This window comes from Paenibacillus sp. FSL R10-2734, from assembly GCF_037963865.1.
Classification (GTDB): Bacteria; Bacillota; Bacilli; order Paenibacillales; family Paenibacillaceae; genus Paenibacillus_AQ.
On the sequence record NZ_CP150170.1, the window covers coordinates 5,190,137 to 5,420,822 of the forward strand.

Genomic DNA, 230,686 nt, shown 5'->3' on the forward strand with positions numbered 1-230,686 from the left:
GCTTCACCTCCCTTCGAAGGGAAACCATGCCCACCCAAGATTCAATTGTTACCTATATTTTATATGTATTTTCTTCTACGTACAAGTGTTCTAATGTTAATATTTCACATAATTTCAAACCCACATTACTTCGATGTAACTTTCTTAGTTCATGACCTCCAACAAGCAGCTGAGCTTCCAGAGGATGTGCCACACCTCAATAAATTAGCCCCCAAGCTTCCTATACTTCTAATGTATATTCTTCACACTTATTACTGCTTTTGTTCTCTTAAAATATTGCAATTCTATATAGTCATCTACATTTATATCTTTCATCCGATCATTCTTAAATGTGAATTTTCTATCCATACCGTTATCAACGATAATTACAATTATATTCCGAACTTTAGATTTCACTCGCCCTCGAAGAGTTACATTGTCTTGCTTAGCCAGATCCAGAGAGATTACAATTGCAATAAAAACCAATATCGGGAATGGAAATATTTGCAACACAACTAGCCAAGGAGGTCTTTCCAGCACTCTACTAACGTATATTTGCATTAAATTTAAAGCGATCATTAAAAGTAAAATACATAAAAATAACTGAAGAGATCTTTTTGTCATTGTATCCTGCATCCACTTTCTCCTTTCAGAGTTTAGTGTTATTTCAGCATATTTTACATTTGGTTTGCTACCATTCTATTAAATTCTTTGAACCTAGTGCCTTGATAAGTTAATTCTCCTTGATCACCGATTGAGATTAGTCCAAATTCATTAGCTTTTATATGTAATTCTATTCGGGTTTGATCTTCGAACTCGAAGGTTATGTAGTAATTTGTATTGGCGCTTGAATCGCCAGATCCTCCCCAGACTTCGGTTCTTTTATCAGTAACCTTACATCTCTTTCTCGTAACTTCTGCTGCATTGTTTGCACCCCAAGTTGATACCCCCTTAATTATTACGTAAGCAAAAGTACCAAACACTATCGTAATTAATAATCCACCGAATATTTTGAAAAATAACGGTATTTCGTTAAAAAAAGAATTTGATTGATGAAAATCACTCATATAATCCCCTCGTTCTTTTGATTTAAAAATCCCTAAACATTCGCTAAGCTTACATGATGTTCTCCCTGCTCTCAATGGACAGCGTATGCTCATTTGCTCCTTTTTAAATTTACCATATATTCCCGTTTATTCAAGTACCTTTTTCTTAATTTGTTCAGACAAAAAAGACAGAGGGTGCTGAATAGCCCCCTCTGCCCTAACGTTTATTCCCGAATCTCCAAATGCATATACGAAGGCGCTTCGTCCCAAGGAACGCTATATCCCGCCCCCTTCGCACAGAACATAGAGCTTGAGGTGTACTCCGGATCAGCGCTGCGGTCGTATCCAATCTGTGCGATGACCTGAGCTGTGTTATGACATGGCTGATAACCGCCTAACTTCATCGAGATCGCCCCCTTGCCCTTTGTGAATGAAGCAAGCTCTACTGCATAATGCATCCACGTCGCAACAGGCGCACGTCCTTGAATAACCATCGATTCGCCTAACATTTCTGGCGGGTCAAATTCACCATGAGCCTGCTGTATATCCGACATTACACGTCCGATAAGCTCTGCATCGACTTTGATTTTGAATTGATAATAAGGTTCTAGTAGAACTATGTTCGCTTGCTCCAAGCCCTGTCGCAGTGCCCGCAGTGTCGCCTCTCGAAAGTCACCACCATGAGTGTGCTTCTGATGTGCTGCCCCAGTTATAAGCGTTACATGCAGATCGGTGACGGGAGAACCGGTTAGAACTCCACGATGGTCCTTTTCAAGTAAATGCTGACCGACGAGATGCTGGTACCCTGTGCTGAGCTGCTCCACATGGCATGTACTGCGATATGTAATTCCCTCACCACGCTTCGCAGGCTCCATCTTGAGATGCACCTCTGCATAATGCTTCAGCGGCTCAAAATGACCACAACCAATCACAGTCTCTGCAATTGTTTCTTTGTATAGTATCTCTGGCTTCGAAAACGATACCTTGAGCTGAAAACGATCTAACACCACCTGCTGAAGTACCTCTAGCTGAATCAATCCCATCACATGAACATGAATCTCCTCCAGCTTGTCCTCCCATGTCACATGCAGGGTAGGATCTTCAGCTTGCAGGATCATGAAGTAGCGCAGCACTTCTCTAGCTGACTTTTCCGCACCGAACACGACTTTGGATTGTAGCGCCGAGACAAGACGGGATTCTACTCGATCTGTATTATCACCTATGCCCAGTCCAATGGCTGCATCGGTTAGGCCTGTAACGGCAACAAGCTGTCCCGCGGAAGCCTCATCGCATGAAGTATATCTCACGCCATGGTAGACACGAATCGAAGTGATTTTCTGGCTTAACTCCTCATGTTCTGAAGTGTTATAGCTAAGATCCTCCCGCATCTGCATTTTTCCAGCTAGAATCTTCATAAAAGTCAGCCTTGTTCCTTGCGGCTCATGACGTACCTTATATACCCGTGCAGCGAATGGTACGTCTACTTCATAAGTCGATTCCATTAGTAGTTGCATCGTCTGCATCCATTCCGCAATCCCCTGATCCAATAGTGCTGCTCCACTCATAACGGGAAAAATCCCTCGCTCTTTAACTAGTTGTTTCAGCGTAGCCACTACCTGCCCAGGATCAATGTTGTCTTCGAGATATGCCTCCATTAAGGCTTCATCTCGCTCAGCAACGGCGGTGATGACCTCTTCAGGCAACATACTCTCATCTAGGTCTTTTGCCAAATACAACATATCTGGCGAAAATTGCTGCCTTAACGCTTCAAGCACACGCTGGACGTCAGCACCGGTACGATCTATTTTGTTAATAAATATAAAAGTCGGTATGCCATATTCCTGTAGCAATTGCCAGACCGTCTCGGTATGCCCTTCAATGCCCTCAACAGCACTTAAGATGACTACCGCATAATCCATGACCTGTAAAGCACGCTCCATCTCAGCTGAGAAATCAACATGCCCAGGTGTGTCAATGAGCTGATACGATTGTTCGTTATATTTCATCACCGCCTGGTCAGCAAAAATCGTTATCCCCCGTGCCCGCTCCATCTCATGACTATCCAAAAAGGCATCCTGATGATCGACTCTCCCCCGAGTCTTAATTCCAGAAGCATGGTATAGGAGCTGCTCTGCGAAGGTTGTTTTGCCGGCATCAACATGTGCTAGCAGTCCGATGGTGATTGGTGATGCTTCTGACCCTTTATAATACATATTTCTACCATCCATTCAGTCAGTCTGTTATATAAGAATCGTAGCCGAAATCTAGTAGCTTGTACAGAATCTCTCAACATCGACAGCATGCGGTAGCGCCCGAAGATCCATAGTCTGCAATGACATAACCATCCTCGATGAAGAATTTCGTACAATATGCAAGAAAGGCACTAGACAAACTAATGAGATGATGATCATGTCCCTATTAACTTATTATAAAAAACCGGTAACCCTTAACAGAAAGGATTACCGGTTCAATGAATAGTTAGTTGTTGTGATTTTTCATTTTAAATGAGAATTCTCTTTAAAAAAACCTTGAAAAATAAGGAGGACTGTTTCATTTTAATTGAGAAATTAAAGATCTGCTTGCCAGTACCCATCTAATATGCATTTATTATTTATACATTTTTTGAATATTATGCATATCCAATAACCGCGAACGAATCTTTCCTACATGCTTCTGAACGAATTAGATTATTTTATTTCATTCGTAGATTCCATTATTACTGATGACAGTCTTGTACCAATAAAATGATTTTTTCTTCTTGCGCTCGAGCGTACCGCTTCCATCATTCTCCCGATCCACATAAATGAAACCATAACGCTTCTTCATCTCTCCCGATGATGCACTTACTAGATCGATACATCCCCATGGCGTATAACCCCAAAGCTCTACTCCATCTTGAACAGCTTCCTGCATGGCTAGCACATGCTTTTCCAAATAGTCAATTCGATAGTCATCCTGGATCGTACCATCTTCAGCTACCTCATCCGATGCACCAAGTCCATTTTCAACAATAAATAATGGTTTTTGATAGCGATCATATAATGTATTCATCGTAATCCGGAGTCCTAGTGGATCAATCTGCCATCCCCACTCACTCGCTGGCAAGTTTGGATTTTTCAATGTCTTGAATACATTCCCCTCGGTTTCAGCCTGCGTTTCAGGTTTGCCGCTGATACAGCGACTTGAATAATAAGAAAAGGAAACATAGTCCACAGTATGCTTCAAGATGTCTAGATCACCTTCTGCAATTTCCAGGTGAATATCATGCTCCACGAAGAAACGTTTCGTATAGGTTGGGTATGCGCCACGTACTTGTACATCTGTAAAGAAAAATTGCTCACGATCCTTCCCAATAGATGCCCACACATCTTCCGGTGCACATGTAAATGGATATACATTTCCTGCTGCCAGCATACAGCCAATTTGATTCGTTGGATCGATCTCATGAGCCAATTTTGTAGCCGCTGCCGAAGCAACCAACTGATAATGTGCGGCCTGGTATTTTACCTGTTCCTTGTTCTCACCATCCTTGAACACAAGACCTGCACCAAGAAACGGTAGATGAAGCAGCATGTTAATCTCATTAAATGTAATCCAATATTTCACTCTACCCTTGAAATGGGTGAACAGTGCATTGCAGTATCTAACATAACAATCAATAAGGTCACGATGGCGCCAACCTCCATATTTTTTCACAAGACCTACCGGTGTATCAAAATGGTTGATAGTAACCAACGGCTCAATGCCATATTTATGCAGCTCATTGATCACATTATCATAGAACTGTAGTCCTGCTTCATTCGGTTCAAGCTCGTCCCCATTCGGGAATAAGCGCGGCCAGGAGATCGATAGACGGAACACTTTAAAGCCCATCTCTGCCATCAACTGAATATCTTCTTTGTAATGATGAAAGAAATCTATAGACTCATGACTCGGATAAAATTCGTATTTCCCTTCATTGGCTAACGCAAATGCCCCATCCACCATACATTTCATTCGATCACCTTTCGAAGGCAGTAAATCAACTAAGGATAACCCCTTCCCTCCAGCTTGATAAGCCCCTTCTGTTTGATTCGCTGCAGTCGCGCCGCCCCATAGAAAATCCTCCGGTAACTTCATCATTGTTGTTCTCCTCCTATATAGTTTCTTTTTATTAGTTCGGGATTACCTGAATAAGGTCATCAGTATAGTTGACTGTCGTATCATTTAAACCATTAACTTCCTTATAATCAAACGTGTTCACAATAATGAGCGGCGTAACAATGGAATAGCCTGCTTTTTTAATTTTGTCTATATCAAACTCAATTAATAGCTGACCCTTCGTCACACGATCCCCAGCTTTAACCTTAGTAGAGAATCCGTCACCTTTCATTTTCACAGTGTCCTTACCGATATGAACCATCAATTGCGCACCACTGTCAAGCGTTAATATAATCGCATGGCCTGACCAATACACCGTCTCAACCAACGCATCTGCTGGAGCATATAACTTACCTTCTGTTGGCAGGATTGCAATACCTTTACCCATGGCCTCAGATGAGAAGGCTTCATCATCCACATCCGCTAGCTTAACGACTTTACCTTGCAGAGGACTACCAATAATCGCCTCTTGTAATTGTAATGTAGCCTCTACAACTTCTGTAGCATCCGTTGAAGTTACTGTTGCTGGAGTACTATTCACCGATCCGGTTACAGTAGCTTCTGTTACTACAGCAGGTACATCATCTTTGTACAAGATATACGTAATCACAAACGCAATCACAATCGTAACTACAGACACACCAGCCATCTCAATTACCTGTGTTATGGAATTGCTTGCAGTATCAATGTACCCAGCGAAACCGAAGATTCCCATTCCACTCAAACCGTACAATTTAAGTCCTAATGTCATGGCACCCGCTCCACCAACTGCTGCCGCAATACAGCTAATAATAAACGGCTTCTTACGCGGTAATGTTATACCATAGATCGCAGGCTCAGTTACACCAAAGATACCGGAGAACATTGCTGGAATAGCTATTGCTTTTAATTTTTTATCTTTTGTCTTGAAGTACATCGCGAGTACAACCGCCGTCTGTGCAAAAGTTGCACTGAATATAGCAGGAAGAATGGTGTCATTCCCTAATGTCATTATATTGTTAATGGCAATTGGGATGATTCCCCAGTGTAATCCGAACATTACGAATACTTGCCAGAAACCTCCGAGCAATAGACCAAAGAGAATTGGACTGAAATCACCGAGCGCAAGTGAACCTTGACCAATCAAATTAGAAGCCCATGTTGTAATCGGTCCAATGACAATTAACGTTAAAGGAATCGTAATAATCAAAGTTACTAGCGGTACGAAGAACATTTTTATGACGCTTGGAGAAATTTTCTTGGCCCATTTCTCGATCTTAGAAGCAAACCATACAGCAACAATGACAGGTACTACTGTGGATGAATAATTCAGCAGCATAACTGGAATGCCCAAGAAGTCAAAAATCACTTTGGATTCAAATAAGGTTCCGACAAATAACTTTGAAACCCCTTCACCAGCAGCAGCAGTGATGATTGCTGGATAGATCATAGCTGCACCGATAGCAATCCCAGTAAATTCACTAACCTTAAATTTCTTCGCAGCTGTAAGGCCTAGGAATATAGGCAGGAAGTACATTACAGAATCGCCAATGGCATATAACATCTGGTATGTCCCACCGGTTTTCTCTAATACACCAATTGCACTCAGAAGCGCAAGTACACCCTTGAGAATACCTGTAGCAATTAATACACTCAGAATTGGAGTGAATAATCCAGAGATCATATCAATAAACCGATTAAGCAGGTTCTGCTTCTTCTCAGGTTCTGCCTCTTGTTCTACATCATTCGATGGAGCAATGCTAAGTCCAAGACCCGCCATAACTTCTTTAAATACATCTGGAACGTGATTGCCAATAACGACTTGATATTGCCCACCACTCTGGATCACTGCCAGAACACCATCCGTTTTTTTCAATATTTCCGTATTCGCTTTACCCTCATCTTTCAATTTGAACCGTAGTCTCGTAACACAGTGTGCCAGAGATACCACATTACTTTTTCCACCTACATTATCAATAATTGTCTTTGCAAGGGATTCGTATTTACCTGCCATAACAGTTCCTCCTTAATGAATTACGCATATTCCATCTCTCTTGTTGCTTATTGTTAAACGCTTACTGTTTACTGCTTACTCATATCTTATCCGATTTTGTCAGCGCTTTCTTTCCATTGCTTATCTACTTTTTAGGCAAAAATTGATTTTTATCTATTCTGTTTCTATATCAAAGAAAAGAAACCTTACTACCACAATGAAGTGGAGTAAGGCTTCTTTTGTTCTAGTTCGTTGTAAAATGTGCTTTCGTATAATCAACAACACTAGTGCTATCTTTACTTCGAAATCGGTACTGTAGCGGTGTCGTCTCATAAATTTCTTTGAAATCGCGGATAAAGGACTTATTATCTCCAAAGCCACATTCATTTGCAATATCAGTCATCGTTAAGTCGGACTCCACCACCAGATTTCGTGCATAATACAAGCGAATACGGGTCAAATATTCTTTGTAACCTATTTTCATATATTTTTTGAAGCTTCTTGAGAAATGCTCATCACTGAAGCCAAACTCTTGCGCTATTCGCCCTAAAGTCAAATTTTCAGGGTAGTGCTCATTAATATATGAGATTATTCTTTTATATCGCTCAGCGTATTTTTCCGAATAGATCTCTGGCGCCGCTTCTTTCTCTACCTTGAAGTTCAGCAGTAATGTGTGCAATATCTCATACATTTCACTATGGAGCAGTAAATTATAAAATTCATCCCGATTGTGAAAAATATGAAGTGAGGTATCTAGTGCCTTGATTAGCTTCTGATAACTGTCATGTGTACGATCGAGAACAAAGCGAATGTTATCAATTTCCGGATAGATCTCCTTCAGAAAATCATACGCAAACAGCATGGAACAGCCTGCCCGCTTGCCAACAAACTGATATTCATGTGGTATACCACTATGAATAATCTCAACGTCTCCATGTTTCAAATTTTTGGTCTCTCCATTTACCCAAAGTGTCATATCTCCACCAAGAATATAAAGAATTTCTATACTGCGATGCCAGTGTCTGGGGATCTTGGGATTCATCTTTTGCACGACTCGATGTGAAAAAATTTTCAGTGGAAAACTCTCTGACATACGATTGATCTCATAAACACCACGTTCCATAGCAACCTCCTGGAAAATTCAGACAAGCTAAAACGCCTTCGGCGTCCTTTTAGGACGGTAAGCGTTTATGCGAGAATTATAAGGATAAAGTATATCGTGAAACTTATACTTTCTTATAATTTTAGAAAACCTATATCGAAGCCTATACATAGATGAGCGGCCTTTGAATCTGAAAGCATCTGTTCCTATACATCACTCCTTACGTTTCCTAATCGCCTTATTGGTACAATTTCTATCCAGCCCGTTAGCAATCGACATCATCAGCTTGATCCGGTTGGCCTGATTCACTACGCTGACGCCGGCATCATAGTCGATGACAGCGATGTTTGCGCCGGGATACAACTGCTTCAGCCCCTTGGCCAACCCTGCTTAATCCAGCGCCACTTTCACCGGTTTGCGGTACATTTCAAGATAGGAGATCAACATCCGCTGCTCAATTCCGCCGTTGAGATAGACCGGACTTTTACCATTTATATATTTTGTCTGGGGAATCGGCCATTCATTCTATAGGTGGTTTCCCACTCCTAGCGTCCAGGGTTTCTCCATGATAGCTTGCTGCTTTCACTCTTTACCTACAACGTCTTCAAAGGAGCTTAATTTACACATTTCAGAAAGCTTATTTGTATTAAAAACTACGTCTGCTGACATCGCCGCAATTTCCTCTGTAGCTGCCGCCTGACTCTCCGAGGACAGGCTTGTTTTGACAATCTGTTCGGTGATCGTCTTAATCGCAAGATTCATTTCTTTGAGCAAGGCTTCAACTTTTTCGGCTGAATGCTGACTCATGTTAGACAATTTACTCATTTCTTGGGCGACAAAATTAAAGCCGCTGCCCGCTTCACCCGCTCTTGCCGCCTCAATCCGGGCATTCAATGAAAGAAGCTGTGTCTGCGAGGAAACGTTCTTAATGGATTGAATAATTCCATCAATTTCGTGGATATTATTATTGCTCTGTTCACTGAAAACCAATGTCTTATTAATAAAACCAGATAAATCCTGGCTACTTGAAGCAATGTCTCCAATCCCCTCATTCAACTGAGACATTGAAGAAAGTAAGGTTGACGCAACTTCTTGTATGTTGTTCTCTAGCTCCAAGTTTTTGACCAGAATTACAATCCCGGCAACCTCAGATTGCTCATCGAGAACAGGAGTTACCATCCCTTTGGCAGGTAAGCCATAGGCGTGAGGCGGAGTGAGCGAAACGAAAGATTTTTTTGACCTTATTACTTTTTCAATTCCTTCGTTAACATCAACTTTCATTCCAACCTCGAAACTGGTTTTCAGCTTAATTCCATCTGCCTTTGCTAAAACATTCATTGTAGGAACGTCGATAACTGCAACTGCAACTGCAACGTCCTCCCCCAACACCTCTAAAAAATTAGGAAGTGTTGCAATAAAGGCATGAAGATTTTTGATGTGCATACTTATCTGCTCCTACTTAGTAATGTTTTTGAAGATCAGATCATTAACTCTACCGAGCTCTCACTTACTTCTAAATATCTACCGATATGGAGTAACTTTTCTATTCTGGCATTTACCAAGTCATCAACTGGAATTTCATTTACATAATTGAGATGTTTATTAATATATTTTTTAATGGTATCTGCTTGGACTTCAAAATCCTTGTGTGCCCCACCACTTGGTTCGGGAATAATTTCATCAATTATTCCGTACTCCATTAGATCGTTAGAAGTTATTTTTAAAGCTTCAGTGACTTCTGACACCCTCCCTGCATCCTTCAATAATATTGACGCAGCAGCATTTGGAGATGCCACAGCATATAATGCGTTTTCCAGCATTAACAATCGATCTCCAACACCTAAGGCTAAAGCACCTCCGCTTCCTCCCTCACCAATGACAATATTTATAATTGGAACCCTTAACTTCGACATTTCAAGAAGATTTATTGCTATTGCTCCAGATTGCCCCCGCTCTTCGGCAGCCATCCCGGGATAAGCACCAGGAGTATCAATAAACGTAATTATTGGTCTTTTAAATTTCTCAGCTTGTTTCATTAATCTTAAAGCCTTGCGGTATCCTTCTGGGTGGGGCATACCAAAATTCCGTTTTAAATTATCTTTCATATCTTTACCTTTTTGATGACCAATTACAGTGACCGTATTTCCATTAAATCTAGCCAACCCGCCAACAATAGCATCATCATCACCAAATAATCTATCACCATGTAATTCAATGAATTTTTCAAATATTCTATTAAAGTAATCTAAAGTCGATGGTCTCATTGGATGTCTAGCAATTTGCAACCTTTGATAGGCCGATAAACTCTTGTATATCTCTTCTTCAACCTTGTTATAGCGATCTTCTAATCTTTGAACTGCTTCCCTTAAATCATATTTTTTTTCAACAGCAAATGATTTAAGTTCATTAATCTGTCTTTTTAATTCTATTAATGGCCGTTCAAATGGCAGTTCATATGACATATAAAAGCACCTCTTAGGATCTTGACTTTTGGATAAATTAAGATTTTGTTGTGCCGTTTGAATTAATATGTAAATCTATAATATCAATTATTGAATCTCTTAGATTTCTCCTATGAATTACACCATCTATTTGACCATGTTCTAGATAAAATTCAGCGGATTGGAAGTCTGGTGGAAGTTTTTGTTGGATGGTTTGCTCAATGACTATCCGCCCCGCAAATCCAAATGTAGCACCTGTTTCAGCAAAGATATAATCCCCTAACATCGCGAAACTAGCAGAAACACCACCAAATGTTTGATCAGTAATAATTGAAATGTATAATCCGCCTGAGTCGCTAAATCGCCCAATTGCAGCGCTTGTTTTCGCCATTTGCATTAAACTAAAAATGCTTTCCTGCATTCGGGCTCCACCAGAGGTAGAACAGATAATTAATGGAACTTTTAACTCCTGTGCTCTATTTACAGCTCTAACAATTTTTTCTCCTACTACTGAACCCATCGTGCCTGTAAAAAAGTCATAACTTAGCAAAGCGATACTCACAGGGAAACCTCCAAGTTTACCCTCACCTGTTATGATTGCGTCATTTAACCCGGATGATTGTTTGGCTTTACTAAGTTTCTCCTTATACCCTACAAAATTAAGCGGATCATCAGAAGTCAAAGCTCCATCAATTTCCTTCAATATACCCTCATCTAAAAAAAATGATATTCTCTCTCTGGCAGTTAAACGAAAATGATAGCTGCATGAGCTACACACATTTAGATTCTTCTCCAATTCCTTTGTATAGAGGATAGAATTACATTTCGGGCACTTTTTCATTAAACCGTTAGGAATAACATTTTCTCTTTTTCTTTTAATCTCTTGACGTTGTGGTACAACGGCATATTTTTTTTTATTGGTAATAAAATCTCTGAATGAAATAATACTCACCTCACTAGTTGAACTTCTACCACGCACCTTCTGGATCACAATCACCAGACTTTCGCCCTTTAGGAACGAAGTATAAAATAAGATTAGGTTCTGTTCAATAAACAAAAGGGGCAAATATGTCGGTTACGGAACATCTTTATTAATTGTGTTGAAAAATATAGAAGCCAGTCCAAATAAAAATGCAGACCGATTTATCATTAAATCGACTGCCTTCTTAATTTATAACTAACAAATTAAAATATCTTCTTTCTCCATAGTGTCAATCCGATCCAAATAACCAGAATCAATGCTATTATCAATGTGATAATCCAAGAGATAGGATCCTTATCAGCAATAGGTAAGACCACATTCATACCAAAGAAACTAAATACAAGTGTAGGCAGAGTTAAAAAAACTGTAAATATCGTAAGAGTCTTCATTGTATTATTCAATTCATTTGATATTAGTGAAGAATATGACCCCGTAATACTGTCCAAAATTCTTGTATATAATTCTGTGGTCTCAATACCTTGATTAATTTCAATTCTTACATCTTCTAAAAGATCTTTGTCATCCTCATATAACTTTACGGAATTGTAACGGAATATTTTGGTGACTACATCCGCATTAGCCCTTAATGATGTGAGAAAATAAACTAAACTTTTCTCAATATCCATTAGGTCGTAAAGTTGCTTGTTCGTTAATGAATCACGCAAATGACTCTCTATTTTTAGGCGTTGTTTGTTAAGTAATTTTAATTTTTCTATATATTGAGTTGCGATTGACAATAATACCTCTAATGCAAAACGATTTTTCATAGTGGTGTTAACATTCTTCTTGATTAAATTTTCTAAAGGGCTTGTTGATTGGTTGCAAACCGTAACAATGTAATCCTTTCCTAAAATAATACCAATAGGAATGGTAATATAAGAAACAAATTGTTGGTTATTAACGTCAATAATAGGAAAATCATTAATAATTAATGTGCAATTCGTATCTTCGTCATATTGAATCCGAGCACTTTCTTCTAAATCTAAAGGATCTTCTAAAAATTCGATTGGGATATTATAAAGTTGAGATACCTCTTGAATTTCTTCTTTTGACGGTGCGGTAATATTTATCCAGCAATTCTTTTCGAATTTATCTCTGATTTCCAGCATTCCATTACGAGCGGATTTATAGGTAGTCAACACCATATATCACTCCCTTCTATTACTAATCTTAAGTTAAGAGTGTTGGCAAGTACCAACAGTGTACTTCTTTTTCTTTCTTTTGGATGAAGTCCTTCCGCATCTCTATGAGGAGTATTTAGGTGAAGATGAGGTATAATTTTATCCACTCCCCATAAAAAAATACCTCCTAATAAAAATCCAAATGCACCCTAATTTGATTAGAATCAAAATGCTTTACGGTAGAATAATTTTGGTTTTAATCAAAAAACAGTATATTATTTATTAGTTCCACCAAAATTAAGGCAAAAAAACGCTAAGCCTTCATTTATGGACGACTTAGCGTTTGTTTACCCTAAACCCCAATAATCGGAACTTTCACTAATCTCTCAAGGGAATTACTGGTACCAGAAGGAAAGAATCATACTGTCCACCAGTATAAACCTTATGCGTTCCTTTGTTCACTGTATCTTTGTGTTCATAACCTCTTGAGATTGTTGGGTTGTCATCGACAACGAGGTCGCTGCCTTTTAGGACTAACACCAGACTTTCCCCACTCTTGAGGAATACGCTTGAAGGCAATATTTCAATTTCTACTGGCACGATCTCGCCTTCGTTAAGCTTCAACAATCTCTTGTGCTTAAGTACAGGTTGAGATGGAGTAGATTTCTCAGTATCCAGCTCTCTATGGGAAACTCTTAGCCATCCGCTAGACACCTGACCATTTTCAAGATGGTTAAAGTCAGGCATGAATACTTCATTGCCGCGTTTGTCGTATTTCTTAACACCTACAAATAGATCCATATCATCCGTGTCATCCGTGGAGACCCACAGCTTAAGCTTCATATTACCGGTGACTTCCATGTCCTCGTCGGCTGTAAATTTAAACCGCAAATCACTGTTTTGAGTCTGACCAGGCTCAGCAATATAAGTGAGTTTGGAATCGTTCTGAACAGGTGTTTGTTGCAAGGACATTTCTTCGCCATTCAAATAATATTCGGAATATTTGGTTTGTGGAATCGGCCATTCATTCGCATTGCGAATATGTCCCTTATAAAATTTCTCAGGAACCTCATAACGTACCCGAGGTGTATCCATCCAATCATTCTCAATGCCCTTCAGGAAATAATCGAAGAAATCCTTCTGCTGTTCCAGCGATTCACGCAAATAGTAGGTTTCCCATTCTTTGCGGTTATGAACCAGCAACCACTTGTTATCGGATGAAGACTGTTTATAGCCTTCAAAGGTTCCGCGGTTATGCAACCCTTGGGTGGACCAGCTCGCGGCAACAAACATAGGTACCTTGATATCGGACAATGTAACTTCTCTTTCTTCCCAATGCTCATCGAGTAACGGATGTTCTTTTTGTTCCGCTACCATAGGTTCGATGTTGTTATTTGGCCAGCGGGTATGATGCAACTTCTCGAAATCAGAGGAGAACAAGGTTTCTGGTATTCCACCGTGGAAGTACCATTCCCGGTACAGGTCAGAAGTTCCTTCCCAAGGGATGATCGCTTTCAAATGAGGCGGATTCATAGCAGCTACCCGCCATTGCGTCATAGCTAGATAGGATACACCGTTTAGACCTACGTTGCCATCGCTCCACTCCTGAACGCCAGCCCATTCGATGATTTCATAATAATCTTCCGTTTCCGTTTTCGTCCAAGGATAAAGGTCACCTTCGGAATTTGAACTGCCGCGCGTTGCGATTTTAACCAATACATAATCGTTTGGCACCCAGTAACCTGGATCCGGTGACTCAAATGGCGCATAAAGAGAGGTAACGATCGTACCTACTGTAGGCCATACTTGACGAAATATTTCATAAGGAGGTAGACCATCTTTATTATATGGATCCATGCTCATAACCACTGGGAACTTCCCAGGCTTGTTCGGACGGAATACATTGACGTAGACAGTGACCCCATCCCGCATTTTGAGGGGAACATCTTTTTCCATGATGACTTCTTGATTACCGTAATGCGCAGTAGTCATGACTATGTTGTTCAAGCCTGGTTTAGTGTCATTGGGATGTGTTGGTTTCAGATCAGGTCGGCCTAGAAATTTGTTCATTAGTATTACTTCCCTTCGATTATAAATTAATTGTTGTTATTATTCGGTAAATTTTGTTGTATTTATCCATCATAGATGTTAAGTTATATGAATAATAACGAACAACCTGTTGTTTATTACACTTCGAAGTATAGGATAAGATTAAGTTCTAATCAATAATCAAAAATGGTGAATGTGTTGGTTACGGAACACCATTAACAGTTGTGTTGGGAAAAAATAAGGAGGGATTGGATTGGCTAATAATAATCTTGATTTACGTGTCATTCGGACAAAGGAATCGATTCGACAAGCACTTGTAGAGTTAATTAATGAAAAAGGTTTTGATGCACTTACAGTTAAAGACATAACAACTAAGGCGAATATTAATAGAGGTACATTTTATGCGCACTATCAAGACAAATTTGATTTAATGACTAAATGTGAGGAAGAAATTATGCTTGATATGTCCACAATTACTAAGCAAAAATACCCAAGTGTTATAGCCGCACTCGAAACTGACTCTGAGACGTTAATGCCATTCTCCTTTACCGTTTCATTATTTGAGTATTTAAATTTAAATAGTGGATTTATGAAAGCTGTGTTAGGTCCAAAAGGGGATTTAACATTTCAAACAAGATGGAAGGAATTCATGTGGAAAACACTCTATGGAAATAATCCAACCGCATTTATGAAGGAAGAAAATCTTCTTGTTCCAGGGCAATATTTAGCTGCTTATATGGGAACTGCAATCATAGGGGTTATTCAAAAATGGCTCGAAAGTGGCACGAAAGAATCCCCTCTAGAAATGGCTCGTATCCTAACTACCCTTACGGTTAATGGTCCCTTATTTGCAGCTGGTTTAAAAAAATAATGACTTCATACAAAGCGCCGCCAATACCTAAATAAGGGATGGCGGCGCTTTTTCTAAATATTACATATGTTCTATACAATAAATGAATACGAAGCTCTTATGATATCCACATATACAAAAAGACAATTTAACAGGACTTTGTTTATAGGATATAGTCATCTCATAACAAAGAAAGGAGCTACAATTATGGAACAAAAACTTGCACGCTCTGTCTCAATTATCGGTACCAGCACTCTTCCTCAGAGGTACTTTGATGATCCTATGTATGAAGGCCTTTCCATTTATGAACTTTGGGCTTGTGCCTGTCATCAGGCAATGGAGGACGCCGGGGTTAAACCTCGCGACGTTGATAAAATAGTATATTCACAGATGGCCAATTATGTAACTGCTGGTAATGTGCTAGGCATGGTAGGAACTCTGGAGGAATGGATCGGTCTGGCTGGAAAGCCTATCATTCATATCGAACAGGCTTGCGCCAGCGGCTATATTGCTTTTATGGAAGCATGTAATGCTGTTGCATCTGGCAAATGTGACATTGTCTTGGTTGCAGGAATTGAAACCCCGAAACACTTCAATGCAAGAAATCAACCAGCACATATGATACGTCCTATTGCTGAGTATGAAGAGTGGTGGTCACCAGGTAGAGCTTTGTTTGACACTACTTATTATCGTTTTGACGGTGTTAGCGATAACTTGCTTACTGATGAGCAGGCAAGACTCTATATGAAGAATTATGGCGTTTCTGAAGAAACCATTGATGACACCTATAACGCTATGGCAGTCAATCTTCGTCGTAATGCTTCGCGGAACCCTCGTGCCGCTGAAAGACGTGAGTTTGCAGAAATCGCTAAAGAAAATGGTTTTGACGATGTTATGGAATACATGAGATCTGAGGAGCACAATCGTAAGATCACTCGCTTTATTCGCAAAAGAGGCAGTGTTCTTCACAATGTAGCTGCCGGAGCTATCGTTGTGTGTTCTTCTGATATCGCTAAGAAGTTTAGTCAGAAACCGATTGAGGTTATCGACTTCGCGAGCTCATCTAATACACAGAGATTCCCTTACTGTTTCCATCAGATGAATGTAGATGTTCGTGATGCCCTTTACAAAGACGACATTGATCCTAATGAACTTGATTTAATGATTACTACAGTTATGACTTCGGGTGAGCAGCTCGATAGCGCTGAAGTATTTGGTTATCTGCCTGAAGGTAAGGGTTACCAGTATGAATTAGATGGTAGAACCTGTTTCGATGGGGATAAGCCTATTAACCCGCACGGTGGCGACCTTAGCTTTGGTCATGCCTTTGGTGCTTCTGGCATCAATATGCTTAGCGAAGCTATTCTCCAAATGCGCGGCGAAGCTGGAGACTGTCAAGTCCAAAAAGATGTACAAAAATGCTTGGTACGCGGCATGGGTGGCGGTCACACCACTGTTGGTATCATCCTTGAGAAAAAGTAAGAAGGAGGAATTTAGAAATGTTTAAACTGCGGCCAATTTTGAAAACTTATTATGATGCACTGGAAGAAGGCAAAGTTCTAGGCATGAAATGCCAGGAATGTGGAGATGTTGTATGGCGTCCCCTGCCTACCTGTCAGAAGTGCGGCAGCACTGATTTAGAATGGTTTGATATGGGTGATGAAGCCGTTATCGATGAAATCATCTTTGAAAATACCAATCTGAAGGGCGATTATACCTTCACAAAAGCTAATCAGAATTTCGTAAATAAAGAGCCCTACTGCATTAGCATTGGACACTTCGAAGACGGAAATCAATTTCATGCTGCATTATATGGTGTAAACGAAGATAATGTGGATGAACTGATCAGCTCGTTGCCTCTTACCGCCAAGGTAGAGTTTATTCAGATGGACGGTGGCTTCAAATCCGTTGGATTCAGAATCAAAAATTAGTTAGAATCTCTCTGCTCACAATTCCGGATCTCCGAAACCGGAATTTACAGCCACAATATGTGACTAAGGGCTTGGAAGCCTTCCGCCTTCCAAGCCCTCATTATATCTTGCTCTATTTTGCACCCTGCAAAGTTTACACAGAAATTAGGTCACACTCACGTGAGTTGTTCAGTTCGTTGGAACTCATTAATTCAGATACAAATTCCGGAATGATTGGATTTGTATTATCTTTTTTAAATGCTACTACGAAATCCAAATCGTTATCAATTCCTTCTATGTTCAATACCTTAATATCATAGGTTTCAGCAGGGCTATTTATTTTGTTTGTAGAATGCAGAAAGGTGATGCCTTTGCCTGAACCCACTAAAAGCAATGCTTTTTCTGCATCATTTACGTAATAGGAAGCATTCGGTGAAAATCCATGTTTCATGCATAAACTGGTAGCATAATCTACGGTAAATGGAGAAACTTTACGTTCAAGCATTATAAAATTCTCATTCGCTAATTCCTTCATATCAATAGAGTCATATTTAGATAAACGACAGTTCCGTGGAACTGCGATTTGCAGTTTATTCTCTTGAAGCTTTATACACTCTATATTTGGAATAGAATCAATGCAAGTATTTAATGCAAATACCAAATCGCATTTGTCAAATAGAAGATGATGTCTTAGTTCGGTTGGACTGCCCTGTGAAAGCGAAAAATCAATGCGCGGGTGCTTTTTCGTTATAGATTTCAGCGTATGCTGCATGAGCTTGGTATCAAGAAATCCTTGATATCCTATACTCAGCAATCCCGTTATGTTGCCATCATCATCATCTCCTTGCTTCACAATTTCCCGAATATTATCACATCTTCTTATGATTTCCGTGGCTTCATGCAAAAAGCGACTTCCTTGCTCTGTCAAAGTTAGCGAATGTCTACCGCGCACAAAAAGTTGCACTCCCATTTCTTCTTCAAGGTCTTGTATTTGTCGGCTTAAAGTTGGCTGTGTCACATATAGGTGCTCGGATGCTTTCGTAAAACTTGAGTATTCTGCTACAGAAATAAAATATCTCAAACTCAGTATATTCATACGTAACTCCCTCTCTATGTGAAAAAAAACACAATTAGATGTATCAAACTAAATAAGAATATCAAAGAACCTTACGTAGTTTGATTATATCTAATTTATTGGTTATTAGAAAGGACAAGAAGATGCAAAAGACAAAAAAGAAAATCTATTACGGTTGGTTCGTAGTGCTTGCAGCTTTTCTATGCACTTTCGCTTCAACCGGTTTGATGATTTACTCGTTCAGCTTATTTTTAGTACCGATGTCTGAGTCGCTCGATGTACCGAGGACTTCGATAGCTTTAGCATCGTCAATCTTCACCATCTGCATGGGCGTGGTCAGCGCCTATGTTGGCAACCAGGTCTCCAAGGGCAGAGTAAAGAAGCTGATTCTCATTGGTGTGATTCTGCTAGGAGGCGGAAACGCTCTACTCTCTATCACGAACTCGCTCCCTGTGTACTATATGTGTTATGCACTTGTCGGTATTGGTAGCGCTTTTACGGGACCAGCAGTAACCAGTACCTTGGCGACAGCATGGTTCGATAAACGCCGCGGTCTCGCCACAGGCATTATCAGCTGTGGTGCCAGCGTGTGTGCCATATTCGCGCCATCCTTTCTCGCTACCATAATGGACTCGTCGGGAGTACGGGCTGCTTATCTCGCTAACAGCGCGATCGTAATCGTTCTGCTGCTCATTGCGTTGCTGTTGGTGAAAACGAAGCCTCAGGACATCGGTCTTCTGCCTGATGGGCTTACCCAAGAGGAATTCGAAGCGACACCGCCCAAGAAACGCCCGGTCCTCATTGGACTCACTCGCAATCAGGCCATGAAGACACCTGCCATGATTCTTGTTTGTATCGCATTTGCTGCGCTCGGCTTCGGACAGATCGGCGTCATGCAGAACGCAGCCGCTTATTTAAGCGACCTAACGTTTAACACGAAAACTATAGCATCTGCACTCGGTTTCATTGGTTTATCCGGTGGCGTCAGCACAATCTTCTTCGGATGGTTGTCGGACCGAATCAATCCTAAGCTTGTATTTTGTGTTGGAAACATGCTGTTGCTAGTAGCTACCCTCATCCTCACCTACACTGAGCCGGATTCTGGGTACGGCTGGCTAGTCTCCTATGGCATCCTGTTCGGCTTAGGCATGGGAATCTGGGCTTCTGCTGTTCCCCTCGTCATTATAAAGCTAGTAGGTCCCATGAACTTTGGCGCGATCTGGGGACTCGCTTTTGCTATCCGGTCAATCTGTGGTGATACACTCGGTGTCCCAACGATCTCAAAGATAGCTGAAACAGCAGGGTATAGGGTAGCTTTTTGTGTCGCGATAATCGTCTTCGCCGTATCAGCAGTGCTCATCATCGTTGCAAAGAAGCCGAAGGCGTTCTTAGAGATGCAAGAAGCGGCCGGCCAAGTCAAAAAAGCATAATGGTATCCAGTTTTCTGCCGAGCAATGCTAGATTGCATGCAAAAGCTTAAACCGGATCTTAAAGTCTTCGAGAGTTACATTTAAGTTTATTGATTGGTAAAAGGCCGTGACTGCCCTCTTGCACACAGAAGAAACCCGCTCCGGCCTTTGTAATGGCTGGGCGGGCTTTTATTTAGACAAGTCCCCTTAGTAAAACCAATGGTTAGCTTATTTCAGGGTATCCAGGAGACTCTTAAGCTCCAGATTAGTCTCTAGAATGTGCAGTACAATAGTTAACGCTTCGGCACGGGAAGCCTGCTTGGCTGGAAGGAACATACCATTTCCCACCCCGCTAATGATGCCGACTGCCGCCGCTTGCTCGATCTGCTCCTTATTCCATGTCTTATCCAGATCCGTGAAGCTGGAGGACGCTGCATTAATGCTGTTTAGGTTAATGATCCTGGAGATCATTGCAATAATCTCGGCGCGGCTGATTTCCCGATCAGGCAGGAATGTGCCGTTCGGGTAGCCGGAAATTACACCTTTTTGCTTCAGGGCGGTAATTGAAGCTTCGGCCCAGTGACCGGAAATATCACTTAAGGAGCTTTCGCCAGCGTTGCCTGCAAAGCCAAATACCTTAGCAAGAATCGTAGCGAACTCCGCACGGGTGATGCTTGTATCCGGCTGGAAGCTGCCGTCTTGATAACCAGTAACCAATCCTAACTTCGTAAAGATACCAATGGTGGAGTCAGCCCAATGAGAGGAAGTATCCTTAAATTTCAGCGGTTCCGGATTGGACTTGGCATCCTCAATTTTTTGGGCGAAGCTGGTTAGCACATTGTCAATATAAACGACATTGTCCATGAATTGCACTCCCGGCTGAACGGGCGCTGGTGTTGGTGTTGGTGTTGGTGTTGGTGTTGGTGTTGGTGTTGGCGCTGGTGTTGGCACTGGTGTTGGCGTTGGTGTTGGTGTTGGCACTGGTGTTGGCGCTGGTGTTGGTATTGGTGTTGGTGTTGGCACTGGTGTTGGCGCTGGTGTTGGTGTTGGTGTCCCAGCCTCTCTAGTAAGCGCTTCTACTGCTGCTTTAATTGCTGCTGTTGCTTCAGCCACTTCCTGCTGTGTAACATTCTCCTTTGCAGCTACATCTTTTCCTGCATTCAATTGAACTACTAATACTGCCCAGCTGTCCGCTGTGTAGTCTGCTTCTTTTAATGCTTCTACAGATGCTATTGCATCATTCAGCGCCGTTTTATCAACAACTTGCGGATCTACAGCTACAAGTGCTTTTACTGCTGCTTTAATTGCTGCTGTTGCTTCAGCCACTTCCTGCTGTGTAACATTCTCCTTTGCAGCTACATCTTTTCCTGCATTCAATTGAACTACTAATACTGCCCAGCTGTCCGCTGTGTAGTCTGCTTCTTTTAATGCTTCTACAGATGCTATTGCATCATTCAGCGCCGTTTTATCAACAACTTGCGGATCTACTGCTACAAGTGCTTTTACTGCTGCTTTAATTGCTGCTATTGCTTCAGCCACTTCCTGCTGTGTAACATTTCTCCTTTGCAGCTACATCCTTTCCTGCATTCAATTGAGCTACTAATACTGCCCAGCTGTCCGCTGTGTAGTCTGCTTCTTTTAATGCTTCTACAGATGCTATTGCATCATTCAGCGCCGTTTTATCAACAACTTCTGGATCTACTGCTACTAGTGCTTCTACTGCTGCTTTAATTGCTGCTGTTGCTTCAGCCACTTCCTGTTGTGTAACATTCTCCTTTGCAGCTACATCCTTTCCTGCATTCAATTGATTTACTAATACTGCCCAGCTGTCCGCTGTGTAGTCTGCTTCTTTTAATGCTTCTACAGATGCTATTGCATCATTCAGCGCCGTTTTATCAACAACTTCTGGATCTACTGCTACTAGTGCTTCTACTGCTGCTTTAATTGCTGCTGTTGCTTCAGCCACTTCCTGCTGTGTAACATTCTCCTTTGCAGCTACATCTTTTCCTGCATTCAATTGAGTTACTAATGCTGCCCAGCTGTCTGCTGTGTAGTCTGCTTCTTCTAATGCTTCTACAGATGCTATTGCATCATTCAGTGCCGTTTTATCAACAACTCCTGGTTCCAAGGTGTCAATTGCTATCGGTACCTTTACATCATTGTAAGTAAAATCGCTGATTGTGATATCAATTGCTGTTTGTCCCCCGCCGGAACCTGCATAGAAACCTACAGAAAGATTTGCACTTGCTGCCAAATTTGCATTTGTAGTAGTTTGGGGTGTTCCTTTGTTGGTAATTGCTGTCCAATTCACACCTTCATAGCTATAGGAATTAATAAATGTATTTCCAACTTTTTGAATCTTAACGTAAACATCATTATTATAATTATCATCTGCGTTGTAATATTCAGAGGTAGCTCCTGAGGCGGTTGACATTACGCCGAACGCCTGAGGGTGACTTCCCATGATGCCGCTATGATAACGCCGTCCTGCTGCTACCGATGAGCTATTTGGATTCGCTTTATTAAAGACTGTTATAAATCCACCCTGATAATTTGTCCTAAGGCCACCGGAAATCTTAGCAGTGATGGTGAAGTCTTTATCGCCTTCCGGTACATCCATAGAGAACATGTTTTTCCAGTTATTAGCGCCAAGTACTCCCGTTTCTGTTGTAATTGTTGCTGAATCGGCATTATTGATAATAACATTTTCACTTGGATTAAGAATTGTCCATTTATCACCATCAAGAACATACCTTGGAGGTGTAACCTTTACTTTAATTTCTGCTTTTACAGTTTTGTCGTATGCAGAAGCTACCGTTACTGTAGTCTCACCTTCGGCAACGCCTCTGATTAAACCGTTCTGATTTACAGTTGCGATTGTTTCGTCTGCAACACTCCATATAACATCTTTGAATTCTGCTTTTTCCGGACTGAGTGTAACTACAACCGGATCAGATAAATATCCTTTTTCTACCATCACTTCTGCAGGATCAGCAACGATTGAAGTGATGCTATCCAACTCTGCTGTCGGAACTGCACGTAATGCATATCCGCCGCCATAAAGTACATTTATGTCTAATACTGTTTCGTTTGTAACATTCGGGATAATATCCATATTTACGTCCCGTCTGTCGTTTTCTCTGTAAAGCACTACTGTATACTCTGTGCCTGCGTCAAGGGATTCTAATGGAACTTTCATCGTTCTTGGATTCACACTGATTCCAGAAACATACCAGTTAGTTCCGGCTCTTCTTGCTATGCTCAGATATTGGCCAATTACACCGTCAACAAATTCTGTTGCATCCCATTTTTTCGGGTAATTTTTATAGTAGGACATTCCTTCCGGAATACTTCTATAAACCTCCGGCGTAGAACCCATACTATGAATTCCGTCTTCAATCAACGCTGTCAATGCGAACTGGAATCCCATAGTAGTCTTGTTATAATCCTTAGATCTGATTTCTTCTGTAACCTCTGCCGGTCCAATTGCCGCTCGGATAAATGGAATCATTGTGTACTGTTCCGCAGTAATACCTCCTGCTTCCTGTCCACGGATTGCTTCACGTCCATATACGTTTGGATAAGTACGAATTTCACCGGTTGGTTTATTTGCACCATGTGCAAGAACCATGAGCTTGTACTTCGCCGCATCTCTATACAGATCATCATAAAGCTGCATACGCTCCTGGCTTTCCCCATCAAAGAAGTCCGGCTTGATGCCTACGATACCTTGTGCAGCCCATTCAGAAAAGTGCCTGTCGCGTTCTTCCTGTGTATCAATATCTCGTACATGTACCCATGCCCACAATCTAACTCCTTTTTCTTCTGCATAATTTTTTACTGTCGGCCACCAGTCACGCATACCACTAACGTTTCCACGACCGCCCAGATTCCAGCCTTCATCAAGGATATAATAATCCCATCCTATTTCAGCTCCAAATCCAATCCAGTTCAAATGTGTTTCAGCTTTCGACTGATCACTGATTCCACTTCCCCAGTTAGCTACCCATGACCAGGAAGATAAACCTGGGTCTACCCATGATTCATAGTCATATGTTTCGTAATCTGCCGGAGTACTCAGATTTTCAATCATTGTATTTTCTACAATGTCTTTCGTAGCACCTGTGATTGCCGCTCTCCATGGAGATTTAAAAGGCGTCGTTGTCACTACATCCCCCGTTTGTGACTTAGAGAATGAAACATCTAACATCCCATTTTCTTTTACTGTAAGCATAGAACCACTGAAACTTCCGTTGAGGTCTGCTTCTGAGAACAGCGTCCATACACCTTCTGTTCCATACAAGAATGGCATGGAGGGAGTAGAGTTCACTGCTAATCCTTCCGTAGTAGTTACTTGATACTGACTTTCATAATTCCATGTAGCCGAAGTATAGTTCATCCAATATACATCTGCTTCTTTCGGAAGCTGCAAGCCTGATACTTCATCACTGATTCTAATCTCTTTTTCCCCATCTGTGCGGACAGCATATCTGTATGCCGTTCCATCATCATAGGCGCGGATTATCAAATCAAATTCAACAGAATTATCATTTTTCCTTGCGAATGTAAGCGTCTGTTCCTTATAGTGATTTGTATATTCATCACTCTTACCGGAAAGCACCTTATAGCTTTCGTTGATTTCTTTCACTTCTGAAGCTTTTTTTAATACAAGGCCACTTGAAAAGTCACCTAAGCTGGTTACTAAACCAAGTGGTGATGTCCCAATATTTTCTACGCCATTCTTTTCCGCAGTATATTGAAGAACTCCACCTGTGATCATTTCTACCGTCATCTTTGTATTTCCATCTGGAGATGAAAGTTCCCATGATTCTTCTGCCTCAATATCTCCAACTTGAATTGCCAGAGCAGCTGTTTTTGTAACTTCGCCCAATGTTGCTTCGGCAGTAATTACTACATTGCCGTTACGTGCACCAGTAACAACACCGTCTTCACTAACCGTTGCCACATCTTCATCACTGCTTGTGTAGACTACTGAATCAAATTCTGTGATTTCATTTTCATCATAATCTGCACCTGTCACGTTAAGCGTTTGTGTATGTGCAGCACCTACACCCATTTTCGCTTCACCAGAAAGCACGACGGATTTTAACGCACTTGAATTTATAGCGAAGGGTACCGCTTCACCACCGATTCTCAGATCAGAGAACGTAATTTTTGTAGGTGTCGCCCCGCCACCGTTTGCCGCAGCGATTCCTAAATAAATGTTCTCAGGCGCAATGAGTGCATTGCCCTTATCTATATACTCTACAGCGCCACCCGACACAGTAGTATCAATAATCTGATTCCAATTTTCTACGTTTTCACTGTACTGCGCTGCATAGTAACCGTAGACTCTTCCGTTCCGCTTCTCCAGTCTCAGATAAAAATCATTGCCGATGGCTGCAGCACCTTCGTAATACTCGTTGTTTGAAGTAGTATTCTGCATAAGACCCATGAGCTTGTTTGTTCCATACTTTCCACTAAGAAATCCATGCTGTCTGCGAACCACAGCAACGGCATTCTCACGGTTCTTTCCGCTTGCGATCATCAGATGAGCCCCATGATAGTTTGCCGTAAAATCCCCACTTACTTTCACAGTAAAATCATAGTCCGTCTGGTTCGGAAGCTGATAGTTAAGAATGTTTTTCATTCCCCCAGCATCATTAATTGCTCCACCTTCAGTTGTGATAGTAATACTTCCATCCTCATTAACAACAAGGTTTCCTGCTGTCGGGTTTGCTACTTCCCATGCACTATCCAGCACCATGCTTACTTCTCCCGCAGCTGGCAGCTCCTCCGCAAGTGTAGGCGCTACATTACCCAAAAGCATCTCGCTAGACAGGACAAGCGCCAAGACCCATTTTAAAATTTTCTGTTTTCTCTTTTTCACATTAACCCTCCTTTTTCTTTTCTGTTTATTCCGCCATTGGGTAATCCCTGATTGGCTTCTACTGCTAGAGTGTAGCATGAATGTTATCGCTTACATGAGTAAGATAATTAAGGTTGACCAACTATTTTTTACGGTCCCTGCGGATTCTTTTATCCTACCCATGTGTGACTTTTCCCTTCTTATCTCAGCATCTGCTTGTATTCTGTGGGGGAGTAACCTTCGATTTTTTTGAATATATTCGTAAAATATCCCGGATTGATATAGCCCACCAGTTCCGCCGCTTCTTGGATCTGCATATCGCCTACGGCTAGAATTTCCTTCGCCTTATTAATACGTAGCTCCGTCAGAAAACGCATGATCGTAGATCCGGTTTTCTGGTGAAACACCGTACTAAGATAATTCGGTGATACCTGAAAATGTCCGGCAATTCTTGTGGTTCCGATCTCTTCCCTGTAGTTGGACTTCATATACTGGATAACCTTATGGACAATATCCTGTGGCGGCTCATCTTTGTTCATCCGCTGAAGTAAGACATCCCCGTGCACTTTCAAAAGTTGGATATTCTTGGCAAAAAAAGCATTAGGCTCGAGTTGCACACACAGTGTCGTATTCAGGTAATCATAGAGCGCTTCCCTGATACCGCTGCCCTCCAAGACATTCGGCGATTCCGCAGTAAACTGCTTCATCTCGAACAGCTCATCCATATAACGGGTATATTTCTTTTCTATGTACATCTGGACCAGGTGCTCCATTCTATTACATAACTCAAATTGTTCCTCGTTGAAATGCCGGAAGGAACTCGCGTTCCAAATTTTCCCCAGACCCTTCAACATACGAAAAACTCCGCGATCAATCATCCGTTTCACCTGCTCGTGGATTTTATCAAGCGCTAACTGTGCCTGTGAGGAGACCACCGTCAACCTAAGTCCTGAAGAATTGTCGGGATTATCCATCATTTGCTGCAAGCGCAGAAAGAAACTGTCCAGTAATTCCTTGTCCTGAGATCCGGGACGCGAGGCTCCAACCACAGCAGCATGACCAACGGGAAGAATCAGCCAGGTCAGAAGCAGACCTTGGTCCACGAATTCCGCAAAAATCTGATTGATATAGGTATAGACTTTGTTAAGCGGTATGGACCATGTCTCCTCTTCGAGAAGATAGCGATCGGCGAATACGACTGCCATTTGAACTTGCATGATGGGATGTTCATTCAACCCAATTGCAGCGCTTTCCGACCCATAATTGTGATTCCATACGGCATTCGCAAACCGCCTTTGCTTGCTGGCGAAGCGCTCCTGCACCGTAGTCTGTGCCATCAAAAGCGCCTCCCGCAGTTCACCCAGACTCAAAGGCTTGAGCAGATAATTTTTGACCCCAAGCTGGATCCCTTCTTGAGCAAACGCAAACTCCGAATAGCCCGACAGAATGAACCACTCCGTATCAGCAGAGCCTGCCTTTGCCTGACGAATGGCTTCAATTCCGTTCATACCAGGCATCTTGATATCCACAAAGGCAATATCAGGACGTTTCTCTAATACAATATCTAGCAGTTCAATCCCACTGCCTGCGACACCAACGATTTCCCAGTCACCCTTGATTTCACGAATCATACTGAGGAGTGTTTGCTGGGCCAGAAATTCATCATCCGCGATCACTATCTTCATCTAAACACGTCCTTCATCGGAATTTTAATATGAATGCTTGTACCGTCCCCAACGCTGCTAACTAGCTCAAACTCCCCATTTGGAAAAGCAAGCAACAGGCGATCCTTAACATTAGTCAAACCTACACTTTTGTCAGTGTTATCTATGTTAAAGCCTATGCCATTGTCAACTACCGTGATGGAGAGAAATGAGTCCTCATGGATTTGAGCATTGACCTTCATTTCTCTTGGATAATTTAGAGGTTCAATCCCGTGAATAATGCTATTCTCGACCAGTGGCTGCAGTAATAGCTTTGGAATCTGGATATCCATACACGCTGTATCAAAAGTAATATGATATTGAAGACGGTCATGAAAGCGGAGTTTCTGTAACTGACAGTACCAGGCAAGAAAATCACATTCCTCCTTGATACTCGTCCAGTCCCGCTGTCCAAGAATATATCTAAGCATTTTGCTGAGGTGAATAATCGATTCTTCCAGCTTTTCCTGCTCACCAATCCGGTTAAGTCCAATAAATCCATTCAGAATATTGTATAGAAAATGGGGCTGGATCTGGGCTTGAAGCGAGCGATACTCCGCTTGCTGCTGGTTGAATTTCGCCTGGTATTCTCTCACAATAAGATCCTCGACCTGATGGATCATCCGGTTAAAAGCTAATCCGATCTGGGCCACCTCATCCTTGCCCCTGACCTGCAGGCGTGTCTGTAACCTACCAAGCTCCACCTTTTTCATCGTAGAGATAATCTCTTGGAAGGGACGAATAATCCATTTAGATAAAAGAAAAAAGACAATAACTGTCAAGAATAAGCCGCAGATCGCGAACAAGACGCCAATAACATAGATCCACCTAAGCTGATTGATGATTTCGGAATTCGGCAAAAAAAAACCAGCTTCCATTGAGATGTTCCAATGTCCCGTTGTATTACTTGATATGTATCCTTGTCATCGCTTACACTGTCTGAGGATTTGTCTACACTTTCTAGCATAGAAGGCGTCAATTCTGCGTTGGAATAGACCACGCGATGTTCGTCATCAAGCACTGCAATCGTGGAATTGACATTGAAGCGAAAATCCTGGATCAGTTTCTTGAGCACCTGAGTATCAGCATCGGCAATAATAACGGCAAGCTGCATCTCCGTATCGGGATCTCTAATTATTCTGGCAACGGAAAAAACATCCGTAAGCAGCGGTTGCTTCAAATAATCCTGCTTGTGGCTACCAATAAATACGGCAGAACCATTCGCCTCAAGCGCTTTACGGTACCATTTGGTAGATGTAAAAGGGTAATTGTCTACCGGTGTGGTCAAATCTGTTGATTTGGCATAAATGGAGCCGTCGGGTGTGACCAATGTTGTCCCTGAAATATCCTCGCGCGACATGCGAATAAAATTGTGAAACTTTTCATTCAGTGCATTATCCATCCTCAGCTTTTCTATCGGCGTGAGCTGGATTTCATCGTTCTGCTTGGCCTTATATTTTAGTGCCTTCATAATGTCACTGTCGAAATACGGTGTTAAGGTCAACCGTTCCAATTCATTGAGATACGTCTCTATATTTTTCGTGAAGGAGGCGGACATGCTCTCAGCGTATTGTGTATTCTGCTTGATCATTAATTTTTGAAAATAATTTGGAAAAAAGAATACAATGATTACGATTGGAATGACAATCGTCCAGAAGTAAAGCATCACCAGCTTGAAACGAAAAGAACCCGGTCTCATCTCTATTTGTCCCCCTTCGCTTGGCTGTTAGTTGGACAGCCGCTCCTCTTCCTGTTTCATAACTTGCTCAAATTTCACTGGAGTAATTTCACCTGCCAGCAGCTCTATGCCTAGTCGCCGCACCACTTCCCACATCCCGTTTGGCAAATAAATACGATCAAAATACGGAATTACAGGGACATCCTTATACTGTTTATAAAATGGCATAAATTCATGCTGAGGTGTGATCCCCTTTAAGCCCGGTGGAATTTTGACAACATCTGCAATTTTTTTCATATTGTCCGGCTGAGCAAAAAAATTGACTAACAGCTTTGCCTCCTTTAGATGACTAGAATTTTTCCAGATACCAAGCGTGTTGCGCTCCCCTCCCGAAAAAGTAGGAACCGCTCGCTCATTCATAGAGGGAACTGGCATTATGCCGATTTTGGTACCGGTATTAATCTCATATGCATCGTCTGCAAAGGAGGGTGAAGCAAAGGAAAAAGCCACTTTATCCTCCGCAAACAATTTCGGTAGCTCACTGTATTTCACCGTTAAAACATCTTTATTGATATAACCCTTATCGAACATTTCCTTCCATATCACAGCAATGCGTTCCCACTGCTTCCAGTCATCTCCCGAATTCTCCAAAAATCCGTTTGCGAAATAATCAAAATATTGTCCAATGGTCCAAGAATCGACCCCAGAGAAAAAAAATGGAACAACCTGCCCATGGCTTTCCTTCACGATGATATCTGCCGCAGCCATTAATTCATCATAAGTTTTCGGAACCCGAATATGGTATTTTTCCAGAACATTAATGTTATAAGAAAATCCATCTCTCGCCTCGCTGACCGGCAACACGTACACCTTCCCCTGGTCATCGGTCACTGCGGACTTAATCGTATCTGTCAGCTGCTTTGCCCACGGTGCATCACTAAGGTCCTCAAGATATTTGCCATAACGTATCTTGGCCCAGCCATGTGTATCAAAGATATCCGGTAGTTCATTGGTGGACAGCTTAACCTTTAGAATCTCCTCATACTGAAAACCAGGAAATTGCAGTTCTACCCGAATCTCCGGGTTCTTTGCTTCAAAAGCACGGGAGATCGCATAGTACACGTTCTGCACCCTAACATCCGTAACGTACATGTAGACGGATAGCTTCACTTGCCTGGAATCCTCTTTTTTAGAACCACCACCGATTCTTACTTCATTTAACTTATTGGCGGTTGCCTTAAAATTTGGAGCAGAGCAGGCCTGGAGCACAAGAGCTAAGATTTGCAGCAAACCCAATGCCGTAATCCAGTATCTTCTCATTTTCACGTTGCCTCCACATGTATTAGAAATTTTATTCATACAGAGTAACATAAAGTAATGTTTACGCTTACAAAAGAAAACGTTTAATCATCGTTAAATTTTTAATCTTTCAATTTATTGTGGTTTATATTACCATTTCAATCATCCTATTGTATTTCCAAGTCAATGTACATCCATTTTTCTCATGTGATATTCTTGAATACTACTGTAATAAGACAAAGGGGCTGCAATATACAGAGAAGGGGTGTCCCAAAAGCCATGAATAGGCTGATAGGACCACCCCTTAGTTTTGGAGTAGGATAGGATTAGGACAAAGAAACAACCTTTTTCGAATCCTGCGATTCGAAAGTAGCCAGAATGACCTTGAGCGACTTCAGGCCTTCTTCGCCGGAAATGCTCGGTGGTGTATTCGTTACAATGCTTTCCACGAAAGCGTCCATGATGCCGCTAGGCACTTGCTTCTCGTTCGTCGCCATCGCACCGACCTGATACTTCTCAACCGAGCCGTCACGAAGCTCGACTATAACTTGATCAACCGGATGCGTACCGATATGCATAACACCATTCTCGCACCACAATACCGTACTGTTGTCGCCGCCTTTATAATACGTCCAGCTGGCAACTAACGTGCCGACCGCTCCACTCTTCATGCGCAATATGCAGGTCGCGTTATCGTCTACATCGGTCCCTTCTTTGTGCAGCGTGTTCACGAAAGCAGCGACTTCAGCCACTTCATCGCCAAGAAGCCAACGGATCAAATCGGCTTTGTGAACGCCAAGGTCGCCCATCGCGCCCATGATAGCTTCCTCCTTGCGGAAGAACCAACTGTCGCGGCCATCAATACTCCAGCGTTCAGGTCCCGGATGACCGAAGGACGTACGGAAGGAAATGACTTTACCCATTTTACCAGTTTGCAAAATTTCTTTAGCCTTTTGGTGAGGCGGCATCAGACGTTGGTTCTGACCCGCCATCAAGAACACGCCGTTCTTTCTTGCAGCTTCAATCATAGCCAAAGCGTCTGCTTCGTTCGTTGCCATTGGCTTCTCCACAAGCACATGAGCTCCTGCATTCGCTGCTGTAATTGCATATTGAGCGTGCAGCACGTTCGGTGTACATACACTGACGGCATCCGGCTTCTCCACCTTCAGCATTTCTTCATAGTTTGTATAGGCTCTTCCGCCGCGCTGTAGCGCATAGCCTTCGGCTCGTTCTAGAACTAGATCGCAAAAACCTACAAGTTCAACGTTAGGATTCGCCGCGTATTCCGGAATATGTCTCTTCTTAGAAATGGACCCACAACCCACAACCGCTACTTTAATTTTGCTCATCTCTGCTTTTACTCCTTTTGTAATAGTATTCAAATTTAAATTAAAATTGGGATAAATAATTTTGTTTCAGCCAGTTGTAGCTGGTAGCAACACTTTCAAGAGGCGGGTTTGCAGAGCGATCCTGCTCTACGATAATCCATTCAACACCCGCGTCCGAGCCGGCCCCAATTACAGCGTGCAGATCGATCTCGCCTTCACCTAACTCAACCGTATTGATATCTCCATCCACGACACCTTTGAAATCTTTCAGATGAAGCAGCGGCAAGCGGCCTGCATATTTCGCAATGTATTGCAGTGTGTTCAGACCTGCGAATTGAACCCAGCCTGCATCCAGCTCCACTTGCAGCGCCTCTGGAGTAACGAATGCATATATGGCATCGAATGCGTATTGATCGTTTACTTTCATCTCAAATTCGAACGCATGGTTATGGTAAGCAAATTCAAGCCCTTTTTCCTTCACCTGTTGGCCTGTTTCCGCAAAAAAAGCGAACAAGCTTTGCCATGCTTCAGGTGTTTGGCGATCCTCAGCAGCAATATGCGGGCAAATGAGATAAGGAGCGTCAATAGCACGCAAATATTCAATTTCTTTATTCAAATCAGCCTTCATTTTGGTAATACTTACATGAGCGCCAATTGCTTTTAAGTTCAATTCTTGCAGCAGTTCCTTCAGCGCTTCCGCAGACAAACCTCCGTAACCTGCAAATTCTACCCCTTCATAGCCGAGTTCAGCCACACGACGAAGTGTACCGGTAAAATCTTTAGCCAATTCCCCGCGCACAGTATGCATCTGCAAACCAATACCCATTCTTCTCATCGCTTTTATCCCTCCAAGAAAATATTCTTCACTCAGCTACCTTACAAACACCATGATAAGCTAGCTCATGATAATACTTTTGCATATCACAGCTCAGTCTCCATTTAATGTCGGAAATCAAAGCATAAGCATGCTTGGCTTGTACTTCATCAAGAAGACGTAGCTGAGCAACTTCCTCTTCACATCTTCTCATGCTATCCACAAGAAGTTTATGCCTGTTCTCCAGCTTCGTCAGCATGAGTACCCGGTACCTAAAGAACATTTCAGTATGCACTTTAAACACTTTAACAACCTGTATTTGATAGTCCATACATCTTCTCAAAGCAATATAGTCCTCTTCAATGAGCTCTTGTTTACACTGTTCTAGGATGTCACTCATTCTTAGAACATTCTGAACAGCCTGTTCTTTTTCATCTATAATGAGCGATAAATTATTCTCACTAGGCTCTAAAATCCACTTTCTTTCCTTACCCACCGTATTATAAACGTGATCTACATATTCCAGCTGCCACTCGTATCTTTCAATCGAGCCGATAAAAGAGGAATGGAAATTATTCACGATGCATTCATTGGCATAGTGCGCTTGTTCTGCCACTTTTTCCGACAATTGAAAGAACTCCAACATTTGATCGGAGAAGCCACGTCTCTTACACATACGCCATACATCGGCTAGTGAGATATTCATGTCCCACAGGGATTTGAAATAGATATCATATTTAATAGACTGTAATCCTTTTAGAACCTCATAATCTCCGATAAAAGTGGTGTTAGGACCCAGGGCATATCCGCGTATTCTACACATGAAACCGCTTACGCCCTTATCGTAGTAATACCTCATGCGATCAGGTATAAACGCAAGCGCACAGGTAATCCATCCGGCCCAATCCCCTCTGTATTCGCCTCCAAGATCAAACTCGACCCATTCCCTGCCCGGTGACAGCCTGCCTGGAAGTGTCGCGGGAGAATGAAAACGATAGTAATCCTCCACCTGCATTTTACTACGTGAATCACAACGTTCTGGTAATTCACCTAATATATCTTCATATAATTTTTCGGAATCCGGATGATGGGTAAAGCTGGAACAAATAACACGTCCATCACTTCTTCCTACCTCGTCCATCGCCTCAAGAGCATAATCATACATCATAAGGAAAAGCTCACCAATCGACCTTGTATCTGATTCAGGACGGTAGCACTGGTATATTTCCATAGCCTCCCCTGTCCATAGCTCAATTCCAGAAAGAGCAGGAAAGTCCTCCATGACCTCTTTGATTTTAGCTTTATAAAACAACCAAGTATCCTCATAATCTAACCGCAGCACGCGTAATCCCGTTTCAGGATTTTGATAAAACATCTCGGGGCATTTTTGTAAAAGATCTTCGGGGACATTAAACTCTGTACAGGAAAGGTAAAAATCCATTCCCCATTTTTTCGCTTCATTAATAATAGTACGAAGGCACTCCTTCGCGAGCTTAATCTTTCCTTGCTGATCCGCTCGTTGAAGTGCGGGGAAATACCTAAAATCAAGAAATGGATACCAGCTTAAATTAATCCAACTATCGATCCACATGAGATGATTGACTCTTTTTCTTGCTAAAAGCTTGATCAGCTTGAGGTTCTCTTCCAAACTATCCGGTGTTGTCATGGACGGGCCCCAATGTCGCTCGACACCTCGTTTTCTCACATCCGGTGTACTCGTCATATTTAATTGGGGCAACCGCACGTCTTGATCCAGGATATAGGTCTGATCGAGAATCTCGCATATGCCATAGAGGATCGCCTTTTCACTTGTGCCTGAGAGATTGATATAGTAATAGCCATCTACCATTTCAGTAGAAATAACAAAGGTCTGATCATCCTTACCTTCTATACCTGTGGGCTCGAGTATACGAATGCGATTCCCTTCCATTGGATCCGAATGCCGCGGAAGATCGCTAATCTGATATTCGTCTCTCCATTCCTCTAGCAACAATTCCACAGCATTATTCGTAATGATGCCACTGTTGTAACATACCTCAACACTAAGCTTACATTCCCCGTTGTTCTTCACATATAAATCCATGAATTGAGTTGTCCTCCCTTTACAAACTTAACAAGACTCAAGTTAATAGATGTACTTTACCTGTTGGTTCGATAATAGGCAGGATGAGAGTGACTTTCGTCCCCTTACCTGCTTCACTAACGACATCCAGACCATACTGTGCTCCAAATCGTAGCTTGATCCGCTTATTAATATTGCTAAGGCCAATACTCTTTTTGTCCGTACCTAATAGCTCCATATTTTCATCATCTAGAATCCCTCTACGTAATTCGGCTAACTGGTTCTCCTTCATTCCTACGCCATCATCCTCAACATCGATCTGCATATAGCCATCTTCAGAAATAAAACCCTGAATGGACAAACGTCCAACTCCTGTTTTCATCTCCAAGCCATGGTACATCGCATTTTCCACAATCGGTTGAAGAATCATTTTCAAAGATTTCATTTCTAGAAAAGACTCTTCCATTTCAATGGCAATCTCAAATTTACCTTTGTAGCGGATGTCCATAATTAACAGATAATCTTTAATACTGCTCATTTCGTCCTTAATACTCACTAAATCTTGACCTTTAATGCTATATCGAAAGATCCGCGACATGGCGGATGATATACTGACGACTTCGCTCACATCATAAGCCAAACCAATGCTGCTCAAGCAGTTCAACGTATTATAAAGAAAGTGAGGATTTATCTGATTTTGCAGCGCAGATAGTTCCGCTTGTTTTTTGGATAACTCAGCTTCATACAGTGACGTTTGATTCTCAACGATATTCCGGGTCATTTCTTCTACATTGTCCAGCATTTGATTGATATGAGTGGCAATAATACCGACTTCATTAGTGGATGGCATTTTCAACCTATAATTTAAATCCCGATCACCCACTCTGGATAGAAATCTCACGATCAGCATAAGCGGACGAGTTGTATTATACATAAATGCACTACCAATAATGGTCAGCAAGATACTCATGATGACACCTAACCAGATTCCCATGGTGACAATAGGCTTCATATCACTCGTAAGCTCTACGATAGGAAGGACACTGATGATTTTCCAATCTGTACTTTCAATTTTCTTATATTGGACAAGGGATTTATTGCCCTCATACACAATTTCATCTTTGGCTGTACTGCTTGTTCCTTCTTGCCAAAAAATATTATCGTAGTAGTCACCAGCTTTTAACCCTTTATTACTTGCAATTACTCGATTGTCAGAATCAAGGATCAGAAAGAGTGAATTCTTCGTTAATTCCGTTGTATTCAATAATTTCTCTAGTTCTCGCGTATCTAAAAGAAAAATGCAGCTTCCGATTTTAGAGTTATCAAAAGAAGAAAAGATAGGTGAAATATAGGAATAATAATAGAACGCATCACTGCGGTCTCTCACAATCGAAGAAAATACAGGCTTTCTAAAATCGTCGCTTTTGAAATTATATATTTTCTCTAACGTTTTCAAAATATCATTGTTATAATGTAGTGCGTCTGAGATTTGCATATCGTTATTACTCAAGAGAAGAATGCTATAAATATTTTGATTGGATGACCTTGTATGCGTAAACATTTCAGTGACATATTCGTTTAATTCTATTTTCCGAAGGAGATTGTTCGACACCATCAGTTCCTGCACATACTTACTATAACTAATCGTAACGGAATCTCTCTCCACATTGTTCGCAATTGTATTTACATTTAGCGCTACCTGCTCCATGAGATTACCTGCATACTTTGCCGCACGTTCCCGAGTAAGCGAATTAAAGAAAATATTGTACATACTCTGCATCAGGATCATCATAATCAGTGCAATCAGAATCAGCAGGGATATTTGGTGTTTCAGCTTCAGATTCCTAATTAAGCGCATTCATATCTCCACTCGTTTTACGATATTTGGAAGGTGTACACCCTATATTCCGTTTAAATACCTTATTAAAATAGAAATAATCACTATAACCAACATTCTTACACACGTCTGCAATAGACAGGTTACTGTTCTGGAGCAATTCAACAGCCTTTTTCATCCGCAAATCTGTCATATACTGAGAAAACGTCATAGTGGTAACCTTTTTAAACAGCTCACAACAATAACTCACATTAATAAAATACTTTGTGGACAAATCCTTCAAATACAGTTCTTCATGAAAATGCTTATTGGTGTACTCGAGCAGCTCTTTAAATTTTTTATTTGCATCTCCAAGCTGGTCTCGTTCCGGGTAGGATAATTGTTCAAAAACATATTCACCGAGCATTTCCAGATTCATGAACTTTTCTTTCATTTCACTATAATCCAGAAACTCAAAGTCCATGATTCGACTATCGCGTTCATTATCTTTTGTGGTATACATGACAATTTCATTCCATAAAAACACGGCATCTTCAATGCCTAATTGGTTTACAGTAAAAAAATCAGATATTCCAAATGTGAAATCCTTCAAGTTCTTGTATTGAGCCCTCTCGAGTGCATCAATAAGTCCTTCTGCAAATTGTTTGACCAGATTTTTTTTGCCCTTAATGTATTGTGAGATCCGCCGCGAAGTATCAATAAAACAATCATCACTCGCGATATCAGAAGTTTTTAAAAGCATAGGTATATGATCTTCCTTATCGCTAGATAAACTAATCCCTGCTCGATCCACGATATTTTCTTTGGCGGCAAGACTGCGATAAATGAACTCACTTTGATCTGTTTCACTATTAATAATAAACACACATTTTTTTGGACCTAATTTCAAGGTTGTGAGTTGCACCCTACTTTCTAATTCTAATAAACCCTCATCATCATATTCACCGCTTTTAAAATATACCGTTACGACCTGATATCTCTTGTAAAATTTATGACGCAAACGAGAGTTCAAAAGCTGCTGAATATCTTTGAAATCTTCACGCAAGGAAATATAAAAGCTTAAATCATTGGTACTGCGTTTGTTCTCTAGCTTTTTATAAAGTTTATCTAGCATTTCCTGTGCCTTTTCCATATCTAAAGGCTTTAATTGATAGTCCATCGCACCTTCTTGCAGTGCTTGCTGCACATAAGAGAATTCTGCAAACCCGCTGATTACAACAAAATCAACGTCTTTTTCCTGTGCTCTAGTCCTTTGCATCAATTCAATTCCCGTCATTTCAGGCATTCGAATATCCGCAAAGACGACATCGGGGTATTCTTCACAAATCACCTCTAAAGCTTTAAGTGGCTCTGTTGTTTCACAAATAATTTTAAACTTGTTTCCGTTGCGTTCTATTAATTTACGAATGCCGATCAAAGCCCAAGGTTCATCGTCTACGATGACTACACGATACATAGAGGTTTCACCACATTTCTGTTGTTAGTATCTGGAAAGGGAACCCTTTATCCAATCTAGCTAAAACGCCTACTGCGTCCTTTTAAGGACGGTAAGCGTTTATGCGAGAATTATAAAGATAAAGTATATCGTGAAACTAATACTTTCTTATAATTGGACAAAGAATTCCCTATCATGACTACTTACAATATAACACAGGCACTCTTATTGCTTGTCAAAATTTGCTTTTGCTGAAGGCAACAATTCTGGTTCTTTTTTTAGGCCCTCAAAATCTTCTGTTGATAACATTTGATCTTTATGTTCTGCATAATACTCATTGTAGTAGGTATCTACAGCTTCACCACCAGCTTTTTTCCAAAGCTCTTTCGCTTCTGCAATAGCTTGTTCTGCCGTCTTGCCTGTATCTGCAAGTGATTTCAAGAACAGATCATCAACAGCTTTTAATCCATTAGTTTCCTGCAACAGCAATTCAGAAGAAAGTGCCGGCAAAGTTTGTTGCCATTTTCTTGGATCTATTGCACCTGGTTTATTTACAATTTGTGCCATTTTATAGTACAACACTCCAAATTCCTGTAAAAGAGGGTCGCTCGATTTGAGATACGAGTTATAATATTCGTTAGCCAAAGGACTAACTGAATCATCCGTTAAATCAAAAGTTCTAATGATACTGTAATCTGCTGCATAATCGTATTCGATTTTATTTTTCTCTGGATCCACAACTACAACGGTACCTTCAGCATCTCTCTTTTTGTATACGCCATCAGGTCCATTCACCAAATAGTTGGAAACCTTAGGATCGGTCAACCAGTTAATGTACCTAGCGGCAGCATCAGGATCTTTGGTTGCTGAATTAATAAAACCTACAATGGATGGTCCGCCATTGACATATCCTTCAAAGGTACCATATTTTGTCGCAGGCAAATCAAATGCTTCCAGTTTGGCCGTTGGATTACTCTTTTTAAAATTCACAAATGTCGGTGAATTCAGTTGACTTAATTTCCCTGTAAGGAAAATACCAACCTTACCATTGGTGAAATCCGTAAGTGCTTTATCCCCTTTATCAAGTAAGAAGTCCGGGTCTACAACCTTTGCATCTACAACTTGTTTTGCAAAGGTAAGCCAATCTTGCATTCGATCCCATACATGTGTCAGCTTGCCATCCTCAACCGCATAAATCTCTGGATTGCCAAAGCCAAACATGTGCGAAAGCACTCTTCGTGAATCCGCGTTCATCGTTGTTCCATAGGTATCGTTCTTTCCATTCCCATCAGGATCTTGTTCTGCGAATGCCTTTGCTACAGCAAGTAACTCTTCCGGTGTCTTCGGCACCTCGAGATTTAACTTTTTCAGCCAATCTTCACGGATAATCGCAGTGTGATTTGGTGAAATAGGAGATATTGTTCCTACGGTGTAAAGTTTCCCATCTACTGTAGTAAGCTTTTTGAGTGCTGGATTCTCATCTAAAATCTTCTTATAATTAGGCATTTTAGCCAGCAAATCATCTGTGATTTCTAATGCCTGTCCTTTGGCAATAAAAGGGCCCACATCTTCATAGTTTGCTACGACATCCGGTCCTTCTCCAGCTGCAAATAGCATATTCATTTTTTGTGGAGCTTCTGTTCGAGGTACAATGACAAATTTCACTTCTTCAAACGGCGCATTTTCCTGAATCCATTTGGTCCAACGGTTATTATCATACGTACCTTCTGATGCTGGAATTTGTCCGCGGTCATAAATCATAACAGAGACTTTACCTTTTCTTTCTTGGCCATCAGGTGTAAGATTTGCCGCCTTAGTGTCATTCTTTGCTGCGTTAGTTTTCTCTGTGTTATTCTTTGCAGACTCATTATTCGAAGAGCCGCATGCTGTGAGACCAGTAGATATGGCCATCAATAGTGATAATGCAACCAAACCTGACATTTTTTTCTTCATACTGTTATTGCCTCCCTTTTATTTAGAAAAAACAGTATCGAAATTGTAATCGTTTTCGATATGTATGTGAAGAGTACGATTTGTTATCGTACTCTTTACAGTCTCCAATATTGCATACTACATTGGCCGTAATTGTAAGTTTCCCTAACCTTTGACCGAACCTAGCATAACGCCTTTTACAAAGTATTTTTGAATGAATGGGTATACAGCAAGCATTGGCAATATCAACACGACAACCCCAGCAGACTTAACGGATTCCGAAATGACCTCACTTGAACCCGCTACCGCACCCAGATCTGTACTAGTACCAAGTTTTATTTGTTCTAGTTGGAACACCATCTGTTGAATGAGCACAGGTAATGTAAAACCTTTGGAATCATTGATATACATCAATACTTTCAGGAAATTGTTCCAATAAGCTACCCCATAAAAGAGACATAAAGTAGCAATTACAGCCTTCGAAAGTGGAAGATACATCTGCAGCAAAATCCGCCATTCGGAACAACCGTCGATTCGAGCGGATTCTTCCAGTTCTTCCGGAATATTTTCAAAGAAAGACTTCATAATTAGCATATTGTAAGGACTAATCAGCATCGTTAACCAAATGGACCAATAAGAATTCATCAATCCAAGTGATTTCACTAGTAGGTACGATGGGATCATACCACCAGCGAACAGCATAGTGAAAACAACGAAAAAGGTTATTTTCTTTCTAGCAAACAATTTCTTTTTTGATAAGGGATAAGCACAAAGGATCGTAAAAACCAAGCTAAGTATTGTTCCAACCCCAGTTAAGACGACGCTATTCCAAAAATATTTAAATATGTCCGTGGATACAAACAGTACTTTATACGCAGCTGGTGTGAATTCAACCGGCCACAAATATACTTTGCCTGATTGAATAGCTGAACCACTGCTGAATGAAGTAGCAACGATATAAAGTAGCGGTAGCATACATGTAATGGATATAATGAAAATCACGATATTGTTAATGTTATAAAATGTTTTCTCTCCAGTTGAAATCTTCAAAGGTCGTTCCTCTCTTTCATATATCTAGTTTGCTAATTCCTTAATGGATTAGAATAACGCATTTCCTGATTTCTTGGCGATTTGATTGGCCGTAAGTACAAGAATCAAACTTATGACAGAATCGAATAATCCCATAGCCGTAGTTAAACTGAAATCACCAGAACGGATACCAACATCATAGATAAATGTGGACACGACCTCTGAGATGTCCTTGACCATTGGATTCTGCAGCACATAGATGCGATCAAATCCAACTTCCATGATCTTACCCGTAGCTAATATAAACGTTAGAATGATTGTTGGTAACAAACATGGAAGTGTGACTTTCGTAATCTGCTTCCACTTATTAGCACCATCCATAACCGCCGCCTCATAGTAGGTAGGATCAATACTTGATAGCGCTGCCAAGTAGATAATGCAATTAAATCCTGTATCCTTCCATATTCCGCTTCCTAGATAGATGGACATCCATGCCGGATGGTTAAACATAAACTGAATGGGTTCCCCGCCAAAATATTCAATAATAAAATTAATTGGGCCATTGTTAACGGAGAAGATGTTGATAATAATCCCTCCAACGATAATCCAGGAGAAGAAGTGCGGCAAATAAAGAACGGTTTGTGATGCTTTTTTAAACCATTTGCTTCTCACTTCGTTCAGAAGAATAGCTAGCATAATCGGAAACGGAAACGATACTATGAGAGTAAGTAAACTTATCACAAAGGTATTTCGAATGACTGATACAGTCTGTGGCTGTGCAAATATCATCTTAAAATTGCGAAGCCCGACCCAATCACTTCCCAGAATGCCATCAATAAATCTGTAATCTTTAAAGGCAATCACTGTACCTAACATCGGCACATAACTAAAGATTAGAAAGACTAAAAGGGGCACTATCAACATGGCGTATAAAGGTATATTCTCTTTAATTCTTACTCTTCTACGCAGTTTCTCAGTATTTAACAATTTGGTTTCCTCCTGCAGCGATAAATTCAAAACTTTGAAAGCGTTTTAATGAATGTGCACCAGCATCATATGATGTTTTTATTGTATGGCATACGTGCATGTAGAAAAATGTAATTATATCGTCTCTTTTATGGAAAATATTCATTTGATGATAGGGTTGGGCGGGCATGAAATTATCGTGCTATCAAAACCAAAACAGAGCCCCGCAAACCGCGGGGCTCTGTTTTGGTTAATCTCCTTGCTTTACATACCGGCTTCAAACACAATTATTTTCAAATCATTGTCCGATTCGTTTTGCAATCCATGCGCTCCGTAAGGTCGATTCAAGATAACATCCCACCTTCAACCAGCAGTCGTTTCGTCTGCCGTATAATAGGTTTGTATCTGTAATTTTCCGCAATCATAACCCGTACACCGGAACGTTGGACATCCTGGTACAAGTACAAGGCATCTTCCCAATCATCCGAGACAGGTTTCTCGCATAACACCGGAATGCCATATCGTAAGCATGTTCGTATGATTTCACTATGGATGTGGGGAGGGGTCGTGTTTAGTACAAAATCCGGTTTCCCCTTCTCAAGAGCCTCATTAAGATCTGAAAATAAGTTCTCTTGCGCAACACCTGCAACTTCAGCCGCTCTTTGCAATAATTCCTGATTGTGCTCCACAATACCAACCACTTCAACATGCTCAGATTTCACAAGAATCTCTTGGAACCAGCGCCAACCAAAAGCACCCTGTCCAACTTGAACAACTCTCATCCACATCCCCCTCCACCTTTGTTACATATTAAAACATTATCATCACTAAGAAAGACCTTACCTACGGCTCGGTCCTTTAAAGATATGGAGTAAATTTTGACCGCCTCAGCGTGGGATGGGACGGATATGGGTTCAAATCGCTGTTGAAACAAGAACTTCAGAGGCGACCGCTTCGTTTTTCCACCTATATCCGTCACTTTCTTTTTCTATTTGGGAGCTTAGACCTGCTTCAATCTACAAATTTAGTCACGATTTTAACGACTCGCATTACGTTCGGACTCTAGTAACCTTATTTCCACCAATCTCGCTTTTCTGTGATGCTAACGGACTCCAGTGCAGTTATATGACTAAAGTTACACAATATTCTCCCTATTTTTGATAAATAAAGTCCCCTGTGTCCCAAACTCGCTCAAAAAGACTCAAAATGCACAATTAGCTGGATCTGAGTCCGTTACACATGATTAAGTGAGCCTGATATCCTCAAAGTGTTGATGATTAGGGACATTTTCCTTAATTAACATTATGAGCGATACTGCTGAGGAGTCCCTCGGGCAGAAGATGTTGATTTTTCAATCATAAAATAAGGTATAACGTGAAACTTATAGACCCACAAACCGGTATAGAACCGCTCTGAGGAGCTATTTAATTGCATCTATTAATGTGCCTGCGGCACACGTTTAGCAAGCTGTGTAGGCGAGCCCGACCCGGAGGACAGCGGCGTAAGACGGACCTGGAAATGGAAGTTCTCCGCTTTCAGCACATACTGCGGGAGCACGCCGGGACCACAGCTGGCACTGCCAAGGCCATTCTGTGCAAGATCGAGATGCAGGTAGATCCGGTCGCGTTCGTTCAGTTCAACCGTATGCCGCACCTTCTCCAGATCCTCGCTAGTATGGCGCCTAGCCGTAAAATCGAACTGCGGCAAACCTGATGTGAGCAAACCCGCTCCCTGCTTATTCGTCATCGCGAGCCAGCGTGTATCCGTACGGTTGCCGTTTTCCTGCGGTACGATGTACTCGGTGAACAGCTCGCGCACGGTTTTCCGATAGATGCCGAACTTAGCCGCCTGCTTCGAGTCCGCGTACGCTTCGCCAGGGCCGCGGCCGTACCATTCGGCCTGGTCACAATCGTTCGGCAGTGCAAGCCGCAGCCCGATACGCGGGAGCGTCTCCGGAGCGCCGCTGCCGTCGATCGATCCATTCACCTCGACTATCATGTCCCCATTTGCGTATATCGTGTACGTATATACGGTGTCGACCGACCATTTCAGAATCGGCGGAGCCACACGTACCCTACAGGTGACCGTCACAGCCGATCCGATAATGTTACTACTCCAGTCCAAACTCATGACGCGGTGCTGTAGCCAGTGCAGCCCACTCTTCTTCCATACGACCGTCGCACGTTGGTCATTATCGATGGAGGTTCTCCAGTCACCGATCGGTCGCATATCATTGTCCGTTGGAGCGCGCCACAGATCGAGCCTTGGTCCTTCCTCCAGAAGATGGACGCCTTCATGCTTCCAATCAGCGATCACTCCATAAACACGGTCAAACTGAATCGCAAAATCGCTTCCCAGCACCTCTAGGATCACGCCATCCTCCTTCACGGACAATGGTGTGAAGTTGGATAGTTCTACGGTAGGTATTAGCTCCGATTTATTTGGCAGTTCAAACTGGGCCCACGCAACTTCGAAGCCTGATTCAGCCCAAATCGTATCAGCGGCAAGCAGCACATTGACGTTCAACCAGTAATCCGTTGCTGGTCCCAAACGATCTGGCAGCACATAATTGATGTTCACGGTGTCCGTACAACCCGGCGCGATATCAGGCAGCTCACTTGTGCCCGAGCATAGAACTTGTCCGTCTGCCACTACATGCCAAACAAGTTGTAGGTGATCCAGGTACAAGAAATCGTATCGATTCGTAAGCTTTAACTCTCCAGCCTGTAGATCCACCCCTTCGATCACAACCTGCTCCATCACCTTCTTTAGCTCCAGCAGTCCCGCTGAGGGGACACGATCCGGGTTCACGAGGCCGTCGATGACGAAGTTCGAATCGTTCGGATGGTCGTCGAAATCGCCGCCATAGACGAAAAATTCTTTGCCGTCAGCCGTTCGTTGCCGAATGCCTTGATCGACCCATTCCCAAACAAAGCCGCCCTGTAGTCGCTTATAGGTATAGAAAACATCCCAATACTCCTTTAAACCACCTGGACCGTTTCCCATGGCATGCGCATATTCACAAACAATGTGGGGCTTGCCCAGATCTTCACGCTGACCAAGCTCATGCAGCTGCCAAATCCTGTTGTACATGGTGCTGAATACGTCGGCGGTCGCAGCCTCTCTATCTTCCGCATAGTGGACAAGACGAGTTGGATCATGCTCCTTGGCCCATCGGTACATCGCTGCATGATTACAGCCGTAGTAGGATTCATTACCAAGTGACCAAAGGATAATAGAAGGATGATTCTTATCACGCTCGATCATCCGCTTCATCCGGTCCAAATAAGCAGCTTCCCAATCCGGGTCATCGCTTAATTGATTCGAGTTATCTGTCCGATGGAAGCCGTGACATTCTAGATCGGCTTCATCAATAACGTAAAGACCGTATTCGTCACACAGATCATAGAAACGCGGATCGTTCGGATAATGAGAGGTGCGAACAGCGTTAATATTATGCTGCTTCATCAATAGGACGTCTTTTTGCATCGAATCTAGCGGTATGGTTCGTCCAAGGTCGGGATGATGGTCATGTCGGTTAACACCTTTGAACTTTATAGGAACCCCATTAACCAGCAGTACGCCACCTTTCAGCTCTATGGAGCGGAAACCAACGCGCGCGGAAATTACCTGCGTAGTTTCGCCAATTACCCGGATCAATAGCTTATATAAGTAGGGATCTTCCGCAGACCATTTTCTCGGGTTGACAAGTGGAAGCGTAAACACCGTCTCATGGTCTTGTGTCAGTTCATCACCGGTTATGATTTGCTCCGTGTTGCCGCCATTTACAGCTCCCCCGCACGCATCTAGCAATTGCAGCTCAACCCGTACCCCTTGAGCTGCTGCATTCACACTGCGCAAGCGCATGCTGACTTCAAACGTTGCATCACGGTAGTCGCTATCAAGCAGTGTCCGGACAGTATAATCATACAAGTGAGTTTGTGGCGCAGCTGTCAAATAAACGTCGCGGAAAATACCGCTCAGCCACCACATATCCTGATCTTCGATATAAGAGCCGTCGGACCACTGCATAACGCGAACCGCAAGGACGTTCGCCCCTTCGCGAACAAGTTCGGTGATATCGAACTGCGAAGGCATGCGGCTTCCTTTACTGAAGCCTGCATCTTGTCCGTTTACCCAAACGAAGAATGCACTATCAACGCCTTCAAAATTCAGCGTAATGCGTTGTCCACTCCAGACGGCGGGAATCGTAAATTCACGGCGGTAGGAACCCGTCGGATTGTCGGTTGGTACAAGCGGCGGTACAACAGGGAACGGATAGACAACGTTTGAATAATGAGGTCTTCCGTAGCCGTGCATCTGCCAACAAGACGGTACAGACAGGTCATCCCAGCTGCTAGCGTCGAAAGCTTCAAGGTGGAATTCAGTTGGAGCATGCGCAGGTGTAGGGGAATAGTTGAATTTCCAATTTCCGTTTAAGGGTATAAAGTAAGGAGATAGGTTCCTTTCATTGCATAGAGCACTTTCGTCATCACCAAAGGGGATGAATGCAGCTCTCGCCGGAAGCCGGTTCCGCTGCAGCAGTCTGTGATTTTCCCAGTCGTTCTTCATAGCCAATTAATACCTCCAAAAATAAAGTTGCACATGGTGTCTTCTGCCGCGACGAGGCGTAAGATTTCTACTACAGTGCTCTTATGCTCCGTATGTGTCAAAGTCTTTAATAACTTCGTTGCTGGCATCGGCTGCAAAGATTGCGTCAATCAGATTCTGTACACGCAGCACTTCAGCATTCTTTACGATGGGTTCAGCTGTGCCCTCAATTACGGCTACAAAATTATTGTAGAACCCGTCCGGTAGTTCTGCGGCTGGAGGCAGTGCTTCAGTAATCGTCGAGCCTTTCCTAGGCGGAGCCATCGTCTTAGTGAGACCTACACCGGCGCGGATCGGAACCGGCTCCCGGTGCTCGCTATCACTGTTTCGAGTGACGATTCTTCCGGTCAGAGACCAGTCCTCAATTACGGCTGAACCCTCCGTCCCCTTCACATACCATCTCGGCAAAGCGATAAAGTTGGTCGTGCCAACTTCTATGATGGCTTTGATGCCATTCTCAAATTGAAGAACGGCTTCAAAACCGTCATCGACTTCGTTGCCGAGGATATAACTTAAGGTGCTATAGACGCTAATCACTTTACTGTCGATCATGAACAGCAGCTGGTCTAGCAAATGCACGCCCCAGTCCAGCAGCATACCACCGCCCTGTTCCTTGACATGCCGCCAGTCGCCAGGAATTCCGTTCGCCCCGTGCACGCGGGATTCAATCTGGAACAGTGATCCAATCGTTTCTGTTTCATACATTTGCTTGATTACACGGAAATCCTCATCCCAACGTCTGTTCTGATGGACCATCAGCACACGGCCAGCTTCATCGGCTGCAGCAATCATCTCTTTGAACTCCGCCGAAGACATGGCTACCGGCTTCTCACAGATGACATGCTTGCCGGCCTCAAGCGCACGGATGGCAATTTCTTTATGGACATCGTTAGGTGTGGCAATCAGTACGACCTCGACAGCGGGATCATCAAGCACCTCTTCATAGCTCTTATATGCCTTGAAACCGGCCTGTATGGACGCTTCCCGCCGCGCTTCCAGCAGGTCGAACGTACCCGCTACCTCCAGATGTTCGTTTTCACTGATCAATTGACCATGAAATTTTCCCATGCCACCATATCCAATGATGACTACAGTATGTTTGTTTGAACTCATGCAATCCACTCCTAGCTATTTCAATATTTTCTCAATGCTCAGCAGCTCTTCCTGGCTGAAATCCAAATTGTTCAGGGCTGCTACGTTATCTTCAATCTGGCTTACCTTACTTGCTCCTATTAGTGCAGATGTAACACGACCTTCTCTAAGCACCCACGCAATGACCATCTGAGAAAGGCTTTGATCGCGCTTTAACGCAATGCTGTTCAAGCGAGTAATCTTGGAGATAACCCCCTCTGTAATGGCTTGGACACTCAACGATCGACTGGAACTTGCAGCCCTAGAATCAGATGGAATTCCGTTGAGGTAACGGTTGGTTAGCAGTCCCTTTGCCAGAGGTGAGAATGCTATGGATCCTATTCCCTCCTCCTTCAATACATCCTGCAGCCCGTTTTCTATCCACCTATCGAACATATTGTACTTAGGTTGGTGGATTAAGCATGGGGTACCCAGAGCTTTCAAAGTAGCAGCAGCCACTCGGGTTTGCTCGGCACTGTAATTGGACAACCCTACATAAAGTGCTTTTCCTTGCCTTACTGCCCTATCAAGTGCATACATCGTTTCTTCCACGGGTGTCTCTGGGTCAGGTCTGTGCGAATAGTAAATGTCAACGTATTCAAGACCCATACGCTTCAGGCTTTGATCAAGACTGGCCATCATATGCTTCTTTGATCCTCCGTCTCCATAGGGACCTTCCCACATTGGATTGCCGGCTTTGGTAGATATAATTAATTCATCACGGTATCCCGCAAAGTCCATTTTCATTATTCTACCTAAATTCTCTTCTGCGGTTCCCTCTGGGGGCCCATAATTGTTCGCCAGATCAAAGTGGGTAATCCCAAGATCGAAGGCGCGACGCAGCATCTCACGCTCTGTTTCAACTGCATTCACATCTCCATAATTTTGCCAAAGACCAAGGGAAATAGCAGGCAGTTTGAGGCCAGAGTTTCCGCACTTTGTATACTTCATATTGGAATATCGTTCATTTTTAGGTGTATAACTCATAAAACAGCCTCCATCTTACTCTGTGTATGTATGTGGGCGAAGAACGCATAATCCGCACTTCGCCCACGACCAACCAGTCAATAGTTTTCTTGTCTACTGTTCAATTAACATCCACTTCTGTTATCTCCGCGATTATCCGTCCATTGAACGACCTTTGAGCCATTTGCCATTATTGAAAAGTAATATTGGACGTGTTCGGGCCGATATTAATTAGCCCCTGGGAAGCGCTAGTGATCTTCTCACCATTCATCATTAGATCAGTGATGGTTACATTGGAAACTTTGCTTGTGCTATCATAACCTTGAATGAAGGAATGAAAATTGTTGATATTCTCAAAGCTGACGCGGGTCAGTTCTATATTGCTAACTGGGCCAACCTCGTTACTGCCATATTTAGCCGTCCAGATGAGGATCGGAGCCGTCCTAAATTGGCCGGAGGTGCCATTGTTAAAGATCTTTTCCGTACGGATGTCGATAAAATGAATATCATCCCATACACCATTCCCTTGGTCATGATCCACGCTGATGCCCCGATAGCCCTGGATCACGTCAATATTCATAAACCAAATATCACTGACCGATGCCTGTCCTTGCATGCCTACCTTGGTACCTGCAGATTCGGTAAAGGCAACCGAATTTTTGTATACGACATCCGTCATCGGTTCTTCCGATGATGATTTCGCATCAAATACGTCATCGCCGGTATAGCCGAAGCATTGATCCACAACAGCGTGAGAAGTATTGACGAGATCAAAGCCATCTCCATGGATCCAGTTAACGTTATTTATAATCTTCACATTTTTGATGCTGACGTTAGTAGCGTCCTGAATCCTGAAGTTCCAAGTAGTTCCATCCCTTAGAGTGATACCCTCGAAAGTTAGATTATTGGGTTTGGTTCCCCCTCCACTTTTGGAAGAAGAGATAATGTTCTCACGGTTCGGCCCGCTATCGCCCGTTGTAAGCGTAGTCCCATTGGAGTCGATCATCCCTCTTCCTTTGATCGCTACGTTCGATTTCCCTACGATACGGATGTTGGCTGCGGGAAAAACGTCCCCGGAGAAATCATAGTCGTTTACATCCGATGACCCGCGAAGTACGGCACCGGCAGCTAAATAGAGCGTAACGTTACTTTTCATCTCAAGTTGAGAGAACTTATAAATACCCGACGGAAAATAAACAGTGCCGCCGCCGGAACGAGCGTTTGCGTCATTGATGGCTTGTTGGATGATGGACGTCATTAATGTGCCGCCCGTTTTGTCCACGCCCGAATAATCATTGATGCTCTTTACACTGCCGCCATTGGGCGATGGTCTGTCTGTTTCTGGAGGATCAGCCATAATGACCAGGTTCTCCATGTTATTGATCTTGATCACTAAGTACCGCGATTCGGCTTGGGGAAGGGTGAAGCTTAGATCCTTGCCGCTTACCGTTGCCTCGATGCCGTAACTGTGCGGGCTGATGTCATAGGTGTTGATGTTTTCTGAGGCTGTTACTTTGAATGTAGCCGTACCGGAATAAGAAAACTGGGCAAAGGAATAATCAAACTGCCTGGCAACCCTGATCGTAGTCGAATCAACCTTCAAAGTGTAGGTCTGGCTTGTACCGAAGTAAGAAGGATATGTTACTACAGTTGCAGCCGAAGCAGGTTGAGCCATGCTAATATTGACACTGAATATGAGGGCAGCAACTAGGATCATTTTCGTCAACAAATTTCCAACTCGCCATTTCCTTTTACTCAAATACATAATGATTTCGCCTCCCATTTACTTGTAATTGCTCATCCTTTTTCCCGTAACCAATACGCATCAAACATGTTATCCATAATTGAAATAGATAATATTGAACAGCCTCCATTCCAGTAAGCGTTTTCAATCATATTTATTCTATGGTATAGGTTCATCAATAAAAATGTATTAGATTCGTTTCTTTTATGAAAAATATTCGTTAAGAGACGTCAATATATAGCAAAAAGAGCCCGCAATCTTGCGAGGCTCTGTGAAAAGAACTAATATCTATAATTCTTTGTTAGACATAGATGTCACACTTACATCCGCTGCATAATTGCCCTCAATGATCCGTGCTTCCAAGACATTCGTTATAACGTCTCCACACATGTTCAAATCGTTAAACGTAACATTCTTTACAGCATTCGTATTACTTGAGCCATAGATATGGATGGGGTTAAATGCTAATTTCTCGAATAAAGCGCCATCAATATATACATTTGAAATAGGTGCTGTTTGCGCATCGATTTCTACAGGAATACTTTTACCCATGGAAGTAAAAACAAAGCTTTCCACCCTTGTATTCACAAAATGGATATCGTTCATCTGTTGAGTTCCCGAGGTGGCTTCTGCCACGATACCACGCCGTGCCTGTACGACGTCATTATCTTCAAACCATACATCATACATGGGGCTTAATGACTGTAAACCTGCTTTGAGGCCAGCACAAGACGAAAATACAATATTGTTCTTGAAACGTACATTATACATGGAAAAGTCAGTAATCGTCGATTTCGCACAGAGGGCATCATCTACCGTCATGACAAAGTTTTTTTCCGCGATTGCATTTCTTGTTCCGCATATATCTATACCGTCATTCATGATTTTATATTGGTCTGCATTTTTATGATTGATAATTTTAACATGTCTTACCCTAAATCCGTCGCCACCTTGTATACCGTTAATCGTCCACGTTGTTGAATCCTTTATCAGGATGCCTTCTATCGTTACATGATTGGAATAATTACCTACAATAACGTTTCTTCTATATCCGAGATAAGTTGATGATGCACGATCTTTATCCATAATCTCGATACCACTCGCGTCCAGTACACCACGTCCCAATATTTTAGCATTAGGTGCATGGTCAATCCTTATCATGGGATCTATAAATATTTTCCCTTCCCTACTGGTCGTATACTCATATAGGGTTCTGTCCGGATTTGACTTTATGACTGCCCCGCCCTGTAGGTACAGGGTGACATTGCTCTTGATATAAAGGATATCCTTCACTTTATACACACCTGCGGGTACATAGACGACTCCTCCGCCTGCGGCAGAAGCATCATCAATTGCTTGTTGTATGATGCCGGTAACGTCGCTCGTCCATGTGTTGTCTGCACAATAGGGTGGGCTTGTTATATTATAAACATCTGTTCCCGAAGATGACGGAGCATCACTTTCCAAAGGGTCAGCCAGAACTACCAATTTCTCCAAGTTATTAATCTGAATAACCAAATAAGATGGTTTCTCGGCATTACTGTCAATAGAGAAATTCAGTTGATTCCCGCTTACTGTCTCGGTGATCCCCAAACTGTGAGGGCTTATATCATAGCTTGTGATTGGCTCATTTGCAGTGACCGTTACTATAGATGTTCCCGAGCAAGAAAAGTGAGCGTAATGGTAGTCCAAGAACTTTTCAACAAAGATAGGGGTGTCGTCTACATGCAAATTGAAAGCCGAGCTTGTTATCGTATAATCGGGTTTCGTATAAGTAATTATAATTGCAACCTACCACCTTTCTATAGGTAAATTATTGTTAATTACACCTCATTTATTCGCTGCACATTCTCTTATCTGACGGATAAGATCTGAAAGGTTTAGCAATACATCGCCGTCATACCATCCTTTCCACTTGCCTCTCTCAGCGTGTAAGCGGATGATGGATGCCTGCTGAAGTTCCGCTGCAGCTTCCAAGATTAGAACACGCACGTGAATCTCTTTCCTTGTGCCACCAGCAAGTACGGCCTCTGCCGCATTAGCCAGCTGATGAACTGCCCGGTATAATCCGCGGATGAGAGACAGCTGGACCAGAAGGTTGGTAGTAAAGAACTCTTTTCGCTCCTCTGGGATTTCCTGTAAAGATTGATAAGCCTCGTTCAAAGCGATATTCCACTTCGGAAGGGCCTCTTCAGTGGCATTTTTGTAATACACTACGAAGTCCGCTGTTTGATCAAATGCCAATAGAGTTTTGTTCTGGATCTCGTCTTTGGTGAACGGTTGACCATTCAAAATAGCTGTCAATTTGATAATTAATCTTCGGCACATGCCATCCATCAGGAGCATACGGCCAGCATATCCCTGGTTGTCTAGCGAATGGAATGCTGCGAAATAAGCTTGATAAGCCCGTACCGCTGCCACACTGCATTGCTGCCCGTAATGCTCGACTGCCCAATTCTGCATAAACTGTTCCGGCTGATTATTTTCAAAGTTCCAGCCTAAGGCGGCGGTGAATTGGGTTCCAAGAAGCATCTCTCTGACATTCGTTACGTTAACGACAAGATAGTCGGTATTCCCTTGCTGAACAGCTGCTTGCAGATTGTAATGAATTTTCTGAGGTAAGGTTCCTTGAACCTGATGAGGTCCGTCACTCCAAAAAGCGACGTGATAATATACGCCATATTGCCTTCCCGGCTCCCGTTTCACCTCATAGAAACTGTCACCTAACATCTGGGTCGGGCCGAAATCCGCATGGATAATCATCGTTTCCTGCGGAAATGACAAATGTCCTCCCTTCAGAAGCTCCATTCCTTCCATCCATAAAGTAGCCGTCGAGGCGAAGTTGCTGTGACCCACTGCTTCAGTAATGACTTCAAGTTGCTTAGCAATGGCACCAGCGATTAACTGACCTCTTCCACTATCTGTATCTGGCGCATAAGGATCATCTGCCCATACAGGCTTGTCACCCATGCCGCGAAGGCCAAGCTGCCAAACCACGTTGTCATACCTCGCCCAACGACCTGCATAAAGTCTCCAGACCTCTTCATACTTCCCTGGGTTCTTCGTGTAGGATAGAGGCTCACTATCTCCTCGGTCCTGCCAGTAGCGTTGAACACGCCTTGGGAATACTCCTAACGGCTCGATATGATGCTGGGTAATAAGCAGTCCACGTTCCGCCACCCGCCGAACCAAATCTTCATCTGATGGATCGAAAATATCAAGCAAGGAACATGGAATCAACAGATTCTGTTTAAGTCGTAGTGCAGTCTCCATAATCGGTTCCATTGCATCTGCATAACCTGCATGCTTCGTGAATGCATTGTTCTGAAAATTCGTATCGAATTTGCCGGTCCACCCCAGCAACAGATCTTCATCATTGATAAACCAACCACGGTAGCTGAAGGTATGAGGTCCGTCAGACATCAAGATGCTGCTGAAATCGAGGCTTTCTATGGCTGCTGCGGTATGGCCTGTCCACAAATACAAGGGATTCACGCCAAGAGCAACCCGGCTAAATTCATAGATGCCATAAATCGCCCCCCGAGTATCACTGCCGGCAATAACGAGCTGACGCCCCTCTTCACCGGTACTCTTAATGAGGTAATGCTCTTTTTTCCCAGCGATTTTGCTGAAATCGAATTTTCTATTCTTTAAGAATTCCGAAAACGCAGGATTGCTTAAGGTTCCCACAACAATGGAAAACCCTTCTACATCTGAAAGGTATTTTCGGCACACTCCCTGAATGTCCATTACTTGGCTCAAATCATTGATTAAATCATTTATAGCTAACCCAATTCCCTGATGTTCCTGAGCGTCAATTTGGACTTCCACTCTATCCTTACTCTGTAATGCCAATCTTTCCACCCCTCTGCTATTCTTTGAAGAAATCCACTTTCCGAGGATTATCGAGTCTACTATATCTCATAAGTTCATCCAAAAAAATGTACTCGTTCTGTTTATTTTATGTAATTTATTCGGTTAAGGAGTCTTTGAATGGGGAATAAAAGTGTGGGCGAAGAACGCATAGTCCGCTCTTCGCCCACACCCAACCTATATAATTTCCTTATTTACTGTGAAAACAACTGCCATTTCTGATTGTCTCCGCCATTATCTTCCCATTGGGTGAGTTGAACTCCATCTGCGGTCGCCCCAGTGCTATCTAGTACTTTACCGCTGTTGCGATTAATAAGTTTAGCGTAGCCGCCACCAACGTCAACGATCTTCCATTGTTGATTATCCCCGCCGTTATCCGTCCATTGAGTGACTAAGGCTCCATTGGCTGTAGAACCGCCAGTCACCTCCAGGACTTTTCCACTTTTAACATTCTTAATCTTGTAGTAACCGCCGCCAGCATCGACAAGCTCCCACCGTTGATTCTTTCCAGCATGATAATTCCATTGAACGACCTTTGTACCATCTGTCGTACCACCACCAAAAACTTCGACAATTTTACCTGAGTTTGCATTGGTTATCATATAATTCGTGGTTGCAGTGTTAAAAGTAATATTGGACGTGTTCCCACCTATATCAATTCCCCCCTGGGAAGGGTCAGTGATCAGGTTACCGTTCATCTTTAGATTAGTGATGTTTACATTGGAAACTTTGCTCGTGCTGTCGTAACCTTGAATGATGGAACGAAAGTTGTTAGTGTTCTCAAATGTAACACGGGTCAATTCTACATTGCTGATGGGGCCAACCTGTGTGCCATATTTCGCTGTCCAAATGAGGAGTGGAGCCGTCCTATATTGCCCGTTAGGTCCATTATTGAAGATCTTTTCTGTACGGATGTCGATAAAATGAATATCATTCCATACACCATTCCCTTCGTCATGACTCAAACTGATGCCCCGATAAGCTAGAATTACATCAATATTGATAAACCAAAGATCGGTCAACGATCCTTGTCCTGCAACTCCTGCCTTGGTACCCGCAGATTCCGTATAAGCAACTGAATTTTTATAAACAACATCCGTCATTGGTTCCTCAGTCGACGATTTCGCATCGAATACGTCATCGCCTGTATAGGCGAAGCATTGATCCACAACAGCGTGGGATGTATTGACGAGATCGAAGCCATCCCCATGAACCCAGTGAACATTATTTAAAATTTTTACATTGGTGATTTTAACATTCGTTGATTCCTCAATATTAATGTTCCAGGTTGTTCCATCCCTTAATGTGACTCCCTCAATGGTCAGATTATTCGGCTTTGTTCCCGCAGAATTTTTATAAGAACGAATGATATTCTCCCGGTTCGGCCCGAAATCATTTGTTGTAAGCGGAGTACCATTGGAGTCAATCATCCCTCTTCCTTTGATAGCTACATTAGATGCCCCTACGATACGTATATTAGACTGTTTAAATTTAGTGTCCGTAAAATCATAATCGCTTAATGTCGTTGATCCGCGAAGAACAGCTCCAGCGGCTAAATATAGCGTGACATTACTCTTCAGCTCAAACTGAGAAATCTTATAAACACCAGCAGGAAAATATACAGTGCCGCCGCCAGAGCGAGCGTTGGCATCATTGATGGCTTGTTGGATTTTGGAAGTCATCAGATTGCTGCCTGTATTGTCCACACCAGAATAATCCATGATGCTCTTCACGCTGTTCCCATTAGGGACGGGTGCCCCTATTTCTACAGGATCAGCCATAATAACCAGGTTCTCCAAATCATTGATCTTGATGACTAAGTACCTTGAACCGGCTTGAGGAAGTGAGAAGGTTAGACTATTGCCGCTAACAGTAGCCTCTATACCATAACTGTGAGGGCTGATATTGTAGGAAGTAATCGCTTCATTGGCAGTCACTTTGAATGTAGCCGTACCAGAATAAGACAACTGGGCAAATGAATAATCAAAATGCTTGACAACTTTGACAGTAGTCGAATCTACAAGCAAAGAATATGCCGTACTTGTAGCGAAGTAGGAAGGAGTAGGGTAAGTCAATACGGACGCAGCGGATGCAGGTGTGACCATCTGGATAGAGAAACTGAACATAAGGGTAATAACAACGATCATTTTCGTCAACATATTTCCGATACCCGTTTTCACTTTTCCTCCATGCATATTTACTTTCCCTCCTAATAAATGAAATATAACGCTTTCATTTTATTGTATAAATCCATTATGAAAAATGAATTGAATTCGTTTCTTTTATGTATTTTATTCGTTTTTATGCCCAACCTGATTACATATCAAAGAGGCAGATGATCGCTCATCCGCCCCTTTGATAGCTTGCAACTCTTAATCTTTACTAATTTACCCCCGACTTAGCAACGCCTTCGCGTTATTCAGAAAAATATCTTGTTTTAATGCGTCCGATAATTGTGTGGTATTCTCTAATTCTCTGCCTAGTAACGTAACCAAACCATCAGGCGTATACGGGCAATCAGATGCATAAACAATCTTTTTAGGATCAGAAAGCTCAAGTAATATGGGTAATTGTCTAGGCAGTACCATGCCAGCTACGTCAAAGTAATGATTCTTCATCACTTGTTTAATGTCCATATCCGCAGGGTCAACATCGGGATTCAATGCCGGCAATGCTGCTTGAACCCGGTCGGCAATAATAGGTAGCGTTGCACCGGCATGAGGAATAATAAAAGTAATATCGGGATAACGTTTAAAAATACCGTTCTCCAGCATATTCAATATGGTGCGCGTGGTATCGAAAAAGAATTCCATTAACGGCGATGGTAGCATTTTGTTAAGTCCCTTATCAAGGGTATGAGGCTCATTTGGATGTATAGTAACGATAGCCTTGTACTGATTTAATTCCTCCATTACAGGGTCCAGCTCAGGGCTTCCGAGGTAAGTTCCGTTCGCGTTCGTAGCTAAAGTAAAACCAGTTGCCCGTTGTTCATTCATGGCTTTTCGAATTGCACGAATGCTCTCCTCAATATGTGGAATTGGTAAACTCGCGAAGAAACCGTATTTCTCAGGATACTGTTTGACTAAGCCTGCTCCATATTCGTTTACCTCTTCTGCAAGCTCTAGCGTTTCGTTTTTATCGCCATGATTGATATTGGGGGAGGAAATCGACGGCACTGCATATTGGATATTCATAAGGTCCATCAGTTCAAGATTTTCCGATACATCCCAACGGGGCGTTTTTACTCCATCGCCAAAGTCATTATATCGTTCCTTCAGGAAGCGTTGATAGCCCGGGGACAAGTAGTGAGTGTGAAGATCGATTTTGGGATAGAATAGTTTATCTTGAGTAGTCATACTGCACCATCTTTCATTAGTCTTGTTTGTAGGGAATGTTGCTTAGCAGGAGCTAAAGCCTAAGTAACTTTTCTGCATTTCCATGAGCTATTTTTTCTTTATCTGCATTACTTATTGGCGCGTTCTCAAGAAAGACTCTCGCCCCTTCATTGCCAACGAATGGATAATCCACAGAGTACATGATACGGTCTGCACCCATCACCTGATGAGTCAGCATAAAGGATGGAAGGCTGAACATACCACTTGGGGTTACATACACATGATTTAAAAAGTAGTCGGAAACCTCTCTCTGGAGATTTTTCACTACCGGATTAAAAACGTCATTAACACGTTCTAAAAAGAAGGGGATCATTTCTCCCCAATGTCCAAGGATGATTTGTAGCTGAGGATATTTATCGAAGACTCCAGCCAGAATCAAACGCAATAAATGAATGCCGGTTTCATTGTGCCAACCCCAAGCCGCAGTTGCAAAACGCGCGCTAACTATTGAATCAAGTCCACTGTAATAAATATCTTGAACAGACTTTGGTGGTATGGTCGGATGCAAGTAAATGGGTACATTCATTGCAGCTGCAGCTTCTAATATCGGACTAAACCTTGAATCATCAAGAAACAGATCATGAGTGCGTCCATTGATGATGGCTCCTTTAAAGCCAAGTTTATTCACTGCTCGCTCTAGTTCTGCGGCTGCTGCCTCTGGATTCGAAGTAGGCAATGAGGCGAATCCGGCAAAGCGGTCCGGGTGAGCGCTAATAGCTGTTGCCAATCGGTCATTGGCTTCTCTTACTAGAGGTACAGCCTCTTCTGCCGAAAGGAACTGCATCCCATGCCCATTCATGGAAAGTACCTGGATGTCGATCCCATTAGCATCCATACTGGCCAAACGTTCTTCTCCTAAATCCATTAGCTTTGATGGTGCCGGAGAAGCTGAATCTCCTTGACTAAAGGCATCACGGAAACTTGGGTTTAAATTGTTCACGGCTTCCGCTGAGGCGGCAGCCACCGAAGTGTCCATATAATGCTCTTCAATTGTAATGATCTTCATATTTCCCCTTCCTTCTGTGTGTATAGGTAAGTAATAGTTGTACTCCTACACATTGCTTGCAAGTTTCAAATTATATTCGCTATAATATGAGATGTTCCCAGGTTCAAATCGAGGATAAATTTAATCATTAAATAAAGGGCGGATAATCGCTTATCAGCCCCTTTTTACATATTCTTCAATTCTCCTTAATGCTCTACCTCAGATTCCCTAAGACAGCTTGTTATCTAATTCACGGTTTCTTACATTAAACAAATAGTTCTTTTAACGTTTGAGAGAATTCCTGCGGCTTTTGGGCATAGCCTAAATGAGCGCCAGCGATGGAGTGAATCGGTAAGCCAAGCTTCTCGGATAAGTCTTTGACTACATCTTGAGGGAAGGAGCCGACGGAATCTGTTCCATTAAATAAGATAATTTTAGCTTTCTTATCGGCCAGCTTGTTGATATCGATTTTACGGCTGGTGTATTGGCGAATTTCATATTTGAACCAATCGGCCATTCCTTTAACAACAGGATTATCAGCATTTTCAATCGAAACTGCCGGCTTAGCCATCATTTGAGTATCCATTGGAACGGTATTCATAGCTTCAGCAAATAGTTTCATGGCTGCCGCCATTCCCTCTGTCCGGGAAGTTTCAACTATATTATCATTCACTGCTGCCCAGTCTGCGGAATCAGTCAGGAATGTGTTGATTGGCGGTTCATGGAAAGCAACTTTTTTAACAATATCAGGATGGTCCTGCAAGGTTTCCATTGCAACAATTGCGCCTGAACTGCTGCCCAAAATATATATAGGTTCATCACTTAAATGTTTTGCCAAAGCAGCTACGTCATTAGCGTCGGTTTCAAGACGGTACGTGCTGTGTGGATTCTGGGCATCTAACGGCAATGCTACCGTTAATTCACTCTGTCCATAACCGCGGCGGTCATACATTACAACAGTGTATCGGTCCTGTAGAAATTTGGCGGCGCCAGCATAGATATTCCCAGTACCATTAGCTCCTGGAATGAAGACAATAACAGGACCTTGACCAACTGTTTCATAATATAAATTGGCACCATTCTCTTCTAAATAACTCATGGTAAATCGCTCCTTTAAAAATATTTGAAAAAACTATTGCTAACTCATGATATGAACTATAAACTCATGATATGAGTTAGTCAAGTCATTAAATTAAAAAAAGGATGGAATTATGACAAAGAAAATTAGTTTAACAAGAGAGCTTGTGCTTGAACAAGGTTTGAAAATCAGCAGTGAACTGGGCTTTGATAAGCTGACCTACAACGGGTTGGCCCGTTCATTATCCATTCAGCCGCAGTCATTGTATCGATATGTGAGTAATTTAGAGGATTTAAAAAGTGGAGTTGTAGCTATCTATATAAAAGGCATGGTCGACTTGATCTACCATGAATTATTAGCATACTCTGGAAAAGACGCGTTACGGAAATTCGCATTATGTATGATTTCATATTCACAATCCAGTCTCAGATTTCCAGATATGGTTGGAGGACTGGCTGAATTCAGCTATACCGAAGCAGTCTCGCAGCAAATGGAAAATTTGCATAATATTTTAGTTGAACTTATTAAAGCCGTTACAAAAGATCAAACGAAGGTTGAACAAAATGAACAATTATTTCTGAGTTATGTACTTGGACATCTGCAACTCATGAATAATGGGGTTGCACCGAAAAAAGTAAATATTCAACAAAACTTTGAAGAGAACATCGAACGATTATCTTCGTTATTTTGAATGGAGGTAAATAACTAAATCCCGTTTGCTGCTCAAGCAGCAAACGGGATTTTTTTCAGTACTAATATTTGCAGTAAGTATTAGGACAAGGAACAATCTTTTTCGAATCCTGCGATTCGAATGCAGCCAGAATGACTGCGAGTGACTTCAGGCCTTCTTCGCCGGAAATGCTCGGTGGTGTGTTCGTTACAATGCTTTCTATGAAAGCATCCATAATGCCGCATGGCACTTGCTTCTCGTTCGTCGCCATCGCACCGACCTGATACTTCTCAACGGAGCCGTCACGAAGCTCGACAATAACCTGATCAACAGGATGCGTATCGATATGCATAACACCATTTCCGCACCACAATACCGTGCTGTTGTCGCCGCCTTTATAATACGTCCAGCTGGCAACTAACGTGCCGACCGCTCCACTCTTCATGCGTAATATGCAGGTCGCGTTATCGTCTACATCGGTTCCTTCTTTGTGCAGCGTGTTCACGAAGACAGCGACTTCAGCCACTTCATCGCCTAGAAGCCAACGGATCAAATCAGATTTGTGAACACCGAGGTCGCCCATTGCGCCCATGATGGCTTCTTCCTTGCGGAAGAAGCCATCAACACTCCAGCGTTCAGGTCCCGGATGGCCGAAGGACGTGCGGAAGGAAAGGACTTTACCCATTTTACCTGTTTGCAAAATTTCTTTGGCCTTTTGGTGGGGCGGCATCAGACGCTGCTCGGTTTTCTCTGTAGATTTTTGACCATCATCCGAGTGCCCAGCTGGATATGGAAGTATGGAAGCGCATTGGTTCCCAAGAGGATGATTCCTGCCAAGACTATTGTCGATGGCTTTCTGGTAACCAGGTGTCCCAGGCGGTTTTCTTTCTCTCCTTTTTTCCTCTTACCATGCTTAGGAAGTTTGTTGCTGCCCTTCACGCTGACTGTGCTCCTTGCTCCCCATTAAAGTAAGTAAGGCAGGAACTATAATAAACGATTTGTCAAATCTATCGGCCCTCTTGAATAATTATGCACAAATTTGCATATTTTATTTTTTATCATTTAAAATGAAAAAATCACAAAACGTATAAATATAATTATTTGAATATTTACTTACCCACAACGACTATACCCACAATTCCCACAAGTCTTACAACCCTCGATATTAATCAGCGAGGCACCGCCGCAAGATGGGCAAAGATCACGAGAAGCCTTCGAGTGATCATGCGCACCATGTCCACCATCGATTGCTGCTGTGGCAGGAACACTTGCTTTCAACTCAGCGTTCAACGCTTCATTGAAATCCTCCAGCTCCAAAGTCGCTGCGATAGGTGCAGGCACATGATCATCCTGAGCGTTGTTCAGTACATGAGTTTCTAGTGCTTTAGCTACAGCATCTGCAATGGATTCAACGCGATTTGCACCAAAGCCGATAGCACCTGATCCGCCAATGCCTTTCAGATGTTTGATCAACAGTTCAACCTTCTCACCATGATCTCCATAACGGAGGAACAAGGAGCAGACACGTCCAAGTGCTTCTGCCATCGCAAAGACGTCAGAACCCGCTTTACCTACATTCAGGAAGATTTCAGCCGGTGTACCATCTAAATCATTGATCGTAATATACGCCATACCAAAAGGTGTGTTGATCTTGTATGTTGCGCCGCGCAGAACCTGCGGACGTTTCTTGTATTGTTTATCCAGCTCTGTAGTCACCTGTGGCGCTGGACTTGCTGCAACAATACTCGCACTTGCTTCAGGAGTTGCTGCAACTTCAACTGCTGGAGCTACCTCTTCAGCTGCAGTTTCTTTCTTATCTTCCTTCTTCGAGGTTTCCAGAACTTGCACATCACGGCTACCATCACGGTAGATCGTAACGCCTTTACAGCCTAGATCGAAGGCCATTTCATAAAGCTCAGCCGTCTCTTCTACTGTGAAGTCAGACGGACAGTTCGCTGTCTTGGAAATCGAGCTATCCACCCAGCGTTGAATTGCAGCTTGCGCACGGATATGATCCTTAGCGGACAAATCCATCGAGGTCACAAAGTACTCTGGCAGCTCTTCACCTGGATGAGCTTCCAGCCATTCTTGAGCGATTGGAACGAACTGCTCATCGTAGCCAAGACGACTTTGACGATAATATTTGAAAGCAAAATATGGCTCAATGCCTGTCGAAGTACCTACCATTGTACCTGTACTGCCTGTAGGCGCTTGTGTAATCACTGTAACGTTACGCATACCATGTTGGCGGATCGCTTCTCCAACCTCTGGATACGCTTCGAGCATATTTTTCATAAACCCGCTCATTAGGTATTTCTCAGTATCAAAAGCAAGGAACGATCCCTTCTCACCAGCAATCTCTGCGGATGCAAGGTACGCTTCACGAGCCATAAAGCCGTAAAGCTTGTCCAGAAACGCCAAAGATTCCGGACTGCCATAACGGATGTTCAATTTGATCATAAGCTCGGCAAGTCCCATCGTTCCGAGACCTACACGGCGTTCGTTCTTCTGATTCGCTTCATTTTCCGGGAAATGATAAGGCGTCTTATCAATGACATTATCCAAGAAACGTACAGAATAACGAGTCGTATTCGCAAGATCTTCCCAGTCTACATCATGATTCTTCTCATCGTAGAACTTAGACAGATTCACAGCCGACAGATTGCAGACTCCCCAGCCTGGCAGTCCTTGTTCTCCACATGGGTTCGTACAAATGATCGGATTAAAGTACCAGCTGTTGGACATCTGATTGTAGTATTCCATGAACACAACGCCAGGCTCAGCGGATTTCCAAGCAGATTCGATAATAGTGCGCCACACATCACGCGCTTTAACGGTGCGATAATGAATAACATTTTTGCCCGCAGCCTTCCATTTGTCGAGATCGCCATCCCACGTATCGTTATAATCAGGGTCTGTCGTATCCGGGAATACGAGATCCCAATCTAAATTTTCTTTAACAGCCTTCATAAAGCTATTGCTCACACATACCGAAAGGTTCGCATTAGTAACCTGACCCATCGTTTGCTTCACTGTAATGAAGTCCTCAACATCTGGATGCCAGTCATTAATCATGAGCATGAGCGCTCCACGACGGCTGCCGCCTTGTTCAATTAGTCCAGTGGTATAGCTAAACAGACCGCCCCAAGATACAGAACCACTAGACGAACCATTTACACCTCTCACAATCGCACGACGCGGACGTAGTGATGATAGGTTAATCCCTACACCGCCACCACGAGCCATAATTTCTGTCATTTCAGCCAATGTCTGCATAATGCCGCCACGGCTATCTTTTGGAGAAGGGATTACATAACAGTTGAACAGTGTTAGTTCTTCACTAGCGCCTGCACCAGCCGCAATACGTCCACCCGGTACGAGCTTCCAATCATCCAGAATCGAACGGAATTTACCTGCCCATTCTTCTTGAAGCTCAGGTGTCTTCTCAACAGAAGCCATAGCTGTAGATAGACGATCCCACATTTCCTCTGGTGTTTTTTCTATATTAAGCGTCAGCTTCTCAACATCTGATTTCACAAGTTCGCCGCTGCGCGTCTTCACGGTTACGATTCGGCCGTTACGCTCTACAATCTCTCCGACTTCCTTCGTTGGAAACTTCGGATCATCCTTTGTTAGAACGAGTACTACATCGCCCACTTTAGCATTGTTGCTGTCGGCATCCTTCCAAGCATAACGATCCAAAAATATTTTTTCACTTAGCCCTTCAAGGCGTTGCTTACGTTCCATGTTACTCAATAAAAAAACCTCCCGCATTGTAGTAAATATTAGTTCCAGTTCAAGTTGTGATCTCCACAACAAAAACTTCCTTACACTTATCTTCCGCCTTACGGGTGTATGTAGGAAGTTCATCTTGTCAATAAAAAATACCAGCTTCGCAGCTTGATAAAAACACATTTTCATGCTTTTGTCACAATATATTGTGTGCGTCAGCTTTTAAACTATACCACATATTGTATCGAAGGTCTTTTTCGAAAATAGAGTCAAGCAGCCGAAATATCGCAAACCATGCCGCGTTTTCTCGCTTTTGCTCTCTTTTTTAAAGGCTATCAAGAAAAATAGAAGGTTATGAATTTTATTGTTTAAGAGCATACTACTCCTACGAATGATGATATGAATTTGCGCCTGAGGAGGCTGTACCATGACGCAATTATTCCGTAATTCTCAACCCCACAAAGGTGGGAAGTCCGCGCCTATACTGCCTGTTCCTCTTTCTTTTGACCGGAATTGGCTACAGGATCTAGAACTCAAGCTAGAAAAAGGCGGTCCGTGGGGAGATTTACGTCTGTCTAAGCTTGCCGTGCAAGGTGAACAAACGGGTCTAGTAACAAGCTTCGATGAGCTGCAATGCATGAAGCATTTATCCGGATTATCCCCTCTTCCTCACCAGCTTGATACCGCGCATAAAGTTCTGTTTGAGATGTCAGGCCGCGCGATTCTTGCAGACGAGGTAGGACTAGGAAAGACGATTGAAGCAGGACTTGTACTTAAGGAATATCTTGTTCGCGGTCTCGTCTCTAAAGTTCTTATTCTGGTACCGGCTTCCCTCGTATTGCAGTGGGTCCGCGAGCTGAATGCCAAGTTTGGCATATCCGCCATTGCACAGAAAAAAGCATACTCCTGGGGAAATGCGATTGTAGTCGCATCTATGGATACCGCCAAACGCGATCCCCATAAAGAAATGCTGCTGGAAAATGAATATGACATGTTGATTATTGATGAAGCACACAAGCTGAAGAATAAAAAATCGACCAATTATCTATTTGTACAGCAATTACGCAAAAAATATTGCCTGCTCCTAACCGCTACTCCCGTACAGAATGATCTGGGCGAGCTGTTTAATTTGATCACTTTACTGAAGCCTGGGCAATTAGGAAATCAGGGCGATTTTGCCACAAATTTCGTCGTTGATAAACGTCAACCTAAGAATGAAGGTCAGCTAAGGGACGAGCTTTCGAAGGTGATGATCCGCAATCGGCGTGGCGAAGGTCCAGTTAACTTCACGAAACGAAAAGTCCGTAATATTCCGCTAGTTCTATCACAGGAAGAAAGAGTATTATATGACGCTGTCACTGCTTTTGTCAAAGACCAGTATCAGGAATCGGGCGGCAATCTTAGCAGCATGCTTTCCTTGGTAACGCTTCAGCGCGAGGTCTGTAGCAGCCGGGATGCCGTGTTTATCACTTTAGTAAATCTGATCAAGAAGCTGCCCGCTGATTCTCCGAAACGCGACCGGATGATGGAGCTATTGCAGACACTCCGAACGGTTAAGACCAACACTAAAGCGGAAACAACGCTATCCCTCATTCAAGAAATGAATGAAAAAGTCATCGTGTTCACGGAGTACCGTGCGACTCAAGAATATTTGCTGCAATATTTCCGCGAACATGGGCTAATGTGTGTTTCTTATTCCGGCGGGATGAACCGTGGTAAAAAAGACTGGATGATGGATCTCTTCCGTGGTCGTGCTCAAGTAATGATCGCAACCGAGGCGGGTGGTGAGGGCATTAACCTGCAGTTCTGCCACCATATGATCAATTTCGATCTCCCTTGGAATCCCATGAGAGTAGAGCAGCGGATTGGACGGGTGCACCGATTAGGTCAGCAAAATGACGTGGTTATTTATAATTTGTCCACACAGGGCACGATTGAAGAACATATCCTGCATCTGCTACACGAGAAGATCAATATGTTCGAAATGGTCATTGGCGGGCTGGATGTGATTCTGGAGCGTTTTGAGAAGAAAGAATCTCTGGAGAAAAGCTTATACAAAATCATGCTCGAATCTCACTCCGATGAAGAGCTGCGAAATGAGCTAGATCATATCGGCGAATCCCTAAGTGAGTTGACTCAGGGTATTAAAAAGGAAAGCGAGACTGCGACATGACCCTCACCTCACAGGAAGTACGTAAACATGTAATGGACTATTTGGAAGCGACAGAATGCTCCATTATTGAAGTATCGCCCATTCACGTAACTGTAAAGCTATCGCCAAGAGCTGACAGAATGCTTACAGACCGTCCTTATTATTGGGGATTCGTGGAGCGTACTGGCGTTGATCCGGAGACACTCTCTTTCACCTTTGTATTTGATCCTGAAAAATACGACAGTCAAGCAGCTATAGAAGCTCCACCAACGGTAAACCGCAGCATCGGAGCATTTAACCCGCCTATTACCGGTAGCCCAGCGATAGGCGCGACAGCTGATGTTGAAGCTAGCACGGATCTATTGAATTCAGAATCACCGGAATCTAATGTGGTTCATGTCCCCTCTTCAAATCCTGAAGATAGCATCCTTGCCCGCTACTTTGGTATTGTTCCAGCACTGCCTCGAATTGGGCCCGGCATGATAAGACGAGAAGATGTCGTCTATGGGAGCAAGCGACTTCAGCAAATTTGGAGTGCTGCCCAAGATGAAGGAAAATGCCTTTACTTATTTGAGGATCCAGGAAGCAGACAGCGGAACACGCTCTTCTCTGCAGCCTATGAACCGTGGCTCGGTGTCTGCTATAAAGTGGAGATGAGCTGTGATTTGAAACGGGAAGAACTTCATTATCTTGGGATATCTCTGACCAAAGGGACCATCATTGATGACTTTAACGCAAAGATATCCTCTCGGGAGATGACACCTCGCTTACCGGAAAATGTGCATATTCAGCCTTATGATTTGACAGTGACAGCCGCTACAGATTTATTGGAAGCTCATCTTACCTCCCAGCTAGCCGAGCTTGATTACACTTGGGCCGAACAGGCACGTGAGCGTCTTAGAATCGAGCTGGCTATCATTGATATTTATTACGGCGAACTGCTGAAAGAGCCTGATGAAGAAAAACGTCTAGGTACTCAAGAGCAGTATAACCGTCGTCGACAAGAGACCATTTGGCAGTATGAGCCGCAAATTGCAGTTTCTGCGGTAACCTATGGACTGTTTCATCTGCGGAGCCTATAGAATGCGACCCCACTCGCTAAAAGCAGGCAAAAAAACAAGAGAACTTCCGCCTTCAGGCGCGACAGTAAGCAACAGTCTTTTTATAGCCTGTCCACTACACTAAAGAGGAAGCTTATACTTTCTGATATTTCAAAAAAAGAAAGGTGAACGACGCCATGAAAATAAGTTTACGGCGGAGGCTGCGACTTGTTGGTCAAGGATGCCTCCTCCTGCTTCTATGCTTCGGACTGTTTGTAGCGAGCTCCAGCGCTCCTTCGGCGCTTGCCGCAACCAGAGTAAGTGTGATCCAATCAGTCACACAGGATGCAATACCTGCGCTGAAGATGAGTACCTTACCCTCTCCCACCACGGTCCAAGAATTCGCTAAGACTACACTGAACAAGCTTGCTGCAGAAGCTCCATTTACAGCCTGGAAGGATGCAGGGATAGAATATTATCCCCTTGGTCCAGGTACTCATAGCTGGCTAGTCAATGTTATGAAGGGCGAAGAGCGGATCGGGTACATGATCATTTCCGCTACCGAAACAGGCGGATATATGCTAAGTGAATATGGAGCCGGCACTTACGGACTCCCGTACAGTTTAAATGATCTGCGCCAATTCTTGGTGCAGAAAGGACTTATTACTTCATCTTTTTCAGGAAAAATAAAGCTTACTGCATTATATGCACCGCTTCTACCTGTATGGAAAGTAACCATTGACGAAAAGATATTTTACATCAATGCTTCTGTGCTTCAAATCTTACCGTGGACACTTAGCAAGGCAGAAGAAGTCCTTAATGAGCTGCCCCCAGTAACAGATGTGATCACTAATCTCAATCCAGACGTGTCACCGCTATCGGCCTTTAATAGTGGAGGGTCAGATGATCCTTACGAAGATATCCTATGGCTGACCGCTCCTAAACTAACTACAGTGAGCAGCGACAACATTGCGCTTCTGATTAGATCCAAGGAGAGCATCGCTTATCAAGCTGCTGGGCGAAATGACCTTGTCGGGGCACCTTTTATGATTACAGGATATCAAAGCTGGCAGCCTTCTCATGAAGAAGCTCAAGCTGAAAACAATAAACTTACCGTATACGCAGCGTCAGGCCCTGAAGGAAAACGATACTTACCTCTCACTGCACTACAGAACAATGGAACACTGCATAAGCTGCCAGACAGAAATATCAAAGCACTCGGATTTAATCGTTAACAATAAAGCAAATAACCTTCCACTGCCACTCATGAACATAGGCACTGGAAGGTTATTTGCTTTTTCTAACATTCATTCTTTTTTACCTCGGCTCCACTTGCTTCGCCAGATAGACCACCCAAGTGGAAGCATGCCGAACCATTTCTGTGACCACGGCTGCTTCGTAGCTGCTGCTCTACGAGCATGTATGGCACGTGGATCCTCGATATATACGACTACCTTCTCGGTTATATACTTCACAAGCTCATCGCCACCGGAAGCCATTGTAACACCTCCTACATTGTTTGTGAATTTAGATGATCAGCGTTCGTTCCATGTTCTTAGTGTGCACCATCCGACTTAGATCTAAACTGCAAACTTCTGATTTGTCGTATAGGTTTACCTATTAAAGCACAATCTAACAAAGAATCTAGGGGACGAAGTTATTCACATGCAAGGAGGTGTTTCATTTGAAAAACTGGATAAAATATACTTTTCCCAGAACAGCAACTGCTTTATGTTGCTTTCGGATCACTTTAACTACCGTAGGACTGCTAATATTGTTTCTGGGGAACGCACAAGCCTCTACTGCCTCTGCAACACCAACCAAACCAGTGATGAATGATGATCGTCAGCACCTATTAGGCCACGGTCATCGCATGATTCTAATTGATGCAGGGCACGGAGGCATCGACGGTGGAACCTCCTACGGTAATATTTTAGAAAAAGATATCACGTTAGATATTTCACGCCGATTATTTCTGCTGCTTCGCAGTGATGGATTTGACGTAATCTTGAATCGCAATGGTGATTATGCACCCAGTGACGAAAACCGCTGGCTGCGCAGCAAATCTCGTCATCTGCGGGATCTTGCACAGCGTAAAGAGCTCGCCGAGACGCTCCCAGCTAATGTAGTGGTAAGCATCCATATTAATTGGGCGCCTTCCCCTTCTAAACATGGACCGCTTGTATTGTATCGCCAAGAGGGTCGCAGCTATTTCCTTGCCAATTCCATTCAGCAACAATTAAACAGCCTCTACGATGTCGAAGCTCATCCAAGACCAGGCAAACCTTTCTACCTCCTAAACAAAATAACCGCCACAACAGTTATCGTTGAGGCGGGTTTTGTAAGTAGTCCGGCAGATCGCCAGAAGCTGTGCTCACCTAAAGGGCAACAAGAAATTGCTGAAGCCATTGCTGGTGGTATCGTTGCTTATTTTATGGAAGTGTAAGGTTGGAGTTCCACTTCATCTCGCTTTTGACCAGATCAGAAATGCCAATAAAATCAACACTGTCTTTCATTTGCTCAATACCGCTGCGGATCCCTGCGGCGGTCTCTTTTCCAAATATGCCAACATGACCAATGGTGATGCAAAAGCGTTGATCCTGTGCTAAATCTTTAACGAGGCCCATTTGTTTCAGAACATGGCTAGCTGTATGTGTGTCATCCAGAAAGATGTGGTTCTCCACGCGAGGTAGCCCCATTCGATAAGCCATATTACCTGCAACGGAACGGTAGTTGGTCTTACTGTCCACAAAGAACAATCCTCGTTCTTTGCATACGGATAAGATCACGGCCATAATCCGCTCGTCTCCGGTGATCTTTGAGCCCATGTGGTTATTTATACCGATCGCATAAGGTACATTATCGAGTGCTGCCTCAACCTTTTGTCGAACTTCCTCATCGGACATCTTGGCCAGTATGGCTCCTGGTCCTAGCCATTTCGGATTACCTTGGCGCGGCTCCATCGGCAAATGCACCAGCACATCATCTCCGCGTTCGTGTGCACGAGTGGCATCTTTAACGGATGTTGGCAAGAAAGGCATAACAGCCACCGTAAGCTTCACAGGCAGCGAGAACATTTCATCCGTTCCCTTCATGTCATTGCCGAAATCATCAATAATAATAACGACCTTATTGCGCTTAGCTGTACTCTCTTCAAGCTGCATATTGGTAACGTTGTCTTTAGACGTGGCTGCAGAGACAGACGGCATCGCCGGAACAATTGCGGTAATCATTACTGCAGCAACAGCAAACCAATTTAGAAAATAACGTTTAACTTTTCGGCTGTCCTTCATCAAGAGGAACTCCTCCTTCGTCATAAACAATTGTTCTCATTGTTTGGTTCACGAAGGTTAAATATGTACGTGCAGGGTTCGCAATAATTTACAATCGCGCTTTTCTATTGCCCTCGCTCGTCAGCAGCAAGGATTGCTTCTAGCACATTCACAGCTTGGACCTCGAAAGGCATATTCCACATTGGACTTTCCTGAGTACAACTAGCTTCCGCCACCACCATTAATTTATCGATCTCACTACTGGTGATTCCAAGATCCTTAAGTGTTACTGGAAGTCCGACTCTTTTGCAGAAATCAATGACCTGAGCGATCTCCTCACTCGGAGCCTTCTCAAGTACTAACTGTACGATCGTAGCAAAAGCAACCTTCTCACCGTGTAGCGTATTCCGGCATCCCTCATGCAACGTCAGTCCGTTATGAATGGCATGGGCTGCGGCAAGCCCGCCGCTCTCAAACCCAACGCCGCTTAAGTAAATATTAGCTTCAACAATATGTTCCACCGCAGAAGTGGTGATTCCTTGTTTCACATCTTGCAATGCTAATTCACCCTCCGCGAGAAGCGTATCCAGACAAGCCCGTGCTAAGGAGAAGGCTGCGATTGTACTAGTCCCGCCCGCATGGGTAATCGCCCCTGATTGCCGGCAGGCTCTTGCTTCGTAAAAAGTGCTCAAGGCGTCACCCATTCCAGCAACCAGTAATCTTGTCGGAGCTTTAGCAATGATATCGATATCTGCGATGACCATATCGGGATTTCTTTTTAATGGTAGATAGCAATCAAAGTCACCCTCATCCGTATACAAAACCGATAACGCGCTACAAGGTGCATCTGTTGAGGCGACAGTAGGTACAATAACTACCGGCAGATCCGCCATGAAACTTACTGCTTTGGCTGTATCTAACGTCTTGCCACCACCAATCCCTAAGACGACTTCAACGTCCTTCAAACCGAGTTGTAGCACCAGCTCATCCACCTGATTACGGCTGCACTCGCCCTTGAATTCGCGCATTACAATTAGAATATTATTCAATTCAAAGCTGTGTGAGATATCCTCCTTGTACATAGAAAAAATATAAGGATCTATAATCGCAAAAGCGCTTTTCGCTCCCAACTGCAAACAATAATCTCCCAGCTTACGAATCTCGCCATTTCCCTGAATATATTTTGTCGGTGAACATATTATTTGCGTCATGGTTTCACTCCTCTTTTGTGTATACCTTTATTCTAAGGAGTATTGCTTCAGATCGGCTATTAAAAAAGATCTACCGCGAATATATTCTCAAATTCAGGCCACCTGATGTTTCTTAAACGCCCTATAAGTAAGAGGCAACAGTAGCACTATGACAATAACAGCGAATCCTGCCATGACCTTATATTCTGGAATCAATACACCGAACAGATTAAACAATTCATAAGAGGTAATTTTTTTAAAGCCATCAAACATACTGGCCGGCAGTAAATCTATCAGATGATTAAACAAACGACTGCTCTTGCTGGCAGGAATGAACAGTGGACCAATAACCAATATTCCTATGACAATGATAACAGAAAAGGGACTACTCATAAGGCTGGACAGCCACAGAGTCAATGCTCCCACCATCAGACAGGCTAGACTACCGATGAGGATCGCCCACAGATACGCTTGGAAGACTGTGAAGGAAACGGGAGCCAAAAGGTCAATCATCTGCACATTTGCTTTCGCACCCTCAAATCCAAATATTCCGAGCAGCAAAAGCGTGTATGCCACGAGCGCTAAGAATAGTAGTGCTATAGATAGAATAAAGCCAGCCTTTAATTTGGCGGTGATGACCTTATTGCGACCATAACGAGAAGACAAAATGATCGCATCCGTGCCCCGCTGATATTCGTCGGCGAACATGGGAGCGAGGCATATAGCAATGGCCAAAGATATAATTAAAAAGAGGTTTTGAAGATTTTGGAATACTTTTTCCCATCCAGTAACATAGTCCATCTGAAATGGAACACGAAGCTCCTCGTTCATTGTATTAAAGAATGCTTTCTCCTTGACGGAATAATTACCATAAGAATAATCGTAATTTAAATAACCGTTAACTTTTTCAATCCGTTTCTCATAAAACACTTTAGCATCATCCGGTTGCAATCTATCCATTACAGAATAATCATAATTGCTCAAAGGAGAAAATGCGTAACGAATTAAAGTATTGATCTGTTCATCTGGCACTTCATATTTAGCATAAGCTTCACTGTTTAAATTCCCTTTATCATCAATATTATTCGGATCGAGATGAGCCTTTTTGTGTCGTTCAATCGAATTTGCCAATTTTTCAGTCGTTAAGGGACCGGCAAGCTGACGACCGTATTCTCTTTGGAGGGAAATCGCAGCCAATCCTTTTAATTCCTTACCATCCTTACCCGTTATGTATGCCCCTGTGACCCTCATGTTAACTAAGAGTAGGACCACTGCTATTACAATCGCAATTACGACGTAAAACAATTTGCTCCTTATTATTTTCCGCAGTTCAAACCGGGTCAGCGTGTCCATGATTCAAGCCTCCTATATAACCTGATGCTTTTTGAATGCCCGATAACTAAAAGGCAGCAATAGTGTTATAGTTATTACCGAGAATCCAACCATTATCTTATACTCTGGAATCAACTGCCACCCAAGATGAAATACTTCATAACCTGTTATTTTACTAAAGCTGTCAAACATATTACCTGGCAGCAAATCTATCAGATGATTAAATAGACGGCTATTTTTATTTTCGGGAATAAACTGGGTACCTACAAGAAGAATTCCAACTGCGATAATAACGGAAAATGAGTTTCCCATCCGACTGGAGAGCCACAGTGTCAGCGCTCCCACCAATAGACAAGCTAGGCTACCGATAAGTACCGCCCACATATAGGTTTGCATCACCGTGTAGGGAACAGGAGCCAAAAATTTAATCATCTGCACGCTGGCATTCGCTCCATCGAATCCAAATACCCCTAGAATTAGCAATGTATAAACCCCAATTGCTAACACTATAAGTCCTACAGATATAATAAAGCTTGCTTTCAATTTGGCAGCGATGGCTTTGCTGCGACCATAACGAGTAGATAAAACGATGGAGTCTGTTCCTTTCTGATATTCCCCGGCAAATACGGGGGCGAGACAAACCGCAATGACAAATGCAATAATTAGAAAGAGACTCGGCAAATTCTCAAATACATTTTTCCAACCAGTAACATAGTTCATTTGAAAAGGCACCGGAATTTCCTCATTCATTTTGGTGAAAAAAGCTTTCTCTTTGACTGTGTAATTGCTACCAGAGTCATTACTATTTAACAATCCTTGGACTTTTTCCATCCGTTTCTGGTAAAATCCCTTAACGTCTTCAGGACTTATTTTGTTTATAAGGTAAAAATCATATCCGCTTGCAGGAGAAAATGCATCTGTAATCAAAAATTGAATTTGATTATCCTTAACGTCATATTTGGCATTAGCTTCGACGGTCATCTCACCTTTTTCATCAAGGTTCTCAGGGTCACGAAGTAATTTTTGATGTCTTTTAACCGCTGCTTCCATCTTTTCTATGGTCAACGGACCGGCAAGCTGACGATTGTACTCTCTTTCTAATTGGATAGCTGCTACTCCATTCAAGAACTTACCATCTTTTCCTGTCGTTTGTGTATTTGCGACTAATATAATGGATAAGAATAACGCCGCCACTATCAAGATTACAATCCCTGCATAAAATGGTTTTCGGCGCATGATCTTTCGCAGCTCGAAACGGGTCAATATATCCATAAGTCAAGCCCCCTATTTTTCAATAGCCGTAACATCTTCTTCCTCCTGAAAATGGTATAAATAGAAGTCCTCCAGCGTTGGCACGACCGATGTCGCCTGCTCAATAGGTCTCTCTGCGGACACAATTCTCAGTTCCACCTGATCCCCTTCATGCCGCAAATTGCTTACACAATAACGGGCATTCCATTCCTCAGCCTCCCGGACTGGGATACGACATGACCATACGAAGCTCTTCATCGTTGCCGTCAGCTGGTCCACCGTACCGGCTGTCAGCAAACTACCTTTCTTCATTACAAGAATCTGGTCAGCAATATATTCCACATCGGATACAATATGTGTCGAGAGAATAACAATCTTGTCCCTACCCAAATCGGCGATAAGGTTACGGAAGCGGACCCGTTCTTTAGGATCAAGTCCTGCAGTCGGCTCGTCCAATACCAACAAATGGGGATCATTAAGTAGTGCCTGTGCGATACCCAGCCGCTGCTTCATCCCTCCAGAAAAAGTGCGGATTTTTTTCCGAGCCACATCATCCAGAGCCACAGTGCCGAGTAGTTCTCGAGCTTTCCCTTTTGATGCCGCCAGCGTCAATCCTTTTAGCGAACCTATGTACCACAGAAACTCCTCTGCACTGAAATCAGGATAATATCCGAAGTCCTGAGGTAGATAACCAAGCAAATCGCGATAGCGTTCCCCCATACGACCGATTTCCTCATTGTTCATCTGTATCGTTCCCGAAGTAGGGTTCAGGATACCGCAGATCATCCGAAGCAATGTTGTTTTTCCGGCGCCGTTTGCCCCCAGTAAACCGTAGACACCGTTGGTAAGTCGGATTGAGATTCCGTTTACTGCCTTTTTGGCAGAAAAATGCTTACTCACCTGATTTAAAGTCAGTTCGAGCATTCCACACTTCCTCCTTTTATTCTCTATTGTTTTGACTTGTCTCACGCCAATCTTAAAATTGTATTCTTGAGGCCGTTTCCAGGCTTCTGCATGTCCTGCATACCCCTCGAGTCTCGTAAACAATTCCAACCGTAGAAAGCACCAGTAATACCTGCCATAATCCGGTTACTGATGATAGAAACAAAGAGAAGGAATAATTAAATGTAAATATAAGCTGTACAATTACCAACAGAGCACAGTAAAGGAGACAATAATACCCACAATTTGATGTACGAATCCTGTTCAACAACCAAAGGGAACCAAGACAAGCAATATTGAAGGGCACCAGCAGATACAGCAGGAGGCTCAAAATCCCAGTCTGTATCCAAACATTCAATAGAATAGCCAGTAAGGCCAAACCGATAAGATCCGCTAATCCAAGCAAACTCATACGCACCAGCGTCAGTTTCTCCAATATATGCCGAGTACTTAATTCAATCTCCAGCATATGAAAGGTTAATGATCGAGTCAGTGTCTGTAGCCCCGTGATCACCAGTAATGGAGCTGAAATAGATGCCAGCATGACAATTTGGATATTTCCGTGAGGATGATTAATGAAGTTATGCAGAAGTAACCCCATTCCAGCAACAATTAACAGCTGTAATGCCCACACTTTCCAACTGATGAAGCGAAGCTGAGCCTTATAGAACTCTGTAAATGAGGTTCTTTGTGTAGCCTGTGTTTGGCGCAGTTCTAAAGCTGCCCCATGAATGGTCTCTTCTAACCGCCCCCGATCAACGGGAAACGAAGGGGAGTTTCTTAGTGTAGTTACTATGGAATGTCGCTGCTTCTTCTTCAACGAATTCACTCCTCTCCAAATAGCTTCTTAAAACAATTAACCCACGCTTCACTCGATATTGAACCATGCATACATTTACTCCCGTAACACGAGCTATGTCGCGGAAGGTCATATCCAGACAAAATCGCATAAAAACCATTTCCCGCTGCTCTTCAGGCAGAAGTAGAAGCAGCTCATGAACCAGATGCTCTCCTTCTACTTGTTCTTCAATGGAGCCGTTTGGCTGTGAAAACGGTTTTTCTGCTTCCTCCCTATGTACCCAGGACAACGAATACTGTTTTTGCAGATAATCATTGCACAGGTGACGAGCGATTGTGTATAAGTATGCGAGGCATTTTCCTGCATTTTTATATCTGTCAATATATCTGCAAAATCGATAGAAAGTTTCTTGGGTCAGATCCTTCGATTCTTCCTCACTTCGAACCTTGTAGTAGCAATACTTCTGGATTCCGGGGTAATACCTTTCGATCAGCGGTGTTAAGTACTGCGTCTCCCCCTCATGTATTCGCCGGATCCACTCCACTTCATCCACTACGTCCCTCCTCTCTATTATGTATAACTGATTTATACAGAAAAAAAATGAAGTTACATTGTGACTTTTTCGTGAAATTCTTCAGCCGCTTCCTTTTCGTACGAATCTGCTTGCATCCTATACAGACTCGCATACACTCCTTTTTGCTGGATCAGTTCGGCATGCGTGCCTAATTCTCTTATCTCACCCGACTGCAGTACAATGATATTGTCCACATCCCTGGTATTAACAAATCGATGAGTTACCATTATGCATAATCTACTGAATTTCATTTCCTGAAAACGCATGAAAATTTCATGTTCTGAGATCACATCCAATGATGCGGTTGGCTCATCCAGAATTAGTATAGCGGAGGGCTTCATTAACGCCCTCGTAATGGCCAGCTTTTGCCATTGTCCCAGCGATAAATCCACACTGCCGGACCATTCCTTTTTTAGTCTGGTCTCATATTTCTCAGGAAGTTGGGCAATAAATTCATCTGCTCCCGAGTTTTTTGCCGCGTCAATTATTTTTTCCAGATTGTTTACCTCTTCCAAATTCCCCAAACCGATATTAGATTTTATATCAAAAGGATACTGTATTAAGTCCTGAAATACCGCGGCGACATTCAGAAACACTAGCAAATTGCATTTAGAATATTAATTTTGGTATAATGACCACTATTGGATTAATTTAACATTTTAGGAGATGATTATATTGTTGCATATTGCAGTATGCGATGATGACGAAAAAATGCTTCAGCAGTTAAAAGATTTCTTTTTAGAATTTTCAAAAAAATCTACAAATACCTTTTATGTGCAATATTTTCCGTCGGGAGAGGAATTACTATACTATTATAGTCTTCCCGGCCGATATACCTTCCACTTAATCTTTATGGATATCGAAATGTCCGGCATCAGCGGGTTAGACACTGTACTCAAAATTCGCGCTCAACCAGATTATAACGTCCAGATCATTTTCTTAGCTGATTCTCCCGAATATATGATTGATAGTTTTAATGTACAACCATTTTATTATCAGTTAAAACCCCTACTTTACGAAACATTCCATGCATTATTGCAAAGAGCATTCGTATATATAAATACCGCCGTTTATCCACGTATCAAGCTAAAAACAACGGATGGAGAGGTTATTCTGCAAACATTTGAAGTTATATCATTGGTCAAAGTAGATAAATCACATGTTAAAATAACCACCCTGGATCAGGTAATATATTCTTCTATAACATTGACCCAGCTCTCAGAGAGACTCGATATAAATTTCTATCAAATACATAAATCTGCCATTGTAAACATGAGGCATATCAAAAAATTCACTTCCAGTACGGTAGTAATGACAAACAAGGACATACTTCCTTTGGGCCGATTGTATAAGAAGGATGTGATAGAAGTTCATACGAGTACTCTCTGCGAACCTACTCTTCAAAGAGTATAGTGATGATGTGAGGACAAAGATCGTTCATTAGAATTCTCTTTTTCAAGTTATATTGGATCCGCATTTTTTCAACCACTTTAATTTAGCAAGCAATTTTATGCATCCTCCTCAGAGATAGGCACATAGAAGAACGACAGTCTTTGCTAACTTACGGCTATCGAATTATTATGATAGAAACTGAGAAATGCGGATTAAAAGCCAGAATATCATTAGGTACAATATTAGAAAAAGAGACGTTGACTGTTTTTATTGTTCACAGTGATGGGTTTGACACCATCCTGAACCGTGCGTGATTATGCTTACAGCGATGAGAACCAATGGCCTCGTCGCTTCTCACTCCATTTGATTGATTTTGCACAGCACAAAGAGCCTATTGAGACGCTGCCAGCGACTTTAGACTTTAGTTGTGAGTATCCGAATTTTTTCATCTTCATGCATGTCCTCATAATGTTATTCGTTAAGAGGGCTGATGCTTCATTCTTACTTTATCTTCATGATAAATTAAATAGTCTCTAACATGTGTAATCCTGTCCTAAACAAAATTGCTCTTATATTTACTCAACACAATAACCACCACAGCGCTTATTGTCGAGGCGGAAGTCCCATTTGATTTTCTTTTGTGCAAAATTGAATATGCCAATGATATCAACACTATTCTTAATTTGTTCGACACCGCTGCAGATAAACACAGCGGTCTCTTTTCCAAATTCGCAGACATTACTGATATTATACATTGATTATATGCTTCGTCTTTAACGATTCGATTCACAAGACATCACTCTTTGTATGTAAAGCGACGAGATAGGTATGTTTCTCCAAGTGAAGACACCCATCCGATAAGCCATTTTACACATTATAGAATTTTCTAACCTCTTAAATGAATCCCCCGTTCACACGAATCGTCTGACCCGTAACCCACTGTGATTCCTTACTGGCTAGAAATAGCACTACACTCGAGATATCCTCAGGCTCACCTAAACGTCCGAAAGAATTCATATTCCCAACGTTTGCAATCTCTTCAGGTGACTTACCCATGGTAAATAGCTCCGTATTCACTGGACCCGGTGAGACCGCATTAATCGTAATTCCTTTTCGTCCAAATTCTTTGGCCAACTGACGGGTGATTTGTTCCACAGCTCCCTTTGTCCCCGCATATACGCTATAGGTGGGAAACATCTGACCTGTAACTGATGTCGAGAAATTAATGATCCGTCCGTTCTCACTCATATGTTTAGCCGCTTGTTGGCAGGCAAAGAATGTTCCCTTTACATTGATTGCAAATTGTTTGTCGAAGTCTTCTTCTGACATGCTCGCAATCGGCTTCGTAATCATAATGCCTGCGTTGTTAACGAGAATATCGATTTGCCCATAAGCTTCCAGTGTAGTTTGGAATAGTAGTTCAAGTTCGGCCACTCGGCTGATATCCGCTTGGATGGCGATTGCCTCTCCGCCTTTTTGCTTAATTTCGCTCACAACTTCCTCCGCCTTGCCTGAACTACTTGCATAATTAACAACGACCTTCGCTCCATGGAGTGTTAAATTATTAGCGATTTCCCGTCCCATTCCTCTTGAAGCACCTGTTACCAAAGCTACTTTACCAGCTAAATGATGATCCATGATTATTTCCCCCTGTTCATTTGCCGTTCTTGTTGGTCTGATTATAATCCGGCGATTAGAAAATGACAAGTGACAATTATTTATTTTTGTCACCAAAGAAATGATGATACTGAATTTTTCGGGGTATTGCTACCATTACTTCGGGGTGAACACAATGTGGAATTTATACATCCACTTCGTGTGAGCTAAACTATAGTTCTTGTTGACCAAACCCTTAATCCCTCCACCCGCATAGCAGGTGGTTTTTTTGTTTCGCGCATTTCAACTGGCTAAAGCCTAAATCAAAAAGCAGCTCAACAAGCGAGAGCTGCTCTTCTACTATATAAGTACAGAACTACCATCTATCAGGATGTTTCCAACAAGGCGCCTTATTCCACATTCAACCATATCACAAGGCATTCGCTTGAAGGTTTATAACATGCACCGATTCTCCAGTCACTAAGTCACAACCTCGTCTGAGGTTGTGGATGGATACGTAAACCATGAAGAGATAACTCCACAATTCGCGGTTAAAGTGAGTATTATTGCCTTAGACGCGAGATCGGGTTACAACAAATGGCTCAATAAGACTGTTAAGAGATGAAGTAATGCAAGTTGGATCCATCTTATCGCCTATAGCAACGTAGTACTGAAACTCATAAAATCCGCCCAAGGTTGCTTTGAAATTTGTCTCCCAGTAGTTGGTCATGATCCAAGCGTAGGTTTCCGGCTTGGCGTCAGGCTCCTGCTGGGTATGAAGCTGCCTCCTGCCGTAATCCAGCGCCCCCAATTGGATCAGCGGTGTATCTGGAGTCGCCAGCATCAGGGAACGCTCTTCATCCTGCCAAGCGATACCTGCTTGTACGGCGGAGTAGTCCAGACAGCTTCCCGGAATTTGGTCTTTCCAAGGGCGTACGAGACTGCCGGACTTATCCGCATATAAAGTTTCTTGCTTCGTGTCCCCAGCGGTAAACGGCAGCGCAAGATACACATTTTCCGGACTCCAGACACTGTCCTTGTGGAAGCGGACCGAGATATCTATACGGTTGATCTTAGTGTATACCTTAAGAAATAAGGAGAAATAGGAGATCCCCTTCAACTGGTAGCCCAGTTCCAGCGTAGCATATAGCGGACCGTTTTCCAGTTCTTTTACAGAGGCAAGCCGGCCGATCGACCGCTGCACACCCAAACCTTTACGGTTGCGTCCCATGCGTGCCCGAACAGCCCAAACTTTAGAGGCGTCAGATTCCTCAGTAGGAACCGTAACCTCATAAATCGGTGTAAAAGCACCGTAAAGTGCATCTGGCCGCAGCAATTCTTTGTCGGCCTCCTTATCGTACCATGAGGTAATACCGCCAGTTTCCGACCATTTCAGAGAGATAAACGGAGACTCCAGCCCATTCTGAGACAGCGTGATTGGTAATGGAGTACTTCCTTCCGGCAAAGCCGGATAAATATCGACCATATCATACACCCGGTCACTGCCGATCAGCTTCGTGTTCGATACCGTTATATCTGAGCTTGCAGACTTCGGCGGTAGCGGACGCAAGGTCAGCATGCAGGTCTGTAGTCCCTTCAACGTCAGCTCGGTGATGATTATTTGTGGGTGTAATGATTGCTTAGGCAATACTTCTCCAGTGTCTTCGCGGATGACCTCTACGCCACTCTGAAGCTCATCCGGCTCCCATCCCTCCAGCCTCAGCTGTACCAGCTCAGTGATTTCAAGCTCAGACGTATTCGTTACTCGGAAACGATATGGACGGCCAGGATATAATGTCGCTCCATTCTCAGCCAACAGCACAGTATCCAGCGCACGATAAGCTAAACGGCTTGCTTCTGCGGCATGTGTCTGCTTGCGTACCTCCAGCATTTGTACATTTTTGTGCCAAGGTTCAAAAATGGAGGAGTGATAGCCCCAGGTATGCTCTGCATACAGGACTAATGCCTGCTCGACAGACTCCAGCTCCTGATCACTCACGTGCCTCCGGTGAGGATCCAGCTTTTCTACCTTACGGAGTGTGCGCTGTGCATCACGGTAAATCTGGGTATGCATCGGTGTTGAGCTGACGCCATCCGTCCACCAATCCGGCCAATCCCCTGCATGAACAGGTAGATCATCCAGTCCTTCCTGCTTCAATTGCTCGAAAAATTGACTCAGGCTGATCATTTCAATGGAAATATGCTCACCGTGCTGACGATTCCATTTTCCAATCCATTCGATGATCGCACTGTTCGGTGCTCCATTGTCCGTTGGCAGTCCAGATAGCATAACGGGCACGAACTGAAACGGATGCTGTTCTGCCTCCAATTGGGCGATATAGCGATGAATTCGGATATTAGCAATCTGATCGTGAATCTCTTCCGGCTCAACGAGCTTATGATCGATCTCGTCGCGGATTATATATTTGCCAAGCGCTCCCGGGCATAGCCCAAGCTCGTTGCCAATCATGTAGTGTTCGCCGTTCCACACCAAGAGCCGCTCACCGCTAGGCGCTTCCCACCAGAACGGAAGCTGCTTGCGCCCAAGCGGGTACATGCCGTGATGGGTATGAATACAACTGAATAAATGCTGGATGCCATTTTGCAGCAGACTATCGGCATACCCCCAGCTGTAACCGTTAATATCTGCCGTCATAGCGCTGTCCACCTGATGTCCAATGGAACGGGCGTACGCCTGCGCTTTACTATGAATTTTGCTTAGCAGCTTGTAATCCGGCAGCTCGGTCATATTGAGGTATGTGCCGGATAATTCGATGTCGCCCCGAAGAACGGCTTCGGCAAAAGCCCGCTGCTCATCCACGCTGGCCTGCTGCAAAAACTGCTCCACAGCCCAAAAGGTCTCGCACGTCCAACGGAATCCTTGCCAATCGGGTTGGGTCCCGTTATGAGCATCTTGGACAATACGCAGTGCCTGGCGAATAAAATCGACATGGTATTGTTCAATTTTCTCCTGCCGCTCGGTATAACCTAGATCTGTGTGGGAATGGTGAATTGCGTAAATTTTCCACCTGCGTGCAGGCATCGGAATAGTAGTCTGCTCCAATTGTTGTTGAAGATTCATTCTGAGAACTCCTTTATGTTATGAATGGTGTCAAACATTTGTTGAATGCCATAGAACACTTGCCCCTGCACATCGTTCTCATAATATAGCACCACCTGCTCCGGCATCAGCGCGCTCTGCAAGCTGTCTTCAAATAATTCTCGACTTTTGGCGATTTGTCCGCCAAGAACAAGTTTGTCGGGCCGAAAGGCTGATATATAAGGACGCAGTATGAGACCAAGCCGTTGGCCGTATATCTTCCATACCTGGATGGCGGAGGGATCACCTGATTGGGCAGCAAAAGCTAGATTCTGCACACTGTCATCGCTTGAACGAGCATGAAGGCTATCCGCCAACGACAATATACCTCTACTACCTAACACATCATCCACTCGTTCTTCGTTAAACATTTCTTCATATAGCATGCCTGTGGCCGGTATGCCTGATCTGCCCAAAACCACCTTTTGCTTCTCGATAAAAGTGGACCCAAGCCCTGTTCCCAGCGTAAGGCATACCATTTTGTCCTCCGGAAACAATCTGCTGACACCAAGGGAGAACAGAACAGCATCATTGCTCAGCCGGATAGGTGCCGCTGCTAGCTCGGACAACCATGGCCAAGAAGAATTTAGCTCTGCACGCCGAGTTAATTCATCCCGCAGCAATGCTTTTAGATTAAGGCCGTAAATGGAATCATATTTATTCAGCCCCTGGATACGTGAAATACCTGACTCATATTCGAAGGGTCCCGGAAAGGCAAGTCCTATTACAAATCCTGCTGTATAGTCTTCGATACCTAGCAGCGCTCTATAGGCGGTTGACAGTTCCAGAATAAGATCTGCCAAGCCGCCGACGATCTGTTCCGAGGTTCCATTCGAATGCGATGGCCGAATGAAAGAAAGCTCGGGCAAAAGAATGCCGTTCTTTAGAACGCCAGCCTTCAAATATGTTCCTCCAGCATCGATAGCAATGGTCGTCATTAACCCGGTCTGCAGTAAGACCTCCGACTCCATTACGCTTCACCAGCCTGCCAATGATGGGGCAGTAACGGTGTATGCCAATTTGGAGAAACCTGGGCAACGATTAAGCTGCATGTTGTGTCACCAATGGATTCAATCCGAAATTTCCCTACTGCGGCGGGAACAATGTAGGACTCTGCATACCCCCATTCCACAGTGGCCTCCTCATTGTTCAGCGGTGTAAGACGAACACGATTGCCTTCGACTAGATTGAACATGAGAAATTGACCGTTCGTATCGTCGAGCCATTCACCATTCAGCTTTAGTCTTTTGACCTGAAACAGCAAGTCTTCACGCTCTCCCAGCAATTCCTCCACACTGCTGCCCTGTACGCGAGAAATGACAGGAGATGACACCAGCTGCTCATTAACATAACGCGTATCGAAGCTGTCATTCATATTGCGGCTTGCATGGTCGTGGTTAATTGGTCGCGGCAAGCCATCTTTGTCCAGACGCAGGTGGTCGTAAATCTTGAAGGTGAACCACCAGGTGGTAGACGAGATTTCCAGCACGAGATTGCCTTTGCCCGAGAAATGAACAGCTCCGGGTGGAATAAGGAACAAATCTCCTTTGCAAGAATCCAACACATTCACATATTGTTCGACAGCGAGCGGCACTCGCGATGCATGAGCGTTATCCACCGCTTTCAGCAATTGCTCTCCGGTCGTTCCTTCAGTAAAGCCAAGTGCTACAAAGGGGGCTATTCCTTCCTCTTGCTCCATGATGTAATAGGACTCCTGCTGGGTCATCGTCTCGTTAAAGGTTTCCTCAATATAGGCTTGACGAGGATGAACCTGCAAAGACAGATTATCTCCCCCAATGGTATCCAGATAATCGAAGCGGATCGGGAAGTAATCTCCGAACAGCTGGACATTCCGCTCTCCCATAATTTGCTGCGGATGAGCAGACAGAAGCAGCGGAAACGGTAGCTCCAGCGTATGGCCGTATACTTCAATCAGCATCGTATTTTCCGGTGCGATCGGCTCAAAGCTCCAGGCGCAGTTCTCCCACTCTTCCGGCAAGTCGCAAAGCTTCTTCAAATACTGACCACCCCATATGCCCGGAGCAAAGAAAGGCTTCACGCGAATTGGCTGCTTCGCGGCGGCTTCCATGAGAGCACGTAGCAACGGAAGCGTAAGGAATGTCGGCTGATCAGGATCATTCATATCCATGTAATAGTCAAAATCATTCAGATAGCGCTTACGATATTGGTCCCATACCGGCCATTCCAAGAACAACGCATGTTTATATGTCTCTACTGAATCTACACATTTCCCCAATTGCAGCGAACCCATTCCTTGCCGGTGAAGCCGTTGTTGATGCTCCCGTGAAATGTCACAAAATATAGATAGTGAGGCATCCGAAGAGAGATAGCCTGCACCTGGTCCATACGTGATAATCATTGTGCCGGAGCAATTCTCCCCCAAGGATTTCGAGGATTGATGTAGCATTTCGGCAACGTCAGCCTGCCAATCTGCTTGCGCCTGCAGTCTGAAGTAGTCTTTAAAATCGACATCTGAAGCAATATATCCAAAGGCGCGGTTATCGGTCAAATAACGGTCAAACGCCGTTAAGAGCTCCGCGCTGCTTTTCATATAACGCCTACTATCCAGTTCAATATATACAATGTTCTCGTGGCTGCATAGCGCTTGCAGTTGCTCAAGGATTGTTGTAAATGCGGCGCCATGGGTACCATCAATAGCTACATGATACGTTTTGGAATTATGATGATTACAGTGCTCCTCAATTTGTCGGAGCCATGCTTCATAGCCAGTCCCAATGTCCGACTGCGCTGCCTGATGACATTGCAGTCTTACAGGATTAAGCGGGGTAGATTTAAAAGACGGGACATAATTTACTTCCATTGTTGCTGCCTCCCAACTCATATTCAATGCATGTTCACATTGTATAAATTGTTGGGGACAGCGTCTTTAAAGGAAACAGCACTATTTTTGTACAATCAGGACATGTTCGGAGGGAAATGATTTTTGCCTGAGCGACCTTCGGAGAATTGCGAACGGCGAAATTTGGCAGGGGCTACGCCAAGCTCACGGGTAAAAACACGGGTAAAGTAGTGCACGGACTGAAATCCGCATTGTAATGCAATGTCCTTAATAGGTACATAATCATTTAGCAGAAGCTGCGATGCATGCTGCATCCGGCGCTCCTGAATATAATGTACGAAGGACTGACTGTGATACTCCTGAAATAATCGGGTTAAATGCCGGGAAGAGATATGCAGATGACTCGCGACGGTCGCAAGCGTAAGCTCATTGCCTAAATTATCGTCGATGAAACGCTTGGCTTGCCTAAATAAAGCACTCCCTGGAGAAATCGGTTGTTGAACACTTTCACCCTCGGTAAGTGTCAAGCCATGCAATTCTGGGAAGGACAACAGCAGCGAGTGCGCGACCTTTTCTAGGGCTAGCGGAATTGTTGAGGCTGAGCTTGCACACAAAGCTATTAATGCCTGCCACAAATATCCTGTCGAAGAGGAGTCGGCCCCGCTAACAACACTGTTTCCTCGTTCAGCAAGCTGTCGATACACTTCGAGAAAAAATGGCTCTGTTTGTGATTCATCTATTTCAAACGCGACATAGCATAATGTTAATCCGGAAGTGCTTCGAATCTGGTGCCATACGCCTGGCGTCGACAGAAATGCTGTTCCTTTTACTAAATCATACTCCCGGTCATGTTCATAGTAGCTCCCCTCTCCGTCCATCACATAGCAAGCTTCAAAAAAAGAATGACGGTGGAGGGAATTATCGAAATGAGCCGGCATGAATCCCCAATATAAAATAGTTAAGGAAAAGCCGGTTTCTTGAATTTTTGTAACATGTCGATTGCATATAGCATTGGCTCGGCGGAAACTGGATTGGATCGACAAGTTCATCCCTCCTTTATTCGCTCCCATTGTATACTGCCCTCTTTATGAAATACAAGCTGAAAAAGTTGTAGATTTGGCCCTACTGTTCTCATATCCAGCTAATAGCAATTCAAACAGACACTATAAGTCCGTCATTTTTGCGTTGTGGAATGCGCTTTAAGAATTTACGAAGAAATTCCGAATAGAATCAAATCCCACACGGAAGCAAATTCCTGATCAATCGTAGCTGACTGCCACTCTTTCGCATTTGCTGGATGATGGAAGCGCGAAGTAGCATTAAAAATAGCTCTCCCCGTAACCACGGGCTCCACCACTCTAAACTCCTCATTTTTCAAACCTTTTTCAATGATATTCGCGATTTGCCCAATCAACTGATTTACGTGTGTGTCGATCATATCTACTGCTTCTAAAGTTACGGAAGCGTACATAGCGAATATTTCGGAATCATCTACCGCATAAGTCCGTTTATTGCGAATTAGAGTATCCAACCACAAACGCAGCTGCTCTTTGGCATTCCCATCAAATTGCTGAGTAATGATCTCTAGTGGACCTATAATATTTTGCTGCAGCCATCTTTCGGTTACTGCTTCTCGCAAAGCAGATTTACTGGAAAAATGTCTATATAACGTACCATGACTTACTTTAAGCACCCTTGCTACATCTACAACAGAAGTCTTATCCGGGCCAAAACGCCGGAGCACTTGTTCAGCCGCATCCAAAATGTTTTCTTTAGATAATGGAAGATCACTCGACATATGTATTGTCCCCTCGCTCTATTTCTAGTGGTGTTATCATAGCATATAATGTTCAAAAACGAACTGACAATAACGGTTCTTTGTCACTCGTAGTTAATGCCTAATATTATGTACTTAAGCTAGATCATTTACTCAGTAGATAATTCATGCGAATAAACAATCGACTAGTCTATCATTACCTTAAAGTGCTCGCTATCTACACCACACTCACCTTTACTCTCCTGTCGAACGGACTCAAAAGCCTTTATTTCCGCGATTTCAGACATTTTCGCATGCTATCGGACTCAGATGCAACTATTCACTCAAATATCCACCAAAAAGGTGTAATAGTACGGCAATAAGAGCTATACGGTCCGTTACAACAAAAAAATTAGCCAAAAAGCTAAAATAGCTGCGCTACAGTCCGCAACATACCTTCAATAAATACCCCCTACTCCATACACAACAAAAAAAAACGGCATTTCTGCCGTTTCCCCATGTCTACTCTACTCATCTACCTACAACACTTCACTTCGAACCGCATTTTTCTGTATCAGAGAAATCTGTCCGGCATGAATGCCTGTGTGATACATAAGTCTGCCTACTGCTTCAAGCGGAGTAGATGTGCCAAATTTCGATTCTACATTCACATGCCAAGCTTCTTCTGGAAGCTCACGCATTGCTGCAATTAGATTCTCGTTGGAAGCCGCCAGCAAATCCACCAGTTCATTTAATGTAGTATACGCCGCATGTTCTCCTTCAGGTTTAGGTCTTCCAAAGAACCACTCTGCGAACATAAATTCAACCTCAGCACTATGAGAAATCAAACCTCCGATGGTTGAATTCCCTAATTTAAGATTTAAGTCTTCTTCCGGCAATGCCTTCACCATTTTATGAAATCGCTCTTGAACCGCTTGCCAGATGGGCAGTACTGAAGTAATAGTCATCGTCTATTTGCTCCCTTGTACAGCTGCTTCTTCATCTTTCTTCTTATCGATCACAACATGGTTGAACAAATTCGCATCCACATCAATATCAAACGCCAGCCCAAAACCTACGACATAACGCCCCTTCACAGGGGTCAGCTCGAACAGTGAAAAATCCAGTCCACGCAGCAATTTCAGCATAGCCTCACCATGATCAGCATTGAACAACTCAAAGATATCCTCATGTCCATCGTTGCCAATATTGCTTGAAGTACAGCTCCAGCGCACACGCTCAGTTGCAAATTTATTGTTTGTTTCGGACTCATCCGCAATTAGAAAGGCGTCCACAAAATCATTATTTTCCATATAGCCATAATGCTCTGCGATCTTACTAATATAGATATACAGTTTGCCGTCTTTCTTTACGAAAGGTGCATAACTAATAAAGGGCTTACCTTCATCATCGATTAAACTCAAAATCAGATTCTTACGTTTATTAATAAATTGTAAATAGTTTTCTTTATTTTTCTCTACATCTACAGGCTTTTTCATTTAAAAATCCCTCCATTAATAGGTTATGTAATCATGAATCTATCGAACGGTACTCAACAAATGAATACGAGGTTTCTTCTCTGTAGGCACATACTGAACTTCCGCATCCATTCTATATATATCCCGGATCATATCAGTTGTCATCACTTCATTGGGAGTGCCATACATCGCCTTCTCACCCGCCTGCACTACAACAATACTATCGCTATAAGTAGAAGCTTGATTAAGATCATGCAGCACCATCACTACGGTCATACCCATGTCTTGATTTAACTCGCGAACAAGCTCAAGCACTTCATGCTGATGAGAAATGTCCAAGTACGTGGTTGGTTCGTCAAGCAACATGATGAGCGGACGCTGTGCTAAGGCCATTGCAATCCAGGCACGCTGTGATTCACCACCTGACAATGAAGCCACTGCTCGGTCTTTATATTCCATCAAATGTGTCTTCTCAAGGGCCCAGTGTACTATGTCCATATCCTCTTGGTTCAATCTTTCAAACCACTTTTTGTGTGGATACCTACCATAAGAGACCAGATCGATCACAGTCATATCACTAGGTGCTTGATTCTTCTGGCTCAGCATGCACATTTTTCGTGCGACTTGTTTGGCGCTCATAGACTTCAGATCTGTACCATCGAGTGTGACCGCACCCGTATGATAAGGAATTAGCCGTGATACTGCTTTGAGTAATGTAGATTTGCCGGAGCCGTTCGGTCCTATGATGGAGACAATCTCACCCTTTTTTACGGAAAAAGAGAAGTTATTAATCACGCTTTTCTGCTCATACCGAATCGAAATGGAATCGACAGTAAACATGTTAGAACGCCTTCTTTCTCATCAGGTATAGAAAATAAGGTCCACCAATCACAGCCATAAGGATACCCGCAGGGATATCTAGGGGTGCAAATAAGGTACGTCCACCCGTATCCGCAATCAACAGCACCAACGCGCCAAGAGCCATACTCATCGGCAAAAGATATTTATAATCTGAACCCACGAGCAATCTCGCCATATGCGGTACAACTAGGCCGACAAATCCGATCATTCCAATGGCAGCTACAGAAATAGCTGCTAAAAATACTGCCAGTAAGGAGAGAAGGATACGAATTTGGTTCACATTTTCACCCAGATTCGAAGCCACCTGATCACCCAGACGAATGATGTTTGCCTTACGAATCGCGAAGAACGATAAGATCCAGCCTGCAATGGCATATGGGAAGACCATCATCAAAGCATTATTCCCTTTTGCCGCAAGACTGCCGTTAAGCCATTGAACCGCTGCAGGAAGTCTATCGCTGTACATGATTGTTAAGAGGCCGATGACTCCTCCGCAAAGCGCATTCACAGCAACGCCAGATAAAATAATGGTAATCGGCGAAATGCCGGTTCGTCTCCACGCTAATGCATAGACAATGCCAGCAGCGATTAGCCCACCAACAAAAGCAGCAATCGGAATGAACTGAGTATATTGTGGTGCAGCAAGCATTATAACAAGCACACATGCAGCCGCACCACTAGTTACTCCCGTCAACCCAGGATCAGCAAGTGGGTTACCCATCACAGCTTGCAGCAGTGCGCCCGAGATCGCTATATTCGCTCCGATGATCATCGCCAGTAATACGCGTGGCAATCGAATATCCCATATGATGGTGGCATTCACCGCCTTAGACGATGAACCAAAGATCGTGCTGAGTATGTCTGGTATCGGAATGAATACAGAGCCTAGTCCGATTGCAATAATCGCGGCAACGAGCGCTAATAGAACCGTTACAATAACAACTATTCTGCTACGAGATGTATTTATCACTTGCTGTCTCCTTTAATTATTCATAGAAGTATTTTGCAATTTCAGTTAGGGCTGTCTCTGCGTTAATGATCGAAGTTACGCCAAACACGCTGTAATCCAAAATTTGGATTTTGTCGTTTTTATAAGCGGAGAGCTTCGTCCAAGTTTCATTTTTCTCTATTTCTTTTTTGAACTTATCCTTTGTCGCCCCATGATCGCCTGAAGCAAGTACGAGAATGACGTCAGGATCAGCGGCTACAACGTTCTCCATATTAATTGGGGAGTAAGTGTCTGTAACTTTGAGTACAGAAGTCGCAATGTTATCAGCACCAAGCTTTTTCACCAAACTCCCTAAATAAGATTTCTCACTCATAACCATAAAGGAATCAGAAGTTCCAATGACGAGCATCACGCTTGGTAGCTCTTTTCCTTCAGCTAATTTACTTAGCTCATTTTCTTTATCCAAAATCTTGGTCAAAGCCGCATTCATCTCATCTTTTTTATTAAAATAAGTGCCTAATACTTTAAGGCTAAGCTTCAAATCCTCGAAGGATTCTGTGCGAAGATATGCTTTTTTCAAATCCATTCCTTCCAGTGTCTTGTCTAGCGTGCTTCGAAGCGATTCCGCTCCCAGTAGCAGGTCTGGCTCAAGCTTTGTTACTACTTCAAGATCTGGTGCCATTGGGGAACCAATTTTATCTATCGTTTCAAAATCAGCAGGGATTGGATTCGTTGAAGTAGGTACTCCAACTGGTGTTATTCCGAGCAAGTAGAGCATTTCTGTTAACGGTACAGAGGTAGTTACAATACGCTGTGGAACTGTGGCTGGAAATTGGCTCAACGCCTCATTGAACAATGCTTCGTCTACACCATCATTCTCCAGACTGTACACTTTACCAGTAGCTTCGGCTGTGTTCGTTGTTTCTTTGTTATTTGCTGCAGTTACTTCTTTCGTTTCATTAGCGGCTATGCTCGTTACTGCTTCATTCTTCGCTTGATTGTCCGCTGTATTGGTGGACGAACATGCAGTCATTGCACTAAGTGCTGCAACAGCCAAAAGTACTAATAATTTTTTCAAAATCTATCCCTCCGAATATGTATAATTATGCGTTTCATATAGTGATAATGATTTTCATTTTCACTTATCTTACCTATGATAATCGTTATCAATGAAAAGTGTCAAGAATTTTATTTTAATTTTAAATTAGCATAATTCCCTTTGGCATCCGTTTAAGAGAATGACCGTTTCTCGTAAAAATATAAGGATTATGTATAGTGTGAAACTCAAACGTTCTTATATCTATACAAAAAAAACACGCCCAAAGGACATGGTCAATATGCATAAGAAACCTAATTTACTTATAACTTGCGAGAATCTTCACTTTTAAACAGCCACAGCTTACCACGATACAGATTACCTCTGCCACTACAAAGGAAAGCCATCGACCTGCATATCCAAGTAAAGGAATAGGCTTATACAAAAAAAACAGCACGCGGCGATATAGTATCGACACATGCTGTTACGTACTTGAGAATTCCTAGGCTAGTCCAAATTAAAATCTTGCAACAAAAAATTCGCGACCAGATGGAACGTTAAAGCTTCTTAAAGCATTTCCATTCTCATCATTTAACGTGAGCAGATAAGCTACTGTAGTTAAAGTCGAGACTGTTGGAAATCTAACTACACCAAACTCGTCGAAATCAGCGGTTATTGGTGGATTTCCAGTTCGTATTAATGAAGCTGTCCACCCCGCAGTGTCTTTAGGTGTTCCAGTTGCATTTGTACCAATAGCGACCACAATAAATCTGTCTAAAGTCTGTCTAACTCTCCGTTTCTTTCTCGTTGCAGCAGCCTTCGCTTTTTTAGCCGCGAGGGCTTTGGCCGCCATAACTGCTTGCTTATTGACTGGTTTCTTAATAATTGCCATTTACTTCACCACTTTCTTTTTAGGATACGTTAGTAAATGCAAGATTAGGAGTGCTTGACCTCACTTTTACCTACAAATCTACAAATGTGTTAACTTCTCTTGATTCATAGATTCGTATCCACTGGATCAGTGGTGCATATAATGCAATGGTGAGGTGATCCATTAATAAATGAGCCGACAATTGTGGCTAGAGCAAAATAGTTCAAGGATCCATAAGGCGCTGAGGCAAAGAATCGAGCAATCCCAAGTCCCTCGTGGTAAATCCGCTAAAATTCCTATCATTATCAAATTCAAACAAAAAATGACCCCAGCACAGCTGAAGTCATTACAAAAACATTTAGAATTACACGACTTCCCTATCAAACATCACCTCCCCATGCTGAATTCAGTATCCTCACGAGTTTCGATGAAATGTCTGAAGCAGATGTGCGGTTGGCATGGGATCGATAAAATCTATGTAGACGGAATCAAAAAAAAATCACTTTCTATAGCAACACCATCCATCGGTTCTACCTCCATCCAACAGAAGCAGGGACTCACCGGAAAAGGCATCAACATTGCCATTCTCGATACGGGAGTGTATCGGCACCCGGATCTAACTCGGCCCGCTAATCGAATTGTCTGCTTTAAAGATTTCATTAATCATAGACAACTACCTTATGACGATAACGGCCATGGAACTCATATCGCAGGGGATGCAGCAGGCAACGGATGGATGAGCAAAGGGAAATACAAAAGCCCTGCTCCAGAGGCAGGAATCGTTGGGGTCAAAGTACTCGATAAAAATGGTGACGGATATGACTCTACGATTATTAAAGGAATCGAGTGGTGTATTGCTAATCGGAAACGATTAAAACTACGAATCCTTTCGATGTCATTCGGGGGTACAGTAAATTCACCTTGTTCTGACGATCCATTGTGCCAAGCTGTAGAAAAAGCAATTAAAGCTGGTCTTACTGTTGTAATAGCGGCCGGAAACAGTGGTCCTAAGCGGAGTACGATCGAATCTCCAGGGATTAGTCCTTCAGCAATTACTGTCGGTGCTGTGGATGATCGTCGCACGCTCACACAAAAGGACGACCGGATAACTTGGTTTTCCAGCCGTGGACCGGCACCGGGAGGGCGAAAAAAACCAGACCTCGTAGCCCCTGGGGAGACGATTATCTCCCTTCGTGCTCCTCGGTCCAAGCTGGATCGAGAACTTCCTTACTTGCGGATTGCTAAAGATTACTTTGTGCTGTCCGGCACCAGCGTCTCGACACCCATCGTCTCTGGTGTGATCGCTCAATTACTGCAAAAGCGTCCTTCTCTTACTCCCAAGCAAGTGAAATCCATACTGAAAAAGAACACATTTCGCCTTAAACTAAATCCAAACACAGCAGGATGCGGTGAGATCAATGCCCGATTCTTATCGTAAATTCACCTCTCTTTTAAAGGCAGTGATTACGGAAACCGACAATTCTTCTGTAAATATACCCATAGGCTCTATTTCTAATAAAGCTGATTTCATATCATTTTCAAAACGATCTATGTTCCCTCCAAATAAACGCCTTGTAGCATAAGATGTAGAATATAAATTTCCTATAATCGAATCGACAGTCCAAGTGATTGAATAACTCGGTAAAACATGTCTTTCAACGTGTGCAAAGCTGGATCTCATGATAACATTCTCATGTCTTTCTTGGGGATGCTTATATGTACTCTTGCCGGCTATTCTTTCGTCACCTAACCAGTATTTTATTACTTCATTTACCTTTAGCTGCCAAGCTAAAGGTTCTTGTTGTTGATTAAAAGTATCAATAACAGCAATGCCACCATTATCCTCTAAACTATGATATAGAATTTCAAGAATAGATTCTCGGTCCATCCAGTGAAACGCTTTGGCCATGATGGTGAGACGCAAAGAACCCCAATCATTCGCCAGTTCTTCCGCTCTACCTTGCAGCCATCTAAAGTTATCTACCCTATAGTTGTTAGACAGACGAATTGCCTCGTCTAGCATTTCCTGTTCCGTATCTACGCCTAGAATTTCTTCAAACCAATCACTAAATCTTAACGCTAACTGCCCCGTACCACAGCCTAAATCAAGCAGCCGACCTTCTCCGTTTAGCGAAAACTTGTGAATTAAGAAGCGAATAAGTGATGAGGGGTACTGTGGGCGATATTCTGAATAGTACGTTGCAGTACCTTTAAATAAATCCGGACCATATTCATTCATAGTTTCACCCTCCTCTTTTTTCTAATAGGAGAAAATCATAGCAGACATCCAAATAAAATAAAAGGCTGTTCGGAGCGAATCTGGATCGCCTTTTATTTATGTAAATAAGTCTAAATACGCGACATTTGGGCTCAGAGAATCAAACAATGTACATAGAAATTATTGACAAACAAGTTCCTTGGCTGTATGGTTAATTACATAACTAACTAACCAATGAACTTGGCGGTGAATACATGGGAAACTTGATGGACGATAATCGACCGATATTTATGCAGATCGCCGAACGAATTGAAAATGACATCATCGAAGAAACATTGCTTGAAGAAACGCAGGTTCCTTCAACCAATCAGTTTGCGGTCTTCTACCAGATCAATCCGGCGACGGCTGCGAAAGGTGTGAATTTGCTTGTGGACCAAGGAATTTTATACAAAAAGCGAGGAATCGGCATGTTTGTAGCTTCTGGAGCGCGCGCAGTATTGATGGAGAAGAGAAAAGAACAATTTTATGAGCAGTATGTTGTAACTATGATTCGTGAAGCTCAGAAATTAGGAATTACGTTAGATCAATTAACGAATATGATTCAGAGGGGAGATAAGTCATGAACGAAGTCGTTGAAATCAAAGGACTGACCAAATCGTATGGAAAAGTAACAGTGATCGATGAAATCACTTTTTCTTTGGAACAAAACAAAATATATGGGCTGCTCGGCCGTAATGGTGCAGGTAAAACAACGATCATGCACATGATCACCGCTCAGCTATTTCCCACAAGTGGTGATTTGAAAGTATTCGGGGAACATCCCTATGAGAACAACCGTGTTTTAAGTCAGATCTGCTTCATTAAGGAAGGTCAAAAGTATCCAGATACGTACCGAATTATCGATGTGCTGGAGATATCTGCGTTATTTTTCCCAAACTTTGATCGGGAATATGCTCACTCTTTAATCAAGGATTTCAATCTACCTTTAAAAAGAAGAATAAAGAAGCTGTCCAGAGGAATGCTGTCGGCGGTGGGCATTGTAATAGGCCTAGCTAGTCGCGCTCCGCTGACTATTTTTGACGAACCCTATTTAGGTCTCGATGCTGTGGCTAGAAGCCTATTTTACGATCGATTAATTGAGGATTATTCAGAATATCCACGAACGGTTGTCTTGTCTACACATTTGATTGACGAGGTGAGCCAGCTGTTAGAGCATGTCATTGTTATCGACAACGGTAAGCTAATTATCAATGAAGATGCTGAAGCGCTTCGCGGGCGAGCTACTAAGGTTATTGGTGCGGCTGCGAAGGTTGAAGATTTCATTTCTGGTAAAGAGACCATCGCAAGAGAGTCCATAGGTGGATTACTTTCTGCTACCGTAATTGGCTTAAAGTCAACAGATCTGTCACGCGCTGAGATGCTCGGTCTGGAGATCTCACCTATATCTTTACAGCAGTTAATTGTTCATCTCACAAATAGAAAATCCCAAGGGAAGGAAGTGGCACCGCAATGAACCATATGACAGGCATATTAAAAATGCACTACAGAGATAAATGGCTATGGCTGTTTATGCCTTGGATCATATTGTTGTCCAGTTTTTTCGTTAATCTCGTCTTAGCCTTTTTTATGCAAGAGCCTATGTATACTGGTGGCCTAGCCTCTATCTTCATTTACATGTTTGTTACAGGTGTCATCATTTTAGTACAGACCTTCCCTTTTGCCCTAGGCTTAAGCTTACGAAGAACGGATTATTTCTTCGGCACATCCTTAATGGCTGTTATAACAAGTGCCATCTTCTCACTTCTACTGTTCCTGCTATCCATTATAGAAAGCAAATTAACACCTGGCTGGGGTGTGCAGCTACATTATTTTCACGTGCCATATTTAAATGATGGTACTGTCCTAGAACAGCTGTGGATCTATTTCGTGATTATGTTGCATATGTTTTATCTGGGATTTGTTATATCCAGTATCTTCCGGAGATTTGGGAAAAGCGGCTTATTCATTTTCGGTGCAGTCATGTTCATTCTATACAGCATCGCTGGATTTTTAATGACTTATTATAAGTGGTGGGGAGATCTATTTAACTGGTTTGCTGGAAATACCGCATTTGAACTTGCCTTGTGGACCATGCCTTTGACGGTTTTATGTGCACTCTTGTCGTTCTGGATGCTTCGGAAGTCTACAGTCTAAAATAACCCCACAAAGTGGGGCCTTGATTCGATGCTAATTCAGGTACTTTGCGGGGAGCCCCGAAACGACCGCTTGAAACAGTCAATTACACAAGGAGGTACGGTATGGAATATGTGAGGGACTACACCATGTACGCAGCCATATTCGGTATGTTTAGTTTTAGTTGGTTTGGTTGGGCACAAGAAAATCCCAGATCCAGCTGGCGAAAATACATTGGCATATCTTCTGGTGTAGCCCTTCTCATCTGCTTGATCGGTGTCTATCTAAGTGTAACGAACTGGGATGCTCCCTCCGTTTTGAATGATAAGACCTCATTTGATAATTATCTAATTTCTGTTTATATTGAATTCTTTTTAGCTGGTGCGGGAGCTTCTATATTGATGAAATGTAAGTATAATGATTACACTGCTCCTTGGATCGCCTTTATTGTAGGTATTCATTTCATTGGTCTGAAAAGTGTCTTTAACGATTTCAGTTTATACATTTTAGCAGCACTTCTCGTTGTTGTTTCTATTGCTTCACTATTCATATCTAAAAAGCTTAAGGTCGCAAACAGTGCAATTACAGGCATTGGCGCAGGAACGGTATTGTTTGCCTTTGCGCTATTAGGTTTAATTCGATATTTATTAAGCTAAGATCTTAGCATGCTCATCTTGCTAAGCGTTAAGTACCTTTATAAAGAACTTTCATGAGCCTTCGATGCACATCTCAGAAAGAAAATGATATACACTTATTCATCCATACCTTTCGCTGAACTAGAGAAAGCCTGCAAATGATCAGCTTTTTGTACATGATATCTTCTTCATTAAGTTCAAAGGCAATTCTGGGGCATTTATGCCCCACTTTCTGCTTCTTCTCAGTCTCAATTACTGGTATAGGGAATTTCTCCCTTTAATTTATCGTTTTAGTCCATAAATCGAAGGATATAGGGAAAATCTCCATATAATTCATTGGATTTTGACTTATTTCGGGTTTTATCGGAATTTATACGGAGGAAATCCCTATACTCATTGAGAATAAAATGAATCCTAATAATCATAGGGAGAAATTCCCTATAATTCCGAATTATTCTCACTTACACAACTGTATGTTCATTGAATTAGGTATGCACGCATTCTCAAATATAGGTAGACAATACAAAACTCTCATGCGCCTAGGCTCACGTCCACGATGAAAATGTTATACCCTTATCTATGCTTACAGGTTGTTCAACCTTACATTAACGCAAAGAAACTCCCTTGATTTCTCAAGGGAGTTTCTAGTGATGCGGTCGAGAGGACTCGAACCTCCACGATATTGCTACCACACGGACCTGAACCGTGCGCGTCTGCCAATTCCGCCACGACCGCACATCATAATGACTATCTTTCAATCTTGCAGTCACAAGATATATCTTACCATGCCAAGATTAAAGCGTCAATATATTCTCCAACTTTTCTAAATGGTCATTAATTTATGGATAATTATTGCTTTTACTTCCGAATATAAGGTATAATGAGAACAAAAGTTCGCATAATATAAATGAGGTGATTTATAGTGGCGACTACGAAGTTAAAGACATCCATTGTTGATGAAGAGGTTACTAAAGAAGAACTTTCCCTTGTCAGAAGCTATTTGCTGCTAACGTTTATTCATAAAGTTTTCGAGCGCGATTGCCGTGTAATCAGCAAGAGTGGTCTGTTTAAGACCCCACAGCTTTATATGGAGCTCGTGTCCGGAGCCACTAAGAAGACCTCACTAATGCTTCAAGAGGTTACGCGCGAATTAAGCTCCCATGATCTGAAGATCACAACTGTTCGCCAAGATCAACGAGGAGTCGAGGCTCTGTACTCCTGCAGAGGATATCAGGGTGAGATGAATATATTATGGCCAGGATTCCGTAGAGAAATGATGCTACGTATGCGTGCGTATCTCGGACTGTCTACAGAGCTCTCTATGCTCTCCAGAGAAGAAAGTGCTACCCAGCTAGCTCTAACTATATAATCCACCTAGCTCTACACAAACAGCTCCCCACCCAATTTGGGTAAGGAGCTGTTTGTGCTGTGGAGATTATATATTATCTGGATCTTTCCTTGGTTCGCTAAAGGGCTGAAATACGTAATTTCGATCAAGCTTAACTACCCGTCTATTCTGACGACGAATCATTACCTGCGAATCGTCCCAAGCAAGGACAATCCCTTTAACGTCGTTACTTTCTAAACCATCCCGCACCACACGAATTTTCTCACCGGAAACTCGGTAGGCATCTAATTGTTCATCGCTAATCATTATAAGTCCCTCCTTCTTTATAGCTTATCCTCTTTTCCCTCAGAAAAAAGACCCAAATGATAAATCATCTGGGCCTCGTATAAGCAATTGACGACTTGCATGTCTACTAAAGCATTCTTATATCAGCGCTTCATTCTTCTCAAACCAGAAATCAAGAACTTTAGCGGACATCACACGTTGCTCCAGATAATCCACTTGGTTAGTTGTGAATTTCTCCCTCCAAGGGAAGGATAGTTCCTCACATAAACCCTTGATTGTCAGAAGCTCTGACCAAGCTACATAGCGTTTGTACCAAAAAAACTGAGGATGTTCAATCATATAGGGATACAGATCGTCGAAATCCGTGTGTTTGCAATCCAGCGCACGCTCGAAGTGATCCTTGGCCTCGGTTAATTTATCAATAAAAAATTGCTCAGTCACCGGTTCTTTCCCCATTGTGACGCCTCCTCCCTATGTCTGATTTTATTATAAAGGAAAATCCATAGGGTGAAAAGCAGTTGTTTTAAAAATAGGCATGTTCTTATTCCAAATTCAGGTTATTCCCCAAATTCAATCTTGCCTCCACTAAGAGAGGTAATTCTTACGAGCGATTCCAGTCGGATCCCTTGCTCCTTGATTGTTCGAGCTCCTGCCTGAAAGCTTTTTTCTACTACAACGCCAAGACCTACCAGCTCAGCACCAGAGCGCTCGATGATCTTAATCAGTCCACGCGCTGCATCGCCATTCGCAATAATATCATCGATAAAGAGGATTTTATCCTCTGCAGAGATGAATTGGCGAGACAACATAATGTCGGTAACAATACCTTTCGTAAAAGAAGGTACTCTTTCACAAAGTGCGTCTGGATCTGCTAGCAGCGTTTTTTTGCGCCGTGCAAAAACTAGCGGCACCTTTAACTCATATGCGGTGGCAAATGCCACGGCAATGCCCGAGGATTCCACGGTCACTATACGTGTAATTCCACAGTCCGCAAACCTCCCGGCAAACTCCCGTCCCATTTCCATCGTAAGCTGCGGATCTACCTGATGATTCAACAGTGCATCCAGCTTCAGCACTTCATCCGAAACGACGACACCTTCCTCCAAAATCCGCTGTTTCAACACTTCCATGATTTTGAACCTCCAATACCCTTTATAATCGCAGACGCTCCGTACAATTGAATCACGGAAGTCATGTCCTACTGATCCTCATCATAACCTGTACTATACAGAGTGCACAAGGCAATCCTGCATAGCACCTTTATGATTTTTCTTTTGCTTCTTAAAACTATTAGGAGGGGAGCCATGAAATCACATGTCCGAACATTACAGATCGCTTTCACTTATATTGGCACCATTGTAGGAGCCGGATTCGCTACCGGTCAAGAAATATTAAAATTTTTCACTCGTTACGGACACTGGGCAGTCTTAACCATCCTGCTCTCTACTATACTGTTCATATGGCTGGGCACGAAAATGATGGTCATCGCTCGGCGCATAGAAGCAGAATCCTATGAAGACTTTAACCGTCACCTCTTCGGTGACCAAGTTGGAAGCACCATCAGTTTGTTCACGATGGTCATTCTGATCGGTGTCAACAGCATTATGCTTGCAGGAGCTGGCGCTATTTTTCAGGAGCATCTGGGACTCCATTATCAAACAGGGCTACTGCTGACGCTGGTTGGCTCTTATTTTCTACTTAAACGAGGGATTTCCGGTATTCTGCAAATGAACAGTCTGATCGTCCCACTAATGCTTACGCTATCACTCATAATTATTTTTAATACGTTTCAAATTCCAGGAGCTGAACGGTTCTTATTCCTTGAAAATGATCGTTCTATCTTTGGAGCGTGGATGTCGCCGCTGCTCTACACCGCCTTCAATTTAGGTATGGCTCAAGCCGTATTAGTTCCGATGGCTCGTCATACAGATGATGAAAAATCTCTTGTATGGGGCGGTATTATTGGCGGTACCGGAATTGGTTTTATGTTGATCGCCGCGCATTTCGCAATGAGCTCACAGATGCCAGGGATACTCCAATTTGAAATCCCTATGGGCAACATCGCCGTCCGGTTGGGTACAGTAGTGCAAACTATATATCTGCTGCTGATTTTCTTGGAGATCTTCAGCACTTTTGTCGCCGACATTTATGGCGTCACCGTGCAGCTTAAACAACGCATTCCAGTTAAACCTTCTTTGATTACGCCGATCCTGATGTTGCTCTGCTATTTACTGAGCCAGTTTGGCTTTAGCTCTCTTCTCTCAGTGTTTTACCCGATCTTCGGAGCCTTATCGCTGGTCTGGGCTGTCATGCTATTACGTACGCCATGGACTACTCCACCACGAATCAGTTCCTCATCGGGTTCAAGTGGAAAAGGGAACAGCCTAACATCAATAAAGCCAGTCACCCGGATTACACGGAAATAACTGCTGCTGTTGGAATCATTCGTGCTGCCGCTTCCGCCACATGTTTATGACAGGTCATCATCACAATCTGGCGGGAGATCGACAGTTCTCCAAGAAGTGAAAGAGCAGCCTGAAGTCGGGACTCGTCAAAGTTGACGAATAGATCATCGAACAGCAATGGCAGCGATACTTGCCGTGACATCGTTTCTGCTAGTGCCAAGCGAATGGAAAGATACAGTTGTTCTGCCGTCCCACGGCTGAGCAGTCCGCTGTCCAGCAGTCCAGCATCTTTGTGTTCTGCTTTTAGCTCTTTATGGCCCAGAGTCATAACTACTCTCTTGTACTCCCCTTCTGTCAGCTTGGAGAAATAGTCGGATGCAAGTAATAGTACCTGCGGCTGCTTCTCCTGCTCATAAATACGGCGGGTTCTTCCGATTAATTCGGCAGTTAATGCTGCTACCGCATATTTATCAGCCACAATTCGCAAAGCGGCTCTCCGCTCCTCCAGCTGCTGAATAACAGAGTCCTCCATACAACGCTCTTTCAAATACTCCCTTTCCTGAAGCAGCTTCCCTCGTTGCTCCAGCAGAGTATTCCACATTTCTTCCTCACGTTCAGCAAGCTCTTCAGCCACCGTCCGCTCCTTCTGGAGTGCTGAGGCATCATGATGATCTAATAATACTTGCAGGGCGGCAATTCGCTCATCTTCCCAGCCTCCAAACATGGCCAGCTCCCACTGACGAATGGATTTATTCAGATCACTTCGCCGCTGTACAGCAGCCGATCTTCGCAAGAAATCCTCTCCGCCTGTTGCTCCACCTTCATGCAACAGTAGGTCACGCTGTTCTCTCAGTTCACCTAATATCCTATGGTTCTCCTTAAGTTCTTCCAGAAGTTCTTGTAACCGTGACTGAATACCTTCCCTGCGAATTAGGTCCTTTTTCAGTTCATCCCAAGCTCTTTTTCGAAGCTCCAACCAGCTTAATAAAGTTAGCGTGGATCTTCGTTGTCCATCTTGCGGATCCACATTAAAGCTAGCTACCGCAACACCAGACTCGTCCAGAGGATCAGGACCTGATTCATAAATAAGAGCAAGCAGTTCCTCCTCGAATACGTTACACTCTGCTTCCAGCTCCTTCAGTCGTAAAGAGAGCTTATTCTCTTGGCGCAGCAGTTCGTTCCCTTGCTCCACCATAGTGAAGATATCAGGCAGCCCTTCTGGAGACAACCCTTCAGGCAATCTGCGCTCACGCAGCCATTCTTCATATTGCTCAGCGGTTTCTGTGAAAGCCGTTTCTGCTCGGCTCATCTCCTCAGCGAGCAGCTTCTCTTGGCCTGCCAGCGTCTCCAGCTCCGTACGGCAGGCGTCCCGCTCGGCGGCATAGCGTTCAATGCGCTGCCGCCATGCTACCCAGGCCTCCATGAGCCTGCGAAGCTCCCTCATGGAGGCTTCCAGCCCGCCTGCGTCAGGGCTGGACCCCGGGGCGGCGGTCGAACGCCGCCCCGGGGTGATGGCGCTCCGGCTCCGCCCCGGAGAGCAGCTGCTCCCGCAGCCGCAGCATCTCAGCTGCGGCCGTGCCCACGTCCCCGCCATGCCCTGGCGGGGACGCTTCCGGCCGGCGCGCTGCGCTGAGGCCGGCCCAAAGGGCCAGATCGGCCGCGCCTAGCAGGCCGATCGCGATCACTGCGCTGACCCGCGGAGCACCGGTCAGCCACAGCGCTGTGGGCAGCAGCACGGTTAGTGCTGCCCCAGCCCACAGCAGGCGCCGGTAGAGCGCGGCCATGCGCTGCGCGCTAGGGCCGTCACTTCCGGCGCCGGGGCCGCGCAGCGGCCCTTCGCTGAGCTGCGCTTCGCGCCAGCGCTCGGCCGCCTGCTGCAGCTCGTCCCACAGCTGCAGCACTTCACGGGCGCTGCGCGGAGCTAGCTGCGCAAAAGACTCAGCGCCGGTGGCGTGCTCACGCGCCAGCGCTCGTTCTGCTGCCTGCAGCGAAGCTGAGGCAGCGGCCAAGCGGGAACGCAGCGTCTGCCGCGCTGCGCCCTCCGCTTCCATGCGGCGATCATAGCTCGCGAACGCCGCCGCAAACCTCCGTGCAGCTTCACGATCCGCCGCTGCACCAGAGAATGCAGTCAGCTCTGCCGCGCTCCAGCTGACATCAATCCCACGCAGAATTCGCTGCAGATGCTCATTCAGCGCGATCAATTCAGCTTCCAGCCGCTGTCTTTCCGCTCGCAGGTTTTCATAGCTGCTCCGATGACGATCCAGCCGCTCCAGAGCAGGTCCCTGCGCAGTCAACAACGCATCTGGAGGATTCTGATCCAGTTCAGCAGAAAGCTCACTTTGTAGACGCTCGTAACGAGCTACAGCTCCTTGAGCATTTCGAATTTCTCCTTCAAGTGTCTGAAAGCGAGTCACTCCATCTTCAGGAAAGGTAGAAATCATTGGCAAGCCTTGCAGCTCGAGCTGCGCATCGCTCCATTTTAGCCACAATTCACGTACATCCTGTGCTTTGCGAAGCATCACGAGCTTATCACCAGTAAGTTTACGTTGTTCTTCCAGTTGATACAGCTCAGATTCCGTTGCCTTCAATGCTGCGATATTGCCGTTATATCGCGGAAGATAAGATCGACTCTCAGCCATTTCGCGCTCAAGTTTTTCAATAGCCTGAACAATTTTAGCAGCTTCCTGCAGCTTCCCACGAGGTTTATACAGCTTCTCAGCTTCCTGTACCAATCGACGTTCCGCACGCATGATTGTTCCACCGCCACCCATACCTGCGTGAAAGAGAAAGCTGCTCATCTCCTCTGACTGAAGAGCAGCAAGCTCCTGCAGCTCGTCGAGTGAGACTGCGAACAATTGATGGAACATGCTCCTTGAAATACCACCAAGCAAAAGACGCTCCATTTCAGCTTGTCCTAGTTCTTGCGTCGTTCCATTCGGATGATTTACCGTGATGTTCAGCTTCTCATTTCTTCCGGAGCCCTCACCACCAGACGTATGACGACGAATGGTCCATAAGCCACCATTACTATCTCGTGCCTTCAGTATTCCCCCATGAACTCCGCCTTGCGCAGGTTCATAACGCTCCGTAGGGTTTCCACGACTTGGAATTCCAAACAGCATGGAGCGAATAAACTGCAACGTCGTGCTTTTGCCTGCTTCATTCCGTCCATAAAGTATGGTAACTCCATCCGTTAGTTCTATCTCTCGGTTATGTAGACGTCCGAAGCCATGAATTTGCAAATGTTCAATTCTCATCTTCAGCAGCACCCTCCATTCCACCGAGCATTGTGATTCCTTGTTCTGCTGCGCTACGAAGCCAGCTTAACTTCTCCTCTTGGCTTGTCAACGAGAGCAGCTTTCTCATTTCCTGATTCTCCAGCAGCGGCTTAAGCGCACTGTTTATTAGCTCCTCAAGCGCTTCTGTTGAATGTTCCGTACGCTCCATAATTCGCAGCATTTCTCCAAGAAAGCTATCTTCCTCTAATAACCGTTCACGATCAATAGCTAATCCAGACTCTACCGCGAAGCCTTCCACCCAGACAAGTCCTTTATAATCTTTACGCTCAGCCCGAACTGCCTCACGACGCTGGAGTTCAGACAGCAGATCCTCTGCCGCCCCTTTCTCCGCTAATATTTTATGTACGTTCCCTCGTCCGATCAGGCGAAATCTGACCACCGACATCAAATCCGGGAATTCTTCCCTGATGTCGTCAATAACCTGCTCCACATTTTGTATCCATTCTGCTTCATTACTTAATCCGTCAATGGTTAGATCCCGAACCTGCCAGCGAACATAATCTAGCTCATGGAACTGGAGCGTGGGACTTCCAGCCTCATCTACATCCACAACATAACAACCTTTGGCTCCGGTTTCCTTAATGCTGCGCCCTTGTATATTGCCTGGGTACACAATCGCTGGCTTCTCATGCAATACACTACGTTTATGGATATGTCCAAGCGCCCAATAATCAAAGCCCCGTTCGATTAGATCCCTACGACTACAGGGGGAATAAGTCTCGTGCAGCAAATCACCGTCTACATTTCCATGCAGCATGGCAATATGAAACAGACGACTGCCAGGCTTTCGTGAAAAGGTCACTGCTGTGTTGTCCGTCACCTTCGCAGTCGGATAGGAGATTCCACTAACAATAGCCACTTCTTGTCCATCGTTACGACGATAGGCGGTAGCAAGAGCTGGTTTTTCCCCTCCGAATACGGTAACGTGTTTTGGCATTTCCGTTGTCAGACGCAGCCCGTCAAGTGGATCATGGTTGCCATGGATCAAAAACACGTGTATCCCGTGCCGACCAAGTTCCTTGAGCGCTTCGTAAAACCGCAGCTGACCTTGTAATGAAGCGTCAGAAACATCATATACATCTCCACTGATGACAATAAAATCAACGTTCTCTTGGATGGCAACGCGGACAAGCCGCCCGAGGGCGGCGAAGGTTGACTCACGTAAATAAGAACGAATGGCTGGCGAAATATGCGCCAGCCCAGCAAATCTGCTATCCAAATGTAAATCAGCAGCATGTAGAAATCGAAATGGAATCATAGCTGCTCACCCTTTCGTTCTTGAGGGATACTGTAAGTATGTTTTCTTAAGTTCATTAGCGACACGAGTCAGCGAATACAGACTCTTTGCTTTATCCCAGGCCGAACGAGAAAGCTCATAACGATAAGCCGGATCGGAAATCACCTTCTCTAGCGCGTCCGCGAGTGCAAGCTCATCATCCGGGCTGACCAGCAGGCCATTAACTCCGTCTTCAATCTGCTCCGGAATCCCTCCTACATTTGTTCCAACTAAAGCCAGACAGCTAAGCGCCGCTTCCGCAAACACTGAACCGAAGGCCTCCGCCCGAGAAGGTAGCACGAAAATATCAAAGAAAGGCATGAATTCTTCAGGATGAAGTGTATATCCATAAAAAATCGTTTCATTATAAATCCCTAATTGTTTAGCCATATTCTCCAAATCCGCACGGGAAGGACCATCTCCAATAATATGCAGTACATATTCATGACCACGGTTTTTAAGTTCAGCACAGGCCTTGAGTAAAGTGTCAATTCCTTTGGCTGGAACTAGACGTGTCACAGTCACTAGCTGTGGTACAGCGTTGTCATGTGGGACTGGCTTAAACCTTTTTTCATCAAAACCATTCGGTATTACTCCTATATTGGAAGGTTCTAGAATATAAGGCGCTACATACTCTGCAAATGCTTGCGACACGGTCATTAACCGATCACTAACATGCTCAAGCTCGCGGTAAAGTGAAACGAGAAACTGATGTTCCAAGCCACCCTCAGAAATAGCTCCATTAAGAATCAGCTCACGCTCATAACTGGAATGTAAGGTTTGAATTAATGGCGTATCTGGAAATACTTTTTTCATCGCTAAACCAGCTATTGGATGATGTGAATGGATAAGATCGTAAGACTTGCTCATCCGCAGTTTAGTCCACCATAGATAATCACGATAAGTCTGAATATATTTTTGAACGATCGGACTTTCCCCAAACTGGGTCCAATCAAAGGTCTCAAATACGACTTCCTCATGACCCTTGTTGCGAATCCGCTTAGGTAACCAAAACAAATCCATCTCCCAACGGCTTGAACGGAACCTTTCCTGTAGATAAGGGATCATGGATGATACACCACCGGGTTGTTCCGGCGGGAAGAAGAGCGCTTGCAGCAAATTCATATGGTACATCCCCTTTACAATTGCCCTGTGTTCAGTAAGACTTGGCAATTATGATATAGTTGTGTATATGTAGAATTTCAGGTACGATTACGTTCCCCATACCTTGATTTTATCGGTATAAACATGAAACAGCAACTAAGAAAAAGGAGAATGATCTATGAAGGAAGAACAGCTGCCTGCCTCTTACACCGCATATATAAAAGAAATGCTGGGGCAAGAGGCAAATGCTTTTATAGAAAGTTATTCAGCACCACGAACTCAGGGACTTCGCTTTAATCCATTGAAAAGCATCTCAGATGCAGGTCAAGTCGCAGTAGCGCGCGCAGTCTCACAATTTGATTTGAAACCTATCCCATGGTGCCCTGATGGTTATTATTATGAAGAGCCCGCTCGACCAGGCAGGCACCCTTACCATGCTGCTGGACTATATTATATTCAGGAGCCTTCCGCAATGTCCGCAGCTGAACTGCTAGCGCCTAAACCCGGCGAAACCGTCCTCGACCTTGCAGCTGCCCCTGGAGGTAAAACTACGCATATCGCTGGTTTAATGCAGGGACAAGGCCTCTTAATCTCTAATGAAATTCATCCGGAACGCGCAAAAATTTTGGCAGAGAACGTAGAACGTCTAGGCATTAAGAATACCCTCGTAACCTGTGCAACACCTGAACAGCTGTCTTCGCGCTTCCCACAAGCTTTTGACCGAATTATGTTAGATGCTCCTTGCTCAGGAGAAGGCATGTTTCGCAAAGATCCAAACGCCGTTCAAGAGTGGTCTCCTGACCATGTAGTTATGTGCGCGGCAAGACAATGGGACATCCTGCAAGACGCCTATCTTATGCTCAAGCCTGGTGGCACTCTAGCCTACTCTACTTGCACTTTTAACCGCCAAGAGAATGAAGAGATGATGACCCGATTGACGGATAGTTACCCCGATATGGAATTAATCACCCATAAACGCCTTTGGCCTCATTTAGAAAAAGGCGAAGGCCACTTTGTTGCACTCCTGCGAAAGCAAAGTGACACCGAAAACGACGTTAATGACGATGCTAAACGTGGCACTAATAAACGTCGAATCAAAAACAACCCAAAAATGAATTCTTCCGTACGCGATGCGTATCAGTTATTTCAGGACTGGGCCGCTGTAGAGCTGCCGGGGTTCTCTTACCAAGGCGTCCCTCTGCTGTTCGGTGAATCCCTATATTTGCTGCCTGAAGCCTTTAATGGCAACCTACATACCGGGCTGCTCGATGGTTTGCGTATTCCACGAGCCGGGCTACATATTGCCCATATGAAGAAAAATCGGATTGAACCCGCTCACGCCCTTGCGATGGCGATTCAACACACACAAGTAACACGTAGTTTTGATCTCAGTAGTGGGGGGCTAGAAATACATGCTTGGCTCCGGGGAGAAAGCTTACCTGTGCCCATGGAATTACATGGCTGGACACTTGTAACTTTAGATGGATTGCCGATTAGTTGGGGCAAGGCTAGTTCTGGCCAGCTTAAGAATCATCTTCCTAAAGGACTTCGCGTCCAAAAAGCCCATATTGACGAGCAATAGGCCATAGACCAGTTCATCCAGTCCACTTTCGCATATGATGTCATTATCTCAGAAGGCTGCGACATCCGCCGCTTTGAGAACAAGACATATGTTATGAAGGAGGAATTGAACATGGGTGAATTTCATGGAGGGGCCTTCACTTCGACCGGTGCGATCTTGGTACTTTTTATCTTGCTCGTCATCATTTCCCGTTCGTTGTTCGTTTAATACCAATCCGGCTAAATAGACGGTGAAATTTAAGCGGCTGTGTCGTCCTTTTAGGATGGTGCGGCCGCTTTATTTTTTTCCGATATAAGCTCTCCACTTATTGTTCTCGTGAATATTTACTGTTTGAAAGCCTGATTTTCGAAATAACAATTCTATCTCTTCATTCTTCGTGAATTGCGTCATATGATAATTAATTTTATATTTCTCAGAAATAATAATAAAGCTACCGCCTGCTCTCAGCACCCTACATACTTCACTTATATCCTGTTCGAGATCGGGCCAGAAGTAATGCGTCTGAATAGCTGTGATCGTCCCGAAAAATCCATCGTTGAACGGTAACGCTGACACGTCTCCCTGACTAATCTTCACCCTACCTGAGGTAACTGCCTCTTTGTTTTTTTGAATGGAGGTCTCTACAGCTTGCTGTGAATAATCTATGCCGTAGATTTCTCGATTGTTATTTTGTTTCGCTAGCGTATGTATAGTTTGACCGCCACCACAGCCGATGTCCAAAATAGGAGCGTTGTTCATTATTTCTATTTTTTTGAGCCCCCACGTGGTTATGCTGGTATGTGCCTGATTCATGATCTTGATCATGATATTCCCCACGAATCCTCTCGGATTCTTGGCTTGATCGATCAGTGTATCAAGTAAACCCATTCCTTCACCTTCACCTTCACCTTCACCTTCACCTTCACCTTCCCATTACATATTTCGAATTACCAAATTGCCTACTTCTAATTGCTTTTTGGAGTACTCGTCATTTTCGCAATTGAGCTCCTTATTCATTTGCTATACCAGCAGCCTGATCACTTAATATATGTTCCGTAAGATTTCCAGCTGTAACTACCCACTTATCTACTTGATACTCTATTTTATGAATACTAGTATATGAAGTCGGGAAATGGGCATTCTTATTGGTCCACGTTAGACCTTTTAAAAGATGGTATATAACATTAATTACGCCGCCATGAGTGACCACAATTACATTTTCTTTTGGATCAGCACTCTCCAGTTCATTACATAGATGCGAGAGACCTGTACTTATTCGCGTAAAAAACTCCTGTGGGCTCTCTCCTCCTGGAAATCTCTCATCCATTCTTAAAGCAGAGAAATAGAGACCCGGGTATCGTTCATTTGCAATTTCATGGGGCATTCCAGCGAGTACACCATTATTCGTTTCTCTCCAACACGGACTGCTTTCAACAGGCAAACTAATCGCTCTGGCTATCTCATTTGCTGTATCTAACGCACGTTGCAAATCACTGCTGAGGATGCGAGTGATGTTAAACCTAGATTGGTTCTCCTTAAGATAACTACCAAGCCGTTCGGCTTGTCTATAGCCCTCTACTACAAGCCCACGCTGACTCCAACCCCCACGAAAGCCTTCATCATCTATTCCATGCCTAATAAAATATATAGCCATCGATCGTATCCCTCCAAAAAAAGATTGTTATACACATTTTCAACAAAACATCCTTCCAATCCTCCATTTTTGTTAAATAATTCTATCCACCAAGAACAAAATCACCCTTTCGGGTGAATTGTAGTCTGTTAGTTTAAAGAACTGCTTACAGAGCACACATCGCCGTACTTCCTGCAGGATTTTCAGGGGGAAAACCTCCCTATAAATTGGGTCATAGCTCTTACTATGACTAGGCTATATGGAATCTCTCCCTATAATATGGAGAATTTCCCTATATTCAATAAAATTCACCTTAATACACAGAATTATAGGGAGTAATTCCCTATAAGGGTGCAGAACTTTAGGCAGATGATGGCTGCACATTTCCATGAATCTATGAGCAATAAAAAAGCTACCGATTGATCGGAAGCCTTTTTAGCTGAGCTCTAATGATTGTTTGCATTATACTTCGAAATCGCTTGCTGCTTCAGTTGATCCCAATGGGGTGTCGCAATGTTTGCTTGTTGCTTCAAAATATCGAACGAATCAAACAACGCTACAATTTCGCTGAAAGAACCATCTACTAATTTCATAAAGGGCAATTTATGAATGATTTTCAGACCATAATATACACCTTGTTTGTGTTTTCGAATAAAGTCGACTTGACCTGCTGGAGTGATAGTATAGCCCAACTTCTCCATGATTTGAAACCCCTCGTCCATGACTGAAACGGATTGTTTTAATAGCTTTTTGTCCCTAGATACTTTTTTCAGATCACCGTCGTGAAGATAGCTCAAGGAGTTCAAAGCCACTATAGGCACGATATGACTTTTGAGCCAAGCATCCATATCCTCATGATAAGTTAGCTTATACTTAACATTTTTAAAGGCATTTTCTAGTAAAGGCTTTATTGGAATCTCACCGTCTAGACTGCCGAGTACCATCTGTCCTCCAACTCTGATGCAGATAACTCGGCCATTCTCTTCACGTATTCCTCCACTAAGCTGAAATCCGAAGAGTATATTTTTCCTCACATCGCTCATGTCCTGAAGATCTTGTTGCATTCCAGAGGCATCGCCATTATTACCTACAAGAATTATATTCTGACTCTGATTTTTTGCTAGAATAGGTAATACAGCTGGAAAATCATTGTATTTCATAACAACAAAGATAAGATCATAGCGATCATCCGGTTTAGGCTCTGAAATGACTTTTACAGCATCTTCAGTGTTTTTATATTGAAAATAATGGCGAAGTACAAGTCCGTCTTTCGTCAATTGCTCCGCACGTTTCCCTCTGGCAAGTACTGTGACATCATTCCCCCCACGCACTAGAACATGCGCAAGATAGCTGCCTAAAACTCCCGCTCCAAAAACTAATACTCTCATATTCGTAGCCCCTCTATCCTTTTTAGACATTTGTTGTATTTCGATCATCTGTTCGATAAAATCAGATTATCACATCTCCGGTAGGGTTCAATCGCTAGTTTTACCGGTTTTGTTGGTTTTTCAACAGATGACAGGATAATGTTTAATAAAAAGGGAGTATTTCAATGGATAGAAGAATTAAAAAAAACCAAACAGCTATCATGAACGCATTAATACAACTGATGACAGAAAAAGATTTTGAAAAAATAACGATTAACGAAATCGCAGAGCGTGCCGACGTAAACCGCGGAACGATTTATTCCCATTATGCGGACAAATACGATCTGATGGATAAATGTCTGGAGGCTCAACTCAAACAACTAATTGAAAGCTGCTCCGTAGTAGAGGATGAAACAGAACCAAATCCCTCGAAGTCGTCATTGCTCCGCACGCTGGAACTTTTGGAGGAGAATGCTCTCTTTTATAAAACTTTATTAAGAAACAAAGCGCTGCTCTCCTTTAGAAACCAATTACAAGATATGATAAATAAACAGATCAAAGCACAATTCTTAGAAAACAATTTAACCCTAGATGAGCTAAGTAAAGATATATCCGTGCAATTTTTGAGTTCGGCAGCTGTCGGAGTAATTGAATGGTGGTTTACCCATAGTAATCCTTGTTCTGCAAAAGAGATCACTGATAAGTTATGGTCCATGCTCGATCTAAATCTGCAGATGATCCGTTCTCAAGCTTGAATATGTTCTCCCCTATCCATCTCATAAATGGAGCTGATAATCTTTTCAATTTGGATCTCCTTAATGGAGATATCAAGAATCTCTACCTTTTCACTAAGAATACGAAGAAACTCGCCCATTTTACACTGCTCGGTATCGATCTCTAATTCCACTTCGTAATCCGATATTCTTTCCGATATCAGAGTCCCAGGCAGATCAATATCTCCAATCGTTGTAGCTGCAGAAAGCCTAACCACTTTTTTAGCGCCCAGATGAAGTCGAAGTTCAGAGAACTTATCGTCATATACTTTTTTACCTTGATGAATAATAAGAACTCTTTGAACCAAACGCTCTACGTCTTCCAAGTCATGTGTCGTTAAAATAAATGTGGTGCCTTCCCGATTCATTTGCTTAATGAATTCTCTGATTCGTTGTTTAGCTATAACATCCAGCCCAATCGTCGGCTCATCCAAAAAAACCACGGGCGGTGAATGAAGCATTGCCATAATAAACTCGCATTTCATTCGTTCCCCCAGAGAAAGGGTGCGTGTAGGTTTAGTGATAATATCACCAATCTCAAACATACTTACAAATCGATCTAGTCTTGTACGAAAGTCATTCGTAGGAATATCATAAATTTCCTTATTCATATAAAAGCTATCCAAAGGGGGGATGTCCCATATTAACTGTGATTTCTGTCCGAACAATACTCCGATTTGTTTTACATATTGATTTTTCTGCTTATGAGGGTTGTACCCAAGAACATTTATTTCTCCCGATGTGGGATAGAGAACGCCTGTCAGCATTTTAATAGTCGTAGATTTCCCCGCACCGTTTGGCCCCAGAATGCCAATGATCTCTCCTTTTCCAACACTGAACGAAAGATCCTCTACGGAGGTAATAATCGATTTCTCGCGGTGAAACAGACTTTTAAATACGCTTTTAGCATCTTGTCCGCGGTGATAGGTTTCATATTGTTTAGTTAAGTTCTTGACAGTAATAATGTCCAATGTAATTCTCCTTCATAAAAATTCATCCTCCGGCGCTTTTATAACTGCGAAGCATATATGTATAGAGCCAAATTCCGAAGGCAGCAAATAACACACAAGGGATAATCGCTATAAAAAAATAGGGTTCCCATCGGCCAATCAGTGTAGATGCTGGAAAGTAGGCAATCATGGAAACCGGAAAAAGAAAAGCACTCACGACTACGACTGCTTTAGGGAAAATTGTCCCTGGGTACCGCCCAAAAGACTTAATGCTCTCAAACATCTCCGGCAAGCGAGAATTCGCTACCCATTTGAAGGAAATTGCTGCAACGATGAGCGCCACGCCGAACATAACAAGCAGCCCTGCTCCAAACAACAACAGGAATAACAACCAAGAGCTGAAAGTTACCCCTTCGATTCCACTAAGAGCGTACCCGAACATAATTACCCCACCACCTAAAAGCCCAATACTTTCGAATTCAAAAGATCTGGCCAACAGCAAAAAAAGACTCGAGGTAGGTTTAATTAATACCACTTCCAGCGTTCCTTCCACTACATGAGACATCGTATTCCACATGATTCCGTTAAAAAAAATCCCAGCACAAGCCGTAGACAGAATAAAAACGGACTGTATTAACAGCGCCTCTTTAAAGGTCCATCCTGCAAATGAAGCATTCGAATTATAGATGAACACCGTTACTAGAGGAAACAACACATTCCCTATGAGCATGATAAGACTATTAAGAATAAAATTAACACGATAAGTGATAGCAGAAGCAATATTCGCCTTCATACAAGTTTTGTATATCAAAAACATACGTTTCATGCGCCCACCCCCGTAAAATGCTTAAGCGATACCGCATACAGCACCCGGCAGACAACTCCGGCAATAATTACGGCTATGAGCTGTAACAACAAAACTTGAGGAATAGGTAAAGTTATATCAGCTAAAGTATAGCTACCCGTATAGACCATTGCAGGAAGAAAGGTCGTATATTGAAACGGTAAGAAAAAGGAAGCCATTTGTAAGGATTTTGGAAAAAAGACCAATGGAATCAGCGATCCTGAGAATATCCCCTCGCAAAGATTAAAAAAATTACGAATACTGGAGGATTGCACCATCCAAAAGGCGACCATCCCGATACTATAATGGATGAAAAAATTCATCATAAACGCCATAGCAATCGAAAGCATTGCGTATAGTAAATTTGCGGGCAAAACATCAATATTAAAAATAAAAAAGAAAATCATAAAGCAGGGAATAAATTCAAATAAAAGCCCAAGTACCCTATGCCCCGCCTTCTGAGACAACGCATAGAACATATGATTCATTGGTCTTAACGAGAACGTAATGAACTTCCCCGTGCGAATGAGCATTTGCAAATTCCAATCCGCAAAATCCATGGTCAAATAGTTGATCAGCATCGTGGCACAAAAATAAGAGAGCATATGGGAAAGCGACATCCCATTAATAGAAGATTCCCCACTATAAACAGCGCTCCATATATAATACTGCACCAAAAAATACACAGGTCCTACAAAAATAGAAACCATCGAATGCGACCTGTACGCACTCCATTCCTTATACGTAACAAAAGCAACCGCTCTCATAACGCGAGAGCGTTGCTTTATCATCTCAAACATAAGTCACAACCTGCCTGTCTGTAGATATCTCTTTAAAAATAACCTAATTCTTATTTGAGTCCGGACCAGATCACATTGTTTGTGCCGAAAATAGCTCTGCCATCCCATATATTATTATGAAAAGGGATATACCAAACGGCAATCAGCTTTTCTACCGGGTCAACGACCAAGGAACAAGACCCCCATCCTTCGTGAAAAAAAGTGCCTTCAGAATAAGAAGTACTAACATTATATCGAAGGTCTGGCCCAAGACCGTATGGCCGATCAGCTCCTCCATCTCCCCATGCGTAGTTTGGAATTTTCTCAGCATTGAACCGCTTGGTCATTCTCTGAACAGCCATCCGACTTAAGATATGGCCATCTTCGTATTCCCCTTGGTTAAGCAGCATGATTCCGAACTTTTGTAGATCATTAACTGTTGAGTACAGTCCCCCACCAGTCCCAGGAGTCTTAATTTCCTCATCAGATCTTCTTTCTTCATCCGTTATTTCCCCTGTTTGAAGTTTCTGAAGATATTCCTTGGCCTCTTCTGAACGAATGGCGATCCTACCAGCTTTCTCAGGTGGTATATCAAAGAAAGTATCTGTCATGCCTAACGGTTTCACAATATTGTCCATTATGTACTCTTCTGCAAAAACACCTGTTATTTTCTCGATAATTGCACCAAGAACCACGTATCCGAACGATGAATACATCCATTGAGTCCCTACCGGAAAACGAATGCCATAGGAAAGTCCAGCTTTAATCCAGTTTTCTTTTCCAAGCTCTGATTCATAAATATACCACCATGCACTTTTATAGTAGGTATCACTAATAGTGCCATGATCAGGTGCGATACCCGAGGTATGAGTCAGTAAATGAGCAATTGTTATCGGCTTAAAAGGTTCTACATCAAACTCCGGTAGAATAGAACCAACAGGCTGCCCCATAAAAATCTTACCATCATCCGCAAGCTGCCAGATCGCTACCGCCGTAAACAGTTTCGTAATTGAAGCAATGCGGAAAATTGTATCCGTTTTCATTTCTTGCGTGCTGTCTTCTTCGTAGCTGAAACGTCCCCCGGCAGCATTAGCAAATATTTTTCCATAACGACTAAGAGAATAAATATAACCATCAGCCACTTTTTGATCACAGAGATCCTCATAAAAATGATTAAGTGCCTCTAAACGATCCTCCCTATAATTCACTTCGTTCAGCTTGCTAAGCTCTGTGGATGATAACATGATTCGCGTTCCCCCTATCATTCATTAAAAAGAATAATTAATTCTCAAAAATGTAAATTTGAACCTAACTTATAATACCTTTTCAATATATTAGTTACAACATGATATTTCATAGACTTTTAAATTAATTCAGATTATTAATCACATAAATAGCATGTACTAAAAACCTAATAATTGGAAGGTCAACTTTATATTAAACTATTCTATACTCTTATCCTTTTAACTTTACCTTGTGAAGCAAAGGTACATTTGCCTTTCCACTTTCATCAATCAATAAAGAATAGACTGATATACTATCCAAAATGAATTTCTCTGAAATAGTTTTTTTTATTATTTCTTGTGCTTCTTCATCCAGTATTCATAATATGCCCCCATTCTTTGTTTGCTTTAATACCCTATTAGTACAGTTCCCAAGGCAATTACCCACAGTAATGGAATGGCACTGATAAAAATGATATTTAAAGCTTTCATCCTTTTTCGAAATAACCAAGATAAAACAGAACAAGTTACAACAGCAACTGGGTACAACGAAACTATAATCACTATGGATATTCCCCATGCTGAAATTCCATTGTCAAAAACCATAAAGGTTAATCCCCAAATTACAAACCAAGGAAGCAGCGTTAATAAGTAAAAAGCTTGAATAAGAATTAAATAGAGTTTCATCGCTATAATTCCTTTGTTATTATTTTTACTTAAAAGAAGGAACGATCAAGGGGACAAGCAGCACGGTGTAGCTCAAAAATGCGGATGATTGACTAACCAGTAACGAGAACCGGCGAATAAACCTGCAAAAGTACATTTTTTAATGATACGCAGAGGGCTAAAGCAATCATTCCTGCTAATCTGCAGTTATTCTTGTCCCAGATGAAGTTTTCGAGCCATAAGTGAGAATATACCTGCATATTCGCAGTTTTAGGATGTGATGAAGAGAATATCTGCTCAAAAAACTGTACTCACGCAGGTTTCTCTAGTTGAGCGAAAGGTACGGACGAATAAGAGGAACTATATTTTCATTGTGGGATGAGAGATCGAATATGTACGCAGTCTCGTCTCAAATTGTTTAATTAGCAAATTCTCTACAAGCTTAATTGAATTCAAGTCCCTCAACAACAAAAAAAGCATAAAACAGACTCCAGTCCGCTTTATGCTCTGCATCTACATTTATTTTACAATGTCAAAAAACTTAGGATAAACAATATTTCACAAGCGCATCACGCACACCATGCTCGTTATTCGAACCCGTAACTGCATTCGCTGCCGCTTTGACCTCTACAGGAGAATTATCCATTGCCACGCCCATTCCCGCGTAAGTAAGCATAGAAACATCATTAAAATAATTACCGATCGAGAGGACTTCTTCTTGCGGAATCCCCAGCTTCACGGCAAGATTTTTTAATGCGTTGCCCTTAGAGGATTCTGGATGCATCAAATCAACGAAAAATTCACCACTCCGCAAAATGTTGTACTCAGGGGTCCAAGTACGCCATTCCCGTTCGGCTTCGTCAAGGATTTCTGGCTGTGTAAATACAGTAAACTTAACAACCGGTTCACGGAAATCTTCCCATGCTGGCAGCGTCGCTGGCACAATGCGGAAGTGTTCATACATATAATTAGCTTCTTTAGTTAGGTTCTCTACATTATCAACATACATATCAAAAGCAGTATTCACATCATAATGAATATTGTGCTTACGACAGTAGTCAATATAGGGGTCAAGACCACGTGCGTCCATACCGTATTGGTGCAGCACTTCTCGATCCTTCACACGTACCGTAGCGGCTCCATTGTGACCTAGCACGTAACCAGACAGCCCCATCTCCTCCATAAATGGAATAGAGTTCTGCGGACTGCGGCCCGTACACAATACGATTTGACCGCCAAGACGCGTAACCTCAGCAATAGCTTCCTTATTCTCAGAGCTTAAGTGGTGATCATCATTTAATAGTGTACCGTCCACATCTAGTGCAATCAGTTTGTATCTCATACTCCACCATCCTTGTCTTTCTTTTTCTCTATTATCCTTCTAATTCTACTCTGCTTAGGAGTGCCAGCTCCTCTAACGTAAGCTCCCGACAAGCCCCCAGTGGCAGACTTTCATCCAGCTTCAATTCTCCCATAGATACACGTTTCAGAAAAGTGACTTTTTTGCCAACTGCCTGAAACATTCGCTTCACCTGATGAAACTTCCCTTCAGTGATAATAAGCGAAATATGAGAAATTACTTTAGTGCCGCGCGCTCTCCCAAGAATGGTTAAGTGTGCAGGTAAAGTAACGTAGCCATCTTCCAGCTCCACACCTGCTGCAAAGGCCGCGACATCATCTGCGTCCACATCGCCCTCGATGGTTGCCTCGTACGTTTTCGGGACATGCTTACGTGGCGACAGTAATTCATGGGCCAGCTTCCCATCGTTAGTGATCAGCAGCAGCCCCACAGTATCCTTATCAAGCCTTCCTACAGGAAACGGCTCAAACTGTGCATATTCAGGCTTTAATAGATCCAAAACTGTCCGATCCCGCTTGTCCTCCGTTGCTGACAGGACGCCTGGGGGCTTGTTCATCATAAGATATATGAATTCACGGTAGGTAACAAGCTCTCCCCCTACCTCTATTTTATCGACATAAGGATCTACATGGAACCCACTATCTTTTACCACTGTGCCATTCACTGATATTAGACCTTGCTTGGCTTGTTTACGGATATCACTGCGTGACCCCACTCCGATATGGGCCAGCACTTTATCTAATCGTTGTTTTTTAGCGGGCTTACCTGATTGGCTCATTGTTACATCCACCTCCAGCCTGCGGGATATTCATTCTTGAGTATACCATCCTGCCACTTCCCCCAGCCTGCGCTATAACCGTCAATGCAGACCAGAACGTATCCTTTCTGGGCACTTCCTATTCTAATAGAGAGACGTTCTTGAGCAATCGACAACGTCTCTCCTTTAAGATAGGAAATCGCTTCATGATTCGTACTGGAGAGTGAGACACTTCGGCAGCTTTCTCCCGGATGTAAAGCTGTAGCCATCGGATGACCGGGGATAAATCTTCCGTTACGGATTTGTCCTACATACCATCCCGGACGGATCGTCTTTAATCCATTCAGTCTTTCCTTAGGGAGTGGAGAAATGTACAGATGGTCACCGAATAGAACCGGATATCCTTGAGGTTCCCAACCGAGCTGATCTCGTACAAAATTCCCATACAGAGTCAAAGCTTGCTCGTCCCCTGAGCCTTGCCGACCACGGTCAGCCCCACCAGCTGGTTTGTGAGAGGATTTCCCTTCTTTCCCACGTCTTCCTTCTGGTTTATTGGATGATTTAACGTGTGCTGTACCTTTTGGAGCAATAGTTCTCGCGGATTCATTTAACTTAGCCTCTATATGATCCCGTTCCTCCATTGAAAGCTTAGTTCCCTCATGCTGCAGTACAGCCATGAAATGGCCTTCGCCTTTCACCTTATGGGGCCACAGTCTTGCTGTTCCTGAGAGTTCTCCGAAGCCAGGAGCGAATGAGCCTGTTCCTCCTACCGTCACCAACGCGAACTGTGTGTGACTAGAAAGGAACTCTGCAATAATTTCTTCATTTTCTTCAGTAGCAAATGTACAGGTCGAATAGACCAACCTACCTCCCGGTGCCAACGCCTCTGCTGCTGAACTTAAAATATCTTGCTGCATTGCAGCATATTTCGCTGGTGTATCAGAATTCCACTGCTTCACCATGTCTTCGTCTTTACGGAACATCCCTTCACCAGAGCAGGGAGCGTCAATCAAGATTTTGTCAAAAAAATGCGGGAATGCAGCTGCGATATGATCAGGACTTTCGTTCAGTACAATACCGTTACGCACGCCATATAGCTCCAGATTTTTGGCTAAAGCTTTAGTTCGTTCTGGATGAAGATCATTACTGACTAGTAGTCCTTCTCCTAACAGCTTGGCAGAAATCTGTGTAGATTTCCCCCCAGGGGCGGCACATAAATCAAGTACACGGTCACCTGGCTCAATATTAAGTAATTCCACAGGAGCCATCGCACTAGGCTCTTGAATGTAATACAATCCCGCGTGGTAGTATGGATGTTTACCTGGTCTGGCACCATTCTCTGTATAAAATCCAGTCGGACACCAAGGAATGGGTTCTAGCTCTAAAGTAGAAAGAGCTCTTAAACTCTCCACTGAAATCTTCAATGTGTTAACACGGATGCCTCCGTAAGGGGTCTCCTTGTACGAATCCGCAAATTGATTATATTCTGTTCCCAGCATGTCCATCATACGCTCGCTGAAAGAACTGGGCAATTGTGCCGCCATGATGCCGTCCTCCTGATAGTATTGCCAAAATTTAGGTGTTTAAAGATTCAAGGAACACCCCTACGGGTGTCCCTTATACAATACTCATATATAGAGGAGCTTTACTTACGTTGAATGGATGTCGGTCTCTGAGGACCGCGTCGTTGAGGGTTATTCGGTGTGATAGCTACAGCTGCAGTCTCCACTTGGTCCGCTAGACTAGGATCAATAATATCTATGGTCAGATCGTAATAAGAAAATGGCCGCTGCTCATATGACTCTAAGCGCCGAGCATAATCCTTCACTTCCTCCACAAGCTTTGCCAGATCAATACCGAGTGTAACTGCTGGATATCCCTCCAGCTTGGCAGAAGCGCCACTCAGCATGATCGTTGCACCGCGCACATTATGATTACGGAAATGGTATAACCCTACTGCTACTTGGAGAAGTGCTTTGTACAAAGGATCTCGTTTCTGGGCAAGCCACAGTTCTTCGAGTACCTCGTGACATTCGAAATAGTCCCTGTCACGATTAAAGTACACTAGGTATTCCAAGTACAACGGTTCATAAGCCATCCGGCAAACTATCCTTTTTAGCTGCGGAAAGAAGTCCCCGTACATGATCCAGAAGCTCCTTCATAGCTTCCATATCCTGAACCTGCCATATTTCATTAAAGCGTGCCTGCGTATCTATAGCCTCATTCACCAAGTGATAGAAATACAATTGATGAATAGCCTTGAGAATCTGAGTGGTCATATTCGAGTTTTCCTCGAATGTCTTCTGCGCTTCCAGAATCTCTTCCCGAATACTGGACATTTCGCTGTCGAGGATCGATGCTGCTTCGGCAGCCGTCTTCAGTCGAACACGCATTTCATCTGGCAAGCTTTCCCGATATTTATAATTCAGGGAGTGCTCAATAGTTGCCCAGAAGTTCATGGCCAGTGTACGAATTTGGATCTCAGCTAGCACAATTTTTTGACCAAGCGCTGTCTGTACAGGATATTTAATAATCATATGGAAGCTGCGGTAGCCGCTCTCTTTATAATTAGTGATGTAATCCTTCTCATAGAGTACTTCAAGATCCTTACGGGCCCGGATATATTCGGCCACTCTGCGGATATCCTCCACGAATTGGCACATGATACGAATTCCTGCAATATCTTCAATCCCCGTCTCTAGATCTTCCATCTTCACATTCAGCCGTTTAGCCTTCTCCAAAATGCTTGACAGCCGCTTTACACGCCCCGTTACGAATTCTATCGGCGTGTATTCCTCTCTTTTCTTCAACTCCGAACGCATTGTTTTGAATTTAACTTTCAACTCTTCCACAGTCTGTTCATATGGAAGTAAAAAAGTTCCCCAGTCCCTGCCGTCCATCGCCTTCGTCCTCCTATCCTTTCGTCTCCTTCAGTGATGATCAGCGCCCACTGCTTCAGAGATATGACTGAATCCATCCCGCCGTAAAAGCTGCCGTAATCCGGCATGTAATTTGCGGTTTACCTCAGGTCCTTCGTAGATGAGAGCTGTATAAATTTCGACCAGACTTGCACCTGCTCTTATCTTGTCATACGCATCCTGACTGGTAAAAATGCCGCCTGATCCTATGATCGGCATCTTCCCTTCCGTCTGGCGATAAATACTGCGAATGATCTCCGTTGAGCGGTCGCGCAGCGGCTTGCCGCTTAAGCCACCCGTCTCATTAGCCTTTTCATGACTAAGTCCATCACGGTTCAATGTAGTATTCGTTGCAATAATACCATCCATACCAGCTTCTGTCAGTGTCTGGACCATATACTCCAACTCTTCGTCACTTACGTCTGGTGCTATCTTAACCAACAAGCTTTTGGTAATACCGCTGGCTTTACGCTGAATCTCCATTTCTTCCTTTACTTGAGCTAACAGGAATGACAATTCGCTGCCATGCTGGAGACTGCGCAGACCAGGTGTATTCGGCGAGCTGATATTGACCACAAAAAAATCACCGTACGGATAAAGCGTACGGATACACTGACGATAATCTTCATGAGCCGCCTCATTACTAGTTATCTTATTCCGGCCAATATTAACTGCTATCGGAATTCTCCGATTCTTTAATTTCTTTAGTCGCTGTGCCATGGCATCAGCCCCTTCGTTATTGAAGCCCATTCGATTAATCAGCGCTTCATCCGAAGGAAGACGGAACAAACGTGGGCTATCATTACCCGGTTGACCCTTAGGGGTAACCGTGCCCACTTCCATAAATCCGAACCCGATCGAAGAGAATCCGACTACGGCTTCGGCATTTTTATCTAAGCCTGCAGCAAGTCCAACTGGTGTCGGGAAATGCGTGCCAAACAAATCAACTGCTAAATCCGCCGTTTCAGGAACTCCATACATTAAACGTAGCGCCGCGCTTCCGCCGGGCACTGCTGATGATTTATCCAATCCACCTATGACGAGATGGTGAGCCTTCTCGGGATCAATCTTGAAAAAAATTGGTTTACCAAAATTACGATACAACACCGTTCTCGCTCCTTAAGGGGTACTTCACTAATCCACGTGTCTACCCGATTCTGTAGGTTTCTTCTTAATTTTAGCCTTTTCTTGAACAAAAGAAAAGTATTTTACAGTGCGAGTCTATAGAGTACATAACGGAGAGTATAGTATTTTTCTTGTAAACGCATTACAATATAGGTGTAAGCAGCGATTAAGAGAGAAAGAAGGTATGCCTAGTATGTCAACTAAACGTAAACCACCAACTTTGCAGCAAAAGAAAGAAGAAGTTAACCGTAAAGCGCTAATGTGGATCGGCGTCAGTTTAACTTTACTAATTCTTCTAATCATCGTTCTGTTTCTCGTTGCAGGAAACTAATTCAGCCAGTGGTATACTTTGTGGGGGTTGGTCTGATCATGTTTAGCAGTAGAGCTGAAGCGTTTAACCGGCACAAGCTGCTTTTCAGGCAGAACCCCTTTACTAATCACTACTTTTGTACCTTTAGGAATCAGCGCAAATAACTCCTCTACATCTTCTCGCCCCATTCTAATACATCCAAGTGATTCATCCTTGCCGACACTATCTGGCTCATTCGTACCATGAATAGCATAGTTACTATCCGAAAGCTGAAGCCCTCTGCTACCGAAATCCCCATTATCTCGACCATTCGGATTGACCACTTTATCTGTAATGACGAAGTTGCCCTCCGGTGTTTTATCACCGCCAAGCCCTACCACATAATTTCGCAGAATAATAGAACCACTGATTACAGCCAATCGATGATTTTGTTTATCCACAACTACTCTTAGCGGCTGATCAAAAAAAGGAATGTCACTTGCAACACTTCCACTCTCACTTAATGCTGTCGGTATACTCCTCACACCATCGTTAGTCGGGCTTGTAGGCTCCTCTGTCACTTCATTTGTACCCAGTGCCATCTTGGTCGCAGCCACCGCTTTTAAAGGGCTGAATTCCCGCTTCATGACAGTTGTCGTCCCACCAATCCAGTTCTCAGGAAAGGAGCCTGTCAATTCACCCAATGTATCCGGAAGCTTGCCTTTAACATTCTGATAAGCCCGAATTGCACTCCATAGTGTGGCAAGCTCCTCTTGGTCACCCTGCCATTCTGCCGCATCCTTGGCAAGCTGCCCTTGCTCTGGCGGCTCACATGCACATGCCTTAGGATCGTATGACTGGTACACCATACGTCCCTTTCCATTCTTTTGCAGCGTGAAATTTAGCGGAAGCTTCTCTTTCCAGAGCAGCCACTTCTGATCTCGCTCCATTCCTAATACAGCAGCTTGAAAAGGTTCTTTACGCATCAACATTGTCGCCATTAGCTTCCCTTGCAAAGCCACCCCTACATCCTCTTTCGCTGTGTACATCGCTTTTCCCGCCTCGATAGCTGGCTCTTGGACGGAGTCTTTTGGATCTGGCAGAGCTTTGACTTCTGAAGCAGACATGTCTTGAAGCACTTCCTGCTCCCCTGTAAGACTAATACCCGGAGCTACTGCTGAAGGTACCATTAACAGAATAAGAAGCATTAGCGCCAGTGATATGTATCTCAATTTTTGTTGGCCGCGCTCACGCTGGCGACTCGCCTGCAACAATCCTTCTTCGTATTCGCGTAGCATTTCAGCAGGCACCTTACTATGCTCAAAAGCCTCATACACTTCCCCAGCCTGATTGAAGCAATAGTTAGCTTTTCCCTGTTGGCCGTTCTTATAGTATTCCTTCCCCAGCAAGTACCATGCCATCTTGTTATCTGGGTGCATCTGTACATATGCTTTGAGGTGCTGTGAGTTCTTCATCGGAACCTCCGAGAGTTTATAATTCCTTTCTTAATTAATATCGGTCAGACATAGCAAAAAAGACATCCCTAGCTGAACAAAAGTTCGCAGGAGATGTCTTTATGTGGTGTCGCACGTTACTCTTTATCGAGTAATTAACCTTCTTTATTAAAAGGTTCGTCCGCAATTTTAATGGAGTCGGTTGGGCAACCGTCACAGGAATCTTGGAGATCATCAAACAAATCGTCCGGAATCGCTGTTACGCCGTGGTTTCCGTCATTTTCATAAATAACTTCCGCCAAACCTTCATCATCGTAATCAAAAATATCAGGAGCCGTCGCGCCACAAGCACCGCAAGCGATACAAGTGTCTTTTTCGACCCAAGTGTACTTAGCCATTTTTTTCTCTGCCTCCCGTTAAGCAATACTGCGCTGTGCTGTTGAACCAGCGTCTTATTTTTCTCATATTAATATAAAAAGAATACAATTTCAATTGATTTTCAATACGTTTGCATTTCTGACGCATTCTGTAGCTTCTATTTTGACACGTCTTAGAACGTTCTTGTCACTCATTATCTGACTCAACAGACAAGAGATTATCCTTTTGCAGCGAGGTACCACGTTCCTTATGATTACGGAGCCTTGCAGAATGAGTATCACTTAACATCCCGGCGGTCAAAACTGCATTTTCACCAAATTTATTACGCAGCATATCCATGGCCTTGGTCAGTGACTCTTTCTTAGGTTGCTGTTCATAATCGAACAAATCCAGCTGAATTGCAGATTCCTCTTTAGCGATCAATCCTTGCAAGGTCACACCCAGCAGCCGCACTGGCTTCTCGCCATTCCAATGTCGAACGTACAGGTCACAGACAGACTTGTAGATATCTTCTCCACTCTCTGAAGGCGCCTCAAGCTGACGCGAACGAGTAATCGTCTTCATATCGGGTGTACGAATGGTAAGCTGCACACCTGAAGCAACAAGTCCTTGCTTTCGCAAACGCCGCGCTACCTGATCACTTAAATTCAGCAAAATAGGTCGTACCTCAGCAAGGCCAACGACATCCCGTGGCAGTGTGGTGGTGTGTCCAATCGACTTACTCTGCTCCCGCTCAGGATTCACTATCCCATGATCAATGCCATTGCCAGCCCGTTTTAACCATGAGCCCATTACACCAAAATTCTCAACCAGCATAGTCTCATCAGCCGCCGCTAATTGCCCAATACTGTAAATTCCCAGCTTTCGAAGTTTCTCTGCCGTTTTTCCACCGATACCGAACATTTCATTACATGGCTTGTCCCATAAAATGTTAGGTACATCACGAAGCCGAAGCACCGATATGCCGTTTGGCTTTTTTAAATCCGAGGCCATTTTCGCCAGAAGCTTATTTGGAGCAATACCAATGGAGCATGGCAAGCCCAACTCTTCCATTATACGGCGTTGAATGGTCTCCGCAATTTCCATGGGCGTACCGAATTGTCGAGAGCCGGTGATATCTAAGTAACATTCATCTATCGACACTGCTTCCAATAATGGTGTATAGCTATAGGCAATCTGCATAAAAGCATTAGAATATTTGCGGTATAAATGGAAGTCCGGCTTAATAACGATAAGCGATGGACAAATACGAAGCGCCTTCTGAACCTGCATTCCCGTCGAAATTCCTAATCTACGAGCGACATAGGAACAAGTAACAATAATCCCTTTTCGCAATTCAACACTACCTGCAACCGCAGTAGCTTTACCTCTGTATTGATCCGGGTTCTCCGCTTCATGAACAGAGCAATAAAAAGCATTCATATCCACATGCAGGATGACCCTGCCACTCGTTGGATAATACTGATCAACATTATGCACAATATCTACCTTCTTATCCTCAGGGTCTCTATTGTCTGATTTAGAATACCTCTCGATTAGAGTTAGGTCAACTTTAGATGCTGTAAAGTTCTTTGTTACATTCCCGCGTAAAAATGCTATAATATATAAATTCATTTCCCTTGCCAATGCTTCCGATGTGAGTTTTGCGCAAAGTGAATCCGGAAGACGAAGCTTACAAAACTTTTAGGAGGACACTCATGTCTAAGTCCATCTCCATCTTCGATACTACACTACGCGACGGCACCCAAGGTGAAGGCATCAGTCTGTCGGCGGACGACAAGCTGAAGATTGCCAAGAAACTCGATGATCTGGGTGTGCACTATATTGAAGGTGGCATCCCGGGAAGCAACAATAAAGACATTGAATTTTTCAAAAGAGTCAAGGAGCTTCATCTGAACGCTAAAATTACTGCGTTTGGCAGCACTCGGCGAAAGAATTCCTTGGCTGAAAACGATGACAATTTAAAACGCATGATTGATGCAGGTGTACCTGCTACTACCCTCGTCGGGAAATCTTGGGATTTCCACGTGCACACTGCATTACAGACAACGCTTGAGGAGAATCTCGCCATGATTGGCGACTCCATATCCTACTTGAAACGCAATGGCCTTGAAGTCATTTTTGATGCCGAGCATTTCTTCGATGGATACAAGAACAATCCTGAATATGCTGCAGCCGTTCTATCCAAAGCCCGGGAAGCCGGAGCAGATTGGCTAGTGATGTGCGATACGAACGGTGGAACGCTACCTTTTGAAATTCATGAGATTGTTACCGCTTTGACTGGTCAACTACCCGGAGCAAATCTCGGAATTCATACTCACAATGACTGTGAGCTGGCGGTAGCTAATACCCTTAGCGCTATCGGAGCTGGAGCACGGCAAGTTCAAGGTACCATTAATGGTTACGGTGAACGATGCGGCAATGCCAACCTATGCTCCATCATTCCTACACTTCAGCTTAAAATGGGATACCACTGTATTCCTGGTGATTCTTTGCCACATCTTACTAACACAGCACGCTATATCAGTGAAGTAGCCAATGTCAATTTGCCAGTAAACCAGCCATACGTTGGAAATGCAGCCTTTGCACACAAAGGTGGAATCCATGTCTCCGCCATCATGCGAGATTCACGGACCTATGAACACATCGCTCCTGAGCTCGTTGGGAACAAACAACGCGTGCTAGTCTCCGAACTGGCTGGACAAAGCAATGTGCTCTCCAAGGCGCAGGATATGGGTTTAAATCTGGACCCAAGCAGCGAGCAAGCTCGCCGAGTGATCGACAAGATCAAAACGATGGAGCATCAGGGTTATCAATTTGAAGGTGCCGATGCCTCACTGGAGCTACTTCTTCGGGAAGCTACAGGCGAGATGAATGAAACCTTCACCTTTGAATCCTTCAAGATGTTAGTCGAAAAAACCGCAGAGCATCCAGTAGTATCTGAAGCCTTCGTAAAACTGAAAGTTGGCAATGAGAACCTTTATACCGCTGCTGAGGGTAACGGTCCGGTCAACGCACTCGATAACGCTCTTCGTAAAGCACTGCAGACCTACTTCCCTCAATTGAAGGAAATGCATCTTTCCGACTATAAAGTCCGGGTAATAGATGAACAGGATCAGACTGCAGCAAAAGTACGAGTATTGATTGAATCTAAGAACTTCACAGACACTTGGAGTACGGTTGGTGTGTCCAGTAACGTCATTGAAGCCAGCTGGGAAGCGCTTGTGGACAGTATGCGCTACGCACTGTTGAATCAGCTCTCACTGGAGAATGAAAAACCTGGCAGCAATGAGCCTAGAGGACTGGTAAATCATTAATCGTTCATAACTATTCGTATGACGAAGAACCCCCTTCAACAGTTTAACTGTATGAAGGGGGCCTTTTCTAATTTATAGGTGTAGACCTTTTATGATTCGGTAAGCTTGATGATTTTCTTCTCCAACTCTTCAGGACTAAGAACACCCAGAATGATTTCTGAGATCACTCCGTTCTTATCTATAAGCACGTTGGTAGGAAATACAGCTCCATTATATTTACTATACACCTCATCTTTCACATCAAACATAACAGGGAACACCAGACCGTATTTCTTGATAAAACGTTCGGCATTAGGTTTATAATCCTGACTACTTACATTAATACCGTAAATATCTAGAACATCCTTATACTTAGTCGCCATGGCATTAAGCTCCGGGGCTTCCTGCTTGCAAGGATCACACCATGATGCCCAGAAATTAACGATGACCGCTTTCTCTCGTGGTCCATCAACTACATAGGTAGTTCCATCCGTTCCTTGGAGTGAAAATGAAGGAGCAAGCAGTCCCGCCTTAGGTCCTATTTTCATTGGAGGCTCATCTTGCTGCCCAAAAACAGCGGCAGCCTTCGGCTCACGATTATGCCACACCGCAAACAAAGCTACACACACAATAAGAATCACTATCGTGATGTTCAATTTACTTACTGCTTTCATAGGGTTCTGTTCCTTTTCAAATGGAATAGTTTTCTACTATTGTACCCTCATTAACTTCAATTTCAAACCATCCATTTTTTACACAAAAAAAAGAGGATTTCGTCAGCGACGAAACCCTAATGAAGAGAGAGGGGTTAACAAATGGCAGCAATACAGGGAAATGTCCAGCCTATAAGACTGAAATATTCCGTACAGCAAGCGCTGGGGAAGCACCTGCTGTCCAGTTATCCGTATGAAGCATGCGGAGTCCTGCTGGGTGCTGCCGCAGCGGGTGGCATGCTCATCGATACTTACGTACCCATGCGCAACGTAGCGCCAGACCCGCTGCACACATTTTCTCCCCACCCTGAAGAGTGGATTCACGTTCTTTTCAATGAGCCGACGCTCATCGGTTTATTTCATTCTCATCCACATTCAGAACCTATACCCTCGGTCGCTGATTATAAAGGATTAGCAGCACTAGGACCTGAATTTAAGGTCTATCTTATAGGTTCTCCCAGAACTGAAGATAGCTGCTCTCCCTTTCTGAATGGATTTTATATTAAGCGGTCACCAAATGAACAAGGAACAACTTTCCCTGAGCTATCTCAAGCCCCGCTTCACGTTCTACTTAAATAAGCATATAAATCACCTAAGGTATCTACTTGGCCCCGCTCCGAAATTTCTCGAAGATAAGCCACCCACAGCTGGGCTGTCATTTTGGCATCTTCTAACGCATTGTGACGTCCATGAATCGGAATTTCATGAACATATAACAGCTCATCGAGCGTATAGTTGCTACGCTGCGGCTCGAGCCATCGTGCAAGCATCATCGTGTCCAGCACCCGATGTGTAAGCTGAACCTTAGAAGTTTTCCATAGCGCTGCATTAAGAAAAGCTTTATCATGTGAGCTTGCATGTGCCACCAGCACATTTTGACCCACAAAGGACATGAAATTATGAAGACCATCTATTAATGAGGGGGCAGATTGTGTCATTTCTTCCGTTATCCCTGTTAACCTTGTAATATCATCCGGAATTGCCGTCTGACATTTCACCAAGGTATAAAAGCATTCATCTTCCTTAATTTCCTCTCCAACAACCTTGATTGCACCGAACGACATAATCTCATCCCCATGCTGGTGAGAAAATCCTGTCGTCTCTAAATCAAATATTACAGTCTCCAGTTCAGATAGCGGAGTACGCAGCACCTCAGGACGACGCTTCTCACGCATGAGTGATCGGATATAGGCCATTTGCTGGGCAGTCTGATGAGCAGTTTCTCCACCTCTCATCGAAGCGATAGCCGACGGCATTCCGCCTTGTCTCAGGTTGTTCCAGAATCCTCCATTCTTGTTCGGCTCCCTCATGTTCGCCACCTTTCCGCTGAGCGGAGCTGACGCTGCAATGCCCGATGAAGGCGTCTAACAAGCAGCAGACTTTCACGCAGCTCAGACAACAGCTGCTTATTCTTCAGTTCACTCTCAGCAACAAAATCACTGCTGATTAACAATCCATCCTGGACACTAAATGGCGTGTTCACTCGCATCCGCATCGCCAATAAGAAAGCTCGCCGAATATCATCCAAATGTTGATACTTCTGAAGCCTGTCAAGCGCTTCAATTCGCTCTAAGGTTGAGCTAGCTCTTATGCCGTGCAATAACGACAAGCGTCTTACAATATTCACTAACGGGATATAGACCCCATACTTAATATCAAATCCACCCGCATAATCTCCAAAACGCTCTGTCAACACCTGTCCCAGAAGATTCAAAGTCGCTTTATGACGGACTGTATTGCGAAGAACGGCTACAGACAACTTCTCATTATCAGCAAAACCTTCATAGAAAGCCTTATGCCACAACGTTGATAATTCAGCACTTCCTGCAACATGGCGCATATCCGAAGAGATGATAAGATACCGGATAGGCTCCCATTCCAATTGGGTTCTCCATTCCTTCAGCTGCTCTATCCATTCAGATAATGTCATCCGCCACATCCGTTGGGAGCACATTACCTTGCCTGCACATTTCTCATATCCTACTACTTCAAGCAGATCGGATAACATCGTTCCAAAAAATTCAAAATACCTATTCTTCTCTCCATCCGACTCACCCTCAATGATCAATCCATTATCCTGATCGCTCCAGAGTGTAGCCTCCTGCCTCCCACTACTGCCAAACACAATAAAGGAATAAGCACAGGGAGGCGGGCCATAGCCCGCCTCTTTCATCTGCGCCTCACATATGATTACCGCAGTCTGCGCAATAAGATCATGCATCGTATTCACATGAAACATCCATTCCTCAATTGGAATCACATTCAACTGTTCCATAAGAATACTTTGGCAGGCAATTCGCCTCTCCCTAAGTTCCTGTGGCGAACCGGCTAAGACGATGGTTCTAAAGCTTTCATCATAATAATCATCTGTTAACTCCATCGAAGCCACACGGTCCGCCTCCCTATCCGAGGATTAATATTATTGTTTAAGGGTTTTGGATTCCGATTCTGCGATTAATTTCATTTGTTCAGGGTATCCGTAAGTACCATGCTCACTGATATCCAGTCCCATCAATTCTTCTTCTTCCGTAACACGAAGTCCGATAGTTACCTTCATTACATACAAGATGATGTAAGAAAGCACGGCTACGAAAACAAATGTTCCAACTACTCCTAGAACTTGAACACCCAGTTGGTGGAAACCGCCACCGTAGAACAATCCAGCTTCCCCTACCAACGCGCCTTTAGTAATAAGATCTGGTGCAGCGAATAGACCCGTGGAAACCGCACCCCACATCCCAGCAATACCATGTACCGAGAAAGCGTAGATCGGATCGTCAAGCCCTGCACGTTCCAACCATTGTGATGTCATGAATGTGAACGCACCTGCTACTAATCCAATAATAATCGCTGCCCATGGCTCAACGTAAGCACATGCTCCAGTGATCGCAACCAGTGCGGCAAGAACACCATTCAGCATTGCAGGGATATCAGATTTACCAAAATACAACCACGAAGCAATCAAAGCCGCCAAACCGCCTGCTGCTGCTGCGATATTTGTAGTTAATGCAACGTGACCGAAGAAACCTCCCATTGGGGACAAAGCACTGCCTGGATTGAATCCGAACCAACCAAACCAGAGGATAATAACACCGAGTACAGTGAATACTTGGTTATGACCTGGAATAATAACAGGTTTACCTTCTTTATTAAACTTACCAAGTCGTGGCTTAAGCAATATGGTTGCTACTACCGCTGCTGTCGCACCTGTAAGATGGACTACCGTGGAACCTGCATAATCTTGCATTCCTAGCTCAGCCAACCAACCGCCGCCCCATACCCAGTGCGCTACGACAGGATAAATTACGATCGAGAACAAAATTCCGAATATAATGTACACACTTATCTTTGCACGTTCTGCCATGCCACCAGATACGATAGCTAAGGAAACTGCTGCAAAGGCCATTTGGAACAAGAATTTAACATTTAAAGTAACATCAGAAAATGCAAGTGATTCAAATGAAGATGCTGTTGAATCTCCGCCGTACAAGAAGCCCGTAGTACCGAAGAAGCCGTTACCGTTACCGAAACCAAGTCCAAAGCCAACAGCCCAGAAACAAAGACTCGCAATGGCTAGTGTCAGCACCGTCTTACCAGCTACGTGACCTGCATTCTTCATTCGAACTGAACCTGCTTCAAGCATTGCAAACCCTGCTTGCATAAAGAAGACTAAGATGAATGCCAGGAAGGTAAACGCGGTGTCCAACCCGACCTGCAAATCTACGTTTGTCGGACCATCTGCCGCAAAAGCACTTACCGGATAAACCATCAGCGTAATCATGGCTAGTAACATCATCAACCATTTCTTTTTCATTTTTACCCCACTCCCCAATGTTATATTTTCTAACAAAGCGTGAAACTCTTAATGTCATTATAATCAGAAGTCAGGTAAATTGACAAGACTATTTTTGGGAATGTTTTTATTTTATTTTCTTCGAGCTCACGAATTCTTCACGATAGCTATGGACTATTCCAGTATTTCAGACGCTTACCAGCTACTGAATCATTGAAATAACTACGTAAGCACACGCTCTAATATTACTTATTAGCGAATTATATTCATCGCCCTCTCCAAAAACATAACGCTCAATGTTAGGTTTAGAGGGATCGCATTATAGATGATTATATTTGATATCACCGGGAGTTTGAGTGTATTGTATATAAACAACGAATCACCTTTCATGAATTAACCGCTCTATAATGCATATACTTTATGAAAGTATGACGTTTGACTGTATGGTTTCCAGTTTGTTATCATTACAAATAGCACAATAGAAACTACAATATAGGAGACGACCGCCCGTTAATGGACGGTCGAATTCGATTAGTGAGGCGAGGTAGCATGGGGATATGATTCTATATCGAATTGGAGAATTAGCTAAGGCCGCTCAAATCAGTGAGCGCACCATTGATTATTACACGAAACTAGGGTTAATCTCTCCAGAGTCAAGAAGCACCAAAAATTACCGACTTTACAGTCATGAAACCTTGGTCGCTTTAGAACGTATTAATCAATTAAAGCATGACAAGTATTCATTGGAAGAAATCAAATCCATGATGAGCAAATGGAGCGAGGCTACTCCTGAAACTGACGTCTCTGATAAATTAGTCGAGCTTGAGCAGCATATGCAGCGACTAGAACGTGAAGTAAAGGCGCTTGAACCTATAATAAGCGGTCTGAAGCCTGGACAGGCCAGACGCGCGCTCTCTACCTTACTCCCTCAAGGAGTAGCCTGCATGGAGGCGATTCGGCTTCTATTGCTTACGCAAGGACCGCCAATGTAAATACCATTTTTACAATACAGTGGAGGAATGCAGCTATGGGAATGTATCTATTAGTAATTATCGCCTTTATTTTTTCATTATGGGCCCAGTTCAGAGTTAAAGGAACATTCAGCAAATGGTCCAAGGTGGCCAACTTAAACGGTCTGACAGGATATGAAGCAGCTAGACGCATGCTCGACGCAAACGGCCTTCACGATGTTCCGATTGAGCCTGTAAGAGGTACGCTTTCTGACCATTATGATCCGATTCACAGAGTTGTACGCTTATCGGAACCTGTATATTATGAGAGTTCTATTGCAGCAGTCTCCGTCGCTTGTCACGAAGTGGGTCACGCCATTCAGCATAAAGTAAGTTATCCTATGTTAACACTACGTCACCGGATGTTCCCAGTAGTTAATTTTGCATCAGGTATAGCACCATTCATGCTTATGGCAGGATTCATATTCGGTTACTTTAATCTTATAGGCCTTGGTATCATCTTCTTCTCGGCCGCTGTTGCCTTCCAGCTTGTGACACTGCCAGTTGAGTTCAATGCCAGCAACCGGGCACGCCAAGTCATGGTAGAGCAAGGCTACATTCGTAACGAAGAGGAACGCGGAGTAGCCAAAGTCCTAAACGCAGCTGCATTAACATACGTTGCCGCCGCATTAGTATCCTTACTCGAACTGCTTCGTTTGATTACCGTCTTCTTAGGTAACCGCGACTAATACAATACACAGCACAAAAAGAAACCCCGGAAGGCTAAGAGCCAACCGGGGTATTGTTTTGTCTAGCTTTAAAATAAGATATCAAAAAAGTTCGAAATGAACGCGCAACCAGCGGCAGCTTACTATCTGTCCGGTAAATCAAACCAACCGTTCTCGTTACTGCAGGCTCCACGACCCTTACCTGAGCCGGCTGAAGAGGATTCGTCTGATAGAACGCCATCTCCGGAAGAAGGCTTACACCCATTCCTGCCGCCACTAAACCACGAATGGTATCTGTCTCTCCACCCTCAAATGCAATCTGCGGTTGAAATCCCGCCTGTAGGCACGCCTGCCATACAATAGGTCTCAGAGAATACCCCTGACTGAACAGAACAAACTTTTCTTTTTGAAGCTGCTCTAATCGGATCTCAGACTCTCCTGCTAACCGATGATTCTGAGGAAGTATTGCAAATAACTCTTCAGTCATAACAATATCCCCAGAGACATGCTCATCATTTTCCGGAAAAGGCGAAATAAATGTTAGATCCACCTCACCAGATAATACATCTTTTATCAAAGAAGGGTAAGAACCTTGTTTAAAGCGAAATTTAACATGGGGATAGAACTGGCGGAATTCTGCAACGATAGTCGGGATAAGATGCGTGCCAAGACTGTGAGGAAATCCTATACGAATCTCCCCACGCTCCGGATCCAGAAATTCATGCACCTCATTAACTGAATGTTCCAACTCTTTTAGGATACTATCCACCCTTTTGCAAAAGAGCTGTCCAACCGGCGTTAGCTGCAAATTACGCCCTTTTTGCATGAACAAGTCAACCCCAAGCTCTTGCTCCAACTGATGAATCTGACGGCTTACCGCAGATTGCGCTACATGAAGTTCTTCTGCCGCTCTTGTTACATGTTCTTTTTGGGCTACCTTTAGAAAATATTGCAGCTGTCTTAGCTCCACTCCATCATCGCCCCTGTCTTAGGCTTTTATTAAATATACGAATAATAAGTCCATATAGGAAAAAGCCAGAAACCAACCCTCCGATATGCGCAACCCAATTCACATTTGGCGTTGCAAACGACATAATTATCCCGATTACTAGCAATCCGTATAACGTCTTTCGCGAGCCTTCGTCCATCATCGCCCGTTGAATAACAGCAATGTATAAAAAGGCGCCATAAACGGCGTAGATCGCTCCAGAAGCACCCACTGAGACCGTACCTACGTCTAATGCAGAGCGACTGCTGATCGCAATCGTTAGCACATTCGCAATAACTCCACCTACCACATAAAGAATGGCATATCGCCACCAGCCTAACAGGCGCTCCAGAGGCGGTGCAAAGACCAGCAGAGCAAAGCTATTAAAGAATAGATGGGAAAACCCATTATGTAAAAAAATAGCCGCCACATAGCGCCATAGTTCCTCTTTAAATGGACTAACATCGACTATAGCACCAAAATCAACAAGTGTTTGTATATTGGTGGATCCTCCATTGAACGTCATGAGGATAAACATAATCACGTTTGCCACAATGAGAAGACATGTTATCGGGTAATACCGGAGATAACTTTTCCAATTTTCATACCGTATAAATATCATACACACCCATCCCTTTATATTTATATCTCGACCTGTTGGACATCTTCCTGCAATTAAGATTATAATTTATTATGGCAGTAAGAGCCAATATTACAATTCGAGGAGGAAAACAAGGATATGACGCAAGAAAGAACAGGCGTAGCTACTTTCAAAAACAACCCCATTACTCTCGTAGGACCCAAGCTCAATGCTGGTGATCCCGCTCCCGATTTTGTTCTTAGTAAGAATCTACTGGAAGAAGTGTCTCTTAGTGATTATGCCGGTAAAATCAAGCTGATCAGCGTTGTCCCTTCTCTCGATACTGGTGTATGTGATGCACAGACACGCCGGTTCAATAGCGAAGCTGCAGAACTAGGTGACGATGTAGTTATCCTTACCGTTAGTATGGACCTGCCATTCGCTCAAGCTCGCTGGTGTGGCGCTGCAGGTATCGATCGAGTGATCACACTTTCCGATCACAAAGCAGCCTCATTCGGACAAGCTTATGGTGTTCTAATCAACGAATTCCGGTTAGATATGCGTTCAATTTTTGTACTAGACAAGAACAACACACTCACCTATGTTGAATATTTGAGTGAAATGACTGAACACCCTAATTATGAAGATGCTATAGCTGCTGTGAAGGAGCTCCTCTAATTCTCTAGGGTAGTAAGTCAATAGCCATTTACGATAATACTTAATATTCACTGCAAGCATAAATGCCTTTGTCGTCCTTATACGGGGCGACAATCGTTTATGCGAGAAATATAAGACATAAGGTATAGGTGTAAAACTTATACTTTCTTATATTTTGAAAAAAGCGGAAGAAGGTCCATCCTTCTCCCGCCTTTTTTTTGTAATAGAAAGATTTATCGACAACAGCCAGAGTGGTCATCGTTTGCGTAAACGCATTCATACTATCCCTAAGTAAGTAGATTCTTTACGGATCTCTAAAAATTAGTCCGCTTTGTATTTTCCTAATTTTTTGTCCAAAGATGCATACAACCGCTGAATAACACGGTAATTTGCACCTAGATCACCTAGCGAACCTCTAGATGCAGAGTACATATCTACGCCACAACGTACAGGTGTGGTATTGAGCACCGAGACAGTAATGTCCAGTGTACGGCCGAATGCCGTTCTTTTCTCCAGAGTAATCTCACCTACTGACTCCACTTCATGAAGCACCTTGAATCCAGGAACTTTCTTAAGTGTAGCTGAAACTTCCTCCCAAGCTTTGTCCTTCGTAAGGTTGTAATAACGCGTTTTTAATGTCGGATCTTTTGCGCGGTCGCTTGTACCATCATGACTGCGGAATAAACCGACCAAGGTTCTTTTTAACGACAAAGTTCTTCCCCCTCTACAAATCCCAAGTTCATTATTCTAAGTGTAACACTCTTGTCTCTGGAACAAAAGGGTATTACTCACTTTCTCCTTGTTCCAGACATACAAAAAGCGCCCGCTCCCAACTTTCACGGGAAACAGGGCGCTTGGCCTAAATAATAGAAAACCCGCTTATGCCGTCCGGCTACAGTGTCTTCTGAACCTGCTATAGCAGGTGGGTGACCGCAGAAAACGTTTTTGAATTCCCCAGGTCATATAGACAGGGCTGTTCAGCTGCGCTTCGTGTAGATCTCCCAAGACATTATCATTGGTTCAAAACAACGAGTAACCGTAACGAACATCGCAGGATTTGTTATTATTATAGTGCGTTTTAACGAAAAAGTAAACCTGTATGCGCTTTATTTTACACTGGAATTAAATTACTGACGATTTCCGAGTGCTCAATACGCTCTTTGTTAACTACGTTTTAAATCTTTATTCTCAACATCGACCTCATAATCGTCATCATCTTCGTCATCATCATCATCATCTTGATTGTTCAAAGCAGCCTCTCTCTCTTCTTCCTCTTTCAGCTTCTTCTGTTCCACCTGCAGTTGCAGTTTATTATAGGTAGCATAGAAGTTAAAGAAAGCAGCCATCGCAATCAGCGTTGGAATACAGATGAAATATAGCGCTGGATATCTCAGACCGATATAAACAAGAACTGCTGCTGCTATCAATGTTGAGAACACACGAATAGGACGTGCAATTGTCAGCAAAAATGAGTTAGTCATTACTTGTTTAAAGCTCATTTGATAATGAACAACAATGGAAAAGAAGTTAAACATGGACACTGACAAAATAATCATGAGCACTAACATCAATATACCAACAATTCTGAAGTTAGGCATCTGTGTCATGTAAACCGTTACATCGACGTACATAATAACGAACATCAATGTATAGATAACTCCTCCGAGCATACTTTTTAAATAATTCTCTTTATACCCCTGAAAAAATGTACGAAAAGTTCCTACATCCGTGTTCCCCATAACCCATTTACGTACTACGGTAAACAAAGCTGCTGAAGCAGGAAATACTGTAAATGGTGCTAGAATTCCCATTGCCCAGTTTAGAGTGAGCTGCTCATTAACTCCACCCGCGCTTGTCCCTAGCATAATCATTTTCATCACACCAAAAAACAAAAACGGGGCGGAACATAGTGCCCATAAGATATTACTAGCTGCGATACGTGTAATCCATTCTGTGATGCGGTATAAACCGCCCATTGCTCCTTTAAACTCCAATTCCCTTCCTCCTCTGTCTCTTGCATACTACTTATCTTAACTATACCTCATTTGCCCTCCTCTTTTCCATAGCCCAACTTTCTGAATTCTAGGTCATCGTCTATACATTCGACATTTAAAGTCCATATATTGGAATTATAATCATAATAATTACCAAATTAACCACATTCTAAAGGAGGTTATTTTATGTCCTCACCTGTTGGCTACGGCGGCTGGACTTCCACCGGCACGATCCTCGTATTGTTTATCCTGCTCGTTATCATCACTCGTACTTTCCTATAAATAAGCCACTAATTTAATAAACATCCCTATAGATCAGCAAAAAGAAGACGAGAACCGCTATTCGGCATCTCGTCTTCTTGGTATCTTGGTAAATCATCACCCTAGGGGTCTGATCAAGTATTAATTATCGAAATCTTCACGTTTTGCTGCTGGACGTGCGCTAGTGCTGCTTGGACGTGTAGATGGTTTGCGGTCCGCACTACTACGGTTTGCACCGCCGTCACGACTCGCTCCATCACGGTTGCCTTTATAGCCGCCGCCATAACCGCCACTGCCGCTACCATAGTTACTGCCACCGCTGCTGTAGCCACCACGACTACCACCACCGTTGTTGTCGCGGTTTCCACGGTATCCACCAGTGCTGCCACCGGAAGTACCACGGTTTCCGCCATAACCACCACTAGGTTTGCGGCCACTGCGAATGTCGTTTTTACCACCACGACGTTTAGCACGGATCGGATCTTCAGGAGTCAATTCAATTGCAGAATCCTTCTTATCACCAGTCAGAAGCTTCATTGCAGCCGACAGCAATTGAACGGAATCATATTGTTCAAGCAACTGAATGGAGATACCTTTGTACTCATTCAATTCGCCACTTTCAACCATTTCAAGCAAACGCTCAGCTGTTACGCGTTGTTTACCTTCGATAGCCTCAGCCATTGTTGGCAATGGTTTACGAGTAATACGGTGACGAGTAACGCGTTCGATCAAATGCAGGTGATCCATTTCGCGTGGAGTAACGAAAGACCAAGCTGTACCTTCTTTACCAGCGCGTCCTGTACGACCGATACGGTGTACATAGCTTTCTGGATCTTGCGGTAAGTCAAAGTTAATTACGTGAGTAACGCCGGATACGTCCAGACCACGAGCTGCTACGTCAGTAGCTACCAGCACATCAATGCTACCATCGCGGAATTTACGCATTACAGCATCACGTTGGTTCTGTGACAGGTCACCATGCAATCCATCAGCGGAGTATCCACGTTTTTGCAAAGCTTCTGCAAGCTCATCAACCCGGCGTTTCGTACGTCCGAACACGATTGCAAGCTCAGGAGATTCCATATCAATCAAACGACTAAGTGCTTCGAACTTTTGACGTTCAGGTACTTCAACATAAGCTTGATCAATCAGCGGAGCACTGATTTGTTTCGGAATAACGGAGACGTGTTGCGGGTTGTTCAGGAATTGCTGTGCAAGACGTTGAATGTTTGGAGGCATTGTAGCCGAGAACAACATAGTTTGACGCTCTTCAGGAACGAGCTTGAGGATGGTCTGAATATCTTCCATAAAGCCCATATCCAGCATTTCATCTGCTTCATCCAATACAACGGTTTGAACATCATCCAAACGAATCGTTTTACGGTTGATATGGTCAAGCAAACGTCCTGGTGTACCAATAATAATTTGTGGTTTCTTCTTTAGACCACGGATTTGACGACCAATATCTTGTCCGCCATAAATTGCCAACGAACGAAGACCTTTAAAACGGCTTAGCTTACCGATTTCTTCTGATACTTGGATGGCCAACTCACGTGTTGGTGCCATAATAAGCGCCAGAATTTTTTCGTCTTCGCGATTAATCTTCGAAATGAGGGGGATACCAAAAGCTGCAGTTTTACCTGTACCAGTCTGTGCTTGACCGATCAGATCCGACCCAGTCAATGCCAATGGAATGGACTGCTCCTGTATCGGTGTTGCCTCCTCAAATCCTAACTCTGTGATTGCTTGTAGCACTTTTGGCTCCAAGCCAAATTCTGCGAATGTTTTCAAATTATTCATGCTCCTTCTATACAGTGGACATTCCACATGCTTGTCTGTATTCTTAAGTAGCGGTAAACACATTTATATGCTGTCCAATCATGCTCTTTTTTCTGCATGATATAGCGCTTTTGGGACGAAAAGCCTCCCTTTCATCAGGTACTTCATTGTACCTGAGCAACTGTAGCTTTACATCCGATGCAATGCAAAAATACCATTGTAACGTCCTACTCAAGAATATCCTATACATTATATCACAACTCTAAGTAGGAATACCAGTGGGTTCCTTTCTTTTCATTGCATTCATGGTTTATTTTTAAATTTATTTATAGAGGTGGATTTGCTTGTTAAGACAGATTTGGAATTGTATTGCAGTTATTTTTGGAGCAGCGCTGATTGCCAGTGGATTTAATCTTTTTTTAATCCCTCATCGCCTACTCAGCGGAGGAGTATCTGGGCTTTCCATGTTAGTGGGTTACTTTACCCCTATAAACATAAGCCTTTTATACTTACTCTTTAATATTCCTTTGCTCTTAGCTGGTTGGTTCCAGCTGGGTCGAAGATTTATTATGCTTAGCATGTTATCGGTTGTGGCAACCACCTGGTTCTTGACGATCATTCCAGAGTATTTGGTAGCCACTGATATGCTGCTTTCTTCCGTATTCGGCGGGGTGTTGGTCGGTATCGGCTGTGGTTTTTCCTTCCGTGCAGGTGGTTCATCCGGAGGCTTTGATATCCTGGGTTCAATTATCACTAAGTTCCGCGATTTTCCAGTTGGAAATGTAGTGGTAAGCTTAAATGGACTCGTTATCCTTGCTGCAGCCTATTTTGATAACAACTGGAACTTGGCTCTTGCATCGATGGTATCTATTTACGTAACTGGTAAGGTACTGGACATGATTCATATCAGCCATTTAAAGGTAACCGTATATATAGTAACGAATCGTACTGATGAGCTCCTTCAGCATCTAATTGGACTCCAGCGTGGAGTCACAAAGATTAAAACAGAAGGCGCTTATTCTCTTGTTGAAAAGGACATGCTAATGACAGTAACAACCCGCTATGAACTTGCTGAGCTGCAACGTATTATCCGCACGACAGATCCTCAAGCTTTTGTAAATATTGTTGAGACTGTTGGCGTTATGGGCTCCTTCCGAAAAAGATAAAATGGCAATAAATAGTATTAAATTGGAAAATGCACCAAACACAGAATTGTGATATATTATAATCACGCAGAACCCTAACAATTTCATAAAGATTGAGATTTACCCCTCTTTTTTCCAAGCACTTCGTTTTCCGATGATTACTGAATTCCATTCAGACCTATCGAAAAAGGAAAGGGTGATTTTTGTGGAAATGGAAACGGTAAAGCTGTCAGCAATCGTCATGAGGTGGTATCCTGATATGATGCCGTTTCTCAAGCAGGACGAATTAAATTCCGTAATCGTTCTGCGTGACGGGCTTAGTATTCTGGAACCTGCAGATGCCATGGATATCATCCACTACAGTATCTGTGAACATCAGAATTCTGCGTATCTTCAATGAGTAAGCCGCAAGAGAAGTCTTGATAGTTGCCGCCTTAAGTTCGGCCAAGTTGCCGATTTGAGGCGGCATTTACTTTTTAACAAAACGTTTAGAATCTTTGCGTCCCGGTTAAAAACAACAAGGATGGTTTTTCAGACCCAATCTGAGCCAACCGTTCCAATATCATTTTGGAAAAGTACATAAAGGGAGAGAATACGAATGAACATCACCTGGGCACTACTGATGATGGCCTTGGGAAGTGTAGGCGTGCAACAGAACCAACATGACGCTGAAGTGGCTATCGCATTGAAGTCCGCCATGAACCCTCCTGTCATCGCACAACAAAACAATAATTCAAATGTTGCAACTCCAAATGCTACAACTGAGGCAAATGACTCGCAAAGTATGCTGCACGCAGATCCTCAGCCGGATGCACCGAAAGTAAAAGGCATCTATGTTACCGCATACAGTGCAGGTGGAGAACGAATGGAAAAGCTGCTATCTTTGCTCGACCAAACTGAACTAAATTCTATGGTCATTGACATTAAAGATGATGCTGGTTATATCACGTATAAGACCGATAATCCAGAGCTTCTGAAGCTGGGTAATCCCCAGAACTTCATTGGTGATATCAACAAGCTGATGGAAAGATTGAAGAAACATGATGTTTATCCTATTGCACGAATTGTTGTCTTTAAGGACTCTATACTCGCTAAAAAGAACCCGCAATTATCCTTTGTTAATGCAGACGGCTCAGTATGGAAAAATAAAGGCGGGGATAGCTTTGTTAATCCTTACAATGAAGATGTCTGGAAATACAATGTCGATATTGCCAAGGAAGCTGTCAAACTCGGCTTTAAAGAAATTCAATTCGACTATGTCCGCTTTCCTGAAGGATTCGAGAAACGTGCGGATACACTTAAATACACTAAATCCAGCGATTCTCGCGTAGACATCATTTCTAATTTTGTGAAATATGCCAAAGCAGAGCTTGCTCCGCTAGGTGTTCGCGTGTCCGTAGATATTTTTGGATATGCAGCATCTGCACCTGCTGAGGGCATTGGACAGGACTTTGTTAAAATATCCAAGAATGTGGATGTCATCAGCCCGATGGTATATCCAAGTCATTATTCAACAGGATGGTTTGGTGTAAAAGAGCCAGACTTAGATCCATATGCTACCATCAAAGGCTCCATGGTTGATACGCATAAGAAGCTTGATCCACTCGGCAGCTACAAACCTATTATTCGTCCTTGGATTCAAGACTTTACAGCAAGCTGGCTCGGGAGCGGTCATTATATTAAATACGGCAAACAACAAGTGGAAGATCAGATCCGCGCTTTAAAAGATGAAAATGTGGATGAGTTTCTGCTCTGGAACGCCAATAACCGCTATACCTCCGGCGTCGACTATGAGAAATAATGTATACTGCCCTTATTATTTATAATTGAAATCAGGTATGATACAAGATACAAGATAAAGGCCCGGCATCTGCCGGGTCTTTTAATGGAGAGAAAAGGAACTTTTACTGTAATCATTGAAAACCAACAAAGAATGAGGCAAAGAACTATGATACATACCACCTCTTTAAAACAAAAGGCAGGACAATTTTTTCATATTTTATTTCCAATTCTAATTACACAGATTGCATTATCAGCGATAGCCTTCTTTGATACAAACATGTCGGGTAAATTTGGTACAGCCGATTTGGCAGGTGTGGCGATAGGAACCAGTCTCTGGATTCCTATCCAAACGGGTTTAAGTGGAATTCTTATGGGGATCACCCCCATCGTCTCCCAGCTTATAGGAAGCAAAAAAGATAAGGATGTAGCCTATCAAGTTACGCAGGGAATCTGGCTGTCACTAATCGTCTCTGTAATTGTGCTAATAATCGGCAGCCTCGCCTTATCACCTATCCTTAATTTTATGAATCTGGAGCCGACTGTAAGAGATGTTGCATTCCGCTTCCTTAGTGCGATCTCCTTCGGAATTATCCCGCTGTTTGGTTATACGGTTCTCCGTAGCTGTATAGACGCTCTTGGGCAAACGCGCGTATCTATGTTGATTACACTAATAGCCCTGCCCGTCAATGTGGGCTTGAACTACTTGCTGATCTTTGGGAAATTCGGATTCCCTCGTCTCGGTGGTGTAGGAGCTGGTGTGGCATCCGCCATCACCTACTGGGTAATATTCTCTGTTGCCCTGCTGTTCATTTATCGAGCTAAAACATTTGCTAACCTTAGAATCTTCCGAAAGTTTTATTTTATATCGCTAAAAAGCTTCAAAGACCTATTGAAGATCGGCGTACCTATCGGCTTTTCGATTTTTTTTGAAACTGCGGTCTTCTCCGCCGTAACCTTGTTGATGAGTCGATTCGATACCGTAACGATTGCAGCTCATCAAGCTGCCATTAATTTTGCAACTACGTTATATATGATTCCGCTTAGTATCTGTATGAGTCTTACCATTCTAGTCGGCTTCGAGACCGGATCTGGCAGACAAAAGGATGCCCGTCAATATGCCATAATGGGAATTGGACTTGCGGCTATACTATCCCTGGCAACAGCACTCCTGCTTTTATTCGCTGGTCACCATGTTGCTGGTTTATACTCTGATGAGCCTGATGTCATTTCATTAATTCAGCACTTCTTGATCTATGCGATCTTCTTCCAGATCTCCGATGCGATTGCCACACCTACGCAAGGAGCGCTACGTGGATATAAAGATGTTAACCCAGCCTTCATAATTTGTTTTATAGCTTATTGGATTATAGGGCTCCCCACTGGTTATGTGCTTGCAACTTACACTGAGTTAGGAGCATACGGCTATTGGATCGGACTTATCACTGGTCTTGCCATCGGCGCCATTCTACTCTTGTCTCGGCTTGTCAAAGTTCAACGACGGTATGCCACACAACATGCTGACGCTCAACCACATCAATAAAAATCAATAGTACACAAAAAAGGAACAGCACGAATCTCGCAGCTGTTCCTTTTGTATGTGTAGTTAATTATTGAGATAGACGGGATGCAAGCTCGTACATCTCTACATCAAAGTCCTTCTTCGTATTCACAACAAGATCAATATCGGTAAGTACTAGCTCACCCTTGATAATACCGCAACCTTTTCCGGATTCACCTTCAATTAGCTTACGAACAGCGAAATCACCAAGACGGCTAGCTAGATTACGGTCGCCAGGTGTTGGTGTTCCTCCACGTTGAATATGTCCAAGAACAGTAACACGTGCATCCAGAGAAGCATGACGGTCCTTAAGCGCTTGAGCTACATCTTCGCCTTTACCAACACCTTCTGCAACAATTACAATACTGTGACGTTTACCTTTGATAAAATTGTCACGCATCCGATCAGCAACTTCATTCAAATCATACGGCATTTCTGGTACAAGAATCGTTTCTGCACCGGATGCCAGTCCTGCGTGAAGCGCGATGTCTCCACAGTGACGACCCATAACCTCTACAATTGAAGAGCGCTCGTGAGAGGACATTGTGTCACGCAATTTGTTAATGGCGTCAACAACGACACCAACTGCTGTATCAAATCCAATAGTGTAGTCTGTATAAGAAATATCGTTATCAATCGTACCCGGCAAAGCCATTGTCTTGATTCCAAGTTTACTTAGTTTATTCGCACCTTTATAAGAACCATCTCCACCGATAACTACTAGGCCATCGATGCCCATTTCATTAAGGATTTCTGCTCCTTTTTGCTGACCTTCTGGCTTCGTGAACTCCAGACATCTTGCGGATTGCAGAATGGTACCTCCGCGTTGAATAATGTCACCTACACTGCGGATATCCATTGGGAAAATATCGCGATTCAGAAGTCCTTGATAACCACGCTGCACACCATAGACTTCAATACCGTAATAAATTGCGCTTCTTACAACCGCACGAACTGCAGCGTTCATACCTTGTGAATCTCCACCACTAGTCAGTACTGCAATTTTTTTGATTTTTGACATTCTGTTGTTCCTCCTTAATGTTGTGCAATGCCCCATCCCACTTATAGGTGAAGCTTCGCAATAATGTTACAGAAAACGATTGCGTATCCAGCGGCTATTAGCGAAGAAGAACAGCCTGGTAAGCGGACTTCCTCTCATTAGGCTCTTAGACACAGTGCGAACTTCCCGCTGTTCGCTAACTTTCGGATCGGATAAATAAAGTGCCAGCAATCCCTCAATCACCATACGATGCATGGATGACTCTGGAAGTTCACGTACATCCTTCCGGGCCCACTCAACCATGGAAGCGATGCGACTAAGCATCGTATCCGTGTTGTCATAATAATTGCAGAAATTAAGATCTCCGCCTGCTCGGTCCTCTTCCTGATCAATTAAATAATCCAGCATAATATGCAACCCACACACATGTGGAAAGTATGCAGCACGGATCGATTCCGAAGAAGATTTACTTAGCTTCGGATCACAAGCGGATAGAAACAGCATAAATACGCCTAACGTAGAACCCGTCGCAGCCGCAAACTCGTTCCAATGCAGATGCGGAGCACGGCTGCCCTGCTGCTCCCACCATTCCTTCAGGGCGATTTCCCTGAGTTCCGGGCGGATATGCTTATATACCTGCAAATCTGTATACAGCACTGCCAAATCACGGATCTCCGCTGCAGCAGCGGCATAACCTGGCAACAATGAGATCATCTCTTGGCATTTCCGAACCAGCCTGTACAAATATCCACCGTCATTCTGTTCATCACGAAGCGCATAATAATTAACAGGATCAGCGTTTGGATCAATGGCATCCAGCATAGATTGATGCAGTAGCCTGAAATCTGCAGGATCAAGCGAAGTACTGCGATCACATAAGTTATCTAGATAATCACTGATAGTTTGATAAGCAACAATAAGCGGAATAAGTATATGTCTCATCGATAAATTGCCGGCGGCATAAATACCTCCACCTATGCAATGAAACTCCTTCGTCTCAATGCTGGCAAGTGCTTGCTTCCGGAGCTCGGGATCGGGAATCCCATTCGCATCTTGGCGCCAGAAGTTTAGACATTCTCTCACTTCAGGCAGCACGTACTTATAGACCCTGTTCATGAGCCCAATAGGACCACGCGGGCTAAGGTAACGGCCTTGCTCTAATTCACTCAATGATAGTGCCTCCACATTGTTGTCTCCTTATCCAAATCACCACTTATTATAATATGATCAGACGTATTTGTACAAACAACAAAATCACTTTCGTAAAATCATGAAAGATTCAGAAATAACGCAATTCAAGAATAAATCCTTTTGAGAGCCCTTTACTCTCGATGAAATATAAACTTCTCCTCATTACTTTATGCTATACTAGGCATATTTGAATTTCAGAGGAGTGCAATTTCATGTTTTCAAAACGGACCGGCAGCCCTTACAGTGATCAAAATTGGCTTCGTTCCTTTCTTTTTACGATTTATGGCACTAGCGTTCTTGTAGTATCATACTTTCCTTTATTCTACACACATTTAGGATTTAGCAGTTCTCAGGTGGGCTACTTGTATTCCCTCGGTCCTCTTATCTCCATCCTATCTAATCTCTTCTGGAGTATGATGAGCGATAAGCTAGGTACCATCCGAAAAATCATGTTTATTTTGCTCGCAGGGCAATTAGTAACCGGACTTTTATTAGCCAGAGCGACCGAATTTTCTTCCGTTATGCTTATTTTGTCCTTCTTCTACTTCTTCTATTACCCTGTTTTTCCGCTTGCTGATACAATGGCCATCAAAATTGCCGAACGACACGGGCGAAACTTCATTACAATTCGTGTATTTGGCTCGTTAGGCTATTCTTTCTTTGCTTTAACAGTCGGTTATGCACTAAGAGCCTTAGGAGCTACCTGGAGTCTTACGCTGTGTATAATTATCATTATAATAGCGCTTCTAATTACACTTGGCCTAAAGGATGTCAAAAAGTCCGTTTCAGAGCATTCGGATCAGAAAGCTCTTACCGACGAACCTGGCAAAAAAGAGCACGGGCTAAAAGATATTCTTTTGCAAAAAGAGGTATTGTGGTTCTTCGGCTGTGTCTTTGTACTCGCACTGGGTCATAGAATGAACGAAGCTTTTCTCACCATCAGTTTAAAGAACCTGGGCGCTGGTGAGGAAGTGATCGGCTGGGCATTACTAGCCTCAGCACTAAGTGAAATCCCTGTATTATTTATACTCGGCAAATACGGCGACAAATTTAAAGAACTGCCCTTATTAGTTTTAGCTAGTCTCATGTATGCCATTCGTTTTCTACTAATGGCACTCGCCGATCATCCAGGCTCGATAATCGCGATTCAAGCCTTGCATAGCCTGACATTCGGCATCTTTTTCGTAACATCTGTCCGTTATATCACTCGGATTATTCCTGATCGTCTCAGAGCTACAGGTCTTGCCATCTACACAGTTGTTTGGTCAAGCGCAGCTGGACTTCTAAGTGGTACATTTGGTGGAATGATCTATCAAGAAGCTGGACGCTTCACTTTTTATATAGTAGCAGTTGGCTTCAGCCTTCTTGCCTTGGTAGGTTTTTTAGGACAACATTTATTGGATATCAATCGAGATTCGATTCGTTATTTCAAGAAAAGAGACAAAAAAACTTCACTATAAAAGAACATATAGAAAAGGTCTTTGCTGTCCCTTTCACTAGGGAATGCAAAGACCTTTTTATTTAAGTTGAAGTCTATTAAAAGCAAAAAAACGCCTGACGGTGCTGACTCGTTTACGTTACCGGCGGCACATTGTGTTCGGTTTTTCGCATATATTCGGCTCGTTTACGTTACCGGCGGAACATTGTATTCGGTTTTTCGCATACATTTGACTCGTTTACGTTACCAGCAGCACATTGTATTCGGTTTTTCGCATACATTCGGCTCGTTTACGTTACCGGCGGCACTTGTGTTCGGTTTTTCGCATACATTCGGCTCGCTTACGTCACCGGCGGCATATTGTGTTCGATTTTTCGCATACATTCGGCTCGTTTACGTTACCGGCGGCACATTATATTCGGTTTTTCACATACATTTGTCCGTAAGCTCGACTAAAACATGCATTTCGGAGGATATAATGTCCGCTCGCTTTTTAGAATCTGACGGATGATTCCTCTTTTTTCGGAGTTATCCACATTTTTTTGTATTGTATAATTTCCTAAACAATAAAAAAACACAGTTCTCGAAAGAACTGTGTTCTATAGTTGGTAACCACTCTTGCAAGGGCTTGCCAAGTAAATTATATATTTATAGCAGACAGCTTAACTGTCATGCCGTTTCTTATAATTTTACTACGTTTTCAGCTTGCGGTCCACGATTACCATCAGTGATATCGAATTCAACTTCTTGACCTTCGTCCAAAGTTTTGAATCCATCACCTTGAATTGCTGAGAAGTGTACGAATACATCTTCGCCGCCTTCTACTTGTAGAAAACCATAACCTTTTTCTGCGTTAAACCATTTTACTGTACCTTTCAATTAAACAACCTCCTAAAAATAACCGCCATATATGGCGTATGCCTATATTATACTGCAATCTTCTGTTCAAATCAATATTTTCGAGCCCTTAATATGTGATTTAATTTGCTTTTCCCTTCTCCAGTGCGTTATCATTGAGCCAAAAGCCAAAAATCGCCAGGGTGGTAATGATAATGATCAAAAAACATGAAATATACAAAACAGACAAATGGAATATGATGACGGTAGAAGTTCAAGGCCGCTATATTGTACTCCGCGAAATCTCCGATCAATGGGGAGAAGAAACACATACCTTCCTTAGCCGTCCAGCTATGATGCAGTGGGTGAACAACCGATTCAACAAAGAATCTTATAAAGATAATGAAGAAGAGTACAAAAATATTATCGCAGCTTTCAAACAGGTCTAACAGAATATGAATACAGAAAATCTCGCGATTTATGTTGTCCTAGTCTTATGTCTAGGCGCAGTTCTAATTATGACTAAGGATCGTGTCCCGCCGCAGTTTAAGCGGGGCATGGCCTTAACTGCAGTCATTATGATTCTGTTCGCCTTCATTTTTGTTATTTATAGCTTATTGGCATAACTACTATACAAGCATAATTAAATATTAATAATCAGGACTTAGCAGGGCATAATAAGCCGACTCTACTTTTTCAAGAGGAGGACGTTATGTCTATTTCACCTAAGTCCATCCCTCTTCTACTTGTGCTCAGCTTGCTACCGGGTGATTTATCATCCACAGTATTGCCGAGGGAGATTATGCCTACTACATCTCATCATTCTAGGAGGGTTTCTATGGAACAATTATTGAAGAGAAGCGAAGTACCTGCTGAGAATCGTTGGAAGCTTGAAGATGTGTTTGCTTCACAGAAGGATTGGGATGCAGAATATGCAGAAGCTAAAACCCTAATCAAACAAGCTGCGGATTTTCAAGGTACGCTAGATTCCGCAGATGCTCTGAAAAAATGTTTTGAGCTGGATGACAAACTGTCCATCCTAACTGAACGACTCTATGTGTATGCACACATGCGTCAGGATGAAGACACAGCTAACCCCGACTTCCAAGCCTTGTCCTCCAAAGCAAAAAAGCTTGGCACAGAAGCAGGTGAAGCATTGTCTTTTGTAACCCCAGAAATTCTGGCGTTGCCTATAGAGAAGTTGGACCAGTTCATCGCTAATCCCGATCTGTCTGATTATACCTTCACTTTAACTGAGATGAAACGTGAGAAAGCTCATGTATTGTCCAAGGCTGAGGAAGCATTGCTTGCCCAAGTAGGAAATATAGCTCAAGCACCTCAGAACATTTTTAGCATGCTGAACAATGCGGATCTAAAATTCCCTAAGATCAAAGATGAGGACGGCAAAGAGGTTGAGCTAACTCATGGCAACTATATCAAGTTTCTCGAAAGTAATGACCGTGAGGTTCGCCGAAATGCTTTTAAAGCAGTCTACGATACCTACCGCAAGCAGAAAAATACTATCGCAGCAACGCTTAGTGCCAATGTGAATAAAAATGTATTTTACTCACGGGTCCGTAAATATCCATCTGTAATGGAAATGTCGCTGTACGGTGATAACATTCCAAAAGAGGTTTACACCAACTTGATTGATACGATACACGAGAGCCTTCCATTGATGCATCGTTACATGAAACTGCGTCAAAAGCTGCTTGGTGTTGATGAGCTACATATGTATGATCTGTTTGCGCCGCTTGTAGATGAATATAAATTAGATATCACCTATGAAGAAGCCAAGAAAATCACCAAAGAGGGCCTCAAACCGCTAGGTGAAGATTACCTGAATGTGCTTCAAAAAGGGTACGACAACGGATGGATCGATGTCTACGAGAATGAGAATAAACGCTCCGGGGCTTATAGCTGGGGGCCATATGGCACACATCCTTTTGTACTGTTGAATCATAATGATAATCTTAACAGTATGTTTACGCTGGCACATGAGATGGGCCATGCATTACACTCCTATTTTTCAGATAACGCTCTGAATTATCGGGATGCGCAATATACTATTTTCTTAGCAGAGGTTGCTTCTACCACCAACGAGGCGCTGCTAATGGATTATTTACTCAAAAAGTCTACGGATCCCAAGGAAAAAATGTATCTGCTCACCTACTATGCTGATCAGTTCCGTACTACGATTTTCCGACAAACGATGTTCGCTGAATTCGAGAAAATCATTCATCAGCGTGTTGAAGAGGGCGAATCGCTTACTCCGCAAGATCTTTCGAGTATCTATTACGATCTGAATGTTAAATACTACGGAAAAGATATGGTTGTAGATCAGGATATTGAGATGGAATGGGCACGGATCCCGCATTTCTATAACAGTTTCTATGTCTACAAATACGCTACCGGCTTCTCAGCAGCGACTAGCTTTGCCAAACAAATCCTTGAAGAAGGCAAACCAGCGGTAGATCGTTACCTCGGCTTCCTGAAGAGCGGTGGTAGTGACTACTCCATTAATATTCTGTCTAAAGCCGGCGTTGACATGTCTTCTCCTGAGCCGATTCGCGAAGCGATGAGTGTATTCGAAGATGTTATCGCTCAGATGGAACAGTTGACCAAATAAGGCAGAGAGCTTAGTATTGCATTAATCCCTTGCCCTATCTGGGCAAGGGATTTTATACTGTTATCCCCTGAGGAGGAAGAATTCAATGAGAATTCAATGGTCTTTAATTGCAGGTCTAATCTTCGCGCTGCTAACAGCCATATTTGCTGTCATCAACGTAGATCCCGTTCAAGTCAACTTCGGTTTTGATGTAGTTAATATACCGCTCATTCTCGTTATCCTTGGCTGCGCGTTAATTGGCGGTGTCATCGTTGGCTCTTACGGCATTTTCCGTCAATACAAGCTCCAAAAGCAAATCAAAAGCCTAACAGCGGAGCTTACTAAGCTTCGTGATGCCAACTCTTCAACGGATTCTTTGAATCTAGACAATGATAGTTTATCAGGAGGACTTCAACCATGATTACCATTCAACCAAACGAAGATTACATACTTTCGATCCTTAAAAAATTGCTGGATACACCGAGCCCAAGCGGCTTCACAGCACAAGTGATGAACCTTGTAGCCGAGGAAGCGGCAGCATTGAATGTACCGCTAAGCTGGAATGAAAAAGGCGGCGTAATTCTTACCGTCCCAGGCCTAGATCCTTCCCGTACGATCGGCATCAGTGCTCATGTGGATACACTTGGAGGCATGGTTCGCTCTATTAAATCCAATGGTACGCTGCGACTGACCTCTGTTGGAGGTTTCGCTATGCACAGCATCGAGAATGAATACTGCGTGATCCATACCCGCAGTGGTAAAACCTATACTGGAACCATCTTAACCAGCCATCCATCCGTTCACGTATATCCAGATGCTCGTGATTTCAAACGTTCAGAGGAAAACATGGAGGTACGTATTGATGAGCTAGTATCTACCAAAGAAGATGTACTCAAGCTTGGCATCTCCGTTGGTGATTTCATTTCCTTCGATGCCCGTGCCGTGATTACACCTAGCGGATATATTAAATCCCGTCATCTGGACGACAAGGCTAGCGTCGCTACCCTTCTTGGACTGCTGGAAAGCATGAAGCGTGAAGGCTGGAAGCCACTCCACAACCTTTCCTTCCTCATCTCCAATTACGAAGAAGTGGGACACGGCACAGCTTGGATTCCTGGTGAGATCAATGAAATGATTGCCGTCGATATGGGCGCCATGGGTGATGACCTCAGCTGTAAAGAAACCGACGTATCCATCTGTGCAAAAGACTCTTCTGGCCCTTACGATTATGTTATGACAGGCCGTTTGATTGAACTGGCAGAGGCACTGGCGATTCCTTACGCCGTTGATATTTATCCTATGTACGGCTCCGATGCCTCCGCAGCGCTCAGAGGCGGAAACAATATTCGCGCAGCATTGATTGGCCCAGGTGTACATGCCTCCCACTCCATGGAACGTACACATAAGCAAGCTGTAGTTAACACTGCTAAGCTTCTCGCTGCTTATGTGGGTACTAACTGAGGCTAGTACCGGCAAGCTAAAGCAGCTCTGGAGACGTAGACAATGGCTGATAGTCTCTCTGATGCTGCTCTTGATAGCAGCATCAGTGCTATCGATGTTCCTCTTATCCAGAAGTCACAAGGAAGATCCCTTTGACGATCTTCCCCACACTTATACCTATTTAGAGACAGTGAGTACAGAAAATGCGCAGCTCTATATGATGTCACTTTCGCCAGAAGATATTAAACTCAGAGCCGCTGGTGTCCCCCTTCAGCAAGTTATTGCTTATGGGATCAATGGAGGCTTCTTTTACGGTGATGCACTTCTATCTATTGCTATCATGAATGATATCCCCACTAACGGTGCAAAAAAGGCGTACGGCTCCGGCTGGTTTAACGCTAAATATGCACGAGGAACTCTGGTCTGGGATGGTGCCAGTCGCAGTTTCTCTGTTCAGGTCGCCTCTTCTGGGGCAGATTTAGAAGTTACTGATCGTCAGCATTACTTTGCTCAAGGTGGTATTAGTATGAATCTGCAGCATGAGGATCTCTGGGAAGCTGCGATTGCCGAAGAACATCTTCCTTATGCGGATGAGAAACGAATGCGCTCAGGCATGCTGTATGACGATAATGGCAAGCTGTGGCTGATTGTTACACCAACGCTCTCGACAGCGGCAGAGTTCCGCTCAGCCATCCTACAGACCGTGCCTGCTGAAGGGCTCGAAGGTATCTTCCTAGATGGAGATGGCTCTTCTCAGATGAATGCTGATGAAATCATCTTACCCGGCGACTCTCGTGCTGTAGTGCAAATGATTGCGGTGGACGGAACGAAATAAGCAATGCTGAGGCAGCCCCTGCAAACAAAAAAAGAGTAGGAACTCTCCAATAACTGGAGAACTCCTACTCTTTTTTTTGTTTATTAGCCGTAAGCTGGTTTCCAGAGAAAATGTCGCAACTTCTGGTTAGCATCACCTTCATCTACGGCTGATACTTACGGACCCCGTTGATGCTATTTCCATATTATTAGCATTTAGAGCACTGTTTCGGACCCCAGTGACGTTATTCAGGATAAAAAGATCCTTTGGGGGTACTTTTTATGCAAATAGCGACTATAAAGTCCGATAGCTAACCAAACTGGGGATAATTCTGCATTTAAGGTCATCTGTGTCCGAGTAGTGCTTCGCAAGTGTAAGTATAATGTTATCTAAAAGTTAGCATCAATCCCAGACTTGTTCTAGCTTATCTGAATAATACGAAATGGCCTTACTGTAGCTTCTTATCCCTTCATCCGCCGAGGTTTCTGCCAGTAATTTAAGCAGCATCCCCATAGCCAGACTATGATCTCCAAGATTGTGCATAGTCATCGCCAGAAACACTGGAAATTCCTTATTTTCTGGGTACTCACGAACAGCCCGCTCCAGAATTGCTTTAGAGTTCTCATATTCTCCGAGAGTTCGGTAGGTGCTGCCCAGTCCCAATAGAGCGCCGACTCTCTGCTCCGAAGGTAACCCAAGTGTTAAGCTTCTCTCATAAAAGGGTACTGCCTCGCGTTCCAGACCAAGCACATCATGCGTCCATGCCAATTGATACAGAAGTTCTGCGTCATTACCATTCTGCTTATATAACTCTAACAGCATCACTCTGGCATCTTCAGCTTTACCATCGTTTCGCAGGGCTACAGCTGCCATGAGTTGATTTTCCAAACTGAGCCCTCCCTATTGTTATTTAAGGACAATCCGGACTAAGCCTTACCAGCGATTTTCTCTGCAAGCTCATTTAGATAGGTCCAGCGGTCCATCAGACGCTCCAGCTCGGCTTCGGCTAGCCGCTGATCTTCCATTAGCTCCTGCAATCTCCCAGAGTCAGCAAACGCTGCTTCCATCTCTGCACTAATATCAGTCAGACGCTGCTCTGCAAGCTCGATTTGCTCGTCAATTCCCTCATATTCACGCTGTTCTTTGAAGCTGAATTTGAGTTTGGTCTTGGGAGCTGATGATGTCGCTGTGTTACTACCAGTTTCTGCACTCTCTTTACGCTTTGCATTTCCGTCCTCTTTGCTCGATTCTGCATTTCGTGAAGAAACATTTTTGGCCAGCCATTCCTCATATTCCGTATAATCGCCAACATGAATCCGGATATCACCATTTTCAAAAGCGATCAGCTTATCTATAGTACGATCTAGGAAATAACGATCATGAGATACTGTAAAGACGACGCCAGGGAATTCATCCAGATAGTCTTCTAAAACAGCCAACGTACCGATATCCAAGTCGTTCGTAGGCTCATCCAACAGCAGCACGTTAGGTGCACCCATCAATACACGAAGCAGATACAGGCGTCTTTTTTCGCCACCGGATAGTTTCGAGATCGGTGTCCACTGCATAGCTGGTGGGAACAAGAAGCGTTCGAGCATTTGGCCTGCCGTAATCACGCTACCATCAGCTGTCCGAATGACTTCCGCTTCTTCCTTCACATATTCAATAGCTCGCATGCTGTCATCCATATCCTGATGCTCTTGCGTAAAGTAACCCAACTTAACCGTGGCACCAAGCTGAACCTCTCCCTCATCCGGCTGCAGCTTACCTGCAATCAGATTCAGCAGTGTTGATTTACCACTACCATTCGGACCTACGATACCCACGCGATCTTGTGGTACAGCAATATAGGTTAGGTCTTTAATCAACTGACGACCATCCAGCGATTTCGACAGTTCATTGATTTCAATGATTTTACGACCCAATCGTGTCGAAGCCACAGAAATATCTAGCGAGCCGTTAGAACTGCTTCCTGTACTCTCTTTCAGCTTCTCAAAGCGGTCGATTCTCGCTTTCTGTTTCGTTGAACGAGCTTTGGCTCCGCGACGAATCCAAGCAAGCTCCGTACGAAGCAGGTTCTTACGCTTCTGCTCCGCTGAGGCTTCACGCTCTTCACGGTCGGCTTTTAGCTCTAGAAAACGAGAATAATTGGCTTCATAACGGTATAACTGTCCACCGTCCAGCTCCAGCATGACACTTGCGACACGCTCCAGGAAGTAGCGATCATGCGTAACCATTAATAGGGCTCCGCGCCGTTTCTGTAAATATTGCTCTAACCAAGCTACAGAGTCTGTATCAATATGGTTCGTAGGCTCATCCAGAATAAGAAGCTCAGATGGCGTAATCAAGGCAGCTGCTAATGCTACACGTTTCCGTTGACCACCAGACAGCGTATCCATCAGCGCGTCGAACTTCACTATACCTAGCTTAGTAAGTACGCTCTTAGCTTCACTCTCCAAATGCCAAGTACCCGCAGCATCGATAGCCTGTCCAATTCGTACCAGTTTGCCTTCCAGTTCTGCATTGCCTGGCGCTTTCTCAAGCAGGGACATCGTATCGATATACTCGCGCATGGTAGCAAGATCTGGATCATCACCGGCGAATACTTGTTGTAATACCGTATTTGTCGGCTCATAAGGTGGGTTCTGTGCCAAGTATTGCACTCGAACATTATTTCCGATCGCAATTTGCCCACCATCCGGAGTATCCAGACCGGCAATAATACGTAAAAATGTTGATTTACCCGTTCCATTCACACCGATCAAGCCAATTTTATCCCGATCGTCCATACCAAATGAAGCATCACTAAAGAGTACTTTCTCTCCATAACTCTTGGAAAGATGTTCCACGGTCATAATATTCATACTATTTCCTCGCTTGCTTTATATTTTCATAAAACCGGTCGCAGCTCAAAACTGCTATTCCACCGGTCTATCATCCTGACCTAAATTCAAGTAATCCATGGCCCCTTTAATAAAAAGACCCGCAGCGAAATCAGCGCGTTTATACGCATCCACTTCCTTAAAAGACGGATCGAACAAAATATCCATCTTGAGTCGATCCAACATTCCTATGTAGGACTGCGCCATAAGTTCAGGCTCGGATGCTCCGCCCTCCAGCAATACCTTCACCACTGCCTGCATATATTCTTCCATAAAAAGCGTCATATACGCCACTAGCTCTGGGTTATTATTAGGTGCGCGAAAAAAGAGCTTCGTGTGCTGCTTTCGCTCATAGTAATAGTTGAGATGATGCTTCGCGATGATCGACAGTTTACCCGCCAAGGTATCACTTGCTTTCAGTCTTTCCTGCAATTGCTGGAGGAATCCTTCACAATCTCGGCGTGTTACCGCCATGAACAATTCTTCCTTACTCTTGAAGTATAAATAAACGGTACCCTTAGCAATCCCAGCCTGTTCCGCAATTTCCGACATCTTCGTTTCATAAAATCCGCCTGAACCGAAGAGCTCATATGCGGCATCCAGGATGGCAGTATGTTTGTGATTGGACGTGCTGCTCATCGGTTCCTCCTTTAAATCATCATGCCAAGCAGTAAGGCAACAGCCCCTCCGACGATAGAGCTGATAGCATTGACTGCATCATTGCTCATCCACTTCCAGCCACGCGCGTATACAACCTTATTCCCGCAGTGGTGTGTACCTTCCACTTCACGGCCGCATACGGTGCAGCGGTTCATCTGCTGCACCGTTGCCCCTAGAATAGAATCCGTGAACGCACCCGCAAGTCCTCCAGCGAGTCCAGCCAATGTAAGCAGCACGAAGGATTGATCCGGCATGCCGGATATCATTCGCAGCAGCCATGAAGATGCACCAATAAGTGCGCCTCCTGCGGCAGCGGCCAGCGTACCAAGGCTGGACACGCCACCCGAGGCACCTGCTGGAAGTATTTTACCTGTCAGGACAGACCGAGGTGGCTTCTTGCTGAGTGTACCAATCTCCGTAGCCCATGTATCAGAGGTTACCGTTGCCATAACGCCGATAAATAAAAATTCCCAAAGCTCCATCGGAACAATCGCGTTCAATAGAACGAAAACCATACCGAACCCACCATTAGCAAAGACCTGCCCAGCATCTCGGCGACCTGTCTTGGCATAGGTAAGCTCAAGCTCCGCCTTATTATCATGATGAAGCTTTGACAGAAAGCTTGAAGAGATGAAAAAAATCAACAATATTCCAAACCAAAAGGCATTTCCAGCACCAAAATAAATGGTCCCCATCGCTACCGCGGCAAGCATGCCGGAGAGGCTTAAGGATTGCTTCCTATAAGCCGCTCCCGCAACAAGCAAAGCGCCAAGGGCGCCAATAATCCATAGCATAGATTCATCTCCAACAGCTGTTTTTAGCCGATCAGGCAAGTCCCCATCAGCTTGTCACCCCAATACAATTCAAACGAATCTCCTGATACGGTAGGACCTACGCCTGCTGGTGTTCCAGTGAATATAACATCATCTTTACCCAGCCCGTAACGCGCAGCGATAAAATCGACAATTTTTTGGAGCGAAAAAATCATATTTTTTACATTACCACGCTGAACTTCAATACCATTTTTCAAAACCGTGAAATCTGTTCCCTCCAGCTCTTCCTTGTCTGGAAACGCAATGTAAGGTGTGAGTGGCGCAGCGTTCTTAAAGCCTTTAGCTGGTGTCCAAGGCAGGCCTTTCTTCTGCAGATCATTATGCACATCACGCAGTGTGAAATCCAGTCCCAGGGCCATAACATCCACCAGATCCTCCACGCTCATACCCGGTACATAATCACGCGCAATACGTAGCACAAGCTCCCCTTCATAATGAACCTGACCTGAATCCTTTGGAAGCTGAATGACTGCTTTATCGAGAGAAACCGCCGCATGTGAAGGCTTCAAAAAAATGAGTGGCTCCACGGGGACTTTATTTCCCAATTCCTCCGCATGTAGCCTGTAGTTCCTTCCAACACAATATAAATTATTAACAGCAGCGCACACAGACAATCAGCTCTCTTTCCCATCGAATTGGATTGTTATATTTTTAGAAATGTATCGCCCCAGATATCCGGACGGTTTGTACAAATCATTATATCAGAATGCATATCTGCTAAGCGACGCATCTCTTTCCCTTTGTTCACGGTCCAAGCCATTATCTTCACACCTTGCTCAGTCAGAAGCGTAACCAATCTCGGATTCAGTCGTGAAAAGCTAATCGATAGAAGAGAGCACTCCAGTTCAAGCAGCCTTCGAGCAGGATTACCAAACCTTGAATCAAAGATCAAGCCTGTGCGAAAGCGGGGGTCTAATTCCTTAATTTTTTTCAACACATCTGTGTCAAAAGAGGTCAAGATCACGTCGTCCCGCATGCCCTTGGAGGAAATAAGATCCGTCACCTTCTTTTCGATGCCAGGATACATATCGCCCACTGTCTTCAGTTCAATATTTAAACGTAGTCTACCAGAGGCTAGTGTCAGCACCTCTTCTAAAGAAGGCACCCGCTCTCCCCGAAAAGAACGCCCTTTCCAGCTACCTGCATCGAGACGCCGGATATGTTCCCAATCCATGTTCTTGACCTTACCATGACCATTGGTCGTTCGGTCCAGCGTAAAGTCATGAATGACTACAGGAACACCGTCTTTAGTGAGCTGGACATCCATTTCAATCCATTGCACAAATGGCATGGCTATAGCCATCCGAATCGCTGCTAATGTATTCTCCGGAGCTTTACCGGAAAATCCCCGATGGGCAACACATAAATTGTTCATCATAAGGACCTCCCAGAAACCCTATTTCGTAACTTGAGTGACTTTACCGTCACTGTCAATCTTTACTCGACCAGCAGATAAGCCTTCAACTTTTTTCAGCAAAAGCTGTCCATTCACCTCGTTCATCGGCACGGGCTGAGCTAACTCAGCAGTCATAGGCTTCAGCTGTAATGAACATTGACCTTTTTTACTACATTCCGCCTGAAAAACAGCAGTTTCCCAAGTGGCTGGTACCGTGGATCTCGTAAAAATAAAATTACCAGTGCTGTATGCGATCCACTTCCCTTTGTATGGCTCCACACCTTGCAACACATGTGGGTGACCGCCAATGACAAGATCAGCTCCCGCATCGACAAAGCTACGTCCAAGTGACTGCTGGATATTATCAAATTGTTCTACCCGTTCCTTGCCCCAATGGACAACTACGACAACTAAATCGGCTTTTTGTTTGGCTGCAGCTATCGCTTTAAGTCCTTCTCTACTATCGTATACGGAAGCAAGTCCCGGTTTATTCTTTAAGGCCATCCAATCAGTGGCAGGGATTACACGTGTGAACCCTAGCAAGGCGATCTTAATCCCTTTACGCTCAAAATATTGCGCCGAGAATGCTTCTTTACTGTTGAGTCCAGCACCAACATAAGGAATGCCTCTTTCCGAGAGATGGCTAAGAGTGTCTCGCAGACCTTCCTCCCCTTGATCCAGCGTATGATTGTTTGCCATATTTACAGCATCCACTCCGGCTGCCTTAAGAGCATCTAACGCCTTCGGCGAGCCTTTGAATACATATTGCTTGTTGGCCGCGCCTACCCCACCTGTTGTCACAGGGGTCTCCAGATTCACGACCGTAAGGTCATCCTTCTTGAACATTCCATTCAGTGCGGCATACGAATAATCGTAGCCCTTCTTCTCAAGAAGTTCCCCGGCTTTACCAGAAAAAATAACATCTCCACCAAAATTCAAAGTCACTGTATTGCCAGTAGCCTGATCATCTGATGGAAGTCCAGACACTGAACCACCGTCTGCGACTTGGGAGCTACCTTCATTCGTCGAAGGCGTTGCAGTTGCTTCAGGTGCCTTTGTTTCAATCGTTTCTTCACTCTCTGGCTCCGGTGTAGGTGTGGCCTCTGGGGCTACCGTAGGAGAAGGGACTGGAGACTCCGTGGCTTCAGGCGTTTCAGTTACTATAGGTGCTGTCTCCTGAGAAGTAATATCCGGTGTAGGTGTAGGTGAAGCTGTGACCTGCGCCACCGGAGGCGGCTCAGAACTTCCCTTGAATTTGTCATACATAAAGCTATAGCTGAGCGCCACAGTAATCATCAGAAGAAGACCTGCATTGATCCAAATCCAGGCCGTTCTGCGCTTACGTTTGCTCTTATGCTTGTTCTTCTGTCTAGAACGTGATCGCGGCGGATACATTGATTCTATGATCTCCTCTACTCTCAAATTGGTTCTATTATAGCATACCTAGCACCTGTCCCTCCAAATAAGAGAGTCGGTTACTATAGTATTATGTAATATTTAAACAAAAACGGTGAAGCAAAATAATCTTCGCTTCACCGTTCATTTTATATTATCAGAACTCCACTACATCAATTCGTTAAACGCTTAGCAGCGCTTTGTGCTGTATGTTTAGCCTGCTTAACACAATCGGGCATTGCCACCCCATCATATCCAGCTCCAAAGACATATACCCCAGGAAGTGTTGTCTCAAGTTCCCTATGGAATTTAGAAAGATTACTGAGATGTCCCACAGGATACTGTGGCACCGAATGTTCCGAACGAGTAATTTCCGTGAATATAGGTTTCGCTGTAATGCCCATGATCTCTCGCAAATCCTTATCTACTAGCTCCGTAAGTGCCTCATCCGGAAGCTGAACATTCTGCTCATCTCCTGAACGGCCAACATGACAGCGCATAAGCACTTTATCATCTGGACTCGTATGCGGCCACTTCGTGGACGTCCACGTGCAAGCGGTAATATTGCGTCCTTCCTTACGTGGCACAAGAAAACCTGATCCATCATCATCCATTTCGATATCCTTCTTGTTGAAGGCCATGACTAGGTTCGCAACCGAAACATAATTTACTGCATCAAGCGCTGAAACATCCACATACGGACGCAGAAGTTCGGCGGCAAAAGAATTTGGTGTAGTGATGTATATTTCATCTGCAAGCAGTCGTTCACCGTTTTCCAGCTCTAGTTCATAACGAGCAGATGTATTTACTGTAGCATGTATAGAGACTACGGCTGCTTCAGTTCGCTGTTCTACATCATGTAGCTCATGAATCAAGCCATGTACCAGACTTTGTAGCCCTTTTTGAAATGTCAGTAAAGTGCTGCTCTTTGTGCTTGAATCTGTCTTATTTGACTTCTGCTCTGCAGTGATACCACGAATAAGACTACCATACTTCCGTTCTACTTCTCTAAATTGCGGAAAGGTAGCCTGTAGGCTGATGTTGTGAATATTTCCCGCATACATACCGGCTAATAGCGGTTCGGTCAAATTCTCCATCACTTCAGTACCTAATCGACGCTCAATCAGCTGGCCAAGGGATTCATCTCCATCACTACGCTGGCGAGGAAGAATAAAATCCATCAGCGCGCGTGCTTTGCCACCAAATGAAATCAGTCCACTTGATAAAAATGGCTTGAGTTCAGTAGGGATTCCAAGCACAAGACCAGAAGGCATAGGATGTAGCTTATCACGCTGCAATACATAGGTCTTCATCGCCTTTGGATTTGTGGTCACCAGTTCGTGATCCAGCTCCAATTCCTTAGCCAGATCGACCATCTCTGTTTTACTAGCTAAAAATGAATCCGGACCTTTATCAATCACAAATCCATCCCGGTGCAATGTTTCGATTTTCCCGCCGAGTGTCTTGTCTTTCTCCAGCAGTACAATATCAGGTTTTATGCCAGCTTCTTTATAGTATTTACGAATGTAAAAGGCGGCGCTGAGTCCACTCAGCCCACCGCCTATGATTACAATTCGCCTAGAGGGACCAGTCATGACTGACCGGCCGCCATTTGATTCAGTCTTGTACGAACGACATCGCTCAATACAGACATGTACGCAGGATCGCTGTTCAAGGATTCAATCCGCATTAGACGCATATCAAGCTCTGAAGCTACGGCTGTTGCCTCGATATCGAGGTCGTACAGCACTTCCAAATGATCGGATACGAACCCGATTGGCGCTACTAGAACATATTCAACCTGTTCCTTGCTAAGCTGCTGAAGTGTATCCAAGATATCCGGTCCAAGCCATGGTTCGGCCGTACGTCCTGCGCTTTGCCATGTAAACTGCCAGTTAGCTATCCCCACTTGATCCGCAATAGCCTTTGAGGTCTCCAGTAGCTGATCTTTATATGGATCACCCATAGACAGAATACGCTCCGGAAGACTATGAGCGCTAAATAATACCCGTATCTCATCGCGAGTAGCGCCTGCTTCGATATATTGATCCAGTTTCGCTGTTACTCTTCGGCTTAGAACATCGATCAATACTGGATGCATATGGTAGCTCTCTACAAAACCCATGTCAATGTTACATGCATCAGCCTTTTCCTGAGCACGTTTGATGTAGCCTCCCACGCTCATGCTTGAATAGTGAGGGGCAAGTACAACACCAATCGCTTGGGTAATGCCATCCTTCGCCATCGCCTCCACGCCGTCCTCAATAAATGGGTAGGCATGCTTCAATCCTTGATAGCAGACAAATTCAACATCCGCCCCAGCTTTATCTGCGTTTAGAGCAGCCTGTAATGCTTCTACTTGACGGTCTGTGTTCTCCCGTAGCGGGAATACACCTCCGACTATCGCCTCGTAGCGATCTGTTAGTTCTTTAAGTTGCTCCGCTGTAGGCGGATTGCCACGCCGAATATGTGTGTAATATGCTTCAACGTCTTCTAAGCTTTTAGGAGTGCCATACGACATGACGAGAACACCTATTTTTGCTGTCACGGATTCCATCCCCTTTAAGATTTATTAGGCTATCACTAAGAACGCAGCTTCGCTGATTCTTTCAATACTTCCTGTGAATATTCGTGAATGTATTCGGTCAATTCTCTAAGCTTCTCTAATGAAGCCTCCGGGAATAATCCATGACCCAGATTAAAGATATAACCTGGCTCCCGTACTCCTTCATCGATCAGCTCTTTCGCGTGCTCTTTCAAGACGTCCATCGGCGCTGTAAGTAAATATGGATCCAGGTTTCCTTGAATCGCAAATTTCCCGCCCGTTCTGCGTCGACCTTCAGTCAAGCTTACGCGCCAGTCCACCCCGATTACATCTGCTTGAAGCTTCGTAAGACTCGGTAGCAATTCTCCAGAGCTTACGCCAGGAAAGTATATTTTCGGAACATCAAGATCAGATAATTCGGAAAAAATACGAGCAACCGTCGGTAACACGTACTTCTCAAAATCACGTGGCGCAAGAGCACCCACCCAGCTGTCGAACAATTGAAACGCTTTCCCACCACTGCGTACGTGACTGCGGAGGTACGTTATAATCATATCGCCGAGCTTGTCCATCAGCATTTCCCAGACACGGGGTTCACTGTACATTAGCTCTTTAGTGCGGATATATCCTTTAGAAGGTCTGCCTTCGATCAGATAGCTGGCAATGGTAAACGGTGCTCCTGCAAAAGTAATCAAGGGCACGTCCAGCTCCTTATCCAGAATTGCAATCGTCTCCAAAATATGTCCGAGATCCCCTTCAACATCAATAGGTCTCAGTCTCTCGACATCTGCCGCAGAGCGAATCGGATTCTCAATCACAGGACCGATATCTTTAACGATATCAAATTTCACACCGATAGAAGCGACCGGGTTCATAATATCAGAATACAAAATGGCCGCATCCACACCCAGCTTGCGCACAGGCATCAAGGTTACTTCCGCCGCCAACTCAGGCTGTTTGCAGATTTCAAGCAGTGAATACTTTTCCTTGATTTTACGGTACTCGGGATCATAACGGCCGGCCTGCCGCATGTACCATACGGGAACGTGCTCCGTATCCTGCTTTCTGCAGGCGCGGATAAAAGTGTCATTGTAGGTCATGATAAGATCTCCATTATATTTTATAAGATTTTTTTGAAAATATAAGAAAGTATAAGTTTCACTTTATACATTATCCTTATATTTCTCGTTTAAACGCTTACCGTCCTGATATGGACGCCGATGGCGTTTATTCTTGATCGACATACTTACTATTATGCCCTTTTTAAAAGGTTGTAACAAGCAAATCGAAGATGTTGGAATGACAATCCTATGACATTACTATGACATGTGTTGCACTTTTGAACCTTTAAAAATGATATACTGATAAAATGTCATTTTTTCCGATAATCATGTATTTTCTGAAATTCTTTGAAAGGATGTGAAAGCACTTTGAAGAAATGGGAGACATGGAAGGTCAACCTCTTAGTGCTTTGGTTCGGACAATTCTTGGTAAATGCTGGAATGACTATGATTACACCATTCCTGACCTTGTATCTTGCTAAAGATCTTGGAGTTCAGGGTGAGCACGAAATCGGAATTTGGGCGGGTCTTATTTTTGCCGCAAACTTCTTAACTTCTTTCATTTTCCAGCCACTATGGGGGAAGCTTGCTGACAAATATGGACGTAAAATCATGCTCCTACGCTCCAGCTTTGGTATGGCTATCGTCATGGTGTTGATGGGCTTCGCACAATCTCCTATGCAGCTACTCTTACTTCGTTTATTGAACGGAACAATTTCCGGTTTCAACCCCGCCTCCATCGCACTAGTCTCAAGTACCACACCCAAAGAACGTATGGGTTTCTCAATGGGATTAATGCAATCAGGGTCTGTAGCGGGCACAATTTTAGGACCACTTATTGGTGGTTTACTTGCCGATTTAATCGGATTTCGTCCGATCTTTTATGTCGTTGGAGCCTTGCTCTTTATCGCCTCACTGCTGGCATTATTTCTCGTTAAAGAAAAATTCGACCGCGCAGAAGCCGCTCAGGAGCCACAGATTTCGGTACTTGAAGGCTTGAAGGAGCTAATCAAGATTCCTCAGCTTCCAGCATTGTTCGGTGTAACTTTTCTGCTGCAATTTGCAATGATTAGCCCGATGGCCTTACTGCCACTTTATGTAGCAAAGTTAAATGGCCCTGCTGCGAATATAGCCTTCTTAGCCGGAATGGTCAGTGCAGTTACGGGGATCTCTAATATGCTGGCTTCCCCCTTACTCGGAAAGCTGAGTGACAAAGTTGGCGCACATCGCATTCTGACCTACGCGTTAATCGGAGCTTCTCTGTTCCTGATTCCGCAGGCCTTCGTAACCAGTGTCTGGCAGCTAATTATAGTCCGCTTCCTCATGGGAGTCTTCATGGGCGGACTGCTACCTAGTGTTAATGCGCTTATCCGTTCCTATACTCCTGACGGAAAAGAAAGCCGCGCATTCGGCTTCAACAGCAGCACACTGGCACTAGGCAATATGCTGGGAGCTATTTTAGGCGGCTTTCTATCTGGTTATATTGGGATTGAAGGACTGTTCATCATTTCAGGCAGTTTACTGCTAGTAAATACCATATGGGTCCGGCTCAAGCTATATAAAGCAACTCCGCCGCGATCATTTCGCTAACAACCTATTTCACCATAGCCAGCGCCAATCCATCATAAGCTGGCAGACAAGTGCTGATAAGACGCTCATCGGTGGCGATCATTTCATTGAAATGCCGTACAGCCAGAATGGCAGGCCCATTTCGATCTGTATTTAGAGTCCGTCCGCGGAGAAAGATATTATCACCAGCAATAATCGCTCCTGGGTTAGCCAGCTTGATGGCATATTCCAAGTAGTTAGGGTAATTCATCTTATCTGCGTCAATGAAAAAGAAATCGAACTTAGCGCCCTCTGCTTCGAGTGCCTTCAGGCTGTCCATTGCAGGACCGATTTTATACTCCGTAGAATCTCCGAATCCGGCCAGCTCTAGATTACGGCGAGCAAGCTCGGCATAATCGGCCCTTAGCTCTAGTGAGGTCAACTGACCACCTGCAGCAAATCCGCGAGATAAGCAAATCCCGCTGTAGCCGCCGAGTGCGCCAATCTCCAAAAGACGTGTGGAGCGGGACAGTCTAACAAGCATAGTGAGCAATCTTCCGTACCCCGGCTCGACAGACACCGGCGGCATACCTGCTTGGACAATCGCTTCTTTTACTTGAAGCAGAATTTCGTCCTCGGTATAAAGTTGTTCACTGTATTCTTCTTGGGTAAGCATAAAGATTCTCCTTTAATTATCCCCCGTTTTCTCGAATTAAGGGATGACGGGGAACATTTTATGGTTTATGGAATGACGGGCATTGTGAAGTGTCCCACATTCCCCTATACTTGTATGGATGCTTTTCTTATGGTATTGGCTTTTCTTATTGTACTGGCTTTTCGTATTTATCTACAAGTTAAACGGAGTTGAGAGCATTTGAGCAAATTACAATTAATCGCTACTGCCCCAATGGGATTAGAAGCTGTAGTAGCGCGCGAATTAAACGAACTGGGTTATGAGACCACGGTAGAGAACGGACGAGTATTGTTCAGCGGTGATTACATCGACATCTGTCGCTGTAATTTGTGGCTGCGCACATCCGACCGCGTATTAGTTAAAATGGGCCAATTCCCCGCCAAAACTTTTGACGAGCTATTCGAGGGTGTTAAAGCCCTACCTTGGGAAGACTGGATTCCTGAGAATGGAGAGTTTCCGGTAGAAGGACGATCCCATAAATCACAACTAACGAGTGTACCCGCTTGCCAAGGGATTGTCAAAAAAGCTATCGTCGAGAAGCTGAAGCTTTCCTATCATACGGACTGGTTCCCAGAGAACGGACCTCGATATGTTATCGAAGTAATTTTGTTAAACGATATCGCGCTCATTACGCTAGACACTACTGGGCCTGCTCTACACAAACGTGGATACCGCAGACAAGCAACAGAGGCTCCACTGAAGGAAACGATGGCTGCTGCGCTAATTCAGCTTAGCCGCTGGAATGGCCACCGACCGCTATATGATCCATGCTGTGGTTCGGGAACACTGTTGATCGAAGCCGCTATGATCGCTTGGAACATCGCACCGGGTCTACGTCGTTCCTTCCCTTCGGAACATTGGCCAGTCATTCCTAAGTATCTGTGGGAAGAAGCTCGCGAAGAAGCCTTCGATGCCGTGCGAGATGATTATCCATTGCAGCTAACCGGAACTGATATCGATCCTGCCGCCATAGAAATTGCTGAAGCCGCTGCTAAAAGTGCCGGTCTGTCTGGTGAAATCACCTTCACAGTGATGGCCGCCGCCAAAGCTAGACCTCAAGGTGAATATGGCTGTATCATCACCAACCCACCATATGGTGAACGGATCAGTAATGACAAAGAGGTTGAGAAGCTGACTCGCCAGTTTGGTGAAATGATGCTGTATCTACCGACTTGGTCATTCTTTGCGATTAGCCCATATAAGGAATTCGAACAATATTACGGCCGTAAAGCGGACAAGCGTCGCAAGCTGTATAACGGACGTATTGAGTGTCAATATTATCAATACTTGGGTCCACTTCCACCTAGAAATCCGAAATAATTAAGAACGGACATCTACCTCGATTGGAGGACGGTGTCCGTTTCTTATTACAGAATCATTTACGCGCTAGGAGGCTTTAAACGTGTCACGATATCCATCTACTTGGAGCAGCCCATCAGTAGCAGGTAGAATTATAATGATTGTCCGCTCCCGTTATATCGGTTATATCCTTTTTCTTTGCATTATGCTCGCCAAGCTTATGTTTCTTCATAGTGGGCTACATGCCCCAAATATTGATATGAACCGTCTTGACAAGCTCATTGCTCTAGGTTCAGTGATGCTGTTGTCTTTTTGGGTACTATGGCTCCCCCGACGCGGACAAACCATAGCCCTGTCAATCATAAACCTGCTCCTGACAGTACTTATTTATTCTGATATTGTCTACTATCGTTACTTTCAGGATTTCATCACAGTTCCCGTTCTGTTACAAGCAGGACAGATGGATGCGCTTGGCGGTAGTATCTTTGCACTGCTTCGTCCTTCCGATCTCTACTTGTTCGCTGACTGGCTTCTATTTCTGGTATACACCATTTGTGTAGTCTTATTTCGCCGGAACAACCCCACCTACAGTAGTCGACAGCCTTCCTATTATGCTCATACAGGTCATTCCCGCCCCTCTTCACATCTGATGAGAATGCTGAGACGGAGTGCTAATGGAATCATTGCATTGGTATTGGGCTGTGTTCTAACCTTTGGCCCTATCCACTCTTACGCCACTACCTGGGCCAAGGATTTATTCACTGGTAACTGGTGGAGCTTGGCGATGTATAACGTAACAGGACTTATCGGCTTCCACGGCTATGATGTTTACTTGTATGCCAAGGATCATCTAGGCCCGCAGCCTGAGCTTTCTCAAAAGGAAGCCAGCTCCATGAAGCTCTGGTTCAATGAGCACAATGCTGAGCAAAGTGCCCTGAACGACAGCTTTGGGAAATACAGCGGAAGCAACCTCGTTGTGATTCAAGCCGAAGCTTTTATGAATTTTGTAGTGGGACATTCGATAAACGGACAAGAGATCACACCTAATCTGAACGCGCTGATCAAAGAGAACATTTACTTCAGTAATTACTATCATCAGACTTCACAAGGACGAACCTCCGATGCTGATTTTGCCTCGAATGGTTCACTGTATCCGCTGGTCTCCGGCTCGATATTTGTCCGCTACCCGGATCATCAGTTTGACACACTACCTGCCATTTTGAAGTCAAAGGGCTACAGCACCAATGCCTTTCATGCATATGAGGGAAGCTTCTGGAATCGACAGCTCATGTATAAGGCGATGGGGTATGACCATTTCTATAGTAAAAAAGACTACACGATCGATGAGCCCTTAGGCTGGTCACTAGGAGATAAATCTTTTCTGCGGCAGTCCATGAACATTATGGATACTGCTGAATCGATCCAGAAGCCCTTCTACTCTTTTTTGACTACATTATCTAGCCATCATCCTTATTCTCTCCCTGCGGCTAAGCAAGGGCTGGATACCGGCGAATTTAAAGGTACCATCTTCGGAGATTATTTGCAGGCTGTTCACTATACGGATGAAGCTTTGGGAGAATTGGTGAGTGATATGAAGCAGCGTGGGCTGTGGGATAACACGATTCTTGCGTTCTATGGAGATCATGATAACTCCATCCAAGAGACCTCTTATTACGAACAATTTCTTGGCAAAAGCCTAAGCAAGCTCGACATGCATCAAATCATGCATCAAGTTCCATTGCTCATTCATCTGCCGGGTACTAACGCCTCGGTCGTTGATTCTAATCCGGCTGGTCAATTGGATCTTACCCCTTCCTTACTTCATCTTCTGGGGATCTCCCGTGATCCTTATTATTTCATGGGTAATGATCTGTTCAGCGGGCGTGAGCGACTTGTAACCCTGCGAACCGGCGCCTTCGCCGATGCGAAACGTTCCTACCTCCCAAGTGAAAACGGACAGTTCGACAGCGGTACCTGCTATAGTCTCGACAGCCGTGAAGCTATTGACGTAGCGGAATGCAGCACTGGGTTCGAGACAAGCAAGCAACGACTGCAAATCTCAGACGATATCATGAAATACGATGGAATCAAGAGTCTCAGGAAGGAGAGTTCCGCGCCTTAACTCTGGCTGGCTTTAGCTGGCTGAGCGAGCGCGGTCGCAATTCTGGGGCATTTATGCCCCTCTTTCTGCTCAATGATCGATATTCCGCCAATTCTGGGGCATTTATCCCCCTCTTTTTGCTCATTGATCGATATTCCGCCATCACTAGGACACATCCACATTTTTTCTCTATGGATAATTTTCTAAAAAAAAACAAAAAAGCCCTAAACTCCGTGATCAACACGGGTTTAGGGCTTTTAAAGTTGATGGATAAGACCTATGCATTATTTCTGAACGGCCGGTTGTTTGATAAAAGCTTCTGCCTTCTTCAACACTTCTTCCTCTGTTGGAGCACTCACATAACGACCATTAACATAAACAAAGGCCCGTTTGCCACATGGACCGCAGTACGACTTACAGCCGACCTTGATCTCTGCATCAGGCGCCATCTTTTGCAGTTTGGGTATAATACTCTTCAATTTCATGAAATTACATTCATCGCACACTTGTATTTCGTTAGCCATGGAGCAACCCTTCTTTATGTTCGAAATTTACAGGCGAACGATTAGTGATCGCCGTGATTACCTTTAGACGGATTAGTAATGACAAAACCTTCTTCGGGAAGATACAAATAATCAACGACCACACCATCAAGGAGCGGTTGATTCGGATCAAGAATAACATCGATTTCCTTATCTGTCGAGACTACAACATCATTCTCATTAGGCGTGTCCAAATCCAGTCCGTAGTGAGCATGATCACCGTGAGCATGCGTAATTGCTACGCGAAGCTTCAACTCACTGTTTCCTTCAAGTTCCATTTGTTTCTTTATCACTTTAGCCGCATTGCGGGTAATTTTGACCTTCATCTATCATCCATCTCCTAGTACTTAAATTAAATACTCAATTACCTATTTTAAAGGTAATTGACATCTAAAAGCAACTATATTAGCAAATTAGACACACAATCCGAGCCAGACCGCTCTTCACTACCTCATCTTCCGGACTGAAGTGCCGGGTATTTCCGCCCCATCCGTGACACGAACCAGCCCATAAGCAGCATTGTCACTCCGATGTCATCAATCGGTATAAACGGCATGAAATCGGGAAGCACCCAGTAGAGTAGCGCGGGAATGGTGAACAACAGCTTATCTACCATAGCGACGTTCGGCGAAATGATATATTGCCAAGAACTGCGGAATATATGAGACCATTGTTTTAAAGACAACAATTTTCTGAATTTCATGTGTAGACCTCCCTGCTTCATTTGCTTATTAAATTCAAAAAGGGTACAGCCGCTGAGCACCTTTTAAAAGGATTGCGGCCGTACCCTTTGCTGTTATCTTACGTAAATTTTGCAGACTTCGTTTCATTTTTTAACTTAAATTTGCTCGGTTCGCCCCGAAATCTCTTACTCGGTAACCTTAACGTCATCGATCCGCGCAGTACTGGAATGCATCCGAATGCCGATTTCCCCTCCGGCCGGCTGCACCGCCGTATCGGTCCACTCCATCAGTTGGCTGCCGCCGACAAACGCTGTAATCTTATTGCCGCTGACAGTCACCTTCAGATCAGACCACTGGCCAGGTGTAACAGTAACATTGGCACTGCTTACCATTGTGAGCGTACCAGCTGTTTTTTTGAACAACTCCGCCTTGTCGCCTGAATCATTCAGTCTGAACATGTAATAATTCGAGGCATCTGCGTAACGAAACAGCAGACCCGCGTTGGCATAAGCATTCAACAACTTTATCCTAGCTGAATACGTGTAGTCTCTCCAGGAAGCATCACCACTGTATGCTAGCGCTTCCCCTGACGCTGAAGCTTGTGACAACGTCTTGCTGCCGTCATCCACCACACTCCATGCCCCACCGGAAGTCGTCCAGCCACTGTAATTGTTATCCTCGAAATCATCCTGGAACAATGTAATCGGTGGCGTAATCGTACCCTCGAACTCGAATACCCCAATATCAGGCACGCCATTATAAAGTGGATTTCCGTAGTAGTCCAATCCCCCATTAGCCGCAACTGCCACACCAGCATTGATTAGTGGAGATGAAAGCGCCAGCTTATAACCGTCTGCAGAATCGCGACCTGTTGCTGTGCCAGGACTAACGAATCCAGGATTGCCGACAATTTTGTTAGGATCGCTGGGAACACTTGAATTTAGCCCGTAGAAGCTATTGTGGTCATACGTCATTCTGGGGCTGTTCGTATATTGTCCACTAGCGCCGTTATAAAAGATATTGTTCGTATAATAAGCCATTCCTGTATTACTGGCATGGGTCAGTGCTTTATATTGCGTTCCTGTACGGTAGATAATGTTATTGTAGATATAGAGGTTTCCCCCACCGTTTACTAAATGGAACACCCCGTTCGCGTCCTGATCATTCTGGCTGATATTGTAGCGAAAAATATTATTGTTCGTGTTGTTCATGACGAGCAGCGTACCGCCCTCATTGTCATGGCTGAAATTGTATTGGTAGATGCTGTCGTGCACCTCGATATCGAAGTCCCACGGCTGACCGTCTCCCCCCAGCATCCGCGTATCGGAAGCCTCATTGTATTGGAATACCGCGCCTTTTGTATAATAGGCCCATTGTGCCGCGACAACTGTAATATCTTCAAGATAACTGACCACAGAAGTATCTACAGCACAAGCTTCCCCGATAGATTTTGTTTTGTTGTATTCAATCAGCGGCGATGCGCCGGCTCTGACCAGAATGCCGTCCCGGTGAATCTTCTCCACTACATTGCCCCTGATAACCACATTGCGGAAGGCGTCGAATTTATGAGTCCAGGCACTGTTGAAAAATGCATCCGTCATCGTCTGAATCCCCGTATCAGCCACGTTGGTAACCGTATTATTCTCAATCAGTACATCATCCCAGGTACTTTCCAGTGCTGTATTAGCCCCTCGGGCATGAAAATTAATGCCGCCTGTTCTGCGGTCCGTGCCAAAGATATCATGGATGTCGAGATTCCGGATATAGATATGCCGGAAGTTACCCGCTCCTGATCCTTCACCGACGACCAGAACTCCGCTTCTTCTCATGTCTGTTGCATGCTGCCCGCTCGTAATCTCCAGATTATTGATTTCCCAATATGAGACATTGCGCAATCTGACCCCGAAGCCTTCACCATTAACAGCAGAGTTACCGAAATGAATCAGCGGTTTGGCTCCGCTCCCGTAGCGGTCCACCGTAATCGGATTCCCCTCAATGCCTGAACCCTGAAGATCAAGATATTGGTTATTCCACACACTGCTAGCCTTCAGTAAAATTCGGTCTCCAGGGCTGAATGTGACGCTGTTCACTTTGCCCAGCGTCTTCCAAGCTGCAGCCTCACTGGTGCCAGAATTACTGTCGTTGCCCAAAGCAGAATCAACATAATAAGAGGTTCCTGTTGCCCCTGCAACAGGAATTGAAATTCCTGATATGAGACTGAACAACATAAATACGATAATCCCCAATAAGGGCATCCTGCCTGGCTTGACTTTTCTCGTCATTCTAATCACTCTCCTGTAATTAGTTAGAGTGTAGCAAATGCCTCACCGAGCCAAGCACCCTGCTGAACCAGCTCGCGCTGAAGCTTAGTGATATCTACCTTTCGACTCTGGCTATCCGTTTCGGCGGCCAGAGCTGCCGCCATGCCTGCCGCCTGCCCCATCGCAAAACAGTTGGGCATTACACGCAGCGAGCCTTGCACAACGCGGTCCGAGGAGGCAGCACGTCCTGCCACCCACAGATTATCGAGGCTAACCGGCAGCATGCAGCGGTATGGCACACCGTGAGATTTGCCGGGCGGGAGATGGTGAATATGCATCGCCCCGCTACTGCGCGCCATATGGATATCGATGAAATAACTATTGCGGGCAATATCATCCGGGAATGACACCATATTCATGAAATCATCTTGCGATAAAATATAATCGCCTTCAATCCGCCGAGTCTCGCGGATACCGATCTGCTCTCCAGTAGAGACTAGATGGGCATGTTCAAATCCGGGAACATACGCCCGGAAGAATTCCAGTTGGCGACGGACCAGCTTGCGTCCTTCTATAGCACCTCGGGTCAAATCCTCAGCTTTAGAGCCGTCGATGCCGAACACATGGCCAAAGTTCACGCCGACCAGATAATCGGCGACCCAGGAGAGACCCGAGACCGAATCCCGGCCCTGCGGTAGTTTCCCGTCCGCTTGGGCTTGCTGAACCGCCTGATGAATTTGCTCGGTGTCACCGCTTTCATTCAGATAATCCAGAAAACGCTTGCGGTCCACATTTGCCAGCAGATAACACATGGTAGCAGCTTGAAGCTCGCCTGCTTCCCCGCCTTTATGAAACGGTGCGCCTGCCAAGGCGGCCAGATCAGCATCGCCAGTCGTATCGATCACCGTCTTAGCCTTAATTAGGCTCCGGCCGGATTTGTTGACGATAACTACGCCTTCGACCTTGCGCCCCGCCCTATCCATTACGGTCTGGCTTGCAATGGTATGCAGTAGCACCTCTGCCCCGCTGTCTGCTACAGCCTCGTCATATACGCGCTTAAGCACTTCAGGGTCAATGGGCACCCAGTCCAGTTCGGAACCGAAGCGCTCCCGGAATTCCGGTTCACATTCCTCTTTCATTCGTTCGAGCAGCTGAAGACCGATGCCGCGCACAACAGCCTTCTCTCCGTCGCTGTATGGACAGAAGGCCGGCACAAGGGCAACGGTGCCCATGCCGCCAAGGAAACCACGCTGCTCGATCAGCAGCGTCCGTGCTCCAGCTCTGGCGGCTGAAATAGCAGCCGCCACACCTGCAGGCCCACCGCCCGCAACTAGCACATCTACTTCATGCGAAATCTTAATTTCTTCCGCAGGTAATTTAAACGTAGTTACACTCATCTTTTTTCCTCCTTAATGCATGCTTAGTCCCTTTCCATTATAAAGAAGGAGTAGTCTGCAGAGCGTGTAACCTGATTGCCTGTTCCGGTGAAAAGTTTTGACTTCTTATTCCACATCGTTGCTATCTTCAGACGGTTGAGCTTTATATTCACTGGGGTTTCTTCCGCTGTATTTCTTGAATACTTTGGAGAAATAGGCCCGGTCAGAGAAGCCGAGTGTATAAGCCACATTCTCAACCGTTTCATGCGGGCGCGCCAGCATTGTGATAGCCATGTTCATTTTGTATTGATTCACATAATCGGTGAAGTTAATGCCGGAAAGCTTCTTGAAGTATCTCGAGAAATAGCTTGCATTCAGGTGCAGATGCTCAGCCATGTCTATCGATGTTACCATTTGGTCGACATGCTCCTCTAAGAAGCAATCAACGGCCTGAAGTCGGATGTCTTTCTCTTCAGCAGCTGCAGGAGCTAGCGTGTGCTGTCTCCACAGATTCCTTAGCTCCCGCTTAGTTAAGCGGGCAGCCTCCTGAATATGAACGGTCTGCTCCAACTGGGTGAAGTAATCTTCCTCGGCAAGTCCTCCGGCTTCAAAAGCCATCTGGCGGACAAAATTTCCGCAAGCTTCCTTCACTAGACGGGGCAGCACCTTATCTGCTGATACCTGCTGCGTCCATTGATTGATCGCCAGATCTATCCAGGCGGCGTTATGATCCTCGAGCGCCAGTGACAGCATCCCGCGTTCCTTATCTCCACGCCATTCGGCTGTCTGCCCGAAATCTGTATGTTCTTCTAGTACAGAAACCGACGTAACCGCAGAATAGAAGCTATGATCACGGTATTCTATGAGTGTCTTATGCAAGGTATCAAAATTCCGGATCGGAGCCGAAGTCTCTGAATAGAAACCCCGCAGGGTAATCTTCAAGTACTGCTCCACCTTTTCTAGCATAGACTGCATAAAATCAGCCAGCCCATTTCCACGGAAGCCCTGTTCCGCGACGTTCCAGAGCAGATAAATATCGGCGTCCCTACCCATAATTGGGGTAATGGTAGCTTCCCCAGCGGATAATTCCAGCGCAATATTGTTCACAGCAAAATGAATCAAGGGTATATCCTTGTAACGGTAACGCTCGGTTACCGATGCGGCGTCAATATGAAGAAAACCATGACGAAGATAGGGGAGCTTCCATGAGATACCTAGGCGTTCACCAAACTCCAGCGTGTTCTCCTTATCTGCCGTACCGGACAGAAGTTGCTTCAGGAAGCTTTGCTTCAGCACTTCCTTATTGCGCTCAATAGCCTGGCGGAAGGAATACCGCTCCAGCAATTCTTTTCGGCTACGAAAGCGACTGATCGCTTTACATAGACTGCTCTTAAGCTGTTCAGGTGATAATTCATCCTTGATGAGATAGTCATCTGCCTCAAGTTGGATAGCCCGCTTTGAGTAATGAAAATCCTCATAGCAGGTCAGGAATATTAGTCGTACCTCCGGCTTTGTAATGCGGAAGGCATCCGCGAGCTCCAGTCCATCCATACCCGGCAGACCAATATCAATAATGACGAGGTCTGGTAGAACAGCATGAAACTGCTCCAGCGCGTCCTCACTGCTGAAAGCGGAGGCCACAAGCTTCAGGTCCAGCTCCATTGATCCCAACAAATATTCTACATATTCCAGCATTGGGACATCATCATCAATCAGCATCAGACTCATCAAGGGGAACCACCTCCTTCTCACTTGTTACAGGAATATGCAGTATAAAAGTCATACCTTCATCTGTTCGTGCTTGCGCCGTCAGCCGTGCCCTGTAACCGTAGAGTACCTGCAGCCGACGCGCCGTGTTAACCAGTCCAACACCTTTTTCTGGCCAAAGGGTCTCATCTTCAGTTCCTTGTAGGCGGCGGTTGAGGCGCTGAAGCTTATCGTCTGGCATCCCGCGGCCATTATCGCTGATGCTGATCCTCAGCATATCCTGTTCAAACGACGCTTCGAGCCGAATAGCTGGATTCGCCGGACGTGCGGAGAAGCCGTGACTGATGGCATTCTCTACAATAGGCTGCAGGAGCAACCTTGGTAGCATAACAGCTCCCACCTTCTCATCCAGCACGCATTCAAAATCGATATCGAGTCGGTTGCGGATCTGCATCACCTGCACGTAGCTTCCAAGCACCTTGCATTCCTCAGCCAGCTCAAGCGGCTTGTCAACATGAACATACACGCGTAGCAGCTTCATTAGCGCATCAATCATCGAACCATGGTTCTCGTCACCACTTAGCAGCAAATCCACTTTAATAGAGTTGAGGGTATTCAACAGAAAATGAGGCCGGATTTGCGCCGCCAGCGCCTGAAGCTCTAGCCGCCTTTTCTCCTCCTGCTCACTCTCTACCTGAATCAAGAGCTGATTCATATCATCTAGCATCTGATTGAAGGCGCTGGATAATACCGCCACCTCATCCTTGCCTTTGACAGGTATCCGCACAGAGCGGTTGCCTCCTACATATTGCTTGACGCTTGAACGCAGCAGGCTGATCGGCTTATTAATATAACCGGCCCAGAGCATAGACAGAATTAGAAACGCCAAAAAGAACAAGCCGACAATCGAAATCGAGACCAGAAACTCCCGGTAAATATGACCGTCGATAGAGTTACGCGGCGTCATACTGGTCAGCAGCCATCCTACCTTCGGAATGCGAACCTCGCTAACTAGGAAAGGCCCCTTCTTCGCTGGATCAGTTTCACCCATGAATGCGATACTTCTTCCCTTCTGATCAGCCAGTGAGAGAATGTTGGCGTTATTGCCCGTATCCAGCAGGTTACGAAAATAATGACTCGGTATTCCAACGTATAGTGTCGCCAGCTTTTGTTTATTAAGCGGATCACTAATAAATCGCACAGCATAATAATAATCCGGAGCAGCGGTGTCACTACCGTAAGGAAACCATTGCAATGATATCTTTTCCTGATCATTCAGCTTACCGCTTTCTTGCAGAAGTTGTTTCGGCACTTCGGCGAAGGTCGGACTATTCTGATTGCCGATAAGAATCCTATTCTCACGGTTGACCAGCATAATCTGCAGATCTGCATCCAATGATTGAACGGACAATATATTAGCCGCAGATTTCAGTTTATTGTAGTGGGTGTACACTCCATAGTTCTCGAAATCCGCGGCGGTTTTTAAGTAGCGCAGGCTTTCCAGCACTGCTGGATCATATGCCTCGGAGAAATAGACCGAGACAAACGAGATGCTGTCTACTGTTTTTTCGATCTGATTGGCGATGACCTTCAACGTCTCCTCATTGGAACGTGCAATTTTATCACTCACATTATCCCTTACGGAGGTATATGACCAGAAGGTAACCACAATAAAAGGCAGCAGGATCAGGATCAGGAACGTGAACTGCAGTCTACGATGGAAAGAAAAACGGCTTAACCATTTCATGATGTGTCCACCTTATCCTGTAATTTAGAATCAACGTCCCTATTATAATCCAAAATCGCTGCCACCTTATTGCACATTTCGTTATTTCTTATTAGCTTGAACTACCTTTTCCACTTCCGCAGTCATTTCATTCTTAACTTCATCAAAATTGCGGTTATCCAGGATAAAGCTGGCAAATCCATTCTCTACAATCGCTTTCAATTCACTGCCATAAGGAACACTGAAAGTATCCGGCATTTGAATACGTGGATCGAACAACGTCTTAGATAACGAGGCAGTGTCGATCAAATTTTCATTTTCACCAAAGAAGCCCTTAATTAGTTCTGCACCATCCACGCCCTTGAAGGCTGGGATATCTTTCGTATATTTGTATGCTTCCTTTGACATCCAACGAATGAAATCATAGGAGGCTTCCTTGTTCTCCGATTTCGCACCCATCGCAAGTCCGCCACCGGAAATATTCGTCATCCCAATCTCCTCCGTACCCACGGAGCGCGGCAGCGGAGCATACATCGTCTGGAACTCATGCGGGAATTTCTCCAGATTCAGCGCCGCTCTAACAGCATAGCTTGGTACAGCAAGCATACTAGCATTTCCGGCAAAAAACTGCTGCAGCACATGATAGTTTGATGCAAGCACATCGGCATACGGTTGGGCACTCTTATCTTCCTGCTCCATAGCACGACGGAGATTGAAGAAGTACTCGAAGGACGGATCATCGAAAATAGGTTTCAGATCAGCTGACAACTGAGGATTAGGTTTCTCAGTGTAGGCGATGATGTTAGGATATTCACCCCATGTGTGGAAATAGGTTCCGAAATGCTCAGGAGTCGTTAGCTTCTTAGCAAGCCCGCGGAAATCATCCCAAGTCCAGCCCATTTCAGGTAAGGACAGACCCGCTGCCGCCAGATGATCTTTGTTGAAGATCGTCATCCACTGTGTGGAGCCTGGCAGAATGCCGTATACTTTATCATCCAGCTTCAAAACCTTGGTATACTCATCCTCCGGTTTAATATTCTCCTGCTCAAAGAAAGAGTTAAGCGGTTCCACAACTCCGCGTGAAGCACGCTCCAGAAGTTCATCCTCATTACCGGTCATGAATACATCGACCACTTCTCCACCGGCAACCAGAATATCCAGCTTCTTCATGAATTCGGTGCTGTCACTGTTCTGAACCAGTGATTTATACTCTACTTCCACTTTATCCTGAGATTCATTATACGCCTGAACGGCTTGGTATACAGGCTCTTCCGGCTTGTCAACCTTGAACGTGTAGAACTTGATCTTCACTTTGCCCGCTGGTTTGTCTGTACTGCTGTCGGCAGTAGCCGGATCGGCTTTAGCTGGTGCATCGGTTGCGGCTGCATTGTTGCCGTTATTCCCGCCGCACGCGGTTACGGAGAGCATGAGAAGCATACTGGCTAGTGCTAATGATAGTTTTTTCAAATCAATTCCCCCTTGATTTATTTGCTGCAGGCTCATTATATAATCAAAGTCTCGCGCACACCGTGTACAGCTTTGCGGTGTACGCGTACACTTTTTTGACCTTCGGATTTAAGCAGCACTACCCTGCTCAAAGAACTTACTTCACCCCTTTACTCCACCTATAGCAATCCCATCGATAACTTGCTTCTGCAGTGCTAAGAACAGTATTAGCAGCGGCAGAATGGCGGCTACGGATGCCATCATCATGACGGAGATCTGTGTGCCGAACTCTTCCTTGAAGAATTGCATACCCAGCGGAATGGTATACAGCTTGGTCGAATTCAACATAATCAGCGGACCCTGGTAATCATTCCACGTCCAGATGAACTTGATAATACCCACGGTTGCCAGTATCGGGCGGCTTAACGGCAGAACAACGCTCCAGAAGATCCTGAAGAATCCTGCGCCGTCCAGCTCGGCAGCTTCCAGCATATCATTATGAATGCCTATCATGAACTGACGCAGCAGGAAGGTGAAGTAACTGGAGAACATCCCCATTAGTATTAGAGATGCATGTGAATCGTAGAGCCCCAGTTCCTTAATCATAATATAGCGCGGAACGAGCGTTGCCTGCTCTGGAATCATCATGAAGGCCAGCATCAAGGTGAAAATCAGGGATCTGCCCTTGAAATTGAGCTTGCCAAGCGCATAACCGGCCATGGCCGAAATCACAATTGTTGCGATGGTTGAAATCAGGGCAATCTTAAGCGAATTCATATAAAATAATCCAAAAGCAACATCGCCCATCCATACCGCCTTAAAGTTAGCGATCAGATTCCAGTCCTTAGGAATCCATTGAATCGGGAAGGTCCAGACATCCTTTTCCGTCTTGGAGGCGGCGGACAGCATCCAGACCAGCGGCATCAGAAAGAATACCGAGAGCAGAGCGAACAAGGTCGTAAATATCAGATTGCCGGGCTTAAATTTTCTGTTTGTCATTGCATGAGTTCCTTTCGCCGTAGACTAATAATGCGAGTTCAAAAAGTCTGGTTTTCAGCACCGAGAAGATTGGATGAAGGTAGAAACTGAGGAGCGGAGCGTAGTGTAAGCTACGTGAGCACCGGAAGTTTCGCCTGAATTCAATATTCGATGTCGAGTTAGCTTCTCGGGATACTTCGTGATTAAAGGCGGACTTTTTGAACTACCTCTAATAATGGACTTTGCGGTTCTGTGTCATCCAAGTAATCGAAGTTACCAGCATAATGATGAGGAACAGCACCCAGGACATCGCTGAGGCATAGCCCATTTTGAAGCGTTCGAACCCTTCCTCATAAATCTGGTACACAATGACCGTACTCGAATAGTTGGGACCGCCGTCCGTCAGGAACTTGATCATATCGAATATTTTAAAGGATGAAATCGTGCTTGTAATTGCTAGAAAAAAAGTGGTCGGGCCTAGCAGCGGTAGCGTAATACGCCGGAACTGTCCAATCCCGCTAGCACCGTCAATTGTTGCGGCTTCATACAGCTCTTCTGGAATGTTCGTCATACCAGCCAGAAAGATGATGATCTGATAGCCAAGCAGCTGCCAGACGTAGATAATCATTATTGCAACCAATGAGAAGCTGGTATCAACCAGCCAGCGTGGTGGTTCGGATAATCCGATCTGCATCAAAATCTGGTTGATCGGTCCTTTAGACGGATGATAGAGCGCCTGCCATACGGCGGCAATGGCTACCGTTGAACAAATGTAGGGTACGAAAAAAGCCACTTTAAAGAAGGTTTTGGCATACAGCTTCTTATGGATCAGCGCCGAGAGCACAACCCCCAGCAGCATCGTGACTGGCACTGTACCGATTGTAAACAGTACATTATTCTTCAGTGCCAGTAAGAAGCGGTTATCTCTAAACAGTTCTATGAAATTGTCCAGACCGACAAAATGGATCGCGGACAAGCCTCCGACCAAATTCCATTCCGTCAGACTCAAGAAAAGGCTGAACAGAAGTGGGAATACGGCGATTACCAGCATTCCGATTACTTCAGGAGCGATAAAGAGCCAACCGGCCAGCTGCTCCCGTCTTTTGCGTGTCCAGTAGATTTTAGTTGGTGCCCCGGCTGTCTTCCGGGTAACGGCAGATTCACTCATTGCATTCTCTCCCCTGCGGTTTCAGCATGTATTTCCGGCAAATAGCCGCCTTCTTCCCTGAGACGCCCACGCAGCCTTGCCACATCAACGGCATGAACGTCGCCGCCGGTATGTCCTACGGCTAGCGCTGCAGCAAGTCCGGCTGCTTCTCCCATCGCCAGGCATACCGGCATCACCCGGACACTGCCCAGCACCCTGCGGTCGCAGGAGATAGAACGTCCTGCCACCAGCACATTGCGCAGTCCGCGCGGTGTAAGGCAACGGTAAGGAATGCCGTGTGATTCTCCCGGCCCGTACAGCGTGATGGCTAGGCCAGATCCTTCACCACTCTGTTGCTCCTTCTGCGTGCCGTGCACATCAATAAAGTAGCTGTTGCGGCATATCTCATCATCAAAGCTTCTACGGGAAATGTAGTCTTCCGCTGTCAGGATGTAATCACCGATAATCCGCCGCGACTCCCGCGTTCCGATCAGCGTACCAGTACTCATAACTACCGCATTGCCGAAGGCCGCGGGATGGACAGCAGCGAGCATATCCCGGTAGGCAGCCGCCATCTTGCGTCCCTCTACCATTGCTTCCGAAACTGAGAAGGGATTCGTGTTATCAACTCCCCAGAGATGTCCGGCATTGAAGCCCACAGCACGCGGAGCTACCATGTTGTTGCACAGATGGGTGTCCGGTATTGCCGGGTATTCCCCTGACCGAACCACCTCGTGTATCGGACTATGTGGGTTCTCCGCATGCAGTTTCGGACCATTCAAATAAGCGTAATCATCCACGTTGCCAAGAATGAAGCAATGTGTGGCTGGCTGAAGCTCGCCGGTCTCTTCGTCGCCTTTACGGTACTCGGCTCCCGCCCATGCAGCAACATCGCCATCCCCCGTGCAATCGACATATACGGCTGCTCGGAATGCCTGTAGACCACCTTTATTCAGGAGCAGCAGCTCCGTGATATTACCTGCTTCATCTCTCTCCACATCTGCCAGCATGGTCAAGAACAGGATATGTGCCCCCGACTCCGTTACGAGATCGTCGTAGACACGTTTGAGCTTCTCCGGTTCAATCGGCACCCAATCCATCGCGTCTTCCTGCACATGCGGCATTTGCGCTTTTAAAGTATGGAATACCTTGGCTGCCAGACCGCGGTAGACTAGCTTCTCTTTGTCAGAGAATGGGCACCAAGCTGGCACAAGGCCGGAGGTTCCCATTCCGCCTAGACTGCCAGTCGCCTCGACCAACAGTGTCCGAGCCCCTTCTCTTGCAGCCGCGGCCGCGGCGGTACAGCCCGCCGGTCCGCCTCCGATTACTATAACGTCGTAGGAGGAATTCAGCGGGATCTTTTTACTTTTCAGCGTATACGTATCGTTCTCCATATGGCCCTCACTTTCCCGGTGGATGACCCTCATTCCGTTAAGCCGTCCACCACTTTCTATAAAGTACGTGTTCAAAAAGTACGGTTTTCAGCACCGAGAAGATTGAATGAAGGTAGAAACTGAGGAGCGGAGCGTAGTGGAAGCTACGTGAGCACCGGAAGTTTCGCCTGAATTCAATATTCGATGTCGAATAATCTTCCCCGAGCTACTTCGTGATCAAAAGCGGACTTTTTGAACTACCTCTATAAGCCAATTTTAGCAAGAGACTTTTACGAGTACGGTATAGCTTTCATACGCCTTGATGTGTATTATTTTGACCACCTGCCACTTCCTGCGAATGCAAAAAACCGTCCTTCAGGAGTTGGAGGTATCAGCCCCATCTCATAAAAGAACGATTTTTAAATGTATCTATTAAAATAGTCCATGAGCCGGCTTTCTCAGCACATAGATACAGAAAAAAGGATACAGCCGCGAAGTATCCTTAGAGAAAATTGCGGCCGTGCCCTTTGCTGCTATCTTACGCAAATTCACAGAAATTGTTTCATAATTATTTCACATTGGATAGTATCGTTCCCAAAATCAGACCCGTTTCTAGCGCCATATCCTCAAAATCTGCCAGTGGCAGCGGATTTTTGCCGATCCCCAGTTCTACTGTAAATCCGGGTTTGCGAAAGGTCTGAATGAACCAATCCTTATATCCAGCATCACTGCCGGTTAATTCGACCGCCCGATAGCTGCTCGCAGCGGCCAGCTGTACTGCTAATTCGCGACTTTCGGAAGGCTCATACCCCCGGTAATTCCAGTAAATCTCCCCCCCTTGGCTATGCAAAGACACTGCGGCTTCTCCGGGCACTCTCTCAGCAAGTGCTGCCAGTGCTGCTGCTTCGGGTTCACTAAGCGCCTCAGGGCCACTGTAATCACGCGGAGAGGGCAATAACACACCACGTCGTTCCCGTTCCTCTTCCCAATGAGCAGGGAATTGATCCCCGAGATCCACCCCGCGTATATTAGCTTTCCAGTGCCGGAAACTGCGCCGTCCCCCATTCCATTTCATTAGGTCAGCATAATAAGGGTGGCCTGGCAAAGCACCTTCCTGCACTAACTCCACGCCGTCAGGATTAGCCATTGGTACAGCCCATAGGGTCCAGTTATTGTACCATTCCTCCGGTCGATGGCCATTCCATGCCAATCCTTTAGCATAAGCTGCTGCGTATTCTTCTATGAACGACATCAGGCAAGGTGAGGTCAGCCATTCATTAGCATGTAGAGACGCGTTAACATGCAGATGACGGGTTCCATTGCCTATTTTCAGCACATGAATTGGTTTACCAAGTACACTGTTGCCAATCGGATGTGCTTGTATAAACGGATATTGTGCGAGCAGACTGCTAATATCGTTCTCAATATCAACCGGGCCATATTCTCCACGCAAGAATACCACTCGTTCAGAAATCGGAGGTGGAATGACGAGCACCTTTCCCGGTGTACAGTAGCGCTTGGAGGTCACACCTGGATTAAGCTTTTCTAAATCATCTAAACAAACATTGAATAATGAGGCTATGCGTTCAGGATCGTCTCCTTCTTGCACCGCATACCTTTTACGTGGCGAAGACGGAAGAAATAAAACCTGACCCGGATATAAATAAGACTGTCTCCCAGCCCATGGATTACCTTGAATGACATGCTCAGGGGTTAATCCATGCAGGGCGGCAATTCGGCTTACGGTATCTCCCCTACTTGCAATATATTGTCGCATTAGGTCTCATCCTCTCGGCCTTAAATTGCTGATACAGCGATTCAAAATTAGCAGCATACAGCACTTAACTTTATTGTATGCAAGCCCCACTACTCGGCATGAAGGAGAAATGAATCACAACAAGAAAATAGGCTGGGAATTATGCTTCCCAACCTATTTCATTACACTCCATGGAGTTTGTCCCTATTCAATTCAACATTGCTCTGCTTATAATGTGGATACTTGCCATACTACTGGGGTGCGTCTAATTTGTTCTCCGAGCCAGTCTCGAGCAATTCTCTGAAACATTTCAGCATCACCGCTGCAGAAGAACTGATGAATTGGACTTTCATCCCCGATGGACAGCTTTCCTTTATCATACAAAATCGTGCTGATCTCACGAGCTGTCTCATCTGCAGAACTAATTAGCTTAACTCCCGGTCCCATGGTTTCTCCAATAGGCTCAACAAGAAATGGATAATGAGTGCATCCTAAAATTAATGTATCGATGTTAGTGTCTTTAATGCCTTCCAGTGCCTGCTCAACAATTTCATAACTTTTCTCTGAGCGGAACATGCCTTGCTCAACGAGCGGGACAAGCGCTGGGCAGGCTTGACTTACAACCTCAACAAAAGGAGACAGCTGCTTTAGTGCGTTAGTATAAGCCCCACTGCCGATGGTTCCTATCGTACCGATCACGCCGACATGTCCGCTTTTGGTCGCACTAATTGCAGCACGGGCTCCTGGATGAATCACCCCAATGACAGGGATGGATACCTTGGCCGAAATATAATCGAGCGCCGCAGCTGTTGCAGTATTACAAGCGATAACAATCATTTTAGGATTAAACTGGATCAAATAATCTACAATTTGCTCAGTAAACAGTGTTACTTCCTCGGTTGAACGGGGTCCGTACGGAGCTCGGGCCGTGTCGCCGAAATAAATGATCTTCTCCCGCGGGAGTTGCCTCATCACTTCTTTGACAACTGTTAACCCTCCCACACCTGAGTCTAATATTGCAATAGCTTGCTGCACGAACACACCGCTTCCTTCTACTTGTTTTGTGTAGCTTATGTAAGGCGAAAACAAAATGTACCTGACTTTCAGCCCCAATTGCAGATAATACTCCTTTTACACTCTTAGTTCAAGCTTAGACTTCTTCCATCATTTAACAGGTCCATGAGAACAAAATAAAAAAGCCACTCTCCGCCCAATGCGAAAAAGCGGCTCTATGAAAAGAAAATAAGTACTTTTTGACCGTAAAACCGAAGCTTCCATCCACTGTTTCATTATGCGATTTCGTTATTGTCCTTATCTTCTTGCTTAACTTCTTCAAGACTAGCTTCTTCACTGCTAACTTCATCGCTAACAGACGATACCTCTAACTCCGTAACCTCTTCCAAAGTAGCCGCAGCCTCTTGAATAGCCTCTTCAGAAGCAATTCCACTTACAGCCACAGTAGCAGTATCTTCTTCAACAGCATTCGTGCATGACTTGCTCCATTCGCGGACCTCATGTACTACATGACCTATAGAATCTTTAGCTTTGTCATACAGCTCAATGCTCTTGTCTCCTGCCTGAACGGCAATTCCTTGTACCTTCTCAATGCCGGCAGCTGTTCCGTCTGCAATATCCTTGCGCAGCTCTTTACCCGGTTTAGGCGCGAACAGAAGTGCTGTCACTGATCCAACCACACTTCCGACTAAAGCTCCCCATAACAAACCTTTCGTGTCCTTTTTCATCGATTCATCTCTCCTTTAATTCATTGTTCCCGCTCTACCGGGCTAATGCCTATATCTGCTATATCATAAGCAGCAGGAGTTTGTCTTGTGACTAATTATTAGACTTTTCTGAAGTTTTGTCTGTTACATTTTTGGGTGCAATTTCGTATCGGCAGCATTGTCCACCTTCGGCCATACATTCACTGCGCGTGACCTTAGCATCCAGCAATTCCTCAAATAGGCTATGCTCACATTGACAAGCTTTACGATACTGAGTAGCCACCTGGCGAATCGGACAATTGTATTCCCTTATAACATACGAACCATCCTCTTCACTGTTCCACTCTGCCATATATCCACCTGCATTTTGGATCGACGATAACTCGGCTACTCTTTCTTCCAAATTCCGTCGTTCCATCATCGGAGCGTACTGTTTGAGCATCCGGCGTCGGCGCCCCTCAAATAATATATTAACAGCGTCCAATCCACTGCCATAATCCAATTCACGCAGAAGCTCCAAGGCCAGATTGTGATAGCTTCTTGGAAAATATTCCTCGGCCTTCTCCGTTAAAGAATACATATGTAAAGGCCGCCCCATCGCTTGCCGAACCACTTTTGTCTTAGCAAGTCCCTCCTGCTCCAGCTGAAGCACATGACGACGGACACCCATCTCAGTAATTCCCAATTCTTCTGCCAGCGCGCCGATGGTCAGTGGTCCTTTCGTCTTCAGGAGCGTCATAATCAAGTGCCTTGTCGAGCCATTTTCCTGCCCCATCTTTATCATAAAGGAACCCCCTCTCTTTCACGGCTATCGCCTATTTTATATGATTCTATCTTATGCTATTATAGCGTTACACCGGACCCAAGTTCCTGATCCAAATAATTCCCTACTTCAACAGCAAACTGCTCTAGCACCTCTGATAGGATTGGAGTGAGCGGGTGTAGCACTTCTCTGTCCCAGGCAAAATAATCCTGTACAAGCGGCTTACGAAGCGCGACAAGCTCTATCAATCTCTCGAAGATCTCACTTTTACCTAGCACTTTTTCTTCATGTATGATTGAAATGATATCTTCATAACTTCCAGCATCACGCATAATAAAACCGTCTATCAGACAACTACCAACGTCCGTAACCACCTCTATCGCCAAATGAAGGCAGCGTTCCTGTATTAGTCCGGTTAAAGTATTGCCATCCCATGAAGCTGCCACAGTCCGAAGACCAGTCGTTATATCCGGGATTTGAGCAAGAATGGTTTCGATTTGATTGCGGTTGACATAATACACAGCAATACCCCCATGTCGAAAATAGTTAGCGAAATCTGTTTTATCCTTACTTACCGCGTTTGCCGCGGCGTTTCAGCCAAAAGAACATAATGAAACATGCCGCAAGAAAAACGACCAAATAAGTTAACGCTTCCATCGGATACTCGAGCTCACGCATTCCTGTCACCGCTTCCGGTATAAAATGATGATGCTATTTTTTCAGTATAATCGCTTAAATTTCGTAATCCACAGCAATTGAGAGTTCTTTAACTTCATTGATATGAGCTATAACTTCCTTATGCGCCGGATGAACCTGATAAGCCTGCAAATCCTCTAGAGAAGCTACCTCTGTAACTAGAGCAATATCAAAGGATCGATCAGAATGAATAATATCAGCACCCACTTCAATCGAGAGAAGCTGCGGGATTTTGCCTTCCATATTTCGCAATACGGCTACCGTTGCCGCAACGCTTTCTTCAGACCGGTCCTTCAATTTAAAAAACACAATATGCTTGATCATTCTATATCGCTCCCTGTTGTAATATTGTAAATAGATATTAAAAATATATCATAAGCGTAGGCGTTCTGAAAGAAACTTAAGAAGTGATGTCAGAATTAGCAGCATTAACCATTGCCGATGTACAGGAAAGTGTTGTAGTATATTTTTAAAAAATCGGAGGAATTATGCCTAATAACCAACAAGAAACTCATAATATCCAGGCGTGGTCTCTGATCAACCGCAAATATCTTGGACAAGGCGTTCGTGTAAAAAGATTCCGCCGTCCAAAGCGTAGCCAGATTAGAAACCGTGTGTTACTTGCCGTATTGATGGCTAAGGATATCAAACTTTCACGACTTGCAGAAGAGCTTGGTATATCCTCTCGCAGCGTAAGCGCATGGGTATATGAAGGTCGTATCCCTTCCAACAATAACATTGACAAGACCTGCCGCCTACTCGGGTACCCGCCCCACATTTTGTTCAATGAAACATTAATACGTCAAAGTCCAATTGTATGTCAACCCACACCTTCACGATTTATGAAAAGAAGTATTACCAGTTCACCGCGTAGCAATGTGATTCTGACTGGCCTTTGTATGGTTTACGATTTTTCCGTAACTGATGTAAGTATTTGGATAGGGGTTCATCCCGGAACGTTTCGAAAATGGTTACATAGCAGCCATCTACCTACCCCTGCCCTGCAGGAAAAAGCCGAAGCCTTCTTCCGGATTCCACGCCATATTCTATTTGCAGATTGCGAAACGCTCTAATAAGATCCTATCGCTTAATGAGTTCAATGCCAGCCCTTTTTCCTTAATTAAGGAGAAGGGTTTTTTGCCATATTTTTTTCTTAAAAAAAGGTCATACTACTGTTTAGGTACATTGTTCAAAACTTAGGAACGGAACAGGAGGCGTAAGATGAGACTTGACGGAATAATATCCGAAGGCTACACAGATACTTGGGACGTGGCCCCTGGTGTCATCGGACTACGGACCATGTTCGTAAATTGCGCATTTATCGGCCAGCCCTCTTCGGACTGGATCATTGTAGATACGGGGCTTAGCTCTTACACTGGCAGTATTATTGATTTTGCTAAAGAAAAGTATGAGAAGCCTCCGGTGGCAATTATCCTGACTCATGGGCATTTTGACCATATCGGGGGTGTAAAAAAGCTGATTGAGGAATGGAATGTTCCCGTGTATGCACATCCACTAGAGCTTCCTTTTCTAACAGGCAAAGAGGATTATCCTCCAGCTGATCCGGCCGTAGGCGGTGGGCTCATGAGTATGATGTCCTCATTATTTTCACATCATGGCATCGACCTTGGATCAGCTATACATCCGTTGCCGGAAGACAGGACCGTCCCCGGAGCACAAGGCTGGACATGGATCCATACGCCTGGGCACAGTCCCGGACATATTTCCCTATTCAGACCAGAGGATAAGGTGCTGATTGCTGGCGACACCTTTCTTACCGTCAAACAAGAGTCCGTATTCGCAGTGGCTACGCAGCATCAGGTTGTGCATGGCCCACCCTCTTATTTCACGATGGACTGGGAAGACGCGGAGAAGTCAGTCCGCACGCTTGCGCTGCTAGATCCTCATATCGTTCTCTCTGGACATGGAGTGCCTATGGAAGGTGAGGAACTGTCCACACAGCTCGCTCATTTGTGTAAGAATTTCAAAGAAATGGCACTACCGGGTCAAGGGAAGTTCGTGTGAGATAAAGTTCTAAATAGATATATTTAGGTAAAACTCCACATATCCCCATGTTCTATTGACCTTTGAAGCGGAAATCGGGAATTTCTCCCTATATTTCATTTAATTTCGTCAATTCATTGGAATTTCATTGAACTTATAGGGAGTTTTTCCCTAAACCAGTACAGACTTCACATTATGCTTACAAAAGAGCCACCTTGCCTCCAAAGCCGTAGGGCTTGGATCAGTTCCCCAGATCATTCCTTCCTGAGCGAACCGCCGGTTCCAGTAATCGGACATTCGTCATCGCCCTCACTTCTCTTTAATTGCCCACCACTCTATACCAATATTGGTATATCTCCTTAAATCCGAGCTTGTCATACAAAGCCGAAGCCCCAGCATTCGCTTGTACGACCTGCAAAAAAGCGGTTGTTGCTCCCTGCGCCTTCCCCCAGTGAAGCAGAGTAAGCAGCAGTTGTTCTGCCATCCCTTGTCTGCGGTAATCCGAACTTGTAATAATATCAAAGAGACCTATGTACCCGTTCTGAAGCACACCAAGACCGCAGGCTGTAGGAACCCCATCTTTAAATAATAAAACATAGCCTTGCTGTAGATACGAAGCGGATAACATTCTAGTCAATGAATCCCGATTCACATCAGACAACTCTGCAAGGTCAGTGAAGGTGTTTAGCCACTCTTCCGTCAAGTTCTCCTGCACCTGAATCGAATAACGTAAATCATCCGTTAGCGCTAACCCCTCCATGTCTAAAACCCTTACAGATGATGGCTCGACGATTGTGTAGCCGCGGTTCGCAAGCACCTCATCCAGGTTCGCAGGCTGGATATATGGTGTTATTTTAAACACAGGCTTTAATCCAGCATCTATATAGTACTGCTCAGCACGCTTAATTTGGTCTGTGAGATCAGGAAGAGAGCTCTCAGCTCCATACAACGGATTGACCGAATTAGCCCTTTTCGTATAACCAGCTGCTGTGCGCAGAACCCAGCCATTCAGCAGAACACTCTGCTCCGCTGGCCAAGTATTAAGTGTGATTTCTTCAATCGATTTATACAAGTTATCTCCTCCTTATTAGCCACGTTCCCGCTTGTTGCGCATCGCTGACAATATCTTTACAAGATCTTCTTCTTGGGATGTAAAATATACGTATTCGGGAGACTCCTTGCCATAAAGCGCTATTTTCCCCTCTGTATTGTAATGAACACCCCAGCCGAAACGCTTCGGAAGTAGAGATGCTCGTAAGCATGGATGGTTTCTGGAAAATAGTTCATTCCATATTTCTTTCCTCTTGGTCACACGATCTTCTAGCGGAATTTGTTTATGACGTATATGAACCTCATACAGAAGTTCTTCATGATTGTATTTGTAAGGTTCATTAATAAGCAGTTCATACTGAATTACATGCGCAGGCGGGAGTGTTCGGCATGACATCGGGGGTACGCCGATTTCCTCAGGACAGTCCTCTGCTACACGGATGAATGTATCTGTATAACTCATGTACATCACCTCTACTTTAATTGAAATATATTCCTTCTATGATAATTCATAGTCACTATAATTGCACAGAAAAAATCCGGAATTCCAACTTCATGGATTCCGGATTTCTACCTGCTATTTCATCTGACTTTCTATTCCTCAGCCGCTGACGCAAGGAGTTCCTCAACTGGCCATGGAAGCGGATTATTAAACGCTGTCCAATCCTGCTTCAACTCATCTTTCGTCAACAAACATCGATCCAATCTGGCTTCGATTTGTGCCGGGTCCATACTTACACCGATAAACACGATTTCATTCATGCGATCGCCCCACTGATTGTCCCATTTAGCCTTCATTTCAGGTTCGCTTTCCAGTACCTCCAGCTGCTGATCTTCAGGCATTGTAGCTAGCCAGTAGCCAGCAGGTCCGAACTGTATCGAAGATCCAGCCTGACTAATTGTAGCCGCAAGATCGCCCTCCGCGGCAACCCATACAATCCCTTTCGCCCTAACAACTTCTTCCGGCCAATTACTAAAGAAAAAGCTTAACCTTTGCGGATGGAAGGGTGTTCTCCGGCGATACACAAAAGAAGCTATCCCGTATTCCTCCGTCTCAGGCGTATGTGACTCCTTATTCAGTTCCGTGATCCAACCGGAGGACAAGCTTGTTTTTTCAAAATCAAACAGTCCAGTGTTAAGAATCTCCTTCGGATCTACCACTCCGTTAACCGTACGGATCAGCTTGGCAGTTGGTTGGAGTTTACGGAGCACAGCTTCAAGTTTATTCAATTCTTGTTCCTGAAGCAGATCACACTTATTAAGCAATAACACATCACAAGTTTCGATCTGATCAATGAGCAAATCCACAATATCGCGATAATCGTCTTCACTAGCCGTTTGACTACGATCCATCAGACTATCGCCAGAGGAGAAGTCATGCCAGAATCGGCCCGCATCCACAACCGTCACCATCGTGTCCAATTGAGCGAGCGAGGTCAAATCAATATCCAGCTCCGGATTCGCATAGGTAAAGGTCTGTGCCACCGGCACAGGCTCGCTAATGCCAGAAGATTCTATCAGAATATAATCAAAACGACCTTCAGCAACCAGCTTTTGCACCTCGACAATCAAATCATCTCGAAGTGTACAACAGATACAACCATTAGACATTTCAACCAATTTTTCTTCCGTTCTAGAAAGCATATTTCCCGACTTCACCAAATTCGCATCCACATTCACTTCACTCATGTCATTTACAATAACGGCTACTTTGAGCCCTTCACGGTTGTGCAAGATATGATTCAGCAACGTTGTTTTTCCGGAGCCTAAGTAGCCACTTAGCACTGTAACAGGGATTTTTTTCATGCATACCACTCCTATCATTAATTAACAAGCAAGATTTAAAAAAACTCGGTTCTTACCGTGTTTCGCGATGTAATGTAACTCTTTTCAGACGTGGGCAGTATTTCTTCATTTCCATGCGACCCGGATGATTTCGTTTATTCTTGGTAGTGGTATAGTTGCGGTCTCCAGTCTCCGTACATGCCAAAGTAATGATTACTCTCATCGTTCCATCTCCTTTATCTTAATCGTAATATTTACGATTAACATATCGTACACGTTTTATTCACACTCTGTCAACTATGTCTTGTAAAAATTCCAACTCTCTTAATTTTGTGGTCTTTCTTGCGGACAAAGCACGTATAGATGGAATTATAAAAATATGATTCTTGTAATTTCATGAGAATCAGGCAGGAGTGGAGATCATGAAGATACCAGTAATTATTTTGAGCGGGTTTCTGGGGAGCGGGAAGACAACTCTGCTGTTGTCCCTGCTGAAAGAGAGCAAGGTTAGAGGGCTGAACCCTGGAGTAGTAATGAATGAGCTGGGTAAGAGGGATGTGGATGGGTATATTCTGCAGGAGCAAGCAGGAACGAGGGTGACTAAGCTGCTGGATGGATGCGTATGCTGTAGCCGTAAAGAGGATCTCGCGGATAGCTTAGGAGTACTACTAAGAGGGCGGCCTGATGCTATTTATATCGAGCTTACTGGCGTCGCAGATCCTGAAGAAATCGCCAAAACACTACAAGAAGCCTCTCTACAGGAGAAGGTCGAATTGCATTTTACGATTACCTTACTGGATGCAGAAAACGCCTTGGAGTATAACAGTAGACTCTCCTCTGACAAACAGCTGGTTCGAACCCTCCGCAAGCAGCTCTCCACTGCCGATCTCATCGTCGTTAATAAGAGCGATCTTGTAGAACCAGAAACCTTATGGAGAATTGAAAAAGCCGTCCGAAAACAAAATGCAGAGGCTGAAATCGTATATACCCATTACAGCGAGATCAACCTTTCTCCGATATTGTCAGGAATCATCCCACGTAAAATTATTGCTCCCGCGCCACAGCGAGCACCTCAAACCTTTAAAGGCGCCACACTTAAGCAAATGAATTCAGAACAGGGAGCTACTGCTGTAAAAGAACGACATGAGGAGCCACATGCTTCTTTTTCTCAAGTGACCGCCATCACGCTGACCATACCGCAAGCAGGGACTATAATGCCTTCCAAAGAACGGCTAGAGGCTTTCTTTCAAGAATGGGGTGACAGCCTTCTCCGTGCCAAGGGGCATATTCTTTTATCCGAACAGGAACCGGTTCAACTTGTCCAATATGCAGGAATGCGTACGAGCTGGGAGGCCTCACGTTATCCAGGAATGCCTTATGTGGTATTCATCGGGATGAATTTAGATGAGGAGCTGCTGGCAGATCGGTGGACCGCCTTATTCGAACCTTGACTACCCTATCCCCTTTAAAAATACTGCCGCTGCTACTACCGATCTCATTCCTGATTATCGCTATTTTTATATGGGTGCCGAATCAATTGGAACTACTAGATAACGCGTACATTGACACGTTCAAAACCAGCTTTATCGGAATTTTGTTAGAAGCCTTACCGTTTGTGTTAGCGGGAGCTTTATTATCCTCGCTGCTTCGAGTCTTTATCCCAGATGAAATGATCTCCCGCTGGATTCCACGGCAGGCGCTTCCGGCCATTTTATTCGCTTGCTTGCTCGGAATTATTTTTCCGGTATGCGAATGCGGAATGATCCCACTCGTCCGCCGCCTGATCCATAAGGGGATGCCTGTCTACGTGGCAATCGTGTTTATTTTATCCGGACCGATCCTCAATCCAGTCGTCTATGGAGCAACACTGACGGCATTTCGCAACCACTCAGAGCTAGCTTATGCCCGGATGGGTTTAGCTTTTGCTGTAGCCTGCATTATAGGCTTAATTATCTATGCAACGGTAAAAAAGTCTCCAATACGCCTAAGTGTTCAGCGCGAAACCGATGACACTCATCACAATAATTCACGTGGTGGAAAGTTGGCTGCCGTCTTCGTTCATACCTCGGATGAGTTTTTTGAGATGGGAAAATACTTAATTATCGGCTGTTTACTAACCTCTGCCATCCAGACGTTTATGGTTCAGGACAGTCTGGCAGCGATCGGTGATAAGCCGCTAGGATCTTATTTTTTCATGATGGGACTAGCCTTTGTACTTTCGCTCTGTTCCACCTCAGACGCCTTTGTTGCATCCACCTTTGTACATTCTTTTCCGGCAGGAGCACTGCTCGCATTTATGGTTTTCGGACCGATGCTGGATTTCAAAAATTCATTGATGCTGCTCTCGCTGTTCAAAACTAAATTTGCGCTTTATTTGTTCTTTCTTATCTTCTCGAGCGTATTTATCGGGGCCGTGTTCATGTCCTTATGGCTGTGAAAATGGTAAGTAGATGCTTATCGTATTGTTAGGAGGAAGAGTATGAATGACTCTCGAAGCATCCGGTTTCACTATTTGTTAAGGGCGGTCATTCTGCTCGCCTTTGCTCTCTATATTGGGCAGCTAGTGCAGCAGGACGCTTTGCATTATTATGTAGCGCCCAAGCTGGCACGCTGGGTTCAATTATGTCCGATTCCTCTGACATTTATGGCACTCAGCTTGACCATTCAAGCTTTATTCGGTAAAGGCAGTGTTCTATGTGACTGCGAGCATCGACTCCCACATTCCATATTTAAAAGTGCAGCGCTTTATGGATTATTCCTGTTTCCACTGCTGCTTGGATTTGCACTTCCTGATCGTGCCTTGGGAAGTATGGCAGCTACTAATAAGGGGATATCGTTAACCTCATTACCCTCAGAGACTAAGAATGCAGCTAGATTCGAGTCTATTGATCCCTATCATGAGGAGCTTACCGAGCTAGCCAAGATTCTTTATGAACAGCCTACTATCCCTGTTTATTCAGCTATTTTCTCCGAGACACTAGGTGCTATTGACTTATATAAACAGCAATTTGAAGGCAAGGAAATTTCCGTTTCTGGTTTTCTGCATCGCGATGACAGCGAAATGCCAGAGAATACCTTTGCCATAAGTAGATTTCTGGTCCAGTGCTGTACCGCCGATGCTACTCCGTTTGGGATGTTGGTTGATTCCGGCAAACTAAAAAGCTTGCCCAACGATACCTGGATAGAGGTTCGGGGCAAGCTTCAAGTTGTGCAACACAAGGGCCAAGAACTGATGCAAATTCGCGCAGAAACAATCACACCCATCACGCAACCAACAACACCTTACATTTACACAAGTGCTGACTCTATAGCCGCCTGGAAAGCGTTACAGAGTAAAGCTAACCATACTAAATAATTGCATCCAGCTCATCCTCATCATTCACGGATCGGTTAGGGTTAAATACTTCAACCATAATACGGGCCGGAATACAAATAATTTGCTGCTTCGGTCTTGAAATAAAACCCATTTCCAAAGCGATTCTCAAGGGTGCATCAGAATAGGTCATTTGAATTCCGTAATCAAATACCTTTAAGGTATTGTGACCGAACTTCGTTTGAATATCTATAATTTGTTCTTCTTTAGTCAAAGAAACGGTCTTGTAGGCTTTGCCATCGACCGTAATTATAGCTTTCAAATCTCCTTGCTGATACTCCTCATTGTGGGTGTCCCACCACTTGATTCCGTAAATCAAACCGGCTGCTAACAGAGCTATAAAAATGATTACAAAATCGCCGCGCTTCATTCTTAACAAGGTATGAATCCTTTCATTGACAGTAATATACGTAATAATTACGATTACAAATATATTAATCACACACCATTTTGTCAATGATTCTTCTCATCCTTAACGAATCCTAGTAGACCAATCTTTTAATACTCTGTCTAGCTCTTTTATTGATAAAGGCTTGGAGATGAAGTCCTGCATCCCTGCACTCAGACACATATTTTTATCTTCATCTCTAGCAAAGGCTGTGGCTGCAATAATAATAGGAGACAGCCCGAGCTTCTCACGTATGATTCCTGTTGCTTCAATCCCATCCATAATAGGCATCTGGATATCCATAAATACCAGATCATAATCCTTGGACAGCACAGCTCGAACCGCTTCCTCGCCATTGGATGCGATGTCAGGGACGTATCCACGCTTCTTCAGATAAGCCCGCATCAGCTGCTGATTCACTGGATGATCTTCAGCGATGAGAATGGACATCGGTCCATATTCCCCCTTCACAGACTCTTTGGAGTTAGGTTTATCTCTTTTGTCAGTATCCGCTGAAGGGTGGAGTGTAACCTTCTCATTCCATTCCTCTTTTGGCAAAGAGACATCCACTGTGAAAAAGAACTCTGAGCCATGTTCCTCACAACTCCTCACACCAATCGTGCCTCCTAGCAGCTCTGCTAGCTTTTTGCTAATGGCCAGTCCAAGTCCTGTTCCGCCATATTTACGATTGATAGAAGGATGCAATTGCGAGAATGATTGAAACAATAATCCTTGACTGGCAACTGGGATGCCCAAGCCCGTATCTTTAACCATAAACTTAACGATAATATTTCCTGAAATTTGTGAAGCTTCCAGCTTAGCAGAAATACTGATTTCACCTGTCTCCGTAAATTTCACTGCATTCCCGACCAAGTTCACGAGAATTTGGCGCAATCTGGCCTCGTCCGTCATAATGATGGGTGGAAGCTCAGATGCAATATCGCTAGTTAAGAGCAATCCCTTCTCTTTAACCTTCGGATAGAATAGCTCACTAACATTCTGTATTACTTCACGCAAATCCACCATTTGCAGTTCAAGTGTCATCATGCCTGCTTCAATTTTGCTGAAATCTAGTACTTCGTTCAAAATATGAAGCAATGCCTCTCCGCTACTGTTAATGATTTGTGTGTAATAGCTCTGCTCTTCATTCAGTTCAGTACCCGAGAGCAAATCTGCCATTCCAATAATGCCATTCATCGGAGTGCGCAGTTCATGGCTCATGATGGCTAGAAACTCCGATTTAGCCCGATCTGCTTCCTCCGCAGACTCCTTCGCCCGCACAATCTCCTTCTCTTCAGTGATATCTCGGAATACCACTACAGCCCCTATCCGCTCTCCACCATCAAAAAGCGGAGTCATACGATATCTGACCAGAAAGCTGGAACCGTCCCGTCTCCAAAACACGCCCTCCTTCTCATCAAAAGAGCGATTATTGTAGTGCGAAGGAATCAGCGTCTTCTGAATTCCCAAAAATGGTTCGTTATCCAGCCAAGTCTGATGAATCGCATGGAATTTACTGTTCAACCACTCCATTGGATCGTATCCTAGCATAGTAATAGCCGCAGGATTAATGAACATTGTATTCCCTTCAAGATTCATCCCAAATATGCCTTCAGAAACCGAATTCAATATCAAAGCATGCTCATTACTTAACTTCTCAATTTCTTCAAAATGACGCGTCCGCTCCGAAATATCACGGGTTACACACACAACCTCCTGACCTCCAAAGGTCTCGGAGTAAATATATCGAAGTGTTGTCTCCGTCCAGATGTACGTTCCATCTTTGCACAGAAACCGGAAGGACACCGGTTCGAGCTTCTTCCCTTGCATACTACTGCTAAGATACGATACCACTTTGTCTTTATCCTCAGGATGTATGTAGTCTAACCACCTGGTCCCACACATCTCCTGCGATGTATAGCCAAACATAGTCTGGCAAATAGGTGATGCGTACAGATAGGTTAGGTGACTATCCGCTGCATTACGTGAGATGAAATCCAATGAATTTTCAGAAAGCAGACGATAGTTCTGCTCGCTATCACCAAGCTGTTCCTCCATTCGATAACGTTCAGTCACATCCTGGCCAATCCCACTGATCTGCAGCAGTCGCCCGTCTTCGTCTTTAATCACTTCCCAGTGCGCATCCAGAAACTTCAATTCTCCATCTGCACTATTAATTCGAACCGTCGCTTCACCATTAGACCCATCCGCTAAATTTTGACGAACTAGCGTTTCAAGTCCTTTGAAATCTTCTGGATCGATACAGGAAAGAACATGTTTGTAATTAATATATGAATGATTGCTGTCTTCTGCCGAAAAGCCAAAAATATTACGCATCTCTCTAGAAACCGTCAACCGCCTTTTTGCCATGTCCCATTCCCAAGATCCCATTTTCGCAAGATATTGAGCTTTCGCCAGCATATCCTCATATTTCTTACGCTGAGTAATATCGCGGCCAATGGTTAGTATTTGCTTGACATCCCCTTGCTCATCACGCACCACCTGGGAAGAACTCTCAATCCATAAATAATGTCCATCCATATGACGGACTCTGCGTGTGATTACATCCGTGTACGAATCGAGCTTTCCTTGTTCAATCATCTCTTTAGCATCATCTACGTGATAATATTCGGGTCTTTTGGTACCAATCATTTCATGTGCAGGATATCCTAATAGCATTTGTACTGAAGGAGATACATACTGTAACGTTCCGTCAGGGGCGCCAAAAGAAATCATATCCGGCGTATTTTGAGTTAACAAATTATATAAATGTTGATCTTCCTCAATCTTAGCTTCAGCAAGTCTTCGATCAGTGATATCCGTTAGTTCCGAGATCATGACAAGAGGTTCACTGGAGTCCTCCTGAAGAATCAGAAATATATGTTGTGCTACCCAGATCATTTCACCGTCCTTGCGAATGAACCGTCTTTCTAATTCAATTGCGGTCCCAGGCTCTGCTAACAGCTTATTCAGGATAACGTAATGATCATCAGCAGTCTTATCGTCAGCATAAATAAGATCTAGATAATTCATTTTCAAAAGTTCTTCTTCAGAATAACCAAGCATAAGGCAAAGCGCCGGATTGGATTGGATCAACGTCCCTTCCTCCGGAGAGACTACAGCAACCCCGATAGAAGACCGTAAGTATAGCTGCTTAAAAAGAAAATCAGACACATGGTAGCCTCCTCTTTTGAATTGGGGACAAACATTTCAACAGTCTCATAATCTATTCCAGTATACCTTTTTTTCGGTAAATAAGCTTGATAATTGAGTCCTAGATGATAGGCTGATGGAACTCATAGAGAGTTCCCTATATCGTCTTAGACAAAAAAATAAACAGCAAGTCCTAAGCCATCAGGAAGCTTGCTGTTAGTACATTTATCAACTTTAAAGGACTATTCTCTTATTAAATTTTCTTGCTGAAGCTTCTTAATTTTCTTCCGGATAGGTGCACCAACTCTTAAAAAAACAAGCCCTAAAAGGATTAAAAAGCCGCCTAGAATAACGTTTACCAAACTAATGCTGCTGGATGAATTGAAATAATTCGTTAACCCAATGAGAATGTTGGCTAGCCCTACAATGAACTCTAACCACATTACAGAATTCCATAGTGTGTTGATTCGCTTAAAGTGTTTTATTTTGGATTCCAAATCCGTGTAAATATCAAAAGCACCTTCAGATGACTTCTTTCTAAGAAAGATCCAGCGAACATAGCTACTAACACATTCTATTCCGTTTTCCTCTAAAAACTTGATGTACGCGATACTTTCCGGATGTGTAGGCACATTATCTAAAAGCTCAATTCTATACGTATACTCATTATTTCGAGTTTCAGTAAATACATATTTGAACCATGAGTAGTCTGTAAGAGCCATCCCTTTGGCTGACATTTCATTAAGCCACTCTTCTTCCTTCTCAAAATCCCAAAACACTTTGCGAACCACCTGTTTCATTTGGTCTCACCTCCAGCTATTCTCTTTCCATTGGCAATTAGCTCTTCCAAGCGGGTAAGCTCCCCCTGAATCACCGTCTTCCCCAAATCAGTAATTTCGTACTCCTTTCTTCGGGAGCCTTCCTCTCCTTCAACAGCTCTTATCCAGTTTTTCTCAAGCAAGGTGTTGATCGCTCCGTATAAAGTGCCCGCTCCAAGATCCACTCGACCGTGACTTAAATCCTTCACATTCTGCATAATCGCGTATCCGTGCATTGCGGTGTATAGAGACAATAAAATGTAAAACACTGCTTCTGTTAAGGCTCCTCTTTCTGAGCTTTCAGGCATGCGCTCAACTCCATTCTATTACTGTTAGCGATATATCGGCTTCCGTAACACAATTATTACGGAAGCCGATATAATTGTCAATACAAAATACCCAATTTATGTATCCCGTCCCGATCATGACAGCGAAAAAAACGCCTATATCACATAGCTATAGACGATTCAAACTATACATAAATTGGTATACTAGTAGTGAAACTAAGGTTGAAAAAAATGACAATATTGAAAAGTTTCATTGTGTAATTTCATATAAACTATAGATTAGAATTAGTTGAAAAGTTACATATCAAGTTACATCATATCTTGTCCCCTTGATTTAGCTTTTAAATACAAACAGAAAGGTTCGTTATAACATGAAAAAATCAGAACATCAATTACGTGTTACACCAAAAGTTTGGATTGGCCTACTCATCACAGTTGGGTATCTATGTATTATCCTTCCGATCCAAAAATTATCTGGAATTCCTTATCAAGACTTCGGTGCATCAGCGGATAACTTGTACCGTTCAGCCGTTATGTCCATGGCTGCGGGTGCTGTTGCGCTTATTATTGTAACCTCGTTGCTCGGTTGGTGGCGGCCTGCATTATACGACAGTTCACAGCAACGTTGGACTTATAAATGGCCGATCATCGCTCCGTTTTTTATGCTACTTGGCGCAATTGCCAATCTTTTTTCAACGAAGTTTAGTAATTTTGACGCCAAATTCATTCTCATCCTAATTGTATTCGGACTGCTGGTAGGTTTCTGTGAAGAGCTTACTATTCGTGGCTTATTATTAACATCGCTACGTTCTCGGCTATCCGAAGGATGGGTATGTATCTTAACCAGTATAATATTTGGTCTCATTCACGGTTCCAATATTTTCCTCGGTCAAGATGTAGGCTCCACCAGTGTTCAAATGTTGTCTGCTGCTGTGACGGGACTTACGTTATATATTCTCCGGCGAACAACCGGCAGTCTCATCTGGGCAATGCTGTTGCATGGACTTTGGGATGTGGCCGTATTTATGGCTGTCTATAATAACGCAGACAGCGGTGCCATAGGTGGTCTATGTGAATTGGCCTCAGGTTTCCTAAGTGTTCTTTTCTTGATTATCGTGTTTATTAAGCTGAAGAAAGCGACGGCTCAGCGGCGATAACAGTCCCAGCAAAAAAAGGATGGAACAACACGCAAGTGTGTTGTTCCATCCCTTTTTTGTATATCTAATGCCTAAATAAGACATATCAAATATACAAAAAGCTCTTGAATCTCCTTTGAAGGAAATTCAAGAGCTTCTTCATTAGCTTGATGCGGTCGAGAGGACTCGAACCTCCACGATATTGCTACCACACGGACCTGAACCGTGCGCGTCTGCCAATTCCGCCACGACCGCACATTATGTACACCAGTGAATTAATCACTGTACATAAGACTATACTCTTTTTTTAGATAAATAGCAATATATTTTTAAAACGATGTAAATCAACATAGGCATAACCAATCACTGTTATTCAGTTTATATATTTCACTTATAAGAGTCCGGTATGGTACAACATGATTAAAGAATATAGTTACATCAGAAGTGTGAGTGTAATTCCAAACTAGAAAGGACGAATGCGTATAAACCAGCAATGGAATACCGGAACCTATGATACTGACATGGCCTTTGTGTCTCAGTTTGGAGAATCTTTGATCGAGCTTCTACGCCCCCAGGCTGGCGAACAGATTATAGATTGGGGCTGCGGGACTGGCGACTTGGCGGCAGCCATTGCTGCTAGCGGTGCCACTGTAACAGGGATTGATGCCTCAGCCGAAATGATCCAGACTGCTCGTGACAAGCATCCCAAGTTAAGCTTCGTCTTAGCAGATGGGCAACACTACGTTGCGAAACAGCCGGTCGATGCCGTATTCAGCAACGCTGCTCTTCATTGGTTGACCGATGCAAACGGAGCTGCCGCTTCTATAGCAGCTAGCCTGCGGACGGGCGGACGATTTGTAGCTGAGTTCGGAGGACTGGGCAATATCGCTTCTATTGTGACTGAACTTCCAAATGCTTTTGCCGCTATAGGGCGTAGTGATAAGCTACACCTGCCTTGGTACTTCCCAAGCATCGGGCAGTATACATCACTACTGGAACAGCATGGACTGACTGTAGACCTCGCGCTTTGTTTCGACCGTCCAACACCACTAGAGGCTGGAGTGCAAGGGTTCCAGCGGTGGTTGGATACTTTCGCCAATGGAATCTTAAATGTTCTCACTCCATCTGAACGAGAGGAAGTCCTCTCTTTTATGGAACAGAAATTGAAACCGACGTTATTTCAGGATGGTCGTTGGGTAATGGATTATCGCAGAATCCGGGTGGTCGCTTATAAACGGAGCTGACACTGAGGGATGTTGATCCCATGTACAAAAAAGAGTGCACTGGCGCAGCTTCGCGCCAATACACTCTTTTTAAAGTTTCAATAGATGATCATCTTCTATCTCCCACATATCGATCACTACCAGCGCCAAGTCCGACAACCAGCAGCAATACGCTTGCGCCAAGGAGTAAAATCAGCGGCATCGTCCAGCTGTTCGTTGCATCATGCAGCCATCCGAACAAGGCAGGACCCATCGCTGCAAGCACATAGCCTACAGATTGAGCCATTCCTGACAGTTCTGCTGCTTCTTGAGTGCTTCTGGTCCGTAGACTGAAGAACATCATCACAAGACCGAAGGCAAATCCTCCAGCAATACCAAAGCATATTGCCCAGACAGCCATTAAAGCACTACTGCCTAGCCAAATCCCACCTATGCCGATGAAATACAGAGCAGCGGTGATTATTACTAGAATACGTTGGTTCTTCATCCGACCTGCCCACAACGGCACGAAGAAAGTAAACGGCAGCTGGGCCATTTGCATCAGCGATAGTAACCAGCCTGCATGGCTTGATGACATTCCCCTCTCACCAAGGAGAACAGAGAACCAAGCAATAAAAACATAATAGAGCAGCGACTGTAAGCCCATAAAAATCGTTACTTTCCAAGCAAGCGAAGAGCGCCACATATTTCCGCTAGAAACGGAGCCTTTAGCTCCAGTCCCTTGATCGAGCTTGCGCATTTGCGGAATCCAGAACAGGGTTGCTAACGCAGCGATCATAAACCAAATTGCCAAAGTCCCCCTCCAACCGAATCCAGCGTTACTTGCTAACGGTACACTAATGCCTGAAGCGACTGCTGCGCATAAATTCATAGAGACGGTATAGACACCTGTCATTAATCCAATTTTATGAGGAAACTTCCCTTTTATTAGTCCAGGTAGCAGTACATTACACACTGCAATAGAAAGTCCTAGTATCGCCGTACCTGTGAACAACAGTCCTACACCAGATCCCGACCGGATTAGAATTCCCATAGCCAGCATAACCATAGCAATTAACAACACATTAGCCAAGCCGAAACGGCGGGCTAGCTTTGGAGCAAACGGGGACAAGATGGCAAAAGCCAACAATGGTAGAGTGGTAATAGCTCCTGCTAAAGTGTTCGATAAGCCTAGATCATCCTGAATCATTTGTATCAGTGGACCGACGGATGTAAATGGCGCTCTAAGTGCCGCTGCGATAAAAACAATTCCCAACACTAGCAGCCAGCGATCATACTTGGAATCCGTTAAGTCTCTATTTTGAATACTTCCTTCTCGTTGCGATGCTTTCATCATGTATCCTCCTAAATTGCAACAAACATAAACGCCTTCGACGTCCCTATAAGGACGGGTAAGCGTTTAAGCCAGAAATATAAAAATATTTATTACATGGCATTAAGAACCATCATCCACTATTATTATAAAAGTTACAAGCCTTAAGTAGTTTTATAACCATTTTATTGACAAAATCGAACGGCATCTTTAGTATCCATATAATCAGGACAGTTGAGAATCAATTTCAATCGAACTACTCATCCATCATCTATAGAAAAGAGTGAACAGAATGCTTCGAAGGTTTTTTGCCTACTATCGTCCATATAAAAAACTATTTATATTGGACTTCTCCTGCGCTGTTTTTGCAGGTCTGCTAGAACTAGCTTTTCCAGTAGCTGTCAATAAATTTATTGATGATTTGCTCCCCGGTCAAGATTGGCCGCTAATTCTTATTGCTTGTATCGCGCTGCTAGCTATTTACGCCTTGAATACGGTGATGCAGTATGTCGTAACTTACTGGGGTCACATGCTTGGTATTAACATTGAGACTGATATGCGTAAAAAAATGTTCAATCACATCCAGAAGCTATCCTTCCGATTCTTTGATAATAATAAAACAGGTCACCTGATCGGACGCATCACCAACGACTTAAATGATATCGGCGAGGTGGCGCATCACGGTCCTGAGGATGTATTTATTGCCATCATGACACTTGTCGGTGCCTTTATCCTAATGGCTGATATTAATCTGAAGCTGGCAATTATTACTTTTATAATCGTACCAATCATGGCTTGGGTGATCATCTACTTCGGACGCAACATGACTTCCACCTATCGTCAGCTTTTTGGAAATGTAGGTAGTTTCAATGCTCGTATCGAAGACAATGTCGGCGGAATCCGGGTTGTGCAATCTTTTGCCAATGAGCAGCATGAACAAGAGCTATTCGCAGTAGATAATCAAATGTTCCGTAAAACTAAGCTGCTTGCTTATAAAACCATGGCCAAAAGCTTATCCGTCAGCTATATGATGACCCGCCTCATTACGATCCTCGTGATGATCAGCGGTGCCTGGTTCTTCATTAATGGAGAACTCCAAATTGGTGAATTTGTGGCATTTATTCTGTTGTCCAATATCTTCTTCCGTCCGATCGAGAAGATTAACGCCGTTATCGAGAGTTATCCAAAAGGAATTGCCGGCTTTAAACGTTATCTTGAGATTATCGACACAGAGCCGGATATCAGCGATAAGCCGGATGCTGTAGAGGTAAGTACTTTACACGGTGATATTACCTTCCAAAATGTCTTTTTCGGATACGACGAGGACCGTCCTGTTCTGAAAAATATTAGCTTAAAGGTAAAAGCTGGCGAAACGATCGCCTTTGTCGGACCTTCCGGTGCAGGCAAAACCACCATCTGCAGCTTGCTTCCGCGTTTTTATGATGTCACAGGCGGAGCTATCACTATTGATGGCATCGATATCCGTGAAATGAAGCTGGAGTCGTTACGTAAACAGATCGGTATCGTGCAGCAGGATGTGTTCCTGTTCTCTGGTACGATTCGCGAGAATATCGCCTACGGAAAGCTGGATGCAAAGCTGCCTGAAATCTGGGAAGCCGCTCGACGTGCGCATCTGGAAGATCTCATTCAGAACCTGCCAGACGGCATGGATACTGTGATCGGCGAGCGCGGTGTGAAGCTGTCCGGTGGACAGAAGCAACGCTTAGCAATCGCTCGCATGTTCCTGAAGAATCCGCCAATCCTGATTCTGGATGAAGCTACTTCCGCGCTAGATACAGAGACAGAAGCAGCGATTCAGCAATCGCTAGCTGACCTGTCCGTAGGTAGAACCACACTCGTCATCGCCCATCGATTGACGACCATCAAGAATGCCGACCGGATCATGGTCGTGAATGAAGAAGGCATCGCCGAGCAGGGCCGCCATGAAGAATTAGTCCAAGCCGGTGGCATATACAGCCGTCTGCATCAGGCGCAATATAACGCCTAACTTGCTACTGGAATCAAAAAAGAAGCAAGACTAGTCACCATGTTATTGGCGACTAGTCTTGCTTTTTAGTGCATCTCGTCTGTTTACAGGGCGAGATGCTTAATAGGGAGCTTGGGAGCTTGGGAGCTTGGGAGCTTGGTGTTTGGTGTTTGGTGTTTGGTGTTTGGTGTTTGGGTGTTTGGGTGTTTGGATGTTTGGGTGTTTGGGTGTTTTTGGGGATAGAATTAGGGGATTTCTCCCTATATCTATCGATATTACACTCCCAATATCAACAAACAGGGAATTCCTCCCCTTAATTTCACCCAATTCGCTCATAATAGTGGATTTCAGGTGATTTATAGGGAGGAATTCCCTATAAAGTTAAAAATCCAGCGAAAATCAGCAATTTATAGGGAGGATTTCCCTATAAAGAAAACACAAACACGACTCTATGCATCATAGCAGCTCTCCGCTCCAATAAAGTAACCATATTCAATTCGACTTGTGTATCCGGCTCTTCTTCTCCCGAATTCCCCCGACCTATCCGCACAATGTACGGGATTTATACCGTTCATTTCCGCATTCCTAGCTAGATCAGCCCAGTGTACGGGATTTATACCGTTCATTTCCACATTCCTAGCTGGATCAGCGCAATGTACGGGATTTGTACCGTTCTTTTCGGCATTCCCAGCTAGATCAGCGCAATGTACGGGATTTGTACCGTTCTTTTCGGCATTCCCAGCTAGATCAGCTCATTGTACGGGATTTCTACCGTTCATTTCGGCATTCCTAGCTAGATCAGCTCATTGTACGGGATTTATACCGTTCATTTCGGCATTTCCAGCTAGATCAGCTCATTGTACGGGATTTATACCGTTCATTTCGGCATTCCTAGCTAGATCAGCTCATTGTACGGGATTTATACCGTTCTTTTCGGCATTCCCAGCTAGATCAGCACAACGAACGGCATCCACGACTTATTTCTTAGCAATATGAACCTTAAGTTTCTTACCCTTCACCGTTGTCTCTCTCATCGCTTGCAGCACCATTGCACCTTTACCGTTCAAAATATCCACGTAGGTCACATTGTCCTGAATTGAGATAATGCCGATGTCTTCCGCAGACATCCCTTCAAGCTTTGCGATTGTGCCGACAAAGTCCACGGCTCTTAGCTTCTTTTTCTTACCGCCATTGAAGTACAGCTTCATAATCTCTTTGTTCAAGCTTTCGCTTTTGTCCTTCTTGCGGACAGGCTGCTTGTTAATCTTTTGCTCGAAAGCTTCCTTCGCGTATGCAACTGCATCGTCCGAGGGAGCTTTCATATGCGGAATGCTAAAGCCAATATAGCCTTCGATTTCATTGACCCATTTTTGCTCATTCGGAGTAACAAAGGTGATCGCTTTGCCTGTATTGCCAGCACGAGCGGTTCTACCTGTACGGTGCACATAGCTTTCTTTTTCCAGCGGAATATCGTAATTAATCACGTGGGTGATGTTCTCGATATCAATTCCTCTTGCCGCTACATCGGTAGCGATTAAGTAACGGAACTGCCCTCTTTTAAAAGCATTCATGACCTCAAAGCGCTCGTCCTGCTCCATACCCCCATGAATCTTATCACAAGGATACTCCAGATCAGCCAGCCCTCTAAACACAGCATTCACCTGCTCTTGCGTACGGCAAAAAATAATGCAGCTATCTGGATTCTCCACCGTGATGATATCACTCAGCAGCGAGAATTTGGCAGCTTGTCTCACTTCGATCAACGCATGCTCAATCGTTGCCGTTGTAATTCCACTTGCCTGAATCTCAATATCCGTTGGATCATTCATATATTTTCGGCACAAATTCTTAATGACTTCCGGTAATGTAGCTGAGAACAACATGGTCACTCGTTCTTTTGGCAGCTGCTTGATGATCTTCTCAATCTGCTCAATGAACCCCATGCTCAGCATCTCGTCTGCTTCATCGATGATCAAATACTTGATCCGGTTTAGCGGAAGTGTACCTCTTTCAATATGATCAAATACGCGTCCAGGCGTACCTACGACAACATGTGTTTTTTGGGTGAGTTCAATTTTTTGCGGAGCAAAGGGCTGCTTGCCGAAAAGAGCCACTGCTTTAACCCGTTTAAATCGTCCAATGTTGGTAATATCCTCTTTTACTTGCAAGGCAAGCTCCCGAGTAGGTGTTAGGATCAAAGCCTGCGGCTTATTCTCTACCCAATCCACCAGATCACAGACCGGGATTCCGTAAGCTGCCGTCTTTCCGCTACCCGTTTGCGATTTCACAATCAGATCCTTTTGCTGCAAAGCCACAGGAATTACCTTACTCTGAACTTCCGTAGGCGTCTCATATTTCAGGACATCTAGCGCTTTAATAATGTCTTCGTTTAACTCATAATCTCTAAATTGCAATTCACTCATATTTCAACCTCTTCTATGCCGATTGTTCTGGTTAAAGCGGAACTCCGCGATCCTTCCATCTTGTGCATACTTATCAGTATAACAGCTATTGGCTCCCTTGATTCCATTCCTTATAGAACTGGTCCAAAAAATTCAGCATGAAATCATGTCGTTCTTCTGCTAACTTGCGCCCATAGGCTGTATTCATCAGGAATTTCAATTTTAGTAATTTCTCATAAAAATGATTAATAGCCGTCCCCTTGCTGTAATCCCTGTACTCCTTCTGAAGCGATTCATCTCGTGGAGGCACCTCCGGATCATAAGCTGGACGACCTTTCGCCCCTGAAAAAATAAAGGTTCTGGCAATGCCAATCGCACCAAGTGCATCAAGTCGATCCGCATCTTGAACCACTTGACCTTCAAGAGTCTGCATCGGTTCTCCCCCGCCACCACTAAAGGACATCGTCTCAATAATCATCATGATATGATTAATCTGTTCCTCATCTTTAAGGTTTGAAGCAATCCAAGTCCGCACCTTAAGCAAACCTTCTTCTTTTGATGGATTAAGCTTCTCATCAGCGACATCATGGAGTAAAGCAGCCATCGTGCAGACAAAAACATTAGCGCTTTCGATCTTGGCAATTTCAGCGGCGGTATTCCGCACTCGATCAGAATGCCACCAGTCATGACCTGTAGTATCTTGTCCAAGTTGTTCTTTAACAAAATCTTCAGTCCGAGCTATAATTAAAGCTTCATTCATCGTAGAAAAACTCCCTTTCCTTAAGGAATATCGAAGCCCTATTATAGCTGATAACTTGTCCCTTCGCCCACAAGAAATCGAACCTATTACAAATTCTTACTTGCACGACTCCATTTCATCCGCTATAATCGGCATTAATCAAAATTTCGAAGGGAATTGGTTCTGATGAATACAAATACAATCATGCTGAATCAACTTCATTATTATCACAAACAGCGTTAGCACTCCTGAATTTTTCAGGGAGGCTAACGCTACTCGCGTTGGCCTCCCTGCGGCATAGATCACGCGCAGGACCAAGAGGTCCTGCGCGTTTTTTTATTTTCCTAAACTATGCCAATTCAAAGGAGCTACTAATGATGCAAAACATTAAAGGAACTTATGATTACTTCGGTCAAGAGCAAGCGCTCAGAAAGAACATTCAAAATACGCTGCAGGACTTGTTTGAGCTCTATGATTTTGAATCGATGGATACGACACTATTAAACGAACTAGAGTTATTGACCTCAAAATATGCAGGTGGGGATGAAATCCTCAAGGAAATGTATCAGCTCACAGATCAAGGCAATCGCAAGCTGGGGTTACGTTATGATCTGACCATCCCTTTTGCCAAAGTGATCGCTTTAAATCCAGGGATAGAGTTCCCCTTTAAGCGGTATGAGATCGGAAAAGTGTTCCGAGATGGACCCGTGAAACGCGGGCGTCTGCGTGAATTTCTGCAATGTGATGTCGATGTGGTCGGCATTTCCGGCCCTGAGGCTGAAGCTGAGCTAATGCAACTGGCTACAGAAGCTTTCCGTAAGCTTGACATCCCTATCACCCTAAAATGGAACAATCGACGTTTTCTCGGTGAGATTCTGGAATCCATAGGCGTACCTGCCGAGGAGCAACTATCCGTTATGCTAACTCTGGATAAACTTGAGAAAATCAGCATCAGCGGAGTGGAGAACGAGTTGATCAGCAAGGGACTAGAATCTGCTACTATATCGGCTATTCTAGTGCTTATCGAAATGGACAATCCAAGCTTTGAACTGTTATGTGAAAAATATGATCTCACAGCACAACCCGGAGCGTCCGAGGTTCGAGTCCTGCAAAAGCTGATCCAAGACATTGGACTGCAGCAGACTTGCTGCTTCGATCCTTTCTTATCCCGAGGTCTTTCTTTCTACACCGGAACTGTCTACGAGATCTTCGATGCTTCCGGTTCCTTTACCTCAAGCTTGGGCGGGGGAGGCAGATATGATGATATCATTGGACAGCTAGTGGGCAGAGAGGATATTCAATATCCAACGGTTGGGTTGTCTTTTGGCATGGAGTCTATCATGGCGCTCCTAGCAGAACGGCCTATCCAAGAAAATAAAGCAGCTAATGTTATGGTCATTCCCATTGGTGAGACGCTACCACAAGCTTTGATTGCAGCAGCCGAGCTGCGTGCCTGTTCTATAAGAACCACGCTCGTATCTGGTAAAAGAAAATTAAAAAAGCAGCTCGCAACTGCTTCATCTAAAAACATCCGTTTCGTTATTCTGATCGGAGAAAGCGAATCGAGTGTCGATAAGGTACGTCTGAAGGACATGGAGGAGCAAACGGAGGTTACCGTTCCGCTGGATGAAGCTATTTATCTGATCACTGGATAACTGAAGTCCGAGGTCTAAGAGACAAAAAAAGACCCCGCCGACGGCCGGCGGGGCAAAGTATATATATAAGGGGGTTATGCATTTACTATAGTCCTACAAGCTTAATCTTTTATGAAAGAGAGATAAAGATATCCTTAATCTTCTTAGATTTTAAACCGATCTACCAGCCCCTGTAGCTCCTTGGCACTTTGGGTATTCTCGTCAGCCATCGTAACTTCCTCGAATGTTTTCTCCACGATATCAGCCGTCTTCACGGCAATATCCTGAATCCCAATAGCTCCCTCATTTACTGTAGCAGCCACTTCATTGACCGCAATAGTAATACTAGATACCGCCATGCTTAGATGCTCGGCTGCGGTTTCGAATTGATTCATCAGCATATTCACAGTAGAAGCATCTCTGTTGTATTGCTGACTTACCTCAGTTAACCGCTCATAATCTCCAAGAACGTTCTGGTCAATAAAAGCGAGTAATGCCTCTGAATTTTCCTTCATTAATTCAACAGAAGTGTATACATCCGAAACAACTCCTTGAATTCCAGCCGCTGTCTCTGACGATTTCTCAGCCAACTTGCGGATTTCACCAGCTACAACAGCAAATCCTCTACCCGCCTCACCTGCTCTGGCCGCTTCGATCGCTGCATTCAAAGCAAGCAGATTGGTCTGACTAGTAATCGATAAAATCGTATCCGCCAGTACATTAATCTCAGAGATCGCGCTCGACTGTTCAATTGCTTTTTCCATATCGATACGAACGGATTCATACACTCGCTTTGCATTATCCGTTGACTCTAACGCCTCGTCTTGCAACGCCAGGGCCCGCTCACTGATCTGTTTGGAAACGTCAACGCCTTCCTTCACATTACTGGAGATCTCGGATACATTGATGTCAATTTCAGTAATCGCTGCTGTCATCTCCTGAGTTGAAGCTGCTGTTTCCTCCATACCTGCCGATAGCTGCTGTGTAGTTGCCGAATTGTCGTGAGCATTTTCTCGCACATCTATAGAAAGCTTCTCAAGGGTTTCCGCATTATCTAGCACCTTCGTCGAGATCGTGATTAGACTACCAGCCATATCACGAAGAATAACCCGTGTGCGGAGCATTGCTTTGGCAATCGTCCCGGTTTCATCTTTGTTTTTCGTTAGATACTCATACTGGGAGTCATACGTCAAATTCAGCTCTGCCGTTCTATTGATCATCTCTGTCAGTTTAACAATCGGTGAAGAGATTTTTTGAGCAAAATAGAAAGCTATCAGCAATGCTATAATCAAAATTCCCGCACCTAGCAAAATATTAAAATTCCTCATCTCATTGACAGGCTTCACTATCTCATCTAGGTCTGCAGTTAATACAAGCAACCACTTAGTGTCAGGCATAACTGTGTAAGCCGATTTCTTTTCCACACCATCAACTGTATTATTTAGCAGGCCGTCGGCTACCTCCTCACCAGCCTTCACACGATCCATAACAGCTGAAATCTGAGTATTCTCAATCGGTTGTCCGATTTGCTTTTTATCTGGGTGATACAGTTTAATTCCGTTCTCATCCAATAAATATGCATATGAGCTCGTCGTATTCACCACTTTAGTGTCTGCCAAGTACTTAATTATACTATCCGCAGTGACAGCTGAAGCGACATATCCGATCATCTTCCCGTTACTCTTCACTGGATGTACAAAAGCCACGACATAAGCCCCAGTAGATTTCGATTTCAGCGTTTCACTTATTACTGGTTCTGCGGTCTCCAATACTTTCTTCGTATAACTTCTCTCACTAAAATCCGTACCTATTAGCTTAATGTCACTGTCAGCGACAGCAATGCCCTTCATATCACTGACAAAAACATGTTCAAGATTTCCATCATCCCCCACAATTCCCTGAAGGCTGCTATTCACCTTATTCTGAAGCTCATCCCCCTTGGCTACTCCGCCGTTTCCAGCTTGAAGTAGCAGTTCGACAATTTCCGACCTGCCGGCAATAAGCTCAATACTTCTCTTCTCTTTCGAAATCATAGACGCTATGGTCTGAGCTTTATTCGTATTGACCTGCTTCATAGAATTCTCAGTAAGGCTCACAATCGCCTGAGTTGACTTCAAATACGTAAATACCCCCATTACCGTTATACATAACAGGGTCACTCCTATCAACATAAGTGATAGCTTAAAGCGAATCTTCATATGCTTCTCATCCTTCCGACAACTTGCTCATTTATGAACAATGCAATTGTAAATACTACAATTACTATCGGATATCATGATAAATTAGTGAATATTGACTAGTAAAAAATACGGAAAATATCATTAAATGTCGAATTTTTGCATATTAACGTAGAGAAATCTAGTTTTGCTAGTTAGGACATCTTTTATAGAATAGCCAATAAGACCTGTTTGCCCTCTATAATGAAATAGGCGGTTCAGACTGAGAAACTGGATTCACTTGCGTGTTTGCACCGCCCTCTAACGGTCGTTTACCTCTAGAACGTATAAAAAGACCAGACATTGCAGCGAGAATTTGCTGGAATAACATTCCTGAAATCACAGGAAGAGCAACAGCCGGAGGAAAATATTTCACCGCGAGCACAGCTCCCGCGCTTAAATTACGCATGCCGGAATTAAATTGCACGGCCACAGAATCTTCATAGCTGTAGCGGAAACGGCGTGATACCAATGCTCCGATTACGTATCCTAATACAACCGTAATGAAGGTTACGCCAATAATAATGGCTAATTTACTATCCGGGTGTTTGAGATAACGAGCAATGCTAGCGCCATTAATGGATACGACCATGAACAATCCCACCTTAACAAACGGGGAAAGCGGCGGTCCACATACTGTATTTACCTTACCTTTTGTCCATTGATTCAGAAGCATCCCGACCACCGAAGGAATTACAACCATCCATAGCAGCCCCTTCATCATTTCACCCAGCTGAATTTCCACACTCGCTCCCATGAGCAAATACAAGGTACCCGGAACAACAATCGGTGACAGGAGTGTATCAATCAGAATAAGTGCCAAGGTCAGTGCAATATTCCCGCCGTAGATGGATACCCACACCACACTAACAACACCAGTAGGGATCGCAAATAGCAATACAAATCCAGTCACAGTATATGGATCTGCTGGAAATACAGCCCTAGCTACGAGCCAGCCGATAATCGGCATCACGATATGGAGAATGATCATCAAGACCACCAACTTCTGTGGTTTCAGAAGCACGCTTAGCAGATCCTTGAGATTGGACTTCAAGCTTCCGATCAGTGTCATGAAGGCGAATATCCAAGGTACGAGACCTGTAAATGGCAGCAAGCTGCTTTCATTAAGTACGCCAACCACGATAGCTGTAGGTGTTAATAATGGCATTATTTTTTCGAGAACTACATTGGATTTAACGAGTCCATTTCGTATATTCGCAAACATGTGTCGCACACCATATGTATGAATGTCATACATTCCTCACCCGCATATTTAAGTTATACAGCCTCTATAAGCTTACACAGAAATCATACAGGACTTTCCTTAAATCTTCTACAAAAAAAGGAACCAATTATTAAAATTGGCTCCTTGTACTAATATTTATAAAAATACTTAACGATTTATACACCTTGTGGAAATAATGCATCCAGCGCTGGGCATGGCAGCTTATCCAGAAACTGAGCCAATGGTGCTGGCATGTTACTGTACAAATCCTTCAGTGAGGCCCCCTGATAAATGTTACCAATAATAACCGGATGGCATAATTCTGAGATCAGAATATCCCCATTTCCATGTAGATGAAGCTGTTTCTTTCCCTCTATACAGTGAGGAAAATAAACGCCCGGCTGCTCCTCGAACCCAAGCGCATCCATAAAGCGGTCCATGCAGGTGAAATACAGGATCGTATCATCCTTTTTCCGTGCAATCAGTTCACTCACAGCATTCTTTAATTGTTCGCGGGCAGCTATAGACTTCCATCCCGTATGATCCATGATAATACTATTTTGAATCTCATGCGTTCTAACGCCCATAGCGTATACGTGATCGCTGATCTCCTTCATATTATCCTGAGTTTCGCTGAACAACAGCGTCTCCAGCACCGTATCTACACTTGTTGCCGCGAACATAGTAATGTTCTCTCTTATTTTCTCATAGATGCTTGGATGAATATTATAATAACGAGAGAAGGCGTCCGCAGTAGTAAAATTGAAGGAAATATGTATCGTCGTTAATCCTGCGGCAACCAATTGATCAATCCGTTCAGCATTCAAAAGACTGCCATTAGAATTGAGCTGTGTCTGAATCCCTCTCGATGAGCAGTAGTTTACAATTTCTACACAATCATCAAACTTTAAGGTGACCTCGCCACCAGACAGCCGTACTCTTTTCAGACCGGGAAGCTCGTCAAGAATTCGGATTACCTCTTTGGCTTTGATGCTTTGTCCATCATTTCTATTATATGCACAACAATAATCACAGCGGAAATTACAGTTTGAGGTAACTCCTATTTCTAAGCCTTCCAGCTCATAAGTTAGCGGTTTGTCTAATTCCAGTGCTTTATATCTCATACTCTAAAGTCCTCCTGAAAATAATGATTTTAGTTCAAAGGTTAACCTTAGAGATTATAAAGGTTTATGGCTTAGGTTAATGTGAGGTTTATAACAGTCGAAGTGTGTTTGAGAAACCCACATCAGCAGCTTTCAGTCGTGAGTTCGGGAATGTTTGGACTTCTTACTCATTTTTCATAATGTTTCCCTACATCAGAGGACTTGCCACCTGCTGGTATCCACACGCTCTGGTAAATTTTATTTTCATTTACTACTGAATAGATATAAATCCAGCCTTTTTCGTTTTTAAATCTTACTTCCAAGGAATAAGGATCATATTGTCTACCTACTTGTCGACTAACTTCCCACTCTTCATCAGGGTATTTGTTCTCTAAATAGTGATTGAGTTGTTCTGTTTTTCGGGCTACTTGATAATCAATCCAGTAGGGGCGAATAGCGAAGGATAATAGCAAAAGCACTGTTAATGAGGATGCCATTATTATACTAAGCTTTCTAACCTTCATGGGCAAAAGTACTGCTATAACAAAAATAACGAGGACAAAAACAATGGAAAGTATAATTTCTATTGCTGTAATTGGATGCAATATAACTCCCCCTCTGACCCAGGCTTTTTTCGAAGTCCATAACCCATCCCACTAGTCTACACCATTATTTTCCAGTATAATGCTTTATTGTAAGCTAAGATAACTCATGTAGAACTCTAGGAAGGAACCTAATGATGAAGAGAATCATCCTAAACGCACTCATTATCTTAATCGTCATATTTACTACAGGCTGTACATCTATCGCCGATACGGTTGATACACCGCTATATTCAGGAAAAAGTTTATCCCTAGGTGTTGTTGGCGAAATCCCGAAAATAAGAGAAGAACATGTACACTTCACAAATATTTCTTTTGATGAGTTAGAAGATTATTCAACACTCTCCTCTAAATATGATGCCGTAGTGATTATGAAGGAGCATCTACAAGAAGCTGACGACAACAAGTATATTAAAGTATATACCAATGCAGGTGTTCCTTTCTTCTTTATTGAAGCTACGAAATCATTTATGCCGTTTGTTCTTGAAGATGTATCCTTTGAGCACTCTTCTTTAACAAATTTTAATTATGATATGTATGTCACGGGCTATTTTCAAACTGGTGAAGCATATAAATCTTGGGGATACGGACTTTACAACGACAAAGTTAATGAACCCAATATTAAAGATGTTTACTCACGGATATTCACCACGATCGAATCCATCGAGAATGGTACGTATAAATAAGTAATTAGGGAAAATCTCCCTAAAAAAGTCGTGAAATTGCTCCAAATCGAGCTTTTTAGGGAAAACCTCCCTAATTAATGGGCGATTACCTCGATTAATAGCGTTTTCAACATATAATTAGGGAGGTTTTCCGCAATTGTTAATTTGGAGTTCGTAAGCAGCATATAATCAGGGAGGTTTTCCCTAATTGTCAGCCTAGCGAGCTCAAGGACCAGCTTAAGCTGCTTTGATAGATGACTCAATTCAACAATTCCTCTTTTTCGCGTTTACTAATTACCGAAACGGCTATACTGCCTGCAGCTTCCATTTCAACATAACAATGCTTATCTTTTTAAGAAAAAAAGCTGCCCGCAAGCGCTGGCAGCCTTTTTCTTTTGATACGTATCATAAATTCCTACAACTCCACCGATTTACCCATCTCATTCCAGACAGGCTGTCCAATCAAGCCCACGCGCCAGATGGCGATCCCTTTAAGGCCGTATCGTTTGGCAAGTCCAACCTTGGAATTTACAGAAGTTTCGTTCTCACTGTATACAGAGATACCGAGAATCAGCTTATCCTTACTCACTTGCTGAAGTGCAAGCCGGATGCCTTCATCAACTAAACTCAATGGCTCTGGAATTTTTTTCTCTTGCAAATAATCATAAGCCATAATGACCAAATCGTCTGCAAGGCTTCCTAAAGTCTTGTAATCATAACCTTTATAAGAGCTGTTTAATGGATGAAGAATAACGGTAAGCTTAAGACCTGCTGCATGTGCTTTTTGAGACAGATTCTTCACAAAAGCATTATAATCCGCTTGCACCTTTGCTTTATCTCCCGTTAGACCCAGTCCTTCGAGATCCAGTGTGATGCCTTGGAATCCCTTTTGTGTAGCCAGATCAACGATTCCTGTAATCGTCTGCTCTTGTAGCACTTTATCTTCTAGATTCTTCGTGAGCTCCGCTGCAGTATCACCAGAAAAGACCATCAGAGATGGAGCTGTTCCACCAGCTGCTGCATTTGAGATAATAGACTCTGGGGTTACATCCCCTGCAGCCTGAGGCCATCTAAAGTCAGTACCTGTCGTAGTAAATTTTCCACTTTTATCAATTCCGCTCCAACCAAAAGCTACCGCATCAAAGCTAGGAAGCATTGAAATTTCACTGTATGAGCTAAGTGCATAGAAGCCCAGCTTGTACATATCCGTCTTTGGTGAAGTAATCGATACCGTCTTCGTCGTTTGATTCCAAGCTACGCCCGCACCAAACTGCTGACCGAAGAAGCTAAGTGGAATCATCGTGTTATTACGGATCGTTTGCGGAGCAACGCCTAGCTTCACAACATCGCCGTTTACACCTGCATTTTTGCTACCGAGGGTCAAGGTAACTACTTTAGTCCCCGCTGTATCCTTCTTGGTCGCGGTAATTTTCTTAAGCGCTTGATTCCACTCTACGTTGATCCCCAGTGCTTCAGATATCGCCCGGAATGGAACCATCGTTGTTCCGTTCATCACAACAGGCTCTACTGGAAAAGGTAGTGGATAACCATCCAGTACAATACTAACTCCCCCTGCGGGCGCTGCTTGTGTAGTACTGTGGAATAAAGCTGTGGTGCCGCCTAGCGAAATCGCCAGACATAAGACTAATTTACCAATCCGCTTGTTCATGACTGTTAAGTCTCCCATCTTCGATGATATGAAGTGTAATCTCTTAAACTCTTTATATGTCTTCTACCATTTTACCAAAGATTATCCAATTGTAAAATTAATAGATTATCATCTACGAGCTTCGAAACTATTATTCATACCTAAAAGAGGTTGGCTAAACTACATAAACACGCTCAAAAAGGTTCCCACCGCCCGTTCAGCATCTACATCTATAGCAACTTGGATAGGGCGACCGACTTTCGGCTGAGCCCGTAAATCAGCTACGACCATTCCCGATGTAAACTCACCTTTGTGCTCCACACGGACATTCATCTCTTTATAAGTTACTAGATCAGGTTGCAATGCAACCATAAGCGCGAGTGGATCATGTAGCGGTGCGCTGTTAATCAAAAAATTCGCTTCACGGTAGAAATTAAAATAATGAGTGAGCGATTGTTCCATAAACGAAATGATCGCTTTATTTTCTTCACGTCCAAAACGATTTAATAAATCGATATGCTCTTGAGTGATCCGCGTCTTAAGTGTAACGTCTAGACCCACCATCATAATTGGAAGTCCGGATGTAAACACATGGTCAGCAGCTTCCGGGTCTCCAGCAATATTCGCTTCTGCAACCGGTGTTCTATTGCCAGGATTGAAGATCGTACCGCCCATTACCACTACTTTTTTCAACGAATCCTTAATACCTGGGTCCATATCAAGCGCCAGCGAGAGGTTAGTCAGATGTCCCAGTGTAACTAATACAATTTCACCAAGGTTCTCGTTGGCCATCCGTATGATAAATTCAGACGCGGTTTCGTCGATTGGACGCTGGGTAGATGCAGGAATTTCCACGTTACCGATGCCGTTCTCACCATGCACATGGGTTGCGAAGCCCGAGCTCTCACGAACTATTGCCTTGGAGGCTCCAATGGCTACAGGAATCTCATAACCAGGCTTAGCAAGCTCAATCAGACGCAGTGAATTGTCCGCCGCCTTTTCAACATCAATATTCCCAAAAACAGTTGTAATTCCTTCTACAATCACGTTTGGAGCGCGTAAGGCATATAGAATTGCTAGTGCGTCGTCAATACCTGTGTCAGCATCAATAATAATTCGTGTTTTGCTCATTTATGTTCTCTCCCATTATGCAATGTCGTAGTTCTTTTCATTTCCTGTTCTTTAAAAGCATTGATAAATTCCTCAGGATCACACGCTATTAAATAAGTATATACGCCCTTACTCGTGTATAGATAGAACATACCCTCTGAACCTCCCATTGAGCGATAGGACATATCTGAGATATCTTTTATTGGAAATTCACGATGACGAGTCACGACTCTATCTTTGTACAGATACATTAACCTATTACATGGAAAACTTCGTTGTTCTCCATCCTTAATTTCCCTCTGTATTTTATAATACGGAAGCTGAGCTACCCATTTCATTTGAAGTCCTCCTGCTTGACGTAATGGACTCCATTTTATTATTCTTTTTACCTTTTTGCAAAATAAAGAAGCTCGACGATCCCCTTAGAAGGAATCATCAAGCTTCAGGAATACCTTTTATTTCGCTGTATAAGCTACGGCTGCTCGGCAAAAGCGTTCTAAAGCTTCAACTAGAATAGATCTAGGACAAGCTAGGTTGATCCGCAGATGACCTTGTCCCTCAGTTCCAAAGACAGAGCCTTCATTAAAAGCGACTTTAGCCTCTTTGTACATCAGCTGTTTAAGTCCATCTATATCCAGATTCAACCCGCGGCAATCTACCCATAGCAGGTATGTGCCTTGTGGTTGCATCACTTGGACCTGTGGTAAATGCTCTGACAGATAGCTAATAGCATAGTCCACATTGCCTGACACATACTCTAAAAGCTCGTCCAACCATTCTTCTCCATCATTATAAGCAGCTTGTACTGCATCTTGGGCGAAGAAGCTAGCCATATGTAAGCTCAGGGTTTTCATTTTTTGATCAAATTTAAGTTTCAGTTCTGGATTCGAAGCCACGATAAAGGAAGATTGAATCCCCGGGAGATTGAAGGTTTTGGTCGCAGCAAGCGTGGTGAGCGTAATATTCGCAATTTCCTCAGATAAGGACGCAAAAGGGATATGCTCATAGCCTGGAAGCGCCAAATCACAATGGATCTCATCAGAGATTACGGTCACTCCGTAACGCAGACAGAGTTCACCAAGCTTAAGTAGCTCTTCTCTTTCCCATACTCTACCACCCGGATTATGCGGACTGCATAGCAAGAGCAGCTTTGCTCCACCTTTCATCAGCCCTTCCAATTGCTCATAATCCATCTCGAAGCGTCCATTACGGATCACAAGTGGATTCTTGGCGACCTTCCGATCATTCATTTTGATTACATCATAGAAGGGATAATAGACTGGCGACTGTAAAATAACCTCGTCCCCTGGCTTGGTAAACAGCTCAACGGAAAGACTTAAAGAAGTTACAATTCCGGGAGAATCCGAAATCCATTCCGATTTAATTTCCCAATCATGCCGTCTTCTGAACCACGAAGTGATAGCTTCTTTATAAGTGTCACTAGGCACACTGTAACCGTAAACCCCTTGTTCTGCGCGGCGCAGAATCGCTTCCTTCACTGCAGGAGGACTTTCAAAATCCATGTCTGCCACCCAAAGTGGCATAATATCTTTCTCACCAAACAACTTCTCGGACTGGTCCCACTTGTAAGAACGTGTATTACGGCGGTCAATTACGCGATCGAAATCATACTTCAATTAAAGTCACCTCATCCTTATAAACTTGTCCCTTATTGTATCATGAGGAGGAGGATATCGCACTCTGGATAAGAAAGAACGCACTTGTCGAAAGTGCGCCCTCCTTAACTCAGATACAACTATGTGTTATTGCAGCCACTCTTCCAAATGAGCTGCCACAAATTCATCATCCACCAGATGGAGATAGTCTCTGCGCACTCTGTTGATTTCCTCCATTTGCCCCGGTGACAATTGCTCCTCCGGATTTAGACACCATAAACCTTCAAGCAATCCTTGTTGGCGAAGCACCTCATGAATACCCGGAATACAGCCATGAAAATGATGCGCGGGATCAAATATCGCCGCATTGCTGTCCGTCACTTCAGCCCCAAGCGTCAGCCAATTGGATGGTAACGAGGGTTCATTTCGGATCTTTTTGATCTCATTAAGCAGCTGTACTGCTCTGCTCGTCCAGACCGCCCAGTGACCAAGTAGGCCACCGACTATTTTTTTCTCAACGGACTTACCGTTCACCTTAAACCGGAAGGTCGTGAGCAGATCGTTGACAATATTATCATCATTTCCGGTGTAAAGAGCAATTTCTTCGCTACGGCTGGATTCAAGCACGGCCCTGATTACATCCAGCGTCTGATATCGATTGAACGGCGCCATCTTTATGGCGATTACCCCTTCTATTTCAGCGAATGCCTTCCAAAAATCAAAGCTTAAAATCCGTCCTCCCACCGATGGCTGGAGGTAGAAACCAAATACAGGAATCACATTTGCTACTCTGCGTGTTCGTTCCAGCAGTTCTTCTTCACTTAAAGATTGTAAGCCTCCCATACTGAGCAGTCCTGATTCATAACCAAAGCTTGCAGCAAGGCGCGCTTCAAGAACAGCCTGCTCCGTCCCACCGCAGATACCCGCTACTTTCATGAATTGGCGATCTAGCTGGGCACGTTCCACCTCTTCCGCAGCTAAACGAAGAACTGGCTCTAGCAGTCCGATTTCAGGGTTCCTGATCTCAAATTGAGTGGAATGCACTGCAACCGCGATCCCACCCGCTCCGGAAGCAAGATAATAGCGGGTAAGTGCCCGCTGGCGTCGCTCATCTAGCTTACGTTCTTTAGTTAAGGCGAGGGGATGCGCGGGAATCGCCAACCCATCATGAAGCGCAGCATACAATTCAGTGGTTAATGCTTTTCTTGTCAGCGTCATCAATATTTGCCCTCCCGCTCCTGAAAATGCGTCGGTTTATTCCAGGTTTCTCCGCCTTGTCCTACCCAATCGCTAATCCAGTCGATCATTTCGGCCAGCGATACCCGCGGATAACCAAAGGTGGCAGCGGCTTTCGCCGCGTTACTCAACAGTGCGGTAGGCGCTTCTTCACCTGTAAAGATCGGCTCAATGCCTAACTTTCGGCCGAATTCATTCGCAGCCCAGCGCAGAGACAATGTCTCCGGTCCGGTAATGTTCATGACATTAGGCGGTGAACTGCAACGCAATAGCGCTCGCAATGCGATTTCATTCGCATCCCCTTGCCAAATCACATTGGCATGACCCATCGTAATATCTATTGGGAGGCCATCCCTAACCGATTTAGCCAGCTCCAGCAACACGCCATACCGCAGATCAATGGCGTAATTTAGCCGATAAATGAACATTGGCGTTCCATTTTTATGAGAGAAATGTTCAAAAACACGCTCCCGTCCCAAACAAGATTGCCCATACTCCCCGTTCGCGTTCGGAGAAGTTCTTTCCGTTGCTCCTCCTTGGCTGACCGGAGTGAATGGATAGACATTGCCTGTAGAGAACACAACAATCCGAGAATTACGGAACCGTTCCGCTACGCGTCCCGGCAGATAGGCATTCATCATCCAAGTGAAATGCTCATTCCCGGTCGTGCCGAATTTATTCCCGGCCATATAGAGAATATTTTGGGTTTCAGGGAGTGCCTGCAGTGCCTTATCGTCAGACAAATCAGCAGAGATAATCTCGACACTGGCCTCTTCAAGCTCTCGTCTCAGCTCGTTATTCGAGAACCGGGATACACCGATGACTTTCTTGTCTAGCCCTGCTTGGCGAATCGCATTCACCGCCAGCCTTGCAAGACTGGGTCCCATCTTGCCCCCCACGCCTAGCAGCATAATATCTCCATCGAGCTGGGCTAGTTCCTCAAGCAGTGCTGCTGACGGACTTGCCAAGCGGTCCTCCAACTCTTGAACGGTTCGCATCATTGAACTCTCCTCTCAGTTGACTCTGGTTTGTCGCTTTTACCACAAATGACCTCATAGCTTGGTGTAATTGGAAACATTGCTTGCTGTAATTGGAAGCCTAAATCGCGGTAATTAGAAGCAATGCTTACTGCGATTAGATACTAGCTTCTGCAATCAGAAACTAGCTCGCTGTAATCGAAAAATATATAGCTAAATTCACAAACTATCTAACTACATTCAATAACCATGCTCGCTTCAATCACAAACTATCTAGCTACATTCAGGAGCTAACCCCCTGGTTACAAAATGCGCACTAGAATTTCCCATTTCATCGCTAAAAATGAATCTATTGCACTTCAAACATCAGATTCCAACCATAAGCTCGTTTAGTGGTGATTATCTGAAATTCCATTGCAGAAATTGCAATAGAATCAAAGTTCAGCCCCTCTAGAGCTGAATCTATTGCATAAAATGCAATCAAAGCAATCAAACCAATCAAACCAATCAAACCAATCTCTCAAGTCCACCCTGTTCAGTCAGACAATTTAGTAAATTTACACTAGCCCTTGTCGTAGTGTAACTTAGGCGCTCGCCACGCAACCCGACGTCGGGCCAGTTCCCCATCCGATACCTTCAACTCTAAACGTCTCGTGGAAATATCCAACTTGTTTCGTCACCATCCTGCACAAGGGTCAGCGTTCCGCCAATAGCTACTTCCGGAGCGGCAGATACGTACGAGGTGCGCTACGTGCGATACACGCGATACGTGCGAGACGTGCGAGACGTGCGAGACGTGCGATACTTGCGATTAGTACGATACGTGCGATTAGTACGATACGTGCGATATAAGTGTATTTCGTACACTTATTTCAACTTCTGTTCCCGTAGATGGCAATTTAGTTGTATTATCTGCAATTAAAAATCCAAAATGAGCCTACAAACCACGGTATGATAAGATTTAGTTGCATTAAGTGCAATTAAAATCCAAATTAGACGATTACGATATAGAGTAGTTGTATAAAGTGCAGCTATTTCACCTTAGCATGCATTAGTTTATTTCAGTCTCGGCGATTCCATCTTGCGCATCGACTCCATCTCGCCCAGCAATTCTTCCCTAAGCTCCGCAGGGAGAAGAAAGTCAAAATCACAACCAAGGTTAGCCTGAAGCACCCGCTCATGAAACAGCAAGCCATACCCTCTGTCGTAGTGCGGTTTGGGCGCTTGCCATGAGACCCTCCGTCTGGCCAATTCCTCATCCGACACCTTCAGCTCCAAGCGCCTCGCGGATATATCCAGCTCAATTTCGTCGCCATCCTGCACAAACGCCAGCGTTCCGCCGACAGCAGCTTCCGGCGCCGCATGTACAATCAATGCGCCATAGGAAGTACCGCTGATCCGTGCGTCAGAGATGCGGACCATGTCGCGTACGCCTTGCTTCAGCAGCTTTTGCGGAATCGGAATTTGTCCGATCTCCGGCATCGCTGGGGCGCCCTTCGGTCCTGCGTTCTTAAGCACTAGCACACTGTTCTCATCCACGACCAGATCAGGATCATCGATCCGCTCGTTTAGATCGGCCGGGCTCTCGAACACTACTGCGCGTCCTGTATGCTTTTTGAGATGAACAGATACAGCGGTTTGCTTGATCAGCGCCCCATCCGGCGCCAGATTCCCGCGCAACACGGCTATCCCACCTTGGCTGTCCAGCGGTTCCTCCAAGGTACGAATCACATCTCGGTCCAGCGTTGCCTCCTGAACCAGATTTTCTGTAATCGTTCTGCCTGTTACAGTCAAGCAATCCCCGTGCAGCAGCGGCTCCAGCTCCTTCATCAGCGCCGGTACACCACCTGCCTCGAAATACTCCTCCATCTGATATTTGCCCGAAGGACGCAGGTTCAAAATGAACGGTGTCCGGCTACTGATCCGGTCAAATGTCTCCAGTGGCAGCTTCATCCCGAGCCGCTGGGAGATCGCTACTAAATGGATGATGGCGTTCGTCGAGCCGCCGCTCGCCATCGTAACTGTGATCGCATTCTCTATCGCCGCTGCAGTCATGATATCGCGGGGGCGGATATCCTTGCGAACCAACTCGACGATCTGCTTGCCCGTTCGCTCAGACATATGTCTGCGTCGGCTATCCGGCGCCGGGATAGCCGCACAGCCTGGTAACGCCATGCCGATCGCTTCGGCGATCGAGGCCATAGTACTGGCTGTGCCCATCACCATGCAGTGACCGTCACTGCGGCAAATAGCATTCTCTGCAACAGCCAGCTCTTCGTCACTTATATTTCCGGCTTTATGCTCCAGCGTAAAGCCATAACAATCTGTGCATGCTCCGAGGCTGCGACCACCCAGACGGCCGTTTAGCATAGGCCCGCCTGTCAGCACAATGGCTGGGATATTAGCGCTAGCGGCTGCCATCAGCTGAGCGGGTACTGTTTTATCGCATCCCCCAAGCAGCACTACGCCATCAATGGGATGCCCTTTCATCATTTCTTCCGTATCCATCGCCATCAAATTACGCAGCAACATCGTTGTAGGCTTCACATAAGGCTCACCGATCGAGATCGTCGGGAATTCCATCGGCACCCCACCTGCCTGCCAAACGCCGCGCTTCACATAATCCACCAATTCATTAAAATGGGAATGGCATTTATTCAGCTCACTAAACGTGTTGCAAATGCCGATCACTGGCTTGCGAAGATCCTCTTCGGTGTATCCCATAGACTTCGTGAAGGAACGATGGATAAATCCCCATAAATCTTTTTCCTGAAAATACGCCTCGCTCTTCAACTTACCACCGGATTCAGCCACACTCTCCTCGCTGTCCCTGCACTCCGCCATGACTCCAACTCCTTTTAACAACCTCGCTTATAGGCCTTGACCAAGCATAAACGCCTCAAACAAACCCTAGAATTTCCGGTGTTAGACGATGTATTATGTTCTCGATAAAATTCTGCGGTATGTGCGGAAGCTTTGTTCCCTCCACTAGATCATTGATATGGAACAGAGCATCTAACATCTTTTGTGTCCCAAAGAACGGATAATCCGACCCAAACAGTATTTTATCTTGCACCCCGTATTCCATCGCAGATACCAGTGCATTGTAGAATTGCCAAGGCCTGCTTCCTAACGCAGAAACGTCCATATAAAGGTTAGGATGCTTGCGTACCAGTGAAATACATTCATCAATCCAAGGATGGCCCATATGTGCCACAATCATCTTCAGCTTCGGAAAAGCACGGGCAATCGGATCCAGCATCGCTGGCCTTGAAGCATCCAAATACCCCTCCGGCACAAATGAGGTTCCCTGATGCCAAAGTATAGGCACATCCAGCTGTTCTGCTTTGGCATAGAGGGCATAATGCTTAGGATCATCAGGGTAAAAATTCTGATAGATAGGGGCAAGCTTCAGCCCTTTTAGCCCCATTTCACGGATCGCAGTCTCAAATTCAGCAACACAGTCCAGATGATTGGGATCTACACTCGCAAAACCGAATAATCGATCTGGATCCGTGCGACAGTAATCTGCGACATAAGCATTTGGCACAACCAGTCCCGTTGCATGCGCAGCCATGGCCAGTACGATAGCACCAGAGAAGCCTTCCAAATTATTACGATGCTGCTCGGGGGTTGCTTCAATATTCATTTCCGGTCCCCAAGCTCGTTTGATCGCCTCATCCGTAGGTCCTGAGACCATTCCCGGTCCAAACAAATGGGTATGACAATCGAAGATCATCACTACTCCCTCCTATTCGCTAATCATCGTATTTGTAATGGCACCAAGCTTCTCAATTTGGACCGTGACCACATCACCTGCTTTCAAATAGACCTGTTCCTCTGGAGGGTAACCCATCACTACGCCTTCTGGTGTTCCAGTCAGGATAATATCCCCCGGCGAAAGCGTCATGCACTGGGACACATAGCTAACAATCTGCTTACAATTAAAAATCATGTCCGAAGTGTTGGAGTTCTGACGTAGTTCTCCATTCACCGTGCACTGAATATCGAGCTGATTGGGGTCTGCCACTTCATCCGCAGTGACTAAATACGGCCCAATAGGTGAAAATTTATCGCAAGACTTTCCCGCTAGCCATTGACTCGTCCGCATCTGTAAATCACGCGCCGACAGATCATTTGCAGCACAATATCCGAAGACATAATCCAGTGCCTCTTCCTCAGTCACATATTTCGCGGTTCGCCCGATGACGATGCCAAGCTCTGCCTCGTAGTCCACCTTCTGGCTGGTCCGCGGAAGCGGAACTTCTGAGCCATGTCCAGTTAGTGTATTGTTAAATTTATTGAACAAAATGGGATACTCGGGAATGGCCATCCCTGTCTCTTCCGCATGTCGGCGGTAATTTAGACCAATACAGATGATTTTGCTGGGATCAGTAACACAGGGACCGAATGCTAATTCATCTTCCTGTTTCAGCCAGGATGGATTCACTTCTCCTTCAGGCAACTCATTCACAAAAATCCTCAGTTGGTTAAGCGCATCCTCCCCACCATCAAGCAATTGCCTAACCGTTACTGGAACTTCCATCCGCCCCGTCCGAGTGGATAATGCAGTGTGTGCCGCCGCAATGTCCACTACACCGTGGTCTGTTAGAACGCCCATATGATAATCCTCTTTTTGCAAAAAGGTAATTAGCTTCATCTATAAAACTCTCCTTCACTTTATGCATTTTTCCCGAAGACAAGGCCCCCATCCACGTATAGAGGCGAGCCCATCATAAATCCCGACTCATCGGAAGCTAGAAATAGCGCAGCTCTTGCCACATCCTCAGGCTTGCCGAGCTCGCCGCTAAGCTGTCTACGTTTTATGGCCGCAATAGAAGCCTCGGGATCCTGTGATTCCTTCAAATATCCTTCTACAAACGGAGTCATAATCGTACCTGGCAGCAGCGCATTTACACGAATGCCGTATGGTGCATAATCGACCTGCATCGCCTTAGTTAATGATAGTACTGCGCCCTTAGAAGCACTGTAGGAAGCTCGCTCTGCGACTCCGATTTCAGCGATGCCCGAGGACATATTAATGATAGAACCCTTCTTGCTCTTCATCATATAAGGGAGGACAGACTTGCAGGTTAAGAACACACCTGTCACATTTACCCGCATGACCTTCTCCCACACTTCCTCGGCGACCTCATGTACTGCACCCACGCCACTGATCCCCGCATTATTAAAAAGCACATCGATATGACCAAAAGCATTAACAACCTGATCAGCCATTGCGGCAGTACTGCTAGCATCGGTAACATCGCAGAGTATGAACAGCGCATTCCCACCCAACGCCTCTATTTCAGCAACAGCGGCTTTTCCTGAATCCTCTTGGACATCGGCAATGACTACCGTCGCTCCTTCTGAAGCGAATAATGCGGCCGTGCTTTTTCCAATCCCCGAGCC

At 44.1% G+C, this 230,686-nt stretch carries 202 protein-coding genes, 2 tRNA genes, 1 other RNA gene and 2 pseudogenes (1 of these 207 only partly in view); 51 read left to right on the forward strand and 156 right to left on the reverse strand.

Going from position 1 to position 230,686, the window contains the following annotated elements:
* Nucleotides 1–228 precede the first annotated feature (228 nt).
* The 12 genes from NSS67_RS22735 to NSS67_RS22790 form a co-directional block, all read right to left on the reverse strand.
* Nucleotides 229–615: a hypothetical protein gene (locus tag NSS67_RS22735; protein WP_339315899.1), complete on the reverse strand. Its 387-nt coding sequence runs from the start codon at nt 613–615 to the stop codon at nt 229–231.
* Nucleotides 616–656: 41 nt separating this feature from the next.
* Entirely contained in the window at nt 657–1,121 is a 465-nt protein-coding gene (locus NSS67_RS22740) for a DUF2500 domain-containing protein (protein WP_339315901.1), read from the reverse strand.
* 128 nt (nt 1,122–1,249) lie between these two features.
* Nucleotides 1,250–3,238 (reverse strand): translation factor GTPase family protein, encoded by a 1,989-nt coding sequence (locus tag NSS67_RS22745; RefSeq protein ID WP_339315902.1) that lies wholly within the window; start codon nt 3,236–3,238, stop codon nt 1,250–1,252.
* 484 nt (nt 3,239–3,722) lie between these two features.
* Nucleotides 3,723–5,144, reverse strand: a complete 1,422-nt coding sequence (locus tag NSS67_RS22750) for a 6-phospho-beta-glucosidase (RefSeq protein WP_339320672.1) — start codon at nt 5,142–5,144, stop codon at nt 3,723–3,725.
* A 34-nt stretch (nt 5,145–5,178) separates the two neighbouring features.
* Complete coding sequence (locus tag NSS67_RS22755) at nt 5,179–7,158, reverse strand: beta-glucoside-specific PTS transporter subunit IIABC (RefSeq protein WP_339315904.1); 1,980 nt, start codon at nt 7,156–7,158, stop codon at nt 5,179–5,181.
* Between the two features lie 223 nt (nt 7,159–7,381).
* Nucleotides 7,382–8,260 carry an AraC family transcriptional regulator gene (locus NSS67_RS22760; protein ID WP_339315906.1) on the reverse strand — a complete coding sequence of 293 codons (879 nt, stop codon included), beginning with the start codon at nt 8,258–8,260 and terminating at the stop codon, nt 7,382–7,384.
* A gap of 192 nt (nt 8,261–8,452) precedes the next feature.
* Nucleotides 8,453–8,602 carry a hypothetical protein gene (locus NSS67_RS22765; RefSeq protein WP_339315908.1) on the reverse strand — a complete coding sequence of 50 codons (150 nt, stop codon included), beginning with the start codon at nt 8,600–8,602 and terminating at the stop codon, nt 8,453–8,455.
* Nucleotides 8,603–8,821: 219 nt separating this feature from the next.
* Complete coding sequence (locus NSS67_RS22770) at nt 8,822–9,682, reverse strand: methyl-accepting chemotaxis protein (RefSeq protein ID WP_339315910.1); 861 nt, start codon at nt 9,680–9,682, stop codon at nt 8,822–8,824.
* Nucleotides 9,683–9,717: 35 nt separating this feature from the next.
* A complete protein-coding gene (locus tag NSS67_RS22775; RefSeq protein ID WP_339315911.1) occupies nt 9,718–10,701 on the reverse strand; it encodes an acetyl-CoA carboxylase carboxyltransferase subunit alpha in 984 nt (327 codons plus the stop codon).
* A gap of 37 nt (nt 10,702–10,738) precedes the next feature.
* The gene (gene accD / locus NSS67_RS22780; protein ID WP_339320673.1) at nt 10,739–11,623 is read right to left on the reverse strand and encodes an acetyl-CoA carboxylase, carboxyltransferase subunit beta; all 885 of its coding nucleotides are present in this window, start codon (nt 11,621–11,623) and stop codon (nt 10,739–10,741) included.
* Nucleotides 11,624–11,865: 242 nt separating this feature from the next.
* The gene (locus NSS67_RS22785; protein ID WP_339315912.1) at nt 11,866–12,807 is read right to left on the reverse strand and encodes a magnesium transporter CorA family protein; all 942 of its coding nucleotides are present in this window, start codon (nt 12,805–12,807) and stop codon (nt 11,866–11,868) included.
* A gap of 354 nt (nt 12,808–13,161) precedes the next feature.
* Nucleotides 13,162–14,853: a CocE/NonD family hydrolase gene (locus tag NSS67_RS22790; protein WP_339315913.1), complete on the reverse strand. Its 1,692-nt coding sequence runs from the start codon at nt 14,851–14,853 to the stop codon at nt 13,162–13,164.
* A gap of 232 nt (nt 14,854–15,085) precedes the next feature.
* On the opposite strand from NSS67_RS22790, the gene NSS67_RS22795 reads away from it, so the two are divergent.
* From NSS67_RS22795 to NSS67_RS22805, 3 genes are all read left to right on the forward strand, one after another.
* Nucleotides 15,086–15,703, forward strand: a complete 618-nt coding sequence (locus NSS67_RS22795) for a TetR/AcrR family transcriptional regulator (RefSeq protein WP_339315914.1) — start codon at nt 15,086–15,088, stop codon at nt 15,701–15,703.
* Between the two features lie 186 nt (nt 15,704–15,889).
* Nucleotides 15,890–17,164 (forward strand): thiolase family protein, encoded by a 1,275-nt coding sequence (locus NSS67_RS22800; RefSeq protein WP_339315916.1) that lies wholly within the window; start codon nt 15,890–15,892, stop codon nt 17,162–17,164.
* Nucleotides 17,165–17,181: 17 nt separating this feature from the next.
* Nucleotides 17,182–17,613 carry a zinc ribbon domain-containing protein gene (locus NSS67_RS22805; protein WP_339315917.1) on the forward strand — a complete coding sequence of 144 codons (432 nt, stop codon included), beginning with the start codon at nt 17,182–17,184 and terminating at the stop codon, nt 17,611–17,613.
* A gap of 133 nt (nt 17,614–17,746) precedes the next feature.
* Here NSS67_RS22805 and NSS67_RS22810 read toward each other — a convergent pair whose 3' ends face one another.
* A complete protein-coding gene (locus tag NSS67_RS22810) occupies nt 17,747–18,688 on the reverse strand; it encodes a LysR family transcriptional regulator (RefSeq protein WP_339315918.1) in 942 nt (313 codons plus the stop codon).
* A gap of 122 nt (nt 18,689–18,810) precedes the next feature.
* Here NSS67_RS22810 and NSS67_RS22815 point away from each other — a divergent pair, with 122 nt between their 5' ends.
* Entirely contained in the window at nt 18,811–20,097 is a 1,287-nt protein-coding gene (locus NSS67_RS22815; protein ID WP_339315919.1) for an MFS transporter, read from the forward strand.
* A 207-nt stretch (nt 20,098–20,304) separates the two neighbouring features.
* On the opposite strand, the gene NSS67_RS22820 is transcribed toward NSS67_RS22815, so the two are convergent.
* From NSS67_RS22820 to NSS67_RS22940, 25 genes are all read right to left on the reverse strand, one after another.
* The gene (locus NSS67_RS22820; protein WP_339315920.1) at nt 20,305–21,615 is read right to left on the reverse strand and encodes an S-layer homology domain-containing protein; all 1,311 of its coding nucleotides are present in this window, start codon (nt 21,613–21,615) and stop codon (nt 20,305–20,307) included.
* A complete protein-coding gene (locus tag NSS67_RS22825) occupies nt 21,608–25,966 on the reverse strand; it encodes a glycoside hydrolase family 97 N-terminal domain-containing protein (RefSeq protein ID WP_339315921.1) in 4,359 nt (1,452 codons plus the stop codon). The genes NSS67_RS22820 and NSS67_RS22825 overlap by 8 nt, the downstream gene beginning before the upstream one ends.
* A 179-nt stretch (nt 25,967–26,145) precedes the next feature.
* Entirely contained in the window at nt 26,146–27,630 is a 1,485-nt protein-coding gene (locus NSS67_RS22830) for a response regulator (protein ID WP_339315922.1), read from the reverse strand.
* A complete protein-coding gene (locus tag NSS67_RS22835) occupies nt 27,627–28,526 on the reverse strand; it encodes a sensor histidine kinase (RefSeq protein ID WP_339315923.1) in 900 nt (299 codons plus the stop codon). Before NSS67_RS22835 ends, NSS67_RS22830 begins: the two co-directional genes overlap by 4 nt.
* Nucleotides 28,427–29,347 (reverse strand): cache domain-containing protein, encoded by a 921-nt coding sequence (locus tag NSS67_RS22840; RefSeq protein ID WP_339315924.1) that lies wholly within the window; start codon nt 29,345–29,347, stop codon nt 28,427–28,429. The genes NSS67_RS22835 and NSS67_RS22840 overlap by 100 nt, the downstream gene beginning before the upstream one ends.
* A 27-nt stretch (nt 29,348–29,374) precedes the next feature.
* Nucleotides 29,375–30,646 carry an extracellular solute-binding protein gene (locus NSS67_RS22845; protein WP_339315925.1) on the reverse strand — a complete coding sequence of 424 codons (1,272 nt, stop codon included), beginning with the start codon at nt 30,644–30,646 and terminating at the stop codon, nt 29,375–29,377.
* A gap of 305 nt (nt 30,647–30,951) precedes the next feature.
* On the reverse strand, nt 30,952–31,974 hold the full coding sequence (locus NSS67_RS22850) for a Gfo/Idh/MocA family oxidoreductase (protein ID WP_339315926.1): 1,023 nt from the start codon (nt 31,972–31,974) through the stop codon (nt 30,952–30,954).
* A 40-nt stretch (nt 31,975–32,014) separates the two neighbouring features.
* Nucleotides 32,015–32,788 carry a sugar phosphate isomerase/epimerase gene (locus NSS67_RS22855; protein ID WP_339315927.1) on the reverse strand — a complete coding sequence of 258 codons (774 nt, stop codon included), beginning with the start codon at nt 32,786–32,788 and terminating at the stop codon, nt 32,015–32,017.
* A 28-nt stretch (nt 32,789–32,816) separates the two neighbouring features.
* Nucleotides 32,817–34,850, reverse strand: a complete 2,034-nt coding sequence (locus NSS67_RS22860; protein WP_339315928.1) for a hypothetical protein — start codon at nt 34,848–34,850, stop codon at nt 32,817–32,819.
* 37 nt (nt 34,851–34,887) lie between these two features.
* Nucleotides 34,888–36,687, reverse strand: coding sequence for a histidine kinase (locus NSS67_RS22865; RefSeq protein ID WP_339315929.1), 1,800 nt, complete (start codon nt 36,685–36,687; stop codon nt 34,888–34,890).
* Nucleotides 36,674–38,122, reverse strand: a complete 1,449-nt coding sequence (locus NSS67_RS22870; RefSeq protein ID WP_339315930.1) for a response regulator — start codon at nt 38,120–38,122, stop codon at nt 36,674–36,676. The genes NSS67_RS22865 and NSS67_RS22870 overlap by 14 nt, the downstream gene beginning before the upstream one ends.
* Nucleotides 38,123–38,326: 204 nt before the next feature.
* Nucleotides 38,327–40,054: a hypothetical protein gene (locus NSS67_RS22875; RefSeq protein ID WP_339315931.1), complete on the reverse strand. Its 1,728-nt coding sequence runs from the start codon at nt 40,052–40,054 to the stop codon at nt 38,327–38,329.
* A gap of 144 nt (nt 40,055–40,198) precedes the next feature.
* Complete coding sequence (locus tag NSS67_RS22880; protein ID WP_339315932.1) at nt 40,199–41,083, reverse strand: carbohydrate ABC transporter permease; 885 nt, start codon at nt 41,081–41,083, stop codon at nt 40,199–40,201.
* Nucleotides 41,084–41,131: 48 nt separating this feature from the next.
* Nucleotides 41,132–42,049 carry an ABC transporter permease subunit gene (locus NSS67_RS22885; protein ID WP_339315934.1) on the reverse strand — a complete coding sequence of 306 codons (918 nt, stop codon included), beginning with the start codon at nt 42,047–42,049 and terminating at the stop codon, nt 41,132–41,134.
* A 323-nt stretch (nt 42,050–42,372) separates the two neighbouring features.
* The gene (locus tag NSS67_RS22890; protein WP_339315936.1) at nt 42,373–42,810 is read right to left on the reverse strand and encodes a Gfo/Idh/MocA family oxidoreductase; all 438 of its coding nucleotides are present in this window, start codon (nt 42,808–42,810) and stop codon (nt 42,373–42,375) included.
* 655 nt (nt 42,811–43,465) lie between these two features.
* Nucleotides 43,466–46,600, reverse strand: a complete 3,135-nt coding sequence (locus tag NSS67_RS22895; protein ID WP_339320674.1) for a glycoside hydrolase family 2 TIM barrel-domain containing protein — start codon at nt 46,598–46,600, stop codon at nt 43,466–43,468.
* A gap of 81 nt (nt 46,601–46,681) precedes the next feature.
* Nucleotides 46,682–47,752 (reverse strand): Gfo/Idh/MocA family oxidoreductase, encoded by a 1,071-nt coding sequence (locus NSS67_RS22900; protein ID WP_339315937.1) that lies wholly within the window; start codon nt 47,750–47,752, stop codon nt 46,682–46,684.
* A 15-nt stretch (nt 47,753–47,767) separates the two neighbouring features.
* Complete coding sequence (gene mgrA / locus NSS67_RS22905) at nt 47,768–48,757, reverse strand: L-glyceraldehyde 3-phosphate reductase (protein ID WP_339315938.1); 990 nt, start codon at nt 48,755–48,757, stop codon at nt 47,768–47,770.
* 169 nt (nt 48,758–48,926) lie between these two features.
* The gene (locus NSS67_RS22910) at nt 48,927–50,501 is read right to left on the reverse strand and encodes a glycosyl hydrolase family 28 protein (protein WP_339315939.1); all 1,575 of its coding nucleotides are present in this window, start codon (nt 50,499–50,501) and stop codon (nt 48,927–48,929) included.
* Nucleotides 50,502–50,768: 267 nt separating this feature from the next.
* Complete coding sequence (locus NSS67_RS22915) at nt 50,769–52,073, reverse strand: hypothetical protein (RefSeq protein WP_339315940.1); 1,305 nt, start codon at nt 52,071–52,073, stop codon at nt 50,769–50,771.
* Between the two features lie 237 nt (nt 52,074–52,310).
* Nucleotides 52,311–54,335 (reverse strand): glycosyl hydrolase 115 family protein, encoded by a 2,025-nt coding sequence (locus NSS67_RS22920; RefSeq protein WP_339315941.1) that lies wholly within the window; start codon nt 54,333–54,335, stop codon nt 52,311–52,313.
* Between the two features lie 212 nt (nt 54,336–54,547).
* On the reverse strand, nt 54,548–56,548 hold the full coding sequence (locus NSS67_RS22925; protein WP_339315942.1) for an RICIN domain-containing protein: 2,001 nt from the start codon (nt 56,546–56,548) through the stop codon (nt 54,548–54,550).
* A gap of 192 nt (nt 56,549–56,740) precedes the next feature.
* Nucleotides 56,741–57,709, reverse strand: coding sequence for an amidohydrolase family protein (locus NSS67_RS22930; RefSeq protein WP_339315943.1), 969 nt, complete (start codon nt 57,707–57,709; stop codon nt 56,741–56,743).
* A 52-nt stretch (nt 57,710–57,761) separates the two neighbouring features.
* On the reverse strand, nt 57,762–58,754 hold the full coding sequence (locus tag NSS67_RS22935; protein ID WP_339315944.1) for an amidohydrolase family protein: 993 nt from the start codon (nt 58,752–58,754) through the stop codon (nt 57,762–57,764).
* 244 nt (nt 58,755–58,998) lie between these two features.
* On the reverse strand, nt 58,999–59,832 hold the full coding sequence (locus NSS67_RS22940; protein WP_339315945.1) for an alpha/beta hydrolase: 834 nt from the start codon (nt 59,830–59,832) through the stop codon (nt 58,999–59,001).
* A 112-nt stretch (nt 59,833–59,944) separates the two neighbouring features.
* On the opposite strand from NSS67_RS22940, the gene NSS67_RS22945 reads away from it, so the two are divergent.
* Nucleotides 59,945–60,502, forward strand: coding sequence for a TetR/AcrR family transcriptional regulator (locus tag NSS67_RS22945; protein ID WP_339315946.1), 558 nt, complete (start codon nt 59,945–59,947; stop codon nt 60,500–60,502).
* A 61-nt stretch (nt 60,503–60,563) separates the two neighbouring features.
* Here the strand turns inward: NSS67_RS22945 and NSS67_RS22950 are convergent.
* Nucleotides 60,564–61,220, reverse strand: a pseudogene (locus tag NSS67_RS22950) (Gfo/Idh/MocA family oxidoreductase); the annotation flags it as partial.
* A gap of 374 nt (nt 61,221–61,594) precedes the next feature.
* The gene (locus NSS67_RS22955) at nt 61,595–64,228 is read right to left on the reverse strand and encodes an adenosylcobalamin-dependent ribonucleoside-diphosphate reductase (RefSeq protein ID WP_339320675.1); all 2,634 of its coding nucleotides are present in this window, start codon (nt 64,226–64,228) and stop codon (nt 61,595–61,597) included.
* A 412-nt stretch (nt 64,229–64,640) separates the two neighbouring features.
* On the opposite strand from NSS67_RS22955, the gene NSS67_RS22960 reads away from it, so the two are divergent.
* The 3 genes from NSS67_RS22960 to NSS67_RS22970 all read left to right on the forward strand — a co-directional run bounded on the left by NSS67_RS22960 (nt 64,641) and on the right by NSS67_RS22970 (nt 68,640).
* The gene (locus NSS67_RS22960) at nt 64,641–66,386 is read left to right on the forward strand and encodes an SNF2-related protein (RefSeq protein WP_339315947.1); all 1,746 of its coding nucleotides are present in this window, start codon (nt 64,641–64,643) and stop codon (nt 66,384–66,386) included.
* Entirely contained in the window at nt 66,383–67,447 is a 1,065-nt protein-coding gene (locus NSS67_RS22965) for a YqhG family protein (protein WP_339315948.1), read from the forward strand. Before NSS67_RS22960 ends, NSS67_RS22965 begins: the two co-directional genes overlap by 4 nt.
* A gap of 155 nt (nt 67,448–67,602) precedes the next feature.
* The gene (locus NSS67_RS22970; protein ID WP_339315949.1) at nt 67,603–68,640 is read left to right on the forward strand and encodes a hypothetical protein; all 1,038 of its coding nucleotides are present in this window, start codon (nt 67,603–67,605) and stop codon (nt 68,638–68,640) included.
* Nucleotides 68,641–68,712: 72 nt separating this feature from the next.
* On the opposite strand, the gene NSS67_RS22975 is transcribed toward NSS67_RS22970, so the two are convergent.
* Nucleotides 68,713–68,904, reverse strand: a complete 192-nt coding sequence (locus tag NSS67_RS22975; RefSeq protein ID WP_339315950.1) for a YqzE family protein — start codon at nt 68,902–68,904, stop codon at nt 68,713–68,715.
* Between the two features lie 185 nt (nt 68,905–69,089).
* Here NSS67_RS22975 and NSS67_RS22980 point away from each other — a divergent pair, with 185 nt between their 5' ends.
* Entirely contained in the window at nt 69,090–69,851 is a 762-nt protein-coding gene (locus tag NSS67_RS22980) for an N-acetylmuramoyl-L-alanine amidase (protein ID WP_339315951.1), read from the forward strand.
* Here NSS67_RS22980 and NSS67_RS22985 read toward each other — a convergent pair.
* The 8 genes from NSS67_RS22985 to NSS67_RS23020 form a co-directional block, all read right to left on the reverse strand.
* The gene (locus NSS67_RS22985; protein ID WP_339315952.1) at nt 69,838–70,698 is read right to left on the reverse strand and encodes a divergent polysaccharide deacetylase family protein; all 861 of its coding nucleotides are present in this window, start codon (nt 70,696–70,698) and stop codon (nt 69,838–69,840) included. The two genes, NSS67_RS22980 and NSS67_RS22985, sit on opposite strands and share 14 nt — an antisense overlap.
* A 104-nt stretch (nt 70,699–70,802) precedes the next feature.
* Complete coding sequence (locus NSS67_RS22990) at nt 70,803–71,888, reverse strand: glycerol dehydrogenase (protein WP_339315953.1); 1,086 nt, start codon at nt 71,886–71,888, stop codon at nt 70,803–70,805.
* Between the two features lie 93 nt (nt 71,889–71,981).
* On the reverse strand, nt 71,982–73,220 hold the full coding sequence (locus NSS67_RS22995; protein WP_339315954.1) for an ABC transporter permease subunit: 1,239 nt from the start codon (nt 73,218–73,220) through the stop codon (nt 71,982–71,984).
* A 12-nt stretch (nt 73,221–73,232) separates the two neighbouring features.
* On the reverse strand, nt 73,233–74,471 hold the full coding sequence (locus tag NSS67_RS23000) for an ABC transporter permease subunit (RefSeq protein WP_339315955.1): 1,239 nt from the start codon (nt 74,469–74,471) through the stop codon (nt 73,233–73,235).
* A gap of 12 nt (nt 74,472–74,483) precedes the next feature.
* Nucleotides 74,484–75,374, reverse strand: a complete 891-nt coding sequence (locus NSS67_RS23005) for an ABC transporter ATP-binding protein (protein ID WP_339315957.1) — start codon at nt 75,372–75,374, stop codon at nt 74,484–74,486.
* A gap of 52 nt (nt 75,375–75,426) precedes the next feature.
* Nucleotides 75,427–76,212: a hypothetical protein gene (locus tag NSS67_RS23010; RefSeq protein WP_339315958.1), complete on the reverse strand. Its 786-nt coding sequence runs from the start codon at nt 76,210–76,212 to the stop codon at nt 75,427–75,429.
* Nucleotides 76,148–76,744 (reverse strand): sigma-70 family RNA polymerase sigma factor, encoded by a 597-nt coding sequence (locus tag NSS67_RS23015; protein ID WP_339315959.1) that lies wholly within the window; start codon nt 76,742–76,744, stop codon nt 76,148–76,150. The genes NSS67_RS23010 and NSS67_RS23015 overlap by 65 nt, the downstream gene beginning before the upstream one ends.
* A 53-nt stretch (nt 76,745–76,797) precedes the next feature.
* Nucleotides 76,798–77,361 carry an ABC transporter ATP-binding protein gene (locus tag NSS67_RS23020; RefSeq protein ID WP_339315960.1) on the reverse strand — a complete coding sequence of 188 codons (564 nt, stop codon included), beginning with the start codon at nt 77,359–77,361 and terminating at the stop codon, nt 76,798–76,800.
* Between the two features lie 79 nt (nt 77,362–77,440).
* Here NSS67_RS23020 and NSS67_RS23025 point away from each other — a divergent pair, with 79 nt between their 5' ends.
* On the forward strand, nt 77,441–78,178 hold the full coding sequence (locus NSS67_RS23025; protein WP_339315961.1) for a LytTR family DNA-binding domain-containing protein: 738 nt from the start codon (nt 77,441–77,443) through the stop codon (nt 78,176–78,178).
* A gap of 873 nt (nt 78,179–79,051) precedes the next feature.
* On the opposite strand, the gene NSS67_RS23030 is transcribed toward NSS67_RS23025, so the two are convergent.
* The 13 genes and pseudogenes from NSS67_RS23030 to NSS67_RS23090 form a co-directional block, all read right to left on the reverse strand.
* Nucleotides 79,052–79,795 carry an SDR family oxidoreductase gene (locus tag NSS67_RS23030; RefSeq protein ID WP_339315962.1) on the reverse strand — a complete coding sequence of 248 codons (744 nt, stop codon included), beginning with the start codon at nt 79,793–79,795 and terminating at the stop codon, nt 79,052–79,054.
* 138 nt (nt 79,796–79,933) lie between these two features.
* Nucleotides 79,934–80,005, reverse strand: a pseudogene (locus NSS67_RS23035) (IS200/IS605 family transposase); the annotation flags it as partial.
* Nucleotides 80,006–80,324: 319 nt separating this feature from the next.
* Nucleotides 80,325–82,835: a glycoside hydrolase gene (locus NSS67_RS23040; protein ID WP_339315963.1), complete on the reverse strand. Its 2,511-nt coding sequence runs from the start codon at nt 82,833–82,835 to the stop codon at nt 80,325–80,327.
* Entirely contained in the window at nt 82,832–83,824 is a 993-nt protein-coding gene (locus NSS67_RS23045) for an ROK family protein (RefSeq protein WP_339315964.1), read from the reverse strand. The genes NSS67_RS23040 and NSS67_RS23045 overlap by 4 nt, the downstream gene beginning before the upstream one ends.
* Nucleotides 83,824–85,695, reverse strand: coding sequence for a class I mannose-6-phosphate isomerase (locus tag NSS67_RS23050; RefSeq protein ID WP_339315965.1), 1,872 nt, complete (start codon nt 85,693–85,695; stop codon nt 83,824–83,826). The genes NSS67_RS23045 and NSS67_RS23050 overlap by 1 nt, the downstream gene beginning before the upstream one ends.
* A 95-nt stretch (nt 85,696–85,790) precedes the next feature.
* Nucleotides 85,791–86,744, reverse strand: a complete 954-nt coding sequence (locus NSS67_RS23055) for an AraC family transcriptional regulator (RefSeq protein ID WP_339315966.1) — start codon at nt 86,742–86,744, stop codon at nt 85,791–85,793.
* A gap of 137 nt (nt 86,745–86,881) precedes the next feature.
* Nucleotides 86,882–87,472: a TetR family transcriptional regulator gene (locus NSS67_RS23060; protein ID WP_339315967.1), complete on the reverse strand. Its 591-nt coding sequence runs from the start codon at nt 87,470–87,472 to the stop codon at nt 86,882–86,884.
* A gap of 497 nt (nt 87,473–87,969) precedes the next feature.
* The gene (locus tag NSS67_RS23065; RefSeq protein ID WP_339315968.1) at nt 87,970–88,398 is read right to left on the reverse strand and encodes a DinB family protein; all 429 of its coding nucleotides are present in this window, start codon (nt 88,396–88,398) and stop codon (nt 87,970–87,972) included.
* Nucleotides 88,399–88,401: 3 nt separating this feature from the next.
* Complete coding sequence (locus NSS67_RS23070; protein WP_339315969.1) at nt 88,402–88,929, reverse strand: pyridoxamine 5'-phosphate oxidase family protein; 528 nt, start codon at nt 88,927–88,929, stop codon at nt 88,402–88,404.
* Nucleotides 88,930–88,968: 39 nt separating this feature from the next.
* Nucleotides 88,969–89,748: an ABC transporter ATP-binding protein gene (locus NSS67_RS23075; protein WP_339315970.1), complete on the reverse strand. Its 780-nt coding sequence runs from the start codon at nt 89,746–89,748 to the stop codon at nt 88,969–88,971.
* Between the two features lies 1 nt (nt 89,749).
* Nucleotides 89,750–90,739, reverse strand: a complete 990-nt coding sequence (locus NSS67_RS23080; RefSeq protein ID WP_339315971.1) for an iron ABC transporter permease — start codon at nt 90,737–90,739, stop codon at nt 89,750–89,752.
* Between the two features lie 16 nt (nt 90,740–90,755).
* On the reverse strand, nt 90,756–91,796 hold the full coding sequence (locus NSS67_RS23085; RefSeq protein WP_339315972.1) for an ABC transporter substrate-binding protein: 1,041 nt from the start codon (nt 91,794–91,796) through the stop codon (nt 90,756–90,758).
* A 475-nt stretch (nt 91,797–92,271) separates the two neighbouring features.
* The gene (locus tag NSS67_RS23090) at nt 92,272–92,646 is read right to left on the reverse strand and encodes a hypothetical protein (protein WP_339315973.1); all 375 of its coding nucleotides are present in this window, start codon (nt 92,644–92,646) and stop codon (nt 92,272–92,274) included.
* A gap of 406 nt (nt 92,647–93,052) precedes the next feature.
* On the opposite strand from NSS67_RS23090, the gene NSS67_RS23095 reads away from it, so the two are divergent.
* Nucleotides 93,053–94,063 carry a S8 family peptidase gene (locus NSS67_RS23095; protein ID WP_339315974.1) on the forward strand — a complete coding sequence of 337 codons (1,011 nt, stop codon included), beginning with the start codon at nt 93,053–93,055 and terminating at the stop codon, nt 94,061–94,063.
* Here NSS67_RS23095 and NSS67_RS23100 read toward each other — a convergent pair.
* Entirely contained in the window at nt 94,055–94,864 is an 810-nt protein-coding gene (locus NSS67_RS23100; protein ID WP_339315975.1) for a class I SAM-dependent methyltransferase, read from the reverse strand. The genes NSS67_RS23095 and NSS67_RS23100 overlap by 9 nt on opposite strands.
* Nucleotides 94,865–95,097: 233 nt before the next feature.
* Between NSS67_RS23100 and NSS67_RS23105 the strand changes: the two genes are divergently transcribed.
* The 4 genes from NSS67_RS23105 to NSS67_RS23120 all read left to right on the forward strand — a co-directional run bounded on the left by NSS67_RS23105 (nt 95,098) and on the right by NSS67_RS23120 (nt 97,671).
* Entirely contained in the window at nt 95,098–95,466 is a 369-nt protein-coding gene (locus NSS67_RS23105) for a GntR family transcriptional regulator (RefSeq protein WP_339315976.1), read from the forward strand.
* Nucleotides 95,463–96,356 carry an ABC transporter ATP-binding protein gene (locus NSS67_RS23110; protein WP_339315977.1) on the forward strand — a complete coding sequence of 298 codons (894 nt, stop codon included), beginning with the start codon at nt 95,463–95,465 and terminating at the stop codon, nt 96,354–96,356. Before NSS67_RS23105 ends, NSS67_RS23110 begins: the two co-directional genes overlap by 4 nt.
* Complete coding sequence (locus NSS67_RS23115; protein ID WP_339315978.1) at nt 96,353–97,036, forward strand: hypothetical protein; 684 nt, start codon at nt 96,353–96,355, stop codon at nt 97,034–97,036. The genes NSS67_RS23110 and NSS67_RS23115 overlap by 4 nt, the downstream gene beginning before the upstream one ends.
* 104 nt (nt 97,037–97,140) lie before the next feature.
* The gene (locus tag NSS67_RS23120) at nt 97,141–97,671 is read left to right on the forward strand and encodes a hypothetical protein (protein ID WP_339315979.1); all 531 of its coding nucleotides are present in this window, start codon (nt 97,141–97,143) and stop codon (nt 97,669–97,671) included.
* A 630-nt stretch (nt 97,672–98,301) separates the two neighbouring features.
* Here the strand turns inward: NSS67_RS23120 and NSS67_RS23125 are convergent.
* Nucleotides 98,302–98,385: transfer RNA gene (locus NSS67_RS23125), tRNA-Leu, on the reverse strand.
* 187 nt (nt 98,386–98,572) lie between these two features.
* Here NSS67_RS23125 and NSS67_RS23130 point away from each other — a divergent pair.
* Nucleotides 98,573–99,019 carry a hypothetical protein gene (locus NSS67_RS23130; RefSeq protein WP_339315980.1) on the forward strand — a complete coding sequence of 149 codons (447 nt, stop codon included), beginning with the start codon at nt 98,573–98,575 and terminating at the stop codon, nt 99,017–99,019.
* A 66-nt stretch (nt 99,020–99,085) separates the two neighbouring features.
* On the opposite strand, the gene NSS67_RS23135 is transcribed toward NSS67_RS23130, so the two are convergent.
* The 3 genes from NSS67_RS23135 to NSS67_RS23145 all read right to left on the reverse strand — a co-directional run bounded on the left by NSS67_RS23135 (nt 99,086) and on the right by NSS67_RS23145 (nt 100,413).
* Nucleotides 99,086–99,304, reverse strand: coding sequence for a hypothetical protein (locus NSS67_RS23135; protein ID WP_339315981.1), 219 nt, complete (start codon nt 99,302–99,304; stop codon nt 99,086–99,088).
* Nucleotides 99,305–99,421: 117 nt separating this feature from the next.
* Entirely contained in the window at nt 99,422–99,739 is a 318-nt protein-coding gene (locus tag NSS67_RS23140; RefSeq protein WP_339315983.1) for a hypothetical protein, read from the reverse strand.
* A gap of 101 nt (nt 99,740–99,840) precedes the next feature.
* Nucleotides 99,841–100,413 carry a xanthine phosphoribosyltransferase gene (locus NSS67_RS23145; RefSeq protein WP_339315985.1) on the reverse strand — a complete coding sequence of 191 codons (573 nt, stop codon included), beginning with the start codon at nt 100,411–100,413 and terminating at the stop codon, nt 99,841–99,843.
* A gap of 174 nt (nt 100,414–100,587) precedes the next feature.
* On the opposite strand from NSS67_RS23145, the gene NSS67_RS23150 reads away from it, so the two are divergent.
* Complete coding sequence (locus NSS67_RS23150) at nt 100,588–101,709, forward strand: hypothetical protein (protein WP_339315986.1); 1,122 nt, start codon at nt 100,588–100,590, stop codon at nt 101,707–101,709.
* Here NSS67_RS23150 and NSS67_RS23155 read toward each other — a convergent pair.
* Genes NSS67_RS23155 through NSS67_RS23170 form a run of 4 tightly spaced genes read right to left on the reverse strand, consistent with a single transcriptional unit; the run spans nt 101,696 to nt 107,388 of the window.
* Nucleotides 101,696–103,111: a hypothetical protein gene (locus NSS67_RS23155; RefSeq protein WP_339315987.1), complete on the reverse strand. Its 1,416-nt coding sequence runs from the start codon at nt 103,109–103,111 to the stop codon at nt 101,696–101,698. The genes NSS67_RS23150 and NSS67_RS23155 overlap by 14 nt on opposite strands.
* Nucleotides 103,112–103,154: 43 nt before the next feature.
* Complete coding sequence (locus NSS67_RS23160; RefSeq protein WP_339315988.1) at nt 103,155–104,945, reverse strand: AAA family ATPase; 1,791 nt, start codon at nt 104,943–104,945, stop codon at nt 103,155–103,157.
* A complete protein-coding gene (locus NSS67_RS23165) occupies nt 104,935–106,245 on the reverse strand; it encodes a DNA repair exonuclease (RefSeq protein ID WP_339315989.1) in 1,311 nt (436 codons plus the stop codon). Before NSS67_RS23165 ends, NSS67_RS23160 begins: the two co-directional genes overlap by 11 nt.
* A gap of 6 nt (nt 106,246–106,251) precedes the next feature.
* Nucleotides 106,252–107,388, reverse strand: coding sequence for a glycosyltransferase family 4 protein (locus NSS67_RS23170; RefSeq protein WP_339315990.1), 1,137 nt, complete (start codon nt 107,386–107,388; stop codon nt 106,252–106,254).
* A gap of 157 nt (nt 107,389–107,545) precedes the next feature.
* On the opposite strand from NSS67_RS23170, the gene NSS67_RS23175 reads away from it, so the two are divergent.
* Together NSS67_RS23175 and NSS67_RS23180 are read left to right on the forward strand one after the other, a co-directional pair.
* Entirely contained in the window at nt 107,546–108,949 is a 1,404-nt protein-coding gene (locus NSS67_RS23175; protein ID WP_339315991.1) for an RsmB/NOP family class I SAM-dependent RNA methyltransferase, read from the forward strand.
* A 111-nt stretch (nt 108,950–109,060) separates the two neighbouring features.
* Complete coding sequence (locus NSS67_RS23180) at nt 109,061–109,156, forward strand: sporulation protein YjcZ (protein ID WP_197069771.1); 96 nt, start codon at nt 109,061–109,063, stop codon at nt 109,154–109,156.
* Nucleotides 109,157–109,225: 69 nt separating this feature from the next.
* Here NSS67_RS23180 and NSS67_RS23185 read toward each other — a convergent pair whose 3' ends face one another.
* From NSS67_RS23185 to NSS67_RS23195, 3 genes are all read right to left on the reverse strand, one after another.
* Entirely contained in the window at nt 109,226–109,816 is a 591-nt protein-coding gene (locus NSS67_RS23185) for a class I SAM-dependent methyltransferase (protein WP_339315992.1), read from the reverse strand.
* Between the two features lie 121 nt (nt 109,817–109,937).
* Nucleotides 109,938–110,582 (reverse strand): histidine phosphatase family protein, encoded by a 645-nt coding sequence (locus NSS67_RS23190; RefSeq protein WP_339315993.1) that lies wholly within the window; start codon nt 110,580–110,582, stop codon nt 109,938–109,940.
* A gap of 425 nt (nt 110,583–111,007) precedes the next feature.
* A complete protein-coding gene (locus tag NSS67_RS23195) occupies nt 111,008–111,949 on the reverse strand; it encodes a 2-dehydropantoate 2-reductase N-terminal domain-containing protein (RefSeq protein ID WP_339315994.1) in 942 nt (313 codons plus the stop codon).
* A gap of 164 nt (nt 111,950–112,113) precedes the next feature.
* Between NSS67_RS23195 and NSS67_RS23200 the strand changes: the two genes are divergently transcribed.
* Nucleotides 112,114–112,683, forward strand: a complete 570-nt coding sequence (locus NSS67_RS23200; RefSeq protein WP_339315995.1) for a TetR/AcrR family transcriptional regulator — start codon at nt 112,114–112,116, stop codon at nt 112,681–112,683.
* Here NSS67_RS23200 and NSS67_RS23205 read toward each other — a convergent pair.
* The 11 genes from NSS67_RS23205 to NSS67_RS23255 all read right to left on the reverse strand — a co-directional run bounded on the left by NSS67_RS23205 (nt 112,674) and on the right by NSS67_RS23255 (nt 123,305).
* Nucleotides 112,674–113,672 carry an ATP-binding cassette domain-containing protein gene (locus tag NSS67_RS23205; protein WP_339315996.1) on the reverse strand — a complete coding sequence of 333 codons (999 nt, stop codon included), beginning with the start codon at nt 113,670–113,672 and terminating at the stop codon, nt 112,674–112,676. The genes NSS67_RS23200 and NSS67_RS23205 overlap by 10 nt on opposite strands.
* A gap of 22 nt (nt 113,673–113,694) precedes the next feature.
* On the reverse strand, nt 113,695–114,477 hold the full coding sequence (locus NSS67_RS23210; protein WP_339315997.1) for an ABC-2 family transporter protein: 783 nt from the start codon (nt 114,475–114,477) through the stop codon (nt 113,695–113,697).
* Nucleotides 114,474–115,295, reverse strand: coding sequence for an ABC-2 family transporter protein (locus NSS67_RS23215; protein ID WP_339315998.1), 822 nt, complete (start codon nt 115,293–115,295; stop codon nt 114,474–114,476). Before NSS67_RS23215 ends, NSS67_RS23210 begins: the two co-directional genes overlap by 4 nt.
* 50 nt (nt 115,296–115,345) lie before the next feature.
* Nucleotides 115,346–116,518 carry a serine hydrolase domain-containing protein gene (locus tag NSS67_RS23220; RefSeq protein ID WP_339315999.1) on the reverse strand — a complete coding sequence of 391 codons (1,173 nt, stop codon included), beginning with the start codon at nt 116,516–116,518 and terminating at the stop codon, nt 115,346–115,348.
* Between the two features lie 387 nt (nt 116,519–116,905).
* Nucleotides 116,906–117,184, reverse strand: a complete 279-nt coding sequence (locus tag NSS67_RS23225) for a hypothetical protein (RefSeq protein ID WP_339316000.1) — start codon at nt 117,182–117,184, stop codon at nt 116,906–116,908.
* Between the two features lie 520 nt (nt 117,185–117,704).
* Nucleotides 117,705–118,505: a Cof-type HAD-IIB family hydrolase gene (locus tag NSS67_RS23230; RefSeq protein WP_339316001.1), complete on the reverse strand. Its 801-nt coding sequence runs from the start codon at nt 118,503–118,505 to the stop codon at nt 117,705–117,707.
* Between the two features lie 31 nt (nt 118,506–118,536).
* Nucleotides 118,537–119,301: a pseudouridine synthase gene (locus NSS67_RS23235; RefSeq protein ID WP_339316002.1), complete on the reverse strand. Its 765-nt coding sequence runs from the start codon at nt 119,299–119,301 to the stop codon at nt 118,537–118,539.
* A 2-nt stretch (nt 119,302–119,303) separates the two neighbouring features.
* Nucleotides 119,304–120,824: an RsmB/NOP family class I SAM-dependent RNA methyltransferase gene (locus NSS67_RS23240; protein ID WP_339316003.1), complete on the reverse strand. Its 1,521-nt coding sequence runs from the start codon at nt 120,822–120,824 to the stop codon at nt 119,304–119,306.
* Nucleotides 120,825–120,925: 101 nt separating this feature from the next.
* Nucleotides 120,926–121,378: a DUF309 domain-containing protein gene (locus NSS67_RS23245; protein ID WP_339316004.1), complete on the reverse strand. Its 453-nt coding sequence runs from the start codon at nt 121,376–121,378 to the stop codon at nt 120,926–120,928.
* On the reverse strand, nt 121,368–122,180 hold the full coding sequence (locus NSS67_RS23250; RefSeq protein ID WP_042126350.1) for a GTP pyrophosphokinase family protein: 813 nt from the start codon (nt 122,178–122,180) through the stop codon (nt 121,368–121,370). The genes NSS67_RS23245 and NSS67_RS23250 overlap by 11 nt, the downstream gene beginning before the upstream one ends.
* Nucleotides 122,181–122,210: 30 nt before the next feature.
* Complete coding sequence (locus NSS67_RS23255; protein ID WP_339316005.1) at nt 122,211–123,305, reverse strand: quinone-dependent dihydroorotate dehydrogenase; 1,095 nt, start codon at nt 123,303–123,305, stop codon at nt 122,211–122,213.
* Nucleotides 123,306–123,516: 211 nt separating this feature from the next.
* On the opposite strand from NSS67_RS23255, the gene NSS67_RS23260 reads away from it, so the two are divergent.
* Complete coding sequence (locus NSS67_RS23260; protein WP_339316006.1) at nt 123,517–123,654, forward strand: hypothetical protein; 138 nt, start codon at nt 123,517–123,519, stop codon at nt 123,652–123,654.
* Here the strand turns inward: NSS67_RS23260 and NSS67_RS23265 are convergent.
* The 3 genes from NSS67_RS23265 to NSS67_RS23275 form a co-directional block, all read right to left on the reverse strand.
* Nucleotides 123,651–125,087, reverse strand: a complete 1,437-nt coding sequence (locus NSS67_RS23265) for a L,D-transpeptidase (protein WP_339316007.1) — start codon at nt 125,085–125,087, stop codon at nt 123,651–123,653. The two genes, NSS67_RS23260 and NSS67_RS23265, sit on opposite strands and share 4 nt — an antisense overlap.
* Nucleotides 125,088–125,221: 134 nt before the next feature.
* Nucleotides 125,222–125,464 carry a ferredoxin gene (locus tag NSS67_RS23270; protein WP_042126345.1) on the reverse strand — a complete coding sequence of 81 codons (243 nt, stop codon included), beginning with the start codon at nt 125,462–125,464 and terminating at the stop codon, nt 125,222–125,224.
* 166 nt (nt 125,465–125,630) lie between these two features.
* Nucleotides 125,631–126,923: a DNA polymerase IV gene (locus NSS67_RS23275; protein ID WP_339320676.1), complete on the reverse strand. Its 1,293-nt coding sequence runs from the start codon at nt 126,921–126,923 to the stop codon at nt 125,631–125,633.
* Nucleotides 126,924–127,141: 218 nt separating this feature from the next.
* Between NSS67_RS23275 and cimA the strand changes: the two genes are divergently transcribed.
* Nucleotides 127,142–128,761, forward strand: a complete 1,620-nt coding sequence (cimA, locus tag NSS67_RS23280; protein WP_339316008.1) for a citramalate synthase — start codon at nt 127,142–127,144, stop codon at nt 128,759–128,761.
* Between the two features lie 89 nt (nt 128,762–128,850).
* Here cimA and NSS67_RS23285 read toward each other — a convergent pair whose 3' ends face one another.
* Nucleotides 128,851–129,414: a TlpA disulfide reductase family protein gene (locus tag NSS67_RS23285; RefSeq protein ID WP_339316009.1), complete on the reverse strand. Its 564-nt coding sequence runs from the start codon at nt 129,412–129,414 to the stop codon at nt 128,851–128,853.
* A gap of 141 nt (nt 129,415–129,555) precedes the next feature.
* Here NSS67_RS23285 and NSS67_RS23290 point away from each other — a divergent pair, with 141 nt between their 5' ends.
* Nucleotides 129,556–130,032, forward strand: a complete 477-nt coding sequence (locus NSS67_RS23290) for a M67 family metallopeptidase (protein ID WP_339316010.1) — start codon at nt 129,556–129,558, stop codon at nt 130,030–130,032.
* Here the strand turns inward: NSS67_RS23290 and NSS67_RS23295 are convergent.
* From NSS67_RS23295 to NSS67_RS23305, 3 genes are read right to left on the reverse strand one after another with little or no spacing between them, the layout of a single operon-like run.
* Nucleotides 130,014–130,763 (reverse strand): exonuclease domain-containing protein, encoded by a 750-nt coding sequence (locus NSS67_RS23295; RefSeq protein ID WP_339316011.1) that lies wholly within the window; start codon nt 130,761–130,763, stop codon nt 130,014–130,016. The genes NSS67_RS23290 and NSS67_RS23295 overlap by 19 nt on opposite strands.
* On the reverse strand, nt 130,760–131,833 hold the full coding sequence (locus NSS67_RS23300) for a DUF294 nucleotidyltransferase-like domain-containing protein (protein WP_339320677.1): 1,074 nt from the start codon (nt 131,831–131,833) through the stop codon (nt 130,760–130,762). The genes NSS67_RS23295 and NSS67_RS23300 overlap by 4 nt, the downstream gene beginning before the upstream one ends.
* A 39-nt stretch (nt 131,834–131,872) precedes the next feature.
* Nucleotides 131,873–133,267, reverse strand: a complete 1,395-nt coding sequence (locus NSS67_RS23305; RefSeq protein ID WP_339316012.1) for an ammonium transporter — start codon at nt 133,265–133,267, stop codon at nt 131,873–131,875.
* A 536-nt stretch (nt 133,268–133,803) separates the two neighbouring features.
* Between NSS67_RS23305 and NSS67_RS23310 the strand changes: the two genes are divergently transcribed.
* Together NSS67_RS23310 and NSS67_RS23315 are read left to right on the forward strand one after the other, a co-directional pair.
* Nucleotides 133,804–134,238 (forward strand): MerR family transcriptional regulator, encoded by a 435-nt coding sequence (locus NSS67_RS23310; protein ID WP_339316013.1) that lies wholly within the window; start codon nt 133,804–133,806, stop codon nt 134,236–134,238.
* 35 nt (nt 134,239–134,273) lie between these two features.
* Nucleotides 134,274–134,945 carry a zinc metallopeptidase gene (locus NSS67_RS23315; RefSeq protein WP_060624374.1) on the forward strand — a complete coding sequence of 224 codons (672 nt, stop codon included), beginning with the start codon at nt 134,274–134,276 and terminating at the stop codon, nt 134,943–134,945.
* Between the two features lie 34 nt (nt 134,946–134,979).
* Here the strand turns inward: NSS67_RS23315 and NSS67_RS23320 are convergent, their stop codons facing one another.
* Nucleotides 134,980–135,894 (reverse strand): LysR family transcriptional regulator, encoded by a 915-nt coding sequence (locus tag NSS67_RS23320; protein ID WP_339316014.1) that lies wholly within the window; start codon nt 135,892–135,894, stop codon nt 134,980–134,982.
* 4 nt (nt 135,895–135,898) lie between these two features.
* Nucleotides 135,899–136,534: a rhomboid family intramembrane serine protease gene (locus NSS67_RS23325; protein WP_339316015.1), complete on the reverse strand. Its 636-nt coding sequence runs from the start codon at nt 136,532–136,534 to the stop codon at nt 135,899–135,901.
* 117 nt (nt 136,535–136,651) lie between these two features.
* Here NSS67_RS23325 and tpx point away from each other — a divergent pair, with 117 nt between their 5' ends.
* Nucleotides 136,652–137,170 (forward strand): thiol peroxidase, encoded by a 519-nt coding sequence (tpx, locus tag NSS67_RS23330; RefSeq protein WP_339316016.1) that lies wholly within the window; start codon nt 136,652–136,654, stop codon nt 137,168–137,170.
* Between the two features lie 300 nt (nt 137,171–137,470).
* Here the strand turns inward: tpx and NSS67_RS23335 are convergent, their stop codons facing one another.
* The 3 genes from NSS67_RS23335 to NSS67_RS23345 form a co-directional block, all read right to left on the reverse strand.
* On the reverse strand, nt 137,471–137,860 hold the full coding sequence (locus NSS67_RS23335) for a DUF1499 domain-containing protein (RefSeq protein ID WP_339316017.1): 390 nt from the start codon (nt 137,858–137,860) through the stop codon (nt 137,471–137,473).
* Between the two features lie 157 nt (nt 137,861–138,017).
* Nucleotides 138,018–138,209, reverse strand: a non-coding RNA gene (gene ssrS / locus NSS67_RS23340) — 6S RNA.
* Between the two features lie 103 nt (nt 138,210–138,312).
* Nucleotides 138,313–139,143, reverse strand: a complete 831-nt coding sequence (locus NSS67_RS23345; RefSeq protein ID WP_339316018.1) for a DUF624 domain-containing protein — start codon at nt 139,141–139,143, stop codon at nt 138,313–138,315.
* A 186-nt stretch (nt 139,144–139,329) separates the two neighbouring features.
* Between NSS67_RS23345 and NSS67_RS23350 the strand changes: the two genes are divergently transcribed.
* The gene (locus NSS67_RS23350) at nt 139,330–139,425 is read left to right on the forward strand and encodes a YjcZ family sporulation protein (RefSeq protein WP_339316019.1); all 96 of its coding nucleotides are present in this window, start codon (nt 139,330–139,332) and stop codon (nt 139,423–139,425) included.
* Between the two features lie 120 nt (nt 139,426–139,545).
* On the opposite strand, the gene NSS67_RS23355 is transcribed toward NSS67_RS23350, so the two are convergent.
* Nucleotides 139,546–141,195: a DEAD/DEAH box helicase gene (locus NSS67_RS23355; protein WP_339316020.1), complete on the reverse strand. Its 1,650-nt coding sequence runs from the start codon at nt 141,193–141,195 to the stop codon at nt 139,546–139,548.
* Between the two features lie 332 nt (nt 141,196–141,527).
* On the opposite strand from NSS67_RS23355, the gene NSS67_RS23360 reads away from it, so the two are divergent.
* From NSS67_RS23360 to NSS67_RS23375, 4 genes are all read left to right on the forward strand, one after another.
* A complete protein-coding gene (locus NSS67_RS23360) occupies nt 141,528–142,349 on the forward strand; it encodes a YitT family protein (protein WP_339316021.1) in 822 nt (273 codons plus the stop codon).
* A 190-nt stretch (nt 142,350–142,539) separates the two neighbouring features.
* Complete coding sequence (locus NSS67_RS23365) at nt 142,540–142,728, forward strand: hypothetical protein (RefSeq protein WP_036689649.1); 189 nt, start codon at nt 142,540–142,542, stop codon at nt 142,726–142,728.
* A 198-nt stretch (nt 142,729–142,926) separates the two neighbouring features.
* Entirely contained in the window at nt 142,927–144,129 is a 1,203-nt protein-coding gene (locus NSS67_RS23370; protein ID WP_339316022.1) for a putative glycoside hydrolase, read from the forward strand.
* 147 nt (nt 144,130–144,276) lie between these two features.
* Nucleotides 144,277–145,650 carry an MATE family efflux transporter gene (locus NSS67_RS23375; protein WP_339316023.1) on the forward strand — a complete coding sequence of 458 codons (1,374 nt, stop codon included), beginning with the start codon at nt 144,277–144,279 and terminating at the stop codon, nt 145,648–145,650.
* Nucleotides 145,651–145,717: 67 nt separating this feature from the next.
* Here the strand turns inward: NSS67_RS23375 and pfkA are convergent, their stop codons facing one another.
* Nucleotides 145,718–146,689, reverse strand: coding sequence for a 6-phosphofructokinase (pfkA, locus tag NSS67_RS23380; protein ID WP_339316024.1), 972 nt, complete (start codon nt 146,687–146,689; stop codon nt 145,718–145,720).
* Nucleotides 146,690–146,755: 66 nt separating this feature from the next.
* Nucleotides 146,756–147,838 (reverse strand): tetraprenyl-beta-curcumene synthase family protein, encoded by a 1,083-nt coding sequence (locus NSS67_RS23385; protein WP_339316025.1) that lies wholly within the window; start codon nt 147,836–147,838, stop codon nt 146,756–146,758.
* 233 nt (nt 147,839–148,071) lie between these two features.
* On the opposite strand from NSS67_RS23385, the gene NSS67_RS23390 reads away from it, so the two are divergent.
* Complete coding sequence (locus NSS67_RS23390; RefSeq protein WP_339316026.1) at nt 148,072–149,319, forward strand: MFS transporter; 1,248 nt, start codon at nt 148,072–148,074, stop codon at nt 149,317–149,319.
* A gap of 659 nt (nt 149,320–149,978) precedes the next feature.
* On the opposite strand, the gene NSS67_RS23395 is transcribed toward NSS67_RS23390, so the two are convergent.
* Entirely contained in the window at nt 149,979–150,176 is a 198-nt protein-coding gene (locus NSS67_RS23395) for a cold shock domain-containing protein (RefSeq protein ID WP_283911224.1), read from the reverse strand.
* Nucleotides 150,177–150,349: 173 nt separating this feature from the next.
* On the opposite strand from NSS67_RS23395, the gene NSS67_RS23400 reads away from it, so the two are divergent.
* The 6 genes from NSS67_RS23400 to NSS67_RS23425 all read left to right on the forward strand — a co-directional run bounded on the left by NSS67_RS23400 (nt 150,350) and on the right by NSS67_RS23425 (nt 155,017).
* Nucleotides 150,350–150,583: a hypothetical protein gene (locus tag NSS67_RS23400; protein ID WP_036689271.1), complete on the forward strand. Its 234-nt coding sequence runs from the start codon at nt 150,350–150,352 to the stop codon at nt 150,581–150,583.
* Between the two features lie 6 nt (nt 150,584–150,589).
* On the forward strand, nt 150,590–150,760 hold the full coding sequence (locus NSS67_RS23405) for a hypothetical protein (protein WP_234535515.1): 171 nt from the start codon (nt 150,590–150,592) through the stop codon (nt 150,758–150,760).
* A 212-nt stretch (nt 150,761–150,972) separates the two neighbouring features.
* A complete protein-coding gene (pepF, locus tag NSS67_RS23410; protein ID WP_339316027.1) occupies nt 150,973–152,763 on the forward strand; it encodes an oligoendopeptidase F in 1,791 nt (596 codons plus the stop codon).
* Nucleotides 152,764–152,848: 85 nt separating this feature from the next.
* Nucleotides 152,849–153,163 (forward strand): lipopolysaccharide assembly protein LapA domain-containing protein, encoded by a 315-nt coding sequence (locus NSS67_RS23415; protein ID WP_339316028.1) that lies wholly within the window; start codon nt 152,849–152,851, stop codon nt 153,161–153,163.
* Entirely contained in the window at nt 153,163–154,203 is a 1,041-nt protein-coding gene (locus NSS67_RS23420; RefSeq protein WP_339320678.1) for a M42 family metallopeptidase, read from the forward strand. Before NSS67_RS23415 ends, NSS67_RS23420 begins: the two co-directional genes overlap by 1 nt.
* Complete coding sequence (locus NSS67_RS23425) at nt 154,187–155,017, forward strand: hypothetical protein (protein ID WP_339316029.1); 831 nt, start codon at nt 154,187–154,189, stop codon at nt 155,015–155,017. The genes NSS67_RS23420 and NSS67_RS23425 overlap by 17 nt, the downstream gene beginning before the upstream one ends.
* Nucleotides 155,018–155,398: 381 nt before the next feature.
* On the opposite strand, the gene NSS67_RS23430 is transcribed toward NSS67_RS23425, so the two are convergent.
* The 10 genes from NSS67_RS23430 to hemE form a co-directional block, all read right to left on the reverse strand.
* Complete coding sequence (locus tag NSS67_RS23430) at nt 155,399–155,884, reverse strand: tetratricopeptide repeat protein (protein WP_339316031.1); 486 nt, start codon at nt 155,882–155,884, stop codon at nt 155,399–155,401.
* Between the two features lie 38 nt (nt 155,885–155,922).
* Nucleotides 155,923–157,860 (reverse strand): ABC-F family ATP-binding cassette domain-containing protein, encoded by a 1,938-nt coding sequence (locus NSS67_RS23435; protein ID WP_339316032.1) that lies wholly within the window; start codon nt 157,858–157,860, stop codon nt 155,923–155,925.
* A gap of 54 nt (nt 157,861–157,914) precedes the next feature.
* Nucleotides 157,915–158,517, reverse strand: coding sequence for a helix-turn-helix domain-containing protein (locus NSS67_RS23440; protein WP_339316033.1), 603 nt, complete (start codon nt 158,515–158,517; stop codon nt 157,915–157,917).
* 11 nt (nt 158,518–158,528) lie between these two features.
* Nucleotides 158,529–159,332, reverse strand: a complete 804-nt coding sequence (locus tag NSS67_RS23445) for a DUF92 domain-containing protein (RefSeq protein WP_339320679.1) — start codon at nt 159,330–159,332, stop codon at nt 158,529–158,531.
* Between the two features lie 23 nt (nt 159,333–159,355).
* Complete coding sequence (locus tag NSS67_RS23450; protein WP_339320680.1) at nt 159,356–159,979, reverse strand: fumarylacetoacetate hydrolase family protein; 624 nt, start codon at nt 159,977–159,979, stop codon at nt 159,356–159,358.
* A 35-nt stretch (nt 159,980–160,014) separates the two neighbouring features.
* Complete coding sequence (locus NSS67_RS23455) at nt 160,015–160,749, reverse strand: glycerophosphodiester phosphodiesterase family protein (protein ID WP_339316035.1); 735 nt, start codon at nt 160,747–160,749, stop codon at nt 160,015–160,017.
* Nucleotides 160,750–160,767: 18 nt separating this feature from the next.
* Entirely contained in the window at nt 160,768–162,162 is a 1,395-nt protein-coding gene (locus tag NSS67_RS23460; RefSeq protein ID WP_339316036.1) for a CapA family protein, read from the reverse strand.
* Between the two features lie 173 nt (nt 162,163–162,335).
* The gene (gene hemG, locus NSS67_RS23465; protein WP_339316037.1) at nt 162,336–163,757 is read right to left on the reverse strand and encodes a protoporphyrinogen oxidase; all 1,422 of its coding nucleotides are present in this window, start codon (nt 163,755–163,757) and stop codon (nt 162,336–162,338) included.
* Complete coding sequence (gene hemH, locus NSS67_RS23470; protein WP_339316038.1) at nt 163,754–164,710, reverse strand: ferrochelatase; 957 nt, start codon at nt 164,708–164,710, stop codon at nt 163,754–163,756. Before hemH ends, hemG begins: the two co-directional genes overlap by 4 nt.
* A 35-nt stretch (nt 164,711–164,745) precedes the next feature.
* Nucleotides 164,746–165,807: a uroporphyrinogen decarboxylase gene (hemE, locus tag NSS67_RS23475; protein ID WP_339316040.1), complete on the reverse strand. Its 1,062-nt coding sequence runs from the start codon at nt 165,805–165,807 to the stop codon at nt 164,746–164,748.
* Between the two features lie 330 nt (nt 165,808–166,137).
* Between hemE and NSS67_RS23480 the strand changes: the two genes are divergently transcribed.
* Complete coding sequence (locus tag NSS67_RS23480; protein WP_339316041.1) at nt 166,138–167,358, forward strand: MFS transporter; 1,221 nt, start codon at nt 166,138–166,140, stop codon at nt 167,356–167,358.
* A gap of 4 nt (nt 167,359–167,362) precedes the next feature.
* Here NSS67_RS23480 and NSS67_RS23485 read toward each other — a convergent pair whose 3' ends face one another.
* Nucleotides 167,363–167,992 (reverse strand): O-methyltransferase, encoded by a 630-nt coding sequence (locus NSS67_RS23485; RefSeq protein ID WP_339316042.1) that lies wholly within the window; start codon nt 167,990–167,992, stop codon nt 167,363–167,365.
* A 198-nt stretch (nt 167,993–168,190) separates the two neighbouring features.
* Here NSS67_RS23485 and NSS67_RS23490 point away from each other — a divergent pair, with 198 nt between their 5' ends.
* Together NSS67_RS23490 and NSS67_RS23495 are read left to right on the forward strand one after the other, a co-directional pair.
* The gene (locus NSS67_RS23490; RefSeq protein WP_042126269.1) at nt 168,191–169,330 is read left to right on the forward strand and encodes a class I SAM-dependent RNA methyltransferase; all 1,140 of its coding nucleotides are present in this window, start codon (nt 168,191–168,193) and stop codon (nt 169,328–169,330) included.
* Nucleotides 169,331–169,412: 82 nt separating this feature from the next.
* Nucleotides 169,413–171,431 carry an LTA synthase family protein gene (locus NSS67_RS23495; protein WP_339316043.1) on the forward strand — a complete coding sequence of 673 codons (2,019 nt, stop codon included), beginning with the start codon at nt 169,413–169,415 and terminating at the stop codon, nt 171,429–171,431.
* Between the two features lie 263 nt (nt 171,432–171,694).
* Here the strand turns inward: NSS67_RS23495 and NSS67_RS23500 are convergent, their stop codons facing one another.
* The 17 genes from NSS67_RS23500 to NSS67_RS23580 form a co-directional block, all read right to left on the reverse strand.
* On the reverse strand, nt 171,695–171,934 hold the full coding sequence (locus NSS67_RS23500; RefSeq protein WP_313640463.1) for a DUF1450 domain-containing protein: 240 nt from the start codon (nt 171,932–171,934) through the stop codon (nt 171,695–171,697).
* A 41-nt stretch (nt 171,935–171,975) separates the two neighbouring features.
* On the reverse strand, nt 171,976–172,278 hold the full coding sequence (locus NSS67_RS23505) for a heme biosynthesis protein HemY (protein ID WP_042126263.1): 303 nt from the start codon (nt 172,276–172,278) through the stop codon (nt 171,976–171,978).
* Nucleotides 172,279–172,403: 125 nt separating this feature from the next.
* Nucleotides 172,404–172,655 (reverse strand): hypothetical protein, encoded by a 252-nt coding sequence (locus tag NSS67_RS23510; protein WP_339316044.1) that lies wholly within the window; start codon nt 172,653–172,655, stop codon nt 172,404–172,406.
* Nucleotides 172,656–172,820: 165 nt separating this feature from the next.
* Entirely contained in the window at nt 172,821–174,917 is a 2,097-nt protein-coding gene (locus NSS67_RS23515) for a family 16 glycoside hydrolase (protein ID WP_339316045.1), read from the reverse strand.
* A 23-nt stretch (nt 174,918–174,940) separates the two neighbouring features.
* A complete protein-coding gene (locus tag NSS67_RS23520) occupies nt 174,941–176,293 on the reverse strand; it encodes an FAD-dependent oxidoreductase (RefSeq protein WP_339316046.1) in 1,353 nt (450 codons plus the stop codon).
* 105 nt (nt 176,294–176,398) lie between these two features.
* Nucleotides 176,399–178,000: a helix-turn-helix domain-containing protein gene (locus NSS67_RS23525; RefSeq protein WP_339316048.1), complete on the reverse strand. Its 1,602-nt coding sequence runs from the start codon at nt 177,998–178,000 to the stop codon at nt 176,399–176,401.
* Nucleotides 177,981–179,726 carry a histidine kinase gene (locus NSS67_RS23530; RefSeq protein ID WP_339316049.1) on the reverse strand — a complete coding sequence of 582 codons (1,746 nt, stop codon included), beginning with the start codon at nt 179,724–179,726 and terminating at the stop codon, nt 177,981–177,983. The genes NSS67_RS23525 and NSS67_RS23530 overlap by 20 nt, the downstream gene beginning before the upstream one ends.
* Before the next feature lie 81 nt (nt 179,727–179,807).
* Nucleotides 179,808–181,172 carry an extracellular solute-binding protein gene (locus NSS67_RS23535; protein WP_339316050.1) on the reverse strand — a complete coding sequence of 455 codons (1,365 nt, stop codon included), beginning with the start codon at nt 181,170–181,172 and terminating at the stop codon, nt 179,808–179,810.
* A gap of 141 nt (nt 181,173–181,313) precedes the next feature.
* Nucleotides 181,314–182,150, reverse strand: coding sequence for a carbohydrate ABC transporter permease (locus NSS67_RS23540; RefSeq protein WP_339316051.1), 837 nt, complete (start codon nt 182,148–182,150; stop codon nt 181,314–181,316).
* A gap of 208 nt (nt 182,151–182,358) precedes the next feature.
* On the reverse strand, nt 182,359–183,297 hold the full coding sequence (locus NSS67_RS23545; protein ID WP_339316052.1) for a sugar ABC transporter permease: 939 nt from the start codon (nt 183,295–183,297) through the stop codon (nt 182,359–182,361).
* On the reverse strand, nt 183,294–184,745 hold the full coding sequence (locus NSS67_RS23550) for an FAD-dependent oxidoreductase (protein ID WP_339316053.1): 1,452 nt from the start codon (nt 184,743–184,745) through the stop codon (nt 183,294–183,296). The genes NSS67_RS23545 and NSS67_RS23550 overlap by 4 nt, the downstream gene beginning before the upstream one ends.
* 472 nt (nt 184,746–185,217) lie before the next feature.
* Nucleotides 185,218–186,426, reverse strand: a complete 1,209-nt coding sequence (locus NSS67_RS23555; RefSeq protein WP_339316054.1) for a M14 family metallopeptidase — start codon at nt 186,424–186,426, stop codon at nt 185,218–185,220.
* 207 nt (nt 186,427–186,633) lie between these two features.
* The gene (gene racE / locus NSS67_RS23560) at nt 186,634–187,440 is read right to left on the reverse strand and encodes a glutamate racemase (protein WP_339320681.1); all 807 of its coding nucleotides are present in this window, start codon (nt 187,438–187,440) and stop codon (nt 186,634–186,636) included.
* A 254-nt stretch (nt 187,441–187,694) separates the two neighbouring features.
* Complete coding sequence (locus tag NSS67_RS23565; protein ID WP_339316055.1) at nt 187,695–188,147, reverse strand: YtxH domain-containing protein; 453 nt, start codon at nt 188,145–188,147, stop codon at nt 187,695–187,697.
* Between the two features lie 91 nt (nt 188,148–188,238).
* The gene (locus tag NSS67_RS23570) at nt 188,239–188,910 is read right to left on the reverse strand and encodes a metalloregulator ArsR/SmtB family transcription factor (protein WP_339316056.1); all 672 of its coding nucleotides are present in this window, start codon (nt 188,908–188,910) and stop codon (nt 188,239–188,241) included.
* 59 nt (nt 188,911–188,969) lie between these two features.
* Complete coding sequence (locus NSS67_RS23575) at nt 188,970–189,410, reverse strand: HepT-like ribonuclease domain-containing protein (RefSeq protein ID WP_339316057.1); 441 nt, start codon at nt 189,408–189,410, stop codon at nt 188,970–188,972.
* A 211-nt stretch (nt 189,411–189,621) separates the two neighbouring features.
* The gene (locus NSS67_RS23580; RefSeq protein WP_036689213.1) at nt 189,622–189,909 is read right to left on the reverse strand and encodes a Dabb family protein; all 288 of its coding nucleotides are present in this window, start codon (nt 189,907–189,909) and stop codon (nt 189,622–189,624) included.
* A 164-nt stretch (nt 189,910–190,073) separates the two neighbouring features.
* On the opposite strand from NSS67_RS23580, the gene NSS67_RS23585 reads away from it, so the two are divergent.
* The gene (locus NSS67_RS23585; protein WP_339316058.1) at nt 190,074–190,658 is read left to right on the forward strand and encodes a helix-turn-helix transcriptional regulator; all 585 of its coding nucleotides are present in this window, start codon (nt 190,074–190,076) and stop codon (nt 190,656–190,658) included.
* A gap of 148 nt (nt 190,659–190,806) precedes the next feature.
* Nucleotides 190,807–191,610: an MBL fold metallo-hydrolase gene (locus NSS67_RS23590; RefSeq protein ID WP_339316059.1), complete on the forward strand. Its 804-nt coding sequence runs from the start codon at nt 190,807–190,809 to the stop codon at nt 191,608–191,610.
* Nucleotides 191,611–191,908: 298 nt separating this feature from the next.
* Here NSS67_RS23590 and NSS67_RS23595 read toward each other — a convergent pair whose 3' ends face one another.
* The 4 genes from NSS67_RS23595 to rpmG all read right to left on the reverse strand — a co-directional run bounded on the left by NSS67_RS23595 (nt 191,909) and on the right by rpmG (nt 194,647).
* Complete coding sequence (locus NSS67_RS23595) at nt 191,909–192,661, reverse strand: GNAT family N-acetyltransferase (RefSeq protein ID WP_339316060.1); 753 nt, start codon at nt 192,659–192,661, stop codon at nt 191,909–191,911.
* A 15-nt stretch (nt 192,662–192,676) separates the two neighbouring features.
* A complete protein-coding gene (locus NSS67_RS23600) occupies nt 192,677–193,102 on the reverse strand; it encodes a DUF6157 family protein (RefSeq protein ID WP_339316061.1) in 426 nt (141 codons plus the stop codon).
* A 131-nt stretch (nt 193,103–193,233) separates the two neighbouring features.
* The gene (locus NSS67_RS23605; RefSeq protein WP_339316062.1) at nt 193,234–194,445 is read right to left on the reverse strand and encodes a GTP-binding protein; all 1,212 of its coding nucleotides are present in this window, start codon (nt 194,443–194,445) and stop codon (nt 193,234–193,236) included.
* A 52-nt stretch (nt 194,446–194,497) separates the two neighbouring features.
* Nucleotides 194,498–194,647 (reverse strand): 50S ribosomal protein L33, encoded by a 150-nt coding sequence (rpmG, locus tag NSS67_RS23610; protein WP_076098468.1) that lies wholly within the window; start codon nt 194,645–194,647, stop codon nt 194,498–194,500.
* A gap of 199 nt (nt 194,648–194,846) precedes the next feature.
* Here rpmG and NSS67_RS23615 point away from each other — a divergent pair, with 199 nt between their 5' ends.
* From NSS67_RS23615 to NSS67_RS23625, 3 genes are read left to right on the forward strand one after another with little or no spacing between them, the layout of a single operon-like run.
* The gene (locus tag NSS67_RS23615; RefSeq protein ID WP_339316063.1) at nt 194,847–195,875 is read left to right on the forward strand and encodes a GTP-binding protein; all 1,029 of its coding nucleotides are present in this window, start codon (nt 194,847–194,849) and stop codon (nt 195,873–195,875) included.
* A complete protein-coding gene (locus NSS67_RS23620) occupies nt 195,872–196,861 on the forward strand; it encodes a permease (protein WP_339316064.1) in 990 nt (329 codons plus the stop codon). Before NSS67_RS23615 ends, NSS67_RS23620 begins: the two co-directional genes overlap by 4 nt.
* 42 nt (nt 196,862–196,903) lie before the next feature.
* Nucleotides 196,904–197,779 carry a TIGR03943 family protein gene (locus tag NSS67_RS23625; RefSeq protein ID WP_339316065.1) on the forward strand — a complete coding sequence of 292 codons (876 nt, stop codon included), beginning with the start codon at nt 196,904–196,906 and terminating at the stop codon, nt 197,777–197,779.
* Here the strand turns inward: NSS67_RS23625 and NSS67_RS23630 are convergent.
* The 4 genes from NSS67_RS23630 to NSS67_RS23645 form a co-directional block, all read right to left on the reverse strand.
* Nucleotides 197,772–198,254: a NusG domain II-containing protein gene (locus NSS67_RS23630; RefSeq protein ID WP_339316066.1), complete on the reverse strand. Its 483-nt coding sequence runs from the start codon at nt 198,252–198,254 to the stop codon at nt 197,772–197,774. The two genes, NSS67_RS23625 and NSS67_RS23630, sit on opposite strands and share 8 nt — an antisense overlap.
* Before the next feature lie 15 nt (nt 198,255–198,269).
* A complete protein-coding gene (locus tag NSS67_RS23635) occupies nt 198,270–201,359 on the reverse strand; it encodes a PAS domain S-box protein (RefSeq protein WP_339316067.1) in 3,090 nt (1,029 codons plus the stop codon).
* 221 nt (nt 201,360–201,580) lie between these two features.
* Nucleotides 201,581–202,138: a DUF2812 domain-containing protein gene (locus tag NSS67_RS23640; RefSeq protein ID WP_339316068.1), complete on the reverse strand. Its 558-nt coding sequence runs from the start codon at nt 202,136–202,138 to the stop codon at nt 201,581–201,583.
* Nucleotides 202,135–202,464, reverse strand: coding sequence for a PadR family transcriptional regulator (locus NSS67_RS23645; RefSeq protein WP_339316070.1), 330 nt, complete (start codon nt 202,462–202,464; stop codon nt 202,135–202,137). The genes NSS67_RS23640 and NSS67_RS23645 overlap by 4 nt, the downstream gene beginning before the upstream one ends.
* A 350-nt stretch (nt 202,465–202,814) precedes the next feature.
* Between NSS67_RS23645 and NSS67_RS23650 the strand changes: the two genes are divergently transcribed.
* Nucleotides 202,815–203,600 carry a CPBP family intramembrane glutamic endopeptidase gene (locus tag NSS67_RS23650; protein WP_339316071.1) on the forward strand — a complete coding sequence of 262 codons (786 nt, stop codon included), beginning with the start codon at nt 202,815–202,817 and terminating at the stop codon, nt 203,598–203,600.
* Nucleotides 203,601–203,750: 150 nt separating this feature from the next.
* On the opposite strand, the gene NSS67_RS23655 is transcribed toward NSS67_RS23650, so the two are convergent.
* Nucleotides 203,751–203,834, reverse strand: a tRNA-Leu gene (locus NSS67_RS23655).
* A 221-nt stretch (nt 203,835–204,055) separates the two neighbouring features.
* Between NSS67_RS23655 and NSS67_RS23660 the strand changes: the two genes are divergently transcribed.
* Entirely contained in the window at nt 204,056–204,823 is a 768-nt protein-coding gene (locus NSS67_RS23660) for a methyltransferase domain-containing protein (protein WP_339316073.1), read from the forward strand.
* A gap of 88 nt (nt 204,824–204,911) precedes the next feature.
* Here the strand turns inward: NSS67_RS23660 and NSS67_RS23665 are convergent, their stop codons facing one another.
* A complete protein-coding gene (locus NSS67_RS23665; RefSeq protein WP_339320682.1) occupies nt 204,912–206,135 on the reverse strand; it encodes an MFS transporter in 1,224 nt (407 codons plus the stop codon).
* Between the two features lie 271 nt (nt 206,136–206,406).
* On the opposite strand from NSS67_RS23665, the gene NSS67_RS23670 reads away from it, so the two are divergent.
* Entirely contained in the window at nt 206,407–208,122 is a 1,716-nt protein-coding gene (locus NSS67_RS23670; protein ID WP_339316074.1) for an ABC transporter ATP-binding protein, read from the forward strand.
* A gap of 956 nt (nt 208,123–209,078) precedes the next feature.
* On the opposite strand, the gene NSS67_RS23675 is transcribed toward NSS67_RS23670, so the two are convergent.
* Nucleotides 209,079–210,524, reverse strand: coding sequence for a DEAD/DEAH box helicase (locus NSS67_RS23675; protein WP_339316075.1), 1,446 nt, complete (start codon nt 210,522–210,524; stop codon nt 209,079–209,081).
* Between the two features lie 85 nt (nt 210,525–210,609).
* A complete protein-coding gene (locus tag NSS67_RS23680) occupies nt 210,610–211,263 on the reverse strand; it encodes an HD domain-containing protein (RefSeq protein WP_339316076.1) in 654 nt (217 codons plus the stop codon).
* Nucleotides 211,264–211,616: 353 nt separating this feature from the next.
* On the opposite strand from NSS67_RS23680, the gene NSS67_RS23685 reads away from it, so the two are divergent.
* Nucleotides 211,617–212,897 carry a histidine--tRNA ligase gene (locus NSS67_RS23685; RefSeq protein ID WP_339316077.1) on the forward strand — a complete coding sequence of 427 codons (1,281 nt, stop codon included), beginning with the start codon at nt 211,617–211,619 and terminating at the stop codon, nt 212,895–212,897.
* Between the two features lie 143 nt (nt 212,898–213,040).
* Here the strand turns inward: NSS67_RS23685 and NSS67_RS23690 are convergent, their stop codons facing one another.
* The 4 genes from NSS67_RS23690 to NSS67_RS23705 form a co-directional block, all read right to left on the reverse strand.
* Nucleotides 213,041–215,074, reverse strand: a complete 2,034-nt coding sequence (locus tag NSS67_RS23690) for a methyl-accepting chemotaxis protein (protein WP_339316079.1) — start codon at nt 215,072–215,074, stop codon at nt 213,041–213,043.
* A gap of 217 nt (nt 215,075–215,291) precedes the next feature.
* On the reverse strand, nt 215,292–216,317 hold the full coding sequence (locus NSS67_RS23695) for a bile acid:sodium symporter family protein (protein WP_339316080.1): 1,026 nt from the start codon (nt 216,315–216,317) through the stop codon (nt 215,292–215,294).
* Between the two features lie 176 nt (nt 216,318–216,493).
* On the reverse strand, nt 216,494–217,441 hold the full coding sequence (locus NSS67_RS23700) for a radical SAM protein (protein ID WP_339316081.1): 948 nt from the start codon (nt 217,439–217,441) through the stop codon (nt 216,494–216,496).
* 167 nt (nt 217,442–217,608) lie between these two features.
* Nucleotides 217,609–218,025 (reverse strand): hypothetical protein, encoded by a 417-nt coding sequence (locus NSS67_RS23705; RefSeq protein WP_339316082.1) that lies wholly within the window; start codon nt 218,023–218,025, stop codon nt 217,609–217,611.
* Between the two features lie 131 nt (nt 218,026–218,156).
* Here NSS67_RS23705 and NSS67_RS23710 point away from each other — a divergent pair, with 131 nt between their 5' ends.
* Entirely contained in the window at nt 218,157–218,708 is a 552-nt protein-coding gene (locus NSS67_RS23710) for a hypothetical protein (RefSeq protein WP_339316083.1), read from the forward strand.
* A gap of 394 nt (nt 218,709–219,102) precedes the next feature.
* Here NSS67_RS23710 and NSS67_RS23715 read toward each other — a convergent pair whose 3' ends face one another.
* The 11 genes from NSS67_RS23715 to NSS67_RS23765 form a co-directional block, all read right to left on the reverse strand.
* A complete protein-coding gene (locus NSS67_RS23715; RefSeq protein ID WP_339316084.1) occupies nt 219,103–220,356 on the reverse strand; it encodes a stalk domain-containing protein in 1,254 nt (417 codons plus the stop codon).
* A 159-nt stretch (nt 220,357–220,515) separates the two neighbouring features.
* Nucleotides 220,516–221,466: a nucleoside hydrolase gene (locus tag NSS67_RS23720; RefSeq protein ID WP_339316086.1), complete on the reverse strand. Its 951-nt coding sequence runs from the start codon at nt 221,464–221,466 to the stop codon at nt 220,516–220,518.
* On the reverse strand, nt 221,463–221,783 hold the full coding sequence (locus NSS67_RS23725) for a hypothetical protein (RefSeq protein WP_339316087.1): 321 nt from the start codon (nt 221,781–221,783) through the stop codon (nt 221,463–221,465). The genes NSS67_RS23720 and NSS67_RS23725 overlap by 4 nt, the downstream gene beginning before the upstream one ends.
* A gap of 117 nt (nt 221,784–221,900) precedes the next feature.
* Nucleotides 221,901–223,082 carry a MalY/PatB family protein gene (locus tag NSS67_RS23730; RefSeq protein WP_339316089.1) on the reverse strand — a complete coding sequence of 394 codons (1,182 nt, stop codon included), beginning with the start codon at nt 223,080–223,082 and terminating at the stop codon, nt 221,901–221,903.
* Between the two features lie 126 nt (nt 223,083–223,208).
* Nucleotides 223,209–224,279: a dihydrodipicolinate synthase family protein gene (locus NSS67_RS23735; protein ID WP_339316090.1), complete on the reverse strand. Its 1,071-nt coding sequence runs from the start codon at nt 224,277–224,279 to the stop codon at nt 223,209–223,211.
* Entirely contained in the window at nt 224,279–225,295 is a 1,017-nt protein-coding gene (locus tag NSS67_RS23740) for an NAD-dependent epimerase/dehydratase family protein (RefSeq protein ID WP_339320683.1), read from the reverse strand. The genes NSS67_RS23735 and NSS67_RS23740 overlap by 1 nt, the downstream gene beginning before the upstream one ends.
* Nucleotides 225,296–225,623: 328 nt before the next feature.
* A complete protein-coding gene (locus tag NSS67_RS23745; protein WP_339316091.1) occupies nt 225,624–225,785 on the reverse strand; it encodes a hypothetical protein in 162 nt (53 codons plus the stop codon).
* Between the two features lie 545 nt (nt 225,786–226,330).
* Nucleotides 226,331–228,118 carry an IlvD/Edd family dehydratase gene (locus NSS67_RS23750; protein WP_339316092.1) on the reverse strand — a complete coding sequence of 596 codons (1,788 nt, stop codon included), beginning with the start codon at nt 228,116–228,118 and terminating at the stop codon, nt 226,331–226,333.
* 55 nt (nt 228,119–228,173) lie between these two features.
* Complete coding sequence (locus NSS67_RS23755) at nt 228,174–229,013, reverse strand: amidohydrolase family protein (protein WP_339316093.1); 840 nt, start codon at nt 229,011–229,013, stop codon at nt 228,174–228,176.
* Nucleotides 229,014–229,025: 12 nt separating this feature from the next.
* Complete coding sequence (locus tag NSS67_RS23760; protein WP_339316094.1) at nt 229,026–229,934, reverse strand: fumarylacetoacetate hydrolase family protein; 909 nt, start codon at nt 229,932–229,934, stop codon at nt 229,026–229,028.
* Between the two features lie 20 nt (nt 229,935–229,954).
* Nucleotides 229,955–230,686, reverse strand: partial view of an SDR family NAD(P)-dependent oxidoreductase gene (locus NSS67_RS23765; protein WP_339316095.1) — the 3' portion only. Its footprint extends 39 nt past the window's final position; the window shows 732 of its 771 coding nt (coding positions 40–771); its start codon lies beyond the right edge, outside the window; its stop codon occupies nt 229,955–229,957.

Bases quoted from the DNA above. Each gene is read 5' to 3' on its own strand.
- NSS67_RS22745 (WP_339315902.1), bottom strand. From the start codon at position 3,238: ATGTATTATAAAGGGTCAGAAGCATCACCAATCACCATCGGACTGCTA.
- NSS67_RS22805 (WP_339315917.1), top strand. From the start codon at position 17,182: ATGTTTAAACTGCGGCCAATTTTGAAAACTTATTATGATGCACTGGAA.
- NSS67_RS23415 (WP_339316028.1), top strand. From the start codon at position 152,849: ATGAGAATTCAATGGTCTTTAATTGCAGGTCTAATCTTCGCGCTGCTA.
- NSS67_RS23740 (WP_339320683.1), bottom strand. From the start codon at position 225,295: ATGCGAACCGTTCAAGAGTTGGAGGACCGCTTGGCAAGTCCGTCAGCA.
- NSS67_RS22975 (WP_339315950.1), bottom strand. From the start codon at position 68,904: ATGGCTTCCGGTGGCGATGAGCTTGTGAAGTATATAACCGAGAAGGTA.
- NSS67_RS22855 (WP_339315927.1), bottom strand. From the start codon at position 32,788: ATGAGAAGAATGGGTATTGGTTTGCAGATGCATACTGTGCGCGGGGAA.
- NSS67_RS23180 (WP_197069771.1), top strand. From the start codon at position 109,061: ATGGGTGAATTTCATGGAGGGGCCTTCACTTCGACCGGTGCGATCTTG.
- NSS67_RS23075 (WP_339315970.1), bottom strand. From the start codon at position 89,748: ATGTTTACTGTCGATTCCATTTCGATTCGGTATGAGCAGAAAAGCGTG.
- NSS67_RS23155 (WP_339315987.1), bottom strand. From the start codon at position 103,111: ATGGAGGCCTGGGTAGCATGGCGGCAGCGCATTGAACGCTATGCCGCC.
- NSS67_RS22830 (WP_339315922.1), bottom strand. From the start codon at position 27,630: ATGAAGATAGTGATCGCGGATGATGAATTTCTGGCCCAGCAAACACTC.
- NSS67_RS23640 (WP_339316068.1), bottom strand. From the start codon at position 202,138: ATGAAACAGGTGGTTCGCAAAGTGTTTTGGGATTTTGAGAAGGAAGAA.
- NSS67_RS23735 (WP_339316090.1), bottom strand. From the start codon at position 224,279: ATGACGCTGACAAGAAAAGCATTAACCACTGAATTGTATGCTGCGCTT.
- NSS67_RS23530 (WP_339316049.1), bottom strand. From the start codon at position 179,726: ATGAAATGGTTAAGCCGTTTTTCTTTCCATCGTAGACTGCAGTTCACG.
- NSS67_RS23540 (WP_339316051.1), bottom strand. From the start codon at position 182,150: ATGACAAACAGAAAATTTAAGCCCGGCAATCTGATATTTACGACCTTG.
- NSS67_RS22770 (WP_339315910.1), bottom strand. From the start codon at position 9,682: ATGCACATCAAAAATCTTCATGCCTTTATTGCAACACTTCCTAATTTT.
- NSS67_RS23090 (WP_339315973.1), bottom strand. From the start codon at position 92,646: ATGGCAATTATTAAGAAACCAGTCAATAAGCAAGCAGTTATGGCGGCC.
- NSS67_RS23545 (WP_339316052.1), bottom strand. From the start codon at position 183,297: ATGAGTGAATCTGCCGTTACCCGGAAGACAGCCGGGGCACCAACTAAA.
- NSS67_RS23605 (WP_339316062.1), bottom strand. From the start codon at position 194,445: ATGAAAAAAATCCCTGTTACAGTGCTAAGTGGCTACTTAGGCTCCGGA.
- NSS67_RS23070 (WP_339315969.1), bottom strand. From the start codon at position 88,929: ATGAAAAAGCCTGTAGATGTAGAGAAAAATAAAGAAAACTATTTACAA.
- NSS67_RS23700 (WP_339316081.1), bottom strand. From the start codon at position 217,441: ATGAGATATAAAGCACTGGAATTAGACAAACCGCTAACTTATGAGCTG.
- NSS67_RS23190 (WP_339315993.1), bottom strand. From the start codon at position 110,582: ATGGCTATATATTTTATTAGGCATGGAATAGATGATGAAGGCTTTCGT.
- NSS67_RS23105 (WP_339315976.1), top strand. From the start codon at position 95,098: ATGGGAAACTTGATGGACGATAATCGACCGATATTTATGCAGATCGCC.
- NSS67_RS23005 (WP_339315957.1), bottom strand. From the start codon at position 75,374: ATGCTCGAACTGACTTTAAATCAGGTGAGTAAGCATTTTTCTGCCAAA.
- NSS67_RS23215 (WP_339315998.1), bottom strand. From the start codon at position 115,295: ATGTTTGAGATGATAAAGCAACGCTCTCGCGTTATGAGAGCGGTTGCT.
- NSS67_RS23165 (WP_339315989.1), bottom strand. From the start codon at position 106,245: ATGATTCCATTTCGATTTCTACATGCTGCTGATTTACATTTGGATAGC.
- NSS67_RS23110 (WP_339315977.1), top strand. From the start codon at position 95,463: ATGAACGAAGTCGTTGAAATCAAAGGACTGACCAAATCGTATGGAAAA.
- NSS67_RS23515 (WP_339316045.1), bottom strand. From the start codon at position 174,917: ATGACGAGAAAAGTCAAGCCAGGCAGGATGCCCTTATTGGGGATTATC.
- NSS67_RS23375 (WP_339316023.1), top strand. From the start codon at position 144,277: ATGATACATACCACCTCTTTAAAACAAAAGGCAGGACAATTTTTTCAT.
- NSS67_RS22940 (WP_339315945.1), bottom strand. From the start codon at position 59,832: ATGAGTTATTTAGAAGAGAATGGTGCCAATTTATATTATGAAACAGTT.
- NSS67_RS23585 (WP_339316058.1), top strand. From the start codon at position 190,074: ATGCCTAATAACCAACAAGAAACTCATAATATCCAGGCGTGGTCTCTG.
- NSS67_RS23695 (WP_339316080.1), bottom strand. From the start codon at position 216,317: ATGTTTGCGAATATACGAAATGGACTCGTTAAATCCAATGTAGTTCTC.
- NSS67_RS22865 (WP_339315929.1), bottom strand. From the start codon at position 36,687: ATGCGCTTAATTAGGAATCTGAAGCTGAAACACCAAATATCCCTGCTG.
- NSS67_RS22870 (WP_339315930.1), bottom strand. From the start codon at position 38,122: ATGTATCGTGTAGTCATCGTAGACGATGAACCTTGGGCTTTGATCGGC.
- NSS67_RS22800 (WP_339315916.1), top strand. From the start codon at position 15,890: ATGGAACAAAAACTTGCACGCTCTGTCTCAATTATCGGTACCAGCACT.
- NSS67_RS23040 (WP_339315963.1), bottom strand. From the start codon at position 82,835: ATGAATCTTCAACAACAATTGGAGCAGACTACTATTCCGATGCCTGCA.
- NSS67_RS23240 (WP_339316003.1), bottom strand. From the start codon at position 120,824: ATGGCGGCACAATTGCCCAGTTCTTTCAGCGAGCGTATGATGGACATG.
- NSS67_RS23555 (WP_339316054.1), bottom strand. From the start codon at position 186,426: ATGCGACAATATATTGCAAGTAGGGGAGATACCGTAAGCCGAATTGCC.
- NSS67_RS22945 (WP_339315946.1), top strand. From the start codon at position 59,945: ATGACAAAGAAAATTAGTTTAACAAGAGAGCTTGTGCTTGAACAAGGT.
- NSS67_RS23270 (WP_042126345.1), bottom strand. From the start codon at position 125,464: ATGGCTAAGTACACTTGGGTCGAAAAAGACACTTGTATCGCTTGCGGT.
- NSS67_RS22775 (WP_339315911.1), bottom strand. From the start codon at position 10,701: ATGTCATATGAACTGCCATTTGAACGGCCATTAATAGAATTAAAAAGA.
- NSS67_RS23225 (WP_339316000.1), bottom strand. From the start codon at position 117,184: ATGAAACTCTATTTAATTCTTATTCAAGCTTTTTACTTATTAACGCTG.
- NSS67_RS23440 (WP_339316033.1), bottom strand. From the start codon at position 158,517: ATGAGCAGCACGTCCAATCACAAACATACTGCCATCCTGGATGCCGCA.
- NSS67_RS23310 (WP_339316013.1), top strand. From the start codon at position 133,804: ATGATTCTATATCGAATTGGAGAATTAGCTAAGGCCGCTCAAATCAGT.
- NSS67_RS23100 (WP_339315975.1), bottom strand. From the start codon at position 94,864: ATGAATGAATATGGTCCGGATTTATTTAAAGGTACTGCAACGTACTAT.
- NSS67_RS22790 (WP_339315913.1), bottom strand. From the start codon at position 14,853: ATGAACAAATTTCTAGGCCGACCTGATCTGAAACCAACACATCCCAAT.
- NSS67_RS23760 (WP_339316094.1), bottom strand. From the start codon at position 229,934: ATGAAGCTAATTACCTTTTTGCAAAAAGAGGATTATCATATGGGCGTT.
- NSS67_RS23210 (WP_339315997.1), bottom strand. From the start codon at position 114,477: ATGAAACGTATGTTTTTGATATACAAAACTTGTATGAAGGCGAATATT.
- NSS67_RS22930 (WP_339315943.1), bottom strand. From the start codon at position 57,709: ATGACTACTCAAGATAAACTATTCTATCCCAAAATCGATCTTCACACT.
- NSS67_RS23055 (WP_339315966.1), bottom strand. From the start codon at position 86,744: ATGGGAGCGAATAAAGGAGGGATGAACTTGTCGATCCAATCCAGTTTC.
- NSS67_RS23460 (WP_339316036.1), bottom strand. From the start codon at position 162,162: ATGTATCCGCCGCGATCACGTTCTAGACAGAAGAACAAGCATAAGAGC.
- NSS67_RS23250 (WP_042126350.1), bottom strand. From the start codon at position 122,180: ATGGACGGCAGGGACTGGGGAACTTTTTTACTTCCATATGAACAGACT.
- NSS67_RS22935 (WP_339315944.1), bottom strand. From the start codon at position 58,754: ATGAAGATCATTACAATTGAAGAGCATTATATGGACACTTCGGTGGCT.
- NSS67_RS23245 (WP_339316004.1), bottom strand. From the start codon at position 121,378: ATGGCTTATGAACCGTTGTACTTGGAATACCTAGTGTACTTTAATCGT.
- NSS67_RS23660 (WP_339316073.1), top strand. From the start codon at position 204,056: ATGCGTATAAACCAGCAATGGAATACCGGAACCTATGATACTGACATG.
- NSS67_RS23325 (WP_339316015.1), bottom strand. From the start codon at position 136,534: ATGATATTTATACGGTATGAAAATTGGAAAAGTTATCTCCGGTATTAC.
- NSS67_RS23485 (WP_339316042.1), bottom strand. From the start codon at position 167,992: ATGCTTACCCAAGAAGAATACAGTGAACAACTTTATACCGAGGACGAA.
- NSS67_RS23235 (WP_339316002.1), bottom strand. From the start codon at position 119,301: ATGAGCCAATCAGGTAAGCCCGCTAAAAAACAACGATTAGATAAAGTG.
- NSS67_RS23650 (WP_339316071.1), top strand. From the start codon at position 202,815: ATGAAAAAATCAGAACATCAATTACGTGTTACACCAAAAGTTTGGATT.
- cimA (WP_339316008.1), top strand. From the start codon at position 127,142: ATGTCTAAGTCCATCTCCATCTTCGATACTACACTACGCGACGGCACC.
- NSS67_RS23230 (WP_339316001.1), bottom strand. From the start codon at position 118,505: ATGAGATACAAACTGATTGCACTAGATGTGGACGGTACACTATTAAAT.
- NSS67_RS22810 (WP_339315918.1), bottom strand. From the start codon at position 18,688: ATGAATATACTGAGTTTGAGATATTTTATTTCTGTAGCAGAATACTCA.
- NSS67_RS23615 (WP_339316063.1), top strand. From the start codon at position 194,847: ATGAAGATACCAGTAATTATTTTGAGCGGGTTTCTGGGGAGCGGGAAG.
- NSS67_RS22835 (WP_339315923.1), bottom strand. From the start codon at position 28,526: ATGGAAGCTGGTTTTTTTTTGCCGAATTCCGAAATCATCAATCAGCTT.
- NSS67_RS23370 (WP_339316022.1), top strand. From the start codon at position 142,927: ATGAACATCACCTGGGCACTACTGATGATGGCCTTGGGAAGTGTAGGC.
- NSS67_RS23220 (WP_339315999.1), bottom strand. From the start codon at position 116,518: ATGTTATCATCCACAGAGCTTAGCAAGCTGAACGAAGTGAATTATAGG.
- NSS67_RS23265 (WP_339316007.1), bottom strand. From the start codon at position 125,087: ATGAAGAACTCACAGCACCTCAAAGCATATGTACAGATGCACCCAGAT.
- NSS67_RS22985 (WP_339315952.1), bottom strand. From the start codon at position 70,698: ATGAAGGACAGCCGAAAAGTTAAACGTTATTTTCTAAATTGGTTTGCT.
- NSS67_RS23295 (WP_339316011.1), bottom strand. From the start codon at position 130,763: ATGAGGGAGCCGAACAAGAATGGAGGATTCTGGAACAACCTGAGACAA.
- NSS67_RS22735 (WP_339315899.1), bottom strand. From the start codon at position 615: ATGCAGGATACAATGACAAAAAGATCTCTTCAGTTATTTTTATGTATT.
- NSS67_RS22990 (WP_339315953.1), bottom strand. From the start codon at position 71,888: ATGACGCAAATAATATGTTCACCGACAAAATATATTCAGGGAAATGGC.
- tpx (WP_339316016.1), top strand. From the start codon at position 136,652: ATGACGCAAGAAAGAACAGGCGTAGCTACTTTCAAAAACAACCCCATT.
- NSS67_RS23065 (WP_339315968.1), bottom strand. From the start codon at position 88,398: ATGACTATTACTTCAGTACTGCCCATCTGGCAAGCGGTTCAAGAGCGA.
- NSS67_RS23510 (WP_339316044.1), bottom strand. From the start codon at position 172,655: ATGAAATTCAGAAAATTGTTGTCTTTAAAACAATGGTCTCATATATTC.
- NSS67_RS23710 (WP_339316083.1), top strand. From the start codon at position 218,157: ATGATGAAGAGAATCATCCTAAACGCACTCATTATCTTAATCGTCATA.
- NSS67_RS23115 (WP_339315978.1), top strand. From the start codon at position 96,353: ATGAACCATATGACAGGCATATTAAAAATGCACTACAGAGATAAATGG.
- NSS67_RS23715 (WP_339316084.1), bottom strand. From the start codon at position 220,356: ATGAACAAGCGGATTGGTAAATTAGTCTTATGTCTGGCGATTTCGCTA.
- pfkA (WP_339316024.1), bottom strand. From the start codon at position 146,689: ATGTCAAAAATCAAAAAAATTGCAGTACTGACTAGTGGTGGAGATTCA.
- NSS67_RS23030 (WP_339315962.1), bottom strand. From the start codon at position 79,795: ATGGATCATCATTTAGCTGGTAAAGTAGCTTTGGTAACAGGTGCTTCA.
- NSS67_RS22760 (WP_339315906.1), bottom strand. From the start codon at position 8,260: ATGGAACGTGGTGTTTATGAGATCAATCGTATGTCAGAGAGTTTTCCA.
- NSS67_RS23505 (WP_042126263.1), bottom strand. From the start codon at position 172,278: ATGAAGGTCAAAATTACCCGCAATGCGGCTAAAGTGATAAAGAAACAA.
- NSS67_RS23120 (WP_339315979.1), top strand. From the start codon at position 97,141: ATGGAATATGTGAGGGACTACACCATGTACGCAGCCATATTCGGTATG.
- NSS67_RS23690 (WP_339316079.1), bottom strand. From the start codon at position 215,074: ATGAAGATTCGCTTTAAGCTATCACTTATGTTGATAGGAGTGACCCTG.
- NSS67_RS23285 (WP_339316009.1), bottom strand. From the start codon at position 129,414: ATGAAAGCAGTAAGTAAATTGAACATCACGATAGTGATTCTTATTGTG.
- NSS67_RS23400 (WP_036689271.1), top strand. From the start codon at position 150,350: ATGATCAAAAAACATGAAATATACAAAACAGACAAATGGAATATGATG.
- NSS67_RS22785 (WP_339315912.1), bottom strand. From the start codon at position 12,807: ATGGTGTTGACTACCTATAAATCCGCTCGTAATGGAATGCTGGAAATC.
- NSS67_RS23680 (WP_339316076.1), bottom strand. From the start codon at position 211,263: ATGAATGAAGCTTTAATTATAGCTCGGACTGAAGATTTTGTTAAAGAA.
- NSS67_RS22850 (WP_339315926.1), bottom strand. From the start codon at position 31,974: ATGAGCAAAATTAAAGTAGCGGTTGTGGGTTGTGGGTCCATTTCTAAG.
- NSS67_RS23150 (WP_339315986.1), top strand. From the start codon at position 100,588: ATGAAATCACATGTCCGAACATTACAGATCGCTTTCACTTATATTGGC.
- NSS67_RS22925 (WP_339315942.1), bottom strand. From the start codon at position 56,548: ATGCATGGAGGAAAAGTGAAAACGGGTATCGGAAATATGTTGACGAAA.
- NSS67_RS23590 (WP_339316059.1), top strand. From the start codon at position 190,807: ATGAGACTTGACGGAATAATATCCGAAGGCTACACAGATACTTGGGAC.
- NSS67_RS22875 (WP_339315931.1), bottom strand. From the start codon at position 40,054: ATGAAGAAAAAAATGTCAGGTTTGGTTGCATTATCACTATTGATGGCC.
- NSS67_RS22960 (WP_339315947.1), top strand. From the start codon at position 64,641: ATGACGCAATTATTCCGTAATTCTCAACCCCACAAAGGTGGGAAGTCC.
- NSS67_RS23525 (WP_339316048.1), bottom strand. From the start codon at position 178,000: ATGAGTCTGATGCTGATTGATGATGATGTCCCAATGCTGGAATATGTA.
- NSS67_RS23755 (WP_339316093.1), bottom strand. From the start codon at position 229,013: ATGATCTTCGATTGTCATACCCATTTGTTTGGACCGGGAATGGTCTCA.
- NSS67_RS23685 (WP_339316077.1), top strand. From the start codon at position 211,617: ATGATGCAAAACATTAAAGGAACTTATGATTACTTCGGTCAAGAGCAA.
- NSS67_RS23145 (WP_339315985.1), bottom strand. From the start codon at position 100,413: ATGGAAGTGTTGAAACAGCGGATTTTGGAGGAAGGTGTCGTCGTTTCG.
- NSS67_RS23300 (WP_339320677.1), bottom strand. From the start codon at position 131,833: ATGGAGTTAACAGATGATTATTATGATGAAAGCTTTAGAACCATCGTC.
- NSS67_RS23720 (WP_339316086.1), bottom strand. From the start codon at position 221,466: ATGAGCAAAACACGAATTATTATTGATGCTGACACAGGTATTGACGAC.
- NSS67_RS23750 (WP_339316092.1), bottom strand. From the start codon at position 228,118: ATGGCGGAGTGCAGGGACAGCGAGGAGAGTGTGGCTGAATCCGGTGGT.
- NSS67_RS23405 (WP_234535515.1), top strand. From the start codon at position 150,590: ATGAATACAGAAAATCTCGCGATTTATGTTGTCCTAGTCTTATGTCTA.
- NSS67_RS22815 (WP_339315919.1), top strand. From the start codon at position 18,811: ATGCAAAAGACAAAAAAGAAAATCTATTACGGTTGGTTCGTAGTGCTT.
- NSS67_RS23435 (WP_339316032.1), bottom strand. From the start codon at position 157,860: ATGAATATTATGACCGTGGAACATCTTTCCAAGAGTTATGGAGAGAAA.
- NSS67_RS23170 (WP_339315990.1), bottom strand. From the start codon at position 107,388: ATGAATTTGCTGCAAGCGCTCTTCTTCCCGCCGGAACAACCCGGTGGT.
- NSS67_RS23350 (WP_339316019.1), top strand. From the start codon at position 139,330: ATGTCCTCACCTGTTGGCTACGGCGGCTGGACTTCCACCGGCACGATC.
- NSS67_RS23095 (WP_339315974.1), top strand. From the start codon at position 93,053: ATGAAATGTCTGAAGCAGATGTGCGGTTGGCATGGGATCGATAAAATC.
- NSS67_RS23675 (WP_339316075.1), bottom strand. From the start codon at position 210,524: ATGAGTGAATTGCAATTTAGAGATTATGAGTTAAACGAAGACATTATT.
- NSS67_RS23665 (WP_339320682.1), bottom strand. From the start codon at position 206,135: ATGAAAGCATCGCAACGAGAAGGAAGTATTCAAAATAGAGACTTAACG.
- NSS67_RS22910 (WP_339315939.1), bottom strand. From the start codon at position 50,501: ATGTATTTGAGTAAAAGGAAATGGCGAGTTGGAAATTTGTTGACGAAA.
- NSS67_RS22890 (WP_339315936.1), bottom strand. From the start codon at position 42,810: ATGAGAGTTGTTCAAGTTGGACAGGGTGCTTTTGGTTGGCGCTGGTTC.
- NSS67_RS23045 (WP_339315964.1), bottom strand. From the start codon at position 83,824: ATGGAGTCGGAGGTCTTACTGCAGACCGGGTTAATGACGACCATTGCT.
- NSS67_RS23570 (WP_339316056.1), bottom strand. From the start codon at position 188,910: ATGATAAAGATGGGGCAGGAAAATGGCTCGACAAGGCACTTGATTATG.
- mgrA (WP_339315938.1), bottom strand. From the start codon at position 48,757: ATGAGTTATACACCTAAAAATGAACGATATTCCAATATGAAGTATACA.
- hemG (WP_339316037.1), bottom strand. From the start codon at position 163,757: ATGACTGGTCCCTCTAGGCGAATTGTAATCATAGGCGGTGGGCTGAGT.
- NSS67_RS23390 (WP_339316026.1), top strand. From the start codon at position 148,072: ATGTTTTCAAAACGGACCGGCAGCCCTTACAGTGATCAAAATTGGCTT.
- NSS67_RS23365 (WP_036689649.1), top strand. From the start codon at position 142,540: ATGGAAACGGTAAAGCTGTCAGCAATCGTCATGAGGTGGTATCCTGAT.
- NSS67_RS22860 (WP_339315928.1), bottom strand. From the start codon at position 34,850: ATGGATTTATATGTGAAGAACAACGGGGAATGTAAGCTTAGTGTTGAG.
- NSS67_RS23625 (WP_339316065.1), top strand. From the start codon at position 196,904: ATGAATGACTCTCGAAGCATCCGGTTTCACTATTTGTTAAGGGCGGTC.
- NSS67_RS22840 (WP_339315924.1), bottom strand. From the start codon at position 29,347: ATGAGACCGGGTTCTTTTCGTTTCAAGCTGGTGATGCTTTACTTCTGG.
- NSS67_RS23200 (WP_339315995.1), top strand. From the start codon at position 112,114: ATGGATAGAAGAATTAAAAAAAACCAAACAGCTATCATGAACGCATTA.
- rpmG (WP_076098468.1), bottom strand. From the start codon at position 194,647: ATGAGAGTAATCATTACTTTGGCATGTACGGAGACTGGAGACCGCAAC.
- NSS67_RS23135 (WP_339315981.1), bottom strand. From the start codon at position 99,304: ATGATTAGCGATGAACAATTAGATGCCTACCGAGTTTCCGGTGAGAAA.
- NSS67_RS23580 (WP_036689213.1), bottom strand. From the start codon at position 189,909: ATGATCAAGCATATTGTGTTTTTTAAATTGAAGGACCGGTCTGAAGAA.
- NSS67_RS23260 (WP_339316006.1), top strand. From the start codon at position 123,517: ATGTCAACTAAACGTAAACCACCAACTTTGCAGCAAAAGAAAGAAGAA.
- NSS67_RS23050 (WP_339315965.1), bottom strand. From the start codon at position 85,695: ATGGAAGTAAATTATGTCCCGTCTTTTAAATCTACCCCGCTTAATCCT.
- NSS67_RS23645 (WP_339316070.1), bottom strand. From the start codon at position 202,464: ATGCCTGAAAGCTCAGAAAGAGGAGCCTTAACAGAAGCAGTGTTTTAC.
- NSS67_RS23160 (WP_339315988.1), bottom strand. From the start codon at position 104,945: ATGAGAATTGAACATTTGCAAATTCATGGCTTCGGACGTCTACATAAC.
- NSS67_RS22955 (WP_339320675.1), bottom strand. From the start codon at position 64,228: ATGGAACGTAAGCAACGCCTTGAAGGGCTAAGTGAAAAAATATTTTTG.
- NSS67_RS23185 (WP_339315992.1), bottom strand. From the start codon at position 109,816: ATGGGTTTACTTGATACACTGATCGATCAAGCCAAGAATCCGAGAGGA.
- NSS67_RS23455 (WP_339316035.1), bottom strand. From the start codon at position 160,749: ATGATGAACAATTTATGTGTTGCCCATCGGGGATTTTCCGGTAAAGCT.
- NSS67_RS23305 (WP_339316012.1), bottom strand. From the start codon at position 133,267: ATGAAAAAGAAATGGTTGATGATGTTACTAGCCATGATTACGCTGATG.
- NSS67_RS23425 (WP_339316029.1), top strand. From the start codon at position 154,187: ATGTGGGTACTAACTGAGGCTAGTACCGGCAAGCTAAAGCAGCTCTGG.
- NSS67_RS23670 (WP_339316074.1), top strand. From the start codon at position 206,407: ATGCTTCGAAGGTTTTTTGCCTACTATCGTCCATATAAAAAACTATTT.
- NSS67_RS22965 (WP_339315948.1), top strand. From the start codon at position 66,383: ATGACCCTCACCTCACAGGAAGTACGTAAACATGTAATGGACTATTTG.
- NSS67_RS23520 (WP_339316046.1), bottom strand. From the start codon at position 176,293: ATGAGTGTAACTACGTTTAAATTACCTGCGGAAGAAATTAAGATTTCG.
- NSS67_RS23315 (WP_060624374.1), top strand. From the start codon at position 134,274: ATGGGAATGTATCTATTAGTAATTATCGCCTTTATTTTTTCATTATGG.
- NSS67_RS23060 (WP_339315967.1), bottom strand. From the start codon at position 87,472: ATGTCGAGTGATCTTCCATTATCTAAAGAAAACATTTTGGATGCGGCT.
- NSS67_RS22750 (WP_339320672.1), bottom strand. From the start codon at position 5,144: ATGAAGTTACCGGAGGATTTTCTATGGGGCGGCGCGACTGCAGCGAAT.
- NSS67_RS22970 (WP_339315949.1), top strand. From the start codon at position 67,603: ATGAAAATAAGTTTACGGCGGAGGCTGCGACTTGTTGGTCAAGGATGC.
- hemE (WP_339316040.1), bottom strand. From the start codon at position 165,807: ATGACCTACAATGACACTTTTATCCGCGCCTGCAGAAAGCAGGATACG.
- NSS67_RS23140 (WP_339315983.1), bottom strand. From the start codon at position 99,739: ATGGGGAAAGAACCGGTGACTGAGCAATTTTTTATTGATAAATTAACC.
- NSS67_RS23175 (WP_339315991.1), top strand. From the start codon at position 107,546: ATGAAGGAAGAACAGCTGCCTGCCTCTTACACCGCATATATAAAAGAA.
- NSS67_RS23195 (WP_339315994.1), bottom strand. From the start codon at position 111,949: ATGAGAGTATTAGTTTTTGGAGCGGGAGTTTTAGGCAGCTATCTTGCG.
- NSS67_RS22895 (WP_339320674.1), bottom strand. From the start codon at position 46,600: ATGAAGAACGACTGGGAAAATCACAGACTGCTGCAGCGGAACCGGCTT.
- NSS67_RS22845 (WP_339315925.1), bottom strand. From the start codon at position 30,646: ATGAGAAGATACTGGATTACGGCATTGGGTTTGCTGCAAATCTTAGCT.
- NSS67_RS22995 (WP_339315954.1), bottom strand. From the start codon at position 73,220: ATGGACACGCTGACCCGGTTTGAACTGCGGAAAATAATAAGGAGCAAA.
- pepF (WP_339316027.1), top strand. From the start codon at position 150,973: ATGGAACAATTATTGAAGAGAAGCGAAGTACCTGCTGAGAATCGTTGG.
- NSS67_RS23445 (WP_339320679.1), bottom strand. From the start codon at position 159,332: ATGCTATGGATTATTGGCGCCCTTGGCGCTTTGCTTGTTGCGGGAGCG.
- NSS67_RS23000 (WP_339315955.1), bottom strand. From the start codon at position 74,471: ATGGATATATTGACCCGTTTCGAGCTGCGAAAGATCATGCGCCGAAAA.
- NSS67_RS22755 (WP_339315904.1), bottom strand. From the start codon at position 7,158: ATGGCAGGTAAATACGAATCCCTTGCAAAGACAATTATTGATAATGTA.
- NSS67_RS23565 (WP_339316055.1), bottom strand. From the start codon at position 188,147: ATGAAAAAGGACACGAAAGGTTTGTTATGGGGAGCTTTAGTCGGAAGT.
- NSS67_RS22900 (WP_339315937.1), bottom strand. From the start codon at position 47,752: ATGAGTTCAAACAAACATACTGTAGTCATCATTGGATATGGTGGCATG.
- NSS67_RS23500 (WP_313640463.1), bottom strand. From the start codon at position 171,934: ATGGCTAACGAAATACAAGTGTGCGATGAATGTAATTTCATGAAATTG.
- NSS67_RS23725 (WP_339316087.1), bottom strand. From the start codon at position 221,783: ATGAAATGGGTAGCTCAGCTTCCGTATTATAAAATACAGAGGGAAATT.
- NSS67_RS23600 (WP_339316061.1), bottom strand. From the start codon at position 193,102: ATGAGTTATACAGATACATTCATCCGTGTAGCAGAGGACTGTCCTGAG.
- NSS67_RS23290 (WP_339316010.1), top strand. From the start codon at position 129,556: ATGGCAGCAATACAGGGAAATGTCCAGCCTATAAGACTGAAATATTCC.